165 protein-coding genes, 1 tRNA gene and 2 pseudogenes (2 of these 168 running past the window's edge) are annotated in these 230,686 nt (G+C 66.3%); 43 read left to right on the top strand and 125 right to left on the bottom strand.

What is annotated here, in order from left to right; all coding sequences use genetic code 11:
• From M5D76_RS03480 to metG, 12 genes are all read right to left on the bottom strand, one after another.
• Positions 1-209 carry the start of a SurA N-terminal domain-containing protein gene (locus tag M5D76_RS03480; RefSeq protein WP_248921994.1) on the bottom strand. The gene continues 691 nt to the left of window position 1, outside the view, so only the first 209 of its 900 coding nucleotides appear in the window; the start codon lies at positions 207-209; its stop codon lies beyond the left edge, outside the window.
• Between the two features lie 174 nt (positions 210-383).
• On the bottom strand, positions 384-959 hold the full coding sequence (locus M5D76_RS03475) for a hypothetical protein (RefSeq protein WP_248921993.1): 576 nt from the start codon (positions 957-959) through the stop codon (positions 384-386).
• 20 nt (positions 960-979) lie between these two features.
• On the bottom strand, positions 980-1,759 hold the full coding sequence (locus tag M5D76_RS03470) for an NYN domain-containing protein (protein ID WP_248921992.1): 780 nt from the start codon (positions 1,757-1,759) through the stop codon (positions 980-982).
• Between the two features lie 25 nt (positions 1,760-1,784).
• Positions 1,785-2,228: a hypothetical protein gene (locus tag M5D76_RS03465; RefSeq protein WP_248921991.1), complete on the bottom strand. Its 444-nt coding sequence runs from the start codon at positions 2,226-2,228 to the stop codon at positions 1,785-1,787.
• Between the two features lies 1 nt (position 2,229).
• Positions 2,230-3,276 carry an NAD(P)-dependent oxidoreductase gene (locus M5D76_RS03460; RefSeq protein WP_248921990.1) on the bottom strand — a complete coding sequence of 349 codons (1,047 nt, stop codon included), beginning with the start codon at positions 3,274-3,276 and terminating at the stop codon, positions 2,230-2,232.
• A gap of 159 nt (positions 3,277-3,435) precedes the next feature.
• Positions 3,436-4,446 carry a DegV family protein gene (locus tag M5D76_RS03455; protein WP_248921989.1) on the bottom strand — a complete coding sequence of 337 codons (1,011 nt, stop codon included), beginning with the start codon at positions 4,444-4,446 and terminating at the stop codon, positions 3,436-3,438.
• A gap of 17 nt (positions 4,447-4,463) precedes the next feature.
• A complete protein-coding gene (gene hpf / locus M5D76_RS03450; protein WP_248921988.1) occupies positions 4,464-5,048 on the bottom strand; it encodes a ribosome hibernation-promoting factor, HPF/YfiA family in 585 nt (194 codons plus the stop codon).
• 134 nt (positions 5,049-5,182) lie between these two features.
• The gene (locus tag M5D76_RS03445; protein WP_248921987.1) at positions 5,183-6,136 is read right to left on the bottom strand and encodes a substrate-binding periplasmic protein; all 954 of its coding nucleotides are present in this window, start codon (positions 6,134-6,136) and stop codon (positions 5,183-5,185) included.
• Positions 6,137-6,462: 326 nt separating this feature from the next.
• A complete protein-coding gene (locus M5D76_RS03440; RefSeq protein ID WP_248921986.1) occupies positions 6,463-7,227 on the bottom strand; it encodes a ComF family protein in 765 nt (254 codons plus the stop codon).
• 126 nt (positions 7,228-7,353) lie between these two features.
• The gene (locus M5D76_RS03435) at positions 7,354-8,364 is read right to left on the bottom strand and encodes a TatD family hydrolase (protein WP_248921985.1); all 1,011 of its coding nucleotides are present in this window, start codon (positions 8,362-8,364) and stop codon (positions 7,354-7,356) included.
• A gap of 2 nt (positions 8,365-8,366) precedes the next feature.
• On the bottom strand, positions 8,367-9,323 hold the full coding sequence (gene rsmA, locus M5D76_RS03430) for a 16S rRNA (adenine(1518)-N(6)/adenine(1519)-N(6))-dimethyltransferase RsmA (protein WP_248921984.1): 957 nt from the start codon (positions 9,321-9,323) through the stop codon (positions 8,367-8,369).
• Positions 9,324-9,401: 78 nt separating this feature from the next.
• Positions 9,402-11,015 carry a methionine--tRNA ligase gene (gene metG, locus M5D76_RS03425; RefSeq protein ID WP_248921983.1) on the bottom strand — a complete coding sequence of 538 codons (1,614 nt, stop codon included), beginning with the start codon at positions 11,013-11,015 and terminating at the stop codon, positions 9,402-9,404.
• A gap of 354 nt (positions 11,016-11,369) precedes the next feature.
• On the opposite strand from metG, the gene M5D76_RS03420 reads away from it, so the two are divergent.
• The 3 genes from M5D76_RS03420 (at position 11,370) to M5D76_RS03410 (ending at position 14,168) form a co-directional block, all read left to right on the top strand.
• Positions 11,370-12,224, top strand: a complete 855-nt coding sequence (locus M5D76_RS03420) for an HNH endonuclease (protein ID WP_248921982.1) — start codon at positions 11,370-11,372, stop codon at positions 12,222-12,224.
• A gap of 216 nt (positions 12,225-12,440) precedes the next feature.
• Positions 12,441-12,710, top strand: a complete 270-nt coding sequence (locus M5D76_RS03415; protein WP_248921981.1) for a hypothetical protein — start codon at positions 12,441-12,443, stop codon at positions 12,708-12,710.
• A gap of 12 nt (positions 12,711-12,722) precedes the next feature.
• On the top strand, positions 12,723-14,168 hold the full coding sequence (locus M5D76_RS03410) for a hypothetical protein (RefSeq protein ID WP_248921980.1): 1,446 nt from the start codon (positions 12,723-12,725) through the stop codon (positions 14,166-14,168).
• A gap of 105 nt (positions 14,169-14,273) precedes the next feature.
• On the opposite strand, the gene M5D76_RS09325 is transcribed toward M5D76_RS03410, so the two are convergent.
• The 3 genes from M5D76_RS09325 to M5D76_RS03400 all read right to left on the bottom strand — a co-directional run bounded on the left by M5D76_RS09325 (position 14,274) and on the right by M5D76_RS03400 (position 18,481).
• Positions 14,274-14,690 carry a GNAT family N-acetyltransferase gene (locus M5D76_RS09325; protein ID WP_428847225.1) on the bottom strand — a complete coding sequence of 139 codons (417 nt, stop codon included), beginning with the start codon at positions 14,688-14,690 and terminating at the stop codon, positions 14,274-14,276.
• Between the two features lie 125 nt (positions 14,691-14,815).
• Positions 14,816-17,239: a DNA/RNA helicase domain-containing protein gene (locus M5D76_RS03405; RefSeq protein WP_248921979.1), complete on the bottom strand. Its 2,424-nt coding sequence runs from the start codon at positions 17,237-17,239 to the stop codon at positions 14,816-14,818.
• 126 nt (positions 17,240-17,365) lie between these two features.
• Positions 17,366-18,481: a DNA cytosine methyltransferase gene (locus tag M5D76_RS03400; protein WP_248921978.1), complete on the bottom strand. Its 1,116-nt coding sequence runs from the start codon at positions 18,479-18,481 to the stop codon at positions 17,366-17,368.
• A 100-nt stretch (positions 18,482-18,581) separates the two neighbouring features.
• On the opposite strand from M5D76_RS03400, the gene M5D76_RS03395 reads away from it, so the two are divergent.
• The 6 genes from M5D76_RS03395 to M5D76_RS03370 are packed head-to-tail and all read left to right on the top strand — an operon-like array spanning position 18,582 to position 26,496.
• A complete protein-coding gene (locus M5D76_RS03395) occupies positions 18,582-18,845 on the top strand; it encodes a helix-turn-helix domain-containing protein (protein ID WP_248921977.1) in 264 nt (87 codons plus the stop codon).
• A complete protein-coding gene (locus M5D76_RS03390) occupies positions 18,838-20,475 on the top strand; it encodes a hypothetical protein (protein ID WP_248921976.1) in 1,638 nt (545 codons plus the stop codon). Before M5D76_RS03395 ends, M5D76_RS03390 begins: the two co-directional genes overlap by 8 nt.
• 57 nt (positions 20,476-20,532) lie before the next feature.
• Positions 20,533-21,786, top strand: a complete 1,254-nt coding sequence (locus tag M5D76_RS03385; protein WP_248921975.1) for a DNA cytosine methyltransferase — start codon at positions 20,533-20,535, stop codon at positions 21,784-21,786.
• A gap of 23 nt (positions 21,787-21,809) precedes the next feature.
• On the top strand, positions 21,810-23,402 hold the full coding sequence (locus M5D76_RS03380; RefSeq protein ID WP_248921974.1) for an ATP-binding protein: 1,593 nt from the start codon (positions 21,810-21,812) through the stop codon (positions 23,400-23,402).
• Complete coding sequence (locus tag M5D76_RS03375; protein WP_248921973.1) at positions 23,389-25,575, top strand: Z1 domain-containing protein; 2,187 nt, start codon at positions 23,389-23,391, stop codon at positions 25,573-25,575. Before M5D76_RS03380 ends, M5D76_RS03375 begins: the two co-directional genes overlap by 14 nt.
• Positions 25,576-25,590: 15 nt before the next feature.
• Entirely contained in the window at positions 25,591-26,496 is a 906-nt protein-coding gene (locus tag M5D76_RS03370; protein WP_248921972.1) for a PD-(D/E)XK motif protein, read from the top strand.
• Between the two features lie 250 nt (positions 26,497-26,746).
• On the opposite strand, the gene M5D76_RS03365 is transcribed toward M5D76_RS03370, so the two are convergent.
• Positions 26,747-27,061, bottom strand: coding sequence for a hypothetical protein (locus M5D76_RS03365; RefSeq protein WP_248921971.1), 315 nt, complete (start codon positions 27,059-27,061; stop codon positions 26,747-26,749).
• A gap of 48 nt (positions 27,062-27,109) precedes the next feature.
• Between M5D76_RS03365 and M5D76_RS03360 the strand changes: the two genes are divergently transcribed.
• The gene (locus M5D76_RS03360; RefSeq protein WP_248921970.1) at positions 27,110-27,301 is read left to right on the top strand and encodes a hypothetical protein; all 192 of its coding nucleotides are present in this window, start codon (positions 27,110-27,112) and stop codon (positions 27,299-27,301) included.
• Positions 27,302-27,451: 150 nt separating this feature from the next.
• Here M5D76_RS03360 and M5D76_RS09250 read toward each other — a convergent pair whose 3' ends face one another.
• From M5D76_RS09250 to M5D76_RS03340, 4 genes are all read right to left on the bottom strand, one after another.
• Complete coding sequence (locus M5D76_RS09250; protein ID WP_248921969.1) at positions 27,452-29,422, bottom strand: ATP-binding SpoIIE family protein phosphatase; 1,971 nt, start codon at positions 29,420-29,422, stop codon at positions 27,452-27,454.
• 4 nt (positions 29,423-29,426) lie between these two features.
• Positions 29,427-29,717, bottom strand: coding sequence for an STAS domain-containing protein (locus M5D76_RS03350; protein WP_248921968.1), 291 nt, complete (start codon positions 29,715-29,717; stop codon positions 29,427-29,429).
• 141 nt (positions 29,718-29,858) lie between these two features.
• Positions 29,859-38,972 (bottom strand): non-ribosomal peptide synthetase, encoded by a 9,114-nt coding sequence (locus M5D76_RS03345; RefSeq protein ID WP_248921967.1) that lies wholly within the window; start codon positions 38,970-38,972, stop codon positions 29,859-29,861.
• Entirely contained in the window at positions 38,953-40,836 is a 1,884-nt protein-coding gene (locus M5D76_RS03340) for an MATE family efflux transporter (RefSeq protein ID WP_248921966.1), read from the bottom strand. The genes M5D76_RS03345 and M5D76_RS03340 overlap by 20 nt, the downstream gene beginning before the upstream one ends.
• A gap of 237 nt (positions 40,837-41,073) precedes the next feature.
• On the opposite strand from M5D76_RS03340, the gene M5D76_RS03335 reads away from it, so the two are divergent.
• Positions 41,074-41,358: a HigA family addiction module antitoxin gene (locus M5D76_RS03335; protein WP_248921965.1), complete on the top strand. Its 285-nt coding sequence runs from the start codon at positions 41,074-41,076 to the stop codon at positions 41,356-41,358.
• A 36-nt stretch (positions 41,359-41,394) separates the two neighbouring features.
• Here M5D76_RS03335 and M5D76_RS03330 read toward each other — a convergent pair whose 3' ends face one another.
• Positions 41,395-42,270 (bottom strand): ATP-binding protein, encoded by an 876-nt coding sequence (locus tag M5D76_RS03330; protein ID WP_248921964.1) that lies wholly within the window; start codon positions 42,268-42,270, stop codon positions 41,395-41,397.
• A gap of 119 nt (positions 42,271-42,389) precedes the next feature.
• Positions 42,390-43,430: a hypothetical protein gene (locus tag M5D76_RS03325; protein WP_248921963.1), complete on the bottom strand. Its 1,041-nt coding sequence runs from the start codon at positions 43,428-43,430 to the stop codon at positions 42,390-42,392.
• Between the two features lie 492 nt (positions 43,431-43,922).
• On the opposite strand from M5D76_RS03325, the gene M5D76_RS03320 reads away from it, so the two are divergent.
• Positions 43,923-45,134, top strand: a complete 1,212-nt coding sequence (locus tag M5D76_RS03320) for an HAD family hydrolase (protein WP_248921962.1) — start codon at positions 43,923-43,925, stop codon at positions 45,132-45,134.
• A 13-nt stretch (positions 45,135-45,147) separates the two neighbouring features.
• Here M5D76_RS03320 and M5D76_RS03315 read toward each other — a convergent pair whose 3' ends face one another.
• The 12 genes from M5D76_RS03315 to M5D76_RS03260 form a co-directional block, all read right to left on the bottom strand.
• On the bottom strand, positions 45,148-45,417 hold the full coding sequence (locus M5D76_RS03315; protein WP_248921961.1) for a hypothetical protein: 270 nt from the start codon (positions 45,415-45,417) through the stop codon (positions 45,148-45,150).
• Between the two features lie 523 nt (positions 45,418-45,940).
• A complete protein-coding gene (locus M5D76_RS03310) occupies positions 45,941-46,414 on the bottom strand; it encodes a PTS sugar transporter subunit IIA (RefSeq protein WP_248921960.1) in 474 nt (157 codons plus the stop codon).
• 17 nt (positions 46,415-46,431) lie between these two features.
• Complete coding sequence (locus M5D76_RS03305) at positions 46,432-47,316, bottom strand: class II fructose-bisphosphate aldolase (protein WP_248921959.1); 885 nt, start codon at positions 47,314-47,316, stop codon at positions 46,432-46,434.
• A 137-nt stretch (positions 47,317-47,453) separates the two neighbouring features.
• Positions 47,454-47,957 (bottom strand): hypothetical protein, encoded by a 504-nt coding sequence (locus tag M5D76_RS03300; RefSeq protein WP_248921958.1) that lies wholly within the window; start codon positions 47,955-47,957, stop codon positions 47,454-47,456.
• 81 nt (positions 47,958-48,038) lie between these two features.
• Positions 48,039-49,478, bottom strand: a complete 1,440-nt coding sequence (locus M5D76_RS03295) for a PTS galactitol transporter subunit IIC (protein ID WP_248921957.1) — start codon at positions 49,476-49,478, stop codon at positions 48,039-48,041.
• Between the two features lie 112 nt (positions 49,479-49,590).
• Positions 49,591-49,881 (bottom strand): PTS sugar transporter subunit IIB, encoded by a 291-nt coding sequence (locus M5D76_RS03290; protein ID WP_248921956.1) that lies wholly within the window; start codon positions 49,879-49,881, stop codon positions 49,591-49,593.
• A 113-nt stretch (positions 49,882-49,994) separates the two neighbouring features.
• Positions 49,995-50,516 (bottom strand): YjbQ family protein, encoded by a 522-nt coding sequence (locus M5D76_RS03285; protein ID WP_248921955.1) that lies wholly within the window; start codon positions 50,514-50,516, stop codon positions 49,995-49,997.
• Positions 50,517-50,518: 2 nt separating this feature from the next.
• Positions 50,519-51,223: a triose-phosphate isomerase gene (locus tag M5D76_RS03280; RefSeq protein ID WP_248921954.1), complete on the bottom strand. Its 705-nt coding sequence runs from the start codon at positions 51,221-51,223 to the stop codon at positions 50,519-50,521.
• 393 nt (positions 51,224-51,616) lie between these two features.
• Positions 51,617-52,390, bottom strand: a complete 774-nt coding sequence (locus M5D76_RS03275) for a GntR family transcriptional regulator (RefSeq protein WP_248921953.1) — start codon at positions 52,388-52,390, stop codon at positions 51,617-51,619.
• Between the two features lie 283 nt (positions 52,391-52,673).
• Positions 52,674-54,287: a helicase HerA-like domain-containing protein gene (locus M5D76_RS03270; RefSeq protein ID WP_248921952.1), complete on the bottom strand. Its 1,614-nt coding sequence runs from the start codon at positions 54,285-54,287 to the stop codon at positions 52,674-52,676.
• A 59-nt stretch (positions 54,288-54,346) separates the two neighbouring features.
• Positions 54,347-55,228 carry a 16S rRNA (cytidine(1402)-2'-O)-methyltransferase gene (gene rsmI, locus M5D76_RS03265; RefSeq protein WP_248921951.1) on the bottom strand — a complete coding sequence of 294 codons (882 nt, stop codon included), beginning with the start codon at positions 55,226-55,228 and terminating at the stop codon, positions 54,347-54,349.
• A complete protein-coding gene (locus M5D76_RS03260) occupies positions 55,225-56,268 on the bottom strand; it encodes a glycoside hydrolase family 5 protein (protein WP_248921950.1) in 1,044 nt (347 codons plus the stop codon). The genes rsmI and M5D76_RS03260 overlap by 4 nt, the downstream gene beginning before the upstream one ends.
• 252 nt (positions 56,269-56,520) lie before the next feature.
• Between M5D76_RS03260 and M5D76_RS03255 the strand changes: the two genes are divergently transcribed.
• The gene (locus tag M5D76_RS03255) at positions 56,521-57,297 is read left to right on the top strand and encodes an SDR family oxidoreductase (RefSeq protein WP_248921949.1); all 777 of its coding nucleotides are present in this window, start codon (positions 56,521-56,523) and stop codon (positions 57,295-57,297) included.
• A 163-nt stretch (positions 57,298-57,460) separates the two neighbouring features.
• On the opposite strand, the gene M5D76_RS03250 is transcribed toward M5D76_RS03255, so the two are convergent.
• The 8 genes from M5D76_RS03250 to M5D76_RS03215 form a co-directional block, all read right to left on the bottom strand.
• Complete coding sequence (locus tag M5D76_RS03250) at positions 57,461-58,762, bottom strand: ATP-binding protein (protein WP_248921948.1); 1,302 nt, start codon at positions 58,760-58,762, stop codon at positions 57,461-57,463.
• Between the two features lie 212 nt (positions 58,763-58,974).
• Positions 58,975-65,703, bottom strand: coding sequence for a YDG domain-containing protein (locus M5D76_RS03245; RefSeq protein ID WP_248921947.1), 6,729 nt, complete (start codon positions 65,701-65,703; stop codon positions 58,975-58,977).
• Between the two features lie 261 nt (positions 65,704-65,964).
• Positions 65,965-66,399 carry a 6-pyruvoyl trahydropterin synthase family protein gene (locus M5D76_RS03240; protein WP_248921946.1) on the bottom strand — a complete coding sequence of 145 codons (435 nt, stop codon included), beginning with the start codon at positions 66,397-66,399 and terminating at the stop codon, positions 65,965-65,967.
• Between the two features lie 40 nt (positions 66,400-66,439).
• Entirely contained in the window at positions 66,440-66,694 is a 255-nt protein-coding gene (locus tag M5D76_RS03235) for a hypothetical protein (protein WP_248921945.1), read from the bottom strand.
• Positions 66,695-66,948: 254 nt separating this feature from the next.
• A complete protein-coding gene (locus tag M5D76_RS03230; protein ID WP_248921944.1) occupies positions 66,949-68,562 on the bottom strand; it encodes a PSP1 domain-containing protein in 1,614 nt (537 codons plus the stop codon).
• Positions 68,541-69,698 (bottom strand): DNA polymerase III subunit, encoded by a 1,158-nt coding sequence (locus M5D76_RS03225; protein ID WP_248921943.1) that lies wholly within the window; start codon positions 69,696-69,698, stop codon positions 68,541-68,543. Before M5D76_RS03225 ends, M5D76_RS03230 begins: the two co-directional genes overlap by 22 nt.
• Positions 69,691-70,341: a dTMP kinase gene (tmk, locus tag M5D76_RS03220; protein ID WP_248921942.1), complete on the bottom strand. Its 651-nt coding sequence runs from the start codon at positions 70,339-70,341 to the stop codon at positions 69,691-69,693. Before tmk ends, M5D76_RS03225 begins: the two co-directional genes overlap by 8 nt.
• A gap of 9 nt (positions 70,342-70,350) precedes the next feature.
• Positions 70,351-72,969: a DNA topoisomerase I gene (locus tag M5D76_RS03215; RefSeq protein WP_248921941.1), complete on the bottom strand. Its 2,619-nt coding sequence runs from the start codon at positions 72,967-72,969 to the stop codon at positions 70,351-70,353.
• A 432-nt stretch (positions 72,970-73,401) separates the two neighbouring features.
• On the opposite strand from M5D76_RS03215, the pseudogene M5D76_RS03210 reads away from it, so the two are divergent.
• Both M5D76_RS03210 and tnpB read left to right on the top strand, forming a co-directional pair.
• Positions 73,402-73,542 (top strand): annotated as a pseudogene (locus tag M5D76_RS03210) (IS200/IS605 family transposase); the annotation flags it as partial.
• 2 nt (positions 73,543-73,544) lie between these two features.
• On the top strand, positions 73,545-74,699 hold the full coding sequence (gene tnpB, locus M5D76_RS03205; protein WP_283102011.1) for an IS200/IS605 family element RNA-guided endonuclease TnpB: 1,155 nt from the start codon (positions 73,545-73,547) through the stop codon (positions 74,697-74,699).
• Between the two features lie 117 nt (positions 74,700-74,816).
• On the opposite strand, the gene tatC is transcribed toward tnpB, so the two are convergent.
• From tatC to M5D76_RS03180, 5 genes are all read right to left on the bottom strand, one after another.
• Positions 74,817-75,608 carry a twin-arginine translocase subunit TatC gene (gene tatC / locus M5D76_RS03200; protein ID WP_248921939.1) on the bottom strand — a complete coding sequence of 264 codons (792 nt, stop codon included), beginning with the start codon at positions 75,606-75,608 and terminating at the stop codon, positions 74,817-74,819.
• Positions 75,608-76,306, bottom strand: a complete 699-nt coding sequence (locus M5D76_RS03195; protein WP_248921938.1) for a Sec-independent protein translocase subunit TatA/TatB — start codon at positions 76,304-76,306, stop codon at positions 75,608-75,610. Before M5D76_RS03195 ends, tatC begins: the two co-directional genes overlap by 1 nt.
• A gap of 33 nt (positions 76,307-76,339) precedes the next feature.
• Complete coding sequence (locus tag M5D76_RS03190; RefSeq protein ID WP_248921937.1) at positions 76,340-76,651, bottom strand: STAS domain-containing protein; 312 nt, start codon at positions 76,649-76,651, stop codon at positions 76,340-76,342.
• A 16-nt stretch (positions 76,652-76,667) separates the two neighbouring features.
• Entirely contained in the window at positions 76,668-77,594 is a 927-nt protein-coding gene (locus M5D76_RS03185; RefSeq protein WP_248921936.1) for a tetratricopeptide repeat protein, read from the bottom strand.
• Positions 77,595-77,751: 157 nt separating this feature from the next.
• Entirely contained in the window at positions 77,752-79,044 is a 1,293-nt protein-coding gene (locus M5D76_RS03180; protein WP_248921935.1) for an aspartate aminotransferase type Ic, read from the bottom strand.
• Between the two features lie 204 nt (positions 79,045-79,248).
• On the opposite strand from M5D76_RS03180, the gene M5D76_RS03175 reads away from it, so the two are divergent.
• Positions 79,249-79,524, top strand: a complete 276-nt coding sequence (locus M5D76_RS03175) for a hypothetical protein (RefSeq protein ID WP_248921934.1) — start codon at positions 79,249-79,251, stop codon at positions 79,522-79,524.
• A gap of 117 nt (positions 79,525-79,641) precedes the next feature.
• Here the strand turns inward: M5D76_RS03175 and nhaA are convergent, their stop codons facing one another.
• Positions 79,642-81,207, bottom strand: coding sequence for a Na+/H+ antiporter NhaA (nhaA, locus tag M5D76_RS03170; protein WP_248921933.1), 1,566 nt, complete (start codon positions 81,205-81,207; stop codon positions 79,642-79,644).
• A gap of 257 nt (positions 81,208-81,464) precedes the next feature.
• On the opposite strand from nhaA, the gene M5D76_RS03165 reads away from it, so the two are divergent.
• A complete protein-coding gene (locus M5D76_RS03165; RefSeq protein WP_248921932.1) occupies positions 81,465-82,334 on the top strand; it encodes a DegV family protein in 870 nt (289 codons plus the stop codon).
• A 108-nt stretch (positions 82,335-82,442) separates the two neighbouring features.
• Here M5D76_RS03165 and M5D76_RS03160 read toward each other — a convergent pair whose 3' ends face one another.
• On the bottom strand, positions 82,443-83,147 hold the full coding sequence (locus M5D76_RS03160) for a 5'-methylthioadenosine/adenosylhomocysteine nucleosidase (protein ID WP_248921931.1): 705 nt from the start codon (positions 83,145-83,147) through the stop codon (positions 82,443-82,445).
• A gap of 25 nt (positions 83,148-83,172) precedes the next feature.
• Positions 83,173-85,803: an ATP-dependent helicase gene (locus M5D76_RS03155; protein ID WP_248921930.1), complete on the bottom strand. Its 2,631-nt coding sequence runs from the start codon at positions 85,801-85,803 to the stop codon at positions 83,173-83,175.
• 255 nt (positions 85,804-86,058) lie between these two features.
• Here M5D76_RS03155 and M5D76_RS03150 point away from each other — a divergent pair, with 255 nt between their 5' ends.
• Together M5D76_RS03150 and M5D76_RS03145 are read left to right on the top strand one after the other, a co-directional pair.
• A complete protein-coding gene (locus M5D76_RS03150) occupies positions 86,059-87,234 on the top strand; it encodes a cation diffusion facilitator family transporter (protein ID WP_248921929.1) in 1,176 nt (391 codons plus the stop codon).
• A 204-nt stretch (positions 87,235-87,438) separates the two neighbouring features.
• Positions 87,439-87,939, top strand: a complete 501-nt coding sequence (locus M5D76_RS03145; protein ID WP_248921928.1) for a DUF2798 domain-containing protein — start codon at positions 87,439-87,441, stop codon at positions 87,937-87,939.
• A 169-nt stretch (positions 87,940-88,108) separates the two neighbouring features.
• On the opposite strand, the gene M5D76_RS09110 is transcribed toward M5D76_RS03145, so the two are convergent.
• Positions 88,109-88,237, bottom strand: coding sequence for a hypothetical protein (locus tag M5D76_RS09110; protein WP_283102010.1), 129 nt, complete (start codon positions 88,235-88,237; stop codon positions 88,109-88,111).
• 286 nt (positions 88,238-88,523) lie between these two features.
• Here M5D76_RS09110 and M5D76_RS03140 point away from each other — a divergent pair, with 286 nt between their 5' ends.
• Positions 88,524-89,609: an NAD(P)-dependent oxidoreductase gene (locus tag M5D76_RS03140; RefSeq protein WP_248921927.1), complete on the top strand. Its 1,086-nt coding sequence runs from the start codon at positions 88,524-88,526 to the stop codon at positions 89,607-89,609.
• Here M5D76_RS03140 and M5D76_RS03135 read toward each other — a convergent pair.
• The 10 genes from M5D76_RS03135 to M5D76_RS03090 all read right to left on the bottom strand — a co-directional run bounded on the left by M5D76_RS03135 (position 89,606) and on the right by M5D76_RS03090 (position 97,870).
• On the bottom strand, positions 89,606-90,121 hold the full coding sequence (locus M5D76_RS03135) for a low molecular weight protein-tyrosine-phosphatase (RefSeq protein WP_248921926.1): 516 nt from the start codon (positions 90,119-90,121) through the stop codon (positions 89,606-89,608). The two genes, M5D76_RS03140 and M5D76_RS03135, sit on opposite strands and share 4 nt — an antisense overlap.
• Before the next feature lie 9 nt (positions 90,122-90,130).
• A complete protein-coding gene (locus M5D76_RS03130) occupies positions 90,131-91,075 on the bottom strand; it encodes an undecaprenyl-diphosphate phosphatase (protein WP_248921925.1) in 945 nt (314 codons plus the stop codon).
• 301 nt (positions 91,076-91,376) lie between these two features.
• The gene (nagA, locus tag M5D76_RS03125; RefSeq protein WP_248921924.1) at positions 91,377-92,534 is read right to left on the bottom strand and encodes an N-acetylglucosamine-6-phosphate deacetylase; all 1,158 of its coding nucleotides are present in this window, start codon (positions 92,532-92,534) and stop codon (positions 91,377-91,379) included.
• Between the two features lie 9 nt (positions 92,535-92,543).
• Positions 92,544-93,710: an AgaS family sugar isomerase gene (locus M5D76_RS03120; protein WP_248921923.1), complete on the bottom strand. Its 1,167-nt coding sequence runs from the start codon at positions 93,708-93,710 to the stop codon at positions 92,544-92,546.
• A gap of 34 nt (positions 93,711-93,744) precedes the next feature.
• Positions 93,745-94,473 (bottom strand): GntR family transcriptional regulator, encoded by a 729-nt coding sequence (locus tag M5D76_RS03115; RefSeq protein WP_248921922.1) that lies wholly within the window; start codon positions 94,471-94,473, stop codon positions 93,745-93,747.
• A gap of 157 nt (positions 94,474-94,630) precedes the next feature.
• The gene (locus M5D76_RS03110; protein ID WP_248921921.1) at positions 94,631-95,701 is read right to left on the bottom strand and encodes a PTS system mannose/fructose/sorbose family transporter subunit IID; all 1,071 of its coding nucleotides are present in this window, start codon (positions 95,699-95,701) and stop codon (positions 94,631-94,633) included.
• Positions 95,691-96,491 (bottom strand): PTS mannose/fructose/sorbose/N-acetylgalactosamine transporter subunit IIC, encoded by an 801-nt coding sequence (locus tag M5D76_RS03105; RefSeq protein WP_248921920.1) that lies wholly within the window; start codon positions 96,489-96,491, stop codon positions 95,691-95,693. Before M5D76_RS03105 ends, M5D76_RS03110 begins: the two co-directional genes overlap by 11 nt.
• Before the next feature lie 117 nt (positions 96,492-96,608).
• The gene (gene agaB / locus M5D76_RS03100) at positions 96,609-97,091 is read right to left on the bottom strand and encodes a PTS galactosamine transporter subunit IIB (RefSeq protein WP_248921919.1); all 483 of its coding nucleotides are present in this window, start codon (positions 97,089-97,091) and stop codon (positions 96,609-96,611) included.
• A 57-nt stretch (positions 97,092-97,148) separates the two neighbouring features.
• Complete coding sequence (locus tag M5D76_RS03095) at positions 97,149-97,436, bottom strand: preprotein translocase subunit YajC (RefSeq protein WP_248921918.1); 288 nt, start codon at positions 97,434-97,436, stop codon at positions 97,149-97,151.
• Positions 97,436-97,870 (bottom strand): PTS sugar transporter subunit IIA domain-containing protein, encoded by a 435-nt coding sequence (locus tag M5D76_RS03090; protein WP_248921917.1) that lies wholly within the window; start codon positions 97,868-97,870, stop codon positions 97,436-97,438. Before M5D76_RS03090 ends, M5D76_RS03095 begins: the two co-directional genes overlap by 1 nt.
• A gap of 405 nt (positions 97,871-98,275) precedes the next feature.
• Here M5D76_RS03090 and M5D76_RS03085 point away from each other — a divergent pair, with 405 nt between their 5' ends.
• Positions 98,276-99,208, top strand: coding sequence for a 1-phosphofructokinase family hexose kinase (locus tag M5D76_RS03085; protein WP_248921916.1), 933 nt, complete (start codon positions 98,276-98,278; stop codon positions 99,206-99,208).
• 14 nt (positions 99,209-99,222) lie between these two features.
• Here the strand turns inward: M5D76_RS03085 and M5D76_RS03080 are convergent, their stop codons facing one another.
• Entirely contained in the window at positions 99,223-100,032 is an 810-nt protein-coding gene (locus M5D76_RS03080) for a DeoR/GlpR family DNA-binding transcription regulator (protein WP_248921915.1), read from the bottom strand.
• Between the two features lie 288 nt (positions 100,033-100,320).
• On the opposite strand from M5D76_RS03080, the gene M5D76_RS03075 reads away from it, so the two are divergent.
• Positions 100,321-101,172 (top strand): class II fructose-bisphosphate aldolase, encoded by an 852-nt coding sequence (locus M5D76_RS03075; protein WP_248921914.1) that lies wholly within the window; start codon positions 100,321-100,323, stop codon positions 101,170-101,172.
• A gap of 154 nt (positions 101,173-101,326) precedes the next feature.
• Here the strand turns inward: M5D76_RS03075 and M5D76_RS03070 are convergent, their stop codons facing one another.
• Positions 101,327-115,507 (bottom strand): MBG domain-containing protein, encoded by a 14,181-nt coding sequence (locus tag M5D76_RS03070; protein WP_248921913.1) that lies wholly within the window; start codon positions 115,505-115,507, stop codon positions 101,327-101,329.
• 470 nt (positions 115,508-115,977) lie between these two features.
• On the opposite strand from M5D76_RS03070, the gene M5D76_RS03065 reads away from it, so the two are divergent.
• The gene (locus M5D76_RS03065) at positions 115,978-116,427 is read left to right on the top strand and encodes a universal stress protein (RefSeq protein ID WP_248921912.1); all 450 of its coding nucleotides are present in this window, start codon (positions 115,978-115,980) and stop codon (positions 116,425-116,427) included.
• Between the two features lie 176 nt (positions 116,428-116,603).
• Positions 116,604-117,659, top strand: coding sequence for a coiled-coil domain-containing protein (locus M5D76_RS03060; protein ID WP_248921911.1), 1,056 nt, complete (start codon positions 116,604-116,606; stop codon positions 117,657-117,659).
• An 86-nt stretch (positions 117,660-117,745) separates the two neighbouring features.
• On the opposite strand, the gene M5D76_RS03055 is transcribed toward M5D76_RS03060, so the two are convergent.
• A complete protein-coding gene (locus tag M5D76_RS03055; RefSeq protein ID WP_248921910.1) occupies positions 117,746-118,678 on the bottom strand; it encodes a DMT family transporter in 933 nt (310 codons plus the stop codon).
• Between the two features lie 126 nt (positions 118,679-118,804).
• On the opposite strand from M5D76_RS03055, the gene M5D76_RS03050 reads away from it, so the two are divergent.
• Positions 118,805-121,750, top strand: coding sequence for an insulinase family protein (locus tag M5D76_RS03050; RefSeq protein ID WP_248921909.1), 2,946 nt, complete (start codon positions 118,805-118,807; stop codon positions 121,748-121,750).
• An 84-nt stretch (positions 121,751-121,834) separates the two neighbouring features.
• Here the strand turns inward: M5D76_RS03050 and M5D76_RS03045 are convergent, their stop codons facing one another.
• The 3 genes from M5D76_RS03045 to M5D76_RS03035 all read right to left on the bottom strand — a co-directional run bounded on the left by M5D76_RS03045 (position 121,835) and on the right by M5D76_RS03035 (position 123,385).
• Positions 121,835-122,314, bottom strand: coding sequence for a deoxycytidylate deaminase (locus M5D76_RS03045; protein ID WP_248921908.1), 480 nt, complete (start codon positions 122,312-122,314; stop codon positions 121,835-121,837).
• A gap of 113 nt (positions 122,315-122,427) precedes the next feature.
• Positions 122,428-122,661, bottom strand: coding sequence for a hypothetical protein (locus M5D76_RS03040; protein ID WP_248921907.1), 234 nt, complete (start codon positions 122,659-122,661; stop codon positions 122,428-122,430).
• A 208-nt stretch (positions 122,662-122,869) separates the two neighbouring features.
• Positions 122,870-123,385 (bottom strand): nitroreductase family protein, encoded by a 516-nt coding sequence (locus M5D76_RS03035; protein WP_248921906.1) that lies wholly within the window; start codon positions 123,383-123,385, stop codon positions 122,870-122,872.
• Between the two features lie 148 nt (positions 123,386-123,533).
• Between M5D76_RS03035 and M5D76_RS03030 the strand changes: the two genes are divergently transcribed.
• Entirely contained in the window at positions 123,534-124,091 is a 558-nt protein-coding gene (locus tag M5D76_RS03030; protein WP_248921905.1) for a GNAT family N-acetyltransferase, read from the top strand.
• 73 nt (positions 124,092-124,164) lie between these two features.
• On the opposite strand, the gene M5D76_RS03025 is transcribed toward M5D76_RS03030, so the two are convergent.
• Complete coding sequence (locus M5D76_RS03025; protein WP_283102009.1) at positions 124,165-124,878, bottom strand: L-ribulose-5-phosphate 4-epimerase; 714 nt, start codon at positions 124,876-124,878, stop codon at positions 124,165-124,167.
• Between the two features lie 320 nt (positions 124,879-125,198).
• Between M5D76_RS03025 and M5D76_RS03020 the strand changes: the two genes are divergently transcribed.
• Positions 125,199-128,927, top strand: coding sequence for a phosphoribosylformylglycinamidine synthase (locus M5D76_RS03020; protein WP_248921904.1), 3,729 nt, complete (start codon positions 125,199-125,201; stop codon positions 128,925-128,927).
• A gap of 126 nt (positions 128,928-129,053) precedes the next feature.
• On the opposite strand, the gene M5D76_RS03015 is transcribed toward M5D76_RS03020, so the two are convergent.
• Together M5D76_RS03015 and M5D76_RS03010 are read right to left on the bottom strand one after the other, a co-directional pair.
• A complete protein-coding gene (locus tag M5D76_RS03015) occupies positions 129,054-131,015 on the bottom strand; it encodes a heavy metal translocating P-type ATPase (protein WP_248921903.1) in 1,962 nt (653 codons plus the stop codon).
• Positions 131,016-131,091: 76 nt separating this feature from the next.
• The gene (locus M5D76_RS03010) at positions 131,092-131,310 is read right to left on the bottom strand and encodes a cation transporter (protein WP_248921902.1); all 219 of its coding nucleotides are present in this window, start codon (positions 131,308-131,310) and stop codon (positions 131,092-131,094) included.
• Between the two features lie 187 nt (positions 131,311-131,497).
• On the opposite strand from M5D76_RS03010, the gene M5D76_RS03005 reads away from it, so the two are divergent.
• Positions 131,498-131,812: an ArsR/SmtB family transcription factor gene (locus M5D76_RS03005; protein WP_248921901.1), complete on the top strand. Its 315-nt coding sequence runs from the start codon at positions 131,498-131,500 to the stop codon at positions 131,810-131,812.
• Positions 131,813-131,833: 21 nt separating this feature from the next.
• On the opposite strand, the gene M5D76_RS03000 is transcribed toward M5D76_RS03005, so the two are convergent.
• Positions 131,834-133,120, bottom strand: a complete 1,287-nt coding sequence (locus M5D76_RS03000) for a U32 family peptidase (RefSeq protein ID WP_248921900.1) — start codon at positions 133,118-133,120, stop codon at positions 131,834-131,836.
• Positions 133,121-133,216: 96 nt separating this feature from the next.
• Here M5D76_RS03000 and M5D76_RS02995 point away from each other — a divergent pair, with 96 nt between their 5' ends.
• Positions 133,217-134,344 (top strand): class A beta-lactamase-related serine hydrolase, encoded by a 1,128-nt coding sequence (locus tag M5D76_RS02995; protein ID WP_248921899.1) that lies wholly within the window; start codon positions 133,217-133,219, stop codon positions 134,342-134,344.
• Between the two features lie 16 nt (positions 134,345-134,360).
• Here the strand turns inward: M5D76_RS02995 and M5D76_RS02990 are convergent, their stop codons facing one another.
• Positions 134,361-135,548 (bottom strand): aldo/keto reductase, encoded by a 1,188-nt coding sequence (locus M5D76_RS02990; protein ID WP_248921898.1) that lies wholly within the window; start codon positions 135,546-135,548, stop codon positions 134,361-134,363.
• Between the two features lie 324 nt (positions 135,549-135,872).
• Entirely contained in the window at positions 135,873-136,409 is a 537-nt protein-coding gene (locus M5D76_RS02985; RefSeq protein ID WP_248921897.1) for an alpha-amylase family glycosyl hydrolase, read from the bottom strand.
• Between the two features lie 144 nt (positions 136,410-136,553).
• Here M5D76_RS02985 and galE point away from each other — a divergent pair, with 144 nt between their 5' ends.
• From galE to M5D76_RS02965, 4 genes are all read left to right on the top strand, one after another.
• On the top strand, positions 136,554-137,609 hold the full coding sequence (galE, locus tag M5D76_RS02980; protein WP_248921896.1) for a UDP-glucose 4-epimerase GalE: 1,056 nt from the start codon (positions 136,554-136,556) through the stop codon (positions 137,607-137,609).
• Between the two features lie 9 nt (positions 137,610-137,618).
• Positions 137,619-138,674 carry a polyprenyl synthetase family protein gene (locus M5D76_RS02975; protein ID WP_248921895.1) on the top strand — a complete coding sequence of 352 codons (1,056 nt, stop codon included), beginning with the start codon at positions 137,619-137,621 and terminating at the stop codon, positions 138,672-138,674.
• A gap of 31 nt (positions 138,675-138,705) precedes the next feature.
• Complete coding sequence (locus M5D76_RS02970) at positions 138,706-139,620, top strand: peptidoglycan-binding domain-containing protein (protein WP_248921894.1); 915 nt, start codon at positions 138,706-138,708, stop codon at positions 139,618-139,620.
• Positions 139,621-139,685: 65 nt separating this feature from the next.
• Positions 139,686-139,760, top strand: a tRNA-Gln gene (locus M5D76_RS02965).
• Between the two features lie 255 nt (positions 139,761-140,015).
• Here the strand turns inward: M5D76_RS02965 and M5D76_RS02960 are convergent.
• Together M5D76_RS02960 and M5D76_RS02955 are read right to left on the bottom strand one after the other, a co-directional pair.
• Complete coding sequence (locus M5D76_RS02960) at positions 140,016-141,581, bottom strand: IS1182 family transposase (RefSeq protein WP_248921893.1); 1,566 nt, start codon at positions 141,579-141,581, stop codon at positions 140,016-140,018.
• Between the two features lie 196 nt (positions 141,582-141,777).
• Positions 141,778-142,485: a GntR family transcriptional regulator gene (locus M5D76_RS02955; RefSeq protein ID WP_248921892.1), complete on the bottom strand. Its 708-nt coding sequence runs from the start codon at positions 142,483-142,485 to the stop codon at positions 141,778-141,780.
• A gap of 140 nt (positions 142,486-142,625) precedes the next feature.
• Between M5D76_RS02955 and deoC the strand changes: the two genes are divergently transcribed.
• The 3 genes from deoC (at position 142,626) to M5D76_RS02940 (ending at position 145,224) form a co-directional block, all read left to right on the top strand.
• The gene (deoC, locus tag M5D76_RS02950; RefSeq protein ID WP_248921891.1) at positions 142,626-143,336 is read left to right on the top strand and encodes a deoxyribose-phosphate aldolase; all 711 of its coding nucleotides are present in this window, start codon (positions 142,626-142,628) and stop codon (positions 143,334-143,336) included.
• 16 nt (positions 143,337-143,352) lie between these two features.
• Entirely contained in the window at positions 143,353-144,291 is a 939-nt protein-coding gene (locus M5D76_RS02945; protein ID WP_248921890.1) for a type I phosphomannose isomerase catalytic subunit, read from the top strand.
• A gap of 69 nt (positions 144,292-144,360) precedes the next feature.
• A complete protein-coding gene (locus M5D76_RS02940) occupies positions 144,361-145,224 on the top strand; it encodes an SDR family oxidoreductase (RefSeq protein ID WP_248921889.1) in 864 nt (287 codons plus the stop codon).
• A gap of 154 nt (positions 145,225-145,378) precedes the next feature.
• Here M5D76_RS02940 and M5D76_RS02935 read toward each other — a convergent pair whose 3' ends face one another.
• Positions 145,379-156,091, bottom strand: a complete 10,713-nt coding sequence (locus tag M5D76_RS02935) for a Cna B-type domain-containing protein (RefSeq protein ID WP_248921888.1) — start codon at positions 156,089-156,091, stop codon at positions 145,379-145,381.
• 352 nt (positions 156,092-156,443) lie between these two features.
• Here M5D76_RS02935 and glmU point away from each other — a divergent pair, with 352 nt between their 5' ends.
• The 3 genes from glmU (at position 156,444) to pth (ending at position 159,522) form a co-directional block, all read left to right on the top strand.
• Entirely contained in the window at positions 156,444-157,838 is a 1,395-nt protein-coding gene (gene glmU / locus M5D76_RS02930; protein ID WP_248921887.1) for a bifunctional UDP-N-acetylglucosamine diphosphorylase/glucosamine-1-phosphate N-acetyltransferase GlmU, read from the top strand.
• Complete coding sequence (locus tag M5D76_RS02925; protein ID WP_248921886.1) at positions 157,839-158,834, top strand: ribose-phosphate diphosphokinase; 996 nt, start codon at positions 157,839-157,841, stop codon at positions 158,832-158,834.
• 97 nt (positions 158,835-158,931) lie between these two features.
• Complete coding sequence (pth, locus tag M5D76_RS02920; protein ID WP_248921885.1) at positions 158,932-159,522, top strand: aminoacyl-tRNA hydrolase; 591 nt, start codon at positions 158,932-158,934, stop codon at positions 159,520-159,522.
• Between the two features lie 102 nt (positions 159,523-159,624).
• Here the strand turns inward: pth and M5D76_RS02915 are convergent, their stop codons facing one another.
• From M5D76_RS02915 to M5D76_RS02890, 7 genes and pseudogenes are all read right to left on the bottom strand, one after another.
• On the bottom strand, positions 159,625-162,816 hold the full coding sequence (locus M5D76_RS02915) for a BspA family leucine-rich repeat surface protein (protein WP_248921884.1): 3,192 nt from the start codon (positions 162,814-162,816) through the stop codon (positions 159,625-159,627).
• Between the two features lie 119 nt (positions 162,817-162,935).
• Complete coding sequence (locus M5D76_RS02910; protein ID WP_248921883.1) at positions 162,936-163,499, bottom strand: hypothetical protein; 564 nt, start codon at positions 163,497-163,499, stop codon at positions 162,936-162,938.
• A gap of 615 nt (positions 163,500-164,114) precedes the next feature.
• Positions 164,115-165,311: pseudogene (locus tag M5D76_RS09320) on the bottom strand (BspA family leucine-rich repeat surface protein); the annotation flags it as partial.
• Between the two features lie 162 nt (positions 165,312-165,473).
• Positions 165,474-166,307, bottom strand: a complete 834-nt coding sequence (locus M5D76_RS02905; protein WP_248921430.1) for an ATP-binding protein — start codon at positions 166,305-166,307, stop codon at positions 165,474-165,476.
• 2 nt (positions 166,308-166,309) lie between these two features.
• Entirely contained in the window at positions 166,310-167,614 is a 1,305-nt protein-coding gene (locus M5D76_RS02900; protein WP_248921882.1) for a DDE-type integrase/transposase/recombinase, read from the bottom strand.
• Positions 167,578-168,543, bottom strand: a complete 966-nt coding sequence (locus tag M5D76_RS02895; RefSeq protein ID WP_248921881.1) for a BspA family leucine-rich repeat surface protein — start codon at positions 168,541-168,543, stop codon at positions 167,578-167,580. The genes M5D76_RS02900 and M5D76_RS02895 overlap by 37 nt, the downstream gene beginning before the upstream one ends.
• A 104-nt stretch (positions 168,544-168,647) precedes the next feature.
• Positions 168,648-169,445, bottom strand: a complete 798-nt coding sequence (locus tag M5D76_RS02890; RefSeq protein ID WP_248921880.1) for a peptide arginase family protein — start codon at positions 169,443-169,445, stop codon at positions 168,648-168,650.
• Positions 169,446-169,741: 296 nt separating this feature from the next.
• On the opposite strand from M5D76_RS02890, the gene M5D76_RS02885 reads away from it, so the two are divergent.
• The 4 genes from M5D76_RS02885 to pyrE all read left to right on the top strand — a co-directional run bounded on the left by M5D76_RS02885 (position 169,742) and on the right by pyrE (position 173,341).
• Positions 169,742-169,969, top strand: coding sequence for a helix-turn-helix domain-containing protein (locus tag M5D76_RS02885; protein ID WP_248921879.1), 228 nt, complete (start codon positions 169,742-169,744; stop codon positions 169,967-169,969).
• A gap of 272 nt (positions 169,970-170,241) precedes the next feature.
• Entirely contained in the window at positions 170,242-171,084 is an 843-nt protein-coding gene (locus tag M5D76_RS02880; RefSeq protein ID WP_248921878.1) for a sulfide/dihydroorotate dehydrogenase-like FAD/NAD-binding protein, read from the top strand.
• Positions 171,072-172,484 carry an NADPH-dependent glutamate synthase gene (gene gltA / locus M5D76_RS02875; RefSeq protein ID WP_248921877.1) on the top strand — a complete coding sequence of 471 codons (1,413 nt, stop codon included), beginning with the start codon at positions 171,072-171,074 and terminating at the stop codon, positions 172,482-172,484. Before M5D76_RS02880 ends, gltA begins: the two co-directional genes overlap by 13 nt.
• 173 nt (positions 172,485-172,657) lie before the next feature.
• Positions 172,658-173,341, top strand: coding sequence for an orotate phosphoribosyltransferase (pyrE, locus tag M5D76_RS02870; protein ID WP_248921876.1), 684 nt, complete (start codon positions 172,658-172,660; stop codon positions 173,339-173,341).
• Between the two features lie 144 nt (positions 173,342-173,485).
• Here the strand turns inward: pyrE and M5D76_RS02865 are convergent, their stop codons facing one another.
• The 42 genes from M5D76_RS02865 to M5D76_RS02660 form a co-directional block, all read right to left on the bottom strand.
• Entirely contained in the window at positions 173,486-174,556 is a 1,071-nt protein-coding gene (locus M5D76_RS02865; protein WP_248921875.1) for a glycosyltransferase family 2 protein, read from the bottom strand.
• Between the two features lie 596 nt (positions 174,557-175,152).
• A complete protein-coding gene (locus M5D76_RS02860; protein ID WP_248921874.1) occupies positions 175,153-175,947 on the bottom strand; it encodes an LCP family protein in 795 nt (264 codons plus the stop codon).
• Positions 175,948-176,029: 82 nt separating this feature from the next.
• On the bottom strand, positions 176,030-176,884 hold the full coding sequence (truA, locus tag M5D76_RS02855; RefSeq protein WP_248921873.1) for a tRNA pseudouridine(38-40) synthase TruA: 855 nt from the start codon (positions 176,882-176,884) through the stop codon (positions 176,030-176,032).
• Between the two features lie 91 nt (positions 176,885-176,975).
• A complete protein-coding gene (locus tag M5D76_RS02850; RefSeq protein WP_248921872.1) occupies positions 176,976-177,761 on the bottom strand; it encodes an energy-coupling factor transporter transmembrane component T family protein in 786 nt (261 codons plus the stop codon).
• On the bottom strand, positions 177,754-179,358 hold the full coding sequence (locus M5D76_RS02845; RefSeq protein ID WP_248921871.1) for an ABC transporter ATP-binding protein: 1,605 nt from the start codon (positions 179,356-179,358) through the stop codon (positions 177,754-177,756). The genes M5D76_RS02850 and M5D76_RS02845 overlap by 8 nt, the downstream gene beginning before the upstream one ends.
• Before the next feature lie 70 nt (positions 179,359-179,428).
• The gene (gene rplQ, locus M5D76_RS02840) at positions 179,429-179,938 is read right to left on the bottom strand and encodes a 50S ribosomal protein L17 (RefSeq protein WP_248921870.1); all 510 of its coding nucleotides are present in this window, start codon (positions 179,936-179,938) and stop codon (positions 179,429-179,431) included.
• A 34-nt stretch (positions 179,939-179,972) separates the two neighbouring features.
• Complete coding sequence (locus M5D76_RS02835) at positions 179,973-180,914, bottom strand: DNA-directed RNA polymerase subunit alpha (RefSeq protein WP_248921869.1); 942 nt, start codon at positions 180,912-180,914, stop codon at positions 179,973-179,975.
• Positions 180,915-180,937: 23 nt separating this feature from the next.
• A complete protein-coding gene (gene rpsD, locus M5D76_RS02830) occupies positions 180,938-181,531 on the bottom strand; it encodes a 30S ribosomal protein S4 (protein ID WP_248921868.1) in 594 nt (197 codons plus the stop codon).
• An 18-nt stretch (positions 181,532-181,549) separates the two neighbouring features.
• Positions 181,550-181,948, bottom strand: coding sequence for a 30S ribosomal protein S11 (gene rpsK, locus M5D76_RS02825; RefSeq protein ID WP_248921867.1), 399 nt, complete (start codon positions 181,946-181,948; stop codon positions 181,550-181,552).
• A 10-nt stretch (positions 181,949-181,958) separates the two neighbouring features.
• Complete coding sequence (gene rpsM / locus M5D76_RS02820; RefSeq protein ID WP_248921866.1) at positions 181,959-182,330, bottom strand: 30S ribosomal protein S13; 372 nt, start codon at positions 182,328-182,330, stop codon at positions 181,959-181,961.
• A gap of 15 nt (positions 182,331-182,345) precedes the next feature.
• Positions 182,346-182,459, bottom strand: coding sequence for a 50S ribosomal protein L36 (gene rpmJ / locus M5D76_RS02815; RefSeq protein WP_002563183.1), 114 nt, complete (start codon positions 182,457-182,459; stop codon positions 182,346-182,348).
• A 151-nt stretch (positions 182,460-182,610) separates the two neighbouring features.
• Positions 182,611-182,829: a translation initiation factor IF-1 gene (gene infA, locus M5D76_RS02810; protein ID WP_078687477.1), complete on the bottom strand. Its 219-nt coding sequence runs from the start codon at positions 182,827-182,829 to the stop codon at positions 182,611-182,613.
• 273 nt (positions 182,830-183,102) lie between these two features.
• Positions 183,103-183,903, bottom strand: coding sequence for a type I methionyl aminopeptidase (gene map, locus M5D76_RS02805; RefSeq protein WP_248921865.1), 801 nt, complete (start codon positions 183,901-183,903; stop codon positions 183,103-183,105).
• Positions 183,900-184,526, bottom strand: coding sequence for an adenylate kinase (locus M5D76_RS02800; RefSeq protein WP_248921864.1), 627 nt, complete (start codon positions 184,524-184,526; stop codon positions 183,900-183,902). The genes map and M5D76_RS02800 overlap by 4 nt, the downstream gene beginning before the upstream one ends.
• A 274-nt stretch (positions 184,527-184,800) precedes the next feature.
• Positions 184,801-186,081, bottom strand: coding sequence for a preprotein translocase subunit SecY (gene secY / locus M5D76_RS02795; RefSeq protein WP_248921863.1), 1,281 nt, complete (start codon positions 186,079-186,081; stop codon positions 184,801-184,803).
• Positions 186,075-186,524, bottom strand: a complete 450-nt coding sequence (gene rplO / locus M5D76_RS02790; RefSeq protein ID WP_248921862.1) for a 50S ribosomal protein L15 — start codon at positions 186,522-186,524, stop codon at positions 186,075-186,077. The genes secY and rplO overlap by 7 nt, the downstream gene beginning before the upstream one ends.
• Before the next feature lie 10 nt (positions 186,525-186,534).
• Positions 186,535-186,723 carry a 50S ribosomal protein L30 gene (gene rpmD, locus M5D76_RS02785; protein ID WP_248921861.1) on the bottom strand — a complete coding sequence of 63 codons (189 nt, stop codon included), beginning with the start codon at positions 186,721-186,723 and terminating at the stop codon, positions 186,535-186,537.
• Positions 186,724-186,725: 2 nt separating this feature from the next.
• On the bottom strand, positions 186,726-187,247 hold the full coding sequence (gene rpsE, locus M5D76_RS02780; RefSeq protein WP_248921860.1) for a 30S ribosomal protein S5: 522 nt from the start codon (positions 187,245-187,247) through the stop codon (positions 186,726-186,728).
• Positions 187,248-187,258: 11 nt separating this feature from the next.
• A complete protein-coding gene (rplR, locus tag M5D76_RS02775) occupies positions 187,259-187,627 on the bottom strand; it encodes a 50S ribosomal protein L18 (protein WP_248921859.1) in 369 nt (122 codons plus the stop codon).
• 62 nt (positions 187,628-187,689) lie between these two features.
• Complete coding sequence (gene rplF, locus M5D76_RS02770; protein ID WP_248921858.1) at positions 187,690-188,226, bottom strand: 50S ribosomal protein L6; 537 nt, start codon at positions 188,224-188,226, stop codon at positions 187,690-187,692.
• Positions 188,227-188,254: 28 nt separating this feature from the next.
• Positions 188,255-188,653: a 30S ribosomal protein S8 gene (gene rpsH, locus M5D76_RS02765; protein ID WP_248921857.1), complete on the bottom strand. Its 399-nt coding sequence runs from the start codon at positions 188,651-188,653 to the stop codon at positions 188,255-188,257.
• A gap of 87 nt (positions 188,654-188,740) precedes the next feature.
• Positions 188,741-188,926: a type Z 30S ribosomal protein S14 gene (locus tag M5D76_RS02760; protein WP_032110525.1), complete on the bottom strand. Its 186-nt coding sequence runs from the start codon at positions 188,924-188,926 to the stop codon at positions 188,741-188,743.
• A 57-nt stretch (positions 188,927-188,983) separates the two neighbouring features.
• A complete protein-coding gene (gene rplE / locus M5D76_RS02755) occupies positions 188,984-189,541 on the bottom strand; it encodes a 50S ribosomal protein L5 (protein ID WP_248921856.1) in 558 nt (185 codons plus the stop codon).
• A gap of 289 nt (positions 189,542-189,830) precedes the next feature.
• Complete coding sequence (locus tag M5D76_RS02750) at positions 189,831-190,520, bottom strand: SpaA isopeptide-forming pilin-related protein (protein ID WP_248921855.1); 690 nt, start codon at positions 190,518-190,520, stop codon at positions 189,831-189,833.
• A gap of 58 nt (positions 190,521-190,578) precedes the next feature.
• Complete coding sequence (locus tag M5D76_RS02745; RefSeq protein ID WP_248921854.1) at positions 190,579-203,829, bottom strand: Cna B-type domain-containing protein; 13,251 nt, start codon at positions 203,827-203,829, stop codon at positions 190,579-190,581.
• A 124-nt stretch (positions 203,830-203,953) separates the two neighbouring features.
• Positions 203,954-205,993: a hypothetical protein gene (locus M5D76_RS02740; RefSeq protein ID WP_248921853.1), complete on the bottom strand. Its 2,040-nt coding sequence runs from the start codon at positions 205,991-205,993 to the stop codon at positions 203,954-203,956.
• A 369-nt stretch (positions 205,994-206,362) separates the two neighbouring features.
• Positions 206,363-221,719 carry an MBG domain-containing protein gene (locus M5D76_RS02735; RefSeq protein ID WP_248921852.1) on the bottom strand — a complete coding sequence of 5,119 codons (15,357 nt, stop codon included), beginning with the start codon at positions 221,717-221,719 and terminating at the stop codon, positions 206,363-206,365.
• A gap of 189 nt (positions 221,720-221,908) precedes the next feature.
• On the bottom strand, positions 221,909-222,223 hold the full coding sequence (gene rplX / locus M5D76_RS02730; RefSeq protein WP_248921851.1) for a 50S ribosomal protein L24: 315 nt from the start codon (positions 222,221-222,223) through the stop codon (positions 221,909-221,911).
• A 14-nt stretch (positions 222,224-222,237) separates the two neighbouring features.
• A complete protein-coding gene (gene rplN, locus M5D76_RS02725) occupies positions 222,238-222,606 on the bottom strand; it encodes a 50S ribosomal protein L14 (protein ID WP_248921850.1) in 369 nt (122 codons plus the stop codon).
• A 70-nt stretch (positions 222,607-222,676) separates the two neighbouring features.
• Positions 222,677-222,943 carry a 30S ribosomal protein S17 gene (gene rpsQ / locus M5D76_RS02720; RefSeq protein ID WP_248921849.1) on the bottom strand — a complete coding sequence of 89 codons (267 nt, stop codon included), beginning with the start codon at positions 222,941-222,943 and terminating at the stop codon, positions 222,677-222,679.
• Between the two features lie 16 nt (positions 222,944-222,959).
• Entirely contained in the window at positions 222,960-223,175 is a 216-nt protein-coding gene (rpmC, locus tag M5D76_RS02715) for a 50S ribosomal protein L29 (protein ID WP_248921848.1), read from the bottom strand.
• Positions 223,176-223,181: 6 nt separating this feature from the next.
• Positions 223,182-223,607, bottom strand: a complete 426-nt coding sequence (rplP, locus tag M5D76_RS02710) for a 50S ribosomal protein L16 (protein ID WP_248921847.1) — start codon at positions 223,605-223,607, stop codon at positions 223,182-223,184.
• A complete protein-coding gene (rpsC, locus tag M5D76_RS02705) occupies positions 223,607-224,320 on the bottom strand; it encodes a 30S ribosomal protein S3 (protein ID WP_248921846.1) in 714 nt (237 codons plus the stop codon). Before rpsC ends, rplP begins: the two co-directional genes overlap by 1 nt.
• A 7-nt stretch (positions 224,321-224,327) precedes the next feature.
• On the bottom strand, positions 224,328-224,681 hold the full coding sequence (gene rplV, locus M5D76_RS02700) for a 50S ribosomal protein L22 (RefSeq protein WP_248921845.1): 354 nt from the start codon (positions 224,679-224,681) through the stop codon (positions 224,328-224,330).
• 17 nt (positions 224,682-224,698) lie between these two features.
• Positions 224,699-224,959: a 30S ribosomal protein S19 gene (gene rpsS, locus M5D76_RS02695; RefSeq protein ID WP_248921844.1), complete on the bottom strand. Its 261-nt coding sequence runs from the start codon at positions 224,957-224,959 to the stop codon at positions 224,699-224,701.
• Positions 224,960-224,987: 28 nt separating this feature from the next.
• Positions 224,988-225,824 carry a 50S ribosomal protein L2 gene (rplB, locus tag M5D76_RS02690; RefSeq protein WP_248921843.1) on the bottom strand — a complete coding sequence of 279 codons (837 nt, stop codon included), beginning with the start codon at positions 225,822-225,824 and terminating at the stop codon, positions 224,988-224,990.
• A 132-nt stretch (positions 225,825-225,956) separates the two neighbouring features.
• Positions 225,957-226,262 (bottom strand): 50S ribosomal protein L23, encoded by a 306-nt coding sequence (gene rplW / locus M5D76_RS02685; protein ID WP_248921842.1) that lies wholly within the window; start codon positions 226,260-226,262, stop codon positions 225,957-225,959.
• A complete protein-coding gene (rplD, locus tag M5D76_RS02680) occupies positions 226,262-226,888 on the bottom strand; it encodes a 50S ribosomal protein L4 (RefSeq protein ID WP_248921841.1) in 627 nt (208 codons plus the stop codon). The genes rplW and rplD overlap by 1 nt, the downstream gene beginning before the upstream one ends.
• A gap of 44 nt (positions 226,889-226,932) precedes the next feature.
• Positions 226,933-227,553 (bottom strand): 50S ribosomal protein L3, encoded by a 621-nt coding sequence (gene rplC, locus M5D76_RS02675; protein ID WP_248921840.1) that lies wholly within the window; start codon positions 227,551-227,553, stop codon positions 226,933-226,935.
• Positions 227,554-227,957: 404 nt separating this feature from the next.
• On the bottom strand, positions 227,958-228,494 hold the full coding sequence (locus M5D76_RS02670; protein WP_248921839.1) for a PTS sugar transporter subunit IIA: 537 nt from the start codon (positions 228,492-228,494) through the stop codon (positions 227,958-227,960).
• 8 nt (positions 228,495-228,502) lie between these two features.
• Positions 228,503-230,074, bottom strand: coding sequence for a PTS transporter subunit EIIC (locus M5D76_RS02665; RefSeq protein ID WP_248921838.1), 1,572 nt, complete (start codon positions 230,072-230,074; stop codon positions 228,503-228,505).
• Between the two features lie 92 nt (positions 230,075-230,166).
• Positions 230,167-230,686, bottom strand: partial view of a family 4 glycosyl hydrolase gene (locus M5D76_RS02660; RefSeq protein ID WP_248921837.1) — the 3' portion only. It continues 806 nt past the right edge of the window; only the last 520 of its 1,326 coding nucleotides appear in the window; the start codon falls outside the window, past its right edge; the stop codon is at positions 230,167-230,169.

Below are 230,686 nucleotides of genomic sequence, written 5' to 3'. Positions count from 1 at the left end.
TTGAGCTCGCCCTCGCTCACCGTGGTCTTGCCAGAGACGCCGCCCGCGCCGATGCCGCCGAGAAGGAACTTGCCGATCAGGACGCCCACGATCGCGCAGGCGACGGCGATGCCGATCACGGCGGGGGTCTTCAGGGAGCCGGAAGCCTTGGGCAGCTTGACGTCAATCGGCGCCTTGGCCTCCGTCTTGGGTGCGTTGGACTCTGCCATTGTTACCTCCATCTGCGGTCGCGTCGCGAGCCGCCTCGAAGAAACGTATGCACATCGATGATGGTGCGTTCAACGTGAACACCTTACACCAAAGGGGACGTGCGCGCCGCGCATGCAGCGCTTGGAGCTGCGGCTGCACCGCTCGCACGTCACGCTTGACGAAAGCTGAAAGAACTACTCCTGCGCCGCCTGGACGATCTCGGCCGAGAAGGCCTTGACGTAGCCGCGGCCGCTCTCGGCGTCGAAGGAGATGCGCTCGACGAGCGCGGCGCGCGTGGCATCCGAGATGTCGCCACGGACGAAGTCGAGAAGAGCACCCAGCATGTCGCGATACTCCGGGTCCCCGTGATAGCACTGGATCGCCTCGTCGAGCAGCGGCCAGGCGGCGTCGGAGGCGTCGGGGGCGGTGGCGCCGAGGCGGGCGATGAACCTGAACGCGGAGAGGCGCGCGGCGGCGGAGTCCTCGTCGAAGAGGGAGGCCTCGGCGGCGTCGGTGGCGCCCATGACCGAGGGGGCGTCGAGCGCGACGAGGGCGGAGAGGGCGTCGAGGATCTCCCAGCGGGTCTGGGCCTCGGGGTTCTCGAGCGCCTCGACCAGCGGCTCGGCGTGACCGACCAGCTGGTCGGGCGTGAGCGACGCGACGGCCGCGATGATGCGGGCCGCCTCCTGGCGCTGGCGGCGGTTGGGGCTCGAGAGCTGGGCGAGGACGTCCTCGATCGAGGCGCCGTCCAGGTTGATCTTCTCGGACATGTATGACTTCCTTTCTTGCACTACTCGCAGAAGCCGTCGACCATGACGGTTCCGCTCTTGGGGTCCTGGTGGATCTCGATGAGGCCGAGCTTGGCGGCCTCCCTGAGCAGCATGGAGAAGGAGCGGTAGCCATAGCTCCTCTCGCTGAACTGCGGCCTCTTGCGCTTCATGGTGTCCTTGAGGCGCGACGCGAGGATCGAGCTGTCGGTCTCCTCGCCCTGGAGGGCGTCGATGGTGTCGAAGAGCAGCTGGTAGCAGGGCTGCTGCTCGGCGGGGACCTTGGAGGCGAAGTCGGGGATGCCACCGGTGCTCACGATGTCCTCGTAGAAGAGGAACTCGTCGCAGACCTCGGCGAGAAGCGAGCTCGTGGACTCCTTCATGCCGACGCCGATGACGGTCTTGCCGAACTCCTTGAGCTTGGCGACGAGCGGCGAGAAGTCCGAGTCGCCGGAGAGGATGGCGAAGGTGTCGATGTGCTCCTTGGTGAGGGCGATCTCCATCGCGTCGACCGAGAGGCGGATGTCGGCGGAGTTCTTGCCGGTGTAGGCGCGGTCGGGGATCTCGATGAGCTCGATGCCGAGCTCGTGGAGGGGCGTGATGGCGTCGTCGAAGCGCTGCCAGTCGCAGTAGGCGCGCTTGGCCGTGATGCGGCCCTTGTCGACGAGTCGCTCGAGGATGCGCTTGACGTCGGGGCGGGGGCCCGCCTCCTGGTGGCCGTTGCGCTTCCGCTTGCCGGTCCCGAGCGCGAGGTTCTCGTAGTCGATGAGGACCGCGAGCGAGCTCTGGTAGGTGTTGGTCATGTGGTGGGTGGTCCTTTCGTTGGTGCTAGTTGGAGGCGCCGGGGTCGCTCTTCTCGTCCTGGGCGCTGTCGTCCTGGACGCTGATGACCTCGGGCACGGGCTTGTTGTCGCGGCGCGCGCGGCGGACGGCCTCGGCCTGCGGGCTGCCGGCGCGGCGCACCTGGTCCTTGTTTACCCGGAAGAAGGTGTCGTGAGCCTTCCAGGGGCCGACGCTCTCGCCAAAATCCATCTTCAGCGCGGCGACGGCGCCGGCCATGCCGCCGATGGGGATGCCGGCGAGCAGGAGCCAGCCGGTGGCCGTGACCAGGGCCGACACGACGACGCCGACGCCGATGATCTTGAGGTTGGCGATCCAGTACTCCTTGCGGGTGACGCACTGCTTGGCCAGCTCGCCGCCGAGCTTGACGCCGATGATGATGCCGAGAAGCAGCAGCAGGATCGCGACGATCGCCATGGAGAACGCTGCCATGCTAGGCCTCCTCGTGGTGGTGGCCGCAGCCGCACTCGTGGTCGTGGCCGTGGTCGTGGCCGCAGCCGCACTCGTGGCCGTGGGCGTGGCCGGCGTGCGCGACGTCGTGCGGGTCGGCCGCGTCGGGCTCGAGCAGCGACCAGTCGAGGCCGGCCGCGACGCCCGTGGCCTCGTCCTCGTAGAGCAGGGTGAGGGCCTGGCCGCCCAGGCGCGAGCCGCCGATCTGGCAGAGCACGTCGTAGAGGTTGAACGCGCACTCGGCGCCCGGCAGCGTCAGGTCGCGCTCCTCGGCGTCGCGAAGCGCGAGCGCGAGGTCCTTGCGCAGGAACTCGGCGAAGAAGCCAGGGCGGAAGTCGCCCTCGGCCGACTTGGGCGCGAGGCGCTCCATGGCGACCGAGCCGCCCATGCCGTCGCAGATCATGTCAATCACCTGGTCGGCGTCGAGGCCGGACTGCTTGGCGAGGGCGAGCGCGTCGGCGTAGCCCACGATGCACGAGGCGAACGAGACCTGGTTGCAGAGCTTGGCGACCTGGCCCTGGCCGGCGCGGCCGAAGTGGTAGACCTTGCTCGAGAACGTCGCGAGCACGTCGGCGAGCGGCGCGGCGCTCATCTCGTCGCAGCCCAGCATGAGCGTGAGCGTGCCCGCCTCGGCGCCGGACTGGCCGCCCGTCACGGGGCAGTCGACGGCATGCTTGTCCATCACCTCGGCGGCGTCGTGCAGCTCGCGCGCGAGCTCGGGCGAGCTGGTCGTGAGGTCGACCATCCACGAGCCCTTGCGCGCGGCGGACAGGATGCCGTTCTTGCCCAGGTAGACGTCCTCCACGTCGGTCGGGTAGCCGACCATCGTGAACGTCACGTCGGCCTCGCGGGCGGCGTCGGCCGGCGTGTCGCACCAGATCGCGCCGCGCTCGACCAGGCGCTCGGCCTTCTCGCGCGTGCGGTTGTTGACGTACAGGCGGTAGCCGGCGTCGAGCAGGTGCTCGCAGATGGGCGCGCCCATGATGCCGGTTCCGACGAAGCCGACGGTGCGAATGCGAACTGGAGTCATGCGTGGGACCTCTCTTGCTTGGGTCTGAAAAGCTTACGTGGAGGAGAAGAGCCTGCTCAGGCTAGGTGCCCGCTCGGGTCGCACAACCCCTCCCCCATATCCCGCGACCTCGGCCGCGCATGCGGTCGAGGTCGCGTCGGGTGCGATGTGGGGTGCGCGCTAGTCCTTCTTCACCTTGCGCGCGATCCGGTCGGTGAGCGAGATCTTCTCGCGGCGGTCGGTCCCCCAGAAGACGAGGGCCACCATGCCCGGGCCGACGTGCGTGCCCAGGATCGGCGAGACGGTGCTGCGGATGATCGCGACGTCCTCGCAGCCCTTCTCCTTGCGGACCTCCTTCTCGAGCCAGTCGGCGTCCTTGTCGGCGTCCGACGACACGATCGCGAGCGGAAGCGACGGGTCCTTCGCGTAGTTCTCGCGGAAGTCCTGCATGATCGCGCGCAGGGCCTTCTTGCGGCCGCGGCACATGCCGCGCAGCGTGAGCGCGCCGTTCAGGTCGTACGACAGCTCCGGCTTGATGTCGAGCTTGCCGCCGACCGTGGCCGCCGCGGGCGGGATGCGCCCGCCTGCCGCCAGCGCGTCGAAGCTGTCCAGCGTGAAGTAGCCGTGGATGAAGTTGCGCGCGTCCGAGGCCCACTCGTAGAGCTCCTTGGCGGACATGCCGTTCGCGGCCAGGCGCACGACCTCGATGGCCAGAAGCTCGCCGGCGGCGGAGTCCACCTTGGTGTCGAGCACGTAGATCTCGAAGTCGGGGTGCTTCTCGCGCACCATCTCGGCCGCGGTGCGGGCGTTGTTGATGGCAGACGACAGGCCCTCGGTCAGGCCCAGGTAGATCGTGGGCAGGCCCTCCTCGGCGGCGCGCTCGAAGTACTCGAGGTAGCGCCCCGGCGTGACGGCGACCGTGGTGTAGTGCTCGTCCGGGTTCTTGCGCATGTGCTCGTAGAACTCGTGCGGGTCGGTGTGCTCCCACATGTCGTCGGTCTTCTCGCCCTCGGGCGTGACGTAGGTGAAGGGAATCACCTCGACGCCCAGCTGGCGCGCCACGCCGGGGGCGTAGTCGGCCGTCGAGTCGACGATGATCTTCACGTTGCGCTTCTGATGATAGGCGCGGCCGGCGCTTGCGACGCCGGCCGGAACCTGAGACTCATCAGTTGCTGGGTTCTTCTCACCCATGTACTGACCTCTAACTCCTACATCCCATCCTCGGTCTCGAGTTTGGGCTTGATGATTCCGTACCCACCATTATGACGGTGATAGATGACGTTGACGAGACCAGTCGTCGCATTCTCGAAAACATAGAAATCGTGCCCGATGAGGTCGGTCTGGACGAGCGCCTCCTCCTCGGTCATCGGGTGCAGCTCGACGAACTTCTCGCGCACGAGCGCGTCGTCGTCATCCTCGATGAGGTCCGCGAGGTCCGCCACCGGCTCGGCCTGGATGCGGACGTCCTCGCGCTGGGAGTGGTGCTTGTGGTCGATCACGCGCGTCTTGAACTTGCGCAGCTGGCGCGTGGTCTTCTCGGCCGCGATGTCGATCGCGGTGTACATGTCGTTGTCGGAGGCCTCCACGCGGACCACGTTGTCGCGCACGTACACGGTGACCTCGGCCGTCTTGCGGTCGGGGTTGGAGCGGTTCTTGTCAACGCGGAGCACGACGTCGCAGCTCATGGGCTTGATGTCGAACACCTTGAGGGACTCGCCGATCTTCTCGTTGACGCGGTCGCGCATGGCATCGGTCACCGAAACCTTGCGACCAGAGATCTTGATGTCAGTCATATGAACCTCCTCGTATCGCGTGTCTTGCGTGGGTTCGCGTGCTCTTCTCGTACCCACTCCTGATGTCTCCTGTCCTTCCCTTCGACGAACGGCCAAGGGCCGCGTGGGCGAGAAGAGCGGAGCGGCAACGGTAGCTAGGCGGGCGGCGCCGCAGCGTTACCTCCCACCGTAAGGCCTCCTCCCGAGCTGTCATCGGCGGTTGCCGCACTCACCGACTTGGGCACGTCCTTCACCTGCTCGGCGGCAGTGAGGACGGGCAGGTCTCCAATCCAGTGGCTCCTGACGATGTCCAGGCAGCCGCCCATCTGGGCGGCGCCCATGGCCTCGCCAAGGGCCTTGAGCAGCGAGCTGTTGGTGGACGCCACGGCCACGCCGGCGGTCTGGGGCACGTCGATCGTGCCGGCGAACGCCAGGCCGTTGTACATGCGCGCCAGGTAGGCGCCCGCGTACGCGTCGCACAGGACATAGTCGACGCTTCCCGCGGCCAGCGCGTCGAAGCAGTCGTTGAGGGAGTCGAAGGTCTTCTGCGTCATCGTGAGCCCCGAGTCGCCGAGCGCCTTCTGCGAGACCGAGCCGCCCTGCAGGCCGACGGTCTTGCCGTTCAGGTCGGCGGCCGAGACCGCCCCCGATGCGCCCTTGTGGAAGAAGGCGGTCGACTGCTCGGCGTAGGTGCCCACGATGCGCGCGCCCGCCACGTCCGAGTTCGAGGCGGTGTCCATCACGATGTCGCAGTCGCTCTCGAGCCCCTTGGAGGTGCTCGCCACCGAGACGAACCTCACCTTGAGCCCGAGCTCGCTCGCGAGGATCGAGGCCACGTCGACGTCGATGCCCGAGGTCTCGCCCGCGTCGGTCGCGAGGTAGAACGGGATCGTGGAGCGCGCGGTGCGCAGCCCCACCGTCAGGTAGCCCTGGTTCTTGAGGGAGGAGCCGTCGACCTTGGGCTTGAGCGCCGCCGTCTGCGCGGCGCGGGCCTCGTCGTAGGTCTTGGTGGTCTGGGAGAGGACCGGCACATTGCAGCCCGAGAGCGTCACGGTGATCGCGGCCCCAAAGGCCAGCGCTATGGCTCCGTAGGTGCTGCGTTTAGTCATCTAGTCGTCTCCCGTTCGTTCCGTACGTCGTCTCATCCAGCTGACCTGGTATTTGCCCCCACACACGCGTACTGGGACGTTCGCTTCGGGGCTTCACGGCCCCCCACTACTTGCCCTCTCGCCCGGGAGGCCCTGTGCCTCCTAGTGACGGGCGGTACGACTTACTTCTAGAACGAGCCATGCTCGCCTGGCCGCGCACGTCCAGACTTACGTGGATCCTTTTGGCCTCGTCTGCCATGGACTTGGAGGTTCCCGAGGGCGCCTCCGCAACCACAGACCTGAATAAGACGTAGCAAGAGTATACCAATCATCCCCGCGCGACGCGCCTACCAAACCCGGGCGAGCGCGCAGACGCTCACGTCGCGCGCACCTCGCTCGAGCAGCGCGTTCGCGCACGCCCTCACGCTCGACCCGGTGGTGATCACGTCGTCGGCCAGAAGCACCGAGAGGCCGGCCACGTCGCCCACGACCTCGACGGTACCCGCGAGGTTGCGCTCGCGCTCGGCCTTGCCCAGCCCCCTCTGGTCGCTCGCCGCGTGGCGCGCGAGCACATCGGCAAGCGGCACGCCAACCATGCATGAGAGGTCTCGCGCCACGAGCTCCATGTGGTCGAAGCCGCGCCGCGCGTACGCCCCCGCGGTCGCCGGCACGAAGCACAGCACGTCCACGTCATCGGCCGAGAAGCGCGCGCGTCCGTCCTCGGCAGGCCATGCGGACGCCTCGTCGAGCGCCGTCGCCATCGCCGCCGCGATCACGGGCGCGAGCCGCATCTCGTGCTCGTCCTTGAAGCACGTCACCATCCGCGCCGGCGTCCCGGCGAACGTGAGCGCCGCCACGGTCGAGCGCACGCCCCAGTCGCGCTTGCACTCGGTGCACGTGAGCCAGCCGAACGGCGCGCCGCAGTGCGGGCACGCCCAGCGCTGGCAGATCCAGGGAAGCGCCTCGCGGCACTCGTCGCAGATGAGGGACCCGGGCATGTCGCAGCGCACGCAGCGCGTGGGAAAGGCCAGCTCCAGGGCGCCCTGCCCCAGCGTCCGAAGCGCCTCGGCCACGCGCCCGCCCGGGCGTGGCCCCGCATCGGCCATCGGCATCAGCACGACTCCCCCTCACGCGTCGGCGTGCAAGGGGTTGCCGGGTTGTGTGGCCAGTCTAGTCGCGCCGGCGCCCGCGCGTCGCAAGCGATCCGCGCGCGGCACGTCGCCTCAGCGCCATCGGCGCTACGCCGAGAAGAGCCTCCGCGCGTTCTCCCAGAGTGCGTCGTAGGTTCCCTGCCTCGTGAACCCCACCTCCTCGCGCACGTCCGCAAGAAGCCCCGCCGTGAACGCGCACATCGCCGGCTCGCACTCCTCCCCGCGCAGCGGCACGGGCGCCATGTACGGCGAGTCAGTCTCGAGCAGGATCTGCCCCGTCGGGCACGCGGCCGCCGCCGCGCGGATGTCGTCAGACTTGGCAAACGTCACCGCGCCGCCAAACGCCACGTGGCACCCCAGCTCCACGAACGGCGCCATGACCTCGGGGCCCTGCGTGAAGCAGTGCAGGTCGCACCCGCGCGCGGGCACGCCCTCCTCGCGCAGCACCTCGGCCGCCAGCGCGTGCGCGCGGCACGTCGCATCATTCGGGTTGTCGCGGATGTGCAGCTCCACGGGCAGGTCATGCTCGTGCGCCAGACGCAGCTGCGCGCGAAACGCCCGCAGCTGAACGTCCTCGCCCAGCTCGTTGTAGGGCCCGAAGTCCAGGCCGATCTCGCCCACGCCCACGCAGCGCTCGCTGCACAGAAGAGCCTTGATCTCGCCCAGCGCCGCGTCGTCGAGGTCGGCCGCGCTATAGGGGTGCACGCCCACGACGATGCGCACGTTGTCCACGAGCGCGGGCGCGTCGTAGCCGGAAAACTCCGGCACATAAAGCCCGTGCTCGGCGCACTCCTCGATGCGCCGCGCGGCACCCTCGACCTCGGCGTCCAGCCGCGCCAGGAACTCCTGCGCCGTCGCAAACTTGCGCGGCACCTCGTCCACGGGGTCGAACGGCACCACCAGCATCCGCACGCCGGCAAGCGCCGCGCGGCAGATCGCCACCTCGGGGTCGTGCCGGTGGAAGCTCGTCAGGTGGCCGTGGCTCTCGGCCAGGGGCGCAAGCGGCCGCGGCCACTCCTTCACGCGGCCCTTGCGGTCGTGGAACAGCTCGCCGTCCTCGAGCGTCAGCTCGTCAACGGACACCTTCTCCTGAGCCATCGCTACTCCCCCGCCTCGCCGGCACCGGCGCCATCGCCGTCCGCGCCCGCAAACGCGCCCGCGCCCTCGAGCGCCGCGGTCAGCCGCACGAAGTCGGCAACCTCGAGCGCCTCCGCGCGTGCCGTCGGCGCAATCCCGCACGCCTCAAACGCCGCGTCGAGCGCCGCCTTGTCAAAGCCGTTCGCGCCCATGGAGTTTCGAATCGTCTTGCGCTTCTGCGCGAACGCCGCGTCGATCACCTCGACGGCCCGCGCCAGCCGCGCCGGCGCCACGGCCTCCGCAGTCTCGGGGTCGACCATCTCGCGCCGGTCGATCCTCACCACGGCCGAGTCCACGTGCGGCGGCGGCATGAAGTTGCCGGGCCCCACCTCGAAGCGCCCCGTGACCTCGCCATACAGCGCCAGCTTCGCCGTGTACGCGCCAAACGCGCGCGTCCCGGGCACCGCCGCGATCCGGTCGGCCACCTCGGCCTGCACCATCACCACGCAGCGCCGCACCGTCGGCATTTCCATGAGCGTCTTCAGGATGATGGTCGCAGCCACCTGGTACGGCAGGTTCGAGACGAGCTTCGTCGGCCGCGGGTCGAGCCCCTCGATGCCAAGCGCCTCCACCGCCTCGACGAGAGAAGCCTCCCCCACGCGCAGGGCGTCGCCCATCACGAGGGCGAAGCGCTCGGAGTCGCGGGCGCACGTGTGGGGCAGCACGGCCTCCAGGGTTCGGTCCGCCTCGACCGAGCACACGGCCCCGGCCTGGCCCAGCATCGTCACCGTCAGCGTGCCGATGCCCGGCCCCACCTCGAAGACCACGTCGTCGGCGCCCAGTTCCGCAAGCGCCAGGATCTTCCCGATCACGTCGTCGTTCACCAGGAAGTTCTGCCCCAGCCGGTGCTTGGTGTAGAGGCCGAACTCCTCCAGCACGCCCTTGGTCTCGCGTACGTTGGCCAGCCACGAGTGCGCCATCGCACCCCTCCTAACAAAAATAGGGCCGGCACGCCGCCAGGGCATCGCCCCAACGCCGCACCGGCCCGGCAAGCGTCCCTACTTCTCCTGCGCCAGGCGCGGGAACAGCGCGTCGCCCTTGGTCACGGCGACGCCACCCTTAAGCCCGCCCCACGCGCAGGCGGCGGCCAGGTCCTCGCACTCCACCTCGGCCTCGAGGCCCATGCGACGCAGCACCTCGGCCGACGTCTCCGGCATGATCGGCGCGAACAGGTGCGCGCAGATGCGGATGCTCTCGAGCAGGTGCGAGATGATCACCTTCAGCTCGCCGGCACGCGCGGGGTCCTTCGCCACGGTCCAGGGAGCCGAGTCCTCCACGTAGTGGTTCGCGGCGTGCACGAGCTCCATCACCACGTCCTTGGCGCCGGCGTAGTCCAGCACGTCCATGCGCTCGGCGTAGCGGCCCTCGATGCCCTGGGCAATCTCGCGCAGCGGGCTCTCGGCGTCGAGCACGCCCCCGTCGAGCTCCGGCACGCAGCCGTCAAAGTACTTCGCGCTCATGTTCAGCGCGCGGCTCACGAGGTTGCCCCAGCTGTTGGCGAGGTCGGCGTTGTAGACCTGGTCCATGCGCTCGAAGCTGATGGCCGAGTCCTCGCCGTGCGTCACGTCGGTCATGAAGTAGTAGCGATACCCCTCCACGCCCAGGCGCTCCACCACGTCGGCGGGCGCGATCGCGTTGCCGCGCGACTTGCTCATCTTCTCGGCCTTGCCGGTCTCGCTGTTGCGCACCGTCAGGAAGCCGTGCGCGAACACGTGCTCGGGCAGCTCCTCGCCAATGGCCATCAGCATGGCCGGCCAGATCACGCAGTGGAAGCGGATGATGTCCTTGCCCACCACGTGGAACTGCGCGGGCCAGCGCTTCGCGTACTCGGCCTTGCCCTCGTCCGTCTCGTCGGCAAATCCCACCGCGGTGGCATAGTTGAGAAGGGCGTCAAACCACACGTAGGTGACGTGCTTGTCGTCGAAGGGCACCTTGATGCCCCAGTCAAAGCTCGTGCGGCTCACCGACAGGTCCTGCAGCCCGCCCTCGACGAAGCTGCGCACCTCGTTCATGCGGAAGTCCGGCTGCACGAACTCGGGGTGCTCGTCGTAGAGCGCAAGCAGCCTGTCCTGGAACGCGGAGAGCTTGAAGAAGTACGACTCCTCCTGCACGCGCTCCAGGGGACGACCGCAGTCCGGGCACAGGTGCTGGCCCACGCACTCGTGCTCCTCGTCGGACTTGCGCACCTGGTTCTCGGTGAAGTACGTCTCCTCGGGCACGCAGTACCAGCCGTCGTAGCTGCCCTTGTAGAGGTAGCCGCTCTCGCGCATGCGCTCCCACAGGCGCTGCACCGCACGCTGCTGGCGCGGCTCGGTCGTGCGGATGAAGTCGTCGTTGGCGATCTCCAGCTCGTCCCAGAGCCCGGTGAACAAGGGCGCCTGCGAGTCGCACCACTCCTGCGGCGTCATGCCGTGGGCCTCGGCGGCCTCGGCCACCTTCTGTCCGTGCTCGTCCATGCCCGTCAGGAACTTCACGTCATAGCCCGCCGCGCGACGGTAGCGCGCCTGCACGTCGCAGAGCATCGTGCAGTAGGCGGTCCCCAGGTGCGGGGCGGCGTTGACGTAGTAGATGGGCGTGGTGATGAAGAAGGACGGCTTCTCGGTCTGGTCCATGGTGCGGGTCTCCTCAAGTGTCTGTGTACGGGTGCCCAGCAGGCGCCTCGGCGCCCGTCGGCGCGACAGACGATTATACAGCAGCTGGCAGGCGCCCCACCCCAGCCCCCGCGCCCTGCGACGTTTCTGCAAACGCCCGCCACCGCGCAGCCGAGAAGAGCCTGCCCCGCGCCCGCGCCCAACCGGGCGCGGCACGGTCGCCTCCGCCGTCACGCCGGGCTCACGCAGCCACCTCCGCGCCCTCCCCGTGGTCTACGATGGTGACCCACACGAAGAAGACCACGCTCAACCGAACCGCCATCGAGCGCGACCGGCACCGCGGCCACCGCCGCAACCGCCGCCACGAGGAGCACCATGGACCAGATCGACAACGCATCCCTCTCGCAGGCCGGCGACGTCGCCCGCGGCCTGCTCGACCTCCTGGCCACGGCCACGCTCATCACGCTCGCCGTCGCTGCGCTCGTCGCCGTCGCCATCCTGCTCAACCACCTCGCCCGCAGGCGCCTCGTCGATCGCCTTACCGCACCCCGCCTCGCGCAGATGCGTGCCCTCAACGAGCGCTACCGCCAGGCCCTCGGCCCCGAGGTCGACGCCCTCGCGCACCTCAGGCAGCACGTCGCGCTTCCCAGCAAGGACGCCTTCGACCGCTATGACCCCACAGCAGGCCTGAGTGCCTACCTGACCGACAGCGCGCCCTCGCTCGCCGCAGTCCCCGCAGATACCTGGCGCGCCTACGCGGCCGAGGCCCGCGCCATCGTCGACAGCACGCCGCGCCCGGCCGTCCCGTGGCACCTCCTCTGGAGCGCCGACGCCCCGCACGAGCAGGCCACCAGCCAGCTGCGCGAGGCCGAGCTCGTGCACATAACCTGGGTCTGGTCCTACGTCTCCCCCAAGGGACGCAACCGCTACATCGCCAACCGCGCCTTCGACGCGCAGGACGTCTACGTAGCCCTCGTCGCAAGCGAGGAGCGCGCCCGCCACGAGGCCTCGCGCGAGCACCAGCGCGCGCTCATGACGCCAAGCCTGCGCTTCGACATCCTCAAGCGCGACGGCTACCGCTGCCAGCTCTGCGGGCGCACCGCCGCCGAGGGTGCCAGGCTCGAGGTCGACCACAAGGTGCCCGTCGCGGCCGGCGGCCTCACCGTGCCCGAGAACCTCTGGACCCTCTGCCACGACTGCAACAACGGCAAGTCGGCGAAGGAGCTGTAGCGCCATTACTGCTCAAACGTTAACAAGTTGATACACCAAATTAAAGAGACCATTGTGATTGCGTGGCGGAATTAACTGCGTTGAAGGGATTCGCTAAATTGCCGCACGGATTGACATCAGCCCCACTTACGGGTGACATGAATTAATTGTTCAACAGCGCACCTAGTATCAATAAGTGTCCTGCTTCGCCGAATTCCCGAAGGAAAGGAAACGACAATGTACGGATTCTCGCTTCTGATACTCCTCGCGTTCCTGGTCGGTTACTTTATTTCAATTCCACTCCTTATCCAAGCCGCAAAGGAGAAGGGACATTACCCGAATGGAGGCACGGGCATGCTTTGGGCTGTCGGGATCCTTGCCTCTCCAGTCGTATTAGGTCTCTATGTCTGTGCACTGCCGGACATGCACTTGTGGAAATTTGCCGCCGCGAACGGCAATTCAACCGCCACGTCCGCAACCGAACAGGACGAGCTCCCGAGCATATAGAAGGGTTAGACCATGGCCGATTACAAGGTTGTCTTCCGTTCCGACGGTACGACCAACGGAGAGCATCGACTGCTCTGGTCGCCCAAATCCCCCGCTCTACTGACGGCCGTACAGGTCTCCCGCAACACACAAACGGCAACTGCTTTCCTCCAAGTAAAGATTCGCAACGTTTCCGACGAAACAATCCGTTCTGTCGGATGCAGCGCAACGCTTTTCTACTCCGACGGCACTAATGAGGTCGTAGAGTTCGATGATCTAGACGTTGACCTTGAACAAACGGCGGAAAAGCCGCTGAAGGCACAGAAACTATCTCGAGGCGACGTGGAGGCGGCTGACGTCATCTTGACGAACGTCACAACAGACGAGCAGAAATGGAAAGCCGAACAGGATCCCATTGATGTTCCGAAGCTCGACCCGCTCTGCTTCAGCAAAAGGGCGATGAGACGGCGGCATCAACTACTGAGCAGGAGCGGAGGGAACAAGCGAGCGTGGAACAGGCCAGTGTTCGACAGTGAAGGTTGGTGGGTCTGCTCATGCGGCCAGTTAAACGTTGGCCGCACTGCCTGCTGCGAATGTGGGTTAAACAAGAGCTTGCTGTTGAGTACCGAAGATGAGACCGAGCTCTTGGCTTCTGCCGACGAAAGGGACGACGCCATCTATCAGAAAGCCGCCATTCTTTCAGAGCATACGGGCGACGAGAAGGCGATGTCTCAAGCGATTGAACTCTTCCGCCAGATTCCCGGCTGGAAAGATGCCGACAAGCGGCTGACGGCCTGCAACGAAGCCGTGTCAGCTAATAAAACGCGGTTGAAGAGGTACATTGCCATCGGCGCAGTCGTTGTGGTAGCCACCGCCCTCCTTGCCGTCTTCGTCATCGCTCCCGCTATCACGCGCGAGACAAAATATGGATATGTCCAAGGTCATCTGAGCAGGAACGACGAGACGACATATAACTACCTAAGAGAATTGAAGGGGTCCGGCTATAAAGATTCAGCGGAGCTCTATTCAAAACTCTTCGACTGGCGTTTCGAAATTGGTTATTCGTCTAGTCACTCATATCGTTCCATTAAAAAAGGAAACGAATGGCCAGACGAGCAAACGATTAGGGATGACGATCGCGATAACTCTACTGACCACGAAAGATATCCTGTTTACCTCTACGTGAGAGCGACAAGCGGGCCTCCGAGGAGCACCAAGCGGCTAAAGATCTCAAAGCAGATTTACGGTAGTGACGGTAGTACATGGGGCTGGGTGAACACGAATTTAGGACTTGGCGGAGCGCGTGACTTGAGTTGCTACGACATAAAGTCCGATGGAACCGTTCTGTCAGGTGAGCTCTATAAATGTACGCCCGGCACCCAAAATCTCTGGTCGGACGAGGGCTGTGGGTGCAAGGTTAAGGTTACTGATTACGATTCCGGAGAGGTGATTTACGAGGGCGAGGCCATCAAGCGCTAGCCACCCATAAGCTGCTGCCGAAGGCCGTTACCAAGGAATCAATCTCCAACTTGCAGCACGTTACGGCGATGCCCGTGCCAGCAAAGGTGCGGGCATCGTGTTGTGTCAGCCCGCCTTTTCGAAGAGGGGCAGGACAGCCATAGACAATGGGGCGATCGCGGCCAGGCAGCCCCGCACCCTACCACATCCGCTTCTCGAACCGGAACATGCCCTCCGGGAACTGCCCGTCCCCCGCGAGTCAACCATATCCGGGTCGTTCGGGTCGGGGTGGTGGCTGTTGAAGAACTCCACGATGTGGAAGCCGCACCGATTCACGTAGAAGTGGATGTTCCTAGTCTCGAAGTACGGCGTCACGAGGCCCCACGCCCGCACCTGCGGGTACATCCGCTCGATCGCGCACCACGCGACATAGCCCACGCCCCTGCTGTGGACGCGTGGGCTCACGAAGAGGATCTCGAGCTCTCCCCTGTCGCCCTCGACCTTGACGATGGCGCCGCCGACCTTCTCGCCGTCGCACGCGATGCGATAGGCTTCGCCTTCGCCGAGACAAGCCCCAATCGTGCTCCGGGCAATGATCTGGTCCCTATCCTCAAAGTGGTCGTCGCGCCGGCCGAACTCCTCGAGCGCGCCGTAGTGGTAGCGTACGCTCAGAAATACTTCGTCAAGAGGCCGAGTGCCATCTCAGGCGCTTCAGGATGCTCCTTGGCAAGGCGTTTTGAGTCCCTTGCGTATAGCAGCGCCCGCTCGTCCATCCCGCTCTCTATGAGAGCCTTCGTGCAACTGATTCTTATAGACGTGCCTGTGGGTTTGGAGTCGAAGCCTTTCTCAAAGAGCCTATCGAGAAGCTCCTCCGAGCTGCCTCGCCAGTTTCGAACGGTCTCGTACTCGCACACGAAGAACCAGAGTCCGACGCTCCGAAGCTGCCTGAGCCAGTTGTCGGACATGTTGCACAACTCCAGTTGGCGCCTGCGAGGCGTGCGCTCCATCGGCTTCCGAGCACCCTCCCCATTGAAATTCGTTTCTGCTTGAAGTGGCCTGATGCCCGACTTGAGAAGGTACTCGAACGTCTCGTCATAGTATTGCGGCGGCCTCGTGGGGTCGTATTTCGAGCCTTTCGGGACGTAGATGACGTACCCCTGCCGTGCACGCGTTAAGAGCACCCGGTATCCGTTCTTTAGATAGCGTTGGAGCATGACGTCGTGCACGTCCTGCCACTTGTCGCCGTAGAACCGGTGGTGACAGAACTCGCCATCGTGGTATCGGTAGTCGCCCTCCCAGGCGACGACGGCGTAGTCGATCTCGAGTCCCTGGATCTTGAACTCCGACGCGGCTATCTCCATGAAGTAGGACGAGTCGATGTTGTCCCTTCCCCTCAGGAACCACTTTACAGCGTCGAAGTCCATCGGCACGAGGATGCCGTCCGCTCTGATGCGCTGCCCGTACGAATCGGCGACAATGCCGTAACGATCCGACGGACGCTTGGTCATCGATCTAACCCAGTCCTTGGCGTCGTCGATGTTTCGCGTAACATAAATTGGATAGTCGGCCTCAATAGAAGCGTACAGCTCTCGGGCGCGCTCCGGCTCGTTCGAGACGACTGCCTCGGCGAATGCCGCGACGTTCTTGTTTCTGAAGCTTCGCATGTCAACGGCGAGGTGCAGCTCGTCGAGCTGAGTCGTGTTTGGCGCCAGCGTCTTCAGGTCGGCGTCTCCGAGATAATTCTCGCCGCGAATTGAATCGGGGGCGTACACATCCCATTCCGGGAAGTGATCCTTCAGAGCCTTGAACCACTCGATGATGCCCGCCTCACCTTTGTTTATCTCCTGTCCACCGCCGACGAGGCACACGATACAGGCCCAGTTTTCATGGCGGTCCATGTACTCGATGAGACACTGCGGCTCCGACTTGTGGACCTCTCGCTTGTTCTGCCTGCGCGTCTTCATCTTGTAAGAGAGCTGCTGCTCGGACCAAGCCCGCTGTGCCTCGTCGAAAATGGCTATGTGTTCGGGCGGCGGCCCATCCGTCGTGAACAGCTCCTCTCGAAATAGGTGCACGCCCTGCACGAACGACTTCACCTCGGCCTCGATCTGGCGTTTTGTCTTCTTAGCGAAGCACGTGTCGCACGATTCGTTGCCGCCCATGCGCCTGCACGCCTCGCACTCGGCGGCGTTACGCGCCTGTTGGTCCTCCACTAGGGACGCCTGTAAAACGGTGATAAGCGGCCCGTTTCCCGACAAGAAGACCGCAGTGTCCTCGCCATGCCTGCCGCCCTCCGAGCGGCGCGTGCTCGCGATGTTGAGGCCGACGAGCGTCTTCCCGGCGCCTGGGACGCCGGTCACGAAGCAGATAGACTTCCTACCGTTTTCCCGGCTGTAGTCGACAATGGCGTTCACACACTCGGTCGTCCGCATGATGTTGGTGAGGCCCGCTTCGTTGCGCGATATGTCCTCGACCGTGTTGTGCTGGTAGAGAGCCTGTGCAGCCTCAATGATAGTGGGGGTGGGCTTGTAATCAGACGCAAGCCATGCTTTGTGGTTAAACGGACCTCCGGAGAGTCGTACGCAATCCATGGTTCCGTCGATTACCTCGAGCAAGTTGGAGGAGTTGGCGCGCTGGACGCAGCAGATGCCGTCATCCACTTTGAGGGGCCTGACGAGTTCGGCAGGCGCATCAGTGCACACTAGGACCGGGAAAAGCGCCCTCTCATGACTACCTTCGTGGAAGTTCTTCAGGTCGAACGCGTAGTCCATAACCTGGCTTGCCGCAGCCGCCGGATAAGTTGTCTCACCAGCTTTGAACTCGACGACGAATATGTAGTCTTTGATGAGTACCATGGCGTCCACGCGTCGCCCCATCCTGGGGATCATGTACTCGAAAGCGACCGTACAGTCGGGATGGGAGGACGCTACTGGCGACAACGCCGATAGCTCACGCGTCCATGCAAAAAGCTGCGTTTCTGCTAGCGAGAACATGCCAACGTGATGGCTCGTCAGCTCTGCAATAGCCTTGTCGACGAAGTCGGGGCGAGCGAAGTCGCTTCCCCTGCACGTGAAGAAACTCCGGTCTCTCATGACGCCTCTCCTGGGGATTAGGTCCAGGATCCGGCAACTGCCCGAATTTGTCAATCAGGAGAGCACTTATAACGCATGCCGTTACGCTTTTTGATGAGGATGTTGTCGATGCTGCCTTTGCCGCTATCAAGACGCTGCTTTTGAAGCCTTGGCAGAGATTGCATCGAGCAACTCCGGGTCCCGCATAGCGTTCCATCCGAGCGTATTGAGAATCGAAAGTGCTACCGCATATGACATTTTGGGCGGCACGGCGTTTCCTATCTGACGGTATCGCGAACTCTGCGAGCCGTGCCATGGCACGTCCTTCGGGAACGACTGGATGGCAGCAGCCTCTTGAACCGTAATCCGTCTGAGCCTGCTCGGTATTGTTGTAACCACCTCGCCGCCGCCCATCAGCGAATCGTGATACGTCTCGACCCACTGCTTCGCGCCGGTCTCAAGTGTCTCTTGATCCACGATGGGCGTGCGGTTGCCGCCCATCGACGCTGGGAGCGTCGGTGCGGGCCGATTCATGTCCATCGGACGGCCCTGGCCGTTGAAGAGCATCCCCGCGAACGGCGACTGCCTGAGAATCGGCTCCTTGGCCGCCGTGACTTTCGCCTTGCAGGTTTGGTCATTACCCGGCTGGCCCATGGCCGGAAGGCTCCTGAGCGCCTGTGCCACGCCGACATGCTCCTGAACCGACGGCGCAGGATATTCATACTCGACGCCGCTGTCGCGGAATCCCACCAGGAACATCCTCTCACGCGTCTGCGGCACGCCGTAGTCCGCGCTATTGAGGACTTCTAGGTACGTCTTGTAGCCGATCTTCTCGGCCTGGCTCCTGATGTCGGCTATTGTGCCAGCCCAGCGCTTGTTCCGCGCCAGCGCCTTAACGTTCTCCATCACGAACGCCTGCGGCTCGACGCGCTCGACCATCGCAAGAAAGTCGAACACGTGACGCGAGCGGGGGTCGTTTGGATCCATCTTGCCAGCGACCGAGAAGCCCTGGCAGGGCGGACCGCCGATAACAAGCTCAGCACAGCTCTTTTCGGGAAGATGCTCCACCTGGCGTATGTCCCCAGTCACGATCTCATGGTCGAACGGCACGCCGGCGCGCTGGGAGATCATGTCCATTGTCGCTGCGTACGTCTCCATGGCGTCGGCGTTGATGTCATTGGCGAACACCGGAGTGAACCCGGCGGCGATGAAGCCGAGGTCGAGGCCCCCGGCACCGGTATACAAGCTGACGAATCTGGGCATCTCCACTCACTTTCTAGATGAGCTCATTCTGTTGTAGAATGAGCCCTATGGATGATACCATATCGCACGTAACGCAAAGAAGCGAGAGCGGGATATCCGAATGACCGACAAAAGCACCAGCCTAGGCGCGCTGCTCGCCAAGTGGCGCAAAGCCGCCGGGCTGTCACAGGCCAACATGGCCGACGCGCTGGAGACGCAGCAGGCAACGATATCGAAGCTCGAGTCCGGCGCCTACAAGCTGAGCGTTGCGCAGCTAATCTCATTCCTGAGCGCGTGCGGACTTACCGTGTCCGACGTCGCCGGGGAGATCGACGCCGCAACGAGAGCGGAAGACAGGCCTTTGTGGGAGAGAATCGATGAGTAGCGAAGCCATATCAAGCGTTGCCGATGCGTTCCTCGCATCGTCTATGCCTATTGACCCGAACACGACGGACCAGGCGGCCGAGAGGGCGATCTCCTTCTACAGAACCGCGCCGGCTGCGATCTCGCTTCCCGAGGAAGAGGTCGCAGAGCGTTTCTCCGAGATGTGGGACCTTTGGTTTGCCGAGGGCGGCACCCCCTCGAAGGAGTTGCGTGACGCCGTGCGCGAGGCCGTCGGCGTCGACGCCAACATGAAGAGGCTTGCCGGGGAGTACTTCAGGCTCGTTGAGAAGCTCGAGCAGAAGTTCTACATGAGCCGCGCACACGCAGTCGCGCTCGTCGGTTGCGCGCCGCTCATCCGCACGCTGGTAGTTGAGCAGCACCTTGGCCTAGACCGCATCAGGTCCATCCTCAACGTGCCGGGCGCCACGTTCGACGCGATACGCAGCGTGCTCGGCGCAATCGGCATATCGGCCGCATTCGTCGTCGACAACATCGACGCGATACACCAGGCCGACACCGAGGACGTGTCCGCCTATTTCGGCGACACGCCCGCCGACGAGTCGGACGGGACCTTCAAAGGCCTGCTCGGCAACTTCTCCCGCAACGAGGAGCTTTGGGAGGAAGTCACAGAACTCGTGCGCGTCGGGTTCGAGCCATACCTGTTCATGCTTTACTTCGAGCTGCTAACGCTCGATACCACCGACAGGTTCCCCGGCAGGGCAATCTACGAGTGCGGGCCGCGCGGCCAGAAGGTCCAGGCGCTCTGGAACTCGATGTACCACCCAACCCAGGCGAACCCATACCTCAACAACGCGAAGTCGGTCTACTCGCTGGACACGGCATGGGCCGAGACGAAACTCTCGCACGAGACCCAGAACGGCTCCATCATGCTCGCCGACATATTCGACATCATGAGCGAGCTGCCCTACACGACCCGGCGACGAGTCGCGCATGTGATCAGGTGCTACCTCGTCCACGAGGCGAACGAGAAGCAGGCATCGACGCCCCTGCCCAGCATCACACCAGCAGGCATCCGCTCGTTCGTGGAGCGCGTGGCAACGTCGAACAGCCGCACAAAGGGCGTGCTCGACCAGCGATTGGTGGACTTCCTCACCATGTGCTCCCACGACTACGACAAGTGGGGGGCCCGTGGGCTCGGTTCTTCAGTCAACGAGACGAACACATCGGGCAGAAAGTTTGGCGACGTCGAGTACCTGAGCCTTGAGGACAGGAGAACCTTGCACGCCTACGAGGCGCATGGCGGTGGCCTGCGGGACGAGTACGTGCAAGACCACATAAACTCTCTCGTCCAGACAGTTGACTACTTCAAGCGCGATGCCAAGGATCGCGGCGAGGAGTTCATGCGCAACGTCGAGGTCGCTTACGTTGCGCACGACATATCAAGGCTAAGCCGCTTCAAGGACGGCCACGCAGAGACAATCGGCGACATCCCGTTCACCTTTCGTTTCATGACCTTCTATGACTTGCTTGAAGAGGCTGGTGGCATTGATTCCGTGTCAATGCAGACGGAGCTGTTTGACGAGCTTGTGCACCACCGTATTTCGAGGCTACCCGACGCATACTCCCTCAAGGAGAGATATGCACTCATGCTTGACACAGCGCGGAGTTGATGCCTTTGCACTGTCTTTAGACAAAACAATTTCGAGTAACACGAAATGATGTTGTAAATGGACGATCATAAAGAACCCATTAGATACTTAGACCTTTGCAGCGGCATTGGTGGTTTTCATCAAGCTATGGATAGGCTCGGATGCATTTGCGTCGGCGCGTCTGAGATAGACCAGGTCTGCATTGATACATACCGCGCGAACTTTCCCGACACTCCGATGCTGGGAGACGTGCGAGACCTTGATCCAAAAGACCTCCCAGATTTTCAGTTTGTATGCGCAGGGTTTCCGTGCCAGCCGTTTAGTAAGGCCGGCAAGAGAAAGGGCTTCAAAGACGAATCGAGAGGCCAGCTTTTCTATACAATCATGGACATCATTGACGCGCATGACGAGGTTGAGTTCATCCTCTTTGAAAACGTTAGGAACCTGGCGGATCGCAAAGAGTACTGGGAAACAATACAGGAAGAGCTAGCAAAGCGCGATTTCACGATAACGACCAGACCGATTATCCTTTCGCCCTCAGACTTTGGCATCCCCCAGATCAGAGAGCGCGTCTTCATCCTCGGCATCAGAAGCGACGTCAAGAACCATGATCTTCTGCCGTACGGCCAGATAATCGAGGACGACCTTTGGCTTAGAAAAGCAACATGCAAGCCAAACGCGGCATTCGATATCCTTGATGAGACTCCGAGCAACCCAGTCCGCCTTGCCCCAGACAAGGAAGAGGCCCTGTTCGCATGGGATGAGTTCAGGGAAGAGATCGGTATTACCACCATTGGTTTTCCCATTTGGCTCAGCTGCTTCGGACTTGGCATAGAATTCGATCGGACATTCTTCAACCAGATCGGCCTAGAATCGATGCCCGGTTGGAAGCAGAACTACGTGCGCAGGAACCGACACCTATACCAAATGAACCGTGACTACATCGACGCCTGGGTTCGACGTTACAACATGCTCGACCGCACTAAGCTGCTGCAGAAATTCGAGTGGAACTGCGGCGAAGACGTGCCCGATATAAAGCATGGGCTCGTTCAGATCAGGCAATCAGGAATCCGCGTAAAGAGACCCGACTGCTTCCCCTCTCTTGTTGCCATGGCGACAACGCCCTTGATCTGGGACGAGAGCATAAATCATTTCCGGGAAATAACAATCCGTGAAGCTGCGAGGTTGCAAAGTTTCGATGAGGAGTTCGTATTTACCGGAAGCAGTAAACAGGTGTACAAAGAGCTAGGAAATGCAGTGAACGTCGAAATCGCATACCAGCTTGCCCAAGGCTTGCTGAGACTGCGAAATAGTGGACTGACGCTGAAATAGAAGTTCGGGAGCATCAACTGCACATGAGCTACGACGGTGACTTTACATTCGACATGAGGCCCCAGGCGGGCATACTCAACGTTTTTTCAAGGCTTAGCTATAAGCCGCAATATGCCATAGGCGAGTTCGTGGACAACTCGACTCAATCCCACCTCCTGCACAAGACAGAGCTCATCGATTCTGAGGACTACTATCGTCTGAGGATTGATATCGAGTACGATCCCGGGGCCATGACACTTACAGTCACCGATAACGCATATGGCATGGAACGAGACAGGTTTCTTGACGCCATAAAACTCGACGCAAAGAACTCCGATCAGATGAATAGCCGTAACGAGTTTGGCATGGGCCTCAAGACTGCAGCCTCCTGGTTCGGAAGTGTTTGGAGCGTGACCAGCACCCAGCTCGGCTCAACAAGACAATTCAAGGCAACCGTCGACATCCCCTACCTCCACGAAAGCGGAGAGAGCAATATCAATATCCGCGTAACCAATGTGCCGCCATACACTCACGGCACGGTTGTAAAGATAGAGAAGCTAACGAAGAAGCTTGCTGGTCGCTCGATAGGCAAAATCAAGGATATGCTAGGCAGCATGTACCGGCGCGATCTTGCTAATGGTGACGTTGAAATAATGTTTAACGGCCAACCCATAACCTTCGAGCAGTTCCCGATACTTCGCTTTCGGGATCAGCAATGGAAGAAGCCACTTGATTTCGAGTTCGACTTCGGGCCAGAGAAGCATCATGTGACCGGTTTCGTGGCAATCATGGATCCCGGCTCCTTCATCAAGGCGGGATTCGCCTTATTCCGCCGGGGGCGAGTTGTCCTTGGCGGTGCTGACGCCAATTACAAACCACGAGAGATCTTCGGTAACGCCAACAGTGAGATATCGCTGAAGCTATTCGGCGAACTGGACCTCGACGACTTTCCAATCAACCAAGCCAAGGATGGCTTTGTTTGGGAGGACGGTCTGGAAGATGCCTTCATTGAGGCACTTAAGATGCAAATAGCCGACTTCCGCAAAATCGCCGACATGACGAAGAAGGCGCGGATGCAGGAGTCGCAGCTAGCGACACCGGCTTCTAACAGGGTTGAGGCCCAGGTCACGGACACAATAACCCGACTTAACAACGGCTTGAACAAAGCGAGAGACGACGTCGAGGAAGCGCAACCAGAAGAAGTGTGCGCCAACGATACAGGCGAATCGGCGGAGAGTCGCTACGTGCAAAACTACCGCAAGATGCAGCGCGAGGAATCAAAGGTCCCGGATGAGTTGCTCAGCGACGTACGCACCTATCCCATAAAGGTCAGTTCAACTCAAACCAAGACCATCGAGGTGCGCTGGTCCATTGAAAGCGGCGAGAAGTGGATCGGCGTAACGTACCCCACGGATGATTCCGTTGCCGTGACCATAAACCTGAACCACCCGTTTTTCAAGCCGTATTCGAGGGAAGAGGACTTTCAGGTCGTGTTGGAGAAATTAGTCATAGCTTTCGTGGCGTCCGAGGAGCAGGCAAAGCTTAACTCGACGCAAGCTGGCATGATTATTTCGTCGGCAATTCGCAGCAACATGAACCGAATACTATATGCGATGGCGGTGAATGGCAATGGATGATGTTTACGCCCATAACGCTAGTGCACAGGGCATAGTTATCGAATACGGGCATTATTCTGAGCTCGTCAATTCGAAGCACGAAAAGGCTTACGGTCCAGAAGGCGCGACCAGCACCCGTGATGCTGCCACACGCATTCTATCTGACGCCATGAGGCAAACAAAGGACGCGAGTCAAAGCAACAACGTGCTGCTTGTTGGGAAGGTTCAATCTGGTAAGACTTCAAACCTTGAAATGCTCAGCGCCCTCGCATTTGATAACGGGTTCCGAATTCTCGTCTTGTTTGGCGGATACACCGCGAACCTTCTCGACCAGAGTGTGAAGAGATTCAGAAAGACATTCGACATCCCTGATTACGACGAAGACTTCGACCTTGAAGACTCTGATGCCCCGGTGCTCATGTCCACTGCCACTAATAGCGAGATATCTTTAGACATAAGCGGTTGCAACGAGGATTATCTGCGCCACGTTCTCGAATCGGGCAATCCCATAATCATTGCCTGCCTCAAGCATTACGACAGAATTCGGCAGGTAGCGGAAAAACTCGCCCTGCTCAGAGGGGTGGAAGGCAAGGCCTTGATCATCGACGACGAGGGTGACCAGGCGAGCCTCAACAACGCGAAGGACAAGGCTACTGACGCATCGTCTACCTACAAGAGCATCTGCGCCCTCAAGGATGTTCTGCATGATCCGCTGTACTTTTCGGTAACAGCGACTCCACAAGCGAACGTATTCTTGAACGAATTGAGCCAGCTCATTCCTTCGCGGCTGCATCTCCTCAGTCCCGCAAAGGGATACTGCGGCGCCGAAGTGTATCATCTTAGCGACCCTGGTGTGGTGATAACCAGCGACGATGACTTCGAGGCGTGCCTAGAAAACAATATGAGCCCCGAGTCGTTCCAGACTGCGATACGGCATTTCCTCGTTGCGAGCGCCATTCTCACGACACGTAAGGATGTCAAGAGACGCAATAAGTCAGATATGGTCATCCATGCACGCAAGGAAATCAAATACCACGAGCAAATTTCACAGTGGGCCGAGGCGTATCTCAACGATTTAAGGGGCGTTCTCTCTGATGCAATCGAAGGAGACGACGATGCCGCCGTTGCGCTGTTCAAGCCTATATACCTGAAAATCTTTGATGAATGCACTCGGGAGGCCGTGCCATTTGACAGAGACTTCATCGAGAAACTATACAAGGTTGCTGACAGCAGTGTCGTGTTGCGACAGAACTCGAGAGAGAAGAGCACAAATAGCAATTCAATAATCTATCAGCACCGCATCAACATAGGAGCCGATCTTCTGCAGAGAGGCATCACCTTCGACCATCTGCTTACAACGTATTTTGTCCGCTGGGCCAAATCCGGCGGAAACATGGACACGAACCTCCAACGCGCGCGCTGGTTTGGATACAGGTCCCAGTACGTGGAACTCACAAGGCTCTTCACGACGGAGGAAATCGCCCAGGAGTTTTCGTATCTTGGCGACATGGAAGATGACCTTTGGACGCAAATGGAGGAAGTCGAAGACGGCACTCGAGAAATCGGAGCTATACGAATTCTTGCCGAAAGAACCAAGCAACAGCCGACCAGGAAATCGGTAGTAAACTACTCAATTATCAGAGTCGATGACTGGACGAAACAAAGCAACGGCCTGTTCGACAAGGACAAGGCACGACGCAACAGGGACGTGATAGAAGACTTCGTGACACACCACTCATTCGTGGGCGTTGACTATGGTAGACAGCTTACGAACGAACCGACAGCCCTCATGAGCATGGCGGATGTGCACGACGTACTCAAGTTGATCCAAACCCTCGATGATGCGATTTTCGATGGCGACGGTGGCAGTTTTGCGAAAACGGAATTGCTGCAAAGAATTCGTACTGCGAAGAGCGTAGCCGTATTGCAGATGTCCATGGGACAGGAACGCAGCCGCAGCTTTTACAAGGACAGCCACAGAATCAAAGCTCTCCAGCAAGGCCGCAGTAGCACTAGCGTCGAAGAGTCGAAGTACATTGGCGATAAAACGGTTATTAACCCTAGCGCTGATATCTCGATTCAGATTCATCACATTGTTCCGAAGATAGATGAAGTCGACTATCAGGAATACGAACAATACCTTCTGGCGATATATGACTCCAGAAAGTCGCCGAGGGCCTATGTGAAAGTGTAAGGGGGGTGCTAGGGCATGGGCATCATAGACGCGATTGGCGAGTACCCACATGATGGACGTTTTTATCTACTCGAAGAGATAACCGATCGGGCAGGTTTTTTCGTAGTCGATGGACTTCCTGTTTATGGCGTTATTGCGAAAGGGCATAGATCAACAGCCCCCGTGCGGACCGCATTGCTGGAACTCAATACGAGGATCGACCTCCTGCCGATACGCAATGGCAAAGAAACTACCGTGCAGACATTCGACCTAATCAGGATGACGATCATACCTGACCAGCGCGAAGCCGATGCCTTCTTCACTCTCTGTAGAGATCACGCCAAGGGCAGCAGTGATTTGACCCTTCGAGAATTCTTCTTCGCAGCTTCTAAACTCTTTCGTCAGAAAAGTGCACAAGGAAAAAGAAATGCCATTGGTTTGTTCGGCGAGTTGACCGTTATGGATCTTGGGTCAAAGCATGGCGTCGACTTGAGCGGGGGCTGGCAAAAAGTCGGTGCCGATTCAAAGTATGATTTCTCATTTGACGATTGCAACATCGAAGTCAAAACAACCACTCGACGCGAGATGATTGCCCTAATTAAACATGCTCAGCTCTTCAACGAAGACAGGAACATCCTTTGCTTCTGCCGAATTGAAAAATCACCTGTTGGAACCACGCTAAATGAGTTGTCGCAAAAACTCAAGGACGGCAACGTCTGCTTTACGACACTTGAGTCAAGACTCGCGCTCGCGCGAGAACTCCTTGCAATCGAAGATGCAGACCTCAATACTCCGTATAAGCTGGTCGGCATCACCTTCTACGAATGCGAAGACATCAACCCATTTTTGGAGGTTTCTGACCGCGTCGCATCCCTATCTTATGAATACGACTTATCTGGTCTTCCAACAATTGCTTTCTCCGAAGCACTGAGCCCATCCTGAGCGACTGAAAAATGACCATGTGACACCCCTAGACAATGCCCGTACCGGAAAAGGTGCGGGCATTGTTAGTCTCTGCCCGCCCTGCGAGACGAAAAACAGACAGGAAGATAGACGGTGAGACTAGTGGCAGCCTGGAAGCCACGCAGGATGCGCAGGTCCAGGAGCAGCAGGAAACGCAGCAGAGCCAGTCGCAGATAGGAACTCCGACTACGAGAAGCAGAATACAGATCGCACGAGAAGATCGCATCGCTCAGCCCTGGCGGCCGAAGCGACCAAGAACGCCGAGAACGCCGAGTGGCTGCGCGACGAAGTCGCCAAACTCGAGGCCCAGGAAGAGTCCGATCGGATCGATTTCAAACTGCGGCTCGCGGTCGTGCGCAACATCAAGGCGGCACACGCGCTCCTCTCCGATCACGGCAACGACGTGAACAAGCTCAAGGAAGCCGAGTCCTAGCTCTTCGAGGCCAAAGGCAAGCGCGCCAAGGGTATCAATGCTGGCGGCTCCGGCACGACCGGCCTGCCGAATGCGGGGACTGCCGCCGACGAGAGCAGGACGCTTCGGCACTGGTGCGAGATCGCGGGACTTTCCGACGACGACAAGAAGGAGTAAGACATGCCGAGCAACAGCATCGCATTCGCGAAGAACTACGTATCGGTCATCGACGAGGTGTACCAGCGCGCGTCCGTCTCGGGCGTGCTCAACAGCGGCAAGCGCATGGTGCGCGCCGGGCACAACGCCAAGGAGATCCTCGTCCCTAAGATCTCCGTCACCGGTCTCGTCAACTACACCCGAAACGTGGGCTAAAAGACCGGTGCCATCACCTACGAGTTCGAGACCAAGACCCTTCCCGCAGGCGCTACACAGACTTACACGGTCCGAGTCACATCAGGCAAACGAGCATTTCGTCACTGACCAGAAAGGCAACGGGGCTACGAGGGCTGCACTGACTCACCCCTAGTCGAACACCTCAATCGTGAGTACGTTGAGCCCGTCCTCGTAGCGGTAGCTCACATCACTCGCGAGGTCGCGCACGAGTCGCATGCCCATGCCGCCGAACTCGAGGTCCTCGAACTCAGGGTCGGGCGCCTCGGCCGTGGTGAGGTCGAAGGGGTCGCCATCGTCGACGAGGGTCACGCTGAGTCCCGAAGGCATCTCCTCAACTGCGTACCACGCATGCTTGGCGCCCGAGTATGACACGACGTTCGCGAAGGCCTCCTCCACCGCCAGGGTCGTGCGGCGCTTGAGGGGGCCGTCCGCGCTGGTGGCGAAGATGGCCTCCTTGACCGCGTCCATCGAGGTGATGTCCGCAGGAACCTCGTGGGCGCCAGCGACGGGGAGGCTCTTCTCGGCGGGGGTTGGAGGCGTGTGAGTGAGGGCGAGGGCCGTGAGGTCGTCGAACTGCTCGTGGCCGGCGGCGTGGGCGTCGACGATCTGGGTCGTGGCGTCGACCACGGACTGTGCCGAGGCGAAGGGCGCGCGGGCGGAGAGGCGCTCGGCGAAGGCCGCGTCGCCGAGGAAGGCCTTGTTCTTGTCGACCGCCTCGGTCACGCCGTCGGTGAAGACGAGGAGGGTCTCGCCGGGCGCGAGGGTCACGGTCTCGTCGACGAGGTCGATGTCGTCGAAGAGGCCGAGCAGGGTGCCAATCTCCTGCTTGAGCGGACGGGCGTCGTCGCCGACGACGAGCGGCGTGGTGTGGCCGGCGTTGGCGAAGGTGACCGTGCCCGTCGCGGGGTCGATGACGCAGGCGAAGACCGTGACGAACATGCCCTCGGGGTTGGACTCGCAGATGTGGTCGTTGACCTCGTTGAGAACCGTGGCGGGGCTGTCGCCCGCGGCGAGGCCCTCCTTGATCAAGGTCTTGACCATCACCATGAAGAGGGCGACGGCCATGCCCTTGCCCGAGGCGTCGCCCACGGCCACGGCGACGCGGTCGCCGTCCAGGCGGACGACGGCGTAGAAGTCGCCGCCGACCTCGCGCGCGGGACGGGAGAGGGCCGCGACCTCGAGGCACGGGCGCTCGAGCTCGAAGTGGCCGGGCACGATGCCGAGCTGGATGCGGCGGGCGACGTCGAGCTCGACCGAGACCTGCAGGCGCTCCTGCGTGAGGGCCTCGATGCTGTCGAGGTACTCGGAGATGTCGCCGGCCATGCCGGCGTAGGCGTCGACGATATCGCGCATCTCGTCGTTCTGGGGCATCTCGGGGATGCGGATGTCGCGGGCCTTGTCGGGCTTGAAGCGGCGCATCTCGTCGGCGATGGCGCGGACCGGCCTGAAGACGTAGCGCCTGAGCACGGCGAGCTCGACGGCGAGGAGCAGCAGCGTGACGAGCACGAAGGGGACGATGATGCTCAGCACGGTGTGACTGACCCGTTCGCGCTGGAGGTTGACCGGATAGCTGGACGCGGCGAGGACGTCGTCGTCGAACGCGTCGACAGGCGCCACCCAATCGAGCGTGTTGCCGTAGGCGTTGTCGTACTCGTGCGCCTCCTGGGTGACCTCGCCCACGAGCGCGCGGACCTCGGCGTCGGTGAGCTCGCGGTGCGAGACGGCGCCGTAGGGACACGAGCGGACGAACTCCTTGTCCTCCTCCTCGTCTGCGGCGGCGACCAGGAGGTAGGTGCAGGTTCCGGCCGCGCGGTCCACGCGGTAGGCGTAGAGGTAGCCCATCTCCTCGTCGATGCACATGTTCCTCAGGGCCTGGTGGTAGTACTCGTACTGGTCGGGGTCGGAGAGGTCGACGTTGGGGTCGTCGATGATGCCCATGAGGATCGCGCACTGACGCGCGGCCATGAGGCCGTCCTTGTCGGTCTGGTCGTGCTCGATGCCGCGCACGTAGCTGAAGGTCGCGAAGGACACGAGCGCGACCACGATCACAAGCGTCGCCAGGAACGCGGCGACGATGCGTGACGTGACCGAGCGGAACACGGGCCTAGGAGATGTTGAGGCGCGGTGCGACGCCGGTGAGCCTGAGCACCTCGAGCACCTCTTCGCGGACGTTGGTCAGCACCATGTGACCGCCCATACGCTTGTGCGCGGCGACGATCTGGCGGATGCCGGCCGAGGAGACGTACTCGAGGTCCTTGAGGTCGAGCGTGAGCGAGGTGACGCCCTCGCCGAGGCCGTCGAGCGCCTTGGCGAGCTGGGGCGCGGTCTGGGTGTCGAGCCAGCCCTCGATCGCCATGGTGGCCTGCGTGCCGTCAATCGCGGTGTCGATCGTCATGCTCACTCCCATCTCGTATGCTCGCGTGCATTGTAGCGCCCAAGCGCGGCCCGACGCCCCACCCATGGGACGGACGGCCGCCACCCCTCCCCCATCGGGAGCGGGGCGGCGGCCGCAGCGTCGCCGGGCGCGAGGAACCATCTAGTGAACCGTGCCGTCGCCTGCGGCGGGCTCGGCCTCGGGGTCGGCGTCCGGGTCCTCGTCGGGCGCGAGCTCGAAGAAGCCGAAGCCCTCGAGCAGCTGCAGGAAGCGCTCGATGTAGAGGGTCGAGGTGGGGTCCCAGGAGAAGCCCATGCGGTAGAGGACCTGCATGGTGTAGGCGTTGCCCGCCTTGGGCGTTACGACCGGGCGCGAGGCGCGCGTGCGCGCATAGGCGAGCATGGAGGTGAGGACGCGGGCCATGGCCGGGTCCGCCTCGGCGTCGTGCAGGACATGGGCGAACTCGGAGCGCTCGACGGGGCGCACCGGCAGGTCGCAGGCGCGCATGGCCTCGAAGACGTCACCGTAGAAGATCTGGTGGTGGTTGAACGCGTGGAAGAGCACGCAGTCGTCGGGCGTCTGCGAGAGCAGCACGATCGCGCGGGCGGTCTGGTCGATGGGCGAGAACTCCATGGTGGCGTCGAGCTGGTCGAAGGGCGCGCAGCCGAGGAGGGCGAACGACTTGAGGCGGCCCATGGCGGCGTTGGTGCCGGAGTTGACCTGGAACTCGCCGTCGGAGGTGCGCGGCGCGAGGTTGCCGACGCGCATGACCTTGGCGCTGAGCCCGCGGCGGGCGACGGCGTCGAGCACGAGGCGCTCCGCGAGGAACTTGGAGCGCGCGTACTTGTTGGTGAGCTCCTGGCCGATGTAGAGCTGGCGCTCGTCGACCTTGCCCATGACGGAGGCGTCCGGGCGCAGCGGGCACTTGACGGTGGAGCCGGTCGAGACCTGGACGAGCGTCGCGCCGCGCGCAAGGCAGAGCTCGACGAGGTTGGCCACGCCGCCCACGTTGACGTCCTCGATCTCGGTGCCGCTCGAGAAGTGCTTCACCACGGCAGCGCAGTTGACGACCGTGTCGATGCGGGCGTCCTGGGGAAGGGGCAGCTCGCGGGTCACGTCGCCGTCGAGCACGACGATGCGGCTGCCGAAGAGCTCGGCGTAGTTGCGCTCGAAGTAGTAGAAGAGCTGGAACTTGAGGCGCGTCTCGGCGGAGAGGTCGCCGCGAGAGCGCAGGAGGCAGTACGCCACGCCGTCGTGGTGCTCGAGGAACTCGTGCAGGACGTGGATGCCGAGGAACCCCACGGCGCCCGTGATGAGGACGTTGCCGAGCTCGCGCTTGCGGCCGTCCGCGAAGGAGCGCAGGTTGTTGTGGGCGAGCAGCTCGTCGATGGCGGAGTAGTCGAAGTCCTCCACCTCGGGGTCGGCCGCGCTCTCCTCGTCCGCGGACGCGTCGGAGCAGAGCGCCGCGAGCGCCCGCGGCGTGGGGTTCGCGAAGACGTCGGCGTAGGAGATGGGGTATCCCGCCGCCTCGGCCTCGACCATGACCGAGATCGCCATGAGCGAGGTGCCGCCGATGTCGAAGAAGCCGTCGGTCGCGCCGACGGAGGGCAGGCCCAGGATCTTGGCGAAGGCGTCGCAGAAGGCCTGCTCGACCTCGTTGGCCGCGGGCTCGGAGCCGCCCGTCGCGAGCAGCTCCGCCTGCGGGAGCGCCCTCCAGTCGACCTTGCCGTTGGGCGTGAGGGGAAGCGCATCGAGGCGGCGCCAGGCCGTGGGCACCATGTAGGCCGCGAGCGTGCGGGAGACCTCGTCGCGCAGGGCCGCCGGGTCGAGCGCGGGCGCGTCGGCGCCGTCGGTGCCGGGCGCGGTCGCGTAGTAGGCGCAGAGGTGCTCGAGGCCGCCGATGCGCTCGATGCGCACGACGGCGCGCTCGACGCCCTCGACCGCCGCGAGCGCGCTCTCGACCTCGCCGAGCTCGATGCGAAGGCCTCGCAGCTTGATCTGGTTGTCCGTGCGGCCCAGGATCTCGACCATGCCGCCCTCGGTCCAGCGGGCGAGGTCGCCCGAGCGATAGAGGCGCCGGCCGTCGCGCTCGACGAAGGACTGCGCGCTCTTCTCGGCGAGATTGTGGTAGCCCGCCGCGACGCCCGGGCCGCCTATGAGCAGCTCGCCCACGACGCCGGCCGGCAGCTCGTTGCCGTCGGCGTCGACGACGCACTCCCACACGTTGTAGAGCGGGCGGCCCACCGTGATGCGGTCGGCGCTCGTGAGGTCGGCCATGTTGGACGAGACCGTGGTCTCGGTGGGGCCGTAGGTGTTGATGATGCGCGCCTGGGTGGTGCGGCGCAGGAGCGGCAGCAGGCCCTCGGTGTAGCGCTCGCCGCCCGAGAGGACGACCTTGCAGCGGCCGATGGCCTCGGCGAAGGCGGGCAGCGCGAGGTACTGACGCAGGCGCGAGTGCGTGGCGTTGAAGGCGTCGGCGCCGGTGCGCGCGAAGAGGTCGGCCAGGCGCGCGGGGTCGGTGGCCTCCTCGTCGGAGGCGAGCACCACGGTGAGGCCGTTCACGAGCGGCGTGCCGACCTCCTTGACGGACATGTCGAACGAGAGCGTGGTGACGGCGAGAAGGGCGTGCGCCTCGCGCACGAGGGCGTGGGCCAGGATGTTGGAGGGCACGTCCTCGTGGAAGTTGCAGACGCCGGCGTGGGTGAGCATGACGCCCTTGGGGCGGCCGGTGGATCCGGAGGTGTAGATGAGGTAGGCGAGGTCGTCGCCGGAGACGGGGACGTTGGGGTTGGTGTCGTCGTCGCAGGCCAGGAGCTCCTCCACGTCGACGGCGCCCGCGAAGTCTGAGGCGCGGCTTGCGGTCGTGATGGTGACGGGGGCCGCCGAGTCCTCGAGGATGTGGCGGACGCGCTCGTCGGGGTAGGCCGGGTCGCAGGGGATGTAGGCGCAGCCAGCCTTCATCACGCCGAACATGGCCGCGATCACGCGCGAGGTGCGCGGGAGCAGGAGCGCGATGCGGCTGCCGCGTGCCACGCCGCGCCCGATGAGCGCGTGGGCGATGCGGTTGGCGGCTGCGTTGAGCTCGGCGAACGTGAGGGTGGCGTCGCAGGCGACGAGGGCGCGCTCGTCGGGGCGGGCGGCCGCCTGGCGCTCGAGCCCCTCGTGGTAGCAGGTGAGCGTGACCGGCCCCGTGGCCTCCTCGCGGAAGCGGGCGAGCTCGGCGGCGCGGGCGTCGTCGACGAGGCTGAGCGAGCGGACGGGCGCGGCGGGCGCGGCCGCCAGGCGCTCGGCCGCAATCGCGATCGAGCGCGCGAGGCCGGCGGCGAGGGCCTCGGTGTAGAGCGAGTCGTCGTAGGCGACGCTCACCTGCGGGCCGGCGGCACCCTGCTCGATGCGGACCGTGCAGGGGAACTTGGCGGCGTCGGCCTCGAGGCTCGTGGTCGAGGCGAGGTGCGGCACCTGGGCGTCGTCGTCGGTCACGACGCCGAGCTGGTACTCGTACATGAACTGGGGCGCGAAGGAGAAGTCCGCCGCGACGCGCGCGAAGGGGTAGCGCTCGTGGGCGATGGCCTCGCCGAGCGCGTCGGCGCAGGCCGCCACGAAGGTCGCGCGGTCGTGGTCGGCCACCTCGATCGCGAGCGGGAGCGTGTTGACGAACATGCCCACGGTGTCGGCGCAGCGCACGTCGGAGCGGCCGGCGCTGATCGTGGCGAGGTAGACGCGGCGCTCGTTGGCGTAGCGCGAGAGCGCGTAGGAGACGGCCGCGAGCATGAGGCCGGCCGGCGTGACGGAGGCCTCGCGGCAGTGGCGCTCGATGGGCGCGAAGTCGAGCGGGGCGCTCGCCTCGCGGCGGCGTCCCGTGGCGCCCGAGGCGGGGCGGTCGGCGGGAAGCGCCGTGGCGTGGTCGAAGTCGGAGAACAGGGCCCGCAGGCGCTCGCCCTCCGCGGCGAAGTCGGGGCCCTGGGCGTAGCTCTTCTCGGCGGCGGCATGCGCGGCGAAGGAGAGGGCCTCGGGCTCGACGGCGCGGCCCTCGAGCGCGGCGGAGAGGCCGCGCAGGAAGATGCCCATGGAGGCGCCGTCGAAGGCGAGGTGGTGGAAGTCGGCGACCAGGCAGGGGCCCACCGGCGTGTCGAGCACGGCGAGGTGCGCGAGCGGGCCGGTCGCGAGGTCGAAGGGGCGCACGAAGGCGCGGGCCACGTCGTCGACGGCGGCCGCGGGCACGCTCGTGCGCTCGACGACGAGCGGCTCGGTCGCGGCGACCATGAGGGTCTCGTCGCCCTCCTGCACGAAGCGGGCGGCGAGCGTGGGGTGGGCGCTCGCGACGGCCTCGGTGGCGGCGGCCAGCGCGTCGGCCGTGACGTCTGTGTCGAAGCGGAAGAGGGCCGGCACGTTGTAGGCGAGCGAGCCGGGGTTCTTGAGGCACTCGAAGTAGACGCCCGCCTGCGCGAAGGTGAGCGGCGCGCGCAGGGGCGCAGCGGACGCGGCGGCGGGCGCGGCGGTGGCGTCGGTGGCGCCGGGCGCGAGGGCGCCCGACATCCAGGCGGAGATGATCGCGTTCTCGATCGTGACGATCGAGGCGTCGTCGGGCAGGTCCTTGGCGCGCAGCGACACGCCGAAGCGCTTGTAGACGAGGGTGAGCAGCTGGATCGACTGGATCGACGTGAGGCCGCAGCGCACGAGGGGCACCGTCACGCCGAAGCCCTCGGCGCCGATGACCTTCTGCGCGATGGCGAGCAGCTCCTCCTCCAGCGCGTTCAGGGTGCGCGGCGCCTCGTCGGCGAGGTCGTCGGCGGCGACGAGGGTGGGCTCGGGCAGCGCGCGATGGTTGACCTTGCCGTTGGGCGTGAGCGGGATCTTGTCGATCTGCACGATGGCCGCGGGCACAAGGTAGGGCGGCTTACGCTCCCGGATGAAGTCCGCAAGCTCCGAGGGGTCGATCTTCTCGTCGGACACGACGTAGGCCGCGACGTACTTGCCGCCGCTCGCCTGGTCGAAGGCGCGCACGGTGGCATCACGCACGGGCGGGTAGTCGCGCACGACGCGCTCGACCTCCGAGAGCTCGATGCGGAAGCCGCGGATCTTGACCTGCCCGTCGCGCCGGCCCACGAACTCGATCTGGCCGTCAGAGCGCCAGCGCACCACGTCGCCCGTGCGGTAGAGAGGAGCGTGCGCTCCGCCCTCGAAGGGGTTGGTGCCAAACGCCTCCGCCGTCTTCTCCGGGCGGTTGAGGTAGCCGTCGCCCACCTGCGGGCCGGCGACCCACAGCTCGCCGAGGGCGCCGGGCGGCACGCGGTGGCCGGCCGCGTCGACCACGTAGGCGCGCATGTTGTCGGTGGGCGCGCCAATGGGGAAGCTCTTCTCGCCCGGGCGGAGCTGGTGGGCCGTCACGAGGACCGTGGACTCGCTGGGGCCGTAGAGGTTGTGGATGGCCGGCGCGCCCGCGCCCGCCGGCACGTCGAAGGGGACGAGCGCCTCGCCGCCCATGGAGAGGTGGCGCAGGCCCGCATAGAGCGCGTTGATCGCGAACTGGCGGGCGACCTGCGTGGTCATGAACGCGATGGTCACGCCGTTCGCCTCGAGGTAGGCGCTCAGGCCCATGAGGTCGAGGCGCAGCTCCTCGGGCACGATCACGCTCGTGGCGCCCGCGCAGAGGCAGGGGTAGGTCTCGAACATGTTTGCGTCGAAGCCGTAGCTGGCGTACGCGCTGATGCGGTCGTCGGGCGTGACGGCGAAGTAGCGCTGGTACCAGTGGATGTGCGCCACGAGGTTGCGGTGCAGCAGGCGCACGCCCTTGGGCACGCCCGTGGTGCCCGAGGTGTAGAGCAGCACGAAGAGGTCGTCCGGGGCGGGCGCGGACGCGGCCAGATCCGCGGCGGCGGGGCTGCCCTTCTCGGGCGCCTCGCCAAAGTCATCCGAGAAGAGCGTGTCGCCGTCGTAGTCGGCAACGAGGGGCCGCAGCTCGCGCGTGGTCACGAGCAGGCGCGCGGCGGAGTCGGCCACCATGAACGACAGGCGCTCGGGCGGGTAGGTGGGGTCGAGCGGCTGGTAGGCGCAGCCCGCCTTGAGCGCGCCGATCGAGACGACGGGCATGAGCGTCCCGCGCGGCACGAGGGTCGCCACCACGTCGCCGGCGCCCAGGCCGCGCTCGCGGATGCGGGCGGCGAGTGCGTCGGTCACGGCGTCGAGCTCGCGGTAGGTCAGGCGCTCGTCCTCGTAGATGACGGCCGTGCGCTCGCCCCAGGCGGCCGCGGCCGAGCGAAGGAGCGACACGACGGTCTGCGTGTCGTCGTAGGCGACGTCGGTCTGGTTGAACGAGTCCAGCAGCTCGAGCTGCGCGGCGCTCGCGACCTCGACGTCGGCCACGCGCTCGCACTCCAGAAGCCCGCGCATCACGCAGGCGTACGACTCGACCATGGTCGACACGAACGCAGCCGAGTAGCGGTCGGCGCGGTACTCCGCGCGCATGCGCAGGCGCCCGTCGACGAGGAACACCTGGAAGTCGAGCGGCGCCCCCGTCGCGTTGAACTCGAGCGGCACGCGCTCGTAGGCGGCGCCGCAGACAGTCCCCAGGTTGAGGTAGGCCCCCTGGTAGGCGAAGAGCACGTCGCTCGTGACGTCGGCGATGGCGGCCACCTCGGCGAACGAGAACAGGTCGTTGGCCATCGACTGCAGCACCTGCTCCTTCACGGCGCGCAGGTACGCGGCCACGCGGGTCTCGCCGTCCCACGACACGTGCACGGGCAGGGTCTTGACCATCATCGAGACCGTGCGCGCGTGGCGCATGTCGGCGCGCCCGTTGTAGATGGTCGAGAAGAGCGCCTCGCCGTCGTTGGCATACGCCCCCAACAGACGGCCGAACGCGGCCGTGGCGAAGGCGTTGGGCGTGACGCCCACCTGGCGGCAGAAGCGCTCCACGAGGCCGGCGTCCACGTCGAGCTCGGCCTCGTACGAGTCGTAGGCGACGGCCGCGCCGCCCGCATCGCCCGCGGCGTCGGCAGGTGCGTCCACGTCGGGCACGGGCAGGCTCGACACGTCGAGCGAGCCGAAGGTCTCTTCGTAGTAGGCGCGCGCCTCGGCCAGGGCGTCGGTCTCGCGAGCCCGGGCCTCCTCGAGCGCCACGTGAAAGCCCGTGATGCGCTCCGGCTCGATCTTCTCGCCCGCGTAGGCGCGGTCGATGTCGCCCATCAGGATGCGCGCCGACGTGCCGTCGTAGATCAGGTGGTGGAAGTCCGTAAAGAGGTAGAGCCCCTCGGGCGTGCGGATGATGCGGATGCGAAAGAGCGGGCCGGCCGCAAGGTCGAAGGGCGCCACGAGGGTCGTCTTGAGCACCGCGAGCTTTGCCTCGCTCATCCGCTCGACCGACTGGTGGTAGGGCGCGCGGCCGGCCACCATCTGCGGCGTGCCGTCGACGTCCTCCTCCACGTGCGACTTCACGTACGCGTGCGCCTCGACGGCCGCCTCCACGGCGCGCGCCAGGCGCTCGTCGTCGAGGCTGGCGTCCAGGCGCAGCAGCACCGGGTTGTTGTAGGCGGCCTCGCCCGCGCGCGCCATGCTCTCGGCGTAGATGCCGAGCTGCGTCTGCGAGAGCGGTGCGCGGTCCACGGGCTCCACGTCCGCACCCGCGCCCGCCGCGCCCGCCGCGAGCTCCGCCTCCACGGCGGCCGCGATTTTCGCCGGCGTGCGCTCCGCCGAGACGAGCTTCGTCGTGAGCGGCAGGTCCTCCAGGAGCTGCTGCAGCTTCATGACCCGGATGGAGTCGCCGCCCAAGAGGAAGAAGTCGTCGGCCCGTCCCACGCGCTCGAGGCCGAACACCTCGCAGAAGGCCGCGCAGACGCGCTCCTCCAGCTCGGTCGCAGGCGCCACGTAGCCGCTCTGCAGCGCCGAGGCGTCGGGGGCCGCGAGCACCTTGCGGTTGACCTTGCCGTTGGGGAGCAGCGCGAACTCCTTCACCGCAACGAAGAACGACGGGACCATGTAGGGCGGCAGCGTCGAGGCAAGCTCTTCTCGGATGTCGTCGCCCGACACGTCCGCACCGTCCTGTGGCACGAAGAACGCGCACAGGTACTGACTGCCGCCCTCGTTCTCGAAGGCCTTCACCACGGCCTGACTCACGCCCTCCACGCCGCGGATCGCGCCCTCGACCTCGCCGGGCTCGACGCGCTGGCCGTTGATCTTGGCCATCCAGTCCTTGCGGTTCACGTAGACCAGGTTGCCGTCGGGCAGCTCGCGCAGGATGTCGCCCGTGTGCAGCCAGCCGCCGCGGTAGAGCTCGGCCGTGCGCTCGGGGTCCTTGTAGTAGCCGTCGCAGTAGACGCCGGAGAGGCACATCTCGCCCTCCTCGCCCACGGGGACGGCCTTGCCGTCGTCGTCGAGCAGCGCCCACGTCTCCTCCGGCTTGCCCACGGGCGTCACGTCATAGGGCTCGGCCACCATGAACGCACACACGGTGCCGCCGGTCTCGCTCATGCCGTAGCAGTTGGCCAGCTTGTAGCCGTCGCGCGCGCACTGGCCCGTGAGGCGCTCGCTGCCGGTGAACACGAGCTTGAGCGTCTCGGAGCGGTTGTGGAAGTTGGAGAGCATCGCCGGGCTCAGGAACGTGTACGTGATGCCGTGCTCGGCGATGTAGTCCTCGAGCCGGCGCATGTCGCGGTAGGTCTCGCTCGCGTAGAGGTGCAGCTGGCCGCCCTCCTTCAGCACCTTGAAGCACGTGAGCGACGCCACGAAGTACAGCGGCGCGCCCATGCCCCAGCGCTCCTCGGGCGAGTACTTCAGGCCGACCTTGCTGGTGTGCTTGACGGCCAGCCCCTCGAACGAGTGGACGATGCCCTTGGGCGCGCCCGTCGAGCCCGAGGTGTAGAGGAGAAGAGCCGCCTGCTCCTCGGGAGGGTATGCGGGTCCCTCCTCCCCCACCGCCGCAGGCTCGCAGGCGGCGATCTCGTCCCACGTGGCCTCGCCGATCGTGAGCGGCGCCTCGCAGTGGCCGCAGATGTAGTCGATGCGCTCCTGCGGGAAGGCCGGCCCCATGGGCACGGCGGTGCAGCCCGCCATCCAGAGGCCGATCTCGCAGGCGAGGTACTCCATCGACTGCGGCAGCACGATGGGCACGAACGGCGCCTCGCCCAGGTCGCGCTCGCGCACCCACGTCATCACGCGGCGGACGTGCTCGCCCAGCTCGGCGTAGCTGGTCTGGCGCGTGCCGTCATGGTCGACGATGGCCGGGTACTCGGCGAACTCGGAAAACGCGTTCCACAGCGGCTCAAGGTACTCGTTGCTCATGCGTGACACCCTCTTCGATCTCGATCACCGTCTGGTTCAGGCGGAGCGTATGCCTATGGTCGACGCTCGAGGCGATTGCCAGGAGCGCTTCTATCGCGTCGGGTCCCGCGTCGGGCGCGGCGGTGCTCGCGGCGGGCGCGGGTGCGGTTACGGCGGGCGCGGCGGGCGCAGGCGCGGCGGTGCTCGCGGCCGCGTCCGCACCCTCGTCGCGCACCGTGGGGTCGAAGGGCCTGCCGTTGTCGCGCAACGTCACCTGCACGCAGTCCGGAAGGCGGCTCACCCGCACGTCGAACATGACGGGCGTGCGCGCGCCGTCGTTGAGCCGCGCGGTCGCGACCATCATCTCCTCGACGCCCATGGCCGCGCGCCCCGACACGCTCGCGGTCGCGCCGCACTCGTCGAGCGCCCCCTTCACCCCATGGGCGAGGTCCACGGCCGCCTGCGCGGTCGCCGGCGCCGACGCCTCGAGCACGACCTCGCGCGGCACGGCAGGCACCAGCAGCACCGAGGCAAGCTCTTCTCGGCGGCGAATGGCGCCTGCGACGAGCAGGGTGAGAGCCGTCGTCAGCGCCTCGGCGCACACGAACGACGCCACGGCGCCCACCAGGCCAAACGCGTGCGTGAGCACCCAGATCAGCGGCAGGTACAGCACGATGTTCTCGAGCGCGATGAGCGACAGCGCCATCGCGCGGCGCTGCACGACATTGAAGTGGTACAGCAGCACGTAGTTGACGGACATCGGCACGAAGCCGATCACGTACAGGCGCACGAGCCAGTCCGAGCCGGCCACGCCGCCGCGCACGAACAGCCCCATGATCTGCGACGGGAACAGCCACACCACAAGCACGAGCACGGCCACGCACGCCAGGACCACGCGCAGCACGTAGCGCACGAGCAGGCGCAGCCCGCCAAAGTCGCGCTCGCCGAAGAGCACGCCCTCGATCGGCATGGCCGCCTGCCCGCCCGCGCCGAAGAACCCCACGGCCAGCAGCTGGATGTTGCCGCAGACCGCGAGCACCGTGATGCCCTCGACGCCGACCACGCCGCCGACCACGTAGTTAAGGAACAGAAGCGACGCGCACGAGAAGAGCATGCGCAGCGAGCTCGGGGCGCCGTTCTTGAAGATGGAGGCAGCCATCTGGGTCGCGCCCGCCCAGGCGGGGCGGCAGAGGCACAGCGTCCGGTCGGGCCAGCGGAAGTAGAGCAGGGCCAGCAGCACGCCCGCGAGCATGCCCATGTCGGTCGCGAGCGCCGAGCCCTCGACCCCCATGCGCATGGCGCCCATGAACACGAGGTCGAGCCCCGCGCTCACGGCGCCCGACGCGGCGAGCACCACCGATGACAGCTTGATGCAGCTGTCCGAGCGCAGGAGCAGCGCCAGGGTCGACGTGAGGATGTAGGCGGGGCTGCCCATGGCGACCACGCGCATGAACGCCGTCGTGTGCGGCACGGTCTCGGGGCTCGACGAGATGGCGCGCGCGATGGGCTCCGCGAGCGGCACCACGATGGCGGCGAAGACGGCACCCAGGGCGAGCGACAGCAGGATCGACGTCGTGAACGCCTCGTTCGCGCCGTCGCGGTCGCGCCTGCCCATGGCGATCGAGGCGAGGGTCGAGCCGCCCACGCCCACGAGCGTCGCGAGCACGCTGAGGAGGTTCACGATCGGCGACGCCACGCGCACGCCCGACATTGCCACGGGCCCCACCAGCTGCCCGACGAAGATGGTGTCCATGATGATCGTGACCTGCAGCATCATGGCGGCGGCAATCGACGCGCCGAAGAACCGGCGGTACTGCCCGCCCAGCACGGCGGCGCTGCGGCCGTAGGTGCGGCTCTGCTCTGGGTCGCGCGACGAAGGCTGCACAGCTGACCTCCCCTGAGAAAGGTCGTCACCAGGCTCTGCGACGAGGCGAATGCGACGCGGCCGAGAGTGGCCGCAGGTGCGCTCAATCTACCACACGGAACGTGCTCTTCTCGGCGTTTGGAACGTGCGAACCCGCAGGCGGGAGCAGGAATCGGAGGAGGGACGGAAGGGTGCGGGGCGGGGCTGCAGCGGCTATACTTCTGTATGGCAGAAGTATTGCCGATGAAGGAGGGTCTCATGGCCAGCGCTCGCGACTACGCATCCACCCCGGGCGAGGTCCTGCTCGAGGAGTTCCTCGAGCCGAGGGGCATCTCGCAGTACCGGCTTGCCAAGGCGATCCACAAGCCCCAGTCGGCGATATCCGACATCGTGCACGGCCGTCGCGCCATCACCGTAGAGATGGCGTACCTGCTGGGAAAGGCCCTTGGGACGAGCCCGCAGTTTTGGCTGAACCTGGAGATGACGTACCAGCTCAAGACGTTCGATCCGAAGGGGCTGCCGCCGGTGGAGGCGCTTGCGTAGCGGACATGGCAAGCGTGACGGAGACGCGTCATCGACCTACGCAGACGCGTAGCTCAAAGAGCGATCGAGGCCCTCGTCCTTCCACATGGTCAGACAGAAGCGCGAAGGACCTGCCTGCAAGTGTGCGGGACGCAAGCCCTGGCGGCGGAGCGATTCTTGGATCTGCGCGAAGCCGGTGCCCTTGTTCTCGACGACGAAGCCGCGCTCGGGGTAGCCCTCGGGGTAGGACACACTCTCGAGGATGCGCGAGAGGAACTGGTTGCGGCTGGATGACGCACCGTAGGTGCCGATGTCATCGACCGTGACCAAGCCGTACAAGCCGCCTGGGCTGATTATCTCGATGCGGTCGACAAACATGTTGACCTGGACCTGGGAGCCGAGTGCCTCAGGCGAATAGTCGCGATGTGTGAGAGCGTTGGCGACGGCCTCGCGGACAGCGTCCTCGGGATACTCGGGCACATCGATGCGCGAGCCGCCGATGACGTAGGAGGCAATGCGCATGTTTCGACGGACGGAAACGAGGGTCTCGGCGACCATCACGGGGATGGGGCCGATGATGGTGCGGGAGTCGAGGAAGCGACCACCCGCAAGCGGATCGGACTTCGGGCCCCAGAAAGCGATGAAGGCGATGTTTGCGCTGGGGAAGTGGGCCTGAGGGTGGCGACCGAGGGCCATGAGACCAGCGAGGGTCGGTCGGATAGTGCCGGACTCGTCACGCCGGGTGACACCGAGGGCAAGGAGGATGTCCTCGTCCGAGAGGAGCCCAATGACACTCGGAGACACGGCGCGCTCACGGACAAGGAAGTCGCCAAGCAACTCCGGGTCGAACTCGTCGATGGCCACATCAGGGATGGGACGCGCGTCAAAGGCAGGCCAAGCTCGCTCCCCCACCGCGCAGTCCTGAGTACGCATTATGCCTCCCCGCAACGGGCCGAATGATACGGGCACCCTTGGCAATCGCATCTTGTGCGCTAAAAATCAGCGTGTTCATCTATCGCAATACGAGCGCCACACAACATAGCAAGATCAAATTACTTGAATTCAGTAATCAAAATGCGCCCCTGCTCCGATGACCAGCTGTCGAGCCTATGCCACTTTTGCTTTGACAATTCACGAAGCTGTAGAAGATCTGGCCAAATTTCGTCAACCTGTTCAGCAATTTGTTCCCGAGTGAAATCAGGGTTGTCCGAGTCGAGATGATCGATCCACTTGTCTTTGTCGCCAGAAAGGGAGAGGTCAAATAAGACGTCAATCCAGTCCTCGCCTACCATGTGATCGCCATTACCGGAAACGTACCTTATCGTCTTTGCGGCCGGAGGCAGCTTGATCGTTTTGACCGTAGCGTCGATGTAGCAAGTATTTGAGAACGAATTCCAGTCGTCCGGCATGTACTGGCCACCCTCGTTGAGAACGCGCAAGGGATAGTACAGAGTGTCTGGATCATTCACGTCGTACCAGGCAGTCCGACCGTTCATCCCTCCAAACCTGATAATGTCTGCCTCCCTGGCCTTTTCAGCGAATCGCGGCATAGGCGTGAAGTCGCCCGTATCCTTATCATAGGAAATGACTCGCGCCTCAACTCCCGTGTAGCAGCAGAGCCAGGCTATTCCCTCTCCTCTCCATCCGTGAGTGACCAAGTAAGTCTCTTCTGCGGAGCTGGTAGTGAAGTTGTGTGCGCCTGTCTTTGCATTGGGATTGTACTGCCGACTGACGAGCGCATCGCCACCCGACTTCCATCCAACGCCTTCGTAGTTCCATCCGACTGAAACGAGATGATCGCGCTCTACTGCGCTCAAGGTATAGTGATGATCACCGGCATAAGGGTTGTAGAGCCTATATACGTCGTCACCCTCGCGCGGAGCCACCCACGCAATTCCCTCGTAATTCCAGCCAACCTTTACCAGATAGTCACGCTCATGCAGGTCAGCGGTATAAAAGTGCTCCCCGCTGTAAGGGTTATACAAACGTTGCATCTGATCTCGCCCATCATCGGCCAGAGCGGGCGTAGAGACTGTCAGGATCGCAACAATGCCAGCGGCAATCGTCGCCATGGCACGATTACATGCTCTCATTACGACTCCCTTTTCAACCCAGTCGGAAATGTGGTCGTTGCCTAATCGGCAGTCATTGCATCTTTGTTCTAAAGCATAGGCGTTTGCCTCACCGGTCGAATGCAATACAGCACGTATTCGGTAGAGAGGCAGACAGTAGTTGCCCTGTGGCTCTTACCTGAACAGCCAGGCAAGCTATGAATGCCCCACCCCATATCACGCCTTCTTCGATCCGCGTACTGCAAATTCTGACCCGTAACCCCTAAAGATATAAGGGGTTGCGCACCCAATATTGCAGTAGCAACCCTCTTGGGCCTTGAAAGGAGCACTAGGCGCGACGGTCTTTCGCACTGCATCTCTTCCCGTCATGCACTCGACCCCGCCAGTAGGCCCCGAGAGCATCGCCGCTCGCCCCTCCCCTTGCGGACCGAGACGTTTCACGACCATATAGTGAAAAAAACGGGCAGGTGCAAGCCGTGCACGCGCACGATCTGCCGAGGCGAGGAGGCGCGCATGGGCAACGAGGGAAAGCAGCCAATTGGACGCATTGTCGTGGCGTTTCTGGTGGGTGTCGCACTCGCGGTGGGCATCTGCCTGTTCGTGCCCCAGGTGAGAGCCGCCATCGCAGGCGGACAGCAGACGCCGGCGCAGAGCGCGGCCTCGGGCTCCAACGACACGCAGGCCCAGGCGAGCTTTGACAACGCGCACATCGACTACTCCAAGACGTTCCCCTCGTGGAACAAGGACAGCGCGGCCCTGGCCGAGCTCGTCTCGTTCGTGTCTAACGCAACGGACCCCGCGAGCAAGGGCTACGTGGAGCCGGCGGACCGCGTCGCCACCTTTGACATGGACGGGACGCTGGTCTGCGAGAAGGCGCCCGTGTACTTTGACTTCTGCCTGACGATGCATCGCGTGCTGGACGACGCCAGCTTCAGCGCCACGCCCGAGGAGCGCTCCGCAATGGAGGCGACGCGCGAGCAGGCCAACCAGGGAAAGGTTTACGACCCAAGCGATGGGCCCACGAAGTCGGACCTTGTGGCGTCGGCGTTTGCCGGGATGACGCCGAAGGACTTCCGCGCGTACGTGAACGACTTTGCGGACAAGACGGCGGCCGTGGGATTCGCGAACATGACCTACGCGCAGTCGTTCTACAAGCCCATGACCGAGGTCGTGGACTACCTGCGCGCGAACCAGTTTGACGTGTGGGTGGTCTCGGCGTGCGAGCGCGAGGTGACGCGCGCGATGGTGAGCCGCATTGGCGTGCCGATGGACCACGTGGTCGCCACCGACGTGGCATACGCGAGCACCAAGCAGAACGGACAGGTGGCCGACAAGTACAACATGGGCCTCGACGAGGACGTAGTCCTTTCGACGCCGCTCGACGAGGTCGAGTGCGGCAAGAACGGAAAGCCCCTGGCCATCATGCGCGAGATCGGCAAGAGGCCGATCCTGGCGTTCGGCAACAGCTCGGGCGACTACGCGATGCTGAACTTCACCGAGAGCAACCCGGAGCACAAGGGCATGGGCGTGCTCGTACTTTGCGACGACACCGTGCGCGAGTACGGTGACGCGGAGCGCGCCAAGGAGCAGACGGAGGAGTCGGCACGCCAGGGATGGACACTGTTCCACATGAGCGACCAGGACTGGGCGACCATCTACGGCGAGGGCGTGACCAAGACGCAGCTGCCAGGCGCACAGGAGGGCGCGCAACAGCAGGCGGCGTAGGGCGCGGAAGTCCTTACAGCCCCATTGCGTCGAACATCTCTGCAGCAGACGCGTAGCCAGAACCACCCGCATCGATGATTTGCCCTGCCTCACGAATCGACTCAAGAGACTCAGCATTGGGCTCTGTACCCAGAAGATCGGGCAGAATCCTGTTCTCGCGGACAATCTGCCGAAGGAAAGCGCGCGTAACGGAGGCGAGGTCGAGCCACGCAACGAGGCCGGCTGCAAATATGGCCCGTGATGGCAAGATTTCAAATCTCGATTTGCAATTATTGCGTTCCATGGCAATTCGAAGGCCCTTCGAGGACCCGCCTCCAAAGAGGAGGCTGCATGACATTGGCCGCCTAACTGGGCAGAGGCATGACCGTATTCAATATATTCTGAGGTAAACCAGGGGAGTCTACGTTTCGGTTTGCCACGGGGATGCGTTTTTGCAATACGGGACCTCAAAACATGCCACGACGACCCAAAATTGCGTAGTTCCTTGTCGTCCTGCGCCCAACGGCAACATGACAGCGGAACCGGGGAGAAGAGACATGCTCTTCTCCTCGGTTCCTGAGGCGATGGTGCGTCGATGCAATCCCGCGCGGATGGGGTCGCGCGGGTCGCGACCAATGGAGGAGGAGCCGCGATTGGGTGTGCACGGGGGTCGTGCAGGCTGGCTGCGATGGGGGCCACATTGTGCTTACTGAGGGAACAACCAGTCGAGAGGTGAAGCGAAGTCTCCGGGCGCCCAGGCGGGTCGGGTGCACCACGTCCGGCGAGCGAGGCGTCCGGCGGAGGAATCTGTTGCGGCGACGCCGTACCTAGCAGCGCTTGGCGATGGCGTCGATGATGCCCTCGGGCGTGTCCTGGGACATGATCTCGGCCGTGGCCTCCTCGTCCATGAAGATGCCCATCATGGCCTGGAGGACGGCCACCTGGTCCTCGGCGTGCGCGAGCAGGCCGAGGTTGATGATGAGCTCGGTGTGGACGGGGTGGTCGACCATGTCGGCCATGGGCGCGAAGTCGATCGGCGCCTTGGGCTTGATGATCGCGATGTAGGGCTTGACGATGTTCTCGGGGTCGACGTGCGGGATGGCGACGCCGATCTTCTCGAACTGCAGGCCCGTGGGGAAGCTCTTCTCGCGCGCGCAGATGGCGTCGTGCCAGGAGTCGCGGACGTAGCCCTTCTCCTTGAGGGTGTCGCTCATCTTGGCGAAGAAGTCCCACTCGTCGGTGGCCTCGAAGTCGAAGAAGACGAGCTCGGGCCTGAAGAGGGAGGTGTCTACCTGTGACATTGGATCTCCTTAGTGCGCTACGCGATGGGCGCCGCGCCGTTTGCGAATACCTCGATGACGTGCTTGAAGTCGGCGTACATGCGCTCGTAGGCGGCGACCGTCATGTCGTGCCAGTAGACGGGCGCGTCGGCGCCGTGGGCGCCCTCGAAGTCGCGCACGAGCTCGCGGACGGCGTCGCCGGCGTACTTGACGCCGTACGTGTAGTAGTTGACCTTGCGGATGCCCGCGTCGATGGAGCGGTGATAGTCCTCGTCGGAGACGCCCGAGCCGCCGTGCATGACCAGGGGCACGCTCACGCGGTCGCGGATCTGGCGCAGGACGTCGAAGGAGAGGTGCGGCTCGCCCTTGTAGATGCCGTGCGAGGTGCCGAAGGAGCAGGCGAGAATGTCGAGCCCCGTGCTCGCGACGAAGTCCTTGGCCTGGTCGGGGTCGGTGTAGACGGCCTCGGAGACGTGGTCGTTCTCGTGGCCGGCGCCGTTCTCGCGCGTGCCCATGGAGCCGAGCTCGCACTCGAGGCCGCAGTCGAAGGCCGCGACCATGTCGGCGGCGCGGGCGGAGTTGGCGACGTTCTCGTCGTAGGGCAGCATCGAGCCGTCGAACATGGCGCCGGTGAAGCCCATCTCGAGCGCGCGGCGCATGTACGAGAGGTTCTCACAGTGGTCGAGGTGGACGCAGACCAGGGCGCTCGATCGCTCGGCAAGCGCGACCATCATGGGGCCGACGTAGTCGAGAGGGGCGAAGGGGTCGTGGCCCTCGGCGTGACTCAGGATGACGGGGTATCCGCTCTCCTCGGCCGCGTCGAGCGCGGCGCGGGTCGCCTCGAGGCTCGGGACATTGAAGGACGCGATCGCCATGTTCTTCTGCTCGGCGATGGCGCAGATGTCACGAAGGTTGACGAGCATGGGTGCTCCTTTGCGGACGTTGCTGGGTAGGGGTGGTCTAGCGCGCGGCGCGGGCCGTGCGCGGGATAGTCGAGTTTGGTGGGTGCGGGATGAGGGGTGCGGGGCGTGCCGCGGGGTGCGCGGGGTGTGGCCCTCCCCTAGCGGGCTGACTTGGCGGCGCGGGCCTGTTCGCTCGAGCGGCGGGCGCGCGACTTGAGGCTCGTGGGGTCGAGGCGATACTCGAAGTCCTCGATCCACTGGAAGAGCTCCTTGCCGTCGTTCATGTAGAGGAGCTGCAGCCAGTAGCGGCCGCGGAGGAGCCCGCCGCCGTTGACGCGGACGTAGACCTTGGCGTCGCCGCCGACCTCGCGCACGCTGAAGGACTCGATGTCGGCGAGGCGGTAGGTATCGCTGCGGCCGAAGGCGCGGAAGCTGATCGTGTCGTCGTCGATGACGACGTCCTGCGGGTTCGCGATGGCGACGAAGGTGTTCCAGACCTGGTAGGCGCAGACCATGAGGAGCAGGGCAGCGATCGGCGCAGGGACGACGTCGATGACGCCGGCAAGGCAGAGCGCGGAGGTGACGAGGAGCGCGACGCAGAAGACTCCGGTCGCCGTCACGGAGACGTTGAACTTGGCCTGATCGTATCTGTAGGTCTTCATGCTCTTCTCCCCAAGGAAAGGGGGCGGGACCGGGGGGATGGTCCCGCCCCAGGGCTCGCTGGCAGCGAGCCGCCGATCGGACTAGTGGGCGGAAGCCGCGGAGGCGTCGGTGGTCTCGACGGGGGCGTCGCCCTCGTGGAGCTGGGCGGCCTCGCGGATGATGCGGGTGCGGTTCCAGATGGCGAGGGCGATGACGGCTGCGCCGGGGACGACGAGGCCGATGCCGTTGCCGAGCTGACCGAGGCGAACGATGACCCAGGTCAGGGGGTTGGCGCCGTCGCAGATGGAGGAGATGGCGGCGGCACCGCCCATGTCGAAGTTGACGTTCGAGGCTGCCTGCGTGATGAGCGGCGAGAGGTCGGTGGCGATGTAGAGGCCAACCGCGAGGACCACGATGCCGCAGAGGATTCCGCGGAAGCCGTTCTGGTGGACGATGGGGGTCACCAGGACGAGCATGTACGGAATGCAGGCGAGGTCAGCAAGGGGCATGACCTTGTTGCCAGGGAGCACGAAGGAAAGGGCGATGCAGAACGGCACGAGGATGAGGGCCATCGTGAGGGTCACGGGGTGGCCGGTGCCGACGGCGGAGTCGAGGCCGATGTAGATCTTGCCGCGGTTCTGGAAGTGCTCGGAGATGAAGCTGGAGGCGGCGTCGGAGATGGGGAGCAGGCCCTCCATCAGCAGGGCGGCCATCTTGGGGATGAGGACCATGACGGCGCCCATGTAGACGGCCGTGGCGAGGAAGGACGGGGTCGCCTCGCCGGCGGCGTCGACGCCGGGCAGGAAGCCGTAGCCGGCGAGGATGCCGATCACGAGACCGATGATGGAGCCGAGCAGGATCGGGTCGCCGAAGACGCCGAACTTCTTCTGCATGTTCTCGACGTTGATGTCGATCTTGTTCAGGCCGGGGATCTTGTCGATGATCTTGTCCATCACCCAGGCGATGGGCGCGTAGGCGCCGGCGAAGCCGTGCGGGATGGAGACGCCGGGCAGGCCGAGGGACTCCTCGACGAGCGGGGCGGTGACGTCGCCGATGATGAGGACGACGACCTCGTTGATGACGGCCGCGGCGATGCCGAGGGCGACGTTGTTGGTGATGATGGCGACGAGGGCACCGGTGAAGGCGAAGTGCCAGTAGTTCCAGATGTCGACGTCGGCGGTCTGCGTGGTGTTGGTGATGAGCATCACGATGTTAACGAGCAGGCCGAGCGGGATGATGATGGTGCCGACGACCGAGCCCATGGCGATGGCGGAGGCGGCGGGCCAGCCCACGTCGATGATCGAGAGCGACAGGCCGAAGCGGGTGACCATGGCGGTCACGGCGCCGGCGAGGTCGGTGCCCATGAGCTGGTTGATGACGAGGTTGAGGCCGATGAAGCCGATGCCCACGGTGAGGCCGGCCTTGAGGCTCTTGCCGAAGCCGCATCCGAAGAGGCAGCCGATGATCGTGAGCACGATCGGCATGACGACCGACACGCCCAGACTGGACACGCCGGTGAAGAATCCTACGATTGCATCCATGATGTGTGCCTTCTACTCTTGGCGGAGGCTCTTCTCCCCCGCCCCCTTTGCTTGGTCGAGCATGCATGGTAGTGCGTGGTGCTAGGTGATGCGTGGTGCGTGGTGCGTGGCGCTAGGCGTTGGCGGCCATGAAGTCGAGGACCTGCTTCTCGGCGTTGGCCTTGCCCATGCCGGTCAGGAACGGGATGCCCGAGATGAAGGGGCAGTCGATCCCGCCGGGCTTGACGGTGGTGGCGATGACGAGGTCGGCGCCCGCGGACTTGCCCACGGCGTCGGCGATCGAGCACGTGGTGATCTGGAACTTGCCCGCGAAGCCGTTGCCGTCGAGAAGGTCCTTGACCTTTGCGGCCACCGCCGTCGAGGTGGCGATGCCCGATCCGCATGCCAGAAGAATGTTGACCATTTCTTCCTCCTTTCGCAAAGACTGATGGTGTGGTTGCAAATATTGGGTACGCGCGCGGCGGGGCCGGCGCGGTTACTCCCTGGGTGTCGACGAGGTAGGTGGCGCTGGCGGCGCTACTCCCCCATCACGATGACGCGGAGCTTGCGTGTGCGCTCACGGGTGCGGTCGTAGTCGACGAAGAAGATGCTCGCGAGGCCGTTCATCTGGAGGGCGCCGGCCTCGACCTCGAGGGTGACCGAGCCGCCGACGAGCGTGCTGCGCAGGTGGGCGTCGCCGTTCCAGAGGGCGCGGCGGTCGCCGCCGGGCAGGTAGGAGGCGGCGTCGGGCCAGGACTCGACGGCCTCGAAGTGGGCCAGGCCCGGGTAGCGGTAGGTGTTCCAGTCGTGCTGCTCGGGGAAGACGACGTCGAGCCCCTCGTTGAGGTCGGCCTGCAGGAAGGTGTCGCCGGCCGGGGTGTGGTCGTGGTCGTACTCCTCGGTGAAGACGGCGCAGGTGGTGTGCTGGGAGATGCAGGTGACGATGCCCTCCTTGATGCCGCTGGCCGCCACGATGGCGCGCACCTCGTCGGTGACGTCGGTGTAGGTGGGCTTGTCGGCGAGGGTCTCGACGATGACGCGGTCCTTGTAGACGGCCATGGCTAGGCCTCCTTTGCGAGGTCGGAGCGGACGCGGTCGAGGGAGGCGAACATCTCCTCGAGGACGGCGAAGGGGTCGTCGGCGGCCACGATGCCGGAGGTGCCGCCCGTGGCGTCGCCGCCGTAGATGATGGCGTCGTAGACGTCCTGGCCGGAGGAGATGCCCGCGGCCTGCAGGACCATGGTGTCGGGCGAGACGGACTTGACGGCCTCGGTGGAGGCGCGGATGTAGTCGGGGCCTGCGATCTTTCCGGTGCCGATGAGCTCGTTGAGCTCGCAGGTCATGATGTCGGGGTGGAGCTCGGCGATGGCGCGGGCCTCGTCGACGGAGTCGGCGCAGACGCAGGTGAGGATGCCGACCTCGCGGGCGCGCTTGATGGTGCGGGCGAGCTCGCCGACGGTCATGGGGTTCTCGGCGTGGTTGAGGAAGGTCGCGCGGACGCCGGCGGCCGCGAGCGCCTCGGGCAGGATGTGGCCCATGCCGCGGCCGGGTTTGAGGCTCTCCATGTTCTGCGCGCAGGGGATTAGGTGCGGGCAGTTCTCGGCGACCCAGGCGAGGTCGATCAGCTGCGCGGTGAACAGGCTCTGGAAGCCGTAGCGCTCGCAGAGCTCGTCGGTCTTGCGGGCGAGGGCGCGAAGCTCTTCTCCGTAGAGGTACGACTTGGGGTTGACGACGAAGAACGGTCTCCGCAGGGCGATGGGTTGCATACGACCTCCCGATCCGATGGCGTTGATTTCCACTCGAATCTTAGGGTTGTTCAACCTAGGCTGTACAAGTCATTCCGATGGCCGACTGGTGCTTGAATTGTGTTGCGTGAGTGGCATTACTGCATGAGCGTATGAAATTGAGCAGGTAAACGCTGCGAGTATGCAATTTCGGGACGCGTTTACGCTTCGCTCGAGTTGTACAAGTTGGACGATTTGGTTTTGCCAGCGGTCGAGAAATGCCGCCGAACGGTCGTTTTCGTCCACAATTTTGTGTACAAGTGACGCCTGGCGATGGGTTCTTCTGTGTACAAGTTGGCCCCGCTAGCGATGCCATACGGACGGGGCAATCGCAAACGGGGCGCGTGTCGCGACGCGATGTGACCGGGCGAGTCGCTAGATGGACGTGGTGCCCGTGACGGTCTGGCCCGGCTTGAACCAGGTGCGTCCCCACGAGACGGGGCGGCCGTCGTCGAGGGAGATGAGCTGCTCGAGCACGAGCACGGCGGTGGACTCCTCGCAGCCAAGGCTCGCACCGAAGTCGCGCCCGACGTTGCGTGCGCTGTAGGTCATGTGCGACTGCTTGATCTTGTGGCCGCTGATGCGTTCGATCGCGTCGAACATGGTCTCGGTGGCGTAGTCGACCTGGTCGACGCCGGGGCACTCGACGAGCGAGACCCAGTCCTCCTGGCAGACCATGGGCTCGCCGGCGACGCAGCGCACGCGCTGCACGTAGAAGCACGGCACGCCGGGCTTGACGTCGAGCGCGACCTGGATGGCGGGAGGCGGCACCTCGACCTTGGAGCCGACGACGTGCGTCTCGAACGACTTGCCCTGGTCGGTGAGCGACTGGGCGATGGAGAGCGGGAAGCGGCTCACGTCGTGGGTGATGTCGGGGCGCGAGACGAAGGTGCCTCGGCCGTGCGCCTGCTTGAGCAGGCCCTCGTCGGCGAGGATCTTGATGGCGTGGCGGGCGGTGCCGCGGGCGATGTCGAAGTGGTCCATGAGCTGGTGCTCGGAGGGGATCTTCTCGCCCGGCTCGAGCTCGTGGTTGTAGATCATACCGCGCAGGAAGTCCGCCACGGTCACGTAGCGCGGGACGAAGGAGCCGTCCTTGTCGGCGCCGCCGTCGGCCGTCGAGCCACCGTTTGTCATGACGTCCTCGGACACGATCGTGCTCCCAACCCGTATCTCGTGCGACGCGCAGGCCGCGTCGCTTGCGAACATGTGCCTTAGGTCAATCTAGTACAAGATAGCCAAAAAATCGTGTACAAGTCGAGCGCGCGCACCTCCAAGCACGCCGAGAAGAGCCTAGATACGGCCCCGAACCGCCCCTTCACGCGCAGGTCATGCTGCCCTTACGCTGGGGAAATGACATATCGACGACCACATATGCACAAATTGCGTTCTTTTGCGCCAGCCGATGCCGCCAAGCGCGCATCGCGCGACGGCCCTAACGCTTGAGCGAGCCGAAGATGCCGCGAACCAGCTGGCGCGACGCCTCGCGGCCGATGGTGCCGATGATCGACCCGGCGGCGCGCTTCATCTGCTCGACCTGGCGCTCCTGGGCGCGGCGCTGACGCTCTGCCTCCTTCTCGGCGGCACGCTCGGCGCGCTCGGCGGCCTTCTCGGCCTCCTTCTGCTGGCGGGCAAGCTCGCGCTCCGCATCCTTGGCGGCCTTGGCCTCCTCGGCGGCGCGCTTCTTCTCGAACTCGGCCTTCTCCTTCTCGAAGGCCTCGCGCTCCGCGGCGAGACGAGCGCTCTCCTCGCTCGCGGCCCGCTCGGCGCCGATCATCTCGAAGGCGCTCTCGCGGTCGACGGCCTCGCCGTACTTCGCCTGCAGGTCGGCCTGGCCGGCAATCACGGCCTCAAGCGCGCCCTGGCTCGCCGCGGACATCGAGCACTGCGGGAAGAGCACGCGGGCGCGCTCGACCATGCAGGGGCTGCCGTCCTCGCCGAGGAACGACACGAGCGCCTCGCCGGTGCCGACCTCCTGCAGCGCCTGGGCGGAGTCAAAGGCGGGGTTCTCGCGGAACGACGCGGCGGCCGCGCGCACGGCCTTCTGCTCGGCCGGCGTGTAGGCGCGCAGGCCGTGCTGGACGCGGTTGGAGAGCTGGGCCAGCACCTCGTCGGGGATGTCGGAGGGCGACTGCGTGATGAAGTAGACGCCGACGCCCTTGGAGCGGATGAGCTTGACGACCTGGACGATCTTGTCGCGCAGCTCCTTGGGCATGTTGTCGAACAGCAGGTGCGCCTCGTCGAAGAAGAAGACGAACTTGGGCTTGTCGGGGTCGCCCACCTCGGGAAGCGTGTCGAAGAGCGACGAGAGCATCCAGAGCAGGAACATCGCGTAGATCTGCGGCATCTGCACGAGCTTGGCCGCGTTGAGGATGTTGACGTAGCCGCGGCCGTCCGGCGCGCACGCGAACCAGTCGGCGAGGTCGAGGTCGGGCTCGCCGAAGAAGACGTCGCCGCCCTGGTCCTCCACGGCAATCAGCGCGCGCTGGATCGCGCCGACCGAGGCGGTCGACACGTTACCGTAGGTGGCCTGGATCTCCTTGGCGTGCTCGGAGAGAAAGCCCAGCATGGCGCGCAGGTCCTTGAGGTCGATCAGCAGCATGTTGTTGTCGTCGGCCACGCGGAAGGCGATGTTGAGCACGCCCTCCTGCACGTCGGTGAGGCCGAGCAGGCGCGCGAGAAGGACGGGCCCCATGTCGCTCACGGTGATGCGCACCGGGATGCCGCCCTCCCCCAGCATGTCCCAGAGGCGCACCGGGCAGCCGGAGAAGTCGATGGCAGCCGGGTCGAGGTCGAAGGTGTCGGCGCAGCGCTTGGAGATGAAGTCGGTCAGCTCGCCGGCCTCGGCCATGCCGGTGACGTCGCCCTTGACGTCCGCCATGAACACGGGCACGCCCGCGCGCGAGAAGCCCTCGGCCATCACCTTGAGCGTGACGGTCTTGCCCGTGCCGGAGGCGCCGGCGATCAGGCCGTGGCGGTTCGCCTGGCTCAGCAGCAGGTTGCAGGCGACGTCGCCCTGGGCCATCCAGATCCTGTCGTTGTCGAGCATGCTGACTCCCTTCCGTTCCGCGCGCGTCGCGCGCCGTGGTCGAACCGGGAGCCCACGCGCTAGTCGCGCTGGCTCGCGGCGAGAATTGCCTCGTATGCCTCGGACTTGCTTACCGAGAAGAGCTTGGCGACGCGCTTGGCGAGCGCGCTCTTGGGCTCACCCGCGGCGAGGCCCTCGGCGATGGCCTCCTCCATCGTGGCCGCGCCGCCCGCCGCGGCCTGCCTGAGCGCGGCAAGCTCGTCAGGCGCCGGCGCGCCGATGACGATGACGCACTCGCCCTTGACGACCTCGCGCGAGGCCACCTCCGCGGCGACCGTGGCGGCCTCGCCGCGCACGACCTCCTCGTGGAGCTTGGTGAGCTCGCGCACGAGCGCGACCTGGCGCTGCGGCAGCACGCTCGCGATGCGCCCGAGGGTCGCCGCCACACGCCGGGGCGACTCGTAGACGACGAGCGCGCCGGGTATGGGCGCGAGCTCGGCGAGGCGTGCCTCCATGGCGGAGGCTTTTCTCGGCAGGAAGCCCTCGAAGAAGAAGTGGTCCATGGGAAGCCCCGACGCCACGAGCGCGCAGGTCACGGCAGACGGCCCGGGGATCACCTCGACGCGAAGCCCCTCGTCGAGGGCCGCGTCCACCAGGCGCTGGCCGGGGTCGGACACGCCGGGCATGCCCGCGTCCGAGACGAACGCCACGCGCTCGCCGGCCGCCACGCGCTCGAGCGTCGGCGCGATGCGCGACGCGAGCACGTTGTCGTCTGCGCGGGTCAGCGGCGTGTGCACGCCGAAGTGTGCGAGCAGCTTGCCCGTCACGCGAGTGTCCTCGCAGAGGATGACGTCCGCGGCGCGCAGGGTCTCGACCACGCGCGGCGAGGCGTCCGCCAGGTTTCCGATGGGGGTCCCCACGACGGACAGCACGCCGCCCGCGGGCCTTGTGGCATCACTCACGCGAGCATCCTCCGCTCGAAGGACGAGAGCGACACGCGCGCGTCCCACCCGGCGAGGCGCCCCTCGGTCTTCCAGGTCTGGAAGAACCACGCGGCGCAGGGCTTGAAGGTCGCGAGCTGCTCGGAGATGTAGATGCGCTCGAGGGCGATGCGGCCCTCGGGGGTGGTGATGGTGTCGGCGAAGGGAAGCGAACCCGACCACTTGCCCACCATCGCGGGAAGGCCGCTCTTCTCGACCGCCCTGAGCGACGCCTTGGAGCGCTCGACGAGCTCGCGGATGCCGGAGGGGCCCACGCGGTCGACGCGGTCGTTGTAGTGGAAGAGGTGGCAGTCGATCAGGACGTTCTCGTAGCGGTCGTGCGCCATGAAGCGGTTCCATGCGCCCGGGCGGCCGCCGTCGGGAATGACGAACAGCGGGTCGGCGCCGGCCTCCTCGCGCACGATGTCATAGGCGTCGCGGTAGTAGTTGCGCAGCTGGTGGAGGGCGACGCCCTCGCTCACCGAGAAGCCGCGGCGCGTCTGGATGCGCGGCGTGTCGGCGACCTCGATGCCGGCGAACGCCACGCGCGAGCCGTAGCGCTTGCACAGGCCGCGCACGACGTCGAGCATGTCGTTCCTGTAGTGGGCGAAGTCGGTGTGGTTGCGCACGAGGTCGGCCTCCGCCCCCTCGGCGCCCGGCGTGATCGCGAGGTCGAGCACGATCTTGAGGCCGATCTCGTCCGCCCAGTCGAAGGCGTCGTCTACCTGCGCGAGGCAGCCCACGAAGGGCCCGGGGCGCGGGCCGTCGGTGCCGAAGACGTACCAGGGGACGGGCAGGCGCACCGCGTTGAAGCCGCGGGCGGCGATCTGGTTGAAGTCGGCCTGGCGCACGAATCCGGAGCGGTGAGCCTCGAGGCGCCTGCGGTACTCGTCGCGGCCGATGGAGCCGATGAGCGCGCTCTCATCGAGCGCGCCGGAGTCGGCAAACAGGGTGGGCGTGACCCATGCCTCGAGCGTGAGCCATCCGGTGAGATTCACGCCATGCAGAGCGCGCTGCGCCATAGGTCCCTCCTGCCGTGCGGTTGCCCCATCAATTCAGACCACATACGAGTATACGCACAACGGCGGACGGTAACTCCCATGCTTTTGCGGCGTGCGCGCCTCGACGCCCAACGTGCGGCTCGCGCGGGCGAGAGGGTGCGGGCGAGAGGAGCGTGCGCCCTTTGCCGATGCGTCCGCATCAAACCGAACGTTTATTGGTAAAGGTTACCTATGCACTGCAATCCGAAGCGTTATGTGACAGGAGGATGCTACATGGATCGTAACTACTTTGACCTCTCCGGACAGGTGGCCATCGTCACCGGCTGCTCCACGGGACTCGGCGTCCAGATGGCCAAGGCGCTGGCGAGCCAGGGCGCCAACATCGTCGTCGTGGCGAGGCGCCAGAACCTCATCGAGCAGGTCGCCAAGGAGATCACCGACGAGTTCTGGGTCAAGTCCCTGCCCGTCGTATGCGACATCACCGACACCCAGGCCGTCGAGGCGATGGTCGACGCCGCGCTCAAGAAGTTCGGCCGCATCGACATCCTCATCAACAACGCCGGCACCGGCGCCGTCGCGCCCGCCGAGGACATCACCGACGAGCAGTTCGACAACGAGATGCAGATCGACCTCTTCGGCTCGTTCAGGGTCGCGCGCTCCGTCGCCAAGAAGGCCATGATCCCGGCCAAGTACGGCCGCATCATCAACATCGCCTCGATGTACGGCCTCGTGGGCAACAAGGTCGCCGGCTCCGCCCCCTACCACGCGGCCAAGGGCGGCGTCGTCAACCTCACGCGCGCGCTCGCCGCGGAGTGGGGCAAGCACAACATCACCGTCAACTCCATCTGCCCGGGCTACTTCTACACCCCGCTCACGCAGGAGACCCTCGACTCGGACTTCTTCCAGCAGAACGCGAAGACCATGATCCCCGAGGAGCGCTACGGCAACGAGGGCGAGCTCGACACGGCGGCGCTGTTCCTGGCGTCCAAGGCCTCGAGCTACGTCACGGGCGTGCAGCTGCCCGTCGACGGCGGCTACACCTGCATGTAGCCACCCCCTCGCCCACGCTCGCGACCACGCGACCATGCACGGGCGACCGCGCACGGGCGACCACGCGGGCGAGAGGAGCGTGGGCCTCGACCCACAATGACTGCGGGGCGTCGGACATCCGGCGCCCCGTTTTGTTGGCTCTTCTCGACAGGCGTACCGTGCGCTACTCCCAGAGGCCCGTGCACGAGACGGCGTAGAGGGGAACGTTGACCATCCAGTCCTGCCTGCGATGGGGCGAGAGGCTGAACCGAACGGCGCGCACCTCCGGATGTGCGGTCTTGAACGCGCGGAGGCTTCTTGCCCGCAGGTTCTCCTCCGCCTTCACCTCCACGGCGAACACGCTGCCGGAGACCTGCGCGAGGAAGTCGATCTCGCCGGAGGAGTTCTCGGCCGACCAGTAGCTGGGCACCACGTCCTGCTCGGCCACGAGCTGCTGACAGACGTACTGCTCCGTCAGCGCGCCCTTGAACTCCGTGAAGACCCTGTTCCCCTCGAGGACGTCCTGCGGCTCGAGGCCGCTCATGGCACCGAGGAGCCCCACGTCGACCAGGAAGACCTTGAACGCGTTCGTGTTGCAGTATGCGGAGAGCGGCACGCCAGGCTTGCTTGCGCGGCGCACCTTGTGGATGAGGCCGGCGTGTTCGAGCCAGGCGAGGCACTCCTCGAAGTCGGCCGCGCGGGCGCCCTTGCGCACACAGCCGAAGACGAACTTCTTGTTCTCCTGCGAAAGGTGCCGGGGGATTGACTCCCAGGCGAGCATGGTGCGGGCAAGCAGTCGGAACGGGATGTGCTTGGCGAAGTCGTTCTGGTACCCGGAAAGGATCTCGCGCTGGACATCGCGCGCGTTGCGCACGTCGCCGGTCGCGACGTAGGCACAGACCGCCTCGGGCATGCCGCCCACCACGTAGTAGCGTCTGAGCTGCTCGGTGAGCTTGCCCGAGAAGGCGGTCATCATCTTGGTGTCAGCCGCGGCGACAGGCCCGCCCAGGCGCTCGTTGCCCGTCGCGTCGAGGAACTCTCGGAAGGTCAGCGGGTGCAGGTCGAGCAGGTTGACCTTGCCGACGGGAAAACCGCTGCCCTCCGTGGCAGACACGCCCAGCAGCGAGCCCGCCGCGGCAACCGCGTACTCGGGCGCGTTCTCGCAGAAGTACTTGAGCGACGTGATGGCCTTGGGGCACGCCTGCACCTCGTCGAGAACGATGAGCGTGGTCTGCGGCTTGATGTCGATGCCAAGCTCGAGCGAGAGCGAGGCGACGATCCTCTCGACGTCGAAGTCGGACTCGAAGTAGCCGCGCGCAAGGGAGTCGTTATCGAGGCTCACGTATGCGACCTCGTTGAAGTGGAGCCTGCCGAACTCCTTCAGCAACCAGGTCTTGCCGACCTGGCGTGCGCCGTTCAGGATGAGCGGCTTCCGCCGCGGGCTGTCCTTCCAGGCAACCAGCCGGTCCATGAGAGCCCTTCTCATGTCGCACCCCTCCCCTGCGGTTTCGCTTTCCACTGGTAATCGGTTTATACCACATTTTTAAGGCCTTAGAAACGCGCGACTCATCATTTTTAAGGCCTTAAAAATGAGTAACAGCACACTTTTCAGGCCCTCATGCAGCCGAGAAGAGCTCGCAAAAAGAGTGGCTCCCCCGTACGGAGGAGCCACCCCGTCAACGATCTGGTGCCGTGGGCTTAGCCCCTGAGGCCGTACCAGCCGATGCCCTCGTCGCGCCAGCCGATGGAGACGAGCATGTCGCGCTCCTGGCTGCTCGTGGTGTAGTTGTGCGAGCCCGTGGAGGCATACGGGTTGTACTGGCGCCAGAGCGGCACACCGTCCTCGCCCGCAGAGCGCCAGCCCACGCCCTCGTAGTTCCAGCCCACAGTGACGAGCATGTCGCGCTCGTGCGCGCTCGTCGTGTAGTGATGATCGCCACCGTAGGGGTTGTAGAGACGATAGACCGGCGCGCCGTCCCTGGGGGCGATCCAGCCCACGCCCTCGTAGTTCCAGCCAACCGAGACGAGATGGTCGCGCTCCGTGCTGGATGCGGTGTAGAAGTGCTCTCCCGAGTAGGGATTGTACATGCGGTACATCTCGACTCCGGCAGACCCGCCCTGACCGATGGTCGCGGCGACCGCCCTCGCTGTGACGTCCGCGTGGTTGGCGTCGCCGGTCACGCGGTAGAGCACGGCGTAGGCGCCCGACGCGGTGGCGACGGGGACGTTCGTCGACCAGGAGATGCCGTCAAGCGAGTACTCCATGGTTCCACCCTGGGCGGAGCCGGGCGTTACGAGGGCCTGAGGTCCACCCGTGTAGGAGAGGTGCGCGGGCGCCGGCGCGGTGACGGTCGGGTCGGCCTTGGCGATCACGACGTCCTTGAAGCCGATGACGGGGCTGTAGTCGTCGGCGATCACGCAATAGTACACGCGGCGGGAGCCTGCGTCGGTGAACGTCGGGTTGACGAGCGTGCCCGCAATGGGTGCGGTCTCGGGAGTCAGGTCCCTCTCGGCGCTGTAGTACACCTTGGCGCTGGCCGTCGTGGGCAGCACGTCCACGGTGATGCCGTGGGCCCGGCCGTCGTAGGTGCCCGCATAGGACTCCGCGACGACGGTCAGCTCGGCCTTGGTGATGGTGAGCTTGCCGGGGATGACGGCCACGTCGTAGTTGCAGTTGGGGACGACGGACTCGTCGAGGTCGACCACGATCTCGTACTCGCCCACCTTCTGCTCGTAGTCGCAGTTGAGCGTGTAGACGAGCTCGTCGCCCTTGACCGGTGTGTACGCATGGGCCGTAAAGGGCTCGGGCACGCTCTGTCCAATCTGGATGGTGACGTCGTCTGCCCAGACCGCAGCCCAGACCTTGTTGATGGTTCCCACGGTGGTCTCGGGGAGCGTCACGTCGTAGTTCTGCGAGCCCCTGCCGGAGACGACCGCGCTGCCCTGGTCGACGTTGACCTGCTTGACATCGCCGGCGTTGGCGTCCGCGAAGGAGCCGCTTACGACACCTATGGTAACGCTGTCACCCGCAAGGACGTCCTCGTCCTCCACGTAGGCGACAAGCGTCGCTGTGGTAGTTCCGTCGTAGTCCTTGTCGGCGGCGATCACCGTGGCGGTGATGGGCTTGCGCGCGACGGAGAAGTCCGACGTGTACGTGCCGTCGTATCCGGTGCCCGAGGCCTGGACGACCGCACGCACGGTGTAGTCGCCCGCCTGGGTAGGTTGCTCGGACGAGTACGTGGAGTCGTCTGCGCCCTTCACCTTGTAGGAGTAGGTCACGCCCGTGGTGATGGGGTTCTCGCCGTCGCTGAACACGGGGGTCTTGGCAGGGCTGCCGTAGGTCCAGTCCTCAAGGACGACGCCGGGCTCGAGCGCCTTCGCGATAGTCCCGATGACGGGCGTCGGCGCGACGTCGTTGTGGTTGGCGTCGCCTGTCACGCGGTAGAGCACGGCGTAGGAGCCCACCTCGGTCTTGGAGGGCAGGTCGCCGGACCAGTTCACTCCGTCGAGCGAGTACTCCATGGTTCCACCGACGGCAGAGCCTGCCGTGATGAGGGTCTGGGGATTGCCGGTGTACCTGAGGTTCGCAACCGGTGTCGGCGCGGTGACGGTCGGGTCGGCCTTGTTGATCACCACATCCTGGGAGCCGGCCTGGGTCTGGCCGTCGAACGAGACGACGTAGTAATACACGGCGTTGGTGCTTGCGTCCTTGAAGGTGGGGCTGATACTGGTGCCCTTGTCCTTGTAGTTTTCGGCGGTAAGCTCCTCGGTACCGTAGTACACCTCGGCCAGTTTGAAGTTCTCCACGGCCGTCTTGAGCTCGGACTTGGCCCACTCGATCCACATGGCCCACTCGCCGTCGGTCCAATCCTCCTCGGGCACCGTGACATCCAGGCCTGCATACTGCGCCCACAGCGCAAGACCAAGCCAATCCTCATGCGTCAGCTTGTCGATGACGGAGGGATCAAGCGGTGGAATGCCAGGGTTCTTGACGTCCACGGTAATGCCGTGGAACTCATTGTCAAAGGGGCCGTTGAAGCCCGTGGCGGTAACCTCGATGGGCCTGGTGACGGTGAGCGTGCCGTTGGTGCACACGATCTCGTAGTTGACGTTGGCCCCCTTCGTCGGATCCGCCGTCGCGACGATCTCGTACGTGCCCGGACTGTCCATGTTCGCGTCGCAGGCGAGGTCGTACTCGATGTCCTCCCACAGGACGGGCGCATTGACCGTAGCCGTGAGCTCGGGGAAGGGACTGCCCATGGGCACGTAGAGGTCGTCGGCCATGACGAGGGCCCAGGCCTTCTCGATCGTGGCGGTGGCAGAGGCCGGGATTGTGACCTCGTAGTTCTCCGCGCCCTCGCCAAAGAACGTGGCCTTGCTCGCATCAATGGCCACCGGCTTGTCCTCGCCGGCGTCCTTGTTGGTGAAGAAGCCTGTGACACCAGCGACCTCAACCTCGTCTCCCTCAACCAGATCAGAGCTGTTCACGGAGACGTTCACCGTCGCGTCCGTCATCCCGTCATAGGACTTGCCCTCGACATACGCGGATGCGTTGATGGGCTTCTTGCTGATGGTCACGGCGGCGGACCCCACAACCGGCTCGTAATGGGGAGCCGTCACGAAGTAGTACACCGTGTAGGTGCCCGCGTCCCTGTACTTGAACAGCTCGGCCGCAGACTCATCGGTCGCGGGAGTGCCGTCGATCATGTAGTTGTCACTGGTGAGCTCCATGCTGGAGAGGTATGCGGTGGCGCCTTCGGGCACCGTCACGCTCAGGCCATGGGTGGCTCCGTCATAGACGCCCTCAAACCCCTGTACGCTCACGCCCGCGAGCGGGGCTCCCGTGACCGTCACCTTTACGTCCTTGACCGTCGGCGCATAGAAGTCGGTCCCCGCCACCGTGACGGTGACGTAGGTGGTCCCCAACTCCTTTGCCTCGAGGATACCGGTGGTCTTGTTCACCTTGATGATGTCGTTCTCGCTCCACTCGCTGTCCGCGCCCGTGGTGCCGCCAGCGCCGCCGGTGTCTGTGGCGAATTCGTCCACCGTGCTCTTGGCGGCATAGCTGATCGCGCCAGTCTCATGGGTTCCGTCACCCGTGGCCTGCGCATCGACGCCCTTGCCCGTTTCACCATAGGTGTACGTCACCTCGTCGGGGGTGATCGTCGGACGCGGCTTCTTGTTTATCGTCACGACGATCTGCCCGTCCAGGGGGTCGTGGTTCTCGTCCGCCGAGGAGACGACGTGGACGACGACGCTGTCGGGGTTGGCGGCCGTGGCAGAGGCGGCGGGAATCTTAAGGACGCTGCCTTCCACGACGAACCCCTTGGCGGCCAGAGAGCCGTCTGGGTCGTCAAGCGCATAGGTGACGACATCGCCCGCGTTCTTGACATTGGCCGAGAGGTCGATTGTCTTCGCCGTGTTGCCCTCGTCTATGACGGCATTGTCGACGAGGCTCGGCTTGGCCTTGGCCACGGTATAGACCACGTGGGCCGTCGCCGTGTTGGTTCCTGCGCCTGCGCTCTCCTCGTCCTCGCCGCTGAGCGTCAGCTCGGCCCAGTAGTGCCCTGGCGCCGTAGGAATCTCGTACAGCTGCTCGGGGTCCACCGCGCTCGCCCTCGAGCCGTCCGGATTCGCGAGGTAGTAGGCCACCTCCGCGTCGCCGATGTGATGCTCGTCGGTGACGATCACCCCGGCGTCCTTGCCGTCGTCGTACATCGTGTGGGGTGGCTTGCTGAGGATCAGCTTTGCCTGTTTGTTGTCCACGGGGTTGTCGAGGTCACAGCCCTCGCCGCCCTTGCACGTGGCGATGATGGTGTCGCCAGGCTCGTTGGTCGTGGCCGTGGTGTAGGTGAAGCTGTGCTTGTGGGCAGGCTCCACTCGTATGTGCTTGTACTTGTTGTGCAGGAGCTTCGTGTCGCCATACTCCTCGATCTCCTCCGCACCCGTAAGCACTAGGGTGCGGTAGTCCAGCTTGGCCTCGTGCACGGTGTCATCGGCATCGTTGTGCGTAGTAAAGGTGACGCGCTGGAACTGGGTCTCTTTTTCCTCGAGATGGATTCCACCCTCGTCGGTCTCGCTTGCCCTGACCATCTGCTTGATGGCGCCGCCAGAGCCAGGCCCGGGATACATGTCCACGGTGGCTCCGCTGAAGTGAACGACACCCTTCTCCCAGTCGCGATTTTCTGAACTGGTCGTGCCAATGACGTTGCGATGCTCTTCCTTGATGCCCTGACGCTTTCTCAGGTCGGCCGAGTACGCCTTGATGCTTCCGCCGTTGAGATAGATGTTTCCCGTGAAGTAAGACTCGTATGTCATGTTGAGGGAATTGGCCGCATGCTCGATGCCGCCCGTGCCAATCGCGGCGCCAGGCTCAGCGTTCTTCTCGTTGCTTTCGAGCATGTCACCCGCCCTTGCCACGATATCGCCACCATTGATCGTGACGTTGACCGTGTAGAAGGTATCGCCCGTGTGATAACACCCGGCGCCAGATCCGATACCCGGGCCACCATTGTTGCCACCAATGGTGATAATGGTTCCTCCATTGATGACAATGGGCCCAGACGGCCCCGTCTCGCCACCGCCGATGCCCGCTCCACCGTAGCCACCCCAAGCCTTGACCCAAGGATTGCCTTGTATCGTGATGCCAACCTGACCGGAGTAGTACGCATCGGTATGGCCGGTCGTCCATTCTCCGGAGCCAATGCCCGCTCCGCCGCCCCATCCGTCAGTCGTGACGTGAGCGTTGCCCTCTATGAGAATGGTTCCGCTTCTTCCGCCGGTGCGTCCACCACCGATGCCAGCGCCGCCCTTACCACCATTCGCTCGAACCCACGCGTTGCCCTTGATCACGATCGTTCCGGCGCTCTCGGCATCCTGACCGCCGCCGATGCCGGCAGCCTCATCACCACCGGTCGGCTTGATTGTTCCTCCGGTGAGCGTGATGGTGCCGCCCGCTCCATCCTGGCCGCCGCCGATGCCGGCGCCATAACGGCCGCCATTCGCCGTGACAGTACCACCGGAGATGAGCACGTTGGCAGAGCCATCCTCGCCGCCGCCGATGCCGGCGCCGTCGCCACCGCCCGTGGCCGTGACGTTGCCGCCAGAGATCTCGACATTGCCGTCCTTCTTCTGGCCTCCGCCGATGCCGGCGCCGCCGCCGTCCTTGTCGGAGCCACCTTGAGCCTTCACGGTGCCACCGGTGATCTTGATGTTCTTGCCTTCGCCCTGGTCTCCGCCGCCGATACCGGCCGCGTCAACGGCGCCCTGTGCCTTGGTGATGTTGGCGCTGTCTCTGATGGTGATGTTCTCGCCGTTCCCCTTGCTGCCGCCGCCGATGCCGGCGCCGCCCAGAACAGAGAGCTTCGTGCCACCGGTGGCGCTCACGGTGCCACCGGAGATCGTGATGTTCTTGCCAGCGGCCTTGTCGCCGCCGCCAATACCGGCCGCGCCGCCACCTCCGGTGGAGCTTTGCGTGTTGGCCGTGGCGGTCACGTTGCCGCCACTGATGGTGATGCCGTTGCCCTCGCCCTCGTCGCCGCCGCCGATGCCTGATGCGAAGGCGCCGCCAAGGGCGCTTACCGTGCCGCCGGAAATGGCGATCGTGCCGCTTCCGCCCTTGCCGCCACCACCAATGCCAGCGCCGCCCTTGCTGGTCACAGAGCCGCCAGTCGCCTTGACCGTGCCGCCGGAGATGGTGATGGTGCCGCCGTCGCGCTCCTCGCCGCCACCAATGCCGGCCGCGTCGGCACCGCCAACGGCCGTGACGTCGCCGCCGTATATCTGTATGCTGCCGCCCTTGCCGTACTCGCCGCCGCCGATGCCGGCGCCGTACCAGCCGCTTGCATTGACGACGCCGCCATAGATCTTGATGTCGTTGCTGCCGCCGCCGGTGCCGTCGTTGCCCTCTTTGTTGCTGCCGCCGCCAATGCCGGCGCCCTCGTTGCCGCCAGCGGCCTTGACAGTACCGCCATAGATCCTCACGGTGCCGTTGCCCTGCCAGCCGCCGCCGATGCCGGCGCCGCCATGATTGGAGCGGGAACCGCCCGTGACGTTGATGTCGCCGCCGTAGATGTTGACGGTGCCGCTGCTTTCCTTTGAGTCACCGCCGATGGCAGCCGTGTCGGCCTTCGACCTGTCAACCTTGAACTTGCCGTAGTTACCCGACTGCCCATAGATGTTCAGCGTTGCTCCGGGAGGAACATGGATGCCGTCCCTGAGGTGCACATCGCAGCCGTTTTCCATGATGATGTTGACCGTGCCGCTCACGGTCGGCCTGTCGCCATCGCCCCAGTCGCCGGTCATGACGTACCAGCCGGAATTCAGGGTGTAATGGCTTGAATCAATGTCGTCGAGAATCTCAGCATTGACGGTCTTCCAGGTCCATTCGCACGCGGACCCGTTCCACGAGCCGTCGTAGTACCCCACGCTCTTGCTCTCGGCCCACGCCTGGGTCGGAGCAACGACCGCCAGGACCAACAGGGTCACCAACGCGCCAAACAGAGGCGCCAACCAAACCCGTCTTCCCATCTGTCCCCCCTTGCAAGAACGGCAGCATTGCGAAGCGCTGTATCCCATCATGCTAGTAACAAAAGGGTCCAGATGACATGCGTCATCGACGAGCGAAAGGCAGCATGCCGCCCATCGGACGGGAACTTAAGATGCGGGCCGATCGCGGGGTTGGGTGACTCAGGCGCGCGCGTCGTCGGCGAAGTAGCTCGCGCAGTTCATCGGCGTCTCGTAGACGTCCACCTGGGAGACCGGAAGCCCCTCCTCGCGCAGGCGCTCGCAGAAGTGGCGCGCGAGGTTCTCCGCCGTGGTGCGAAACGGCAGCACCGTGAGGCTGAAGCCCTCGCCCTCGAGCGCCTCGACGGTCGCCGCCGAGAGCGAGCCCTCCTCCACCAGGAAGGTGTGGTCGAACTCCTCGGCAAGCGAGCGCACGCGACGCTTGAACTCGCCGAAGTCGAGCACCATGTCACGCATCGTGCCCTCCTCGCGCAGCTCCCCCTGGCGCAGGTAGACCACCATGCGCCAGCGGTGCCCGTGCAGGTTCTCGCACTTGCCAAAGTAGTCCGTCAGAAAGTGCGCGCTGTCGAAGCACGCCTCGGTCTTGAGCCCGAACATGTTCGCCCTCCCGGCCGCGCGACGCGTGTGCGCCGACGCGCTAGTAGCGGGCCTCCACGAACCAGCGGGACCCCTCGAAGTACAGAAAGGTCGCGCGGCCCTCGACGCAGATGGTGTAGCGCATGCCCTTGCCACCCGTCCGCGGCGACCAGGCCTGGCGCCTGTCGAGCACGCGGTCGATCTCAAACCGCCTGCCGTCGTCCCACACGACCACCAGGGGCACCATGTGCCCCTCCACATCCGTCGAGGATACCACCTCGACGTAATGCTTCACCCTGCTCATCCGGCCGTTCATTCCACCTCCCCACGCGAGGGCCCAGCGCCCCCGCCAGAACACAGTTATAGAACACTTGTTCGTAGTATGGAAGGCTCGCCGGACAAATATTCGGCCAAGCCGCACAAGCCGCACGACGCCGCACGACACCCCGTCGCGCCCCGCCATGCCCCGCCGCACGCAACGAGGCGACGCCCGAAGGCGCCGCCCCGCACTGTTCGCTTCATGTCGCGTAGTTCATGTCACGCAGGCGAGAAGAGCCTGCGCCTGGCTGGCTACTCGCTCGCGCCCCCGCCGTTGCCGGAGCCGCCGTTCGAGCCGCCGCCGTTGCCGTCGCCGCCGCGCTTGCCGCGACCACGACCGCCGCGATGGCGCCTGCGCCTCTTGGGCTTGTCGCCGCCCTCGCCAGACCCGGCGCCCTCTCCCTTGGGGGCGGGGCGACCGCCCTGCTGCTGGGCCTGCTGGCCGCCGTGGTCACCCGGGCGACGGCGCCTCTTGGGCTTGTCGCCGCCCTGGCCCTGGGCCTTGCCCTCGGAGCCCGCGCGGGCGCGCTCGGAGCCGCCCTCGGCAGAAGCGCTGTGGTGGCGCCTGCGACGACGAGACGTCTGCTGACCGTCGCCCTTGGACTGGCCGCCGTTGCCGCCGTTGCCGCCCTGGCCCTGGCCCTGGCCGGCCTGGCCCTGCGCGCCAGAGGACTTCTTGCGGCGGCGCCTCGTGCGCGTGGACGAGCCCTCGCCCGAGCCGCTGCCGGAGCCATTGCCGGAGCCGGAGCCGGAGCCACCGTTGCCACCGTTGCTGCCGCCGGCGGAGCCGCCCTTGCCGGACCCCTTGCGAGAGGAGCCCGTGCTCTTCTCGGCGGCGTCACCCTTGCGCGAGCGGCGGCGGCGCGACGGCTTGGTGTCGACGAAGATGTCGGACGAGTCGAAGGTCTCGTCGGGGATGACGCCCATCTGGCGGTCGAGCTCGGCGAGGGCCATCTGCACGTCGGGCGACTCGAGGCGCTCGAGCGCGGCACGGGTCACCGTGTCGGGGCGGCAGGCGCAGCCCAGCTCCTCGCTCTTCTTGTGCGCGGCCTCGGAGGCCTCCATGCCGGAGAGCGGCACGCGGACCTGCTTGCCGTTCTCGAGGCGCAGGCAGATCTGCTCCTTGGGGGTGTCGTACTCGACGATCTTGGCCTTGCCGAGCGGCGTCTCGATCACGGCGTTGCGCTTGGGCGCGCGCTGCTTGAAGTCGCGGTACGCCTCGAACTCGTAGCGCAGGCAGCACATGAGGCGGCCGCACGCGCCCGAGATCTTGGTCGAGTTGAGGGGCAGGTCCTGCTCCTTGGCCATGCGGATCGAGACCGGCTCGAACTGGTGGCCGAAGCGCGCGCAGCACAGCTCCTGGCCGCAGTGCGCGAAGCCGCCCACGATCGCGGCCTCCTCGCGCACGCCGATCTGGCGCATGTCGATGCGCTCGTGCAGCTCGCGCGAGAGGTCGCGCACGAGCTGGCGGAAGTCGACGCGCTCCTCGGCCGAGAAGTAGCAGACGACCTTGCCGCCGCCGAAGAGGTACTCGACGCCGACGGGCTTCATGTCGAGGCCGGACTCGTGCACGAGGTTGCGGAAGGTGGGGAACGCGTCGTCGGCTCGGCCGGCGAGCATCTCGGCGCGCTCGAGGTCCTTGTCGGTCGCGACGCGCACGACCTGCTTGAGCCGGTTCACGTCGCCGATCGCGTGGGCGAGCTCTTCTCGGCTCATCTCGACCGCGTCAGAGGTGGCGAGGCCGATCTCCTGGCCGCGCTCGGTGTCGCAGATGACGTGGTCGCCCTCCTGCGCACCGGTGCCCGCGGGCTCGAACCAGAGGTCGCGGGCGGCGTACTTGAACTTCACCGAAATGACGGTGGGCATGCGAGTGCCTCCTTGATGGAAAGAAGCATGACCTCGATGGTCAGCTGGGGTGTTACGTTGCGTGCGAGGTCTCTCGACGCGCGCGTGACGCAGTCGAGCGCGGCCAGCACGCCCTCGGTCCCGGACGCGGCGGCGATGCGGTCCACCACGTCGGCGGCGTCCTCGTTCACGATGCGATCGCTGACGCCCTCGCAGCGAATGAGGACGTCCCTCAGCAGGGAGTCGCAGGCCGCGAGCGCCTCCATCATACCCGAACGCTCTCGGGCGGTTAGCTCGCGCTTGTTGGCCTCCTCAATTTGTCTCATAGCTGAGCTGGCAAGATAGTCGGCCCGCTCGCCCAGGGCGGCCTCCTGCGCACCCTTGAGGTCGGCGAGAGGAGCACGCACGGCCTCGACGATCTCTCGGGCAGCGACCAAAACGTCCCAGGAGTCGTCGCGCGCGAGGCCCGCGACGGCGCGCACCATGAGGCGGCGCACCTCGCGGCGCTCGGCCGAGGCGAGGAACTCCGCCGCGCGCTCGGGGGTCTGCGCGACCGACAGCGCGATGCGCGCGTCCGTCCCGCCGATGCCGCAGGCGAGCTCGACGCTCTTCTCGGCGGCGTCGACCGTCGTGGTCGCGAACGGGATCGCCTGACAGCGCGAGGCGATGGTGGGAAGGACGGACGCCACCGAGCGCGCGATCAGGATGAACATGACGCCCTCGGGCGGCTCCTCGATGGTCTTGAGCAGGGCGTTTGCCGAGGCGCCGCGCAGAAGCCCGGCGTCGTCGATGATGTAGACCTTGGACCTGGCGCGCACGGGCGCGAGCGGCACGTCGGCGATCAGGTCGCGCACCTGCGAGACGAGGTAGCCCGTGGCGCTCTCGGGCTTGAGGTAGCGCACGTCGGGGTGGGTGCGATGCGCGATGCGGATGCAGTCGTCGCAGGAGGCGTCGCCGCCGTCGGGGCAGAGCGCGCACTGGGCCACGGCGAAGGCGGCCTCCACCATGCCTGCGCCGGGGGCACCCACGAACAGGTAGGCGTGACTGAGCCTTCCCTCGGCCACGGCGGCCGCCAGGAAGCGCTGGACGCGCGGCTGCTGCGAGAGGACCTCGAGAGCGCGCGGGATGGGGGCCTGGGTGGTGACGTCGCTACTCATGGCGGGCACCGTCCCCGACGAGGTCCGCAAGGGCGGAGAGGATCCTCTCGGCGACCTCGTCGACCCCTCCGTCTGCGTCGACGAGGCGCACGCGGGCGGGCTCGGCCTCCGCAAGGCGCAGGTACGCGTCGCGCACGCGCTGCTGGAAGGCGACGCCCTCGGCCTCGAGGCGGTCGGTGCCGTCGGCCGTGGCGCGCGCGAGGGCGCGCTCGACGTCGAGGTCGAGCACGATCGTGCGGTCGGGGTGCACGCCGCAGCAGCCCAGCTCGTTGCAGCGCTCGACGAGCGACTCGTCGAGCGAGCGGCCGCCGGCCTGGTAGGCGAAGGTCGAGTCGTAGAAGCGGTCGCAGAGCACGACGGCGCCACGCTCGAGCGCGGGCACCACGACCTGGCGCACGAGCTGCGCGCGCGAGGCCTCATAGAGCAGGAGCTCGCACTCGTCGGCCATCTCGGCGTTCTCTGGGTCGAGCAGGATCTCGCGGACCTTCTCCGAGATGCGGGTGCCGCCGGGCTCGCGCAGGCGGACGACCTCGCGGCCGGCAGCCTCGATCTTCTCGGCGAGAAGGGCCGCCTGCGTGGACTTGCCGCAGCCGTCGATGCCCTCGAGCGTGATGAAGGTTCCCGTGCGGGTCGCGTCAGACATCGCGACCCCCTACTCGGCGTCGGCGGCGCCGGAGTCTGCGTCGGACTTCTTCTTGGCGGACTTCTTGGTCGACGACTTCTTGGTGGTCGGCTTCTTCGCGGTCGACTTCTTGGTCGTCTTCTTGGCGGTCGACTTCTTGCCCGTCGACTTGCGGCCGCGCGTCTTGCGCTCCGCGGCGCGCTTCTCCTTGCCGGGGCAGTTCATGTTCACGCAGATGCGCCACGGGCCGCGCTGCGTCACGATCTCGACGATCGGGGCGCCGCAGTCGGGGCAGGTCTCCCCCGTCGCGTGGATCTCGCCGCGCTGCGGGAGCGGGTAGCTCGTGTTGCAGATGTCGTAGTTGGTGCAGCGGATGAAGCGCTTGCCGGTGCGCTCGCTCTTGTGGGCGATCAGGTCGCCGTGGGAGCCGTCGGCCGCGCACGCCGCGCACTCGCCGACCTTGACGTCGGGCTCGCGGTTGGTCTCGCACGCGGGGTTCACGCAGATCTCGTACGCGCGGCTGCGGAACGGCTGCACCTTGATGCGCGGCGCGCCGCACTCCGGGCACACGCCGGCCTCGCCCTCGATGGGCTGGATGCGGCCCTTGGGCACCGGGTAGGTCACGTCGCAGTCGGGCCAGCCCATGCACCCGATGAAGCTCGAGCGCGTCTTGGCCGAGTTCTTCATGACGAGGTCCCTGCCGCACTTGGGGCACGCGCCCACGCGGGCGTCGGCGGTCACGGCGTCGGCGATGGCCTCGCCCAGGTCGTCCTTGTGCTCGATCAGGGCATCCATCATGCTGGCGAGAAGAGCACGCGAGTGGTCGACGACCTCACCTTGGGTGTCCTTACCCTCGGCCACCTTGGTCATGTCGGCCTCGAGCTCCGCGGTCATGTCGGGGCTCGTGATGTGCGGCGCGTACTCGGTGAGCGCGTCGATGACGGCCATGCCGAGCTGGCTCGGCTCGCAGGGGTCGTTCTTGAGGTACTTCACGTCGTAGAGGCGCTGGATGATCGAGGCGCGCGTGGACTTGGTGCCCAGGCCCCTCTTCTCCATCTCCTGGATGAGGCGGCCCTGGCTGTAGCGCGCGGGCGGCTCGGTCTGCTTGGCCTCGAGGTTCATCTCGTGCACGTCGCAGACGTCGCCCTCGGAAAGCGCCGGCAGCTGCTCGTCGCGCTTGAGGCCGTAGGGGTAGATCGCGCGGAAGCCCGGCTTGACCAGGACGCTGCCGGAGGTCACGAACGGCTCGCCCTCGACGTCGAAGGTGAACTTGGTGCTCTCGGAGACCGACGCCTCGGAGAGGGTTGCCATGAAGCGCCTCGCGATGAGGTTGTAGAGCTTCCACGCCGCGGGCTCGAGCTTGTCGGGGTCGGCCGGCGCCGTGGGGTAGATGGGCGGGTGGTCGGTCGTCTCCTCCTTGCCGCGAGTGGCGGTGAGCTTGTCCTTGGCGAGCAGCTCGTTGCAGTACGGGCGGTACTGCGGCACGGCCGAGATCGTCTTGACGACGTCCTTGAGGTCGAGCGAGCTCGGGTAGACGGTGTTGTCGACGCGCGGGTACGAGATGAGGCCGTCCATGTAGAGCGACTCGGCGATGCGCATCGCGCGCGCCGGGCTGATGCCCTCGCTGGCCGCCGCGGTCTGCAGCGACGTGGTGTTGAGCGGCGCGGGCGGCTTGGTGGTGCGGCTCTTCTTCTCGATTGCCGTGACGGTCGCGGACTTCGCGCCCTTGACCTTCTCGTAGGCGGCGTTCGCCTTGGCCTCGTCCTTGAAGCGCGCCGTGGCGTGGTTGACCTTGAAGCGGTCGTCCTCGTCGGCCTTGCCCGCGGGCGAGAGGGCGCCGGAGAGCACCCAGTAGTCCTCCGGCACGAAGGCGTTGCGCTCGCGCTCCTTCTCGACCACGATCGCAAGCGTGGGCGTCTGGACGCGGCCCGCGCTGCGGACGTTGCCGAGGCCGCCGAAGCGGGCCATCGTGAGATAGCGCGTGAGGACCGCGCCCCAGATGAGGTCGATGTACTGGCGCGACTCGCCGGCGTCGGCGAGGTCCTGGTCGAGCTCGACGAGGTTGGAGAAGGCGTGGTCGATCTCGCCCTTGGTGAAGGCGGAGTAGCGGGCGCGGCTGACGGGCGTGTCAGGCGCGACCTCGCGCATCTGGCGCAGGGCGTCGGAGCCGATGAGCTCGCCCTCGCGGTCGAAGTCGGTGCCGATCACGATGGAGTCTGCCTTCTTGGCAAGGTTCTTGAGGGCGCGGATGATGCCCTTCTCGGCGGGGCGCTTCTCGATGGGCGCCCAGACGAGGTACGGCAGGCTCGGAACCTTCCAGCCCTTGATGTCGACGCCGTCCTTGAGGAAGGGCTTGCGCTTGGTCTCGAAGGGCGGGTGCGCGAGGCTGTCGGGGATGTTGGCGGGCAGGATCTCGCCGTCGGCGGTGATCGCCGTCCAGCCGTCCTTCTTGGTGTAGTGGAGCTGGTGGGCGAAGTCGGGCGCGAGGATGTGTCCGCGCAGGCCCACGGTGACCCACTCCTCGCCGTCGACCTCGAAGCGATAGATGGGGGTGTCGTAGACCTTGTCCTGCTTGGGCTTGCCGACGGTCGCAAGCAGCCTGGCTATCTGCTGCGCGGCGTCGTTCTTCTCGGTGACTACAAGCTTCAACCTGGTACCGGCTTTCTGTTGCTGTGGAACGTGCTGCGGCGGCGTGGTCGACGCACGCCAGTGGATGATGTCACTTTATCATTTGCGCCGTAAAACCCCTATCTTCAGATATATCGCAGGCGAGAAGAGCCTGCTTCGCGATCGCGCCCCCGCCTTGGCCGCAGCTCATGCGCGCCCCATCGTCCTCCGTTACGTTGCTTGAATGACCTTCTGTTGCGCGTGATGAAGCGCGCGTCCTGCTTTTTTGACCGACGAGATGCGCAAAACGGGCTGCTGTGTACAAATCTGAGCCACTCACGATTTATTGCTGCCACCTGCGGAAACAACCTTTTCTACGAACACGTGTTCGGTAAGATATTGATATAGAAAGCGGTGGATGATAGGAGGGGAGCGATGAGTAAGGTCGATGGCGCAGGGGACATTCGTGATGGAAGCCACGACCTGCGCGAGGAGTTCCCCTGGCTCAAGCGCAGGCTGCCGTCGCTTTGGACCAACAGCTACTTCGTCTCGACCGTGGGAGGGGCGCCGCTTGCCATCGCGAGGCGGTACATCGAGGACCAGAAGGGCGTGTAGGGATGGACAAGACGTTCGAATACCGCATATATCCGAACGCATCCCAACGGGAGCTAATGCAGAAGACCTTCGGCTGCTGCCGCTGGGTCTACAACAAGGTGCTGTCCATGCGCCAGGAGGAATATGCCGCAGGCGGGAGGACAAGGGGCATCAACTCCTACATCACGCTAATACCCCAATGGAAGAGATCCGAGGCCCCGTGGCTCTCGGAGGTCGACTCGATGGCGCTCCAGCAGTCGCTGCGCGACCTGGACAGGGCGTACAAGAACTTCTTCCGAAGCCCCGGCAAGGTCGGCTTCCCCAGGTTCAAGTCCAAGCGCGCAGGCAGGAAGTCGTATCGCACCAACAACGTCACCATCGTCGACGGCAAGCACATCAAGCTGCCAAAACTCGGCCTGGTCAAGGCCCGCATCAGCAGACCGACTGAGGGACGCATCCTGTCGGCGACGGTAAAGCAGGTCGCAAGCGGCAAATACTACGTGGCCGTGTGCTGCACGGACGTGCCCGCGCCGCAGATGCCGCAAGGCCCCGTCAAGGTCATGGGAATAGACGTGGGCATCCACGACCTGATGGTGCGCTCCGACGGCGTGAAGGTCGCCAACCCGAAGAGCCTCGCCAAGGCGGAGAGGAAGCTCGCACGCGAGCAGAGGCGGCTCTCCCGCAAGCAGAAGGGGTCCGCCAACCGCGCCAAGCAGAGACGCAAGGTCGCGTTAGTACACGAGAAGGTTGCCAACAGGCGCAAGGACGCCATCCGCAAGGCCACGACGAGCGCGGTGCGCGAGAGCCAAGCCATCGCCGTCGAGGACCTGGACGTCAGGGGGATGTGGGGCAACCGTCGCCTCGCGAAGGCGGCGTCCGACGCGTCCATGGGCGAGGTGCTGCGCCAGCTCGAGTACAAGTGCGCCTGGTACGGGCGTGGCTTCGTCAGGGTCGGCAGGTTCTACCCGTCGAGCAAGACCTGCGGGTGCTGCGGTGCGGTGCACGATGGGCTGACGCTCGCGATGCGGGAATGGAGCTGCCCCGAATGCGGCTGCGTCCATGACCGCGACCTGAACGCCGCGTGCAACATCGCTCGCGAGGGCAGGAGGATACTGGAGGGTACCGCGGGACGCGCGGGAACCGGCGCGAAAGCGCCTACGCTTGTGGAGCAGGCGTAAGACCCGCCCCGCCGCAAGGCGGGGAAGGCTATCTGCGTCGAAGCAAGAATCCCCTGGCTTTAGCCATGGGGAGAGTCAAACACGATTGGCGCCTGCCGGCGCCAATCTTGGTGTTGCCTAGAGCTTGTCGAGCTCGTGCTGCTCGTATTCCTCTCGGGTCCACTTGAGCGACTCCTTGCCGTCGCGTGCGATGAGCACGTAGCGTGCGACGGCGAGCGCCACCTCGTAGAGGCCGATGAGGGCCGCGAACATGAGGACCATGGTCACGGGCGAGGCGTCCGGGGTGACGATGCCCGAGAGGATCATGAGGGCGACGTAGATGGTCCTCCACTGCGAGCGGAACGTGCGGTACGGCACGATGTGCAGGATGGAGAGGTAGAAGATCACGAGCGGCAGCTGGAAGGCGATGCCGAAGCCGACCTCGAGCAGCATCATGATGTTGAGGTAGTCCTCGGCGTCGGCGATGACGCTGGCGAACTCGGTGGTCTGGTCGATCATCCAGCCCAGGGCGGCCTCCTGAATGATGAGGTAGCAGAAGGTCATGCCGAGGAAGAACAGGGCGATCATGGCGGCGACGGTGGGCACGACCCACTTGCGCTCGTTGGGGCGCAGCGCCGGCAGGAAGAAGGCCATGACCTCCCAGACGATGATCGGCGTGCAGATGATCATGCCGAAGAACAGAGCAACCTTGAAGCGGATCGTGAAGCCGCCGAGGACGGAGAGGACCGTGAGGCCCGCGCCGTCGGGCAGCGCCGAGCGGATCGGGTCGATCATGAAGTCGATGAGGACGGGGGTCGCGGCATAGACAACGATCGCGGTGGCGAGAAGGGACACCACGATGATGGTCAGGCGGCGGCGGAGCTCGCCGAGGTGGTCGAGCAGGGGCATGCGCGCTGGTCCGATGGGCATTACTGCTCACCTCCCTCGGGGGTCGAGTCGTCGGTTGCGGTGTCGTCGTCGGTGTCGGCGGCGGCGTCGTCGGCCGGCTTGGGCTCGGCCTTGGGCTCGGCCTTCTTCTTGGAGCGGGAGCTCTTCTGGGAGCCGAGCGAGTAGAGCGCGGCAGCCGAGGTCGCGGAGGGTGCGGGCTCGTCGTCGGCGGCGTCGGTCGCGGCCGAGGCGCCATCGGCAGACGTGGCGTCCTCGTCGGCGGGCGTCGCGTCTGCGGCGGCGGGGGCGTCGCCGTCAGCGGGGGCGTCCGCGGAGTCGGAGGGCTCGCTCTTCTCGGCGGCGTCCTTCTCGGCGGCGGCCTTCTCGGCGGCCTCGCGCTCGGCCTTCTCGCGAGCGAGGCGCTCGCGGCGCGCGGCGAAGGTCTCGCGCCTGGGGGCGTCCGCGTCGTCGTCGGAGTCGATGTCGGCGTCCTCGTCGAAGGCCTCGCTGCGCTCGCGGGCGCGGCGGCGGGTGTCCTCGTCGGAGTCCTCGTTCATCACGCTGTTGAGCGGGTCCATGACCTCGGTCTGGACGACCTCGGTGAAGCCCTCCTGGGCCTCGCGGAACTGGCGGAGCATGCGGCCGATCGTGCGGCCCATGCCGGGGAGCTTGTCGGGGCCGAACAGCAGGAAGCCGAAGACCACGATGATCACAAGCTCGGTCTCACCTATGCCAAACACAAACACACCTCCTGGGTGTCACTGATGCGGGGGCTAGTCGGTCAGCCCCAGCTCGCTCTCGACGCCCAGCATCCTGAACACACGGGAGACGTTTCTCTGCGGGTTGGTCACGTGAAGCTCGGCCTTGGCGTCGGCTGCCCTGTGGGCGGCGCCCACGAGCACGCCGATGCCGGTCGAGTCGATGTAGGGGACCTCGGCGAGGTCCACCTCGAGGGAGGCGGGGTTGGTCGCGAGTGCCTTGTCGGCGGCCTCGCGCAGCTCGTCGGCGTTGGAGACGTCGACCTCGCCGGCCACGGCGATGCGAAGCCGTCCGGCCTCGCCGGAAGTCTTGATGCTGATGCCCATGTGGAAGTCCTTACGCTTAGAGGTTCAGGCCGCTCGAGGCGTTGAGCGCGTCGGAGAGGCCGGAGGTGGACGAGGAGGTCACACCCGAGTCGGTCGAGACGTTGGAGGCGTTCATCTGGGCGAGGCGGCGCTCGGCGAAGGACTTCGCGCCGTACTCGTCGTTGGGGTCGGTCTCCTTGGCCTTGTCGTAGGCGGTCTTGGCCGCGTCCTGGTTGCCGGCGATCTCGTTGGCGAGGCCGAGGTTGGCCCAGGCGGGGCCGTAGTTGGGCGACTTCTGCGTGAGCTGCTCGAGGGCGGCGGTGGCGCCGGCGGTGTCCTCGGAGTAGAGCTGGCAGAGGGCGCGGTTGACGCGGACGGCGTCGGAGTCGTTCTTGGCGAGGTACTGGTCGTAGTAGCCCATGGCCTTGGCGAGGAGGTCGTTGGCGTGGCTCTTGTCGCCGTCGGCGGAGGAGTACGAGCCGACCTGGTAGCCCCAGTTCATGTAGTCGTTGCCGAGGTTGAGCAGGGTCGCGATGTTGTTGGGGTCCTTGGCGAGCTTTGCCTCGAGGGCGCTGACGGTCTTGGAGTAGTTGGCGTCGACCTTGGCGACGCTGTTGGCCGTCTCGGAGGACTCGGAGTTGGAGCTGTCGCTCGAGCTGTTGTTGGAGTCGCTCTGCTGGGACTGCTGATCCTGCTGCTGGCCGTTGTTCTTGTTCGCGAAGATCGGCGCGAGCGAGGGCAGCATGAGCGAGAGCGCCATGACGACGGCGAAGACGACGATGACGACGCCAGTGATGACCTTCTTGCGGTCGAGGGTGCCGTCGGGGTTGTGGAGGTGGCGCGCGACCGAGGAGGAGCTCTTGCCCGCGGCGTGCTTGGAGCCGGAGCGCGTGCTCTTCTCGTCAGCGGTCTTGACCTTGGCGCGGGCGAGGCGCTTCTTGCTCTTCTTCTTGTTGCTGGCCATGTGAACCTCCTTGGCGCCGCGTGCGACGCCTCATATATATGTTGTCGCCGTGCGGCGAGCTCACGTTTGCTCTGCCCATTCTACAAAAACGTCCGACGTTGCCAACGCAACGTCACGGTCGACCATTGTAGCGCAGGGGCGGGGCCTGGGCCGCGGCCTATCGCGCGGCGGCCTGCTCGCGGGCGATGCGGGCGCTGACGAGCTTGACCGCGATGACGAATACGTCGAGCGCGGCGCCGAGGTCGTCGAGGGAGGGGTAGGTCGGCGCGATGCGGATGTTGGTGTCGCGCGGGTCGTCGCCGTAGGGCCAGGTCGCGCCCGCCGCCGTGAGCTTGACGCCGAGCTCTGCCATGAGGGAGACGATGCGCTTGGCCGAGCCGTCGGGCCCGTCGAAGGAGACGAAGTAGCCGCCGTGCGGATGGGTCCAGCTGGCGACGCCGAGATCGGCGAGGCCGGCGGAGAGCTTCTCCTCCACGAGGGCGAAGCGCGGGGCGACGATGGCGGCGTGCTTGGCCATGTGCGCGCGGACGCCGGCCGCGTCCTTCAGGAAGCGGACGTGGGCGAGCTGGGAGAGCTTCTCGGGGCTCACGCGCTCGACGGCGAAGGCAGCCTTGATGTCGGCGATGTCGTCGGGGCTCGCCGCGACGAAGGCCATGCCCGAGCTCGGGAAGGTTATCTTGGCCGTGGAGGCGAACTCGTAGACGAGGTTGTCGGCGCCGGCCTCGGCGAGGGCGTCGAAGATGTTGAGGAGCTGGTCGTCGGCGTCGGCGAAGCCGTGGACGCAGTAGGCGTTGTCCCAGTAGATGCGGAAGTCGGGCGCGGCGGGCTTGAGCGCGGCGAGGCGGCGGACGACCTCGTCCGTGTAGGTGATGCCCGTGGGGTTGGCGTACTTGGGCACGCACCAGATGCCCTTGACCGATGCGTCGGTCTCGACGAGTCGCTGGACCGTGTCCATGTCGGGCCCGTCGGCGCGCATCTCGATCGGCACGTTCTTGATGCCAAGGTGCTCGGTCACCGTGAAGTGGCGGTCGTAGCCGGGCGCGGGGCAGAGCCACTTGATGTCGCCCTGCCTGTACCAGGGATCGCAGCCGGCGACGCCGTTGGTGAAGCCGTGGGCCACGAGGTCGTGCATGAGGTTGAGGCTCGAGGAGCCGGAGACGATGACGTTGGCCGCGTCGACGCCGAGGAGCTCGGCCGCGAGCGCGCGGGCGGACGGCAGGCCCTCGGGCGTGCCGTAGTTGTCGACGAAGGCGTCACCGTCGACGAGAGGCGTCGTGGAGGTGAGCTCGTCGAGCATGGGGCGGGCCAGCGCGACCTGCTCGGCCGACGGCTTGCCACGGGCCATGTCGAGCGCGAGGTTCTTGGCGCGGACGTCCGCGGCCTGCTGCTCGAGACGGGCGATCTCGTCGTCAAGCTCCTCCAGGGACATGTTCTCGTACACGTTGGCCATGGGTCCTCCCAGGGATGCGACGCGCGTCGGCGCAAGGTTTAGGGCGTGCGCGGCGTGCGGCGGCGGGCCGCACGACGGCTCTCCCGAGTATATCGCCGTACGCCAGGCGAGGTGCATGTGCCCCCGAATTGGAAGCACAATCGCAACCGGTGGCCGGGTGCGGGCGGGTACAATCAGGCACACATCACGACAGATTGGACTGACATGACGAGGACGCCGGCACCCTCGGGCAGCACGCCCGCACCCGAATACGGAGAGCTCCAGCAGCTGGTCAACGAGCTGTACGCGCGCAAGCCGTCCGGCTACGTCACCAAGCTCGAGGCGATCGAGCGCGCCGAGATCGACGACCTCAACGACGACCTCATGGAGGTCGTGAACCTGCTGCCCGGCGGCAGGTACAAGCGCGGGCCGCTCTGCGACCAGATGAACTCGATCATCACCGCGCACGGCTGGTCCTACGTCTACGGCACGGTGGAGTAGGCCCGCATCGAGAGGGACGCGCCAAAGGTGTGCGCGCCAAGACAGAGCGCAAAGAGAATCGCGCCGCCCGTGGAAGATCCCGCGAGCGGCGCGACGCGTGTCGATGTGTGGCCAAGGCTATGAGGCGAGCGAGGCCGCGCTCTTCTCGGCATCCGAGCCGTCGTCCGGGTCGTCGTCGGAGGAGTCGTCGCGCATCTGAACGAACCACTCGTGGGCGCGGACGAAGCCGATGCCGATGATTGCCGAGGTGAACGACGCCAGAAGAATCGCGACCTTGGCGGCCATGACGTCCTCGGGGTTGGGGAAGGCCAGGCCGGCGATGAGGATCGACATCGTGAAGCCCATGCTGCCCATGATGCCGACGGCGATGATCTGGTCCCAGGTCACGTGGCGCGGCAGCTTGGCGAAGCGGATCTTCACGAGGACGAGCGTGACGAGGATGATGCCGATGGGCTTGCCGAGCATCGCGCCGAAGTAGGCGCCCTGCGTGACGGGGTTCATGAGGACGCCGGTGAAGTCGACGCCGACGAATCGAACCTGGGCGTTTGCAAAGGCGAACACGGGCAGGACGAAGAAGTTCACGAGAGTCGAGACGTAGCGCTCGACGCGCTGCAGGGGCGGCGTGACGTGGTGCACGACGCGCTCGACCTGGAGGGCGCGGGCGGTGAAGCTGCGCTGGCCGAGGATGTGGGCGTTCTCGTCGTAGCGGTCGTCGAGCTCGATGGCCTTGGCGTTGAGCCAGTCGCTCAGGTTGGAGAGGCGCACGTCGGAGCGGGCCGGCAGGAAGAACGCGAGGATGACGCCGGAGAGCGTGGCGTGGATGCCGGACTTGTACATGCAGACCCACAGCAGCAGGCCGACGAACACGTAGGGCTTGGCCGAGTAGACACGTGCGCCGTTCATGGCCGCAAGCGCGAGCACGACGATGAGCGACATGGCGCACCAGGAGATGTTGGGCGTCTGGCCGTAGAAGAGCGCGAGCACCACAATGGCGAGGATGTCGTCGGCGATGGCGAGCGTCTGGAAGAAGACCTTGGTCTCGGGGGCGACGCGGTCGCCGAGAAGGGACATGACGCCGAGCGCGAAGGCGATGTCGGTGGCGATGGGGATGGCCCAGCCGGAGTCGGTCGAGCTGGGGTTGATCGTCAGGAAGATGAAGGCGGGCACGGCGACGCCACCGACGGCCGCGAGCATGGGGAGAGCCGCCTGACGCGGGCGGCGCAGCTGGCCGACGGTCATCTCGTACTTGAGCTCGATGCCCACGAGCAGGAAGAAGACGGCCATCAGGAAGTCGTTGATGAAGGCCTCGAGGGAGAGCTCCATGCTGATGGGGCCGACCGTCGCGGCGAGCGGCGTCTCGAGGAAGTGGTGCACCGCGGGGTAGGCGGGCGAGTTGGCGACGACCACGGCGAGAAGGGCGGCGGCCACCATGACCGCGGCGGCGATCGTGCCGTTGGACGTGATCTTGGAGACCGCGCTGCGGCGATCGAGGCGCTGGGCCACGAGCGGCTCGCGGATGATCGTCGAGCGCTTCGACGCCTTGGCGCGGCGCGAGCGCCTCTTCGAGTCCTTGCCCGCACCCTTCTTGGAGCCGTTGGTCGAGCCCTTGGGCACGCTCTTCTCGGCGTCCTTCTTCTTCGCGTCCTTGGCCTTGCCGTTTCCCTTGCCAGAGGTGGCAGTCATGCTCTCTGCTTCCCTTCGATTGCCCCACGCCGCGTGGGGAGGTCGAAACTCGCGTTACCGGGATGCGCCGCGCAAGTCGTCACAAGACGTCCGCGCCACCTGACGCGTCGCCGAGACAGTCGCGCGACCATCCCCGCAAAATAGCCTATCATTTTGAAATTGCCCCGCACGAGCGAGCCCGGCGACACCACGTTGTGGCCACTATGGGCGCGGATCCGCACGGGAACATGCCACTGAGACGCAGGACCGGAGGAACAATGAACGACCAGCGCATCGCCGTCATCACCGACTCGGGAACCGACACCCCCGCCTCTCTCCAGACCGAGCATGACGTCCGCGTCGTGCCCCTGCGCATCAACTATTCAGACGGGACGTCCTTCGAGAGCGGCGTCGACATCGACGCGGACGAGGTCGTCCGTCGGCTCGACGACGAGATCCCCTCGACGTCGCTGCCCTCCCCCGACCAGCTTCGCCAGGCCCTCCAGACCGCCCGCGACGACGGCTACGAGCGCGCCGTCATCGTGACGATCGCGAGCGCGCTGTCCGCGACCAACCAGACCGCGCAGCTCGTGGCCGACCAGATGGCCGACGTCATCCCCACGCTCGTCGTCGACACCCGCTCGATCGGCATGGTCGCCGGCATGGTCGTCGAGCGCTGCGTCGACTACGTCGAGGCGGGCGTGCCGTTCGAGGAGCTCGCCGAGAGGCTCGACCGCGCCGCCGAGGAGTCGGACGTGTTCTTCGCCGTCAAGTCGCTCGAGTACCTCTACAAGGGCGGGCGCATCGGCAAGGCCATCTACCGCCTCGGCACGGCGCTCAACATCAAGCCCGTCCTCATGTGCGACAAGGAGGGCTACTACACCATCGCCAAGAAGGCCCGCGGCTGGGACCGCTCGCTCGACACGATGATCGCCGTGGCGGCCGCGACGGCCAAGCGCTACGAGAGCGTTCGCCTGGGCATCTGCTGCAGCTCCGCCACGAGCCCGCTGTACAAGCCGCTCGAGGAGCGCCTGCGCGCCGCGATCGACAACATCGCGAGCGTCCAGGTGAAGGACATCTCGGCCGACCTGATCGTCCACACCGGCCCCGACCTCGTGGGCGTCGGCGTGCAGAACGCCGCGCTGTAGCCGCACAGCCACCAGAAAGGCGGGCCCGCGACACAGCCGCAGACCCGCCAACACGAACTTGCTTGAACCCACGAACGCGTCCCAAGGGGGCGCGTTCGCTCTTCTCGCCTACCGTGCGGCGAGGATCTCGACGAGGCGTGCGGTGATGCTCGCGCAGTGGTGCGCCGCCTCGCGCTCGAAGGTCGGGTAGTCGACCGACGAGCTGCCATTGGCCTTGTCCGAGATCGCACGCACGATGACGAAGGGCACGCCGTTGCGATGGCACACGTGCGCGATCGAGGCGCCCTCCATCTCGCAGCACAGGCCGCCGAAGGCCTCGCGGATGGCGGCCTTCGTCTCGGCGTCGCCGACGAACTGGTCGCCCGACGCGACGCGGCCCTCGAACACGCCGATCTCGGGCGCGACCTCGTGGGCGGCCCTGACCACGGCGGCACGCAGCTCGTCGTCCGCCTTGAACGTGAGGCAGTCGAGGCCCGGCACCTGGGCGCGCTCGTAGCCCAGCGGCGTGAGGTCGAAGTCGTGGTGTATGGCGTCGGTGGAGACGACGAGGTCGCCGATCTCGATGGCGTCGTCGAGCGAGCCCGCCACGCCGGTGTTGACGACGTGGGTCGCGTGCAGCTCGCCGATGAGCGTCTGCGCGCACATCGCGGCGTTGACCTTGCCGATGCCGCACTGCACCACCACGACGTCCGCGCCCGCGAGCCTGCCCTCGAAGAAGCGCATGCCCGAGCGCTCGGTCACGTTGAGGTCCTCGAGCTCGCCCTTGAGCGTCTCGACCTCGACCTCCATGGCCCCGATGATTCCGATCTTCATCCGCAACTCCCTTCGGCCCGCGCGGCTACTGGATCTTGACGATGGGGGCGAACCCCTTCATGAGCTTCTTGGTCTTGCCCGTGCGCGAGAAGTACACCTCGATGGTGTCGCCCGAGACCGAACGTACCACACCGGGGCCGAACGTCTTGTGCGACACGCGGTCGCCGGCGGCAAACGTCTCCTGGGCCTTCGCGGCGTCGCGCCTGACGGGCTGCGCCTGGCGAGAGGAGCCTGCCCCTCCCCTGGCGGCGGAGCCACGGGACGCGGCCCCCCTGGAGCTGCGCGCGCTCGAGGGCCTGCCGGGCCAGCTGGGCGCCTCGCTCGGTCGCGAGCCGCCCGTCGAGCGCGTGCGCGAGCCGAAGACGTTGCCGCCGTAGACCGACGAGCCCCTGCCGGAGCCGTAGGTGCCGTGGCGGTCGCCACGCTTCTCCCAGCCGACGCCCGAGAAGCCCGACGAGCCCACGCCGATGAGGTCCATGTCCTCGAGGGGGATCTCGTCGACGAAGCGCGAGCGGGGGTTCGCCTGCGTGGAGCCGAAGACGCGGCGCGTCGAGGCGTACGTGAGGTAGAGGCGCCTCTCGGCACGGGTGATCGCGACGTAGGCGAGGCGGCGCTCCTCCTCCATCGAGGCGGGGTCGCCCTCGTGGCCGCGGTGCGGGAAGATGCCCTCCTCGAGGCCCGCGACGAAGACCACGGGGAACTCGAGGCCCTTGGCCGAGTGGACCGTCATCATCGTGACCGCGCTCGACTGGCCCGCAAGCGCGTCGAGGTCGGTCCTGAGGGCAAGCCACTCCATGAAGGCCGGGAGCTTCTCGGCGGCGACCGCCGGGGCGACGGGCGCCTCGGGCGCGGGTGCGGGCGCGGGCGCCTCGGCCCCTGCCGCCGCGGCGTCGGCCATGCCCGCCTCGCGCAGCTGCCTCAGGCTCTCGAGGGTCTCCTCGACGTTGTCGTGCGTCTCGTCGAACTCCTGCGCAACGCCGAAGAACTCTCGGATGTTCTCGACGCGGCTGTCGGCCTCGACGCTGTTCTCCGACTGCAGCGCCTGGATGAGGCCCGTGCGATCGATGATCATCTCGACGACGTGCGAGAGGTCGCCCGAGAAGTGGCGGGCCGCCTCGATCGTGGACGTGAACCCCGCGAGCGCCGTGCGCGCCTTGGCCGTGAGCAGGCCCTCCTCGGCGACGCAGGCCTGGGCGGCCGAGAAGAACGAGATTCCCGACTGGGCGGCGTACTCGCGGATGCGATTGACCGACGTGGTCCCGATGCCTCGGCGCGGCGTGTTCACGACGCGCAGCGCGGCCACGTCGTCGTCGGGGTTGATGACGAGCTTGAGGTAGGCCGTCACGTCGCGGATCTCGGCGCGGTCGAAGAAGCGCGTGCCGCCCACGATCTTGTACGGGACGCCCGCGCGCAGGAACATGTCCTCGAGCGTGCGCGACTGCGCGTTGGTGCGGTAGAAGACCGCCATCTCGTCGTAGCTCGTGCCGCCGTCGTGGAGCTTCTCGATCTCGGAGCCGATCCAGCGCCCCTCGTCACGCTCGTCCGACGCCTGGAAGACGCGGATCTTCTCGCCGTCTCCCGCATCCGTGAACAGGCGCTTGGCCTCGCGGTTGGCGTTGTGGCGGACCACCGCGTTGGCGGCGTTGAGGATGTGGCCGGTGGAGCGGTAGTTCTGCTCGAGCTTGACGACGGTGGCGTCGGGGTAGTCCTTGCGGAAGGACAGGATGTTCTTGATGTCGGCGCCACGCCACGAGTAGATCGACTGGTCGTCGTCGCCGACGACCATGAGGTTCTTGTACTTGCGCGCGAGCAGGTTGGTGATGGCGTACTGGACGCCGTTGGTGTCCTGGTACTCGTCGACGCTGATCTGGCGGAAGCGCTCCTGGTAGTGGTCGAGCACCTCGGGGTACTTCGAGAGGAGCTCGAAGGTCTTGACGAGGAGGTCGTCGAAGTCCATGGCGTTGGCGCGCTCGAGGCGGCGCTCGAGCACGTGGTAGACGCGGGCCGCCGCGCGGTCGACCGGCGACTGCGCGTGGGCCTCCATCTCCTCGGGCGAGACGAGGCCGTTCTTGGCCTGCGAGATCTTCGAGCGGATCGAGGGCAGCGGGCACTGCTTCTGGTCGATGTCGAGGTCGCCCATGATGTTCTTCACGAGGCGCTTCGAGTCATCGTCGTCGTAGATCGTGAAGTTGGGCTGATAGCCCAGAAGCTCGCCGTCCTCGCGCAGCATGCGCACGCACATCGCGTGGAAGGTGCAGATCCACATGCCGCGGGTGCCTCCCGGAAGGAGGTTGCCCAGACGCTCGCGCATCTCGGCGGCCGCCTTGTTGGTGAAGGTGATCGCCAGGATCTGCCAGGGGCGCACGCCCTCGTCGTTGATCATGTGCGCGATGCGGTAGGTCAGCACGCGCGTCTTGCCCGAGCCCGCGCCCGCGAGCACGAGCAGCGGGCCCTTGGTGCACTCGGCCGCCTGGCGCTGGGCGGGGTTGAGGGTCGAAAGGTCGATCACGGGAGCCCCCGCGCTCGACGGCCGCGCGGCAGGCGCAGGGGCGGGTGCTGCCGGCTGGGTCGGCTGGGCCTGCGGACGTGCGGGCGCGGCCGGCCTCGCGCTCTTCTGGGCTCCGAAGGAAAACAGTTGCTGCTGCTCTGATGACATGTGACTCTCCAGGTGCGCTGCCCCGACGGGCAGTACGGTCGTTTTGCAGTAACGAGTCTACCCGCACCGACGGACAGCATTGGCCGAGCGAGGGGCAACTCCGCACGAATAGCGGAGGCGAGCGGAGAGCAGCCAACTAAGATCGCCCGCCATTCCCTCCATGCCGTTCGCGCCGGCCCGAATGGGTAGACTGAACCCAGCGCCGGACACCTGCCGCATGGTGCGTCAGGCCAGACCGCGCACGGGAGAGAAACCATGACCAACTGGCTCGTCCATCGCTTCGTCAAGAACGCCGACGACACCTCGTCGCCTGCCGTCCGCGACGCCCACGGCATGCTCGCGGGCATCGTCAGCATCATCTGCAACGTCGTGCTCTGCCTCGCCAAGGGCGCCGTCGGCCTGGCCTCCGGCTCCGTCTCGATCGTGGCCGACGCCGTCAACAACCTCTCCGACGCCTCGAGCAACATCATCAGCCTCATCGGGTTCCGCCTCGCGAGCAAGCCCGCCGACGCCGAGCACCCCTACGGCCACGGCCGCATCGAGTACATCGCCGGCGTCGTCGTGAGCGCCCTGATCATCTGCATCGGCGTCGAGCTCCTGAAGACCTCCGCCGAGAAGATCCTGCATCCCTCCCCCACGGAGTTCTCGGCGGTGCTGGTCGTCGTCCTCGTCATGTCGATGGCCGTCAAGCTCTGGATGGCCTACTTCAACCACGTGCTCGCCCGCCGCATCAGCTCCGTCACCCTCGAGGCGACCTCCGTCGACTCGAGAAACGACGTCATCACCACCGCGGCCGTCCTCGCCGCCGCCGTCGTCTCGACCCTCACGGGCTTCGACCTCGACGGCTGGGCGGGCCTCGCCGTGGGCGGCTTCATCGTCTGGAGCGGCATCGGCCTCGTGCGCGAGACCATCGACCCGATCCTGGGCAAGGCGCCCGATCCCGCCCTCGTCGAGCACATCCACGACAAGATCCTCTCCTACCCCGGCGTCCTCGGCACCCACGACCTCATGGTCCACGACTACGGCCCCGGCCGCCAGTTCGCGAGCGCCCACGTCGAGATGGCCGCCGAGGTCGACCCCCTCGAGAGCCACGACACCATCGACAACATCGAGCAGGACTTCCTCGAGCAGGACCACCTCCACGTCGTGCTCCACTACGACCCCATCGTGACCGACGACCCCAAGGTCCAGAACCTGCGCAACTGGATCGCCAACGAGGTCGTCCGCATCCACCCCGACCTCACGATCCACGACCTGCGCACCGTGCCGGGCACCACGCACACCAACGTCATCTTCGACTGCGTGCGCCCGCACGGCCTCGCCATGACCGACGACGAGCTGCGTCACGCCATCGACACCGCCGTCCGCGCCAAGTACCCCACCTACCGCTGCGTGATCACGGTCGACCAGAGCTACGTCAGCTCCAACTGACGCCGAGAAGAGCCCGCCCCTTCCCCGCACCCTCGGCTCAAACCGCGAGAATATCCAATCTTTGTGAACCCGCTTACACGCCTGCGTCGGGCTCTGCTAGGGTGACAACCAATAATTGGTAGTCGCAGACAGCATGGCTGATCGAGATGAAAGATTCTCGGTCGGCCATTTTTCATGTCGCGACCAGACGAAAGGATTGCGCCCATGCCCAAGACCAAGTTCGAAGAAGTCGTGTTCACCGCCGTCATGTCCCTCGTCATGGTGTACGGGATGATCTGCTACAACATCGCCCTCAACCTGGGCGGCATGACCAACGACGTCTTCGCGATGGCCCTCGGCGAGCTCAAGATCATGTGGCCCGTCGCCTTCGTGCTCGAGCTGTTCGTCATCGGCCGCGTCACCCCGCGCCTGGCCTTCAGCTTCATGCGCCCGACCGACCGCCCGCAGTTCATCACCTACGCGATCTCGTTCTGCACCTGCGCGCTCATGTGCCCGACCATGAGCCTCATCGCGACCTTCCTCTTCAAGCAGCCCAGCCTCGCGACCTTCGCCCAGACCTGGGCCATGAACCTTCCGGCCGCCCTCCTCTGGCAGTTCGTCGTCTGCGGACCCGTCGTCCGACTTGCCTTCCGCTGTGCCTTCCGCCGCGATGAGGCCGCCGAGAAGAGCCAGGGCCTCGAGCCCGCAGAGCCCTCCGAGGCCTAAGGCCTCCGGCCGCTCGGACAGAGACCCTCGCGCAACCGTTGACCCGCCCGGTCACGCGTGCGAAGATGTAGCTGGCGACGTCCTACGGTTGTGGGTAGGCGGCGCCGGGTTTCAGGTCCCGCGATGTTGGCGCATCACGGGACCCTACTTGTGAATCAGGTGCCGAGCACTACGTGCGTCGGCCTGGCCCTCCTTCCGAGCCCTCATGGTCGCGCAAGGCGCCATAGAGCTCAATCGCGGCCTTCAGCAGCCCGAACAGGGCCGTCAGAAACGCCATGATCAAGAAGAATTGCTCCATAGGCAACACCCCCCTCGAGAGGCGCCGCCCCGCACGTAGGTCCGTCGACCAGCGTGAGTGGAGCATAGCGCGCGAGGACCTGAAAACTCGCGAGAATGCCCTTCCAATCCGTAGAAATCCTTGTCTCTAGCTGGGCTTTTACTGGCCCGGAGCTGGCCTACGTCACACCCCGGAGGGCAGCGCGCGCCCAAAAACCGCTAGACTTGGCTCAATGCCCCCCGCGGCACCACACGACAGGCCCGCGCCGAGCATCCCTACCCGGCGCTCGCATTTGAAGGAAGTCCGCATGGCCAGCAACAAGCACCGCGTCCTGCTCTACACGCTCTCGGGAGACACCACGCTCGCCGACTCCATCCTCGACGGGTGGGGCGTCCGCGACCAGATCGAGCTCGTGGGCATCCCCCACGACGTCTTCGTCCCCATCACCGAGGGCGCCCCCGACGAGCTCGAGCGTGGCTGCGACGCCATCGTCAACGAGATCGCGGGCATCTCCGAGGCGGGCGCGCCGGCAGTCGCCGCCTCGGGCGCGCGGCTCTTCGCGAGCCTCTCCATCGGGGTCAACCACATCGCGACCGACGCGCTCGCCCGCGAGGGCGTCCTGGCCACCAACTGCCCCGGCTACTGCACCGAGGACGTCGCCCTGCACACCGTCGCGCTCATGCTCGACCTCATGCGCAAGGTCACGTCGTCGAACCGCGAGGTCGTCGAAGGACGTTGGGACCCGTACTTCGGCTATCCCGTGCACCGCCCGTCCACGCAGACGCTCGGCCTCGTCTACTTCGGCCGCATCGCCCGCGCCGTCGTCCCCATCGCGCGCGCCCTGGGGATGCGCGTCGTCGTGTGGGCGCCCACCAAGTCCGCCGAGGAGCTCGCCTCCGCCGGCGTCGAGAAGGCCGACACCCTCGACGACCTGCTCACCCGCGCCGACGTCGTGAGCCTGCACTGCCCACTCATCCCCGAGACCGAGCGCCTCATCGGCGCGCGCGAGCTCGCACTCATGGGTCCCGACTCGTTCTTGATCAACACCGCCCGAGGCGGCTGCGTCGACGAGGAGGCTCTTCTCGGCGCGCTCGAGACGGACACGATCCGCGGCTGCGGGCTCGACTGCCTCACGCGCGAGCGCGACCTCTCCCCCACCGCGCTGGCCATCGCGCGCCACCCCAACGCCGTCGTCACGCCGCACACGGCGTTCGCGTCGGAAGAGTCGGCCGAGGAGCTGATGCGCATGGGGCTGCAGTCGGTGCGCGAGCTGCTGATCGAGGGGCGGCTGCCCACGTACGCCCTGAACGCCGACGGCGTCGCGGCGGCAATGGCGGGCGGTGTTGCGGCCTCGCGTGCGGGTGCGGGCGCAGGCGAGAAGAGCGTGCGCTAGAGCTGCTGGAGCATGGCCGTGCAGCCGAGCAGCACGTCGCGGTAGGTGGCGTCGAAGTCGCCCGTGTACCAGGGGTCGGCGACGTCGCGCTCGACGCCCGCCCATGAGAGGAGCTTCGTGACCTTGTGCTCGGGGTCGGCCGCGGCCGCCTCGGCGGCGGGCAGAGGACGCCAGCTGTAACCGGCGCCGCGCATGCCGGAGAGCAGGCACTCGATGCCCACGATGTTCTCGGAGTCCATGCCCACGATGTGGTCGAAGCGGTCGTAGTCGGCGGCCGACATCTGGCGCGACGCATGGTGGCCGCAGGGGACGCCCGCCTGCTCGAGCTTGCGGCGCGTGCCGGGGTGGACGTCGTTGCCGAGCTCCTCGATGCTGGTGGCTGCCGAGTCGATCTCGAACTCGCCCTCGCGCCCGGCCTCGCGCACGAGATGCTTCATCACGAACTCGGCCATGGTCGAGCGGCAGATGTTGCCGTGGCAGACGAAGAGGATGCGCGTGGGGCGCCCGGACATCGCTCCCCCTTACCCGCGCAGCGCGAAGTACGCGATGACGGCGATGCCCAGCGCGATGCGGTACCAGCCGAAGGGCTTGAAGTCGTGCTTCTTGATGTAGCCCATCAGGAAGCGGATCACGAGGATCGACACGACGAAGGCGACCACGCAGCCGACGAGCAGGATGGCCGTCTCCTGCGGCGCGAAGGAGTTGCCCTTGAGAAAGAACTTCACGAGACGCAGGCCGCTCGCGCCGACCATGACGGGGACGGCGAGGTAGAAGGTGAACTCGGCCGCCACGGTGCGGGAGCACCCCAGGAGCAGGCCGCCGATGATCGTGGAGCCCGAGCGCGAGGTGCCCGGCACGATCGAGAGCACCTGGAAGATGCCGATGCCGATGGCGGTCTTCCAGTCGAGCTCGGAGATGTCCTGCACGCGGGCGTCGGCGTCGGCCAGCTCGGCCACGGTCGCGACGTCGCCGGCAGCGGCAGCGTCCGGCGCCGCGAGGTGGCGCGGGGCGGAGCCGTGGCTCTTCTCGGCGGCGACACGCTCGGCCTTCTTGCCGCGCATGGTCTCGATGACGATGAAGATCACGCCGTAGACGATCAGCGCTGCGGCGATCACGAAGGGACTGCCGAGGTGGTCCTCGATCCAGTCGTCAAGCGGCAGGCCGATGACGGCGGCGGGGAGGCAGGCGACGATGATCTTGGCCCAGAGCGACCAGGTGCCGCGGCGCTCGTCGGCGCTCTTGCGGCGCGAGAAGGGGTTGAGGTCGCTGAAGAACATCACGCACACTGCCAGGATGGCGCCCAGCTGGATCACGACGAGGAACATGTCCCAGAAGTCCTTGCTGGTGTTGAGCTTGACGAACTCCCCCACGAGCAGCATGTGGCCCGTGCTCGAGACGGGCAGCCACTCGGTGATGCCCTCGACCAGGCCGAAGAACGCGGCCTTGAGCAGTTCGATGATGTCCAAAACGACCTCCCTGACGCGTGGAACGTGCACTCCCCATGATGACGGAACACGCGGCGGCGTGCTGCGGGCCGCGCCTCTCGGCCACAAGACGACCACGGCGAGGGGGGGAAGTCGGGGTCGGCAGGGAGTCCTCGCCGTGCGCCACGAGCTCAAACAGACCCGAGGCGCGATTCTGCAGCACAGGCTGGCCTCGACACCCGCAAGCGCCATCGGCAACGCAATACTCGCAAGGCGCAATGCAACGGGGGGCGCGACGCACCGCGCGCCGCGCCCCCGCAAATAGGCCATGCTCCGTTGTTCGCTACTGAACGAGATGTCCTCCGACATAGGTCTCGCGAAGCGAGAGGTCCTCGCCAAGCACGACAAAGTCGGCCATGCGACCCGGCGCGATCGTACCGCACAGGTCAGCGATGCCTGCGGACCGTGCCGCGACCTCCGTCGCCATGCGAATCGCGCGCTCGGCGGGAACGATGTTCCAGTCGACCAGGTTCTTGACGCCCTCGGCAAGCGTAAGCACCGACCCAGCAATGCTGCTCATGTCGGACAAATAGCAGAGGCCGTCCTTCAGGACCACTTCCATACCGCCGCTGACGTACGTCCCGTCAGGGAGACCTCCGCAGCCCAGGCAATCCGTAATGGGGACCACGTGATCGGGGCCCTTTGCACGAACGAGCGTGCGCATTGCAGCTGGGTCGACGTGCTTGCCGTCACAGATAAGCTCGGCATACGTGCCCTCGCTCACCATGGCGCACCCGACCACGCCCGGCTCACGATGATGAAGGCCGCGCATGCCGTTGTAGGTGTGGACGAAACAACCCGCGCCGGCGTCCACGGCACGCATCGCCTCCTCGAAGGTTGCATCGCTATGGCCGATGCAGCCCACCACGCCGCGACTCCGAAGCCCCGAGACGTACTCGACCGAACCGGCCCGCTCGGGCGCAAACGCGCTCTTCCGGATGAGGCCTCCCGCGAGACCCTGCCACCGATCGAGCAGCTCGATCGAGGGGTCGATGAGGTATGCCGGGTTCTGCGCTCCCACGTGCTTCTCGGTAAAGAACGGGCCCTCGAGGTAGATGCCCTGGATTCTAGCGGCCGTGCTCGTGAAGTCGCGCCGTTTCGCTGCCCATGCGATGGCAGAACAGGCATCCCCGATCCTCTCGGCATCATCCGTGAAGGTCGTCGGGAGCCACGAGGTCGTGCCCCGACGTGCAAGCTCCAGTGACGCCTCGTCGATACCGTCCGGGTCGGCATCGGTGGTCGCATGTCCGAAGAACCCGTGGATGTGCGTGTCCACGAACCCAGGGGCGACCCACGAGTCACCCGTGTCGAGCACCTTGGTACCCTCGGGCGCCTCCGGTGTCCAAGAGCCGAAGTGCTCGCCACCAACCATCAGAAATCCGCCGTCACAGACGCGCCCCGGTAGCACGAAGTGCGCGGCATGAACCGCATAGCTCGCCATGACGCCCCCCTACGCCCGATAGGGGTGGATCGTGACGCCCTTGACCACGCGGTTGACCGTGCCCGAGGGCGAGGGCGTGTCGGGGGTGTTGTCGACCTTGACAGACGTGTTGAGCGAAACCGTCTGCGCAACCATGACGAAGGGAAGCGCAAGGTAGGCCTCGGGGAGCAGCGTGTCGCCAAAGGTGATCGACTCGCCGCCATACATGAGATCGGCCTCCTGCTGCACCGCGACCACGTGGCGCGCGATTCCATCGGCGGCAATCTCCTCAAGAATGTCCACGTCGTACTGACGCGTGTACGGGTCGTTCGAGACGAACACAAAGACGAGAGTGCGCTCGTCCACGAACGACTTGGGCCCGTGGCGATACCCCATCGAGCTGTCATAGGAGGTCGAAACCAGTCCATGCGTCAGCTCGAGGATCTTGAGCTGGGCCTCCTTGGTGAGCGCGCCGAGCGAGCCCGAACCAAGGTACGTGATGCGATTGAAGTCGTCGGCGAGAAGAGCCGAGACCTCGTGCTCGCGGGCGACGACCTGGCGCCCAAGCCGTGCGGCCGTTGCAACCCACTCGCCCTTCTCCTCACGCGAGGAGGCATCGAAGACGAGCGCCGCGAGGAGCTCCATGCAGGAGAACGAACCGGTCATCGCGAAGCCCTGGTCGTTTGCGCGCGGAATCAGAATGGTGAGGGCATCCTCGCGCCCCTCAGACTCCACCGCAAGCCTTCCCTCGGGCGCACACGTGATGTTGAGATAGCAGATGTTGTTGCAGACCTGGCCTGCGCGCTCGACGGCCGCAAGCGACTCGGGGCTGTTGCCGCTGCGCGCAAACGAAACCAGCAGCGTCGCGTCGTCCGGTCGCAAATAGTCCTCGGGTGCCGCAACGATGTCAGTGGACGCGAGCGAGAGAAACACGAACGAGTCGTTATCGCCCTTGCGACGAAGGTACGGCACGAGAGTGTTGCCGACATATTCACTTGTACCTGCGCCCGTAAAGACGACGCGGCAGCGGCGGCCGTCACCCATGGCCTTCGCGTCGTCGAGGAACGCCTCGATGTCGCGGCGCCTCTCGTCGTAGATTGCCAACGTCTCTTCCCAAAGGTCTGGCTGCTGCTGGATCTCGCGGGTCGTAATCCTGGCACCGCGGGATTCCAAAGTCTGGTCGTCCGCCTCGAACATGTGCCGTACTCCTTTCGTCAGCCAGACGCTCCGTCTAGCTTCTGTAATGTGAGACCTTGTATTTGAACTGGTCCGCGCGAGCCACGCTGTGCGTGTACTCAATGACCAGGTTCTTTTCGTCGTATGTCGTCCTCACGAGCTTGAGGACGGGCGAGCCCTCCTGGATGCCGAGAAGCCGCGCCTCCTCGAGGCGGGCGAGGCTCGCCCTGAACTCCTCGTCGGCAACCTTGATGACCTCGTGGTAGTCCTTCTCGATGATCTCGTAGAGCGGCTTTCGCTCGAGGTCCTCGAGGGTGAGCCCGACAAACTGACTCACCGGCAGATAGGTCCTCTCGAGCATCATCGGGATGTCGTCCGCGATGCGCAGCCGCCTGATGCGATAGACCTTCTCTCCCAGATGCACGCCCAGGTGCTCGGCGACATGCTTGGGTGCGTCGACGATCTCGAACTTGAGCGTCTCCGTGCGCGGGACGCGGCCCATCGAGCGCATCTGCTCGGTGAAGCTGTATCCGCCCATGAGGTCAGCAGGCTCACCGTGGGCCTCGGCAACGAACGTGCCCTTGCCATGACGCCTGATGATGAGGCCCATGTTCTCAAGTTCGGCCATCGCAAGGCGCACGGTCGTGCGTGAGAGACCATACCTCTCAGATAGCTCGCGCTCCGATGGCAGGGCGTCCCCTGGGGAGAGCTCGTTCTCGATCCGATCCTTAAGTACGTCTACGAGCTGGTCATACAGTGGTTGCTTGCGTGAGTTCTTCGCCATTGCCCATCTCCTGTCGCGGTGTGCTGGCACATAAACTGGTTCTGTTATCGCTACCAGTACTATACCTGCGTTGCTCCAAGGCCCCGAGAAGGAGAAGGTGAGGGGTGGGGCGCATGACAAAAGCGCCATGCGCCCCAAGGGGAGAAGAAAGCGGGCGTCAGCCCCAGATGCTTGGCCAGAGGCCAAAGGGTCCGGCTCCCAGGATGCCCAGAACGAGAACGAGCAGGATAGCCTTCATCGGCGTGAAGTTCTTCTTAGCAAACAGGAAGTAGAGAAGCATGACGATCGTCAGCGGGATCAGTTTCGGACAGATGCTGTCGAGGATCTTGGCGATGTCGATGGTCACCGGGGTCTCGGTGTACTCCATGTAGGTGACCTCACTCATACCGTTGCCAAGGTCGGTGACGCCAGCGGAGACCTCCTCACCCTCGGCATCGGTCGTGGTGAGGTAGTTGCCGTCGGAATCCTTCATGCCGGAGAGGGTGACGCCCTCATCGTTGGACTTAATGACGTCGAAGCTCTTGACGCTGTCGTTGGGCACGGTAGCCGTATGGGCAACGTAGGCCTGCGTGGTGCCGTTGGGGATGACGGCCTTGATCTGGGTGCCGCCCATGGTGACCGTAAGGCAGCCGACGATGAACACGCCCATGATCGAGGCGGCGCGCGTGAAGGGCTTCATGACGCCCATCAGCGAGTCGATCGCCGAGGAGCCCATCTTGTACGACCAGTTCATAAGCGCGAAGCGCAGAACGAACTGGACCACGTTGAAGATCAGCAGGAACAGAATCGGCCCGAAGGCGTTGCCCTGGATGGCCATGTTCGAGCAGATGCCCGCCGTGATGGGCACCAGCGTCATCCAGAACAGGGCGTCGCCGATTCCGCCGAGCGGACCCATGAGCGAGACGCGGACGGCGCGAATCGTGGGGATGTCCACCTTCTTCTGCTCCATGGACAGGATGATGCCCATGGCGAAGGTGACCAGGAACGGGTGGATGTTGAAGAACTCGAGGTTGTGCTCCATCGACGTGGACAGGTCGTCCTTGTCGGTGTGGATTTTCTCGAGGCCAGGCAGGATCGAGTAGAGCCAGCCGGCGGCCTGCATCCTCTCGTAGTTGAACGACGCCTGCAGGAAGCAGGAGCGCCACGCCATCTTGTTGAGCGTTTTCTGGTCCAGATCGGCAGCCGGCTCGAGGTTCTCGTATGTGGTCTTCTGATCCTTAGATGCCATCTTCCTCACCTCCATCGAACTCCTGTGCAGCACCCTTCAGCTCGGTCTGCTGCTGGAAGTCCCAGTAGGCGATCCCGAAGCCGATAAGAGCCAGGATGAGAAGGGCGGGAGTCGCAAGGACCTCGTTGGTCGACACGACGAGCGCAAGGCCGAATCCCAGGAAGTAGAAGCCCCACATGTCGCGGTTCATCATGAACTTCAGGAGGATTGCAAAGCCGACGAAGCGCATCATGCCACCAGCAGCGGAGAGTCCGTCGGAAAGCCAGGTGGGAATTGCATCCACAACGGCCTGACCCATGGTCGCGCCACCAATGAAGAACAGAGTGACGACGGCGCCGAAGACGAGGCCGAGAAGAGCCATGGCAAAGTAGTTGATTCGTTCGATGCCCTTGGGGTTTGCCTCCGCGGCGTACTGGTCAGCCTTGCCCATGAGCGGGGACATGAGCGTAAAGATGAGAGTTACACCATACTGACCGAGCAGCGAGAACGGGATCGCGGTCGCGACCGCGATGTTTGCGTCGAGCTTGAGCGAGATGGCGAGCACACACGCCATGATGCCACCGACGACCGCGTTGGGCGGCTGGGCACCTCCGATAGGCATGTTGCCAATGGTCATGAGCTGATAGGTTCCACCCACGACGAGGCCGGTTCGGACATCGCCGAGGATGAGGCCGATCACCAGACCCATGACGATGGGCTGGTAGAGCGACTCCAGGAAGTTGAACTGGTCGATTGCTGCGATGAACGTGACGAGGAAGACCAGAACCACCTGGACGATCGAGTACTCCATCCTTGCTCCTCCTTTCTTACGGTTGACTATGTACACAGAGCTATCGCCAGCACCCCTCATCCCCACATGAGGAGTACGCATGGCCGTGCAAGAAGTTGTGCGAAGGGTGGCGCGAGCCTACTTGAAGAGCTTGCTCACGTCCTCCTCGGGAATGCTGGGAACGCGCTGGATCTGCAGCTCGACACCTGCGTCCTGAATCGCGTGGAAGGCCGCGACATCCTCGTCGTCGACCGCGACGCTCGTGGCAACCTGGCGCTTGCCGTCAGACATGTGCATATTGCCGACGTTGAGCTTCTTGATCGGAACGCCGCCCCTGATAAGGCGCAGCGCGTCCTCGGGAGTCTCGACGATGATGAAGATGTGCTGTCGCGGCGCCGCCTTGTGAATGACGTCTATCGTCTTCTGAATCGAGAAGTAGCGCGTAGCTACACCCTGCGGCGCAGCCATGTTCATGAGGTTCTGACGCATCTTGTTTCCCGCCACCTCGTCGTTCGCGACGAGAAGGAGATTCGCGCCGATGGAGCTCGTCCACTGGGTGGCGACCTGCCCGTGTATGAGTCGATTGTCGATTCGCGTCAGAAGGATGTTCGGTTCAGCCATGCTCATCTCCCTTTCCTGCCGCCCGAGGCGGCACGTTGTCATTCGATCTCGCTGCGACTACGCCTCGATGCCCTGGATGGCGAAGCGGGAAACTTCGGCAACGGCACCCGACTTCAGTCGGACGTCGCACGTCTCTCCCCCAACCCGGACGAGCTCGCCGATGAGCCCGCCCGAGAACTGCACCCTCTGGCCAACCTCGAGGGACTTGTGCAGGTCGGCGTAATAGCCCCTCTGGCGCTTTGCCTTGACATATCCAAACGCCGCAAACACGAGGCCCGCGAGCGTCATGAGGGCGAGAAGAGCGATCGACGACGCAAGGAGCGTCTCTCCAAAGGATGCGTTCATTAGATGCCGTCCTCTCCGGTCGACTCGTCACACATCTCGCCGGTTACGGAAAGGTGAGCGACGCCACAACGGCCCGCCTCCTCGGCACGGTTGGCAAGATCGACGGCGCAGGCGACCTCGTCTCGACTCGTAAGGCACTCGAGCAACATCGGAAGATTCGCGCCCGCAACGACCTGCACCTTGGGATTAGACTCGGTCAGCAGCATCGCCTGGTTGAACGGGGTGCCTCCGACGAGGTCACAGAAAACGGTGCAGGAGCCATTGCGCTCGACCATGTCTCCCACAGCATCAGAGATGGTCTTCGTGAACTCCGCAGCGCTCTCTTCGTGAAAGACCACGGGGCGAAGTTCGTCCTGGGGACCGGCAATCATCTCAAGCGCGCTCGTGAGACCGAGAGCGAAGTCGCCGTGACCCGTTACAACACAACCAACCATTACGTCCCTTTCTCAATCCAAAATGCCCGTACACACAACTGAAAGCACATTGTGCGAACCGCGTTTCGTCTGACGGCACGATCTAGTCAACTGGTTACAACCACATGACGTGAACGCACAATACATCCACCCACACTCATCGGTCAACGACATTTTTCGATTTTGTTCCGAGATTTTCCAACCCTGGCAACCAAACAACCGTGTCTAGCATTGACGCAGGTAGATGGTTCTATCTCTTTGATACCAGTGAGTTTTTCCGCAAGCGGAGAGCGCTTTGAGCGCAACTGGCCTCTTCCACTCCCCAAGACCGACGAAACCCGATTCTTGACAACTGGTATCAATTTCGTCTATTCACTGAAACTCGTAAGCAGTCACACGGTCGAATTCAGTGGAGAGGACGCCCGCATGATTCTCACCATCACCCCAAACACGTCCATCGACAAGGCCTACCAGCTCTCTGAGCCCCTGATTGACGGCACCGTCATGCGCGTTCGCCAATGCATCAACGTCGCGGGAGGCAAGGGCCTCAACGCGTCACGGGCGATAGCGACCTGCGGCGAGGACGTCATCGCAACAGGGTTCTGCGGTGGCAACAACGGCAAGCTTCTACGCGAACTGCTCCTTGAGGATGGCATCAGCGAGTGTTTCGTCCGTGTCGAAGGAGAAACGCGCTGTTGTGTCAACGTCCTCGAGCCCGACGGACGCTCAACAGAGTTTCTCGAGCCGGGAAGCCCGGTGAGCTCCGATGACGTGGAGCGCCTCTCAAGCAAGGTCGACGAGCTCCTCTCGACTGCCGACGTGGTCACCATCAACGGAAGCGTGCCCGCGGGCTTTGGCTCCGACTCATATGCGGCGCTCGTCCGCAGCATCCGCAACACGGGAACGCCCGTCATTGTGGACGCCTCCGGCGAGCTTCTTGCACGCGGGATCGAGGAGCGGCCTACGATGGTCAAGCCGAACACCGACGAGATCGGCCAGCTCCTAGGCAGAACCGTTTCGTCAACAGAGGAGGTCGTCGCGGCGGCCGAGGCGCTGCGTGAGCGCGGCGTCGAGCGCGTAGTCGTGTCTCTGGGCTCGAAGGGCGCCATCATGTCCTGTGCCGAGGGGACGTTCAGGGGCGTTGCACCCGCGATTGACGTCGTGAACCCCGTGGGCGCAGGCGACACGATGGTTGGGGCCTTTGCCGCAGGAATGGCGCGCTCGATGCCGGCGGACGAGCTGCTCGCCTATGCCATGAGCTGCGCCACGGCAAACTGCCTCTCCGCTTCCACGGGTCACTTCGACGCCGCGGTCGCGCGCGAGCTCCTTGCCGAGACGCGCGTCGAGAGGATCGCCTAGCCAGCCCGGACAGATCAAGCCACCGGATCGGCGACGACGAGACGAACGCTCTTCTCGGCGGCCTCTTCGGCGAGCAACCCCTCGGGATCGGCGTCGCACACAAGAACGTCGAGGTCATCCATCAGACCGAAGCACATCAGCCCGGATGCACCCACCTTGGCGTAGTCAAGCAGGGCGACCGTTGTGTCAGCGGCGGACAGGAAAGCCCTCTTGAGCTCGGCCATCCCCTGGTAGTTGGTCATGAGCCCGCGGTGCGGAACGAGCGCCGTGGGAACGACGAACGCCTTGTCGGGATGGAGCATGCCCAGAGCCGAGAGAGTCAGGGGACCGCACGTGTAGCGGTGACCCTTCCTGAGGGAGCCGCCGAGCATGATGACGTCCATGTCCGGCATGGAGCGATCCACGTACTCGGCGACCGTGAAGTCATCGGTCACGACGGTGACGCCACAGCGTCCCGTGAGCGCGCGGACGAACTCGAGTGCCGTGGTACCGGAATCGACGAGGATCGAGTCTCCGTCAGACACCAGCGACGCCGCCGCGAGCGCGATTGCCCGCTTGGCGCCGACGTTAACGTTGACGCGCGCATCCTGGATTGAGACCGTCAGGGTCTTGGAGAGCGAGACCGCCCCGCCGTGCGTGCGCCTGAGCTTGCCGTCGCGCTCGAGGGCGTCGAGGTCGGCACGAGCCGTCACCCGGGAGACACCGAAGGCCTCGGCGATCTGCGAGACCTGGATCGAGGAGGCCTGCTCGAGCATCGACAGAATCGCCGCGCGACGCTCCTCAACGTAGAGCTTCTGCCGGCTTGGATCGTCCCCCTGCACCATGGAGCCTCCCGTCCACCTACCCCAGTAATTGTGCCGCTTGTGGAGCACCTGTGTTTCTTTTCCTTTTCTTAAACGAAAGTATACGCCTTTTCTTCCCTTAGGGGACTGATGGACGGTTTAGGGGAATGTGCACGCATTTCGCTTTCAAAAGCAAATGAACAACGTTTTGCCTTTCAAATCTATGCAGTTTCGAAATCGAAAACAAAAACCGAAAACGAAAGTCTTCGTAGAATTGCGGCGAGAAGAAGGGGGCCGGGTCTCTTCCCGGCACAAGAGAAGGGTCGGAACATGCTCGTCACCACCAAGGACATGCTGCTTCGCGCCCAGGACGGCCATTACGCCGTCGGGGCGTTCAACGTCGAGAGCCTCGAGTTCGTGATGGCCGTTATCGAGGCCGCCGAGGCATCGCACTCCCCCGTCATCATGCAGACGACCCCCGGCACCGTTAAGTACGCCTCTCTCGACTACTTCCATGCGATGGCGCGCGTTGCCGCCGAACAAGCCTCGGTGCCCGTCGCCATCCACCTGGATCACGGTGACGGATTCGATCGCTGCGTGGAGGCGATGCACGCGGGCTATACCTCCGTCATGATCGACGGGTCGCACGACTCGTTCCTCGACAACATTGCACTCACGTCATCGGTCACCAAGGTTGCCCGACCGTTAGAGATTCCCGTGGAAGCGGAGCTCGGAAAGGTTGGCGGCAAGGAGGATGACGGCCCGTCCGTAGAGGATGAGAATCCCTATACGGATCCCGACGAGGCGCAGGAGTTCGTACAGCAGACGAATTGTACGAGCCTGGCCGTGGGCGTCGGCACCGCACATGGCGTCTACAAGGGGACTCCCCACATCGAGCAGGGTGTGTTGAGAGAGATCCGGTCGAAAGTGGACGTTCCCCTGGTGCTGCACGGCACCTCAGGCGTTCCGGACGACCAGGTGGCAGAAGCCATCTCCAACGGCATCTGCAAGGTGAACTATGCCACCGAGCTTCGCCAGGCATTCACCCATGGCTACATGGGGTTCATGGCAGAGCGTCCCGAGACCTTTGACCCCAAGAAGCCCGCGCGCGCGGCGATGAACGAGATTCGCGACGTGGTGATGAGCCACATGGAGAACCTCGGCTCAAAGGGAAAGGCATAGCGCTGGAACAGCATTGACCCCCCACTCGCCTTGGGCGGCCCGAAGATCCGGGCCGCCATTTTTTGTCGCACGCGGATGGGACGATGAATGAAACTAAGATGCGGGCCGGGGAGTCAATCCCCGGCCCGCATGGGTAGCTCTGTCGGACGTGCCGTTACCTGTCGCGGCGGCGACGGCGGCCGTAGGCGAGCGCCCCGGCGCCCGCGAGGGCAACCGCGAGGACGGCGAGCGTCGGCGTCGCGTCGCCGGTGGGCGCGAGGCGCGCCGCGATTACCTCGAGCGGGCCCGCCGGCAGCGTGCCGTCGCCCTGGCCGGACGGGAGCTCCTCGTCGCGGTAGCCGACCGTGAAGCCGCTGAAGAGGTTGGAGCCCATGACGACCTTCAGGTCCGTGCTCGGACCGCAGAGGACCTTGGCCTCGCCCTCGTGGGCGCGGACGCCCCAGAAGGAGCGCTCGAAGCCCGCGGGCGCGGTTACGATGTCCTCGGGCACGTCGAAGGTGATCGTGACCTCGGGCCCGCCGGTGTCGGTGATCTGCGTCGCAGCGTGGGAGCCGACCTGCTTCCAGAGCGTGACGTCGAGCCTGAGCGCGGGCGTGGCGCCGAGCTCCTCGAACTTGGCGACGGTCGGGTCCTCGTCCTCGGCCGCCAGCTTGTCCACGCGCTGGACCTGGAGGTAGAGGACGCCGGTGGCGCCCGCCTCGACCTCGGCGAGCTCCTCGGGGGTGAGGAGGCTGCGCAGGAGCTCCACCGTGAGGCCCTCGACCTCGATGGTGATGCCGTCGACGAGCACGTCGGTCTCGAGGACACCCTCGCCGTCGCCGATGGCGCCGCGGCCGACCTCGGTGCGCTTGCCGGTGACGCGCCAGCTGCGCGAGAGCTCGCCCGCGAAGTTGCCGGTGCCCGCGAGCGTGAACTCGTGGGTGCCGAACTCGGCGGAGGCGGAGGTGCCGGAGAGCTCGAAGTCGCGGCCCTCGACGAGGTCCCAGTCGCGGGCGTCGGCGGCGTCGCCCGTGCCTGCGTCCGCGGGCATGGTGAGGGCGATGCCGGGCTTGAGCATGGCGCCGGTGTGGACGAGGCTGTCGGGATCAAGCGTGAGCCAGGCGTCCTGGATCTGGCGCGGCTGGACGCTGAGCGTGCCGGGCACGTAGGTGATGTCATAGTTGGCGGACGTGAGACCGGAGGGCGTGATGGCGTAGTCGCCGACGTTGCCGTAGCGCTGGTAGGCGTGGGCGAAGGCGAGCGTGCCGTCGAGGACGCCGGGCTCGGGTCCGGAGGCCGTCCCCTCGCCCTCGACGAAGCCCTCGTAGGTGGCGCCGTCGTCGGCGGGGGCGTCACCGAAGGTCACGCTGGCGTCGAGGGCGGTGACCGTGAGCGGGGCGCGCTCGACGCGGGTCACCTTGGTGCCGACCATGGGAGTTGGCGTGTAGTTGGCGGTCTCGACGAGGTAGTTGACGCTCTTCTCGCCCGCGGAGGTCTGGGAGACCGAGGGGTCGAGCGGGTCGGTGGTGCGGTAGGCCTGGCCCGGCTGCTCCTCTCCCTTGACGGGCACGGAGGCATAGGTGGCGGGGTCGAGCGGGGCCGTGGAGTACCAGACCGTGACCTCATCCGGGGTGAGGGTCTCGGCGACCTGGACGGAGATGCCGTGGGGCGCCGCGTCGTAGGTGGCGGTCGTGTCGGCGGCGGCCACGTTGAGGTTGGCGCGGCTGACGGTGTAGGTGCCCGCCTCGGCCGTGACGTCGTAGTTGGCGTTGGCCGTGTAGCCGAGGTCGATGGGATAGGTGCTGACCATGGAGGTGGGCGTGACGTCGCAGGTGGGCGTGAAGGCCAGGCTCTCCTCGTCGCCGGCCACGACACTGCCGGACGTGACGGAGAAGGTCAGCGGCGCGGTCTGCATGCCGTAGCCGGAGCTCTTGTCGTCGGCGACGACCGTGACCGGGCGGCGCGCGATGGTGAAGGGCGTCGTCGCGCTCACGAGCTCGCGGTAGTCGGACGTGGCCGGGACGTGGGCGCGGACGAGGTAGTCGCCCGCGGCGGAGGGCACGGCCGTGGTCCAGGCGTCGTCCGCGGCGTCGGCGGGCTTGTACTCGTAGGCGAGCCAGCCCTGGCCGAAGAGGGCCTGGGCGCTCGGCGCGCTCGGAATGTCGCCGTAGGTCCAGCCGGCGATGGCCGGCGCGAAGGTGCCCTCGCCGGCGTCGCGCCCGGCGGTGAGGCGGTTGTCGGCCACGTCGATCTGCCAGGCCTGCGTGGTGGCGGCGCCGTCGGCGGCCGGGTCGATCGCGTAGTTGGCCGCCTTGGTCCCGCCGAGCGAGAGGGCGCGGGCCGTGTAGGCGCCGGCCGAGGTGGCGCGGTTGGACTGGTAGGAGGCGACCGTCACGTCGTCGTCGCCGAAGCGGTTGGCGACCGCGGCGTCGACGCCGTGGGCGGCTCCGTCGTAGGTGAAGGCGAAGCCCGCCGCCCCCTCGGTCGCGTCCCAGGCGAGCTGCACGGCACGGCGGGCGACCGTGAGCGTCGAGGTGGTGTAGGTCGGCTCGTAGTTGAGGCTCGCGACCGGCGTCGCGGTGACCGTGTAGGTGCCCGCGTCGGCGCCCGGGGCGTAGCCGCCGAAGGAGAACGTCGGAGCCGAGACGCTGGCGGCCGTGTCGCTCCCCTTGAAGCCGGCGTAGGAGACGTCGACCGCGGCGGGCGTGGCGTCGCCGTAGGTCACGCGCGCGTCGGCGAGCGTGCCGGCGAGCGGCGCCTTGTCGATGCGGATCGTGCGCGTGCCGACGATCGCGTCGGGGTTGTAGTTGCGCGAGACGATCAGGAAGTGGACGTCCTGCACTCCGGCGTTCACGCACTCGGGCGCGGCCGAGAAGACCTTGCCGTCGTGCTGGGCATCGGAGAGGAGGGCCTTGAGCGTCAAGAGGTTCGCGTTGGAAACGTCGGGGTCGGGATTGTTCACGCCGGCCACGAGCGTGTCATAGCCTTCGATGATCTCGGAGAAGAGACGCGTCGCGTAGTAGACGCGGGCCTGGCTCGTCTCGGCGGGGCCGAGCGACGTGGTGACCGCGATGGAGTGCGGGCGCGCGTCGTAGGTGCCGGCATAGCCCCTCGAGGAGATGGTGATGTCGGTCTTGGTGATGGAGAGGGTGGCCGCGACGATCGTGGCGTCGTAGTTGGGGTTGGAGTTCCAGGTGGGCGTGACGGCGTAGGTGCCGTAGGGGTACGTGCCATCCGCGTCGCCCGGCGCGAGGTCGAGGCCGAGGCCGAGGTCGTCGCCGGCCACGTAGGAGCCCTGGACGTCCGGGTCCCGCAGGAGCGCGTGGAGCGAGTCGTGCGTGGCCGCCGGGTCGTAGCGCCTCGAGGCGTCGGAGGCCGAGATCGTGATCGGGGCGCGCGCCACCTGGAAGGTGGCGGGCTCGGAGGTCGCGCCCGCGTAGTCGGTCGTCTCGGGCACCGTGGCGCGCACGAGGTAGGAGCCGGCCTGGGTCGGCACGGCGTCGGACCAGGCACCCTCGCCCGCGTCGGCGGCGCGGTACTGGAAGGTCGCCGTCGCGGCGCCCCAGGTGGCCGTCGCGCGCGGGGCGTTGGCCGTCGCGTCGCGCCTGCCGTAGGTCCAGCCGGCGATGGCCACGCTCGCGGCGTTGGGTGCCTGGGTGACCTCCCAGGCGTGGGAGGCCGTGGGCTCGTCGGGGTCGAGGAGGTAGTTCTTGGCCTTGGCGCCTCCGAGCGCGGTCACGCGAGCGGTGTAGGAGCCGGCGCCGATGGCGGCGTTGCCCTCGTAGGAGGAGCAGGTCACGTCGTCGGTGCCGAAGGCGTTGGCGACGCGCGCGGTGGCCTCGTGGGTCGTGGCGTCGTAGACGAAGGAGTCGCCCTCCCACGCGAAGGTCGCGGGGCGCCTGTCGACGGTGAGCGTGCCGGATGCATAGGTCACGTCGTAGTTGGAGAGAACGAGACCGGAGGGCGTGATCGCATAGGTGCCCGCGTCGCCGCCCTGGGCGTAGCCCACGGTGACGGTCGGGTTGAGGCCAAGCGACTCCGGGGTCTCGGTGGCGACCAGTCCCGCATAGGTCACCCCGGCGTGGGCAGGCTCTTCTCCGTACGTGATGGTCTTGTTGTTGGCCGTGACCGTGAGCGGGGCGCGCGTGACGTTGACCTCCTTGCTGCCCGCGACGTCGTCGTAGTTGTCGGAGTGCGCATAGTAGTAGACGCGCGTGGTGCCGGCCTCGGTGCGCATGATCTGCGGGTCGAGCGGGTTGGTCGAGCCCGTCAGGTAGTTGGACGCGTTGAGCTCGAAGGCGGCGTAGTACATGGTGACGCCGGCCTTGGTGGGCGTCGCCGTGATGGTGTGCGGGCGGCCGTCGTAGGCAGCGGAGTAGCCCTCGGCCACGACGTCCATCGCGCCAGAGGGCGTGATGCGCAGGGTGCCCGCGCGGCCCTCGACGGCGTAGTTGGGGTTGTCGACCCAGCTGGGTGTAATCGCGTAGGAGCCCACGGGGTAGCCGCGGGTGGAGTCGACCTCGGCGGGCGGGTAGGCCAGGTCGAGGGTGACCTCGAGCTCGTCGCCAGGCACAAGCCCGGCAACGTCGTAGGCGCTGGGCGTGCCAAGGGACGCCTCCGAGAAGAGCCCGTCGTGCGAGAGGCCCTCCTCGTACTCGCGCGAGTAGTCGCGCGCGGTGACGGTCACGGGCGCCTTGGCGATGACGAGCTCGGCCGGGGCGCTCGTTGCCGCGGCCCAGTTGTTGGTCTCGGCGACCTGCGCGCGCACGTAGTAGGTGCCGGCCGCCACGGGAGGCTCGCCGGCGTAGGGGCCGGCAGGGTTCTGGGCGTACTCGAAGGCCATGGTGGACTGGCCCCAGGTCGCGGTCGCCGAGGGGGAGGCGTGGCTGGTCCCGTCGAAGGTCCAGCCGGCGACGCCCACGGCGCCGATCGCGTTGGGCGCCTGCAGGATCTGCCAGTCGTACTCGGTCCCGGTGGCGCCGCGCATGTCGTAGTTGTCAGCCTTGGCGCCGGAGAGCGACGTGGCCGCCGCGCGGTAGCTGCCCGCATCGGTCGCGACCGCCTGGGCGTAGCCGCCCGGGACGACGTCGTCGCCCGGATAGGCGTTAGCCACGACCGCGGCGACCGACTGGGGCGCGCCGTTGTAGGTGAACGGCCCGCCGGACCAGCTGAGCTGGGCCACGCGACGCGAGACCGAGAGGGTGCCGGGCACGAAGGTCACGTCGTAGTTGGCGCCGTAGACGCCGAGGGGCGTGACGTGGAAGGCGCCGTCGGCGACGTCCTGACCCTGTGCGTAGTCGAACGAGTAGGCGATGGTGCCGAGAAGGGCGCCCGAGGTCTCGCTCTCGCCCGGCGCGAAGCCCTCGTAGGTGACGCCCGTGCCCGCCGGCGCCTCTCCGTAGGTGATGGCCACGTCGTGCGCGGTGACGCGCAGGGCGCGGCGCTGGACCGTGACGGTCGCCTCGCCGGAGACGGGAGTGATGGTGTAGTTGGCGGCGTCCACGTACCAGTAGACGGTCTTGGACCCGGCCTCGGTCTGCGTGACGGAGGGGTCGGCCGGGTTGGTGGTCTTGGGGACCGTGTTGTCGGAGAGGGAGGCGGCGGTCAGCGGGACCGTCGAGTAGTAGGTGGTCGCCTCGCCGGCGCCGAGCACGCGGTCGAGCGCAACCTCGATGCCATGAGGAGCGGCGTCGTAGGTGACCTCGTAGCCATGGGCGCTCGCGCCGACGGTGGGCGCGACGACGGTGTAGGTGCCGGCGACGCAGGTGACGTCGTAGTTGTTGAGGGCGGCGGCATTGGTCACCGAGGGCGTCACGGTGTACGCGCCAGCGGGGCTGCTCGCGAGTATCGCGGTCGGCTGCCCTGCGGCGTCGGTCACGGCGAGGTCGACCCCGAGCTCGTCGGAGTTCTGCAGGCCCTCGACGGTGTAGGTGAGCTCGGCCGGCGCGCTGAGGTAGTCGGAGCTCTTCTCGTCCGCCTTGACCGTGAGGGGCTGTTTGGCGACCGTGAACGGGACGTCCGTGGAGAGCGTGTCGTAGCTGCCCGAGCCGGGCGCCGTGGCGCGCATGACGTAGTCGCCCGCCTGCGTGGGCGGCTCGCTCGAGAGGGCGGAGTCGGGGGCGCCGGCGGCCTTGTACTGGAAGGTGACCTCGCCGCCCGCGGTGAAGCGCGACGCCGCCTGCGGCGCGGCGTGGCTCGTCCCGTCGTAGGTCCAGCCCTCGACGGCGGGCTGGGTCACCCATTCGTTGGCCGAGCGCGAGATGGTCCAGACCTGGGTCGCGTTGGTCGTCGCGGAGAGCTCGTAGTTTCCGGCCGAGGCGCCGGAGATCGCCGTCGCCGTCGCGCTGTAGGCGCCGGAGGCGGTCGCGGCCGTGGTGCCGTCGTAGGCGCTCACGGAGACGTCGTCGGCCTCGCGCGCCTTCTGGACCGCGGCGGACACCGAGTGCTCGGCCTCGTCGTAGGCGAAGGCGCTCTGCGACCAGGCGAGGGTGACGGGCCTGCGCGCGACCGTGAGCGCGCCCTTGGCGTAGGTCACAACGTAGTTGGTCGTCTCGGCGGGGCCGGAAGGCGTGATGTCGAAGGTGCCCACGTTGCCGTACTGCTCGTAGGCGATTGCGTTGGCGGGGGCGGACTCGCCGAAGACGGCGACCGTCTCGCCGTTCACGAAGCCGTCGTAGGCGATGCCGGGGTCGGTCGGCGCCTCGCCGTAGGTGATGCTCGCGGAGCGCGCCGTGGCCGTGAGGGCGACCTTGTCGATGCGCACCGTGAGCTCGCCGGACTGGGGGCTCGGCGCGTAGTTGTCGGACGCCACGTGATAGTAGACCGTGTAGGTCCCGGCGTCGGTGAAGGCGGGCGGCGCGCTCTGGCCGTGGTCGCGCGCGTCGGCCGCGCTCGTGATGGAGTAGGTCACCGTCGCCTGCGTCGGGATGGCGGGAAGCACGCTCACGGTGTGGGCGGAGCCGTCGTAGGCGCCCTCCCACCCCGTCGCCTCGACGGCCATGGGGGTCTTCGAGATCGTGTAGGTGCCGGGCACGCAGGTCGCGTCGTAGTTGGCGTTGGCGACCGTCGGCGTGAGCGCGTAGGCGTCGGCCGGGCTCGTGCTCGTGAGCGAGCTGACGCCCTGCCCGCGCGAGTCGGTTATCTGGATGGTGACGCCGAGGTCGTCGCCCGCGGCGACGGTGCCGCCCGAGAGCGTGTGCGTGATCGCGGCCGTGGGCTCGCCGTACATGGAGCCCTTGGTGTCGGCCGTGACCGTGATCGGGCGCTTCGCGATCTGGAACTCGGCGTAGTCGGCCGTCGCAGTGCCCGCGGCGCCGTAGTCGGCCGTCGCGGCGATGCTCGCGGCCACGTAGTAGGTGCCCGCGTCACGCGGGGTGCCCGAGACGGGCACGAAGGACTCCCCCGCCTTGGTGTAGTACGAGAAGGTCGCGCTGCTCGCACCGAAGTCCGCCGTGCAGGAGGGCGCCTTGGGCGACTCGCCGTAGGTCCACCCCTCGATCGAGACGGACGTGACGCGGTTGGTCGCCGCCGTGATTGCCCACGCGAACGCGGTGCTCGCGGGGAGCTGGTAGTTGGCCGCCTTGGCGCCCGCGAGCGCGGCGACCGAGGCCGTGTGCGCGGCCTGCGCCGTGCCCACGTTGTCGGCGTAGCTACCGACCGTGACGTCGTCTGCGTTCACGACGTTGCCGAGGGTGGCCGTGACCGTCTGCGGCGCGCCCGTGAACGGGTACTCCGCCTGCGCGGGCCACGTGACGTCCACGGTGCGGCGCGCGACCGTGAGCGTGCCGGGCACGTAGGTGATGTCATAGTTGTCGGCCGCGGCGGCAGGCGACGCGATGGCCGGCACGATCTGGAAGCTGCCGCCCGCGACGTCCTGGTACTGGGCGTAGTTGTAGGAGAAGGTCATCTCGCCCAGGCCCTGGAGGGTCTCGGCGCCCGCAAGTGCCGTGCTCGTGACGCCCGCGTTGGCCGGCGCGTCGCCGTAGGTGATGGTCTTGTCGGTCGCCGTGACGGTCAGCGGCTTGCGCGCGATGTCGACCTGGCGGCTGCCCGCGAAGACGTCGGGCGTGGTGTCGCTCGAGACCACGAGGAAGCGCACCGTGTTCGACGACTGGTTGGTGAACGCGGGGCTCTCCTGCGTGACGCCCGCCCTGCCCGCGAGGGCCGCCTCGATCGCGGCGACCGCGGACGGGTAGTCCTCGTCGCGCGTCGTGCGCAGGGCCTGGACCTTGGCGTCGACGTCGGCGCCGAAGCCGTCGGCGTTCGTGGTGTAGTAGATGTGCCCGGCCGTGACCAGGGTGCCGTCGCTCGCCTTCTTGGTGGTGACCGCGATGGCGTGGGGCTGCGCGTCGTAGTCGCCCGAGAAGCCTTCGGCGCTCACCGTGACGTCGTTGCGGCGGACGGTGTAGGCGCCCTTCGCGAAGGTCACGTCGTAGTTGGCGGCCGCCGCGCCGGCGTAGGCGGGCGTGATGTCGTAGACGCCCGCGTGGTCCTTGTTCGCGTCGGTGTCCACGCGCACGAGCGCGCGCAGGGCGTCGGCGTCCGCGGCCACGAAGTCGCCCGACACCGTGTAGGTGAGGTTCGAGACGAGCGCCTCCTCGCGCGCGGTCGACTGGTTGTCGCCCGTGACGGTGATGCGCGCCTTCGCGATGCTGAAGTTCGTGGTGCTGGCGAGAGGAGCGTAGTCCTCGCTGCCCGCGACCGATGCGCGCATGACGTAGTCGCCGGCCTCGGTGGGGACGGTCGTGGCATAGGCGGAGTCGGGGTCGGAGGCGCGCTTGTACTCGAAGGTGACCGGGCCGCCGAAGCGCGGCGTCGCGGTGGGCGCGCTCGCCGCCTTGCCGTAGGTCCACCCGGCGATGGCGGGCGCGGCGACCCAGGTGTTGGCGACCTTCGCGATCTCCCAGGCATGCGAGGCACCCGACGCCTCGCCGATCTGGTAGTTGGACGCCTTCGCGCCCGCGAGCGAGGTCACCGTGGCGGTGTAGGAGCCGGCCTCGGTGGCGACGTTGCCCTGGTAGCCGCCCACGGTCACGTCGTCGGAACCATAGACCGACGACGCGGCGACGCTCGCGCCCGTGTAGGCCTTGGGCGTGCCGTCGTAGGAGAAGTCGGACGCGGCCCACTCGAACGTGACCGGGCGCTTGGCGACCGTGACGTCGGCGTCCTGGTAGGCGATCTGGTAGTTGGCGCTGACCGCGTTCTTCACGCGGGCGCGGTAGGTGTCGACGGGCGCGCCCTGCGTGTAGGTGCACTCGAACTCCCAGGAGCTCACGGCGCTCTCGAGCGTGTCTTTGGGCGCAAGGCCGCTGGCGGCCTTGAGGACCACGGCCGCGTCGCCCTTGGCCGGGACGGCGTCGCCGTAGGTGAGCGCGATGGGCTCGACCGTCAGCGTGAGCGTGCCGGTCCCGATGTACCAGGCGTGGCTCGCGTCGGACGCGTTGAACGTGTAGTTGCCGACCTTCGCCGAGCCCGTCGCCGTGAGCGAGGCGACGCGGGCGGTGTAGGTGCCGGCGTCGGTCGCGACGTTGGTGCCCGCCTCGAAGACGGCCTCGAGCGAGTCGCTGCCAACGGTGTTGCCCACCGAGGGCGCGGCGTAGCTCTTCTCGGCGCCGTCGTAGGTGAAGGAGTCGGCGGTGGACCACGCAAGCGACACCGTGCGCGGCTTGACCGTGACCGAGAGCGTCGGCTGCGCGAGCTCGTAGTTGGCCGCCGCGTCGCCCGCGATGGCGTAGGGCGCGGCCGGCGTCACGGGGTAGGGCGCGTCCGCGGCGTCGAAGGTCGAGCCGTCGATGGTCGCCGCCGTGGGCGCGACGAGCGTGACCCTGCCGGCGTCGGCCGCCATGACGCCCGAGAGCTCGCCGCCCTCGAGCGTGACGTCGCCGCCGCCGTCGTACTGCTTGGTGACGGCTGTGGCGCCCGCGACGGAGAGCGGCGCCTTGGTCACGGTGACCTTGGCCGAGCCGGTCGCGTCGGCGTAGTTCGCGCTCGAGACGGTGTAGGTGACGACGTGCTCGCCGGCCGCCGCGAAGGCGGGCCAGGCGCCCGAGAGGAGCGTGCCCTTGTAGTCGGCGGTGGCGACCTGGGCCGCGCCCGCGTCGTCGGTGTAGGAGTAGGTCACGACCGCGTCGTTGGCGTAGCCCTCGTCGACGGTGACCGCGGGGAGCTGGTGCGCCGCCGCGTTGTAGGTCGCGCTGGCGTCGCGCGCGCTCACGGGCAGGGCCGAGGCGTCGGCCTTGGTGATCGACCAGGCGGCAGAGCGCGTGGCGGCGTCCTCCCAGGCGTAGTTGTCCGCGGAGGTGTTGGCGCCTGCCGCGATCGAGGCGACGCGCGATGTGTAGGCGCCCACGTCGGTCGCCGCGGCCGTGGTGACTCCGGCCGACTCGTAGCCGGTAACGGCGAACGACTCGCCCGCGACGCCGGTCTCGACGCCCGTGACGTTGAAGGACTTCTGCGCGCGGTCGTAGGTGAAGGAGTTCGTGCTGGGCCAGGTGAAGGAGAGCGAGCGCTGCGTAATCTGGACGGTCACGTCGCCAGGCTGCTCGATCGTGTAGTTGGCGGCGCGCTCTCCCGCGAGGGAGAAGCCGCTCACCGTGACGGCGCGGGTTCCGGCGTCCTTGCTGGCCGCGACGCCCGTGGCGCTGCCGGCGAGCGAGACGGAGGCGGCGTCGGAGGGAAGCAGGCCGCGCGAGCCGCTCGAGGCCTCGAGGGAGGCAAGCGAGGCGTCGACGCCGACGGCCGTGGTGCCGTCGTAGACGCGCTCGATCCCCGTGGCCCCGACGACCGTGACCGGACGAGTGTCGATCGTGGTCGTGAGGGTGCCGGTCGCGGGACGGTAGTTCACGCCATCTATATAGAAGTAGGTGGTGTGGGTGCCGGCGTCCGTGAAGGAGGGCGCCGTGGTGGAACCCGCGGTCCTATAGTTGGAGTCGTCAAGCTCGACGGTGGCGTAGTAGATGGTTCCCGCGTCGGGCGTGGTCGGCGCGACCGCGACGGTGGACGCGTGCGCGGCGCCGTCGTAGGTACCCGAGTACTCGGTCTTGGTGACCTTGAGGCCGTCGGCCTTGGCGATCCGGAAGGTCTTGATGACGGGATCCGCGAAGGCGAAGTTGCCCTTGCCGTTCACGGTGACGGTCGCGGTGCCGGCCGCGACGTTGTCGACGAAGGTTGCGGTGTAGTCAGAATTGAGTGCGATCACGCTCGTCTGGCCGTCCGCCGTTCCGCGCACGGTGAGTGCCGGCGTGACGGCCGCGCCCGTGTAGGTCTGCTCGGCGATGTCGTCGACCGTGAAGGTGTTGGTCGTCCACTTCGCGTAGAGCGTGGTGTCGCCGGTCACGGCAGAGTAGAGGTCGTTGACGAAGGCGCCGTTCTCGTCGATGTAGCGCGTGCCGCCGCCGTTGGGCTCGGTGTAGTAGCCCTCGAAGGAGTAGCCCGTGCGCGTGGGCTCCTGGATGGAGGCGATCTGCGTCGTGCGGGAGGCGTCCGAGTAGTACGCGTTTTCGCTCCACTTGAAGTAGACGGCTGAGGTGCCGGCCGTCGTGGCGCTCTGCGAATCGAGCGTGATCGTCGGCGTGTTGAGGTTCCACAGGGCCTTGAAGGTGACGGTTCCGCTGGTGGCGCGAAGGTTCTTGAAGGTCGTCGCCTTGGTCGAGGCGATGGAGGTGGCCGTGGTGGTCGAGTCGCCATAGAAGTGCGAGATGGAGTCCATTCCCGTCACGTTCCAGCCGGCGAAGCCGTTGCCCCTCTTGGTGGGGTTGCTCACGGTGAACTCGGAGTCGTAGGTTGCCGACGTCGGGTGCGTGGCACCGTGGGTACCGCCGTCGAGGTTGTAGGCGACGGTATAGGTGTTGAGCGTCCACTTGGCATAGAGCGTCTTGTTCTCGGCGACGCTGTTGTAGGGGCTGTTCGTGACCGATCCGTCAGAGGCGACGTACTGGGTGCCGCCGCCGTCCTTCTCGGTGTAGTAGCCACCGAAGGTGTACCCGGTGCGCGTGGGGACGGCGACCTTGCTGATCTCCTTGGTGTGCGCGGCGTCGCTGTAGTACTTGTTCGTGTCGTAGCGGTAGTAGAGGCCCGTCTGCGTCTGGGTGACGTTGTCAGCATCGGGGTCGAGGGTGAAGGCGTAGTCGTTCGCGGTCCACTGGGCGGTGAAGGTCTTAGACGCGTTGTGCTCCCTGTTGCCGTTGGGGTTCGTGATGGTCTGGCCGTCGGTGTAGGTCTTGGAGCCGTCCGACCACTTGGAGAAGGAGTAGCCCTTCTTGGTGAATGTGTTCGCCTTGATGGCCGTGGCCTCGCCGACGTTGAAGGTCTGGTCGGTCATCGTGCCCGACCCGCCGCCCGAGGCGAACTTCACCTTCTGCACGACACGGACGAACTTGAACATGGACCACTGGTTGAACGGGGTGTTGTCATACGTGTAGCTCTCGCCCCAGGTGTAGAGGGCGGTGTTGGAACTTGAGATGGTTCCGCTGCTGCCGGTGAGCGACCACATGACGCGCCAGCGGTCATGAAGCCTCAGGATGTAGCGCCCGGCATTATCGCCCGTGCCCTCGTCGATCTCCCAGGTCTGCCTTCCAAGGGTGCTGTTGTTGTACGAGTAGCACTTGAGGTACTGCTCGCGGGCCGCCGCACCAACGCCGACGACGTAGGTGGGCGCCTGGGGAATGAAGATCGACCAGTCGCCGTTGGAGGCCTTTTTGAGCTGGAAGAACCAACCGTCCGACCACCCGTCGGTCTCGAAGTTGCGGCTGTCAATCCAGACCTTGACGCCGGTGGAGCCGCTGACAATTTGAGTTGCCGTGCTGGCATCGTAGGTAATGGGATAGAGCTTTCCGCCACCGTTGTAGGGGCAGATGAAGTAGTAGCCGCCGTCGACGAGGCTCGCGGCCGCGTGGAACCCGTTGTCAGCGGCCTCGGGTGCGGGCTCTGCGGGCTGCTCGGGCTTGGCGAAGGCTCCGCCGTCGGAGAAGGTGCCGTCGGCGATGGCCGCGGCGACACGCTCCTGCCAGTCGGGGCCGACCTGGTTGGCCGAGAGCCAGCCGGTCATGGCCGCGGCGGCCTGGGAGGTTGAGGTGGCCTTACCGTAGGCGTCGACCGTGGCGCCGAAGTTCGAGCTCGCGATGCGCGCGCCGGAGTCGTCGCAGGCGCCCATGACGAGCGCGGACGCAACCCCGCCGGGGATCGTGTAGGAGGCGTCGGTTCCGGAGTTGCCGGCGGCGCCGACCACGATCGAGCCCTCGCGCACGGCCTCGTCGATGGCGTCGGCGACGACCTCGTTGTCGGCGCGGCGCCATGCGGAGAGCGAGAGGTTGATGACGTCGGCGCCGGCGGCGCGGGCGTACTCGATGGCGGCGTAGACCGACGAGACCGTGCCGCGGCCGTCGGCGCCGAGCGCCTTGATAGAGACGATGCGGGCGCCGGGGTGCGCCTCGAGGATGCGCTCGGCCATGGCCGTGCCGTGGCCGTTGTCGTCGGCGGCGGAGGTGCCGAGCACGGCCGCGGAGTCGACGACGCCCGCGCCCGCGTAGCCGGTGTCGACGAGGGCCACGGTGTAGTTGCCCGAGGGCGCGGCGCCGGGGAGCTCGGCGTTGAGCTCGGCGAGCGGGTTGTCGCTCTCGCTCATCTGGCCGGGGGCCACGGCGTCGGAGGAGCCGGCGCCCTCGGCCGCCGAGATCGTGGTGTCGGGCTCGACGAGGGCGGCGCCCAGCTTCCCCTTGTAGAAGAGGTAGGCGTTCCTGGCCTTGTCGGCGGTGTCGAACTGCGTGAGGAACATGCCCGCGTGCTCCGAGAGGACGCGGGTGGCGGGCGTCAGCTGCTCGCGGGAGACGCCGGCGATCAGGAGTCGCTGGCTCGAGAAGTCCTTGCCGGCGGCGATGCCCTCGTCGACGCCCTCGGGCGCGAGCTCGAAGGCGTCGCGCCTGGCCTGCTCCTCGGCCTTCGCCTTGGCCTCGGCCTCGGCGCGCGCCCTGGCCTCCGCCTCGGCGGCGGGGTCGGCCTGCGCGGGGGCTTGGGACTGGGCAGGCTGCTCTGCCGGCTGCGCCGGGGAGGCGGCCTCGGCGGGCTGCGCCTCTGCGGCGGCGGCCGCCTGCTCGGCCTCGCGGGCCGCGGCCTCGTCGGCCTCGCGCGCGGCCTCCTCGGCGGCGGCGCGCCCCGTCTCCTCGGTCTCGCGCTCTGCCGAGGCGAGCTCCTCGCTTGCGCCAGAGGCGGCCGCGCCGGTGACGTCGGCCGTGGCAGCGTCATTTGCCGCGGGCTGCGTCGTCTCGGTGACCTGCTCGGGCTCGGAGGTGGCGGAGAGCCCCAGCACGTCGGCGATCGCGTCGGTGTGCAGGCCCGCCACCACGAGGGAGGCGGTCAGCACGACGCTCAGCGCGACGTGCCAGGGGCGGACGCCGCGACGCCCCGAGGGGGTCGGTGTCTCGTCTGGGCGCAGGTGCTGTGGCGTTTTGAAATGCCTGGGGGTTCGTTTTGGGCTGCGATTGTCGTTGTGCCCTGCATGCCTGCTCGCGTTGTCGACCATATCGGTCTCCTGACTCGTGAGATAAACATACAAGGTAATTATGCTATATCACAGGTATCGTTACTAGACCCGCGCAGGACAGAAGGCGTTTTCCGCCATATGAGTGGCACCCCTTCAGGGGGGGGACCACACACATCAGACGTCTGCGCACTTTCCGTCGAGGGAGGGGCATGCTCTTCTCGGCGGGAGCGGGGCAGGACGCGGCCGCTCACGCGATTGTTCGCGCCCGTGCGTGGGCGCGGAGACTACACTCGAGACATGACACGAACCGGGGCGCGCGGCCCCGTCGGCGACCGAGTTTGGAGGCTCCCATGAGCACGTATCAGGAACTGGGCTATGACAAGGTGTTCGTTGCGCTCGACGGCACGGAGGCCCAGCAGAAGGTGCTCGAGCGCGCGATCGTGGTCGCGGCCAACAACAACGCCGAGCTCTACGTGGGCTACGTGATCGACTCGACCGCGCTCGAGACCGCGGGGTTCTTCCCGGACGAGCTGCTCAAGAACCTGGAGCGCGACTTCAGGGCGTCCATCGACGAGCTCATCAAGCAGGCCGAGGCCGCCGAGGGCATCAAGAAGGTCGAGGTCATCGTGAAGTCGGGCCGCATCCGCGAGACGCTCAAGGAGGACATGCTCGACGTCATCGAGCCCGACCTGATCATCTGCGGCGCGCGCGGCCTCTCGTCGATCAAGTACGCCCTTCTCGGCTCGATCTCGACCTTCCTCACGCGCAACGCGAAGTGCGACACGCTTGTGCTCAAGTAGGTCGCCCCGAGGGGACGACGGCATGGCGCTAGGCGCGATTCGGCGTGGCCCGGGCATGGTCCGGGGGCGCCTGACGTGCGGCGCGGTAATGGAGTGTCTGCGTAGCGAGCGTGGCTGCGGGTACAATCGCTCTGTTGGCCCGACGTCGAGAAGCACCGGGAGCAGAGCACGTGACAGTGAGACCAGCCAGATACGCAGCGACAATCGGACTTGCCGCCATCCTCGCATGGGGCGGCGTGGCAGCCGCGCCGAGGGTCGTGCGCGCCGACGAGGCAGAGCTCCAGGCCAAGGTCGAGTCGACGATCCGCGAGTACAACGACGCGCGCAGTCGCGTGAGGAGCATCGACGAGAAGATCGCCGAGGGCGAGGCGCGGGCCAGCCGACTCGAGGGCGAGATGCCCGAGCTCAAGAGCCGCGCGTCGTCGTCGATCGCGACGCTGTACAAGATGTCGCAGTCGAGCAACAGCCTGATCGACCTGCTCCTCTCGGCTGACGACTTCAACGAGCTCATCACCACGATCCAGTACCTGGACATCATCGCGACCAAGAACAACGACGCGGTGCGTCGCCTGGTCGACGCCGAGAACGAGATGAACGAGACGCGCGACGCCCTCAAGGTGGAGCGCGCCGAGGCAGAGCGCGCCGCCGCGGACGCCGAGCGCGCCATGAACGACGCCGTCGCCGCGCGCCAGGCGGCCGCCGACGCCGCAGCAGCGCAGCTCGCGCAGCAGAAGGCCGAGGCAGAGGCCGCGGCCGCCGCCACCTCCGCGGGCGACACGTTCACCACCGAGTCGGGCAACGTCGCCACGGTGCCCGAGGCCCCGCAGGACTCGGCGCCCGTGGCCGACCCCGGCCAGGTCACCTGGTCGGAGCGCGACCAGTTCGTGAACGAGTGGGCCGGCCGCATCGACGCGTACCTTGCCGGCTCGCCCCTGGGCGGCCACGGCAGGACGTTCGCCGAGGCCGCATACGACGCGGGCATCGACCCGCGCTTCTCCCCCGCGATCGCCACCGTCGAGTCGAGCAACGGCGCCTACTGCTTCGCCGAGCACAACGCCTGGGGCTGGGGCGGCGAGAGCTGGGACGACTGGGACAGCGCCATTCGCGACCACGTCGCAGGCCTCGCCCGCGGCTACGGCTACACCGCGACGCCCGAGGGCGCGCGCAAGTACTGCCCTCCCAACTGGGAGCACTGGTACTACTCCGTGGTCGCCAACATGAACAGCATCTAGCGCGGGCGATACGGGCACGCTGCAGATCGCGGGCGAGAAGAGCGCGCGATGCGTGGCAGCGTCCCGGCGACCGGCGGCGGGCGCGGCTATGCCGTGAGGAACACCATGAGGATGATCATCGCGAAGCCGGCGAGCTCGGCCGGGGCGAAGGTCGCGCCGAGCCAGACCACCGAGGTGACCGTGGCCATGACCGGCTCGGAGGTGGCGAGCATGGAGCCGCGCACGGAGCCGACCTCCTTAACGCCCTGCAGGTAGAGCGCGTAGGCGCCGAAGGTGCCGAGCACGACCGAGAGCGCGAGCAGCACGACGCCGGTCGCGTCGAGCGCAGGCATGTGGGCCCAGGGCTGGTAGACGATTGCGAGCACGATTCCCGAGAAGAGAAACGCCAGGCCGTTGACGGCGAAGTTTCCCCAGCGGCCGATCATGCGCAGCGGCTGGATCGACAGGAACGTGGCCGCGACCGCGCAGCACATCCCCCAGAAGAGGCCCTGGGGCGGCAGGCGCAGGGCGCCGAAGTCGCCGGCCGTCGCCACGAGGTAGGTGCCCACGAGCGCCAGCACGATGCCGGCGACCTCGCGGCGGCGCGGGCGGCGCCTGCTATGCAGGCAGACGAATACCATGACGATGACCACCGAGAGGCTCTGCAGGATGGTGGCCGTGGCCGAGTTGGTCCACTGGATGGCCTTGAGGTAGGCGACCTGCGAGAACAGGATGCAGAGAATCGCCGTGCCCAGAATCGAGAGGACCGATCGCGGGTCGCGCAGGGCGCCGGCGACGCTGCCGGGCGTGCGCACGTGGGCGGCGGCGAGGAAGAGCCAGCAGGCGGTAAGCTCGCGCACCGACGCGAGCCAGAGCGGCTCGATGGCGTAGGCGTCCATCAGGACCTTCGAGAGGGTCCCGTTGATGCCCCAGAGCGTGCCGCCAAGCAGGGTGAACGCGATGCCCCGCCAGAGGTGCGAGTGGTGCCGCACGCTCCTCTCGCCTGCCTCTTTGCCTTCGAAGGCCACGTTTCCGGCCACGCTCGTCCCTCCTGGGTTCCCTTGTCGTTCATAGCGAATCGACACGATAGCACCGCGCGGGAACGGCGGGCGCGCCAAACGGGTAAAGTTGGTCACATACAAAACAATCAGCACGAAGGAGACCACATGAGCGATGAGACCAAGGCGCGCTACGCCGAGGCCGATCCGAAACTGGCAGTCGGGACCCACCACGAGGGCTTCACGGTGACGCAGGTCGAGCCGCTGCCCGAGCTCGAGGGGTACGCCTACGTCATGCGCCACGACGCCTCGGGCGCGCGCATGATGTGGCTTGCCGTGGACGACGACAACAAGTCGTTCTCGATCTCGTTCAAGACGCCGCCGGCCGACGACACGGGCGTCTTCCACATCCTGGAGCACTCGGTGCTGTGCGGCAGCGACCGCTTCCCGGTGAAGGAGCCCTTCGTCAACCTGCTCAAGACGTCGATGAAGACGTTCCTGAACGCGATGACCTTCCCCGACAAGACGATGTACCCCGTGGCGTCGACCAACGTTGCCGACCTCGAGAACCTGATGGACGTCTACCTCGACGCCGTGCTGCACCCGGCCATCTACCAGCGGCCGCGGATCTTCGAGCAGGAGGGGTGGCACCTGAAGGTCGACGACGAGGGCAAGGCGCTCAGCTACAACGGCGTGGTCTACAACGAGATGAAGGGCGCGCTGTCGGACCCCGGCGACGTGCTGGCGCTCGAGCTGGGGCGCGCGCTCTTTCCCGACTCGCCGTACCGCTTCGAGTCGGGCGGCGACCCGCGCTCCATCCCCACCCTCACCTACGAGCAGTTCATCGACGCGCACGCGCGCCACTACACGCTGGCCAACAGCTACACGATCCTCTACGGCAACCTGGACATCGACCGCGAGCTGGCCTTCGTGGGCGAGCGGTTCGACGGCGCGACCGACCGCGGCGCGGGCGCGCCCAACGAGCTGCCCCTGCAGGCGCCCGTGACGCCTGCGCCGGTGCGCGTCGAGATGGACTGCGCGCGCGAGGACGCCACGGTGGGCCTGGGCTACGTGTGCGGCACCGCGGCCGAGCGCGAGCGCATGTGCGCCCTGGACGTGCTGGTCGACACCCTCACGGGCTCGAACGAGGCGCCGCTCAAGCGCGCGGTGCTCGACGCGGGCCTGGGCGACGACTTCACGGCGACAATCCTCGAGCACGGCCTGCAGATGGAGCTCGTCTTCCGCCTGCGGGGCGCGAAGGAGGGCATGGCCGAGAGGTTTGCCGAGCTCGTCGAGGGCGAGTGCGCGCGCATGGCCTCTGAGGGCATCGAGCGCGAGCGCCTCGAGGCGTCGCTGGCCTCGCTCGAGTTCGGCCTGCGCGAGCTCGACCCCGGCTCGACCGGGAACGGCGTGTACCTCTCGATGCGCTCGCTCTCGAGCTGGCTCTACGACGACGAGCGTCCCGTTGACTACCTGCGCTTCGAGGAGTCGATGGACCACATGCGCGCCGGGCTTGACGGCGGGTACTTCGAGGACCTGCTGAGGGATGTCGTCTGCGAGAGTGACCACCACGTGACGGTCGAGATCGTGCCCGTGGAGGACGGGGCCGCGGCCGAGGAGGAGGCTCGTCTCGCAAGCCTGCGCGCCACCATGTCCGACGAGGACGTCGAGGGCGTGCGCCGCGAGGTGGCCGCGCTTCGCGAGATGCAGGAGGCGCCGGACTCGCCCGAGGACCTCGCCACGCTGCCGTGCCTCACGATCGACGACATCGGCGAGGCCGACGAGGAGCGACCGCTCGAGCAGGTCGACGCCCCCCTGCCCTGCCTCTTCCACGACCTGCCCACGCGCAGGATCGGCTATGCGTCCTACTACTTCGACCTGGGACACCTCTCCTTCGAGGACCTGCCCTACGCGAGCCTGCTCGTCGAGCTCCTGGGCGGCCTGTCGACGGCGCGCCACTCGGCGGCAGACCTCGACACCCTGATCGAGCTCGAGCTGGGTTCGCTCTCCTACCGCCTCGACACCTACGTGCGCGACTACGACACCGAGTTCTGCCGGCCCGTCCTCTCGGTGCGCGCGAGCGCGCTCTCGGAGCGGCTCGCGAGCCTCGCGACGATTCCGGCCGAGATCTGGGGCGAGACGGACTTCTCGGACACCGAGCGCATGCGCGCCCTTCTGACGCAGCGGCGCATCGGCCTCTCGCGCTACTTCGCCATGATGGGACATGCCGCGGCGATCGCACGCCTGAACAGCCAGTACTGCAACTCGGGGAAGGTCACCAACGCCACCTCCGGAATCGACTTCTACCTGTTCCTGCGCGATCTTCTCGACCACTGGGACGAGCGCAAGGACGACCTGGCGGCGCGCCTCGAGCGCCTGTGCAAGGAGGTCTTCACCGCGGACAACGTGACCGTGTCGTTCGCGGGGTCGCGCGAGGACCTGCAGCGCTTCTGGGAGCAGGCCGGCAGGCTGTCGCTCGCCGACTCGCCCGCGGCACGCGAGCACAACCTGCGCGTCCCGAAGGCCGCGCCCGTCGACGAGGCGTTCGTCGTCTCGTCGAACGTGAGCTTCGTGGCCGAGGGCATGGCCATGTCCGAGCTCGACCGCGAGACGCTCGGCACGTGGCAGGTCGCCTCGCAGATCCTGAGCTACGGCTACCTGTGGAACGAGGTGCGCGTCAAGGGCGGCGCCTACGGCACGGGGTTCCGCCGCAGCAACCTGGGCCTGCCGCAGTTCTACTCGTTCAGGGACCCCAACGTGGACGAGACGCTGGCGCGCTACGAGGCGGCCGGCGAGTGGCTCAGGACGTGGGACGGCGACCAGGACGAGCTCGACGGCTTCATCATCACGGTCGTGGCCGCGCATGACGCGCCCGCCACGGCGAAGGCGATCGCACGCCGCCAGGACGCAGAGTTCCTCGCAGGCAAGCCCGCGAACTGGCGCGACGAGCTTCGCAAGCAGGACCTCGCCTGCACCATCGAGAAGATCCGCTCGCTCGCGGACGCCCTCTCGGAGCTGCGCGAGAGGCGCTCGGTCGTGGTGATCGGCCCGAAGGAGGCCATCGAGGGCTCCTCGATCGACTTCCAGGTCACGAACCTCGTCGACGAGGCGTAGCCGAGAAGGGCATGCGCCCAAGGGCCGCGCGCCACGAAGGCGGCAGGCTCCTCTCGGCGTGAAGACGGGCCCCTGGCGGCCGTCCTACTGGACGTGCGTCAGGGGCTCGATCTGTCGGTAGCGGATGCCGCAGGAGTCGAAGACGCGCTGGCTGATGAGGTTGTCGGTGGTGCCGCGGTACTTGTCGTCGAGGTAGACCACCTCGCCGATGCCGACCTGGACGAGGAACTTGGCGCACTCGTGGCAGGGGAAGAGCGTCACGTAGACCGTGGCGCCACGCATGTCGCGCAGGCTGCCGCGGTAGTTGAGGACGGCGTTCGCCTCGGCGTGGACGACGTAGCTGTGCTTGTCCTGCAGGGGGTCGTCGCTCGCGCCCCAGGGGAACTCGTCGTCGGAGATGGCGTGCGGCGTGCCGTTGTAGCCGACCGACAGGATGCGGTGGTCGCCGTCGGCGATGCAGGCGCCGACCTGCGTGTTGGGGTCCTTGCTGCGCAGCTGCGCCGCGATGGCGACGCGCATGAAGAACTCGTCCCAGGAGATGACGTCGCGGCGCTTCTCTGGCATGTTCGGATCGCTTTCTCGCATGGCCGCGACGGCGGCCTGACGACAGAAAAAGGGGCCGGACGCTCGCGCGCCCAGCCCCTAGGTTAGCCTTGGCTTGCCGTGATGCGCAAGGGCTACTCGAAGCCCTTGGCCTCCTTGGCGGAGACGGGCTTGATGTCCGGCTCGGGATAGGGGGAGTCGGGGCCGCCGACGCCGGCGATGAAGTAGAGGCCGGCCTTGGTCTTGTAGAGGGACTCCTCGTAACCGGCGGGGTCGCCGTACTCGCCGAAGGTGCGGCCAGCGAGGCGGTCGGCCTTCTCGGTGTCGTACACGTGGCGCTTGCTCTGGAACGTCTTCGTCTTGCGCATGGTCAGATCCAATCCGTCAGGCCGCGAGCCAGCGCGGCAACAACCCGTTGCGAAGTGACTTCGCGTTTCAGTGCGGAATAATAGCCAATCTCCTGCCGTTATTCAAATCAGGTAGGCCCCATCTGCCTAAACGGATTCCAAACAGCAACATTAGTCGATAGATCCGCAACTTGTTGCGTCTTCGCGCATGGCGTTTCCGGTCGTGCGGCTAGAGCCACTCGACGATCTCGGAGCCGCGGTTCTGCTCGTGGCGCGGGGCGGGCTTCGCGTCGTCGGCGGCGTACCCCAGCGGGAAGAGGCCGACGAGGCGGCATCCGGCCATCTGCGGGAAGCGCTCGACGAGCTTGTCGGGATGGAACTTGCCGATCCAGGTCGTCGCGAGGCCCAGGCTCTGGATGGCCAGCACGATGTGCGCGCCGACGATGCCGCCGTCGAGGTCGGCGAGGTTCCAGCCGTCGTCCTTGCGGACCCACGCCTCGTCCTCGCGCACGCCGAGCACGAGCATCGCCGTCCCGCCGTAGTCGAAGTCGGAGGTCTCCACGACCTTCGCCATGGCATCGGGGTCCTCGATCGCCCAGATGCGCCAGGCCTGGAGGTTGACGGCCGTCGGCGCGGCGAGCGCCGCCTCGACGATGGCCTCGATCTTCTCGTGCTCGACTGCCCTGTCCCCGCGGATCTTGCGGCAGGAGTAGCGCTCGTGGGCGAGCTTCAGGAATGCGTCCATGCGGTCTCCCTCGGTAAGAGCGCGCTTGCGCGGCCGGCCTCGCGCCATTCTCGGCGCACCCGTCGAGCGTAGCACGTAAGATGGGGCACGAACCATCGAATGGGCCAACGTGCCCAGAAGCGGACGAGAAGGAACGAGAAGGAACGACATGCAGATCAGATGCGCCACGCCGGCAGACGCCGAGGCTCTTCTCGGCATCTATGCGCCCTACGTCGAGCAGACCGCCATCACCTTCGAGTACGACGTGCCGACGGTCGAGGAGTTCGCCGCAAGGATTTCGGGCACCCTCGAGGAGTTCCCCTACCTCGTCGTCGAGGACGACGGGCGCGTGCTCGGCTATGCCTACGCAGGCAGGCTCAAGGCGAGAAGAGCCTTCGACTGGGCCGTTGAGACCTCCATCTACCTCGCGGGCGACGCGCGCGGACGGGGCATCGGGCGCGCGCTTCACGACGCGCTCGCGAAGGAGCTCGCACGGATGGGCGTGACCAACCTCTACGCGCTGGTCGCCGCGACCGAGGACGAGGACGACCCGCACCTCGACGACGGCAGCATCCGCTTCCATGAGCGCATGGGGTACCGCGAGGCGGGGCGCCTCTCGCGCTGCGGCTACAAGTTCAACCGCTGGTACGACCTCGTGTTCATGGAGCTCGACGTCGCCGACCACACCTCGCCCGCACCTGCGAGGCACGCCTTCGCCGCGCGCTAGGGGCGCAGCCGACGCACAGGAAACGGCCCTCCCGGACGTCCGGAAGGGCCGCGATGCCATCGGTGCGCGCGAGCTACTTGCCCTGGCCGTAGTAGGCGTTGGGGCCGTGCTTGCGCATGTAGTGCTTGTCCTCGAGGTACTGCGGGGCGCGGCACTCGTCGATCGACTTGGCGGCCGCGACGGCGAGCTGCTCGGTGTGCAGCGCCATCTTGGCGACCTCCTCGACCACGACGGCGTGGTAGACGGCCGCGGCGGCATCCTTGCCCCAGGTGAAGGGGCCGTGGTTGCGCACGAGGCAGCCGGGGCGCGCGACGGGGTCGGAGCCCTCGAAGCCCTCGACGATGACCTTGCCGGTGTTGAGCTCGTAGGCCTCCTCGATCTCCTGCTCGGTCAGGCCCCTCATGCAGGGCACCTCGCCGTAGAAGTAGTCGGCGTGCGTGGTGCCGTAGCACGGGATGGAGCGGCCGGCCTGCGCCCACGACACGGCGTGCGACGAGTGCGTGTGCACGACGCCGCCGATGTTGTCCCACATCTTGTAGAGGTAGGCGTGGGTGGCGGTGTCGGACGAGGGGTTGAGGTCGCCCTCGACCTTGTTGCCGTCGAAGTCGCACACGACCATGTTCTCGGGCGACAGCTCGTCGTAGTCGACCCCGGACGGCTTGATCACGAACAGGCCCCTCTCACGGTCGACCTGCGAGGCGTTGCCCCAGGTGAAGACCACGAGGCCGTGCTTGGGCAGGTCCATGTTGGCCTCGTAGACCTGCTCGCGAAGTTCCTTAAGCATCATGTGAAGACTCCTTCTTGCGCGTCTCGCGCGCTATCGCTCAGCGGCCGCAGCCGCTCGTATGACCGTCGCGGCGTCGCCGCACACTCGCCCCATGATAGTGATTCGCCCGCGCGTCGAGCCGACCCCCGTGCGAGCGGAGAGATGCGCGGGTTAACCGTGACCCCGGCTGTTTACACGGGCGAGAAGAGCCTACGCCTCGGCCCAAGTATTGCCATTTCTTTCCAAGCCATATCGCGCGCGTGGCCAATCAGTATCATGTGACGTGGCAGGCCCCTGCCGCAGGCCCGACCCGCAACCCACCAGCGAAAGGTCAGCACACCATGGTTTCACGCGTGTACGTAGAGAAGAAGCCGGGATTCGACGTCGAGGCGCAGCAGCTCAAGCACGAGCTGCGCCACACCCTGGGGGTCAAGGCCCTCAAGGGACTGCGCGTCGTCAACCGCTACGACGTGGAGGGCATCAGCAAGAGCCTCTTCCAGAAGTGCATCCCCACGGTCTTCAGCGAGCCGCAGTCCGACGTCGCGACCACGCGCAAGCCCGCCGCGGGCAAGGCGACCGTGTTCGCCGTCGAGTTCCTGCCCGGCCAGTTCGACCAGCGCGCCGACTCCGCGAGCGAGTGCATCCAGCTGATCAGCCAGGGCGAGCGACCGACCGTGGCCTCCGCAAAGCTCTACTACCTCGAGGGCAAGCTCTCCTCGGCGGACGTCGAGGCGATCAAGCACTACGTCATCAACCCCGTCGAGGCGCGCGAGGCCTCGCTCGCCACGCGCGAGACGCTCAAGGTCGACTACCCCAAGCCCGCGAAGGTCGAGAAGATCGAGGGCTTCCGCCAGATGACCAAGGCGCAGCTGCAGGCCTTCATCGAGGAGCGCGGCCTTGCCATGGACCTCGCCGACATCAGCTTCTGCAAGGACTACTTCAAGGGCGAGAGGCGCGACCCGACGATCACCGAGATCAAGATGATCGACACGTACTGGTCGGACCACTGCCGCCACACCACCTTCGGCACCGAGCTCGACGACGTAAAGATCGACGACGACGCGGTCAGGGCCGCCTTCGAGCGCTACCTCGAGGTGCGCCGCGAGCTGAAGCGCGACAAGCGGCCCGTCACCCTCATGGACATGGGCACGATCGGCGCCAAGCACCTCAAGCACGAGGGCATCCTCACCAACCTCGACGAGTCGGAGGAGATCAACGCCTGCACCGTCAAGGTGAAGGTCGACGTCAACGGGACCGACGAGGACTGGCTCTTCCTCTTCAAGAACGAGACCCACAACCACCCCACCGAGATCGAGCCCTTCGGCGGCGCGGCCACCTGCATCGGCGGCGCGATCCGCGACCCGCTGTCCGGGCGCAGCTACGTCTACCAGGCCATGCGCGTCACCGGCGCGGCTGACCCGACCGTCCCCGTGAGCGAGACGCTCGAGGGCAAGCTGCCGCAGCGCAAGCTCGTGCGCACCGCCGCGGCCGGCTACTCTTCCTACGGCAACCAGATCGGCCTCGCGACCGGCCAGGTCAGCGAGCTCTACCACCCCGGCTACGTCGCCAAGCGCATGGAGATCGGCGCCGTCGTGGGCGCCACCCCGGCGAGCCACGTGCGCCGCGAGCGTCCGGCCGCGGGCGACAAGATCGTCCTTCTCGGCGGGCGCACCGGCCGCGACGGCATCGGCGGCGCGACCGGTTCGTCCAAGGCGCACAACGTCGAGTCGCTCGAGAAGGACGGCGCCGAGGTCCAGAAGGGCAACGCGCCCACCGAGCGCAAGCTGCAGAGGCTCTTCCGCCGCGAGGACGCCTGCCGCCTGATCAAGCGCTGCAACGACTTCGGAGCGGGCGGCGTCTCGGTCGCCATCGGCGAGCTGGCCGACGGCCTCCACATCGACCTCGACCGCGTCCCCAAGAAGTACGAGGGGCTCGACGGCACCGAGCTCGCGATCTCGGAGTCGCAGGAGCGCATGGCCGTCGCCCTCGACGCCGCCGACGTCGACGAGTTCCTCGGCTACGCCCGCGAGGAGAACCTCGAGGCCACCGTGGTCGCCGAGGTCACGGCCGAGCCGCGCCTCACGATGGTGTGGGAGGGCGACACGATCGTCGACGTGAGCCGCGAGTTCCTCGACTCCAACGGCGCCGCCAAGCACCAGGCGGTCCACGTCACCAAGCAGGGCACCTACAAGCACGCGTGGGCCGGCGAGACCGTGGCCGAGCGCATGGCGTCGGTCGTGGGCGACCTCAACGTCGCCTCCAACAAGGGCCTCTCCGAGCGCTTCGACTCCACCATCGGCGCCGCCACGGTCCTCATGCCCTTCGGCGGCCGCACGCAGCTCACCCCCGCACAGGCCATGGTCGCGAAGCTGCCGGTCTTCGGCGAGACCACCACGGTCTCGGGCATGGCCTGGGGCTTCAACCCCTACCTCATGAGCGCCAACCAGTTCACGGGCGCCTACCTCTCCGTGGTCGAGTCCGTCTGCCGCCTCGTCGCGGCGGGCCTTCGCCACAAGGACGCCTACCTCACGTTCCAGGAGTACTTCGAGAAGCTGCGCCAGGAGAGCGAGCGCTGGGGCAAGCCCGTGGCCGCCGTGCTCGGCGCCCTCATGGCCCAGCTCGACCTCGGCATCGGCTCGATCGGCGGAAAGGACTCGATGTCCGGCTCCTTCGAGGACCTCGACGTCCCGCCCACGCTCGTCTCGTTTGCAACGGCCGTCGGCGACATCGACCGCATCGCCTCGCCCGAGTTCAAGCACACCGACAGCAAGCTCTACCTCGTGAGGCCCGCCTACCAGGCCGACGGCCTCACGCCCGAGCCGGCCTCGCTGCTCAAGGTCCTCGACTTCGTCGAGCTCTACCTCGGCACGCACGACGCCGTCTCGGCCGCCACGCCCGGCTACGGGTGCCTCGCCGAGACCCTCTTCAAGATGGCCGTGGGCAACAGCATCGGCTTCGGCCTGACCGACGGCTTCGACGCAGACCAGCTCTTCTCGCCTGCGTACGGCAGCTTCGTGCTCGAGGTCTCCGACTGCACCTACATGCCCCGCGACGTCGAGGGCTTCGAGGTCGTCGACCTGGGCGGCACCTCGGCCGAGTACGCCATGTGGGCGGCGGGCGAGAAGATCGACCTCGCCGACCTGCAGGAGACGTGGGAGTCCGCGCTCGAGGGCGTGTTCGCCTACCGCGGCGCGGGCAAGGCCGTCGACGCCGTGAGCTTCGACGTCGCCGAGAAGGGCGTGGCGCGCCCCGCCCCGGCCATCCGCCTGGCGCGCCCGCGCGTCATCATCCCGGTGTTCCCGGGCAACAACTGCGAGTACGACTCCGCCGCCGCGTTCGAGCGCGCCGGCGCCGAGGCGCACACCTTCGTGGTCAACAACCTCACGCCCGCGGCCGTGGCCGAGAGCACGCAGGCCTTCGTCGAAGAGGTCGCCAAGAGCCAGATCATCATGATCCCCGGCGGCTTCTCCGGCGGCGACGAGCCCGATGGATCGGCCAAGTTCATCACCGCGTTCTTCCGCGCGCCGGCCGTGACCGAGGCCGTGCGCGACCTGCTCCAGCAGCGCGACGGCCTCATGCTCGGCATCTGCAACGGCTTCCAGGCGCTCGTGAAGCTCGGCCTCGTGCCCTTCGGCGACATCCGCGAGATGGACGAGAAGTGCCCCACCCTCACGTTCAACACCATCGGCCGCCACCAGAGCCGCCTCGTGCGCACGCGCGTCGCGAGCAACCTCTCGCCCTGGCTCTCGAAGACGAGCGTCGGCGACGTCCACACGATCGCGATCAGCCACGGCGAGGGCCGCTTCGTCGCGCCCAAGGCGCTCCTGCGCAAGATGGCCGACGCGGGCCAGATCGCCACGCAGTACGTGGACGAGAAGGGCGTGCCCTCCATGGACCTCGACGTCAACCCCAACGGGTCGGTCCTTGCGATCGAGTCCATCACGAGCCCCGACGGCCGTGTGCTGGGCAAGATGGGCCACACCGAGCGCGCCGGCGCCGGGCTCTACAAGAACGTCCCGGGCAACACCTACCAGGAGCTCTTCGAGGGAGGCGTCTCCTACTTCGCGTAGACGCCGCGCAGCAGTCACGCAAGCTCTTCTCGGACGCTCATGACGAGGCGCCGGGGCCCACGCAATCGGGTCCCGGCGCCTTCCTTGTCAGCCGTTCAGGTTAGGTGCCCCGCGCGGGGCGCTCCCCTACCGCGGGACGCGCAGCGCGCGAATCGCGTTCAGCACCGCGATCACCATGACGCCCACGTCCGCGAAGATCGCAAGCCACATGTTGGCGATGCCGAAGGCGCCCAGCGCCAGGCACGCGAACTTGACCGTGAGCGCGAGGCCGATGTTCTGGTAGACGATGCGCAGGCACTTGCGCGAGATCTTGATCGCCTTGGCGATGCTCATCGGGTCGTCGTCCATCAGCACGACGTCGGCCGCCTCGATCGCGGCGTCGGAGCCCATGCCGCCCATCGCGATGCCGATGTCGGCGCGCGCGAGCACCGGCGCGTCGTTGATGCCGTCGCCCACGAACGCGACCTTGCCGCGGCGCGTCTCGCGGCGCCCCTCCTCATCTCCGGGGCCGTCCTCGCCCGCCGGCGCCTCGCCGACCGTGGCGCCCGCCTCGACGAGAAGAGCCTCCACGCGCTCGACCTTGTTCTGCGGGAGCAGCGAGGCGTGGACCTCGTCGATGCCCAGGCTCTCGGCGACGCTCTCGGCCACGCGCTGGGTGTCGCCCGTGAGCATGACGCACTTCTCGACGCCCGCGCCCTTGAGCGCGGCGACGGCCTCGGCCGCGTGGTCCTTGGCGACGTCGGAGATGACGATGTGCCCAGCGTAGGTGCCGTCGATGGCCACGTGCACGATCGTGCCCACGTCATGGCAGTCAACGTGCTCGGCGCCGACCTGGCCCATGAGCTTGTCGTTGCCCACCGCAACCGACTTGCCGTCGATGGTTGCGACGATGCCGGCGCCGCTGATCTCCTGCACGTCGCTCACACGGCTGCGGTCGAGCGGCTCGCCATAGGCGCGCTGCAGGCTCTTGCCGATGGGGTGCGACGACGCGACCTCGGCGAGCGCCGCCAGCTCCATGAGCTCGCCCGTCGGAAGCGGGCTGTGGTGGACGCCCGTCACGTCGAACACGCCCTTGGTGAGGGTACCCGTCTTGTCGAACACGACGACCTTGGTCTTCGAGAGCGCCTCCAGGTAGTTTGAGCCCTTGACCAGCACGCCGGCGTGGCTCGCGCCGCCGATGCCCGCGAAGAAGCTCAGCGGGATGCTCACGACCAGCGCGCACGGGCAGCTGATCACGAGAAACGTCAGCGCGCGGTAGATCCAGACGTCCCACGCGGCGGCCTGGCCACTCAGCACGAAGAAGACCGGCGGCAGCACCGCGAGCGCAAGCGCCGCATAGCAGACGGCTGGCGTGTAGACGCGCGCGAACTTCGAGATGAAGTTCTCGGACTGCGACTTGTGCGAGGTCGAGTCCTCCACGAGCTCGAGGATCTTCGAGACCGTCGACTCCTCGAACTCGCGCGTCGTGCGCACGCGCAGGACGCCCGTCAGGTTGATGCAGCCGCTCACGACCTCGCCGCCCTCGGCCACGTCGCGCGGCACGCTCTCGCCGGTGAGCGCCGCGGTGTCGAGGCTCGAGGCGCCCGAGATCACGACACCGTCGAGAGGAACGCGCTCCCCGGGCTGGACCACGATCGTGGACCCGACCTCCACGTCGTCGGGATCGACCTTCTCGACCTCGCCGTCGACCTCGACGTTGGCGTAGTCGGGCCTGATGTCCATGAGCTCCGAGATGTTCTTGCGGCTCCTGTCGACCGCGTAGCTCTGGAACAACTCGCCGACCTGGTAGAACAGCATGACGGCAATCGCCTCGGCGAAGTCGCCCGACCGCTCGTAGAGCGCAAGCGCCAGCGCGCCGACGGTTGCCACGGTCATGAGGAAGTGCTCGTCGAACACGCGGCCGCGCCCGATGTTGCGCACCGCCTTGAGCACCACGTCGTAGCCGATGACCAGGTACGCCACGAGCCAGAGGCAGAAGTTGGCCGGCGTTGGCAGCTCCACGCCGACGCGCGGCAGCAGCTCGAGCGCGCCCCACATCAGCGCGGCGACGATCACCCGGGCGAGCATCTTGCGTTGCTTCGCGTTCATCCCACGACTCCAATCAATCTTATGAGCATATCTTCATATACCCTGCACAACACAGCGCCGCGCGACCGCGGCTCCCCTAGAACTCGATCGAGCAGTCCGGCTCGACGCCCTTGCACGCGGTCAGCACCTCGGGCATGACCTGAGCGGGGTCGGCCCCCTCCTCGAACTTGACCGTCATCTTGAGCATCATGAAGTTGACGGTGGCCTTCTTGACGCCCGCGACCTTGTTGGCCTCGACCTCCATGAGGTTCGCGCAGTTCGCGCAGTCCACCTCGATGGGATAGCTCTTCCTCATGCCCACTCCCCTTCCGCAGCTGCCGCCGTTCGTCGGTCAGCTGCTAACTATTAAGCATATGTTTAATGATGCACATTATACTAGGACGAGAAGAGCCAATGTCAAGCAAGAGGAGAGTCGTCCGCAAACGGTCGGGCCAACCCAGCCGCCGCACGTGCGGACGACGCGCGAGAAAGGAGCCGTCCCCATGGCCGCACACAACCCAACGCCCGAGACCCTCGAGGCCGCCGCCGACGACTTCCGCCTCCTGGGCGACGCGACCCGCCTCAGGATCTTCTGGACCCTCTGCCACGAGGAGCTGAGCGTCGCGGCCGTGGCGGAGCGCATGGACATGACGAGCCCCGCGGTCTCGCACCACCTGCGGGCGCTTCGCGACACGGGACTCGTGTCGGCGAGGCGCGACGGGCGCGAGATGCGCTACCGCGTGTCCGCCGGCGAGCGCTGCGACCTGCTCCACCACGTGGTCGAGCAGGTGCTCAAAGTCGAGTGCCCCGAGGCCTAGCGCCCGCGCCCGGCGGCGCGGCTACGCCTTGAGGCAGAGGATGTCGAACGGCTCCACGGCGAAGGGCAGCAGCACGCGATAGCGCTCCATGGCACGAGAGAGCTCCTGCGCGGGATGCCAGCTCTGCTCGTCCGCATCATAGTGCTCGAGGCCGGCAAGCGCGCACTCGCGGATGGGCTCGTGGGCGGAGAGCACCTGCAGGGTCTCGCCCGCGCGCGCCTTGTTGCGGCAGAGCACCTCGGCGACGAACGCGCCTCCCCCGTCAGGCGCGGCGTCCGGCGCGGCCTCGCAGCGCTCGACCGTGGCGACCATCAGGCGGTCGCGCGCGTAGTCCACGCGACCGGGGTTCTGCGTGGGGTTGCCGAAGAAGAAGCCCGTCGAGTAGGGGCGGTGGCTCACGGCGTCGAGCTCGCTGGCCCAGCGCGCGGCCGGCTCGCCGTCGAGCACGTGGCGGTAGGCGTTGGTCACGCAGGCCGTGTAGTAGGAGCCCTTCGCGCGACCCTCGAGCTTGATCGCGTCGACGCCGGCGTCGGCGAGCTCGCCCAGGTGGTCCAGCATGCAGAGGTCGTTGGACGAGAGGATGTAGCTCCACTGGTCGTCGGACTCGAGCGGCATGCGGCGCTCGTCGGGGCGCGACTCCTCCACGAGCGTCCAGCCCCAGCGGCACGGCTGCGTGCACGCGCCGAAGTTGGCCGAGCGCTCGCGCCCCACGAGCTCGCTCGACAGCAGGCAGCGGCCCGAGACGGCCATGCACATCGACCCGTGCGCGAAGACCTCGATCTCGAGCTCGCGCGAGACGCGGCGGCGCAGCTCGGCCACCTCGGCGATGCTCATCTCACGCGCGAGCACGAGGCGGCGGGCGCCCAGGCGGGCGTAGGCCTCGGCGGCGCGGGCGTTCATGATCGACGTCTGGGTGGACGCGTGGATCTCGACGTCGGGTGCCTCCGAGCGCACGAGCCCCATGGCGCCCAGGTCGGCCACGATCGCCGCGTCGACGCCGACGTCGTTCAGGAAGTGCAGGTAGTCGGGCAGCTTGTCGACGTCGGCGTCGCGCATGAGCGTGTTGAGCGTCACGTGCACCGACACGCCCGCCCCGTGCGCCGCCTCGACCGCGGCCGCAAGCTCCTCTCGCGAGAAGTTCCTGCTGCGCGACCGCATGCCCCAGCGATCGCCGGCCAGGTAGACCTCGTCGGCGCCAAAGTGAATGGCCTGCGCGAGCTGCTCGGGGCCGCCCGCGGGCGCAAGCAGCCGCATGGGCAGCGCCGCGACCGCGCCGCGCCCGGCCGTCTGCGTCTCGCCGTCTGACATGTTCCCTCCCCTGCACGGGGCCGCCCCCGCGTATAGAATGTGCTTCCCCATCATATGAGACGAGCGCGCCCGCCCGCGCGAAAGGACCGAAGCCACATGAGCGACAAGCACGACACGACCGCCCGCCACGCCGCCGCGGACGACGCCACGGGCGCCGCCGAGAAGAGCCGCGCCCCGAGGGTCGCAGCCGTGGCCGTGGCCTGCGTCGCCGCGATAGGGCTGGCGGCCGTGGCCTATCTCCTCTCGCCCGCCAGCCCGCTCACGACCCACGCCAGTCAGGAGGCCGCGTCGCAGCCCCAGGTGCGCGAGGCGTCGGCGCCCGACGCGAGCGCCACCGCGACCGCTGCCGCGGGGGCGAGCGCGACGCCCGATGCGCCGCAGCGACCCGCGCTCGTCGAGGACGACTCGCCCTTCGACGCGGGTGCCCCCACCGCCGAGGTCACGAGCGACGCCGGCGTGCACGTCGTCGCGCCCGAGGGATTCGCGGGCACCACGAGCGCGCACCGCCTCGACGACGTCGTGCGCGGCTTTCGCGAGGGCGGCTATCGCCTGGGCTTCGCGCTCGAGGACCTTTCGACCGGGCGCACGCTCTCCTATGGGACGAACGAGATCTTCTACCCCGCGAGCTCGGTAAAGGCGGTCTACTGCACGATGGTGATCGAGCAGGGCGGCGACGCGGCCGTGGCGGCGTCGGGCCCCACGATCGAGAACTGCCTCGTCAACTCCGACAACGACGCCTTCCGCTCGCTGATCGCGGGCTACGGCTATGACGACTACGCCGCGTGGATGGGGCGCTTCGCGCCCGAGTCGGCGAGCCAGGCCGCGTACAAGAACTACCCCACCATGACCGCGGCGGGCATGCTGTCATGCTGGAAGGAGACCGCGCGCTTCTGCACGTCGGACGAGCCCGGCTCCTCCTTCCTGGCGGACTGCCTCTCGCAGACGCACAACTCCTGCCTGGGCGGGCTCATGCGCGACCGCTACACGGTCTGGTCGAAGCCCGGCTGGTACTACGGCTTCGACGGTGAGGACTCCGCGCCCTCCACCTGCGACTGCGGGCTCGTGCGCTCCGACTGCGGCGACTACGTCGTGGCCGTCCTGAGCGACGCACCCGGCGACTTCGACGCCCTGATGGGCGTGGTCGACGCGCTCAACGCGGCGCACGGAAAGATGTGCGGCGGCAGCTCGGCGCTGCTGGACTGGGAGGGCACGGAGCTCTCGTAGGAAGCGGCGGGGCGGCCTACCTCAGGGCCCACCACCTGCCCACGGCCCCGGCGATGCGGTCGGGCAACGGACGCAGGGCGCGGTCGGCCTCCTGGATCTTCTCGCGGATGGGGATGTGCTGCGGGCAGTGCGACTCGCACGTGCCGCACCTCACGCACGCGCTCGCGAACGCCGGGTCCCTCTGCAGGCCCACGGTTTGCAGGTAGACGTGGCGAGCGTGCGCCTTGCCGTCGGTCGCCATCATATTCCACGCGCTGAAGAGCGCGGGGATGTCGATTCCCACGGGACACGGCTGGCAGTAGCGGCAGCCGGTGCAGCCCACCTTGGTAGCGGCGAGGATCCGCTCGCGCACGTCGGCCACGAGGGCAAGCTCTTCTCGGCCGAAGGACCCGGCCTCGCAGCTCGAGGCGACGCGGCAGTTCTCCTCCAGCATCTCGATCGAGTTCATGCCCGAGAGCACGCAGGTCACCTGGGGCTGATCCCACAGCCAGCGCAGGGCGAGCTCGGCCGGGGTCCAGCCGTGCGCGTCGTCGGCGATTGCGCGCGCCGCGCCGGACGGCAGGCGCGTGGCCAGCGTGCCGCCGCGCAGCGGCTCCATGATGATGACGGGGATGTTGCGCTCGGCGGCCGCATGCAGGCCCTCGCGCCCGGCCTGAGACGTCTCGTCGAGGTAGTTGTACTGGATCTGGCAGAAGTCCCAGTCGTAGGCGGCGAGCACCTGCTTGAACATGGCGGTGTTGCCGTGGAACGAGAAGCCGATCTGGCCGATCTGGCCCGACTCCTTCTTGCGCGCGATCCAGTCCTCGATGCCAAGCGCGACGAGCTTCTCCCACGCCGCGATGTCGGTCAGCATGTGCATGAGATAGAAGTCGACGTGATCGGTCCTGAGGCGCTGGAGCTGCTCCTCGAAGTAGCGGTCGATCGCGCCCGCGCCCTTGATGAGGTACTGGGGCAGCTTCGTGGCGATGCGCACCTTGTCACGCACGCCGTTCTTCTCGAGGATGCGACCGAGCGCGTCCTCGCTCCCGGGGTAGATGTAGGCGGTGTCGAAGTAGTTCACGCCCAGTTCGATGGCGCGCAGTATCTGGCGCTCGGTCTCCTCGAGGTCGATGCGCGGCCCCTTGCGCGCAAAGCGCATGCAGCCGAAGCCCAGAATCGAGACGGGCTCGCCCGTACGATCGTGGCGATACTGCATCTCCTGCATGTGGCTCCTCCCCAGGTCGCTCTCGAGGCGCCGGCGCCCCTCGTGCACGTAGCCACATGATACGGGCTTCGGGGGTCGCGCGAACGGTGCAAAAGCATGCCTCCGTGGAAAGATTCGGAGGGCGGACGCGCAATTCGGGCGCCCCGTGGCAAGGTTATAGCGACTGCATACCGCCCGCGTCGCCTGGCACTGCATAAGGATCCACGAACTCCCATATACAAGCGAAGAACTATGCACATACGCAAAGCAGCCTCCTGGCAAGGCCGCGCGTTAGCTTGCCACGGAGCATGGTTTTTGCGCACCAGACGTCCCTCCAGGACACCCTCAGGAGGGAGGGGCGTAATCAGGACGCATAAACATCGGCATCGCCGCAGATAGCTGCAAAGAATATGCAATACCGCAATTATCGCGGAACGCACGAAAGGCGGGGCTACCTCCCGCCCGCGTACACGACCGCCTCGAGCGAGCGCAGCCTCCCGGGCACGGGGCATCGTGCGATGCCAGCGCGACATCAAATCCCCTGACGATCGTCGCGTCATACAAGACCTCACTGTTGGAAAAGTTCGCGAGCACCACGGCCCGCTCCCTGCCGTACGCCCGCTCGAACGCGTAGATCTCCTCGCTCTCGGAGAGGAGCTCGAGGTAGTCGCCCACGACGAGGACGGGCAGGTCGCGCCTCAGGGTCGCAAGCCTGCGGTACCACAAAAGCACGGAGTCCGCGTCAGCTTCCTCCGCCTCGACGTTCTGGCCCGCGAAGTCGTCATGGACGGGGAGCCACGGCTCGCCCGACGTGAAGCCGGCGTTGTCCGTTGCGTTCCACTGCATCGGGGCGCGGGCGTTGTCCCTACTGAACGAATGCACGCATGACCCGCCGTGCGTGCGTTCCCGGAGCCGCATGAACTCACCCGTTGACCGCACGCCCCACCCACCACCTGCCGTCCACAGAAGACACGTATACTGGTGCGTTGGCCGCGCACGCGGCCCAAACCAACCGAAAGGACCCCCATGAGCGAGAAGAAGGACCCGAAGGACACCACCGTACTCGTCACCGGTGGCGCAGGCTTCATCGGCAGCCACACCGTGGTCGCCCTGCTCGAGGATGGCTACAAGGTCGTCATCGTCGACGACCTCTCCAACGCGAGCGAGAAGGTCGTCGGCCGCATCGGCCAGATCGTCGGCGACGAGGCTGCCTCGCGCCTCGCCTTCCGCAAGGCCGACGTCAACGATCGCGCCGCGCTCGACGCCATCTTTGACGAGTTCGCCATCGACCGCGTCATCCACTTCGCCGGCTTCAAGGCCGTGGGCGAGTCCGTCCAGAAGCCCGTCGAGTACTACTCCAACAACCTCGGCAACACCCTCACGCTCGTCGACGTGATGCGCAACCACGGGTGCAAGTCGATCGTCTTCTCGAGCTCGGCGACCGTCTACGGCGACCCCGACGCGCTGCCCCTCACCGAGAAGAGCCCCAAGAAGCCCGCGACCAACCCCTACGGCTGGACCAAGTGGATGATCGAGCAGATCCTCACCGACCTCACGGTGGCGGACCCCGAGTGGAACGTCGTCCTTCTCCGCTACTTCAACCCCATCGGCGCCCACCCCTCGGGCCTCATGGGCGAGGACCCCAAGGGCATCCCCAACAACCTTCTGCCCTACGTAGCGCAGGTCGCCGTCGGCAAGCGCGAGTGCGTCCACGTCTTCGGCGACGACTACGACACGCCCGACGGCACCGGCGTGCGCGACTACATCCACGTGATGGACCTCGCCAGCGGCCACGCCGCGGCGCTCGCCTGGATGAACGGCCGCGAGGGCGTCGAGGTATTCAACCTCGGCACCGGCAAGGGCACCTCGGTCCTCGAGATCATCAAGGCCTTCTCCGCCGCCTGCGGCCGCGACCTCCCCTACCAGGTCGACCCGCGCCGCGCCGGCGACGTCACCGCCAACTACGCCGACTGCTCCAAGGCCAAGGCCGAGATGGGCTGGGAGGCCAAGTACGACATCGCCGACATGTGCCGCGACTCCTGGAACTGGCAGTCCAACAACCCCAACGGCTACGAGGACTAGGACGTGCCCGTGAGCGACACCCAGACCCCGAACACGGCCGCGTTCGTCTCCTACCTCGCCGAGAAGAGACCGCTCATCGAGTCGCGCCTCGCCGGTGCCTGCCCGCACGCCGCGGCCGCGGACGGCACCTGCGCGGACGACCTCGAGCGCTACCTCTACCGCCCCCTCGAGCGCTTCTGCGCCTCGGGCGGCAAGAGGACGCGCCCGGCACTCTGCCTGCTCGGAGCTGAGGCCGTGGGCGGCAGCGCCGAGAGCGCGCTTTCCGCCGCCGTCGCGGTCGAGACGTTCCAGAGCGCCGCGCTCATCCACGACGACATCGCCGACGAGGGCGAGCTCAGGCGCGGCGTGCCGTGCCTGCACGTGAGCGACGGCATCGGCATCGCGACCAACGTGGGCGACCTCGCCCTCGTCGTGTCGACCCAGGCCATCCGCGACGACGAGGCGCTGGACGCGGGCGTGCGCCTGCGGCTCATCGACGAGCTGATAGGGATGGAGCGCCGCACCCTCGAGGGCCAGGCGCTCGACCTGGGCTGGGTCCGCGACGGCCGCTGGGACATCACCGTGGACGACTACCTGTACATGGCATCCCACAAGACCGCCTACTATTCCGCCGCGGTCCCGCTCGTCATGGGCGCGATCTGCGCCGGCGCAAGCGAGGGGCAGATCGAGGCCCTGCGCTCCTTCGGCATGGCCGCCGGCCTCGCCTTCCAGCTCCAGGACGACCTGCTCAACCTCGTCGGCGACGCCGAGGCGCAAGGCAAGGACTTCCGGAGCGACATCACCGAGGGCAAGCGCACGATGGCCGCCGTGTGGGCGGTCGGCCACCTTCCCGAGAAGAGCGCGGACGAGCTTGTCGAGCTCTTCTCGGCGAAGACGACGGACGCCGCCAGCCTGGCACGGGCCGTCGAGCTCATGGAGGAGTCCGGGGCGATCGAGAGGGTGCGCGAGCGGGCGCGCGAGCTCGCGGACGAGGCGAAGGGTCATCTCGCTTCTGCGGACTTTTCGCCCAGCGCGCGACGCACGCTCACTTCTATGGCAGACTTCTTTGTAGAGCGCCTTGGCTAGCGCTTCACGATTCACGTTGGGAGAGGGATACATGGACCCCATTCGCGAGGGCGCGACGGGCGCCGCAGTCGAGGACATTCAGGAGAGGCTCGCCTCCCTGGGCTACGAGATCGACGCCGCCGAGCGCGACGCCAAGTCGTTCGGCAGCTCCACCACCTCCGCGGTCGCCCGCTTCAGGATCGACCACAACATGCCGCTGGGCGGCGAGATCGACTCCGCCACCTGGATCGAGCTCGTCGACGCCGGCTACGAGATGGGAGACCGCACGCTCTACCTGAGGCTGCCCAACCTGCACGGGCACGACGTGTTCGAGCTGCAGGAGAGGCTCAACATCCTGGGCTTCTCGTGTGGCGAGCCCGACGGCTGCTTCGGCGTCCACACCGAGGCCGCAGTCAAGCAGTTCCAGGAGAGCCAGGGCATGCTCGCCGACGGCATGGCCTTCCCCGACACCTACGACGCGATCGACCGCCTGCACCACGTGTGGGGCGGCAAGCCCGCGGCCGGACCGCACCCGCAGGGCGGCATGGGCTTCGCGCGCGCCGCGTCGGTGCTCGAGAACGTCCAGCTGTCGATGACGGCCGAGGACCCCATCTCGCGCAACGTCGCCGGGCGCATCTGGAACCTCGCCTCCGCGACGAGCGACCACAGCGGTCTCGACCTGATCGAGTCGCCCGAGCACCCGCGCGAGGGGGACGCCGCCGTCATCGTGCTGTCGACCCTCGAGCACAAGGGCGCGAGCGGGGTGGCCAACCTGAGCACCGACGACATCGACACGCTGCCGCAGCGCATCCGCACCACCTGCGAGAGCACCGCGGAGGGCAAGACGCCGGTCATCCGCCTCGAGCTGCCGCACGGCCTGGGCTATGACGGCACCTTCACCGTCGGTGACGCGCAGACCTTCGCGGTCATGCTACTCGACGCGATCTGCTCGGCCTTCGACTTCTGATACACTCTCTCTCGCGGTGGCAGGGCCCGCCCGCACCGCGCGCGGCGACCAACGCCGAGAGGCATTGGGGCATCGTCCAGTGGTTAGGACTGCGGTTTTTGGTGCCGCCAACCTAGGTTCGAATCCTAGTGCCCCAGCCACGAGTTTTCGCAGGTCAGTCGCGGTGTTGCGGCTGGCCTGCTTTGTTTGGGCAACAAGGTCCCTGTTGCCACGGGCAACACAAGGCCATAATCTCGCACACAAAAGGTGCCTGAGGTATTTGCACCTATTCCAGCCTTTCATCGCTCCATCAAGATAAAAGGGGCTGTATCAAAAGCCCCTGAACAGATGGCCCGCAATCACAGAATCGGCTGTGGCTGCGGGCCATCGTTTGTGCGCAAGGGGCGGAACAAGCCCTACACCGCAAGCGCGTAGGCCATCTTGCGGATGTTGTGGCCCATCGCGACCATGCGCATCTCGTGGTCGACCTTCTCGAGCCCGCGCAGGAGGAATCGCCTGAAGCCCCAGTTGCGCTTGATGTCGCCGAAGATGGTCTCGACGTCCACGGACCTGCGCCTGCGAAGCATCGAACCGCGCTCGGTGTGCAGCATCTCCGATGCCCTCCTCTTGAAGGCGTCGAGGGTGGGGTTCACGCGCAGGACGCGCACCGCCTCCGGGTCCTTCGACCTGAAGCACCTCCCGCGCAGGGGGCATGCCGGGCAGCCCTCGCCCACGTACACCCTGGTGGTTGACTCGTAGCCCAGGTCGGTCCTGGTCGCCTCCTCCCTCCGGAACGAGAGCGTGTGCCCCTCCGGGCACGCGTACGCGTCGGCCTCCCCGTCGTATGCCCAGTTGGCAGGCCTCATCGGGTCCTCGCGCCACCTGGAGTTCCTGCACTCGCGGAAGAACTCGTTGTGCTTAACGTAGGCGTCGCACCCGCGTTCCTCCAGCCACGTGTAGTTCTGCTCGAAGCCATAGCCGGCGTCGGCGACGACCTCGGAGGGCAGGTGGCCCATGGTCCCCTCGGCGTGCTCCAGGTGGGGGACCATGCACGCAGTGTCGCCGGGCCTCTGGTGGCAGGTGACGTCGAGTATGAACTGGCCCTCGGTGCCGGCCTGCACGTTGTATCCGGGCTTGGTCTGGTTGGTGAGGGAGTCCTCCTTCATGCGCATGAAGGTCGCGTCGCGGTCGGTCTTGGAGTAGCTGCCGCGGCCCGCGTGGGTCCTCTCCTGCTCCTCGTAGCGGGCCATGCGCTCAGCCCACTCGCCCTCGAGCATGCGGCTGGCCCTCCTCAGGGCCCTGCCCTCCTCGTCCTTCGGGCGCTTGCCCACGCCCTTGCGGCCGATGCGCTCGTTGATCCTGCGCGCAGCCTCGGCGATGGCCTCGGAGTCGATCTCGGACGGGTCGTCGGGGGCCAGCGCCTCCTCCTCGTCGTCCATCTCGTCGATGGCCGCGAGGTGGGCGCGCACCCTGGCCCGGAGCTGCTCCTTGTACCTCCTGGTCGACTTCGCCCACACGAACGTGAACCTGTTGGCGTTAGCCTCGATCTTGGTGCCGTCCAGGAAGTAGGTGTCGAGTGTCACCAGGCCCATGTCCGCGAGGAGCTGGATGACCTCGGAGAACACCTCCTCGAAGACGGGCCGCACCCGCTCGGTGCGGAAGCGGTTGACCGTGCAGTGGTCGAGTGGCCGCATGCCGCATATCCACAGGAACCCGACGTTCTCGCGGGTGGCCCGCGCGATCGCGCGGCTGGAGTAGATCCCGGAGGCGTAGGCGAGCAGCACCACCTTGAGCATCATCTGCGGATCGTGGGCGGGCGCGCCGCCGCCGGGATAGAGAGCCGTCAGCGTCGACCTGTCGATGGAGCGTACCACCATGTCCACGACGCGCGGCATCGAGCCCTCCGGCACCAGGTCGCCTATGTCCGGCGGCAGCAGCATCGGCTGGTCCTGCATGCAGGGCTTGAACCTGGGCTCCGGCATCCCCATCTCCTCTCGCTCTCCTCCCATTATACCTGGATTGACAGCATAACCGCAGGTAGATTAGGTAGTCGGGCAATGTGCGAGGCAATGATGCGGCATCCCGGAGCACGAGAACGGGTGGGCTCCTCGCGGAACCCACCCGTTCTACTCAGGGTCTTTTGATACAGCCCCGTTGTTGGAGGGTCGTAGCTTTGCCTTACTCCAACCTTGTATCGAACTCGAAGGAATTCGTGTCGCCACGATAGGTGGCGATGGAGTACTCTGCGTGCCTACCGTCGGCGTTTTGGGCAACCGTGTGGAACACGAACACGGGCGAGGCGACTTCGATACCAAACGCAGTCGCGACCTCTCGGTCAGCGAGGGCGACATCGAGCTTTCGATGCGCCCGCACTACGGGTGCGCCCATTGATCGCATCGTGGCATAGAGTGAGGTTGTTCTGAAGTCGGTCGTCTCGATCCCGGGGTACAGAGCGTGCGGTACGTATGTCTTTACCAGCACGTTTGGCAGCCGGTCGGCATGTCTCACGCGCACGAGGCGCATGACCGGGTCACCCTCTCCTAATCCCAGCTGAGTTGCCACATGCGAATCTGCAGGACCGACCGAGCACGCAAGGACATCGGTCAGCGCCACGCGGTTATGCGAGCGCATCTCATCGTGGAACGACCGAATACTCGTGGCGAACCCCTGCTCGATCTTGGACTCCAGGACCATCGTTCCCCGATGCTTTCGACGGTCGACCAGCCCCTCGGACTCAAGCATCTGCAGAGCATGGCGGATGGTTGGGCGGCTCACCCCAAAGGCCTTCGCCAGCTGCAGCTCGGTAGGCAGGACCGTCCCGGGCACAAGGGGCCCCGATGTGATCTGGCCCAGAAGGTCACGGTAGACGGTCTGATAACGATGCATTGGATGCTCCCTTATATGACTTATTGCTTTATATGTCATATTCTCATCTGAAGTTTAGGCTAGCTGGCGTCGCATGGGCCAAATGGAAGCGATTCTGAGTCATGGTCTTCATAACTGGCAACTCCATGAGAGGAGCACTCATGAGCGCATGGACCCTTGACGACCTTGCCCGTCTGATCGACCACACCAACCTGCACGCAGACGCCACCGAAGCCGACATGGCAAAGCTCTGCGACGAGGCCAAGCACTATCACTTTAGGATGGTCGCCATCAACCAAGTCCAGTCACGCTTCTGCTCGCAGCAGCTGGCTGGCACCGACATCGACACGGGAGCCGCCATCGCCTTCCCCTTGGGGCAGACCTCCATTGCCGCCAAGGTGTTCGAGACCAGAGACGCCCTGGCCAACGGTGCCAACGAGATTGACTACGTGGTCAACGTCACGCATGTCAAAATGCACGATTGGGACTATGTCGCCGACGAGATGCGCCAGATCGTCGCCGTGTGCAACGAGGCTGGAGTCCCCTCGAAGGTCATCTTCGAGAACTGCTACCTTGACGACGACGAGAAGCTCCGTCTGTGCGAGATTGCCCGCGAGATCAAGCCGACGTTCGTGAAAACCTCGACGGGATTTGGAACGGGAGGGGCGACCGTAGCCGATGTTGCTCTCATGTTCGACAACGTGGGCGACGAGGTGCAGGTCAAGGCGGCAGGCGGCATTCGAGACGCTGACACGTTCCTCGCCATGGTCCGTGCTGGCGCCCGTCGCATCGGCTGCTCGGCAAGCATTCCAATCATCGAGGAAATCCGCTCGCGCATGGAGGCCGAGGGCGTGGACACGATCGAGATCTAGGACACGGGAGACAGGCATGGGCCCCTTGCTGCTTACCTCGTTCTACCTCTCCCCCATATGGGGAGGGTCGCGCATAGCCCGCACGCGCGGCATCGACTGGTCGGACGATGACCGCCATGGCGAGGCGTTTGACGTCTCTGCCCACCCCACCACGATGGGCGTCGTCCGCAACGGGCCATGCGACGGCATGACGCTAGCCGATGCTATCGCATCCTACCACCAAGAGATTCTAGGAGACGTTCCTGACGACGCACCTCTGCAGGTTACCTTCATGGACCCTGTCGAGACCCTTTCGGTCCAAGTGCATCCTAGCGAGGAGTACGCGCAGGCGGCTGAGGGGGACCATGGCAAGGTCGAGGCCTGGTATGTGCTGGATGCCGAGCCAGATGCGACGCTCATTGCCGGCTGCACGACCAACGACACCGAGGCGCTGCGCGTAGCCGCAGCAGACGACTCCATCGGCGATCGGTATGGGCAGCGCATCGAGATGCACGAGGGCGACTTCATCCTCATTCCCCCTGGAACCATGCACGCCCTTGGTGCCGGAATCTTTGCGGTCGAGGTGTCCAGCCTCGGCAACACCACCTATCGCATCTGTGACTGGGGACGTGGTCGCGAACTCCATGTGGACAAGGCCTTTGACGTGCTTGATACTGCCAGCAAGCCTGTCGTGACGCATCTCGGCGCATATGATCCCGGACAAGTTAATCGTGAGCGCTTGGGTGTCAACGCGGGGTTTTTTCGGAGCTACGTCGTCGACACACGCGACAGCCAAACGTTCACCTGTGACCATCGCTATGCTGTGCTGACCTGCGTGGAAGGCTTCGCGCGCATCGAAACGGCTGACGGCTGCGTCGACCTCGGGCCGACCGAGTCCTGCCTTATCCCCGCATCAGCTGGCTCATACACCATCATCGGTCCCTGCCGCGTACTTCGTTCGGTTCGGTGTCCATAGGGCTGACGCCTGTACACGAAAGGGATATCCTCACGGACTGCATCCGCCCAACAACCATGAGGAGGTCGCATGCAACGCATCGCAATAACGGGAGCAACAGGTTACTTGGCAAGTCTCGTACAGCTCTACAACCGTGACCGCTACGAGTTTGTGCCCGTCAGTCGCAGAGACGTCAACTACACCCGTCCCGACGAGGTCGAGAGATTCTTCCTCGACCTTGACTTTGACCTGCTGTTTCACACCGCAGCCAACGCAGCGACCGCCGACTGTGAAAACGATCCCGCGGGAACTGGGCTCGTCAATCGTGACTCAGCCATAGCAGTCGCACGCGCTTGTGCGGCCAAGGGCAAGCGCATGATGTTCATCTCGACCGAGCAGGTCTTCAACGGACTCTCGGTACCCGGTCCCTTTGACGAGCATGTCGAACCCTGCTGCGTCACGAAGTACGGCTTGCACAAGGCAGACGTTGACGCCTGGATGGCACGCGAGATGGACGACTATGTGACCATTCGCCTCTCCTGGATGTTTGGTATGGCACTTCCCCACGTCAAACCATCGCCTGGCATCGTGGGCAACGTGCTTAAGGCGCTGCGTACGCATACGCCTACCAAGTTCACCGCAAACGAGCGTCGGTGCATGACCTACGCGCAGCGCCTTGCCGACCAGTTTGCCTCCCTGTGTGAGCTACCAAGCGGTCTCTATCACTTTGCCAGCGCAAACGATCTCACGACCTACGAGAGCGCCTGTCTGGTCGCACATAAGCTCGGCGCCTCGAACACCGAAGTTGAGCAACTGATCCTTCCCGACCGCGAGCGCTATGCCGAGCGTTTCCGCGATTATCGCCTTGATGCGAGCAAGGCACGCCAAGCGGGCATCGAACTTGGCACTTTTGAGGAGGACGTTGACCTCTGCTTGCGTGACTTTGGCTGGTAAAACACGAATAGACGAGGGGTTCGTGGACGATGTTGGACCTATGCACGCGTTCGAATCCTAGTGCCCCAGCCACGCACAACACGCAGGCCAGACGCGATCTCGCGCCTGGCCTGCTTTCGTTCTACGAACCCCGTCACGCCGGCATCGCCGACCGCTACTCCCTGCGCTTCCTTCGCACGAGGGCGACAGCCAGCGCCGCGACGCCCATCACGCAAAGCGCCGATGCCGTGCCAGGCAAGGCGGCGTCCCCGGTCGCGGGCATGGCCCTTTCCGAGTCGCTCCCGCCCTCCCTTGCGGCGGCACGGCTCGCGACGGTGAACGTCGCGGTGGCGCTGCCGTCCTCGAAGATCGCCCTCACCGTGTGCTCGCCGTCAGAGAGCGTCGAGAGCCAGGCAGGCTGCAGGTTGAGGACGAGACTGCCCGACCTGGCCGTGTAGTTGGCGTCGCCGGAGAGGCTCTTCTCGCCCACGGCCACGCCGTCGACCTCGATGCCCTTGAAGAGCGAGAAGGTCAGCTCATCGTCGACCGAGCGCTTGAACGTGAGCTCGAGCGGGGCAGTGTCGCCCCTCGTCCACGTCAGGTTCTCGTCGCCCACGTAGCGGTAGGAGATCGAAGCCGGGATGGCGCGCGTCTCGACCTCGCCGCAGCGGGCGCACGTGCGCGACTCCTCCCCATCCTCGGTCTCCGTCGCGGGCCTTGTGACCTCCCACGCACTCCAGTCGTGGCCGAGCGCGGGCATATCCGCGCCGTCCTTCGCCTGGACGAGGAACGCCCCGTTCTCGAAGGGCTGCGAGACCTTCAGCGCCTTGCCCGGCGTCGTGCAGGTCGGCTCGAGGTAGGTGATGTCATCGACCCCGACGGTCTCGCTCTCCGCGTGCGACGCGTCTCGCAGGCAGGTGCGCCTGGCACTCACCGTGGCATCGCCGGTTCCCCACTCGTAGGTGGGCTCTGCCCACTCGTGGCCGAGCGCGTGCACGACGACGGCCTCCTCGTGCACCCACTCAATGCCCGCGGGGTCCCTGAACAGCATCCCGCAGCCCTCGTCGGCGCACTTCCAGTACTCGATGTTGCCGTCCTCGGTGCACGTGGCGGGCCTTGCCGCGACGCGCACGAGCTCGTGGATGTGCCCGACCTTGGGGATGTCCCTCGTCTGCATGTGCGTGAAGTCGTTGTGGCAGATGCGCAGCATCTCGCCCTTCTCGCTCTCCGTGGCCGGCTTGACGATGCGCCAGTCGCCCCAGTCGTGGCCGGTCGCGTGGACGACGGTCGCCTCCTCGTGCACCCAGTCGGTGCCGCCCTCGTCCGCAAAGCACAGGCCGCAGGGGTCCTCGCCCTCCGTGCACCTCCAGTACTCGATGTTGCCGTCCTCGGTGCAGGTGGCATCCCTCGCCTCGACGTGGGTGAGCCCATGCACGTGATTCAGCTTGGGGACGATGCGGAACTGCACGTGCAGCGGGTCATGCTCGCATTCGCGCCTCTCGATGCCGACCACGGTCTCCGAGGGCGCGCGCACCACGGTCCACGAGCCCCACTCGTGCCCGGTCGCGTGGACGACCGTCGCCTCCTCGTGCACCCACTCGGTGGCGGCCGCGTCGGCAAAGCGCATGCCGCAGGGGTTCTCGCCCTCGGTGCACTCCCAATACTCGGTGTTGCCGTCCTCGGTGCACGTGGCCGGCCTCGCCTCCACGTGCGTGAGCCCGTGGACGTGCCCGGTCATGGGGATCACGCGCGACTGCGTGTGGCTCCTGTCGCGCGAGCACGTGCGCGTCTCCATGCCCACCTGCGTCTCCGTGGCCGGCCTGATGGTCTGCCAGTCACCCCAGTCGTGTCCGAGCGCGGCGACGTCCTCATTCGCATCCGAGAAGATCTCGCCACACCCCTCGCAGTACTCCACCGTCCGGCGCAGCCCCTTGGTCGTGCACGTGGGCGCCACCAGCTCCGCGCTCACCGTCTTGTGCACGTGCTCGTGGCTCTCGAGCGCGTTGCTGACGAGGAGCATGCCGCCCGTCTCGTCGGGCGGATAGACCTTCGTCGTGTAGCCCTCGACCGCCTCCTCGGTGACGGTGTAGACCGCGTCCCAGTACGTTCCGGGCACCTCGAACTGCATGGCCCAGATTCCGTCCTTGTCGGCCGTGACCTCCTGCGAGTCGATCTTGTTGCCGTCCTTGAGCAGGTTGATCGTCACGCTCTTGGGGCGCGTCTTTCCCGCGTTGTCGTCGTCCGCCCAGAAGACCATGCCACTGAGCGTCGTGCTCTGCCTGGGGCCGTTGAGGACGTTCGTGACCTCGAAGCCCCTCGCATAGGTGAGGTACCCCTCGACCTCGTCCTCCCCCACGGCGTAGGTGACGCGCTTGCCGTCGACGAACGCCGGGCGCTCGCCCAAATCCCACGTCCAGCCGCCGGCGGCCGTGGCAGTGGTCGAGTCGATCACGCGGTCGTCGGCCAGAAGGTGGACGACCACGCTGTCGGGACGCTTGCCCTCCGCGTCGTCATCGTCCTTCCAGTGGACCTCGCCCTTGGCCTGAACCTTCTCCTGGGGCGTGTGGGTGAGCACGATCTCGAGGCCCGGGCCACCCTCGCGCTTGCGCACCTTGCAGGCATACGTCCCCTCGCCGTCTCCCGCGATCTTGTCCCACGTGACCGTGACGTCCTCGGGGGCGTACCCGCCGTCGAGCGTGACCCTCCAGTTCGCGGCCGGCGTGATGCTTACGGGGTCTGTGATGCCCGCGACCGAGACCTGCAGGCTGTCGGGCCGCAGCCCGTCCTCGTCGTCGGCATCGTTCCACAGGACCCGCACCGGCGTGTTCTGCTCGCCCCACGTCGCCGTGAACGTGACGTCGCCGTTGACGATGAACTCCTGGCCCGGGAAGACCTTCCAGGTGTCGCCCCCGACGATGTTGTCGTACTTGGCCTCCCAGCACTGGAAGTACTTGCCCTCGGAGTTGGGGTTGGCGTAGATGCACTCCGAGACGGGCAGCTTGGTCCCATAGAGGACGTAGGTCGAGTCGGAGACCTCGTCGCCGAAGCCCGACTTCACCGTGACCTTGCAGTACTCCGTCCCCGCGAAGAAGTTGGACGACCACACAACCTTGCTGTACTCGGCGTTCTCGCCGTCCATGTTGATGCGCCCGATGTACTTGCCTGCCTTGTCGACGACGAGTCCGCCCTCGCCAAACATGGCCTCGAGGACCTTTTTGGCGATCTCGAGTGGCGTAGCACTGGGCTCGTCCGTGCCGTTAAGACCGACGAAGTACATGTAGTCGATGGCCTCCCCCGCCGTCCTGGGCAGGTCGTCGTAGCCATGGTCGGCGAAGAACCTCTTCAGGTTCCTGATCTTCGCGTCAGCGTTGTCCGAGTGGTCGCCGTCGGGTCCCTGGACGCTCGTGACGACGTTCTCCTTGACCACGCCACCCAGGATGTCTGCGTCGGCGTCCGAGCACTCGAGCACGACCTGCCCGCGGCAGTCCTTGAGCTGCGGGTACTCAGTGAGCCTCTTGCCGAACACGCCGTCCTCCATGTAGAGGTAGGGCTTGCCGGTCGAGGGGTTGATCTGCGTGGAGAGCTCGTCGTGCAGGTGCTTGCGGATGCGCGCCATGCCCTCGTCGTACACGTCGTCCACGCTCTCGATGGACACCACCATCGTGAGCGTCTCGGTCGGGTGCTCCTCCAAGAACGTCTTGATCCACCCGAGCGTCTTCCTGAACGTCAGGAAGTCGTAGTCGTCATGCTCGACGTCGGAGGTTCGCCTGTCGAAGGCGAAGTAGGTCCCGCCGTCCTCGTCCTTGCCGTGGCACAGGTAGAGGTCCTCGCCGTTGTCCTCGTTCGGCCCGGGCGGCCAGCCGGGCTCGACGTAGTACGTGTTGAGTCGAAGGTCGAGGTGACGGATGCCATCCAGGAGCTGCTCGTCGATGTAGCGCTCCTGGCACCTCGCGAACTTTTCGGCGATGGCGCTGAAGACCGACGCGCCAAGGATGTTGATGACCACGGTGGCGGGAAGCCCGAAGAACGTGCTCGCGATGTCGCCGCCCAACTGGATGTACTTTGCGATATTGCCCGTGGTGAGGTTCGCCACGACGCTCTTGGTCGCGGAGTCATGCGTGCCCGGGACGTTGATCTCGTTCAGGCGCCGCTCGCCCGAGAGGCCGCTCATCCAGTTCACGCCCGTGAGGGTGCCGACGTCACGGTTGACCTGGCTGCCCGGTTCGACAAAGCTCTCGTCGTCGACCGTGACCTTCCTCGTGGAGACCTCGCTCCCCTCGAGGTACACCTCGTAGCCGTCGTTTGACGAGAAGAGCGTGGCTGGGTCCTTGTCGGCGTTGTCGTTTGAGTAGCCGCTCGTGAGGACGACGCCCACGCCCTTCTCGGCGCGCACGCCGATGCTCGCCGAACCCGCATCGTCCCCGAGGGGGCCGCCCACCGTGAGCACCTTCCCGTCGGCGAGGTAAACGTCGCCCGAGCCGTCGTTTAGCCCCACCGTAATCGCGCCCTTTACGACGACGGCGCCGGCGCCGCCCTCGACCATGACGCCACCACCGAGGTTGGTCGTCGAGTTCTTCGTGACGGACGCGCCGTCGATCGTGAGCGAGCGGGCGCGCACGAGCACGCCGCCGCCCGACTCCCTGGCGGAGTTCTCGCTCACGGTCGTGCCCGCGAGCGTCGTGTCACCGCTCGTGAACACGCCGGCGCCTCCCGCGTCGGCGGTGTTCTTGCTGATGGTGGAGCCGTTGACGGTCATGGTGCCGTACGCCGCCACGCCGCCGCCGAGTCCGCCCGAGTTCTCCTGGATCGTGCAGTCGGCGAGGGTCGTGCCCGAGTCCACGCCGGCGTAGATGGCGCCGCCCTCGGCGCCCGCGTGGTTGGCCGCAAGCGTGCACGACGTGAGCTCGGCCGTGCCCTTGTTGTTGAGGGCGCCGCCACCCGCCTCGGTGCCGTTGCTCGAGATGGTGGCCCCGGTGACGGTGAGCAGACCGCCCTGGTTGAAGATGCCGCCGCCGTCGGTCTTGCCCGTGTTTCCGGTGATGGAGCCGCCGTTCACGGTCACGACGCCGCGCACGTACAGGCCGCCGCCAAAGTCGTTGGCGTAGTTGTTGGCGATGGTGGTGTCGTTGACGACGACCGTCCCGTAGCAGCACAGGCCGCCGCCCCCACCCGAGGAGTTGTCGGTGACGGTGCAGCCGTTCAGCGTGAGCTGCCTGTCGCCGTTGTAGATGGCGCCGCCCTCGTTGCCCGCGACGTTTGTCTTGACGATGCAGTTGGTGAGCGTCGCGTTGCCCTTGTTGTTGATGGCGCCGCCACCCCATTTGGTGGCCTTGTTGCTCACGATGACGACGTTAGTGAGGTTCGTGGAGCCGTTTCCGTCAACGAACACGGCGCCGCCCGACTCGGCCTCGTTCTGCGTGATCATGCCGCCGCTCATGTTGAGGGTGCCGTACACGTAGAAGGCGCCGCCCTCGTCCTCGGCTCGGTTGCCGATGAAGGTGCCGCCCTCGACGTTGCAGGTGCAGCCCTCGTGAACGTTGACGGCACCGCCGTGCTCGGCATAGCCGCCCGTCACGCGACCCGCGCCCGCACTGTCCTGAATGGTGAGCGTGGAGCCATTCACAAGCTCGAAGACGTGGCCGTCCGAGTCGGACTCGTCGAGGTTTCGGTTGAGCGCATGGCCGCCCAGGTCCACGATCACGCTCTTGCCGTCAAGCAGCAGGCGGTCGTCGTCCTCCGTAGCAGTGACGTCGCCGCCCAGGCGAATCACCTTGTCGCGGTTGGCCTCGTCGTTGATGGCGTTCTGCAGCGCCTGCCAGTCGCTGACCGTGACGACGTCGGCGCTCTGCGTGAGATAGAGCTCGTCGTCGCGGACCTCGAGGCGACCGGTCGCCTTGTCGTAGGTGAAGACCTGCAGCGCCACGTCGGCGCTGCCGCTGGCGGTGAGGTTGGAGGTGAGCGGACGGCCGGGAGACTGCGCGACGAGGTCGATGCGCGCGTCGGCGGCAAGCGCGTCGTCCACGTTGGCGGCGACGTCCGAGGCCAGCAGGAGGTTGGCGCCCTGCGGGGCGACGTTGTCCAGCACCCTCACGGAGCCGTGCACGTTCAGCCTCGAAGATGCCGCCGTGAAGACGCCTCCGCCGCTTCCCGAGGCGTCGTTGCCCGTGATCTGGCCGCCGTACAGCCAGGCCACGGGCACCTCGTCGCCTGCGTTGGCGAGGCATACGCCGCCGCCGTCGGCGTCCGCATGGTTCTGCTGGACGGTGCCGCCCGTCATCTCGAAGATGGCGCCGGGGCACACGAGGACGCCGCCGCCGGTCTTGGCCCTGTTGCCCGCGATGTTCCCCCCGAGCAGGTGGAGCTCGGCGAGGTTGAACACGACGGCGCCACCGCCGTCGCCGTAGCCTCCGCAGATCCTTCCCGCAGCGCTCTCGCTCGTATCGGTGACGTTGAGCGTGCCGTACACGCTGAACACCTCGCCTGCGTCCTCGTAACCCGTGCGGGCGCGGTCGATGGTGTGGCCGTTGAGATCGATGGTGATGGTCTTGCCGGAGGCGATCTTGAGCGAGACGTTCTGGGGCGCCGCCTTCCAGTCGCGGTCGAGCACGAGGGTCCCGCCGTCGGCCGTCTGGTCGATCAGCCGCTGGAGCATGGGCCAGTCGGAGGCGACGAGCTGGGCCTCGCCCTCGGCGGTCGGAATGGCCCACATGCCAGCCGGCGCCAGGAAGAGCGTGGAGGGGTCGACGCCGGCCTCGTGCGCCGCGAGGTTGATCGTGAACTGACCCGTGCCGCGCTCGAGCCCCACGCCGATCTGGGAGCCCTCGATGGCGTCGACCACGTCGAGGCACTTGTCGCCCGCCATGAAGAAGTCGTCGAAGTCGTTGCCGGTGATGCTCACCTTGCCGGCGACGCTCACGTAGTTGGTGTCCCAGGGAATGTAGACGCCGCAGCCCTGCAGCGAGCAGGAGTTACCGGTGATCGTAAGGTCGGACGTCCTTCCCAGCAGCCGCAGCGTGCCCTCATGGTTGGTCAGCACGCCGCCGCCGTATTCGGTCGCGGTGTTTCCACTGATGGTGCCGCCGTCGATGGTGGTGTCGCCGTGGATGCAGATGGCACCGCCGTTGTTGTGCGCCTTGTTGTTAGTGAAGGTGCAGTTCGTGAGCGTGGTGGCGCAGTCGGTGCAGAGGGCGCCGCCGGAGGACATGGTGGACTCGTTGTTCGCAAACGAGCAGTTCGTGGCCGTGACGGAGTCCTCGTCGTTCGAAAAGATGGCGCCGCCGTCGCCCGGGGCGCTGTTGTGATCGACGGTGCAGTCGCTGAGCTGGAGCGAGCCGCCGTTGGTGATGGCACCGCCGCCGTGCTCGTTGGCCACGTTGCCCGACAGCGTCGCGCCGCTGATGGTGACCGCGCACTCGTTGTTGAAGATGGCGCCGCCGGTCTCGGCGGAGTTCTGCGAGAGGGAGCCGCCCTTGACGTCAACCCTGCCGTCGTTCAGGAAGATGCCGCCGCCGCGGTGGCCGCCGCCGCTGTAGTTGTCGTTGACCTCGGTCTGCTCGAGGGTGAGCAGCAGGTCGCTCCTGTCCACGTTGAAGCCGCCGCCGTCATCGTCGGAGGACCTGTTGTTGTTCACCGAGCACTGCAAGAGACGCGCCGTGGGGCAGCGCAGGTCGAGGCCGCCGCCTTCGTTTCGCGCCGTGTTGGAGGAGACGTTGGCACGGGAGAGGTCGAGGCTCGCGTCGCTCTCAGCGTAGATGCCTCCGCCGTTGTCGTCGGCCCGGTTGCGCACGATCGAGCAGCCGTCCGCGTTCAGGGTGCCGAGCGAGTAGACGCCGGCGCCGTCCGAGTCGGCGGAGTTGCCGATGACGGCGACGCCCTTGAGCTCGAGTGACGAGCCGCCATGCACGTAGAGGCCACCGCCGTTGTCGGCATAGCCACCGGTTATGGTGCCCGTGCCCACGGTGTCCGCGATGGTGACCGAGGAGTCGCCGTCCACCTCGATGACGTGGCCGTCCGACCCCTCGCTCTCGGTCAGGTTCCTGTTAATCGTATAGCCGCGCAGGTCGAGCGTGAGGCTCTTCTCGCCATCGATGCTCAGGCTGACGTCGTCATCGTCGGCCGTGACGTCATTCTTGAGTCCGATGGAGCCCGACGCCGGCGGGTTGTCGAGGGCCTCCTGGAGCTCGTCCCAGCTGCCGACCTCGACGGCCGCGTCGCCGGGCGTGACGTAGAGCTCGCCGTCGCGCTCCTGCAGGTTCGAGTCGTCGTGGTCGTCGGTGGTGAAGCACGACTTCGCGCAGCCAGTAGCGGTGAAGCCCGAGGTTATGGGGCGGGCGATGTCACGCGTCAGGACGTCCAGCCTGGCCGCAGACTCGCCGTCCGCAGTGAGCGCCTCCTCGACGGTGATGACGCCTGCCTGGTCAAGCAGGATGTTCCTGCCGATGGTGCCGACGTTGCCCGTGACCCGCGGGGCGCCCTTGACGCCGAGCGTGGCCCCGGCGCTGAAGATGCCGCCGCCGTCAGCCGCGGCATAGTTGCTGGTGACGGAGACGTCCTGGAGGTGCAGGGTCGCCCCCGCCAGGAGGCCCACGCCACCGCCGTTGCCCCAGGCCGAGTTGCCTGAGATGTCGCCAGCCGCAAACGTGGCGGTCCCGCCCACGGAGAAGAGGCCGCCGCCGTTCTCCAGGGCCTTGTTGGAGGTTACGGAGAGCGGCGTGCCGCCCCGGTTGACCTGGAGCGTACCCGCCTGCTGGTATATGCCTCCACCGCTGCGGATTACCCTGTTCGAGGAGATCGAACCGGACTCCAGGGTCGTAGAGCCCGAGCTGTAGACGCCGCCGCCGGAATACTTGGCCGTGTTGCGCGAGATGTCGCAGCCCTCGCCGACGAAGGTGCCATAGGTATACACACCGCCGCCATCCATCTCGGAGATGTTGTCGCAGATGACCCCTCCGTAGGCCTCCAGGGTGGCACTCCCCTCCACGCATACGCCGCCGCCAGCTGACCGGGCATGGTTGTCGCGGATGGTGCCGCCTTGGAGCTTGAGCTTGCCGCCCTCGTAGACGCGGATGCCACCGGTGCTGCCGAATCCGCCCGTGACGGCGCCCTTCTTCTGCTCCGAGTTGTCCACGAGCCCCAGCTCGCCGTAGACGGCGATGACCTCGCCGCCGTCGACGTAGGAGGAGCGGTGGCGGTCGATCTCGTAGCCGTTGAGGTCGATGGTTATGCTCTTCTCGGCGGGAATCGTGAGGGCGACGTTCTCGTCGACGGCCTGCCAGCTGCGGTCGAGCACGATCGCGGAGCCGTTCTCGGCGGCGTCGATCTTCGCCTGCAGCTCGACCCAGTCGGACGTGATGACGCGCGCCTCGCCGTCGCCGTCGCGGATGCACGAGAAGCCGGGCTCGGCCACGAAGACGGTGTTGGGGTCGGTGGCGGTGTTGGTGGACGCGAAGCCGTAGGTGAAGCTGCCGCCGATGGCCTCGAGCGCGACACCGATCCGCGTCTCGGGGGCGAGGGACTCGGCGACCGTGACGCGCCGGTCGCCCGTGAGGTAGATGTTGTTGGCCAGGTTGCCGGTCACGTTGAGGCCCGAGCCCACGCGGACCTCTCCCATCTCGCCGGCGACGAACACGCCGCCGCCACCCTTGTAGCCGGTGTTGCCGGTGATGGACGTCGATTCGAGGAGGCCAAGCGTGCCGCCGTTGTTGCCGTAGATGCCGCCGCCGTACCAGGTGGCCTCGTTCTCGTTGAGCGTGCAGCGCCTGAGCTCGACCGTACCACCGTAGACGCGGATCGCGCCGCCCGAGGCCTCGGTCTTGTTCTCGTTGAAGGTGCTGCCGGTGACGGTGGTCGAGCAGCCGTAGCTGTACAGGGCGCCGCCGTCCTGCGCGGCGGTGTTGCCCGTGAGGGTGCAGTCGTCGATGTACGTGATGTTGCGGGTGCTGACGGCGCCGCCGGTGTCCGCGGTGGCGTTGCCGCTCATCGTGGTGCCACTCAGGTGGAGCTCGCCCTCGTTGTAGACGCCGCCGCCGGCAAGGGCCGCCGAGTTGTTCGAGACCGTGCAGCCAGTGAGCGCCGTGTACCCCTTGTTGTTGATGCCGCCGCCCCCGGCATCGGTCGCGGTGTTGCTCGTGACGGAGACGCCCGTGAAGTCGATGGTGCCGCCGGCGACGTAGATGCCTCCGGCGTCGCCGCCGGTGTTGCCCGTGACAGAGCCGCCCGTCGCGAGCATGTGGCCGTAGACGAAGACGCCGCCGCCCTGGACGCCGCGATTGCCTGCGATGGAGCCAGACTCGAGGTTGAGCGTGCCCTCGCTGCCGATGACGACGCCGCCGCCCCTCTCGTCGATGCCGCCGGTGATCGTACCGCTCTTCTCGGCGCTCGTGTCCCTCACGACGAGCGTGCCCTTGTTGACGTCGAGCACGTGGCCGCCGTTGTCCTCGTCGAGGGAGGAGAGGTTGCGGTTGATGGCGTGGCCCGCGAGGTCGATGGTGATGGTCGCGCCCTCGCGCACGAACGCGATCGTGCGGTCGCCGTCGCCTGCGACCACGTCCGCCGTGAGGGTGATCGTGTGGTCGCTCGCGATGTCATTGACGGCCGTCTGCAGGTCCGCCCAGCTGGCCACCTCCATGTCGCCGTCGGCCTGGGGCGCGAGCGCGCCCTCGGCCCGGGGCGCGGGGTCTGCCGGCGCGGAGTCGGGCGCGGCGGCGGGCACCGCGGCCGCGTCGGGCGCGGTGGGGTCGAGCGACGCGGGGTCGGTCGGGCTTGCGACCTCGCCCGCGACGGGCCCCTCAGGCACGTCAGCCATCGCGCGCCGGGGTCCCGCCGGGGACAGGTTGAGCGTCAGTGCGACGGCAAGCAGAACGGACAACGGCTTCTGGAGTCGTTTCATGGCGCACCCCATCTCGAACGATTGGGTCAGGCACTCGCATCAGGCACAGGCATGCAAATTAAACATACGCCGCTCGCGGGCGCGGCACGCCGTTACACCAGCTGAAAGGCCGATTTCAAGCCGTCGGGAGGGGCGTTTCGAGAAGAGCGCGCCCGCAGCCCCAGGCGCGCCGGGGAGCGAGAGGCGGGCTCTTCTCGGCGGCGCAATGTGTGCAAACCGTCTGCGGGCTGTGTTAATCATTTGCCTTGGGCCGTGCGTCCGTAAGCGTGCAGGTGCTGCGGTATCATTGAAAGGCCGTAAAAATCACCGTGGTCGCTGGCGCGGCCGCAACATATGCGTTGGAGGCACGCACATGGGTGTAACCGCGATAGTCCTCGCTGCCGGCGAGGGTACGCGCATGAAGTCCCGTCACCCCAAGGTGATGCATCGATTGCTCGACCGACCCCTCGTGTGGTGGGCCGTCAACTCCGCTCGCAAGGCAGACGTTGAGCGCATCGTTGTCGTCGTCGGAAACGGCGCCGACGAGGTGCGCTCCTATTTTGCCGATGACGCGGACGTGGAGTTCGTCGAGCAGACCGAGCGCCTGGGCACCGGCCACGCCGTGCGCGTGGTGCGCGACGCCCTGGGCGGCTTCTCCGGCCCCGTGGTCGTGCTCTCCGGCGACTCGCCGCTCGTGCGCCCCGAGACGATCTCGTCGCTCGTGGAGCAGACGAAGGCGGCGCACAACGCCTGCACCGTGCTGACCATGACCCCGCCCGACGTCTGTGGCTACGGCCGCGTCAAGATGGACGCCGCGGGCAAGGTGGCGGCCATCGTCGAGCACAAGGACTGCACCGACGAGGAGCGCGCGACGCTTCTGGAGTGCAACTCCGGCGTGTACTGCTTCTGCGGCGGGCGCCTCTCCGAGAACATCGACAAGATCGGATGCGACAACGCGCAGGGCGAGTACTACCTGACCGACATGGTCGGCATCTACGTGGGCATGGGCGAGCCCGTCGCCTCCGTCCACTGCGACGACTACGCCGAGCTGCTCGGCGTGAACAGCCGCATCCAGCTCGCCGAGGCCACCAAGGTCATGCAGCGCCGCATCAACGAGCGCCTGATGGCCGAGGGTGTGAGCATGCTCGACCCCGACCAGGTGTGGGTCGGCGCCGAGGCCACCATCGGCCGCGACACGACGCTCCTGCCCCAGACCTTCGTGTGGGGCAAGACCGTGGTCGGCGACGACTGCGTGATCGGCCCCAACAGCCGCCTCGAGAACGCCCGCGTGGGCAACGGCTGCACCGTGGACGAGACGATCATCGTCGACTCGCAGATCGACGACGACGTCTGCTGCGGACCCCGCGCCTACCTGCGCGGCAACACGCACTTTCTCAAGGGCTCCAAGGCCGGCACCCACGTCGAGCTCAAGAACTCCACCGTGGGCGAGGGCTCCAAGGTCCCCCACCTCTCCTACATCGGCGACACCACCATGGGCGCGCACGTCAACATTGGCGGCGGCTCCATCACCTGCAACTACGACGGCGTCAACAAGAACAAGACCACCATCGGCGACGGCGCCTTCGTCGGCTCCGACACCATGATGGTCGCGCCGGTCAACATCGGGGCGGGTGCCATCACGGGCGCCAGCTCCTGCATCACGCGTGATGTACCTGCCGAGGCGCTCGCGATCGAGCGCTCCGACATGCACATAGTCGAAGGATACGCACAGCGTCGTCGAGCTCGCCTCGAGAAAGGGAACAAGTAGATGTACGAGAACCTGAGTAGCCCCCTGAACGTCGAGAAGAACATCCGTCTCTACACTGGAACTGGCAACCCGGAGCTCGCACAGAAGATCGCTGAGATCCTCCATCTCGAGCTCTCTGGCCTCAAGCTCGAGAAGTTCGCCAACGGCGAGACCTACGCGCGCTTCGAGGAGACCGTCCGCGGCTGCGAGGTCTTCTTCATCCAGACCATCGCCGGCCAGAACGTGAACGACCTCCTCATGGAGACCCTCATCGTCGCCGACGCCGCAACCAGGGCCTCGGCCGCCAACTTCACGGTCGTCATCCCCCACTACGGCTACGCGCGCCAGGACCGCAAGGCCGCCTCGCGAGAGCCGATCACCGCTCGTCTCGTCGCCAACCTCATCGAGGCCGCCGGCGTCGACCGCGTCATCACGCTCGACCTCCACTCCAACCAGATCCAGGGCTTCTTCGACATCCCCGTCACGCACCTGACGGCCCTGTACCAGTTCGGTGACTACTTCGCCGAGAAGAACTTCGACCTCAAGAACACGGTCGTCGTGTCCCCCGACATGGGCCGCGCCAAGGTCGCCAAGAAGCTCGCCGACTACCTCAACTGCGAGGTCGCCATCGCCCACAAGAGCCGCCCCAAGCACAACGCGGCCGAAGTCATGGGCATCATCGGCGACATCAAGGGCAAGACCTGCATCGTCAACGACGACATGATCGACACCGCGGGCACGCTCGTGGGCTCCATCACCAAGCTCAAGGAGATGGGCGCCGGCGACATCTACATCAGCGCGACCCACGGCATCTTCTCGGGCCAGGCCATCGAGCGCCTCGAGAACGCCCCCATCAAGGAGTGCGTCGTGACCGACGCCATCCCCTGCGCCTACGCCAACAAGCCCGGCTCCAAGATCAAGTCGATCTCGGTCGCCCAGGAGATGGCCGACGCCATCTATGCCGTCTACGCCGACAAGCCCGTGTCGACCGTCTTCGGCGGCAACTCGGAGATGTAGCGCCAGCTACACAGATGCATACGCGGGCCGCGCGCCCGTTCACGCGGCCGAACGCAGGTGCCAGTCACCGGTTCGGCCGCGTTTTGGAAGGAGGAGCATGCCCGCCAAACCCAAGGAGATCACCCTCGTCTGCGGACTGGGCAACCCCGGCGACGAGTACGCCCGCACCCGTCACAGCATCGGGTTCGCCACCGTCGACGCGCTCGCCGCGCGCGCAGGCGTCACCTACTGGAAGAGCCAGGCCGGCTGCGAGGTCGCGACCATGCGCGTGCGCGGCGAGGACGGCCCGCGCGAGGTCGTACTCGCAAAGCCCCAGAGCTACATGAACACGAGCGGCGGCCCCCTCTCGAAGCTCATGCGCGAGCTGCGCGTCTCCCCCGCCGAGGTGCTCGTCGTGCACGACGAGGTCGACCTGCCCGTGGGCACCGTGCGCGTGAAGTTCGGCGGCGGGCTCAACGCCCACAACGGGCTGCGCTCGATCTCGGACAAGCTCAAGACCCGCGACTTCTCCCGCGTACGCTGCGGCATCGGCCGCCCGCCTGGAAAGATGAGCGTGGCCGACTGGGCGCTCCGCCAGCTCAAGGGCAGCTTCCTCGAGGAGTTCGAGCTGCTCGCCCAGGACGCCGCCGACGCCGTCGAGACGTGCCTGACCCGGGGCGTCGACGAGGGCGTGAGGCGGACGTCGTAGCCGCCCCAGCGAACATGAGCGCCACACCACGCGCCCCCGCCGACATTCGGCGGGGGCGCGCCTATTAGAACGGACTTACCGAGAGGTGACCTACGACGGCGTCTACTTCATCCCGTACCAGCCAACGCCCTCGGCCCTCCATCCGACCGAGACGAGCATGTCGTTCTCCTCCCTGCTCGTCGTGTAGTTGTGGGTGCCCGAGGTCGCGTAGGGATTGTACTGGCGATACAGGGGGACCCCCTTGGCGTCGTCGGAGTACCAGCCGATGCCCTCGTCAATCCAGCCCACGGCCTTGAGCTGGTCCCTCTCCTCGGCCGAGGTCGTGTAGTGGTGGTCGCCCGCGTAGGGGTTGTAGAGGCGGTAGACGGGCGTGTTCGACTGCTTCGGCGCGACCCAGCCCAGGCCCTCGTAGCTCCAGCCGATGCCGGCGAGGTGGCACATCTCGTCCATGCTCGCCGTGTAGAAGTGCTCTCCCGAGTAGGGGTTGTAGAGGCGGTGCATGTTGACGCGCGCGGGCGTCGGGGTCGGGGTCTTCCCCTCGATCCTGAACGAGGCCGCGGCGGCCCCCTCGTAGTTGCCGACTCCCGTCAGGACGACGGTGGCGATGCCGGGACTCACGTTGTTGAAGTACCAGACCGAGAAGTCTTTCCCCGCCACAAGTGTCCTGCCGCCCACGGTCGCGGTCGGCACGGGCTCGACCGCGCGGCCGGTCTGCTCGTAGCTCGCCGCGGGGAGGGTGACCTTCGCCGACGAGAGGCTGGCCCTCGTGATGGCGAAGGTGGCCGAGGCGGAGCCGGAGTAGTTCCCGATGCCGGTCGCGACGGCCGTGGCGGTCCCGGCGTCGACGTTGCCCTCGTACGCGACGCTGAAATCGACGTCCTCGGCGAGTGCGACACCACCGAGCTCGACCTTCGCCGCGGGAGTCTTGGCGTTGCCGTCATAGGTGAACGAGGCGGGCTCCAGGCCGACGGTCGCACCCGAGATGTCGAACGGGGGGACCGCCTCCTGCACATAGGCATCGGCAACATTCGAACGCGTCGCCACGATCTCGTCCCTGCCGTAGAGCTCGCCGGTCTCCTCAGACCGCCAGAGGCAGCCCTCGTCCGGCTCGGGGACCATCGCGGCCTCCACCATCTTGTAGCGGTCGCCCACCCTGAACGTGGCCGGGTGGGTGTTCGCAAACATGGACCAGGCGCCCGAGACCTTCGATGTGTCCCATCCCGAGAGGTCCAGCGTGGCAAGCGACGGGCACTCCTGGAACATGTAGTGCATTTCCGTCACCTTCGAGGTGTCCCAGTCCGAGACGTCGAGGGAGGCAAGCGACGAGCAATACTCGAACATCGACGACATGTTAGTGACTTTAGACGTGTCCCATCCGGATGGGTCAAGCGCAAGGAGCGACGCACAGCCGCGGAACATGGCCTCCATGGTCGTTACCTCTGATGTGTCCCACCCCGAGGGGTCGAGCGTGGCGAGCGATGAGCAGCGCGAGAAAAGGGCCTCCATGCTCGTTACGGACTTGGTGTCCCACCCCGAGACGTCGAGCGAGGCGAGGGCGGAGCACTCGTAGAACATGGCCTCCATGTCCGTCACCTTCGAGGTGCCCCACCCTGAGACGTCGAGCGAGGCGAGCGACGAGCAGCTGCGGAACATGTGTCTCATCGTCTCGACCGCCGACGTGTCCCAGCCCGAGACGCCGAGGGAGGTAAGGGCGGAGCAGCCGCGGAACATGCGCTCCATGTTCGTCACGGCCGACACGTCCCAGCCGGAGATGTCGAGCGAGGTGAGCGAGGAGCAGCCCTCGAACATCCACCTCATGCTTTTCACGCCCGAGGTGTCCCAGCCGGAGACGTCGAGGGAGGAGAGCCTTGAGCAGTTGCGGAACATGTATCCCATGTCCGTCACGCCCGAGGTGTCCCAGCCGGAGACGTCGAGCGAGTGAAGGGCGGAGCAGTGGCCGAACATGTCCGCCATGTTCGTCACCTTCGAGGTGACCCACCCCGAGACGTCGAGGGAGGAGAGCGACGAGCAGCCGATGAACATCCACTTCATCGACTCGACCGACGACGTGTCCCAGCTCGAGACGTCGAGGGAGGCGAGCGAGGAGCAGTAGTAGAACATGAGCTCCGTGTCCGTCACCTTCGAGGTGTCCCAGCCGGAGAGGTTGAGGGATGCAAGCGAAGAGCAGCCGGAGAACATCTGGCTCATGTCCGTCACGGCTGAGGTTTTCCAGTCCGAGACGCCGAGGGAGGAGAGCGAGGAGCAGTATTCGAACATCCGCCCCATCGTCTCGACCGACGACGTGTCCCAGCCCGAGACATCGAGGGAGGCGAGCGATGAGCAGTGCCAGAACATGCTGTCCATGTTCGTCACCTTCGAGGTGACCCAGCGCGAGACGTCGAGCGTGGCAAGCGAGGAGCAGCGCCAGAACATGTACCTCATCGTCTCGACCGACGACGTGTCCCAGCGCGAGACGTCGAGCGAGGCGAGGGCGGAGCACTCGTAGAACGTGCTGTTCATGTCCGTCACCTTCGAGGTGACCCACCCCGAGACGTCGAGGGAGGAGAGCGACGAGCAGCCGAGGAACATAACCTTCATTGTCTCGACCGACGACGTGTCCCAGCCCGTGACGTCGAGGGAGGTGAGCGAGGCGCACTCGCGGAACATCGCGGCCATGTTCGTCACCAAGGAGGTGTCCAGGCCCGAGGCGTCGATCGACGTGACGGCGGAGCACTGGTAGAACATCGCCTGGCAGTTCTCGGGGGCCGTCACACCTGGCTCGAACACGACGGACTTGATGTGCTCCCTGCTGCCGTACCAGGGAACCAGGGAGGTGTTTCCCATGTTTTCGCCCGCGCCCGCGTGTATCACAAGCGCGCCCTCGGAGTTGATCTCCCAGGCGCAGCCGCCCCACGTGCCGGAGGCGATGTTGTCGCCGGACGCCTGGGTCGCGAGCCCGGTGCCGTCCTCCCCAGTCTCCTCGGGGCCCGGGTCGGGCTCCGTCGCCCGGCCGGCCGCCTCCGGCGCGACGTCTTCCGCGGGCGGGGCGACGGCGTCGTCCGCGGCTACGTCGAGGGGGCTCTGCCCCTTGGCCGGCGCAGTGTCGGAGGCCGGGGTCGCCGCCGTGTCGGCGGAGGGCGCCTCGCCGGCGGCCTCGGACGCGACGTCATCCCCGCCACGCGCGAGGGCCGCGGTTGGGACGCCGCTCGCAGCGAGCGCGATCGCGGCGGCGACGGCGACCATGCGCCGCAGGGGGCCGGTCGCTACGGGATGGGAGGCTCTTCTCGTACGCATGGGGATCATCTCCTAGCTCACACGCATGACAAACGCGACGCGCTCGATTCGAATGCCTTCTCGCAACACGGAACGTCGGGGCGCCCGATGGGCCACCGGCACGCCGCGCCCCGAGGCGCCTACTTCATCCCGTACCAGCCGATGCCCTCGGCGTTCCACCCGACCGAGACGAGCATGTCGTTCTCGACCTTGCTCGCCGTGTAGTTGTGGGTGCCCACGGTGGCGTAGGGGTTGTACTGGCGGTAGAGCGGCACGCCCCTGGCGTCGTCGGAATACCAGCCGACGCCCTCGTCGTTCCATCCCACGGCCTTCAGCGCGTCGCGCTCGCCGGCCGAGGTCGTGTAGTGGTGGTCGCCCGCGTAGGGGTTATACAGGCGGTAGACGGACGTGTTCGACTGCCTCGGCGCCACCCATCCCACGCCCTCGTAGTTCCAACCGATTCCGGAGAGCGAGTCGCGCTCGTAGGGGCTCGCGGTGTAGAAGTGCTCGCCGGTGTAGGGGTTGTAGAGACGGTACATCTCGGCGCGCTCGGGCGTCGGGGACGGGCTCGGCGTCGGCCCGGGCCCCGGGGTGGGCGAATGCCGGACGATCTGGAACGTCGCCGACTTCATGCCCGCATAGTTGCCCGTGCCGGCCACGGTGACCGTCGCCGTGCCGGGGTTCACGTTGTCCCTATAAGACACGGCGTAATCTACGTCAGCAACAAGGGGCTTGCCGCTCAGAATCACCTCAACGGCGGGAGTCTTTGGAGTTCCGTCATAGTAATACGACGAAACCGGAAGAGACAACGACGCACGAGAGACGTCTGCCGGAGTGACCTCGAAAGACTCCTCAGCGATACCGCCAAGGTAATTCTGGGTCTCCTCCACGACGGCACGAACAACATAGGAGCCGACATCCACGGGAGGCTCGGCAGAGCCCGATTCGGCCGTCTCGCCAGCGGGATAGTAGCAATAAGTTACGGCACCGGCCCCGGTATTACCCGAAACGCTAGGTATTGACGGTTCTTCTCCAAAGGGCCATCCAGCAATGGACACCGTTGTGGCAATCGGCGCCTTGGCGATTTCGAACTCAAACGCCACGTCATCCGGAAGGCTATAGTTGGAACTAGTTAAAGCCGTCGCCGTCGCGACGTGAGGTCCCGCCTCCGCCGCTGCTCCCGTGACGCTAACCCCAAGTTCGTCCCCGTAGACTGTTCCAGACGCAACGACTGTCGGACAATGTTCTTCTCCGTCATAGACGAACGATGACCCAGACCATTCAAGCGACACCTCCCTCGGGAGAACCGAGAGGCTACCGTTTTCAAAGGAGATATCGTAGTTGTCGGACGTCAGGCCAGAGACGGATACCGGGTATTCACCCACGCCGGATTCAGGCTTGAAGGTAGACGAAATCGATGCGGTGCCGGAAAGGACGTCCTCCCCGTCTCGGCCCGCGAGGCCCTCAACGACATAGCCGCCATATACGGGTTCGTCACCATAGGTCACGGAACAGTCCCTCGCGCGCACGACGAGAGGCGACTTGACGATTTCAAAGGCGGTGGTTGTGGAGCCGTCATACCTTCCGATTCCACTAACCGTGATGGTGGCCGTTCCCGTATTCAGATTGTTTTTATACGAGCACTTATAGTCGATTCCGCAGCGTAGGTTGCCCTCGTCAAGCACCAGAGACGGAATTGGCCTTATGGCTCTTGCGGCATACGCAAACTGATTCTGCGGGAGAGTCACTGAGGCGTTGCCGATAGGCGTTCTAGAAGAGGCGTCGTAAGAAGTATAGGTGTCTGCTATGCCTGAACGATTCTTCAGAATCTCTGTCCTGCTGATCCAGCGTCCCTCGTTAAGCGAATACCACTGACTCGCATTGCTAGGAAAAGATTCATCTGTATATAGCTGGTCATACGCATCCGTAGAAATACGCTCGAGCGAAGAGCACCCGTCATACATGCCTTTCTCATAGATGCCGTATCTCACCCCCGTCAGATCAGGCAGGTCAAGTGACAGCAAGTTGCTGCAGCCGTAAAACATCGAGTTCCTTCTCTCGAGCTTGGGCAACTTCCAGTCCGAAAGATCCAAAGACTCCAGAGAGCTGCAGCTATAAAACATATGTTCCATAATAGTCACATTTGACGTGTCCCAACCCGAGACGTTTACGCTCTTAAAACGACTTCCCCTGAACATGCTAAACATGTTCGTTACGGATGAAGTGTCAAGATACGAAAGGTCAAGGGAGGCCATCTTACATCCCTCTAACATATATTCCATGTTCTTAACTTTAGACGTGTCCCAAGACGACAGGTCGATTTGCCTCAAGTCACAGCCAGAAAAAAGACCACTCATATCAACGACTTTAGATGTGTCCCATCCCCATCGCGGTATGTCTAGAGGGGTGAAGCTAGAACAACCTGAGAACATCCTACACATATTTGTGACTTTACCTGTGTTCCAGCCCCAGTTCTCAATATCAAGTGATCGTATACTCGAGCAATCGCGAAACAAGCCAAGCAAAGTCGTGTTGACGTCGGCTTAAATCAACCAACTAGCGTCGGGCGTTTCCAACCAAATTGAGTCGGGCGAAATCAACCAACCACATCCCAGCTCTCCTCGCGTCGTCGTATCTAGTTTGCATCACGCCGGCGATCGCATCGTGTTTACTGTGGACTACGCAGTCGCGTCTCGCATGCCTCTTTGCTTCGTGGCCGACGGCACGGCCTCGACGGAAAACGTGTCGAGCTCACGCCCGCGGTAGCTCGGGCCTCGCATCATGAACACCGAGGCCTTGTCGAACACGCGGTCCAGGGCGCACAGGAGCGTGTCGTCGCCCTCGAAGAACTCGTGCCAGTCGCTGGCGACGGCGTTGCTGGTGAGAATCATGGTGTTGGGCCCCTCCTTCTCGTAGCGCCGGTCGATGACGTCAAAGAGCAGGTCCGTGCACTCTCGGTCGAACTTCCTCCTGCCGACCTCGTCTATGATCAGGCACGACGGCTTCACCAGTGTGTTCACCATGCGCGACGCGTTGCTCCTCTTTATGGCCGACGAGATCTTGTCCGCGAGCTCGCTGGCCTTGACGTAGTAGGTCTTGAGGCCCCTGAGGCAGCACTCGCGCCCGTAGGCCTGGGCAAGGTGCGTCTTCCCGATTCCCCCAGGTCCGATGAACGCTATGTTGCGACCCGCGTAGAGGTCCGAGAGGGCCGACAGCTCCGCGAGCGCGCACGCGTCGCGGCCCTGAATGCGCCCGAAGTCGAAGTTGTCGAAGGTTTTGGGCTCCTTGCTCGGCAGCCTGCTCAGCCGCAGGAGGGTCTCGACCGTGGAGCGCCTCCGCTTCTCGGCGAGGTAGCCGAACACCGTCGCGATGGCCTCGACCTCCCTTTCTCGCATGTCGTTGTCCGACGCCAGGCTGGCCAGCTCCTCCGGCCCGATCCTGATCCTCAGCTCCCCGGCGGCGGCGCACGCGCGCTCGAACGGGGTTGAGCCTTCCGATGCCCGTGCCGCCACCGCTACATCACCTCCCTGGAGAAGTCGAACTTGGCGAACGCGGTGTCCGCCCTCGGCTTGGCCCTCGTCACCGTCGTCGTGACCTCTTGGCTCGGGGACTCCTCCGGCTGCGAGTCGGGCCACTGGCCATCGCACCACGAGTCGGCTCGGGACCTGTCGACCTCGTGGCAGACCAGCTCGCGGGAGAGGTCCTCCGAGTAGATGTGGAGGGTGCCGCCCTCGCGGCTCACCCGGCACGTGCTGCCGGAGTACCAGTACGGGACGCCGTACCTTCCGCCCTCGAAGCTGACGAAGCCGTCGAACGAGATCCTCCTCAACGGGCAGAGGTACCGCTCCGCGGCCGCGGGATCCCTCACCTCGCGGGCGTGGGCGGAGCAGAGGCGGCTGTGAACCTCGGCCGGGACATGGCCGGCCGACCTTCGGTACCTGCCGGCCTGCGCGTCGCACCAATCCAGGGCGTCCCTGTTGAGCGATTCGAGGTCCTCAAACGTCCTGCCCGCGAGGAAGCTCTCCTTCACGAAGCGCACGAGCCTTTCGACCTTGCCCTTGGTGAACGGGTGCCTTGGCTTGCATAGCCTGGTCGTGAAGCCGACGCTGTCCATGAACGCCTCGTACTCGCCGTTCCACACCGGCCTGCCCTCCGCGTCCCTGCGGCTCACGACGCTCTTCATGTTGTCGGTCAGGACCCCGTCGGGCACCCCGAGGCGCCCGAACGCGTGGAGCATGCCGATGAACAGGTTCTCCTGGCGCGCGTTGGGGAAGAACTCGACGTAGGGCGTCCCGCAGTGGTGGCACACCATTGCGAAGCACGCGACCCTGTACCTGCGGCCCGCCCAGTCCTCGACGTTCGCGAACCCCCAGTCCATCTGGTAGGATTCGGCCGGTCCGGACCGAAACCGCTGGCCGCTCCCTCGCTGGGGGCCGGTCGCCCGCCGCTTGGCGGGAACGAGGTCGGCGTGGTCTGCCATGTAGACCTTGACGGTGGTGAGGCCGCCCTCGTACCCCTGCTCCAGCAGTCGCTCGTAGACGACTTGCGAGTTGGTGACGCCCTTGCGAAGCTGGTCGTCGACAAAACCGGTGTGGCCGCTGAGCACGGTGCTGCCGGCCTTCATCCCAAGTCGGCCGTGGGGCTTCACCCTGAAGCCGTTGGCCTTGATGGTCCTGGCCCTCTGCCTCGTGAGCCCGGTCCTGCGGCAGAACTCCGCTAGGTTGCACTCCTGCGGGTCGAAGTCTCCGGTCGACTCGGCCTCCATGGAGGCGAGGGCCTTATCTATAATCTCCTGTAGGCCATCGAACTTGCTATCCATTCATCTGTCCTCCTAACGCCGGCGTGATGCAGCACCAGCATAGGAGACGCGGGCAGGTTCGATGGCCTGCCTTCGATGGAGGGGTCTGGTTGATTATGTTTGACTCGGATTGGTTGATTAAGTCCGACGATTAAGGGTTGATTTAAGCCGACGCTAACAGTCGTAACGTTTGAAACGTCCCAACCACTTAAGTCAACACTTGTTAGACTTTCACACGTATTGAAAACATTTATGGCTGAGGAAAGCTTCCTCGTATCCCATTTTGAAACGTCAATTTGAGGGAGGGACTTGCATCCTGAAAACATCCAGTCTGCGACTCGCAGCGATGAGGTATCCCAGCCGGACATGTTCACCGAGGTGAGTTTGGTGCAATCTTGAAACATTCTGCCAGCATCTTGAACCTGGGAAAAATCGACTTTCGAAAGATCGATCGACTCGACGTAATATTTGGCCTGAAATAAGCTTCTGCATTTTTTTGGAAATACGACACCATCGTCGAAGATCGCCCGCACGATCTGTCTGTTGCTTAAATGCCATGGCGCACCATGTTCGTCAACGATATCGGCACCGGTTCCCGCACGCACCCGCAACGTGCCGTCAGAAGAGATATTCCAGGCACATGTACCCCACATGCCCGAGTCCGACGATGCCTGGGCCGTCAGCGAAAGAACAGGATCGACAGGGTCACCGCCATCGTCATCTCCGAAAATGCCCCTATCGCTCCAACCCAACTCATCCAATATCCGTCCGTTCGTCTGACTTGATGTCGCCATTCCCACGCGGCCGCCCTCGTCACCCCCTGTTGTCACCTTGCCTTGCGCCAGCACAAAGGTGGGGACGGTGCCTAGGCCAAGCACGCACGCCATGGCCGCGACAAGCACATGACAAAATAGGCGGCTGCCAAAGAGGGTGGTCTTATTAGTATTCACGAGGCATCAACTCCTCTTGATGAAATTCCTTCCGTGCCGCACTCTCTTTTCGTTGCCCATAACGAGACGCGCCGTCCATAACCACTGACACACCCCACGCGCTCTCACTCGTCGTCTTCGATGTACTCCCTGAAGACATCCATGATGAAGTCGGCGTTTTCAGGCGTATAGGCAGGCGATTGAGCAAGAACCACGTAATCGAAGTCGCCGTTGAAACGAACCCCCTCGACTGTCGGAACGATTCTGAAGCCCACTACGGGCTCTCCGCCCATCTGCTCCGTACCATCCAACGACGCATTGAGGCGTAACTTGCCATCGCAAGACAGCCCCATTTCGGCTTTCTCCTTAAGTCCCTTGCTTATTTCTACAAGAGGCGGATCGCCAAGCCCGTTCGGCTGGTCTGGGATGTCATAGTGATCGCCGTTTGGGTTGGCGCAATAGACCAACTCATCAATCCACCGTGCGGCAATCGCATACAGGAGATAGTTCCCCTGGTCGATGTTAAAAAACCTACCATCCACATCGATACGTTTGCAGTACTTCGGCGCTCGCAACCTAACGTCTCTGTGCAAAACATCCCATATGGCCGCGTTATTAACTCCGAGGCCGAGGTCGGCATGAGAGTCAACGTGAACGACCGAGAACGGCGTATCCAGACGCCCCTCATCGACCAGCTCCTCCCAGCGCAGCAACGACTCGTTATGCTTCACCACAACTCGACCCGGTATCCTGCGCGCTCGAGAAAGCCCGAGATTTTGCTCGAGGAAAGCGCGGACCCGATTCTCGGGCCATACGCTGTTGACGTACTTCTCGTTGGTAGGCCTGACTCCCAAGTCGTGATCCGAGGGAAAGTAGACCGGACAGTCGAGAAAGTAATCCATGTCAAGGTCTAATACTCTCATCGCAACCTCCCCTTCAACGGATGACGGGGCATCCGACAGCCGAACCATTCCGTGCGGGCCGATTACTCGGCCAGGCGTCCAATCGAAGCGATCCAGTCGGTCTGGGCCTCGCGCGTCAGGCGGTATCGCCGCGACGGCGAGGGAGGTTATTCTGGCGGTAGAGCGCAAAACCGCACGCTCGTTGTCCCGGCAATAATGCAGGTAGACGCGATGCGTGCGGCGTTTCTGGCCATGTCATCAAATACTGTACCACTTTAGTGGTACGAATCAACTCACCTCGCCCCTACTATCGGTGCATGGTTGCCGTCGAATACAATTCGCATCGCGAGGAGCTGGCCCGGCGCATCAAGGCCCTCAGGATCGAGCAGGGATACTCGATCCGCAACTTCTCGCTCATGATCGGCATCAGCAAGACGCACCTGGCCAACGTGGAGTCGGCTCAGGCGAGCCCCACCTTCGACATGCTGGAGCGCATCGCCGCCGGACTCAACACGAAGGTCTCCGACCTCGTCACGTTCAAGTAGGGCTCAGAGGCAGGCATGGGGCGTCGCTCACCCACTCCCTCGCTCACAACAAAAGACATATGACGGTCCCCGATGGGGCCGCAGCCGAGGGGCATGCTCCTCTCGCCTGGCGTATGAAACGATTCGGCCAATTTATGCACCCGCACGCACATCTGTCGGCGTGGGTCGACCGCGCAATGGCTAACATGTTGGCTTGTGGGCTGCGCCAGCGTGGCGCAGCAAGGAAATGCGGATGTTTCCGCGGCGTCAGTGTTTGTGAGAGGAGTTCGTTGATGTACAGGATCCTCGAGAAGACGCAGTTCTCCGAGAAGGTGTTCAAGTTCCGCATCGAGGCACCGGAGATGGCCAAGCATGCCCATGCCGGCCAGTTCCTCATGGTGCGCCCGAACGAGTGCGGCGAGCGCGTGCCGTTCACGTTCGCGGACTGGAACGCCGAGGAGGGCTGGGTCGAGTTCATCTTCATGGTCGTCGGCAAGACGACCACCATGCTCTCGCGCTACGAGGAGGGCGACTCCCTGCTCGACGTGACCGGGCCCCTGGGTCAGCCCACCGAGATGGGCCCCGGCACCTGGTGCGTCATCGGCGGCGGCGTGGGCCTCGCGATCGCGTTCCCCGTCGCGCGCCAGCTCGTCGAGACCGGCCACGAGGTGCACGCCATCATGGGCGCCCGCACCAAGGACCTGCTGCTGCTCGAGGACCAGTTCCGCTCGATCCTGCCCGAGGACCACGTGCACATCACGACCGACGACGGCTCCTACGGCGAGAAGGGCGTGGTCACCGCGCCGCTCGAGCGCCTGCTCGAGGCCAAGGCCGTCGACCAGGTCTTCTGCGTCGGCCCCGTGCCGATGATGAAGTTCTCGACGCTCACGGCCGAGAAGTTCGACTGCCCGATCACGGCGTCGCTCAACCCCATCATGGTCGACGGCACCGGCATGTGCGGCTGCTGCCGCGTCGAGATCGCGGGCGAGACCAAGTTCGCCTGCGTCGACGGGCCCGACTTCGACGCGACCAAGGTCGACTGGGACGACCTGCGCGCCCGTCAGGCCGCGTACCGTACCGAGGAGGGCCAGTCCCTCAAGGCCTATGAGGAGGCGAACTGCGCATGCCAGAGGTAAACGGCCGTTGGGTCGCCGACATGAAGGCACCCCGCACTGCTGACAACGAGGAGAGCGCCGAGGAGCGCGCCCGCGACTTCCGCCCGGTCGACCGCGGCTTCACCGAGGAAATGGCCGTCGCCGAGGCGGCGCGCTGCCTGAGGTGCAAGAAGCCGCTCTGCGTCGAGGGCTGCCCCGTCAACATCAACATCCCCGCGTTCATCGAGAAGATCTACGAGAAGGACTTCGGCGCCGGTCTCGACATCATCCGCGAGTCCTCGATGCTGCCCGCCATCTGCGGCCGCGTCTGCCCGCAGGAGACGCAGTGCGAGGGCAAGTGCATCCGCGGCAAGAAGAGCGAGCCGGTCGCCATCGGCCAGCTCGAGCGCTTCCTGGGCGATCAGCCCGAGCTCGCGAGCAAGCCCGAGATGAAGCCCGCGAACGGCATGAAGGTCGCCGTCATCGGCTCGGGCCCCTCCGGCATCACCTGTGCCGGCGAGCTCGCGCGCAACGGCTTCGACGTCACCGTGTTCGAAGCGTTCTTCACCGGCGGCGGCGTGCTGGTCTACGGCATTCCCGAGTTCCGTCTGCCCAAGGCGGTCGTCAAGCGCGAGATCGACGGCCTCAAGGAGATGGGCGTCAAGTTCGAGTTCAACTCCGTCATGGGCAACCTCGCCGACGCCGAGGAGCTGCTGGGCGAGAAGGGCTTCGACGCCATCTACGTGGCGACCGGCGCCGGCCTGCCCAAGTTCCTCAACATCCCCGGCGAGAACCTGCCGAACGTCTTCTTCGCGAACGAGTACCTCACGCGCGTGAACCTCATGAAGGCGAACCAGTTCCCCGAGTTCGACACGCCGACCAAGCACGGCAAGCAGGTCATCGTCTTCGGCGGCGGCAACGTCGCCATGGACGCCGTCCGCACGGCCAAGCGCCTGGGCGCCGAGCGCGCGATCATCGCGTACCGCCGCACCGAGGACGAGATGCCCGCCCGTAAGGCCGAGCTCCACCACGCGAAGGCCGAGGGCGTCGAGGTCATGCCCCTGGTGTCGCCGCTCGAGTTCCTCAAGGGCGAGGACGGCAACGTCTGCGGCGTGCGCGTCCAGAAGATGGAGCTCGGCGAGCCCGACGAGAGCGGCCGTCGCCGCCCGGTGCCCATCGAGGGCGCCATCGAGGAGATCCCCTGCGACGTGGCGATCTCGGCCATCGGCACCAACGCCAACCCGTTCGCCAAGAAGATCGGCGGCATGGAGCTCAACAAGTGGGGCTACATCGTGGCCGACGAGAAGACCGGCCGCACCTCCAACCCGAAGATCTGGGCTGGCGGCGACATCGTGACCGGCGCCGCCACGGTCATTCTGGCCATGGGCGCCGGCAAGGCGGCCGCGGCCGACATGACGACCGTGCTCACGGGCCAGGAGTAAGGCAGACCCGAAGGCGAGCACGAGCGTCGCAAGAGCGAGAGAGGGGCGTCCCCGCAATGTGTCGGGGGCGCCCCTTTGCTCTTCTCGGCCGCATGCGGCGTGTGGGGCGCCCCTGCGATAAGATGGTTCGAGACGATTTGGCGATAGGCGCGCGGGCGCCGCAGGGAGGCCTCATGCAGGACTACAAGCGCGAGTTCATCGAGTTCATGGTTGAGAGCGACGTGCTCAAGTTTGGCAGCTTCACGCTCAAGAGCGGGCGGACGTCGCCGTTCTTCATGAACGCGGGCGCCTACGTGACCGGCGAGCAGCTGATGAGGCTGGGGCGCGCGTACGCCCGCGCGATCCACGAGAGCTTCGGCGACGACTTCGACGTCGTGTTCGGGCCGGCGTACAAGGGCATTCCCCTGGCCGTGGTGACCGCGATCGCGTACCACGAGCTGTTCGGGCGCGAGGTGCGCTACTGCTCGGACCGCAAGGAGGCCAAGGACCACGGCGCGGACAAGGGCCAGCTCCTGGGCGCCGAGCTTGCGGACGGCGATCGCGTGGTCATCGTCGAGGACGTGACGACGTCGGGCAAGTCGATCGACGAGACGTACCCGAAGCTCAAGGCCGCCGCCGACGTGGAGGTCGTGGGGCTCATGGTGTCGCTCAACCGCATGGAGGTCGGCCGCGGGGGCGTCCACAGCGCGCAGCGCGAGATCCAGGAGCGCTACGGCTTCCCGGTGGCGAGCATCGTGAGCATGGCCGAGGTCGTCGAGGAGCTGCACGGCCGCGAGGTCGGCGGGCGCGTCGTGATCGACGACGAGCTCAAGGCCGCGATCGACGCGTACTACGAGCAGTACGGCGCGCGCGACTAGGTGCGGCCGCGGGGCGAGGCCAGGCCGCGGGGCGAGGGGTAGGCTCTTCTCGCCCGCGTGGGGCGTCGCAGGCATGCGTGAGATGGAAAAGGGCGAGGCATCCCGAGGGAGCCTCGCCCTTGTTCGTTGCCGTTGGGACCGACGCTAGCGGTTGGCCTTGAGGGTCGCGAAGACGCGCGTGTTGTGGCGCTTCACGAAGGAGATGAATTTGCCCTCACGGTAGGCCATGCGGACGTCGCGCTTGCGGATGGGCGCGAGCATCATCTTCATCATGCGGGTGCGCGGGCGCGCGACCGCGACGGCGACCTGGGCGCGCTCGCTGGAGATCATGGCCTCGATCTGGGCGAGCTTCTCGTCCTCGGGGAGGTTGCACTGCGGGTTGCAGACGTTCTCGATGCAGCCGACGAGGCGCTCGATGTAGCGACGCTGAACCATCTCCATGCTCGCGGGGTCGCCCTCGAGCCCCCAGTGGCGGTAGAGGTCGAGCATCCAGCCGTGCTCCTCCTCGCGCTTGTCGTACATGTCCGGGCGCCAACGGGCGGTCTCGGACTCGCTGCGCTGGCGGATGAAGTGGTAGTACGGGCGCGAGATGACGCCGACCTTCTCCACGTCGCGGATGTAGTCGAGCACGAAGGGGAAGTCGTCCCAGAAGGTGGGGCGGAAGCGCAGGCCGATGCGCTCGATGCGGTCGCGGCGGAACAGCTTGTTCCAGGGCGGATAGAGCTGGTTGGCGTCAAAGAGGCGCCATGCCGCCGCGCGGAACTCCTGCTGGGTCTCGAAGATGCGGTCAGGGCAGTTCTTCACCTCGGAGGTGTGCTGGTCGGCCGAACCGTAGTAGGTGTCGATGTAGAAGCCCGAGACGACGAGCTCGAGGTCGTTCTCGTCACCCACGCGGACCATGTCGCCGAGCATCTGGGGCTCGGCCCAGTCGTCGGCGTCCATGAACATGACGTAGGTGCCGCGGGCGCGGTCGAGGGCGTTGTTGCGGGCCGCGGGGGCGCCGGCGTTGTCCTGGTGGATGACCGTGACGCGAATGTCGCGGTCGGCGATGGAGTCGAGGATCTGTCCGGTGCGATCGGTGGAGCCGTCGTCTACGGCGAGGAGCTCCCAGTCCTCGAACCTCTGGTGCTGCAGGCTCTCTACGGCGCGTCGCACGTACCTGTCGACGTTGTAGGCGGGCATGATGATCGAAATCTTGGGCAGTGCTGGACTCATTACTCGAAGTCTCCAGACTACGGACGGGCTCCGTACCTAATTAAGTCAAAGATGCCGCCGCGCGAGGCGGGGCGTGAATCGATTTCGATTATGTACCAGTGTGCGGTCGAGGTTGTGCACGCCCCGTGTACTCCAGCGGAATACAGCATATTCACAAACACGCACCGTACGTGCGATTCATGCGGGAGCGCATGGATTGCGGCGGGAGTTCAAGCATGCCCACAGCCGCGATTCGCGAGATTACGGAATGGACGCAGAGAATTACTCAGATTACGGAAAGGACGCAGATAATTACTGAGATTTCGGAATCGACACCGCCGATTACTCAGATTACGGAAAGGACGCACCCCGAGGGACTGCTGTGGGGGCTGCGCAGGCAACCTACCTGCAGCCCTGTGAAAGCAGCCGTCTGGAGGGCGGTGTCGATTCTGTAATTCGAGTAATTGAAGGTGACTTTTCTGAAATCTCAGTAATCGGCGGTGTCAAATCTGTAATCCGAGTAATTATCTGCGTCGATTCTGAAATCTCAGTAATAAAATGCGTCGATTCCGTAATTCGAGTAATCGTCGCTGCACGGACGGGGCCGTCGCGCTCCCCTACTCGCCCTCGTCCTCCTGCTGCTGCGGCTCGTCGGCAACGAGAAGCCCGAGCTGCGCACCGAGGTTGTTCTGGTCGATGACCGACCAAGTGCCGCCGGCACCGTTGTCCTCGGGATTGACCGGGGCGTCGATGTGCTTGAAGGTGCTGACGCCGATGGACTGCACCTGCTCGGCGAGGTCCAGAAGCTCGCCGATGCCCATGTCGGTGTTGATCTGCGCCAGAAGGTCGGCCGAGGAGCCGAGAATCGCCGAGAGCCCCGCGCCCTTGAGCGACGCGATCTTGTTCCAGACGTCGTCGGTCGAGACCACGACGTGCGTCATGCGCAGGTTGGCGGCCGTGGCAAGCGGCGCCACGCAGGCCGACGCGCCCTGGTTGGCGTAGAGGTCCGCAAGCGTCACGGGGGCCTCGCCGGTCACGACCTTGGTGTCCAGCGGAAGGTTGGCCGCCGTCGCGCTGTGCGCGGTGGTGTCGATCGCGAGGATCGACGCCTTCTGGAGCGCGGGCTTGGCCGCGGCCGCGTCGTCGACGGTGAGCACGAGCACGTTGGTGAACTTGTCGCCCGAGAAGGAGTAGCCCGCGGGCGCCGAGGCGCTGTTCTGCGTCTTGACGGCCGAGGTCAGGTTCGAGTCGCCCAGGCGGATGGGCTTGCTCGCCTTCGACCACAGCGTCGCGATCAGGATGCCAAACGCGACGAACACCACGACGAGCACGCCGATGGCCAGGTAGTTGTACTTGGGGTCATACGACCAGACGTCGGTGCGTTCGAATCGCTCGCGCTTCCTGAAGAGCATGCTTCCTCCTAACGAGCCCGCGCCGGCGGGCGCCCTCCTGAAAATGATAGCGAATCTGCCCTGGCGAGTGCGCGCGAGGGGCTTACGCCCAGGGGAGAAGAGCGCCCTCCACGTAGTCGACGCCAACGAACGTCAGCCCCTCTGCCGGGGCCGTGGGGCCTGCGGCGCGCCTGTCGCGCGCCTCGAGGGCCGCGGCGAGCCACGCGGCGTCGCGATGGCCGCGCCCCACCTCGACGAGGCTCCCCACGATGATGCGCACCATGTTGTGCAGGAAGGCGTTGCCACGCACGTCCACCACCACGAGGTCCTCCCCCGCCTCGCGCTCGCGGCTCACGCGGACGCTCTCGAGGCAGCGCGACGTCGAGCGGCCGTCGGCCTCGAGCAGGTGCGCCGAGGTCGCCTTACAGAAGCTCCTGAAGTCATGCTCGCCCACGAGCGCCTGGGCCGCCTTGTCCATGGCGCCGACGTCGAGGTCGGCAACCGTGCGCAGCCACCACGCGTGGTCCCACGCGAGCACCGGGCGCGCGGGCCCGCAACTCATGCGGTAGCGATAGCTCCTCGCCTGCGCGTCGAAGCGCGCCGAGAAGCCCGCCATCGCGCGATAGAGCGGACCGATCGAGAGGTCGTCGGGCGTGAGCGCCACGAGCGACGAGCGCAACCTGCGCCCCTCGCGCACGAGGTCGCCCTCCACGAGCGGCACGCTCACGCACTGCCCGATCGCGTGCACGCCGGCGTCGGTGCGCCCGGCGCACTCCATCTCGACGGGCCGCCTGAGCGCGACCTCGAGCGCGCGCCTGAGCTCGCCCTGCACCGTGCGCTGCCCGGGCTGCTCGGCGTAGCCGCAGAAGTCTGCGCCGCGATAGCCCACCGTCAGCGCCAGCGTGCCCGCGCACGCCTCGGTGCCGCCCGCGGCCTCGCTCGTCATCACATCGCCCATGCCAGAAAGTCCCTTCACGCTCGCGCGAGGCGCCGTCGCCCCGCACGTCACTGCAGTATATCCGCCGGCCACGCGTCCGGCCCACACGCGCCTACAGCAGCGCGCACGCCACGGCCAGCGCCAGCGAGCCGAGCGCCAGCGCCACGTCGCGCGCGCCCATGCGCGCCTCCATGACCATGCCGCCCGCGCCGGAGTAGCAGCGGTCGCGCATGGCCAGGGCCAGCTCGTCAGCGCGGTCGAACAGCCCCACCACGAGCGGCACGAGCACGCTCGCCCACCGCGAGAGCCGCACGCGCACCGACCCCTCGCCGAACCTGGCGCCACGCGCCCGCTGCGCCAGCACGATGCGGTCGAACTCCCCCATCGCCTCGGGCAGGAAGCGCAGCGCCATGCCCACGATCATCGCCACGTCGCCCACGGGCACGCCCACGCGCGCCAGCGGCCGCAGCACGCACACGAGCGAGCGCGCCACGTCGGCCGACGACGTCGTCGCCGTCACCACGCACACGAACCCCACGAGCAGCACGATGCGCAACACCGCCACCGCGCCCCTCGCCAGGCCGTCGAGCTCGATGCCCACGTACCCGATTATCTGCACGTCAAAGCTGCCGTCCACCACGATCGTGTTGGCGAGAAGAGCGAACGCCAGGACCACGGCGGTCGGCTTGACCGCACTCGCGAGCGCACTCGCACCAATGCGCGCGACGCGCAGCAGCGCCACGAGCGCGACGACGAGAAGGGCCAGCGCCCACGGCGTGCGTGCGACGAACGCGGCGACGCTGAGCGCCAGCAGCGCGAACAGCTTCGCGCGCGCGTCGACGTCGTGCAGCGCCGTGTGCCCCGAGACGTAGGCGCCAAGGGGAATCGACCTAGCCATGAAGCACCTCCCCGAGCCGAAGCGCCAGCGGCGCCACCAGGCCTACCGCCTCGAAGTCCGCGCGCGTCGGCCGCGCGCTCTCAAGGTCGACCTCGCGAACGACGGCGCTGTCCGCCACGAAGGCGATCCGCGACGCGAGGTGCAGCCACTCGTCCGCGTCGTGGGTCACCACGACCACCGCGTCGCCCTGACGCGCGAGCCTCAGCGCCACCGAGCGCATCAGCTCGCGCCCGGCCCCGTCGAGGCCAGCCGTCGGCTCGTCGAACACGTAGGCCGCGGCCTGCATCGCGCAGATGCCCGCAAGCGCCACGCGCCTGCGCTGCCCGCCCGAGAGCGCCAGCGGGTTCTTCGCAAACAGCGCCTCGTCCACGCCGAGCTCCGCCAGCGCATCGCGCGCCACGCGATCGGCTTCCTCCGCGGCCAGCCCACGATTCGCAGGCCCGAACGACACGTCCGCAAGCACGCTGTTCGCAAACAGCTGGTCATCCGGACGCTGCAGCGACAGCCCCACGTCACCAGCGCGCACGACGCGCCCCGCAAGCGTCGCGGGAGAGCCCTCGGCCTCGAGCAGCCCCGCCGCGACCAGCGACGCCGTGGTCTTGCCCGACCCCGACGCGCCCACCACGAGCGTCACCGCCCCGCACGGCGCCGCAAGCCGCATGTGCGACAGCGCGACGTGCCGCGACGCCCCGTGCCCGTACGCAAACGACGCGTCCTCGACCACGAGCCCCTCAGACGCCTCGTCGCCATGCTCGCGCCCCTCGCCGCCGAGAAGAGCCTGCAGCCTCGCCCCAAGGCCCCTCTCCTCCGCGAAGCGCCCCATGGCGGCTGCGTCTGCGCCCGCAACGTCCATGCCCGCGCGCGCAAGCGCCGCAAGCGCGTCCAGGCCGGCGCCGCGCAGCCCCGAGAGCGAAAGCGCCTCTTCGTCGCGCAGGAGGGCGTCAGGCGAGCCCTCCCACGCGATGCGCCCCGCGTCCATCACGAGCACGCGGTCGGCGCGCAGCACGTCCTCGACGAGGTGCGTGATCTCGAGCACGCCGCGCCCCGCGGCGCACACGCGCCGCACGAGGTCGGCCACGAGCTCGCGAGCGGCAGAGTCCAGCTGCGCCGACACCTCGTCGAGCACCAGGTAGCGCGGCTCCATGGCCAGCACGCCCGCAAAAGCGAGCCGCTGCTGCTGCCCGCCCGAGAGCTCCATCACCGAACGGTCCGCGAGCCTCTCCAGGTCGCACGCCTCGAGCGCACGACCCACGCGACGCTCGACCTCTGCGGCCTCGAGCCTGAGGTTGCGCGGCCCGAAGGCGACCTCGTCGCGCACGCTCGACGTGACGAGCTGCGCCCGCGGGTCCTGCTGGACGTAGCCCACCTCCTCGAAGAAGGTGCGCCTCGCCCCCTCGCGCGACACCTCGCCGTCCACCTCGACGAGGCCCGCCGCAGGCTCGATCGAGCCGTTGGCAAGCCGCGCGAGCGTCGACTTTCCGCAGCCGTTGCTCCCGAGCAGCACCACATGCTCGCCCGGCGCCACCTCTAGCGAGGCGCCGCACAGCACGCGCTCGGAGCGCGGGTACGCAAACTCGATGTCACTCAGGCGAAGCATGCTTCCTTCCTACAGCAAGGGGGAGGCCCGACCGGACCTCCCCCTTGAGAATCAAGCGTATGAGACGAGCCTACTCGGCGTCGGTCTCCTCGGCCTTGGCCTCGGCGGCCTCCTCGGCGGGAGCCTCCTCGACCTTCTCGGCCTCCTCGGTCTCCTCGACCTTCTCGGCGACCTTCTCGACCTTCTTGACGGAGGTCTTAGCGGCCTTGGGCGCGACGGGCTCGGTCACGAGCTCGATGATGACGACCTCGGCGTTGTCACCCTTGCGGGGGCCAAGCTTGAGGATGCGGGTGTAGCCGCCGTTGCGGTCGGCCCACATGCCCTGAGCGGCCTTGTCGAAGACCTCGCGCACGACCTCCTTGTCGCCCACCTTGGCGATGGCGAGGCGACGAGAGTGCAGGTCGCCCTTCTTGGCCCAGGTGATCACTCGGTCCACGTCGCCACGGATGGCCTTGGCGCGCGGCTCGAGGGTCTTGATGCGGTCGTTGGCGAGAAGGGAGACGATCAGGCTCTTCTTCATTGCCTTGGTATGGCTGGCGTCGGTGCCGAGCTTCATACCCCTCTTCTTGTTGTGTCGCATGTTCTAGCTACTCCTCAGTAAAACGTACGGCGAACTAAGCCTTGAGGCCGAGGCCCATGGACTCGAGCTTGTCCTTGACTTCCTCGATGGACTTGACGCCGAAGTTGCGGATGTTGAGCAGGTCGTTCTCGGAGAACTCAACCAGCTGGCGGACGGCGTGGATGCCGGCGCGCTTCAGGCAGTTGTAGGAGCGAACCGAGAGGTCCAGGTCCTCGATCTGCTTGTCGAGCTCGGTGTTGTCCTCCTCGACGCCGCTGGCGAAGATGGAGGTGTCCTCGACGGGCTCCTCCTCGTCAGCGAGGGTCATGAAGGCAGCCATGTGCTGGTTGATGATGTTGGCAGCCTCGACCACGGCGTCACGCGGGGAGATCGAGCCGTTGGTCTCGACCTCGAGCACGAGGCGGTCGTAGTTGGTGTGCTGGCCAACGCGGCAGGGCTCGATCGCCCTGGCGCAACGGCGCACGGGAGAGTACAGCGAGTCGACGTGGATGATGCCGATCGGATCGGCGTCACGCTCGTTGTCGTCGCCGGACACGTAGCCGCGACCGGTGCCGATGCGCATCTGCATGCTCAGGTGAGCGCCCTCGCCGAGGGTGCAGATGACGTGGTCCTTGTTGATGAGGTCGAACTCGGCGGGGATGCGGAAGTCGCCGCCGGTCACCGTGCAGGGACCATCAATCGAGATGGAGGCGGTAGCCTCATCGCCCATGCCGTTGCTGCGGAACACGAGCCCCTTGACGTTGAGCACGATGTCGGTGACGTCCTCGTAGACGCCCTCGACGGTCGTGAACTCGTGCTGCACGCCATCGATCTGGATGGCCTCGACGGCCGCACCCTCGAGAGAGGAGAGCAGCACGCGACGCAGCGAGTTGCCGAGCGTGGAGCCGTAGCCGCGCTCAAGCGGCTCGGCGCTGACGCGGGCGAGGTTGTCGGAGATCTCCTCTACCGACACCTGCGGTCGGATGAATTCGGACATGAATACCTCCTACCGTCTCAGGTTTACTTGGAGTAGAGCTCGACGATGAGCTGAGCGTCGATCTCGAGGTCGATCTGGTCACGCACGGGGACCTGGAGAACGGTGCCCTGGAGCTTCTCGATGTCAACCTCAAGCCAAGCGGGAACGGCCATGTGCTCGGAGGAGATGAGGGCCTCCTTGATGGGGAGAAGGTCCTTCGCCTTGGCGGCGACGGCGACGACGTCGCCAGCCTTCACGCGGTAGGAGGGGATGTCGACGCGACGGCCGTTCACGGTGATGTGGCCGTGACGGACGGTCTGACGGGCCTCCTTGCGGGTGCGGGCGAAGCCGAGGCGGAACACGACGTTGTCGAGACGGAGCTCGAGAAGAGCCATCAGGTTGTCGCCGGTGACGCCGTTCATCTTCTTGGCCTGGTCGTAGTAGCCACGGAACTGCTTCTCGAGCACGCCGTAGATGAACTTGGCCTTCTGCTTCTCGCGCAGCTGCATGCCGTACTCGCTCTCCTGGCGACGACGGCGCTTGGGCTGGCGGTTAGACTTCTTGTTGATGCCCATGACGATCGGATCGATGTCAAGCTGGCGGCACCTCTTAAGGACAGGGGTCCTATCAATTGCCATTGCTACTGTCCTTCCCTACTAGTTACGACGACGCTTCTTGGGGCGGCAGCCGTTGTGTGCGATGGGGGTCTTGTCCTGGATGCCCGAAACCTCGAGGCCAGCGGCCTGGAGGGAACGAACGGCGGTCTCGCGACCGGAACCGGGACCCTTCACGAACACGACGACCTTGTGAAGGCCGTGCTCCATTGCTGCCTTGGCGCAGGCCTCGGCCGCGACCTGGGCCGCGAACGGAGTGGACTTACGGGAGCCCTTGAAGCCGACGGTACCACCAGACTGCCAGGCGATGACGTTGCCCTGGGGGTCGGTGATCGTGATGATCGTGTTGTTGAACGTGCTCTTGATGTGGGCCTGACCCACGGAAATGTTCTTGCGCTCGGCGCGACGGACGCGCGTGGTGCGCTGGTTCTTCTTAGGCATGCTTTACTCCCTAACCGCGCTTCTTGGCACCGATCTGACGCTTCTTGCCCTTGCGGGTGCGAGCGTTAGTGTGGGTGCGCTGACCATGGACAGGGAGGCCCTTGCGGTGACGGAGGCCGCGGTAGCAGCCGATCTCCATCAGGCGGGCAGTGTTCTGACGAACCTCGCGACGGAGGTCACCCTCGGTGGTGTAGTTCGCGTCGATGAAGTCGCGAATCTTGGTCACCTCGTCCTCGGTGAGGTCCTTGACGCGGGTATCGGGGTTCACACCGGTCTCAGCGCAGATCTTCGTTGCGCGGGTCTGACCAATGCCATAGAGATACGTAAGACCGACCTCGACGCGCTTGTCACGCGGCAGGTCGACACCATTGATACGTGCCAACTTCGAGCTCCTCTCTTAGCCCTGACGCTGCTTGTGGCGAGGGTTCTCGCAGATCACGTAAACCTTGCCATGGCGACGGATGACTTTGCACTTGTCGCACATCTTCTTGACCGAAGGACGTACCTTCATATGCGTTTCCTTCCGTAAGTACTACACGAACTGGTGGTGCTTCTGGCGAGGCAGGTGGAGCTGCCAGGCCTCTATCTACTCGCCCAGCCGCAGGCGTGAATATCCGAACGTGGCTGGTAGGTGCCGGGGCACCCTAAGATGGCTGCAGGGCCTACTTGTAGCGATAGGTGATGCGGCCGCGCGTGAGATCATACGGAGAGATCTCCACGACGACCTTGTCCCCGGGAAGGATTCGAATGTAGTTCATGCGAATCTTGCCGGAAATGGTGCAAAGGATGACCTTGCCATTTTCGAGCTCGACGTTGAACATCGCATTGGGAAGGGGCTCGAGTACGGTGCCCTCCAGCTCGATTCCTGCTTGTTTGCTCACCCTACCTACTTTCTCCCTGAAAGTTACAGCGACTGAATATCTTACATAAAGTGCAGCCTGGCGTCCACGTTGCACGGTTCTTCCACAAGATTTCGCCACGTCGCGACGGGTGCGCCCCGTCCTGCGGCAGACGCGCGCCCGAAATGGCCTCGAGGACGCGACCTTACAGCGCCAAGGGCACTCGAGTCCTTGGCTCCGCAGACAAGACCCGCCGCCCAGACGCGAGGTCCAGGCGGCGGGCGATACGTGCGAGCTTGTGGAGGAGGCGAGACGCTACTCGGCGCCCTGCTCCCCGCCCTGCATGGCGCACCAGGGACCCAGGTCGTCCTCGGTGAGGATCATCGGGCCGTCCTCGGTGATGCCGATCGTGTTCTCGTAGTGCGCGGCGGGCTTGCCGTCGTTGGTGACGACCGTCCAGCCGTTGTTGAGCACGTGGTTGGCGTGGGTGCCGAGGGTGATCATGGGCTCGATCGCGATGATCATGCCCGCCTGCAGCCTGACGCCGCGGCCCTTCTTGCCGTAGTTGGGGACGTTGGGGTCCTCGTGCATGTCGTGCCCGACGCCGTGGCCCACGTACTCGCGGACGACGCCGTAGCCGTTGCTCTCGGCAAGCTCCTGCACGGCAAAGCCGATGTCGCCCAGGTGGTTGCCGGGGACGGCCTGCTCGATGCCGGCCTTGAGGCAGTCGCGCGTGCACTCGCAGAGGCCCTTGACCTCGTCGGAGACGTTGCCGACGTAGAAGGTCCAGGCGTTGTCGCCGGCCCAGCCGCACTTGTTGGCGCCCACGTCGATCGAGATGATGTCACCGTCGTTCAGGAACACCTCGGGCGAGGGGATGCCGTGGACGATCTGCTCGTTGACCGACGCGCAGACGCTGCCGGGGAAGCCACCGTAGCCCTTGAAGCCGGGCGTGGCGCCGTGCAGGCGGATGAAGCCCTCGACGGCCGCGTCGATCTCGCGCGTGGAGACGCCGGGCTTGATCATGGCTCCGGCGACGCGCAGTGCCTGCTTGGAGAGGCAGCCCGCAGTAGCCTTGTACTCGAGCATGTCCTCCTTCGTCTTGATGTGAATCATAGACCCAGAAGCTCCTTGACGTCAGCGTAGACCTCGTCGACGGGACGGTCGCCGTCGACCTTCTTGAGGATGTTGTTGCCAGAGTAGTACTCCACGAGGGGCGCCGTCTGCTTCTCGTAGGTGTCGAGGCGCTTGGCGATGGTCTCGGGCTTGTCGTCGTCACGCTGGTACATCTCGCCGCCGCAGCGCGGGCAGACGTCGACGCCGGCGGGCGCGGTGTAGCCGCAGGCCTTGCACGTGCGCCTCGAGCTCAGGCGCTTGATGATCACGTCGGAGGCAACGTCGACGAGAAGAGCAGCGTCGAGCTCGATGCCCATGTCCTCAAGCTCGCTGCCGAGCACGACCGCCTGCTGGGTGTTGCGCGGGAAGCCGTCGAGGATGAAGCCCTTCTTGGCGTCGTCGGCCTGGAGACGCTCCTTGACGAGGTCGATCACGAGCTGGTCGGGAACCAGCTGGCCGGCGTCCATGTAACCCTTGGCCTCCTTGCCCAGCTTGCTCTCGGCCTTGACGGCCGCACGGAGCAGGTCGCCGGTGGAGATGTGAGCGACGCCGTAGTCCGCGACGAGCTTTTGGGCCTGGGTGCCCTTGCCGGCACCGGGAGCTCCAAGAAGAACGATGTTCATGCGCTAGACCGCCTTTCGAATCACGTTCATGCGTTCGTATGACATGCGCCGGCCGCAGCCGACGACACCAGTCTACCCATCCGACCCCACGTCACCAACGTCGCGTGCGAGAAAAACACGGGACTTCGGTGGTCGCAACCACGCGCGGCGCACCCGAAGCGCGGCCGAGGCCCCGCACCCTCCCCCAGCGCACCAGGCATGAAAAAAGCGGCCGGGCACGTGGCCCGACCGCTTGGTGACGCTGTGTTCGGCAGATGCCGAGAAGAGCACGTCCTTACTTGAAGATGCCCTCGTAGTTGTGCATCTTGAGCTGGCTCTCGAGCTGCGAGATGGTGTCCATCGCGACGCCGACGAGAATCAGCACCGAGGTGCCGCCGAACGACTGCATGAGGACGTTGCCCGTCAGAGAGAACAGGATCGACGGGACGACCGCGAGCACCGCCATGAAGAGGGCGCCCGGCAGCGTGATGTGGTCGAGGACGCTCTTGATGTAGGCAGCGGTGGCAGAGCCCGGACGGACGCCCGGGATGAAGCCGCCGGCCTTGCGCAGCTGGTCCGCCGTCTCCTCGGGGTTGAACACCATGGAGGTGTAGAAGTACGCGAAGAAGACGATCAGCAGGACGGAGAGGGTCCAGTTGACCCAGCCCGTCGAGAGCGTGTTGGCAAAGGTCTGCATCCAGCCCACGGTCGGGAAGAACACGGCGATCTGCGCGGGGAAGTAGAGCAGCGCAGAGGCGAAGATGATGGGCACGACGCCAGCCGTGTTGACCTTGATGGGCAGGTAGGTGGACTGGCCGCCCATGATCCTGCGACCAGTGACCCTCTTGGCGTACTGCACCGGGATGCGGCGCTGGCCACGCTCGATGTAGACGATCACCGGGATGATCGCGAACACGACGGCGACGGTGATGATCGTGATGATCATGCCGGTCGACGAGGTGTTGATCGAGTTGATGAGGGCGGAGGGCAGACCGGCAAGGATGTTGGTGAAGATGATCAGCGACATGCCGTTGCCGATGCCTCGCTGGGTGATGAGCTCGCCGAGCCACATGATGATGATGGCACCGGTGAGGAGCACGCCAACGATGATGATGTCCTCGATGATCTCAGGGAAGCCCATGCCCGAGAAGTCGATGCCGTAGCTCTTGAAGAGGAAGAGGTAGCCAATCGCGTTGATCGTCGCGAGCACAATCGTGAGATAGCGCGTGTACTGCGTGATCTTGCGCTGGCCGCTCTCGCCCTCCTTGGCGAGCTCGGCGAGGGACGGAATCACGGCCTGGAACAGCTGGAGGATGATCTGGGCCGTGATGTAGGGCATGATTCCGAGACTGAAAACGGAAACACGGGAGAGCGCACCGCCGGAGAACAGGTTGAGCACCGCGATGGCGCCGCTGCCCGCGGAGGCCGTCTGGAAGGCCTCCAGCATGCGCGAGAACGGCACGCCAGGAGCAGGCAGGTAGGCACCAAAGCGGTAGAGGAGCAAGATCGCAAGCGTGAACAGGATCTTGTTCCTAAGCTCCGGGATGCGGAATGCGTTTGCGATTCCCTTTAGCACGCGGGCTCGACCTTTCCTCCGGCCGCCTCGATCTTAGCCTTTGCAGAGGCGGAGACCTTATCAACCTTAACGGTGAGCTTCTTGGTGAGCTCGCCGTCCCCGAGAACCTTCACGGGGATGTAATCGTGCTTGATGACGCCCTTGGCCATGAGGCTCTCGGCATCGACGGTGTCGCCGTCGGCGAAGAGGCCCTCGAGACGGGCGACGTTCACAGGAGCGTACTCGACGCGGCTGTGGTTGGTGAAGCCGGGGAGCTTGGGGAGACGCATCGCGAGCGGCTGCTGGCCACCCTCGAAGCCTGCGCCCTTGCCGCCACCGGAGCGGGAGAGCTGGCCCTTGGTGCCGCGACCGGCAGTGGTGCCGTGGCCGGACGAGTTGCCGCGGCCGACGCGCTTGCGGGACTTCTTGGAGCCCTCCGCGGGACGAAGATCTTTGAGCTGCATTGGATGACTCCTAGTTCTCTTCAACCTCAACAAGGTGCTTGACCTTGAAGATCATTCCACGAACGCTCTCGTTGTCAGGCAGCACGGAGACGTCGCCGATCTTGCGAAGGCCCATGGCGAAGCAAGTGCGGGTCTGGTCCTTCTTGACGGACGCAACGGCGCTGCGGACGAGCTTAACGGTGAGCTTCTTCTCTGCCATCGTTATGCCTCCTTACCGTTGAACATCTCGCTGACGGTCATGCCGCGACGCTCTGCGGCCATCTCGGGAGTCGAAAGCTCCTTGAGGCCCTCGGCGGCAGCCTTGATGACGTTGAGGGCGTTGTTGGTGCCAAGGGACTTGGAGATGACGTTGCGGATGCCCGCAAGCTCGAAGAGCGGACGGACGGGGCCGCCGGCGATGACGCCGGTACCCTCGACGGCAGGCCTGATGATGATGCGGCCTGCACCATAGCGGCCCTCGATGGGGTGAGGCACGGAACCGCTCTCGGTGACAGCCACCTTGAACATGTTCTTCTTCGCGTCCTCGACGCCCTTCTGGATCGCCTGGGGAACCTCAGTGGACTTGCCCATGCCGAGGCCGACGTTGCCCTTGCCGTCGCCGACGACGACGAGAGCGACGAGCGACATGCGGGAGCCGCCCTTGACGGTCTTAGAGACACGGTGGATGTAGACTACGCGCTCCTGAAGATCGGAGTCATTCTGGCGCTTACGATCACGTGGCATTCAAATTCCTCCTAGAACTTCAGGCCGGCAGCGCGAGCGGCGTCTGCCAGGGCCTGGACGCGGCCGTGATAGATGTGACCACCGCGGTCGAAGGTGACCTCGGTGACGCCCTTCTCGAGGGCGCGCTCGGCAACGAGCTTGCCGACGAACTCCGCGGCCTCCTTGTTGGAGCCGACCTTGCCCTCAGCCTTGAACTCGGCAGAGAGGGTCGAAGCGGAGCAGAGGGTCTTGCCGCACGTATCGTCGATGACGGCGGCATAGATGTTGGCGTTGGTGCGGCGGACGTTCAGACGGGGACGCTCGGCCGTACCGAAGACCTTGGCGCGGACGCGACGCTTGCGACGCATGAGGCCCGCGCGCTTTGCCTTGTTCTTATCCATTCCTTCTCCTTAACCACGCCACCACCTGACGGGGTGATGGTCTTTCCTATATGCCAGCGAGACTACTTAGCAGCCTTGCCGAGCTTCCTGCGGATGTGCTCACCCTCGTAGTGGATGCCCTTGCCCTTGTAAGGCTCGGGAGCGCGCTTCGAGCGGATCTCGGCGGCAACCTGGCCGACCTGCTCCTTGGAGATGCCCTTCACCGTGATGTGGGTGTTGTCGGGGACCTCGAAGGAGATGCCCTCGGGAGCGACGTAGACGACGGGGTGGGAGTAGCCAAGGGAGAGGTCAAGATCCTTGCCCTTGAGCGTGGCACGGTAGCCGACGCCCGCGAGCTCGAGCTTCTTCTCGAAGCCCTCGGAGACGCCGATGACCATGTTGTTGATGAGGGTGCGGGTGAGACCCTGCTGAGCGTTGGACTCAGTCGAGTCGTCGTTGCGGGTGACGAGGATCTCCTCGCCCTCCTGCTTGATGGTCAGAAGGTCGGAGAAGGTGCGGTTGAGCTCGCCCTTCGCGCCCTTGACCGTAACGTGGGTGCCGTCGATCGTCACAGTGACTCCAGCCGGAACCGTGACAGGCTTCTTACCAATACGAGACATTGTCTCCTCCTATCGTGATTCTGACGAGTTACCAGACGTAGCAGATGACCTCGCCGCCGATGCCGAGCTTGCGGGCATCGCGGTCGCACATCATACCCTTGGAGGTGGAGATCACCGCGGTGCCGAGGCCGCCCATGACGCGGGGGAGCTCGTCAGCGGTGGAGTAGATGCGCAGGCCAAGCTTGGAGATGCGACGGATGCCGCGGATGACCTTGGTGTTGCGGGCGCCATACTTGAGCGTGATGTGCAGGGTCTTCTGAGGCTTGGTGTCCTCGACCTCATAGCTCTCGATGTAGCCCTCCTCGCAGATGACGCGCGCGATCTCGACCAGCACCTTGCTGGAGGGCATGGAGACCTCCTGCTTGCCAGCGGCGTTCGCGTTGCGGATGCGCGTCAGCATGTCTGCGATGGGATCAGTAACCTTCATTGATTCCTTCTCCTTCGATAGTGATGAAACTGCGCATGCGGTTCATGTGAGCCCGTGGCCCACACGCCTGCACGCGAGAGCCCCTTCTTACCAGCTAGCCTTGCGGACGCCAGGGAGCTCGCCCTTGCTCGCCAGCTCGCGGAAGCACACACGGCAGAGGCCGAACTTGCGATAGACGGAGTGGGGACGCCCACAGCGCTGGCAGCGGTTCTGCTTCCGCGTCGAGAACTTCGGCTCGCGGTTCGCCTTGACGATCATCGATGTCTTAGCCACAAATCCTCCTTCAGGAAGAGGCCCCGGCCTCGCCGGGGCGATTTACAAGCGTATTGACTAGTCCCTCTTGAACGGGAAGTTGAAGGCGGCGATGAGCGCCTTGCCCTCCTCGTCAGTCTGGGCCGTGGTCACGATGGTGATGTCCATGCCGCGCGTGCGATCGATCTTGTCGAAGTCGATCTCGGGGAAGATCAGCTGCTCGGTGACGCCCATGGAGAAGTTGCCGTGGCCGTCGAAGCTGTTCGCCTTGATGCCGCGGAAGTCGCGGATGCGCGGGATGGCGATGGCGATGAGGCGATCGAGGAACTCGTACATGCGGTCGCCACGAAGGGTCACCTTGGCGCCGATGGGCATGCCCTGGCGAAGGTGGAAGGTAGCGATGGACTTGCGAGCGCGGGTGACCATCGGCTGCTGGCCGGTGATGGCGCGCAGGTCAGCGACGGCACCGTCGATGGCCTTGGAGTCGGTGGCGGCCTCGCCGACACCCATGTTCACGACGATCTTCTCGATCTTCGGGATCATGTTGACGTTCTTGTAGTTGAACTGCTTCTGCAGCTCGTCGCGGATCTCGGAGGCGTACTTCTCCTTGAGGCGCGGGGTGGTGCTCTCTGCCATTTGCAACTCCTTACATCATGGGGTTTTAAGTGCGGGGCCTGTCCTCGCACCTCCTGCGTTGGCGCGCAGGAGCCGTTTGCGTCGCCGGTCAAGCTCGAGACATAGCTCTCCCCTAGCTAGAGACGCAAGGTAAAATAGTAGGCCTTCTCTGAGGGAAAAACCAGCTCAAAGGGAATCTCCACAAATCTTCGCAGGAAAGCCCCACCCCGACATGGCGAGACCCCAGTCCGGCGGGGCCAGGCTGGGGCCAGAGGTACCGAGAAGAGCTTGGGCTCGTGGCCCGGGCTCGCTAGTGCCTGTTGCGTCGCCTGAGGACGATCGCCGCGATGACCACGATCAGTCCGATGGCCGCGATCACGATGGCGGGCAGGTAGTTCGTGGGGTCGCTCGTCTGCGACAGGCGGCCGGCGGAGCGGTTGTCCTTGTCCTCCTTGGGCGTCTCGCGATGCTGGACGACCGTGCGCTCCCCCTCCTCGTGCTCGTCGAAGAGGCTGATCTGGAAGGCCTGCGTCTCCTCGCTGCCGCTGATGCTGTTGAACTCGGCGTTGGGCTTGCCGTCCGCGGTCGTGGCGCCCGAGATGACCTCGCCCTTGGTCTCGAAGTTGACCGAGCGCAGGACGAACTCGACGTCGTCGGCGACCTTGTAGCCCTCGGGCGCCGAGACCTCGTGGAGGATGTAGGGGTGGTCGACGTCGAGCTCGCGGGCCGTCTGCTCGGTCGAGCCGTCGCTCGTCCACTCGGCGACGACCGAGCCCGTCTCCTTGTCGATGATCTGCAGGCGCGCGCCCCGCACGTACTCGTGCGTGTCGCGGTCGAGCTTCTTGACGTTGAAGTGCACCGTGCGGTCGGCGACGGCGTGCTCCTGGGGTCGGTAGTCGAGAAGGACCTTCTTCTCGTCCGCGCGGGCGACGGCCGGAACGAGCGCCACCGCGACGGCGAGCGCGGCCATGACCTGAAGGTATCTTCTGAGCTTCTTCATTGGTGGTGCCTCTCGTCTGTGCCGGGCGGGGAGACCACTCCCCGCCCGGACGCTGCTTCTAGATCCTGCCCTTGAGGTCGGGTACCAGGGCGAAGAACTCGGAGTCGTACTGGTACACGAGGTAGTAGGCGCCGTTGGTGCCCTTGCCGATGGTGAAGTAGTCCGTCGGGTACGGGTCGACGAGGTGGCCGTGCGGGGCCTTCTCCTCGCGCAGGTAGTACGCGACGCCCTGGGTGGTGGGCACCTCGTAGCGCAGGTAGCCGTCGGCATCGGACACGGCGCTTCCCATGTAGACGTCGTTACCGTTGGCGTTGGTCATCCAGATGCCGTAGGTCGCGCCGGGCAGCGGGTCGTAGGGCGCCTCGCGCGAGCGCTTCTGGCCGCGGATCTCGATGGTGCGCACGTCGTTGACGAAGGTCGCCTCGTCGACGGGCTTGCCGTCGGGGCCGAGGTAGGTCTCCTTGGCCGAGAGCACGCCCTTCTCGTCCGCCGTGACCGTGACGCGGTAGCCGATGGCGTGCGTGTCGTAGACGATGCCGGCATCGGAGCCCGGGTCCTCGGTGAGGGTGAAGTCGTAGGTGCCCGGCGCGTCAAAGAGGATGCGGTCGAAGGTGACCGTGCCGAGGGCGTCGTTGGTCGCCGTCTGCAGCGCGCGGCCGGAGGCGTCGCGCAGCGAGAAGGCGAACTCGCCGGAGACGAGCGTGCCGTTGTCGAAGACCTTCTTGGCCTTCGGGTCGACGCTCACCTGCCTGGAGCGATCGTCCTGGGGCGCGAGCGGCGACGAGTTGAAGTTAAGCGTCACCTGGTCGTTGTTGTAGAAGGCCATCGTGTCGACGGTCGTGGTCGCATCGCCCGAGACGAGCTCGACCGTGCGGGACGCCGTCTGGTCGGGCGCGACCGTGACCGTGATGTGGTAGACGGCGGCGTCGTTGCTGGCGGCCTTGTCGTTGCGCTCGGCGAGCACGTAGCGGTAGGTGCCGGGCTCGAAGTAGACGAGCTTGGGCAGCTCGACCTTGGCGGTGCCGCTCTCGTCGAAGCTGCCGTTGTGGGCGACGACCTTGAAGGCCTGGCCGGAGTCGACCACGGAGTCGCGCCTCGCGGCGTCGACCTCGACCGTGCCGGAGTCGCCCGTGCGCGGCTTCCAGGAGTCGTCGGCTGCGGTCAGCTCGAAGTCGAAGGAGGCGTTCTTGTCGGCGCCGAAGTAGTGCTTCTCGAAGTCGAGGGTCTCGGTGGCCGAGAAGTACGTGTTCTTGAACTCGGCGGCCGTCATGCCCTGGCCGTAGTCGACCTTGGTCTCGAGCGTGCCGCGGCCGTCGTCCGTCACCGTGACGGAGACGTCGCGGACGTTCGTGTCGTAGGTCATGCCGTCCTGGCGGGCGTGGTCTGCGTCGACGCCGGCCGGGAGCTTCTCGCGAACCTTATAGGAGAAGGTGCGGCTCTTGGCGCGGCTGTCGCCGGAGCCGAGCGAGGCGAGGTCGTAGGCGATCGGCTTGAAGGCGACCGTGCCGTCGGCGGCGTTGGTCGCGCTCTGCAGCACCGCGCCCGTCTCATCGACGAGCTCGAAGGTGAACTCGCCCGCCTTGAGGTCGCGGCCCTCGAGCGTCTTGTGCGCGTCGATGGTCGCCTCGCCCTTGGCGGCGTAGCGGTTGGCGAACGTAAGGGCCTGCTTGGAGGGTACGCCGTCGACGCGGGTGTCGTCCGTACAGGAGAGGGTGCCGTCGCCGTTGTCGCTCACCTTGACGGTGACCGTGCGGGTGCGCACGTCGTTGGTGACGCCCGCGACCGTGCCGGACTCGGAGATCGTGTAGGTGTAGGCCTTGCCGGCGTTGGCAAGCGTGTAGTCGATCTTGCCGAAGTCCACGTCGGCCTGGCTGCCCTCGCGCGGGCTGATGGTCACGCTCGACCTCTCGGGCATCGGCGCGTCGGTGCCGTCGGGCGTCACCGTGAAGGTGTAGGAGTCACCCTCGTTGAAGTCGCGGCCGACCATAGTCTTGGTCGCGTGGAGCTCATAGGAGCCCGCGGCCTCGTAGTCGTTGGAGAAGATGAGCGTGGAAGCCGCCTTGCCGTCGACGAGGTAGCTCTTCTCGACCGCAAGGGTTCCGTCGCCCGCGTCGCTCACGCTGACCTGGACGCGGTGGGTGCGCGAGTCGTTGGTGACGCCCGCGACCGTGCCGGACTCCGTCACGTCGTACGAGAAGGTCTTGCCTGCGTCGTCGAGGGTGTAGGCGATGCTGCCGAAGTCGACCGTGGTCGAGTGGCCCTCGCGCGGGTTGATGGTCACGCTGGGGTGCTCGGGCAGCGGCGCGCCGGGGTTGGCCGCGTCGGCCGTCACCGTGAAGGTGTAGGAGTCGAGGTCGGAGAACTCGCGGTTCTCGATGCGCTTGATGGCCGTGAGGTCGACCGAGCCGGTCGCGGCGTAGCGGTTGGTGAACGTGGGGGCCGCCGTCGCGCCGTCGTCGTAGGTGACCTTGGTGGTCAGCGTGCCGTCGCCCTTGTCGCTCACGCTGACGTGGGCGGTGTGGGTGTCGGACGTGTACGTGACGCCGTCCTTCTCGGTCAAGGCCTTGCCATTGTCGTCGGTGGGCAGGACCTCGGCGATCGTGTAGTCGAAGGTCTTGCCGGCGTCGGCGAGCGTGTAGGAGATGGGGCCGAAGTCGGCGGGCGTGTCCTGGGCGGTCGCCACGGCGCGGGTGCGCTCGGGCATCGGCGTGCCGGGGCGTGCGCTCAGCGTGAAGGCGTAGGCCTCCCCCGCCTTCCACGCGCGGCCGGAGAGGGACTTGGTCGCCTGGACGGTCGCGGTGCCGGAGGCGTCGTAGGTGTTGTCGAAGGCAAGCGGCAGCTCGTCGCCGCCCGTGCGCTCGACCTTGAGGCGGCCCTGGCCGTCGTCGGTCACCTTGAGCGTCACGGTCTTGGCGGAGGCGTTCGTGACGCCGGCCACCGTGCCGGACTCGGTGACGGTGTAGGTGAAGGTCTTGCCCGCGTCGGCGAGCTTGAAGTCGATCGAGCCGAAGTCCACGGCGGCCTCGCGGCCCGAGGTGGGCTCGATGGTGACGGAGGTGCGCTCCGGCATGGGGGCACCGGCGTCGGCGGACGTGACCGTAAAGGTATAGCGGTCGGCCTCGGAGCCCGCGCCGAAGTCGCGGCCCTCGATGGTCTTGTGCGCCTCGAGCGGGAACTCGCCCGTGGCCTCGTAGGTGTTCTTGAAGTCGAGGCCCTGCGGGTCGGCGCCGGCGCTCGTGACCTCGAGCTTGCCGTCGCGCACCTCGTCGGCGACGGTCACGACCATGGTGTAGGTGCGGCCGTCGCTCTTGACGCCGTCCTTGTCGACCTTGTGCTCGCTCACCGTGTAGGTGTGGGTGCCAAGGTCGGCGAGGGTGTAGCTCAGCGTCGGGTAGTCGATCTTGGAGCCCGTGTTGCCCACGGTGACGGTCTTTCCGCCCTTCTCGGCGACGTCGAACTCGAAGTGGTCGCCCTCGGCGAGCTCGCGGCCCTCCATGGACTTGGTGCCCTTGAGCTCGAGCATGCCCGTGGCCTCGTAGGTGTTGGTGAAGTCGAGCTTGGCGGCATCGCCCTCGACGGTCGTCACCTTGAGGGTGCCGTCGCCCGCGTCGGCGACGCTGACCTTGACGGTCTTGGCGCTGTCGTTGGTGACGCCGGCGGCGCTGCCGGACTCGGTGACCGTGTAGGTGTAGGTCTTGCCCGCGTCGGCCAGCGTGAAGCTCACGTCGCCGAAGTCGAGCGCGGCCGTCTCACCCGTCGTGGGTGCGATGTGGACGCTCGGCCTCTCGGGCAGCGGCGCCTTGGCGTCGTCGGCGGTCACGGTGAACGTGTAGTCGTCGCCGGCCACGAACGGGCGGCCGGACATGTGCTTGCTGCCCTTGAAGGTCAGCTTGGCAGAGGCGTCGTAGGCGTTGGTGAGCGTGGTCACGCCGGCGTCGCTCTTCTCGTCCACCAGCTTGTAGCCGGCGGGCACGTCGCCCTCGCGCCAGGTGTAGGCGATGGCCTTGCCCTGCGCGTTGGCGGGCAGGTCGCGCGCCGTCGCGCTCCAGTTGTTGGACTGGTCGAGACGAGCCACGATGTCCGCCCCGGACGCGTCCTTGGCCTGCTGGCCATTGGCGAGCAGGTGCACGTCGAGCGACTGCGGGCGGTGCGCGCCGGCGCTCGAGTCGTCGTCCCAGACCTTGCGGACGCTGGCCTCGGTCTTGGCGGGCTCGTGGCTGTTGGTGATCGTGGTGGTCGCACCCGCGGTCGCCGTGGTCTCGGCGTAGCCCTCGGGGACCTCATCCTCGCGCCAGGTGTAGGAGATGGCGCGGCCGTCGCGCATCTTGTCGAGGCCGGAGACGGTCGCCGTCCACTTGTTCTCCTGGGAGAGCGTGGCGGTGTGCTCGGTCGGCTCGCCGTCGGCGAGCAGCGTGACCGCGATGCTCCCGGGGCGCGTGCCGTCCTGGTCGTTCGCATCGTCCCAGGCCTTGCGCACGGTGGCCGACGTCTGCTCGGGCTGGTAGGAGTTGGTGAGCGTGGTCACGCCCGCGGCACTCGCCTCACCCGTGAGGCTGTAGCCATCGGGCAGGCTCGCCTCGCTCCAGGTGTAGGCGACCTCCTTGCCGCCCTGGTACTTGTCGAGCCCCTCGACCTTGGCCTTCCAGCCGTTGGCGTCGGAGAGCGTCACCTTCTGGCCGCTCTCCCTCCCGTTGGCGAGAAGAGCAACCTCCAGCGTTGCGGGGCGCTTGCCATCCTGGTTGTTGGCGTCGTCCCACACCTTGGCGACGGAAGCCTCGGTCTTCTCGACCTCGTGGGTGTTGGTCAGGGTCGTGGCGCCGTCCTTGGTGTCGGTCGTGAGCTGGTAGCCCGAGGGCGCGCTCTTCTCGGCCCAGCTGTAGGCGACCAGCTTGCCGCCCTCGTACTTGGGCAGGCCGTCGACGGAGGCCTTCCAGCCGCCCTCGGCCGAGAGCGTGCGCTCGACGGGCTTGCCGTCGGCCGTCACGTCCGTGGCCGCGGCGCCGTCCACGCTCTTCTGGAGCGTCACGACGATGGACTCGGGACGCTTGCCGTCCTGATCGTTGGCGTCAGCCCAGACCTTGCGCACGCTGGCGCCGGTCGTCTCGGTCTCGTGGGTGTTGGTGAGCGTCGTGACGGTGCCCTCGGTCGCGGTACCGGAGAGCGCATAGCCCTGGGGCAGGGCCTCCTCGCTCCAGGCGTAGTCGATGCGCTCGCCGCCCGCGAAGACGGGCAGGTTGCCGATCTCGGCGGACCAGCCGTTCGCGTCGGAGAGGGTCACCTCGCCGACCTTTGCGTCGCCGGCCTTGAGCGCGACCTTGAGCTCGCCGGGGCGCTTGCCGTCCTGGTTTTCGGCGTCATCCCAGACCTTCTTGACGGAGAGGCTGGTCTTCTCGACGTCGTGCTTGTTCGTGAGCGTCGTGACCGTGCCCTCGGTCGCGTTCGAGACGAGCCTGTAGCCCGCGGGCTCCTCGCCCTCGTCCCAGGTGTAGGTGATGTCCTTGCCGGCGGCCTTCTTGTCGAGGTTGCTGACCTTCGCGGACCAGCCGTTCAAAGCGTCGAGCGTCACCTCGTCGACACGCGTGCCGTCGGCGAGAAGAGCCACCTTGATGCTCGACGGGCGCTTGCCGTCCTGGTCGTTGGCGTCGTCCCACACCTTCTTGACGGAGGCCTCGGTCTTCTCGACCTCGTGCGTATTCGTAATCGTGGTCAGCTCGCCGTCGGTCTCGCTCTTGGTGAGCTCGTAGCCGGTGGGCAGGCCCGCCTCGCTCCACGTGTAGGTAACCTTCTGGCCGCCCGCATAGACGGGCAGGTCGTCGACGGTCGCACTCCAGTCGTTGCCGTCATTGAGGGTGACCTCCTGGCCGCTCGAGAGGCGGACCTTCAGCTCGCTCGGGCGGATGCCGTCCTGGTTGTCGGCGTCGTCCCACACCTTCTTGACGGTGGCCTTGGTCTTCTCCACGTCATGCTTGTTGGTGAGCGTGGTCATGGTGCCGTCGAGCGTGTTCGAGACGAGCCTGTAACCCGCGGGCGCGTCGCCCTCGTCCCAGATGTAGGCGATGTCCATGCCCGCGGCCTTCTTGTCGAGGCCGGAGACCTTGGCAGACCAGCCGTTCTTGGCGTCGAGCGTCACCTCGTCGACCTTCTCGCCGTTGGCGAGAAGAGCCACCTTGATGCTTGCGGGGCGCCTGCCGTCCTGGTCGTTGGCGTCGTCCCACACCTTCTTGACGGAGGCCTCGGTCTTCTCGGCCTCGTGGGTGTTGGTCAGGGTCGTGGTACCGCCCTTGGTGTCAGTGGCGAGCGTATAGCCCGAGGGCACGCTCTTCTCGACCCAGCTGTAGGCGACCTCGCGCCCGCCCTCGAAGGCAGGCAGGCCGTCGACGGAGGCGGACCAGCCGTTGTCGGCGGAAAGCGTGCGCTCGACGGGCTTGTCGCCCTCGGTCACGTCCGTCGCGGCCGCGCCGCCCACGCTCTTCTGGAGCGTCACGACGATCGAGGCCGGGCGCGCGCCGTCCTGGTCGTTGGCGTCGACCCAGACCTTGCGGACGCTCGCGCCCGTCGTCTCGGTGTCGTGCTTATTGGTGATCGTGGTCACGGTGCCGTCGGCCGCCGTGCCGGAGATGGCGTAGCCGGCGGGCAGGGCGTCCTCGCTCCAGGTGTAGGTAACCTTCTGGCCGCCCGCAAAGGCGGGAAGGTCGCTCACGGTCGCGGTCCAGCCGTTGGCGTCGGAGAGGCTGACCGTGTGGTCGGTCGCCTTGCCGTTGGCCGCGAGCGTGACCTTGATCTCGCTCGGGCGGCTGCCGTCCTGGTTGTTGGCGTCGTCCCACACCTTGCGGACCGTCGCCTCGGTCTTCTCGGCCTCGTGGGTGTTGGTCAGGGTCGTGGCGCCGTCCTTGGTGTCGGTCGTGCGCTTGTAGCCCTCGGGCACGTCCTTCTCGGCCCAGCCGTAGGCGACCTTCTGGCCGCCCTCGAAGGCAGGCAGCTCGTCGACGGAGGCGGACCAGCCGTTGTCGGCGGAGAGCGTGCGCTCGACCACCGCGCCGGAGAGGGTGGCGTCGGCCCAGTCGGCGCCGCCGACCTTCTTCTGCAGGGTGACAACGATCGCGGCAGGGCGCTTGCCGTCCTGGTTGTCGGCGTCGGCCCAGACCTTCTTGACGGAGGCCTTGGTCTTCTCGACCTCGTGCGTGTTGGTGAGCGTGGTGACGGTGCCCGTGGTGGCCGTGTTGGTGAGCTGGTAGCCGGCGGGCGCGTCGCCCTCGTCCCAGGCGTAGGCGATAGGCTTGCCGTCCTTGTTGCGGTCGAGGCCGTCGACCTTGGCCGTCCAGTTGTTGGCGGCGGAGAGCGTCACGGTGCGGTCGGTCTTCTGGCCATTCGCCGTGAGCGTCACGCGGATCTCGCTCGGGCGCTTGCCGTCCTGGTTGTCGGCATCGGCCCAGACCTTGCGCACGGTGGCCTCGGTCTTCTCGGAGCCGCGGGAGTTCGTGAGCGTGGTGACGCCGGCGTCGGTCGCGGTGCCGGTGAGCTCGTAGCCGTCGGGCAGGGCATCCTCGGACCAGCCGTACGTGACGGCCTTGCCGCCCTGGTACTTCTGCAGGCCGTCGAGGGTGGCGCTCCAGCCGTTGTCGTCGGAGAGCGTCACGGTCCGGTCGGTCTTCTTCCCGTTCGCGGTCAGCGTCACCGTGATGCTCTGGGGGCGCTTGCCGTCCTGGTTGTTGTCGTCCGACCAGACCTTCTTGACGGAGGCCGAGGTCGTCTCGGGGGTGTGCGTGTTGGTCAGGGTCGTGGTGTCGCCCTCGACGGAGGTGGAGAGCTGGTAGCCCGAGGGCACGCTACCCTCAGCCCAGCTGTAGGCGACCTCGTGGCCGCCCTCGTACTTGGGCAGGCCCTCGGCGGAAGCCGACCAGCCGTTGTCGGCCGAGAGCGTCGCGGTCCTCACGACGCGCGAGCCCGCGCGGAGCTCGACGTCGATGGTCTTCGGCCTGAAGCCCTCAAGGTCGTCGACGTCGTCCCAGACCTTCAGGACCCTTGCGCCCACGGTCTCGGGCGTGTGGCGGTTGGTGATCGTGGTGACGGTGCCCGAGGTCGCGCTGCCGCCAAGCTCGTAGCCGTTGGGAAGCGACTCCTCGCTCCACGTGTAGTCGATCTTATTGCCACCCTCATAGACGGGCAGGTCGCCCACCGTCTGGGTCCAGCCGCCCTTCTCGGAGAGCGTCACGGTGCGAACCGTCTTGCCGTTGGCGAGAAGGTCGACGGAGATCTCCTGCGGGCGCTTGCCGTCCTGGTTGTCGGCGTCGGCCCAGGCCTTCTTGACGGTGGCGCTCGTCTTCTCGGGCACGTGACGGTTCGTGATCGTGGTGACGGTGCCGTCCTTGGTGTTGCCGGAGACGGCGTAGCCGCCGGGCACGGTGTCCTCCACCCAGGCGTAGTCGATCTCGTGCCCGGCGTCGTCGGTCTTGGGCAGGTCGGCGACCTTCGCAGACCAGCCGTTGCCCTCGCTCAGCGTCTCGGTGTGCTCGGTCCTGGCGCCGTTCGCCGTGAGCGTCACCTTGACCTCACCGGGGCGCTTGCCGTCCTGGTTGTCGGCGTCGTCCCACACCTTGTTGACGCTGGCCTCGGTCAGCTCGACCTTCGGCGTGTTGGTCACCTTGACGAGGTACGAGCCGTCCTCGGAGCTGGGCGGCACGACCTTCACGTCGCTCGTGCCCTCCTCGGGAGCCTTGCCGTTGACCTGCGTCTCGATCACGCGGTACTCGACCGACACGTCGTCGGCGTCGGGGTCGGAGAGCGACGCGGGGACCGCGAGCGGCAGATTCTTGAAGGAGCCCTCCCAGTTCGTGCCCGCGCTGATGGTCAGGTCCTTGGCGGGCGTGTCGGTCCACGCGGTGTCGGCGTCGCCCACGTGCTCGCGAATGGTGTCGGACCAGTCGCCGCCCGCGATGCGCTGCTGCAGCCGCACGACGACGCTGTCGGAGCCGTGGCGTGCGCTGCCGTCGGACCAGCTCTTCTCGACGTGCACGTCGGTGCCGGGATAGTTCTTCACCGTCAGGGTGTCGCCCATCTCGTAGATGCCGTGGTCGGGATCGGACGTGCCGTCCAGCGTGATCTTGAACGGGATGTCGTCGCCCGTGAGCATGTGGCCCTGCGGCGCGTGCGTCTCGCGCAGGTAGTACTGCTTGCCCTCGTCGAGCGTCCAGCCCTGGCCGGCCTGGTCGCCGCGGATGGTGGCCGTGCCGTCCGCCTTCGTCGTGAAGGTCACGGCGCCGGAATTGCCCTCCACCGGCTGCTTGTGCTCGTCGAGAAGAGCGAACGTCGCGCCCCCGAGGCGCTCGCCCATGTTGCCAGCCTCGTACTTGAGGAGCTTGACCGAGGGGACGGACGCCGTCGCGGTGCCGCTGTTCTTGCGGTACGCGGTCTTCTCGACGTCCTGCTTGTAGCCGCTCATCTCGGCCTTGTTCGAGAAGGTCACGCTCTTGGTCTCGCCGGCCTGGGCCGCCTCGGAGAACACGACGTGCGCCTCGTACTCGATGGTCACGGGCGTGGCGTCGGGGATCTTGTAGGTGACCGTGTGCCCCTGGACGTCCCACGTGACGCCCGGGACGGACGCCTTGATCGACTCGGGGTCGACGCTCAGGTGGTCGACGGTGTCGGTCATCGTGAGCGGGTTGCCGTCGTTGAGCATGACGCCGGCGGGGTTGAGGGTGACGCGGAACTTCGCGCGCACGTCCTCGTCGGTCTTGGAGAGCTCGGACTCGGGCGTGAGCATCTCCTTCTTGAGGGCCTGGTACTCGTAGTCGATGTCGGCGCCGTCGGTGTGGTCCTCCCACGAGACGCCGTTGTGGATCCATGCCTTGTGGTCTGACGAGTTGACCGACTTGTCGATGAGCTTGTGCAGCGCCGCCTCGTCCTTCACGGTGAGGTAGTACACGAGCTTGTAGTGGTCGTAGAGCTGGCCGCCGTTGGAGTTGTCCCTCGGCAGGGCGTCGGAGGGGACGTCGAAGCGCATGCCCTTGTCGGTCATGACGTGCGAGAACTGCCCGCCGCGATCGGACTGCGACCAGGTGCTGCCCCCGAAGACGTACCAGGATCCGTCCCACACGTTGTCGTCGGTCTCGTAGGGCTCGAGCAGCGACGTGTCGAACTCGTCGTAGACGGTCTCGGTGTCGGTCGTGGGGCGGGCCAGCACGACCTCGTACTTATATATGGGTAGGTAGGAGTTGCCGACCTTGCGGGTGCCCCAGGGCTGGACCTTCTTGCTGACGGCTGGCGCGGTGACCATGGTCTGGGCCGTCGCCTGCTTGGTGGTGCCGTTGACCTCGAGCGTCACCATGTTCTGGCGCTGCTCCCTGCTCTGGTCGGTCTTGGCCGCCTCGAGGAGCTCGTCAGAGATCTGGGTCTTGAGCTCGACGGTGACGGTGCGCTGCTTGCCACCGCGCAGGCCCGGCGTGGTGTGGGCCTCGTCCTGGTAGAAGGTGATGATGCAGCGGTCCTCGCCGAAGCGCTCGTTCGCGTTGTTGGCGTAGTCGACGGTGTAGGACTCGCCGGGAAGCAGGCCGCTCACCTTGATGCTGTCGTGGTTCGCCCTCTCGATGATCAGGCGCTTCTGGTACCACTGGTTGGGATAGTAGTCGGTGAGCACGGCGTCGGTGAGCCCCTCGGTGGGAACCGTGAAGTCGCTCTTCCAGCTGATCTCTCGGTTCTCGAAGTCGACCTTCTCGGCGCTCTTGTAGACCTGGACGTCGTTGTCGCCGATGGGCGTGGGGTGTCCCTCCGCGGTGGAGGACTTGCCGCCGTCGGTCGTGACCGTGTTCTTGACGTTCGTCACGCCGGTCTTGCCCGTGAGGTCGACGTCGGTCGTGTAGGTGATCTCGTAGTGGTAGGCGTGGCCGGCGTCCTTGGCGGGAACGACATAGGCCCACTCGCTGTCGGACTTCTGGGCGAGCTCCGACCAGGGCACGTTGTCGATGCGCACGACGTTGCTGCCCTCGATCACCTTCACCTGGATGCCGTCGCCGGAGTACTTCATGATCTGGCGGGAGCCCTCGTCGATGGTGTCGGTGATCCTCATGTTCGCCATCGAGACGTGCTGCTCGCCGTTGGCGTCGATCTTCCACTGCAGCGTCTTGGTGTGGCCGTTCTCGCCGACGAGGGTGCCCGTTGCCTTGGAGACGTCGGGCGTGTAGTCGATCGTGGTGTGGATCTCGGTGTCGTGCGGGGTCGGGTCGCCGTCGCTCTTGACGCTGACCTTGTTGGTGCCGCTCGTGATGACCTTGCCGTCATGCACGGGGATCTTGCTCACGTCGATCTTGGCGGAGTACGTGAGGGTGACGACCTCGCCGTCCGCCATCTCGGGGATCGTGTAGTCGAGGGTGTTGCCGGAGGCGCCACCCTTGAGGTCGACCGCATGCCCCTTGTTCGAAGTCGCGCGGACCGAGGATGCATCAAGCGTGAGCACGCTGCCCTCAATGGCGTCGTGCACCTTGACGTTCTTGCTGTGGCCCTTCGACACGATGGCAACCGTGTAGTCGACGGTGCCCCTGTCCTTGTTGACCACGGCCGACTTGGAGGCCGTGACGCTGTTCGAGGTGTCGACGTCCACGCTCTTCTCGACCCCGTCGGAGAAGTGGATCTTCTTGGCGTCCTCGGCGATGGAGCCCTCGAACGAGAGCGTGAAGGCGAGGTTGCTCGCGGCGCTCAGGTGCGAGAAGTTGGGGTCGGAGGTGTTGAGGTTGAGGTAGAGCGTGTCGCCCGTGATGTGGTAGCTGTTGCCGCCCACGGTGTAGACGGTGCCGCCGTCGTTGACCTTGACGTCGAACTTGCCCTCGTGACCGTCGGCGCTGAGCCCCTGGGGCAGCTTGTAGGTCATGGTGCGGCCGTCGTCCGGGAACTGCAGGCTCTTGTTCTCGTGGAACGAGAGCTTGAACGAGTAGCTCGTGCCCGGCACGACCACGTACTCGCCCTTGTCGTTGGTGGGCGCGACGATGGTGGCATCAGTCAGAAACGCCGCGAGGTCGGTCGACGTCTGCGCGTCGGTCACGTCGATCACGTAGGTCGAGCCGTCGGCCATGCCCACCCTCAGCACCTCGCGCGTCAGGAACGGCTCGCGGCTCGTGAGGCGCCAGTCGGAGCCGTCGCGCTCGACCTCGACGAGGTCGGGGTTGGAGAAGGTGACCGACGTGGCGTCCGCCGCGCTCGCGGAGATGCCGAGTGCCGAGAAGAGCTCGCCCAGCTTGATCGAGCCCTCGCCGGGAAGCGAGAACGAGTAGCCGTCGTAGGTGAAGTCGACGGTGTAGCTGAGCGCGAAGACCGACAGGCTCTCGGTCTTGACCTCGATGGCGTCGGAGCCCTTGGCGCGCACGTCGGAGCCGGTGAGCGTCTCGACGGTCACGTCGTCGGACGAGATCTGCCTCGCCTCCGCCGTGGTCTTGGCGCTGCGGCGGGCGTCGTCTGCGAGCGGCAGATGCGAGACGGTCACGTCAGAGGCCTTGTCAGCCGAGAGTTCGCGCGAGATCTGGCCCTGCTTGAACTCGAACGAGACGTTGACGGAACCCTCGGCGGGCTGGACCTCGACCTCGTTGCCGTCAGCGTCACGCGTGAGGAACGCCACGTCATAGAGCAGCGTGTTCTTCTCGTTGTGCTTCTTGGAGGCCTCGGCACCCTTGTTGAGCGCGTCGAGGTAGGCGCCGTAGTTGTAGTCGCCGTCGCTCGGCTGGACCTGACGGACCCTGAGCGTGGCGTCGGCCGGGATCGCGCCGCTCTTCTCGAGCTTGGCGGTGACCTTGACCGCGTCGTCCTCGTAGGTGAACTCGTCCTTCTTCTGCTGGTCGAGGGGGACGGCGGAGGTGGTCGCCTGCTCGGACTGCTGCGCGGTGGCCGCCACCGAGAGCGTGGCACCGCCCGCGAGCTGGTCGGCGGAGATGTGGTACGTGCCGTCGGCCTCGGGCGCGAGCGTGGAGGAGGAGGCGCCGGAGGCGAGCGTCACCTGGGAGACGGAGTAGCCGTCGTCGGCATGGGCGACGACGGAGGCGTCCTTGCCGGCGGGCAGGCTGACCTTGGTCGCGGGCGCCGAGACGGTCTGGCCGTCGACCTCGACGTAGGCATGGTCGAACGAGAGCGAGAGGTCGACGGTGCCCTCCTGGGCGGCATCGGCCGTCACGTTCGCCGCGGTCGCGGACTGCGCCTGGCCGGACTGGCCCTGGTCGCCCTGCGCGACGCGATCGGCCGCATAGCCCAAGGGCGTCTGGGTCGAAACCATCGCCACGGTCAGAAGGACGGCGATCGCCCTGCGGAACCGCATCGTCCTGTGCCTTGTCATCTTGTCATCCTGCCTGTACATACGCATGCTCATATCCTCTTGGCCTTGGGCGCCTGGCGCCGCCCGGCTCGTTTCCTGTCGATACGACGACGTCGGACGAGACGACTCGCCCGACGCCGAACCCTTACTCCTGCTCGCCTTCGCCCTCGTCACTCCTGCGCCTGCGCATCAGCAGGAACGCCACGAGGAGCACGGCGACGATGCCCGCGCCGATCCCGGCAAGCGCGACCGGCCTCTGCCAGGCGGGCATGGTCTGCCACGGCCCGAGCGGGTCCATCTGCGCGAGCGGGGTCTCGTTGTCCTCGATGCGGACCTCGTTGGTGTCCGCACCCGACCCGTCGGCCATGCCCGAGGCACCGGCACCGTCGACGGCGGTGAGCGCCGCCTCGGTGGAGGGCACCGTGACCGTGGTCACACCGTCAGACGTCGACGTGGTCGTGCCGGCGGCCTGCGTGCCGTCTGCGTAGATCACGCGAACGCGAACGATGCGCGCGGCGGCGAGGTCATCGGAGGAGTCGCGGTAGTAGATGGTGTAGGCGCGAGCGCTCGAGTAGTAGCTGTGCCAGATGGGCTCCTCCTGCCCGGCCAGCCTCACGTACTCGGTGTCGCCGGCAAAGAAGCTCTCGGGCGAGTCGATCTCGAGCTCGTCGCGAAGCTCGGGGCGCGACGTCACGCTCTTCTCGGCCAGCACCTCGCCCGTCGCGTAGTTCACGTAGCGCACCGTGACGTCGTAGGGCGCAGGCGCCACGTAGTCGTCGGGCACGTAGTAGACGTAGGTCACGGGGTCCTGACCGGCGGCGCCGAAGGTGTAGCTGTAGCTCTCCTTGGTCGAGGTCACCGGCACGAACGTCCTGTCGCCGACCGCAAGCGTGGCGTCAGGCGTGAAGGTCGCGGTCTCGCCGGGCCTGACCTCGAACTGGCGACGGGCGATCTCGCGGTCGGAGCCCTTGGGGTCGGCCGCGCCGTTCACGATCACGACGGTCCAGGTGGTCGCCGCATCCGACGGCTGCCTGTCGTAGGTGACGTCGAAGGCCTTGAAGCCGTCGGTCACGCCGTCCTTCGCCGAGTCGAGCTCGAGCGCACCCGCGTCGGAGAGGTGCGAGGCGGCGGCGTTCAGCACGTAGGTCTGGGCAACGCCATCGGCGTCCGTCGCGAAGAGCCTGGTGGGCGGCGTGTAGAGGTAGCGGCCGCACACGTTGAGGGAGTCGTCGTAGGTCGACGCGGCCTCGTCAGACGGGGCGAGCACGCGCCTGCCAGTCGCGGCGTCGACGAAGCGAATGCCCGCGAAGTAGTAGTTGCCCGCGTTGGCCGAGCCCTCACCCGAGGCGAGCGGGACGCAGCGCACGGTGAAGTCGCTCACGCCGGGATAGGACGCGTTGACCGACCCAGCGTATCCCACGGTGCGCCACCACGAGGCAGAGGCGCCCTCCTCCTCCACCGTGATGACGGAGGGGACGGGAACGCTGCGGTGCTCACCCTTGGCGATGCCCCTGATCGAGTCGGCCCTGAGGACCTTGCCCTGCGCGTCGACATAGCGAACGACGCCGTCGATGGGCTCGGCGGCGTCGGACTGCGTGTAGGAGAAGGCGAGGGGCGCCTCGGAGACGGGCGCGTCATTGGCGAGCTTGTAGGTGGCGTTGCCGAACGTGACGTTCGCAGGGGCCGTGAACGCGCGGTCGCCGCCGATCGCAACCGTTCGCAGCGCGAGCAGCCTGCGCGGCGCGCCATCCAGGTCGGCAAAGACGGGCGTGATGCTCCCCTCGAAGAGCGACTGGGTCTGCTCGCGGTCGGCGAACACGCGGACGCCATAGGTCGACATGGGCTGGAAGTTTGCGATCTTGGCGCTGACGACGCCCACGTAGCGGCCCGCGCCGTCGCGCTTGGCCGTGGAGTCGCCAAGCGTGAACGCCAGGTGGCTCGCGATCGTCACGCCATCGCGATCCATCTCGACGTAGACGGTCTGGTTCGCCGCACCGCTCACGCTCAGGATGTCCACGGACGAGTCAGCCGAGCCGGCTGCGGCCGAGCTGCCGTAGAAGTAGTCCATGCCCTCGACGCGAAGCCCCTCGTCGGCAAGGGCGACTCGCGCCTGTCCGAGAATGACGGCAACCACGACGGCGCAGAGTGCGACCAGCACACGAGGCGCCCGCGAACGTCCGCTCATAGTTCCTCTCCAAATCCCTTCGCCCAGCTCGTGGACGAGAAATAGTCAAAAAAATTGCAAACTGCAGAAACGATACTCTCGCACAACACCATTTTGCCTGAAATCGACCATTCTCCGCACATTCGACAGGACGAACGATGTGTACAAACCGCGAGCGCAGCACAGGTGTTCGCCGAGAAGAGCGTGCCCCCAAAGCGCGGCCCCGTGACGCCAGGCTCGGACAACACGCCTGCGGCGCGAACTCGCCTGGCGCCACGAGGACCGCGCAGCAGCCACCTCTCCCCTCACGCGGCATGCCCGACGCAAGGGGCGGGCCGGGGAATCGCTCCCCCAGCCCGCCCGTCGTCTGGCGCATGACCGCGCCGGTCGCTACCTGTCGTCGCGGCGGCGGCGACGTCCGCAGGCGATTGCCACGGCGCCCACGAGGGCGACTGCCAGGACGGCGAGCGTCGGCGTCGCGTCGCCGGTGGGCGCGAGGCGCGCCGCGATTTCCTCGAGCGGGCCCGCCGGCAGCGCGCCGTCGCCCTGGCCGGACGGGAGCTCTTCGTCGCGGTAGCCGACCGTGAAGCCGCTGAAGAGCCTGGAGCCCATGACGATCGTGACGTCGGTGCTGGGCCCGCAGAGGACCGCGGCCGCGCCCTCGTGCGCACGGACGCCCCAGAAGGAGCGCTCGAAGCCCGCGGGAGCCGACGCCAGGTCGTCGGGCACGTCGAAGGTGATCGTGACCTCGGGGCCGCCCGTGTCGGTGATCCTGGAGGCGGCGTGGGCGCCGACCTGCTTCCAGAGGGTGACGTCGAGCCTGAGTCCAGGCTCGGCTCCGAGCTCTGCGAGCTTCGCGAGCGTCGGGTCCTCGTCCTCGTCCACGAGCTTGTCCACGCGCTGGACCTGGAGGTAGAGGACGCCGGTGGCTCCAGCCTCGACCTCCGCCAGCTCCTCGGGCGTCATGAGCGAACGCAGCAGCTCGACCGTAAGTCCGTCGACCTCGATCGTGATGCCGTCGACGAGCACGTCGGTCTCGAGGATGCCCTCGCCGTCGCCGATCGCGGCGCTGGTGACCTCGGTGCGCTTGCCGGTGACGCGCCAGCTGCGCGTGAGCTCGCCGACGTAGTTGCCCTTGCCCGCCACCGTCAGCTCGTGGGTGCCGAACTCGGCGGAGCTGGGCTCGCCGGAGACGTCGAAGTCACGGCCGGCCACGAGGGTGTAGGCCTTACCCGTCTCGTCGGTCCACGCGAGCGTCACGGTGGGGGCCTTCTGCTTGCCGTCGTAGGCGATCGCAGACGGGTCAACCGTGAACATGTCGTCCTTGATCTCGCGCGGCTCGACCGCGAGCTCGCCGGCGACGTAGCGGATGGCGTAGTTGTGACCGGTGAGCCCGGAGGGCACGATGGCGTAGGCGCCGACGTCAGAACCAGGCAGGTACTCGGACCCCGCGGGAATGACGCCCGACGGGTCGGCCTTGCCGAAGGCGTAGGCGACGTCGCCGTCGAGGACTCCCGGCTCGGGGCCGGTGGAGGTGCCCTCGCCCTCGATGAAGCCGGCATAGGTGACACCGCCGTTGGCGGGCGCCTCGCCGAAGGTCACCTTGGCAGCCCCGGCCGTGACGACGAGCTCGGCGGGATTGACCACGACGGTCTTCCTGCCCCTGAGCGGAACGGCATCGTAGTTGGGCGCGTCGACGTAGTAGAAGACCTCGAGCTGCCCCACGTCCTTGATCGACACGGACTCGTCGAGGGGATCGGTCGTGCCGGTCTGGAAGTTTTCGGAGGTGAGCTCCTGCGTCGAGTAGTAGGTCGTGGCGCCGCCCTCCTCGTAGGTCTGCCCCACGAGCACGTCGATGCCATGACGCTTGGCGTCGTAAGTGTACGCGGTGTCGGACGCGGTGACGTCGAGGTGGGCGCGAGACACGGTGTACTGGCCGCTCACGAGGCCGCCGGCCGCGCCGCCCTGGAGGGCGTAGTTCGGGTTGGAGTTCCAACCGACCCTGATCTCATAGGTTCCGACGGGAGTCAGCGGTTGCATGTCGACGAGGCCCGAGGCGTCGTAGCACCCGAGGGTGACGCCGAGGTCATCGCCCGAGACGTAGCCACCCGTGACGTGGTACGTCAGGGCCGCCACGTCCATGCCGAACCCAGAGCCCTTGTCGTCGGCCGTGATCTGGATTTGGGCCTGGGCGACGGAGAAGGGCACCGTCGCCTCAAGCGAGGTGTAGTCGTCGGTCCCGGCCACGGTGGCACGCGCCACGTAGTCGCCCGCCTGGGTGGGCGGCGTGGCCGACCAGGCAGCGCCGGGGTCGGAGGCGAGGCGGTACTCGTAGCGCACGCCGGCGTCTCCGAAGGTGGAGTGGGCAGTCGGGGCGTTCGGCGCCGTGCCGTACGTCCAACCCTCGATGGAGAGCGCCTGCGTCCAGGAGTTCGTCGCACGCGTGATGCGCCAGGGCAGGCTCTCGTTGGTGAGCGGGTCAGCGGTGTCGAGGACGTAGTTGGAGGCGTCCGCGCCCGTCAGGCCGAGCGCCTGGGCGCTGTAGTCGCCCACGCCGACGGCGCTGTCGCGCGAGTAGTCCTCGATCCTCACGTCGTCGGGGGCAGCCGCCCCCGCCTTCGTCACGAGGTTGGAGACCGCGGCCTCGACGCCCTGCGACGCGCCGTTGTAGGCGAAGCTCTTGTCGCCGGGGTCGGTGTAGGACGTGCCGGCCTTGGGCGCCCAGCTGAGCTGGACCGCCCTGCGCGCGACCGTGAGCGTCGCGGGCACGCACGAGACGACGTAGTTGCCGTGCTCGGTGGCGGCACCGGAGCCCGTGATCTCGTAGGTGCCAGCAGGCGAGCCGACCCCGTAGCCGGAGAAGGCGAACGCGGGCGGGGTCGTCACCTGGGCCTCGCCGTCCGCACCCTTGAAGCCCGCATAGGTGACGCCGACCGAGGTGGGCGCGGGGTCGCCGTAGACAAGGTTCGCGTCGGCGAGGGTCGCCGTGAGCGGGGCGGGCGTGAGCTCGACCGCGCGGTTGCCGACGATGACGTCGGGGTTGTAGTTGCGCGAGAGGACGAGGAAGTACACGTCCTTCTTCCCGACGTTGGTGTAGTGCAGCTCGCTGGCGTAGGAGGCGAGTGCGCCCTCGAGCCCGGATACGAGGGCCGTGTTGTCGGCGCTGCTCCCGTTGAGCTCGGCGATGGCCGAGGCGATGGTCCACTGGCGACCCTCGACCGTGAAGGCGTCCTGCATCTGCGAGAAGTCGGCCTCGCTGTAGTAGACCTTGGACTGCTCGCCGGCCGTCCTGTTGGTCGCCGTGACCGCGATCTCGTGGGGCTCGGCGTCATACTCGCCGGTGTGCCCGGTGGCCTTGATGGTCATGTCCGCCTTGGTGACGTAGAGCCAACCGTCGACGCAGGTGGCGTCGTAGTTGGAGTTGTAGCGCCAGTTGGTGTAGATCGTGTACTTGCCGACGTTGTACGTGACGTCGTCCAGGCCGAGGCTCACGCCCAGCGGGTCACCGGCGACGTAGTCGCCCTCGACCTTGTAGGCCGTGCTCTTCCAGAGCTCGAGGTCGGACATCATCTGGTCGCGCGTGATGCCGGGCGTGTACACGTGCGCCGCATCATGCGCGGAGATGGTGATCCGCGCGCGGTCGATGGTGAACTCGGCGGTGGCGGTGGCGCCGGCCCAGTTGTTGGTCTCGGGCACCGTCGCCGTGACGGTGTAGCGACCGGCGTCCTCGGGAACGGTCGTGGTCGGGTCCTCGCCCACGGGCGCAAGGGTGCCGTCCTGGAGGAAGACCGCCGTGCGCTGATACGTGTACGTCACCGTGTCGACGCCGAAGTCGGCCGTCGGGCGCGGGGCGCTTATCGCGTCGTTGCGCTTCCCGTAGGTCCAACCCTCGATCGCGACGCTCACCGTGTTGGGGGCCTGCGTGATCGACCAGGCGTACGAGGCGGTCTCCTCGGACGACTCGTACGAGTAGTTCTTGGCGGACTCGCCCGTGAGGCCCGTGACGCGCGCCGTGTAGTCGCCCGCATCCGTGGCGCGCTCGCCCTCATAACCCAAAGGCTTCACGTCATCGGTCGCGACGGCCTTCACCACTGCCGCCGAGACGGACTTGGACGTGCCGTCGTAGGTGTAGGGGCCGCCGGCCCAGGCGAAGGTGGCAAGCGCGCGGGCGACGTCGAGCGTGCCCGGCGCAAAGGACGCGGCGTAGTTGGGCGTGTCGACACCGGAGGGGACGATCGCGTAGGGGCCGGCGTCATCGCCGATTCGGTAGGAGCACGTGAGGGTCGCGTTGAGTCCGAGCGACGCGGGCGTCTCGCCGCCGACCAGGCCCTCGTAGCTCGCGGTGAACGTGGGCGCGGCCTGGCCGTATGTGGTCTGCTTGCCGTCGGCGCGGACCGTGAGCGGGGCGCGGGCGATCTCCACCGACTTGGAGCCGGAGAGGTCCGCGCGGTTGGCGGAGTGCACGTAGTAGTACACGACGTACGCACCGGCGTCGGCGAAGGTGACGGACGCGTCGAGCGGATCGGTCGTGCCCGTGGCGTAGTTCGTCTCGTCCAGCGGGGTCGTGGCGTAGTACGTCGTCGCCTCGTCGGGCCTCGCCGGCCTGTCGTCAACGGTCGGGGTGACCGAGATGCCGTGGCGGCGCGCGTCGTAGGTGCCCGACCAGCCCTCGGCAATGGCGCTGAGGTCGCCGTCCGTGATGCGGTAGGCGCCCTTGGCGATGGTCGCCTCGTAGTCGGGGTTGCCGTTCCACGCGGGCGTGATGTCATAGGTGCCCACGCCGTAGCCGGTCTCTGCCGGGACCTGCGGGTAGGCGAGGTCGAGCGTGACGCCGAGGTTGTCGCCCTCGATGGGCTCGGGCGAGAGCGTGTAGGCGCTGGGCTCGGAGAGGCCTGCCTCCGCGAAGAGCATGTCGTGCGAGAGGCCCTCAATGTACTTGCGCGACTGGTCCTTCGCGGCGATGGTCACGCTGCGGCGCTCGACCGTGAAGGGGACTGCGACGGACATCGCGCCCGCCCAGTTGGTGGTCTCGTCAACCACCGCGCGCATGTAGTAGGTGCCGGCGTGCACGGGCACGTCGGTGGTGGTGGCAAAGTCGGCGCGGTCAGAGTACTCGAAGCGCATGGTGTCCTGGCCGAAGGCCGCGGTCGCGACGGGAGCCGCGTGCGTGGTGCCGTCGTAGGTCCACCCGGCGACTGCGGCGCCCGTGACGGTGTTGGGCGCCTGGGTGATCGTCCAGGCGTGGCGCACGCTCGTCTCGTCCGCGTCAAACGTGTAGTTGGCGGCCTTGGCGCCCGTGAGGCCCGCGACGCTCGCCACATAGGCGCCGACGTTGGTCTTCTGGTTCTCGGCGAAGCTCGCGGGACGGACGTCCTCGGCAAGGTAGGCGTTCAGGACCTTGGCCCTGACCGCGTGCTCGGCGCCGTCGTAGACGAAGGTGTCGGGCTCCCACGAGAAGACCGCCTTCAGCTTGTGGACCGTGAGCGTTCCGGAGACGTTGGTGATGGCGTAGTTGGGGTTGGACAGGCCGCCCGGGAAGATCCTGAAGCTGCCCGAGGCGACGTCCTGCCCCTGTGCGTAGTCGTAGGTGAAGGCGAGCGTGCCCGAGAGAGACCGCTCGTCCTCGCCGGGCGCGAAGCCAGCATAGGAGACGCCGTCGTTGGCGGGCGCCTCGCCGTAGGTGATGTCCTTGGGGTGCGCCGTGATGGTGAGGGGGCGCGGGTTGATAGTAATCTTGGTCGAGCCGGTCACGGGAACCATGGTGTAGTTGGGCGCGTGCACGAGCCAGTAGACGGTGCGCTCGCCCGCGTCGGTCCGCGTGAACTCGGACGGGTCGGTCGAGTGGCCGGACGGGTCGGCCGTCGGATCGAGGGGCGTGTCGGAGTAGTAGATGGTCGCCTCGCCGGCGGGCAGGTTGCGGCCGAGCGCGACCTCGATCGCGTGGGGCGCGGCGTCGTAGGTCAGCACCTTGTCGGGCGCGGTGACCGTGACCTCGGGTGCGAGCACATGGTAGGTGCCGTCGACGAGGGTGATCGCGTAGTTGTTGAGCGCCTCGGCGTCGGTGACCATCGGGCTCACGACGTAGGAGCCGGCGGGCGTGGTCGTCGTGACGCCGCCGGGGAGGCCCTCGACCACGAAGGTCACGCCGAGCGGGTCGTCGTTCTGGAGGCCCTGCTGGCTGTAGGTGAGTGCCGCCGGCGTCGTGCGGTAGTCGGTCGCCTTGTCGTCGGCCGTGACCGTGAGGTCGTGACGGCGGACCTGGAAGGTCGACGTGCCCGTCAGGTCGGGGTAGCTGCCGGTGCCCGCGACGGAGGCGCGCAGCTCGTAGGAGCCTGCGCGCGTGGGCGCCTCGCCCCAGGCGACCCACGGCTCGGCCACGGGGTCGCCCGCGCCGTCGGCGACGCGGCGGTACTCGAAGGTGACGTTGCTGCCGAAGCGCGGCGTGGCCGCAGGCGTGGCCGGCTGTCCGGCGTAGGTCCAGGAGTCGACCGTGGGCGCGCTGACCCACGTGTTGTCGACCACGGCGATGGTCCACACGCACTCGTCGTTGGTGGCCGGCGTCAGCTCGTAGTTGGCCGCGTCGGCGCCCGTGAGCGCCGTGACCGCGGCGGTGTAGGTGCCCGCCTCGGTGGCCGCGGTGGTGCCCGTGTAGGTGCCGACGGAGACGTCGTCCGCATCGCGCGCCTTGACCGGGGCGGCGGACACCGCATGCTCGGTCGCGTCGTAGTCGAAGGCGGAGGTGGACCAGGTCAGCGTCACGGGCCTGCGCGAGACCGCAAGCGCGCCGGAGACGTAGGTGACGTCGTAGTTGGCAGGCGCCTGGCTCGACGCGGTGATCTCGAAGGAGCCGGATCCGACGTCGTCGAAGCGTGCATAGGAGGTGGACGCGACGGGCGCGAGGCCGATGCCCTCGGCCGTCTCGCCGTTCACGAGGCCCGTCACCGTGGTGGTGAGCGGAGGAAGCTCTTCTCCGTACGTGACGGCCTTGTTGTCCGCGCGCACGGTGAGCGGCGCGCGGTCGATCTGGACCGTGAGGCGCCCCTCGCGCGGGGCGGGCTCGTAGTTGTCGGACGCGACGTGGTAGAAGACGTGGTGCTCGCCGGCCTCGGTGAAGGTCGGCGGCGTCGTGGTGCCATGGTCGCGGGCGTCGGCCTCGGAGGTCGTGCTGTAGGTGATTGTGGCCTGGCCGTCGGGCACGGCGGGCGTGACCGTGACGCCGTGCGCGAGGCCGTCGTAGGTGCCCTGCCAGCCGGCCGTGGCGACCGTGGCCGGCGCCTTGGTGACGGTGTAGGTGCCCGGGACGAGCGTGACGTCGTAGTTGGCGGCGTCGGCGGAGGTGACGGCGGGCACGATGTCGTAGTCGCCCGCGGGCGTGGTGGTGCCCAGGGGCGAGCTGGGGGTCAGCGTGACGCCGAGGTCCTCCCCCACCACGAGGTCCTCGCCCGAGAGGGTGTGGGTGAGGGTGGCGGGAGCCGTGCCGTAGGTGACCCGCTTGTCGTCGGCCGTGACCGTGACGTTGCGCGGCCGGATCCGGAAGGTCGCTCCGGAGAGGTCCTGCCCCTCGGAGCTGGGCTGGCCCGGCGTGGTCGACGTGGCCGCGTAGTTGTCGCCCGACGCGGGGATCGAGGCGCAGACGTAGTAGGTGCCGGCGGCCTTGGGCGAGCCGCTGGCATCGAGGTCCTGGGCCGCGACCTGCTCCCACGAGTAGGGCTCGGCGGCTCCGACGCGGCGCCAGTAGGTGTACTGGACGGTGTTTGCGCCGAAGGTGGCCTGGCACGTGGGGAAGTTGGGCGAGTCGCCGTAGCGCCAGGACGAGATCGCCACGCGGGTGATGCGGTTGACGGCGGCCGTGATCGACCACTCATGGGTGGCCGTGGCGCTGCCCTCGAGCGTGTAGTTGGCGGCCTTGGCGCCGGTGATTGAGGCGACGCCTGCCGCGTAGGAGCCCTTGGCGGTCGCGACGCTCGTGCCCGAGTAGGAGCCCACGCGGACGTCGTCGGGGGCGCCGCCGGGGGCCTCGAGGTTAGACGGGGCGGCGCTCACCTGGTGCGAGGAGCCGGTGAAGCCGGTCTCGACGGGATCGCGCGCCCAGTCGAAGGCAAGGGCCTTGCGCGCGACCGAGAGCGTGCCGGGGACGTAGGAGAGCTGGTAGTTGTCGAAGGCGCGCTGCTGCGCGGCCGCCGGGACGAGCGTGGGCGCGATGGAGAAGGCGCCCGAGCCGACGTCCTGGTGCTGGGCGTAGGTGTACTCGTAGGAGACGGTGCCCAGCTGGTCGAGGGTCTGTCCGCCCACGAGTCCCGCGCTCGTCACGCCGGCGTTGGCGGGGGCCTGGCCGTAGGTGACGGCGGCGGGGTTCGCGGTCACGGCGAGCGGCGCCTTGGTGACCGTGACCTCCTTGCTGCCGGTGATGATGTCGGGGTTGGTGTTCTGGGAGACCACGACGAAGTGGACCGTCTTGGTTCCCGCGTCCGTCTGGGCCTGGCTCTGCGTGGGATAGCCTCCCTGCTGCAGCGCCTGCCTCAGCTCGGCGATGGCCTCCTGGTAGGTGGCGGTGTCTGTGCTCCAGATGCGGTCGAGCACGTCCTGGGAGACGAGGTCGCCGAAGCCGCCCTCCGCATCGGTGTAGTAGACCGTCGCGCCGGGGACGGCGGCGCCCGCGCCGTCGGTCACGCTCACGGAGATCGCATGCGGCTGCGCGTCATAGGTGCAGGTGAGGCCCGAGGCCGAGACGCGCGCGTCGGAGCGCGTGAGGGTGTAGCTGCCGTTGGCCGGCGTGGCCTGGTAGTTGGGGTTGTCGCCGAGCGCGACCGTGATCGGGTAGATGCCGGCGTCGCCGCCCTGCGCCGCCGTCGTGGCGAGCGTCACGTCGAGCGCGTCGCCCTGGACGTAGTCGCCCGTCACCGTGTAGGTGAGCGCGACGGTCGCGGCGGTGCGCACCGAGGACTTGTCGTCCGCGGTCACGGTGATGGGCGCGGGCGCGATCGTGAAGCCCTTCTCGCCCGCGAGGGGCGCGTAGTCGTCGGTGCCGGCGACGGTCGCCCTGAGCGTATAGGTGCCCGCCTGCGTGGGACCGGAGCCCCAGGGGGTCTCGGGCTCGGTCACGCTCCTGCCGGCGCCGTCAGCCGTGCGCTGGTAGGTGAAGGTGACGTCGGTTCCGAAGCGCGGGGTTGCGGCGGGTGCCTGGGCGGCCTTGCCGTAGGTCCAGTCGGAGACCGTGGGCGCGCTCGTCCATGAGTTTTCGGCGCGGCGGATGGCCCAGGCCTGGCTGGCGTTCGAGGTGGGCGCGATGGCGTAGTTGGAGGCCCTGGCGCCCGCGAGCGAGGTGACCGTGACGGCGTAGGAGCCGACGGCCGTGCTCGTGCCGCCCTCGAAGGTGCCGACGCGGACGTCGTCGGAGCCGTACACGCAGGACGCCTCGATCGCGGCGCCCTCGTAGGACTTGGCGGTGCCGTCGTAGGTCGTGACGAAGGCGTCGCCGTCGCGCACGAAGCCGTCGGTGGCCGACCAGGCGATGCTGACGGGGCGCTGGTCGACCTGGATGTCGTTGTTCGCATAGGCGACGCGGTAGTTGGCCGAGACGGCGTCCTTCGCGCGGATCTGATAGGTGCCGACGTCGGCGCCCTGGGAGTAGGTCATCTCGATGTCCCAGGCGGAGAGCGCGGACTCCACCGTGTCGCCCTGCGCGAGGCCGCTGGCGACGAGGCGGACCTGGTCCTTTGTGGGCGCGGCGTCGCCGTAGGTGAGCCGGAAGGCGTCCTCGTCGGCGCCGTTGGCGGGCACGACCCTGAGGCGCAGCTCGCCGGCGCCGATGGTCCACGCCTGGCGCGCGGCGTCGGCGGGCACGGCGTAGTTGGCCGCGCGCGCCGCGCTGCCCGCGGCGGCCCTCAGGCCGGAGACCACGGCGGTGTAGCGGCCGGCCTCCGTGGCGCGGTTCGAGGTGCCCTCGTAGACGGGCTCGAGGGCGTCGCCGCCCACGGCGTCGGACACGGCCGCGGAGATGCTCTTCTCGGTGCCGTCATAGGTGAACGAGAAGTCATTGCCGCCGGTCCAGGTGAGCGTGACCACCTTCGGGGACACCGTCGCGGAGAGGGCGGGCTGCTCGCTCAGCGTGTAGTTGGCCGCGGCGGCGCCGGCCAGGGCGTAGGCGCCCGTGAGGGTGACCGCGTAGGGCGTGGCGGAGGCGTCGGCCGAGGCGAGGGTGCCCGCGGCGGGGGCGCCGGCCGCGATCGTGACGTCGTCGGTCCCCACGACGCCCACGAGGGCTGCCGCGGAGTTGTCGATGGCCACGACGTTGGTGCCGTCGTAGGCGCGGTCGAGGGCGCGGGCGCCCGCGATGGTGAGCGACTTGGTCGCGACGGAGACCGTGGCGGAGCCGGTCACGTCCTCGTAGTCGTTGCAGGTGATGGTGTAGGAGACCACGTGGTCGCCGGCCGTCTTGAAGCTGGGCGGCACGGCCTCGCCGACGTGCGCGGCGCCGGAGTCGTCGGTGTAGGCGTAGGTGATCTGGGCGTCGTCGGCCCAGCCGGCCTCGATGCGGACGGCGGGCAGCGCGTGCTGGTCGCCGTCGTAGGTGGCGGAGGCGCCCTCGGCCGTCACGTGGGGCTCGAGATCCGCGGCGGGCGCCTTGGTGATGGACCAGGCGTGGGCCCTGGAGGCCTCCCCCTCCCAGGTGTAGTTGGAGAGCTGCGTGTTGGCGCCGGGCGCGATGGCGGAGACACGGCTCGTGTAGGAGCCGACGCGCGTCGCCGCGGCGACCGTCGCACCCTCGGCGTCGTAGGCGGTCACGGTGAACGACTCGCCCTCGACGCAGCCGTCCACGCTCGACACGCGGTAGCGCTTCTGCGTGCGGTCGTAGGTGAACGAGCTCGTCTCGGGCCAGGAGAACGTCAGCTGGCGCTGGGAGATCTGGAGCGCGACGTCGTCGGGCTGCTCGATCGTGTAGTTGTCGGCGCGCCCTCCCGAGAGCGCGTAGCCGCTCACGGTGACGGCGCGGAGGCCTACGTCCTTGCTGGCAGCGACGCCCGTCGCGGCGGCGGACTCGAGCGTCACGTCATGATCGTCCCGGACGAGAAGGCCGCGTGCGCCGTTGGCGGGCTCGAGGGTGGCGGCAGAGCTGTCGATCGTCGCCGACGTGCCGCCGTCGTAGATGCGCCCAGTCGCCTTCGCGTCGCGCACCCTGACGGGACGGCGGGTGACCGTGGTCGTGAGGGTGCCCGAGACGGGCAGGTAGTTGATCGGCACGACATAGTAGTAACTAGTGTGCGTGCCGGCGTCGACGAACGCGACGCGGGACGGGCCGGTGTATACGCCGTCTGCCTCGGTGAGGTGGTCAGGGTCGATCTCGTGCGCCGAGTAGTAGATGGTGCCGGCGTCAGGCGTGGCCGCGCCGACCGACGCGGACGAGAAGTGCTCGTATCCGTCGTAGCCGGCGGAGGCGTTGTGCCTGTCGATGACGAGGCCGTCGGCGGGGACGATCTTGAACGTGGCGCTGGCGGGCTCGGCCGCGGCATGGTCGCCCTTGCCGGTCACCGTCACCGTCGCGGTGCCGACGACCACGTTGCTCTCGTACGCGGCGATGTAGTCGACGTTGAGCGCGAGCTCGCCGCCCGTGACGTCGTCGCGCACCGTGAGTGCGGGAGTCAGCTCGACGCCGGTGTAGGTCTGGTCGGCGATCGCGTCGATCGTAAGCTGCTTGGCGCTCCACTTGGCGTAGAGGGTTCCACCGTCGGAGTAGACCGCAGCGGGGTTGCCGACGATCGTGCCGTCCGCCGCGACGTACTGGGCGCCGCCGCCGTTCGGCTCGGCGTAGTAGCCCTGGAAGTTGTAGCCCGTGCGCACGGGGATGTCGACCTTGGTGACCGCGCTCTCGTGCCACTCGTCGGTGAAGTACGCGTCGGTGTCGAAGGTGTAGTAGAGCGCCGTCGTGCCGACCTGCGTTGCCTCCTGGCCGTCGAGCGTGAGGGAGTAGTCGTTTGCCTGCCACTGCGCCTGGAGGTTGACCGTGGCGTGCGTCGTCGTGGAGAGGTTGGTGACGTTCTCGCCCGGATTGAGCGTGGTGTTGAGCTTCCCCGAGTCCGCACCGCTCACGACCTTCCACCCGGTCATCGAGTACCCGGCGCGGGTGAAGCCGTCGGACGCCACGCTCTTCTCGTCACCGGAGAGCGGGTCGATGAAGAGCCTCTGGTCAGCGATCGTTCCCTCGCCGCCGTTGGGCTCGTAGTGGAGGGTGTAATAGCAGCGCTCAAAGTCCCAGAGCATGCGGTTGTTGTTCACGTTCGAATAGAGGTAGATGCCCAAGGAGGGTGACGTGGACTGCTGGGTGATGTATGCCTTCTGCGTGCCCTGCGTGGCCCTGCTCTGGATGGCGAACCTGTCGCCGACGGCGAAGATGTTATAGCGCCGCGTCTGGGGGTTCGAGCTGTCAAGGTACCAACGGACGACGTTGGTGCCGTCATCGGTGGATGACCAGTAGTTGCAGAAGAGGTACTCGCGGCCGGCCGTGCCGCCCGCGTCGATCGCCACGATGCGCCATGCGGTGTAGGCGGGGTCGTACACCATCTTGAACTGGTTCCTGCGCTGCATCCCCTTGGTCAGCGTGATCGCCGTGTCGTCGGCGGTCGGGAAGTTCATGGAATACGTGGTGTCGTACACCGAGCGGATCTGGTAGGTCGCGCCGTCCACGAGGCCAGCCTGGTTGGCCTTCCACACCGCGTAGAGGTTGACCGTGCCCTTGTGGGTGGTCGTGAGGTTGGTGACGGACTGCTTGTTCGTGTAGATCGTGCCCGAGCCGTTGGGGCTCGTGCTCCAGCCGATGAACTCGTAGCCCTCGCGCGTGAAGGCCTTGTCATTGAGGGCGGTGGCCGCATCCATCCAGATCTGCTGGTCGCCCATCGTGCCGTCGCCGCCGTTGGCATTGAACTTCACGGTGTAGTAGCAGCGCTCGACATCCCAGAGGTTCTGGCTCGTGTCGCCCGTTCGCGGTTGCAGGGTGAATCCACTGTTGCTGGCGGGATTCGTTCCCGATGCGGTGAGGAAGCCGTTCGTGGTGTCGCGCGTCGCGCGGCTTTGGATGTTGTAGCCGCCGTCGCGCTTATAGAAGACATACTTCCTCGTGTTCGTATACGACGTGCCATCACCCAGGTACCAGCGGACGATGGGCGTTCCGTTGCTGGTCCAGCTTTGGTAGTTGCAGAAGACGTAGTCGCGACCAGCTACGCCACCCGCGTCGATGCCGTGGATGTGCCACGAATTTGTAGAGCCGTCAAACGTGAACCTGAACTGGTTGGTACGGCCCTTTCCCGTTGCAAGGACGACGTTGGAGTCATCGGTTGTGGGGAACTTCATCGAATAGTCGCCGTTGATCGTCGACTTGATCATGTACGTGGCGCCGTCGACGAGGTCGTCGCCGGGGGCGAGCGACCACTGCGCGTACAGCTTGACCGTATCGTGGTTGGTTGTCCTCATGTTCGTTACGGAGGCGCTGGGAGCATACTGTGCTCCCGTGCCGTCAGGTGAGGTATTCCAGCCCGCCAGCTTGTAGCCCGCGCGCGTGAAGGAGTTGGTCCTGAGGTTCGTGGCCTCGTCCATGTAGATGTTCTGGTCCGCCATCTCTCCCGAGCCGCCGTTGGGATCGAACTGGACGGTGTAGTAGCAGCGCTCAAGCACCCAGAGATCAAGTGGGTCCGTGCTGCTATACGACTGCAGGCTCACCGTGGGGTTCGATGCAAAGTTGCTGCTCGAAACGCTGACGCACTGGTTCAGCCCGTCGTTCTGGCTCTGCCTGCTCTGAATGCGATACTTATCGCCGACCAGCGTGCACGTGTACTGACGGGTCGTATAGGCCCCGTCAACGTACCACGAGACGATTGGCGTGCCATTTGAGGTTTGTCCCCAATAGTTCGTCCAGATGGGGTTACTGCCGGGCGCAGCACCCTTTGCGCGAATGTACCAGCTCGAACGGCTGGTGTCATAATCGAACTGGAACTGATTGTCCCTGCCGTGGGAGTTGGTGACGTTCAGGTTAAGCTCCCACTTCGAGCTGCCGGGCCAATGCGCAGAGTATTCAGTGTTTGCGGAATTGCGGATTTCGTACGTGGCGCCGTTGACGATGCCAAAGTACGAGTCGGCAGCCTGGAAGTCCTTGTCCTCGGACTCGCCCGGCGCGGGTTGCTCGGGCTTCTTGAAGGCCCCGCCGTCGGAGAAGGTGCCGTCGGCGATGGCCGCCGCCACGTGCTCCTGCCAGTCGGGGCCGACCTGGTTGGCCGAGAGCCAGCCGGTCATGGCCGCAGCGGCCTGGGAGGTCGAGGTGGCCTTGGCGTAGGCGTCGACCGTCGCGCCGAAGTTCGAGCTCGCGATGCGCGCGCCGGAGTCGTCGCAGGCGCCCATGACGAGCGCGGAGGCGACCCCGCCGGGGATCGTGTAGGAGGCGTCGGTTCCGGAGTTGCCGGCGGCGCCGACCACGATCGAGCCCTCGCGCACGGCGTCGTCGATGGCGTCGGCGACGACCTCGTTGTCGGCGCGGCGCCATGCGGAGAGCGAGAGGTTGATGACGTCGGCGCCCGCGGCGCGCGCGTACTCGATGGCGGCGTAGACCGACGACACCGTGCCGCGGCCGTCGGCGCCGAGCGCCTTGACCGAGACGATGCGGGCGCCGGGGTGCGCCTCGAGGATGCGCTCAGCCATGGCCGTGCCGTGGCCGTTGTCGTCGGCGACGGACGCGCCGAGCACGGTCGCGGAGTCGACGACGCCCGCGCCCGCGTAGCCGGTGTCGACGAGGGCCACGGTGTAGTTGCCCGAGGGCGCGGCGCCGGGCAGCTCTGCGTTGAGCTCAGCGAGCGGGTTCTCGGTCTCGCTCATCTGGCCGGGCGCCACGGCGTCGGAGGAGCCGGCGCCATCGGCGGCCGAGATCGTGGTGTCGGGCTCGACGAGGGCGGCGCCCAGCTTCCCCTTGTAGAAGAGGTAGGCGTTCCTGGCCTTCTCGGCGCTGTCGAACTGGGTGAGGAACATGCCCGCGTGCTCCGAGAGGACGCGGGTGGCGGGCGTCAGCTGGTCGCGGGAGACGCCGGCGATCAGGAGTCGCTGGCTCGAGAAGTCCTTGCCGGAGGCGAGGCCCTCGTCGACGCCCTCGGGCGCGAGCTCGAAGGAGTCGCGCCTTGCCTGCTCCTCGGCCTTCGCCTTGGCCTCGGCCTCCGCCCTCGCCCTGGCCTCCGCCTCGGCGGCGGGGTCGGCCTGCGCGGGGGCTTGGGACTGGGCGGGCTGCTCTGCCGGCTGCGCCGGGGAGGCGGCCTCGGCGGGCTGCGCCTCCGCGGCGGCGGCCGCCTGCTCGGCCTCGCGGGCCGCGGCCTCGTCCGCCTCGCGCGCGGCCTCCTCGGCGGCGGCGCGCCCCGTCTCCTCGGTCTCGCGCTCTGCCGAGGCGAGCTCCTCGCTTGCGCCAGAGGCGGCCGCGCCGGTGGCGTCGGCCGTGGCAGCGTCATTTGCCGCGGGTTGCGTCGTCTCGGTGACCTGCTCGGGCTCGGCCGTGGCGGAGAGCCCCAGCACGTCGGCGATCGCGTCGGTGTGCAGGCCCGCCACCACGAGGGAGGCGGTCAGCACGACGCTCAGGGCGACGTGCCAGGGGCGGACGCCGCGGCTGGCGAGGGCGCGCTCGCCCTCGTCGCGCAGGTGCTGTGGCGTTTTGAAGTGTCTGGGGGTGTGATTCTGGCTGCGGTTGGAGTTATGCCCTGTGCGCTTGCTCGCTCGAGTGGACATGGCGACTCCTATCGTGAGCACATAACATCATATGACCAATCAGATTAAGGGTACATTGGAAGTCGTCACAGTCACATATGCGCTAGGCACACGGCGCCCTTCCCGCGGCGTACGGTAGGCTCTTCTCGAGACACAAAAAGGGAGGTACGCCGTATGACGTACCTCCCTTGAAGTCCTATGGGTGATGCCTTAGAACTTGGCGCCGCACTTCTTGCAGACGCGGACCTTCTTGCCGTCCTCGACGTCGTGGCCGACGCGGGTGTGCTTGTCGCAGCTGGGGCAGACGAGAGCAACGTTCGAGACGTCGATCGCGGCCTCCTTCTCGACGATGCCACCCTCCTGGTTGGCCTGGGTCGGGCGCTGGGCCTTCTTGACGACGGCAACGCCACGGACGACGACCTTGCCCTCAGCGGGCATAGCCTTGATGACCTCGGCGCGAACGCCCTTGTCCTTGCCGGACAGGACCTCGACCGTGTCACCCTTCCTAACGTTCATCTTAGCCATGAGTGTCTCACTCCCTACAGCGTCTCGGGTGCGAGCGAGACGATCTTCATGTACCTGTGGTCACGCAGCTCACGAGCGACAGGCCCGAAGATACGGGTGCCCTTGGGCTCGCCCTCCTTGTCGACGAGAACGCAAGCGTTCTGGTCGAACTTGATGTAGCTGCCGTCCTTGCGGCGGGTCTCCTTGACCGTGCGGACGACGACGCAACGGACGATGTCGCCCTTCTTCACGGAGCCGCTGGGCGCAGCCTCCTGCACGGCGCACATGATGACGTCGCCGAGGCCTGCGTAACGGCGCTTGGAGCCACCCAGGACCTTGATGCACTTCACGCGCTTCGCGCCGCTGTTGTCAGCGACGTTGAGCATGGTCTCCATCTGAATCATTACAGTTCCTCCGAACGGGTTCTCCCAAGAGGTGCCCTAAGGCACATTGGGAGGTGGGTGAAAACGATCGCTACTTGGCCTTCTCCACGATCTCCGCGACACGCCAGCGCTTGGTCTTGGACAGCGGGCGGGTCTCCATGACGCGAACGGTGTCGCCGAGGCCGCACTCGTTCTTCTCGTCGTGGCAGTGGAGCTTCTTGTGGATGGTCATCATCTTGCCGTACTTGGGGTGGTGCTTGCGGTACGTGATCTGCACGGTGACGGTCTTGTCGCCGGAGAGGGAGATGACCTCACCGGTGCGGACCTTACGCGCATTCCTGCTTTCGGTATCTGCCATTTCTTACTCCTGCGAACTAGTTGTTGTCCGCGGCCTTGGCGGCTGCGATCTTGCGGGCACGCATCTCGGTCTGGACGCGGGCGATGTCGCGCTTGACGGTGGTCACGCGCGCCGTGTTGTCGAGCTGGCTGGTAGCCATCTGGAAGCGGAGATTGAAGAGCTCCGCTCGACCGTCCTCGAGCTTCTGAGCGAGCTCCTCGTCGGAGAGCTCACGAATGTCCTGGTACTTCATAGTTGACTACTCCTCCACGTCCGACTTGGCGCGGGTGATGATCTTGGTCTTGATCGGGAGCTTGTGCTGAGCGAGACGCAGGGCCTCCTTAGCGACGGACTCCTCGACGCCACCAAGCTCGAACATGACGCGGCCGGGCTTGACGACGGCCACCCACTCCTCGGGGTTGCCCTTACCGGAACCCATGCGGGTCTCAGCCGGCTTCTTGGTGATGGGCTTGTCCGGGAAGATGGTGATCCAGACCTTGCCGCCACGCTTCATCTCGCGCGTCATGGCGATACGAGCGGCCTCGATCTGACGGTTGGTGATCCAGTGGGCCTCGAGGGCAACGATGCCCCACTCGCCGAAGTGCAGCTCGGTGTTGCCCTTGGCGTGACCCTTCATGGAGCCACGCTGGACCTTGCGGTGAAGAACGCGCTTAGGTGCGAGCATTAACGGCCCCTCCTCTCGTTGCGACCGCGACGGGGACGGCTCGTGCCCTCGAGCGCCGGGTTGGGCGCAGGCTGGCCGGGGAGCTTCTCGCCGAGGTAGATCCAAACCTTGATGCCGCAGGCACCCATGGTGGTGCGGGCAGTGGCCTCGCCGTAGCCGATCTTGGCGCGCAGGGTGTGCAGAGGCACGCGACCCTCGCGGTACCACTCGCGGCGACCCATCTCGGCGCCGTTGAGGCGGCCGGAGCACTGGATACGGATGCCCTTGGCGCCGGCCTTGCGGGCGGACTGGACGGCCTTGCGCATGGCGCGACGGAAGGCGATGCGGCCCTCGAGCTGGTCAGCGATGGACTGAGCCACGAGCTGAGCGTCGAGCTCCGGACGCTTGATCTCGACGACGTCGACCTTCACCTGGCCCTTGTTGACGTGGGCGATCTTCTCGAGCTCGCCACGAAGGTTGTCGATCTCGGCGCCCTTCTTGCCGATGACGATGCCGGGGCGGCCGGTGTAGATCGTGAGGCGAACCTCCTCGCCGGCGCGCTCGATGTCAACGCGGGAAAGAGCCGCGGAGGCAAGCTTCTTCTCCAGGAACTTGCGGATCTCGAGATCGTTGCCAAGGTTCTTGGCGTAGTCCTTCTTATCGGCGTACCAACGGGAACGCCACTCCTCGGTGATGCCGAGACGGAAGCCGGTAGGCTGAACTTTCTGACCCATACTCCCCCTACGCCTCCTTTCCAGGTGCGACGACGATGGTGATGTGGCTCGTGCGCTTGTTGATGCGAGAAGCGGAGCCCTTGGCGCGAGGACGGATGCGCTTGAGCGTGGGGCCCTCGTCGACGTAGGCGTACTTGATCACAAGGTTGTCGGCGCGCATGCCGTTGTTGTTCTCGGCGTTGGCGACGGCGGAGCGCAGCGTCTTGGCGACGGGCTCGGCAGCGGCGCGCGGCGAGAACTGGAGCACCTCGAGCGCCTTCTCGACGGACTTGTTACGGATCTGGTCGACGACCATGCGGACCTTGCGCGGCGCCATGCGCACGTACTTGGCGGTGGCCTTGACCTCGTTGTTGTTAGCCATTTACTCCATACCCCCTGTTACGACTGCTTGTGGCCGCGGAAGGTACGAGTGGGCGAGAACTCGCCCAGCTTGTGACCGACCATGGACTCGGTGATGTACACGGGGACATGCTTGCGGCCATCGTGGACGGCGATCGTGTGACCGACCATCTCGGGGAAGATGGTGGAGGAACGCGACCAGGTCTTGATGACCTCCTTCTTGCCGGACTCGTTCATGGCAGCGACACGCGCAAGGAGGCGAGTCTCCACAAACGGGCCCTTCTTGAGACTTCTGCTCATTCTTAGAATCTCCTAATACTCGTGATCACTACTTGGAGTTGCGGCGACGGATGATGAGGCGGTTCGAGGCCTTCTTCGGGTCGCGCGTCTTGTAGCCCTTCGTCGGCTTGCCCCAGGGGGTAACGGACGGACGGCCAGAGGTGTGGTTCTTGCCCTCGCCGCCGCCGTGCGGGTGGTCGACGGGGTTCATGACGGTACCACGGACGGTCGGACGCACGTTCATGTGACGGTGACGGCCGGCCTTGCCGATCACGATGTTGCCGTGCTCGGCGTTGCCCACGACGCCGATGGTGGCGCGGCAGGTGAGAAGAACGCGGCGAAGCTCGCCGGAGGGCATGCGGAGAGCGGCGTAGCCGTTGTCCTTACCCATGAGCTGAACGGAGGTGCCGGCGGAGCGGGCCATGGCCGCGCCCTTGCCAGGCTGGAACTCGACGTTGTGGACGAGCGTGCCGACGGGAATCTCGGAGAGCGTCGTGCAGTTGCCCGGCTTGATGTCGATGTCCTTGGTGCCGGAGACGACCATGTCGCCGACGTGCAGACCCTCGGGAGCGAGGATGTAGGACTTGGCACCGTTCAGGTAGTGCAGGAGTGCGATGCGAGCAGAGCGGTTGGGGTCGTACTCGATCGTGGCGACCTTGGCGGGCACGTCATCCATGCGACGCTTGAAGTCGATCCTGCGGTACTGACGCTTGTTGCCGCCACCCTGGTGACGGGTGGTGATGCGGCCGTTGTTGTTGCGGCCAGCCTTCTTGGGCAGGGGCTCGAGAAGGGACTTCTCGGGCTTGTCGGTGGTGATCTCCTTGAAGTCGGAGATGGTCTGCCAGCGACGGCCTGCGCTCGTAGGCTTGAGGTGTCTAACTGCCATTACTTCTTTCCCTTTCTTTCCGTTGGCCGACCCGCTCAGGGAGTGGCGGGCGACACCGGATTACCACGGTACCGCGCGTATCCATCATGCGCGGCATAACAGCCCGAACCCCGAGGGGTCCGGGCGAATTACCTACTCCTCAGCAGCAGCCTGCTGGGCGGCGAAAACCTCGATCTGCTCACCCTCGGCGAGCGTGACGATGGCCTTCTTCCAGGTGCGAGTCTTGCCGGTGACGTAGCGCACGCGCTTGTTCTTGGGCTTGACCCACATCGTGTTGACCTTCTTCACGTGAACGTTGAAGAGCTTCTCCACGGCCTGGGCGATCTCCTCCTTGGGGGCCTTGGCGGCAACCTCGAAGGTGTACTTGCCCTCAGACATGAGGTCGAAGGAACGCTCGGAGACGACCGGGCGGATGATGACTTCGTAGGCGGAGTTCATTATGCGAGCACCTCCTCGAGCTGCTTGGCGACGGCGGTCGACATGACGAGGGCGCCGTTGTCGATCAGGTAGCGGGTGTTGGCCTCAGAGGCACCGATGACGGTGACCTTCGGGAGGTTCCTGAAGGCGAGGTAGGTGTTGACGTCGTCGTCAGCGACCACGACGGTCACGCGCTTCTCGGCAACGCCGAGGGCCTCGAGGGCGGCCTTGGCCAGCTTGGTCTTGGGCTCGTCGAACTTCAGCTCGTCAACGAGAACGAGCTCGCCGTCGGCAAGCTTGCCGGAGAGGACGCTGCGCATGGCGAGCTTCTTCTCCTTGTTGTTGGAGCGCTTGGCGTGGCTGTGGGGCGTAGGCCCGAAGACGACGCCGCCGCCGGCCCACTGCGGGGCGCGGATGGTGCCCTGGCGGGCACGGCCGGTGCCCTTCTGGCGCCACGGCTTCACGCCGCCGCCAGAGACGGCGGAGCGGTTCTTGGTGGAGTGGGTACCCTGGCGCATGCAGGCCTCGTAGGCCACGACGACCTGGTGGACCACCGGGATGTTCGGCTCAATGCCGAAGACGTCGGAGGAAAGCTCGACCGAGCCGGCCGCCTTCCCCTCAACGTTCTTAACTTCGATCTTGGACATGTTGTACTCCTTGGTTGCCTAGGGCTTGTCTTGTGGATGGGCCCTTAGGCCATGCGGATCGAAACGAGAGCGTTCTTGCCACCAGGGACGGCACCCTTGATGAGCATGAGGTTCTGCTCAGCGTCGACACGAACGAGCTTCAGGTTCTTGACGGTGACGCGCTCGTCGCCCATGTGACCGGCCATGTGGAGGCCCTTGCGGACGCGAGCGGGGTAGGCGCACTGGCCGATGGAGCCCGGCTTGCGCTGGTTGCGGGAGCCGTGGGTCATGGGGCCGCGCGAGAAGTTCCAGCGCTTGATGGTGCCCTGGAAGCCCTTGCCCTTGGAGGTGCCGGTGACGTCGACGCTCTTGACCTCAGCGAAGTCAGCGACGGTCACCTGGTCGCCGCAGCTGATCTCCTCGCCCTCGGAGACGCGAACCTCGCGCAGGTAGCGCATGGGCTCGACGCCGGCCTTGGCGAAGTGGCCAGCCATGGGCTTGTTGACGTGCTTGGACGTGATGTCTCCGAAGCCAATCTGGACGGCGTCGTAGCCGTCGGTTGCCTTCGTCTTCACCTGCGAGACGGTGCAGGGGCCGGCCTGGATGACGGTGACGGGAACGACGTTGTCGTCCTCATCCCAAACCTGGGTCATCCCGATCTTGCGGCCGAGAATAGTGTTGACCATTCCTGGTCCTTTCCTTCGGTGGTCATGGGACCAAAGGAGCCCATCGTGAGCTCTCCCCCAGCGGACCACATCCGACGTGTGCCGAACTTTCATGATTTGCCAGCTCAGCCACGGGCAGGCGCCCGCTCACAGGTGCGGACGAGTGGCTCGGCATAGCAATAGCCATAAAAGCGCAGCTTGTCTAATGTACACGCTCGGCACCGTGGTACGCACAAGAACTTTCAAGGTCACAATCCCTGCAAAACTCGCACATACGCCCGCCAAAAATGACGAGAGGAGCGTGCCGCCACGGCCGCAAGCGAGTCGTCAGCCCCAAACGAATCGGCGGCCCCCGACGAATCGGAGGCCGCCACATAAGGGGGAAGGAAGGCTTTTCCTTGCAAGGGGCACACGTGCCCGGCCGGCTAGGCGATGGTCAGCATGGGCTCGCCGGCGGAGGCCCAGCCGAGGTGAGCGATTCGGACGTCACCACCGTGCGCGTCGGTGACGATCACGAGGGTCTCGCTGCTCTTGCCCGCGGCCTCGATGGCCGCAAGGTCCATGTCGAGCAGGAGGTCCCCCGCCTTGACGGTGTCGCCCTGGGCGACGTGCGCCACGAAGGGGTCGCCCCCGAGCTCGACGGTGTCGATGCCGACGTGCAGCATGACCTCGACGCCGTCAGCGGTCCTGAAGCCGAAGGCGTGGAGCGTGTCGAAGAGCACCTCGATCTTCCCGTCCACGGGAGCGACGACCTTGCCGTCGCGGGGCAGCACGAGCGCGCCGGGCCCCATCATTCCCTTCGCGAACACCTCGTCGGAGCAGCTCTCGAGGGGCTTGATCTCGCCCTCCACGGGGCAGCGGACGGCAAGGCCCCGGCTCTTCTCGGCCGCCCGTTGCGTCGGGGCGGGTGCGGCAGGCGTCGAGGCTGCGTGCCTCACGCGGGAGAGAAGGCTTGCCAGCATGGCGACCACTACTCCCTCTCGAGGGCTTCGCGCATCTGGGTCGCGTAGAGCCCGGCCTTGTTGCCGTAGACGATCTGGACGCCGCCGCTGACGTGCACGATGCCGTTGGCGCCGAGCTCGCGGGTGAAGACGCCGTCGTCGGCGACGATGCTCTCGTCGGAGAGCTGGAGGCGCAGGCGGGTGAAGCAGGCGTCGGCGCTCTTGATGTTGTCGGCGCCACCCACGGCCTCGATGATCTTGGGGATGACCTCGCTGATGGCCTCGTCGCTCGCGGGGGCGTCAGCGGCGCCCTCCTCGTCGGAGAGGTCCTCGCGGCCCGGGGTCTTGAGCTGCTTCTTGAGGATGACGGTCTTGAAGAAGAAGTAGTACGCGGCGAAGTACACGGGGCCGAGGACGAGGATCACCATCCAGTTGGAGCCCTTGTCGGCGCCCATGATGCCGTTGAACACCATGGAGAGGAACGGTCCGCCGAACGCCGCGGAGCCGGCGACGTTGAAGTTCAGGAGGTAGGTCAGGGCGTAGGCGAGGCCGGCCATGATCGCGTGGAACACGTAGAGGATGGGCGCGATGAAGAGGAAGGAGTACTCGATCGGCTCGGTGATGCCCATGAAGAAGCACGGGATAACGACGGCGATCATGAGCGCGCCGACCTTCTTCTTGTTCTCGGGCAGGGCGGTGCGCCAGAACGCGAGGGCCGCGCCCGTGAGGCCGAACATGGCGAAGATGACCTTGCCGTTCATGACGAAGCGGCTGACCTCGATGTCGAAGGGCGTCGACGCGGAGTTGAGGATGCCGTTGTAGATGTTGACCGCGCCCGTGAGGTCGACGCCGTCGATGGTCGCGGTGCCGCCGAGGCTCGTGAACATGAAGGGCAGGTACACGAAGTGGTGCAGGCCGAAGGGAAGCAGGAGCCTCTCGGCGGAGCCGTAGACGAAGCCACCCAGGGCGCCCGCCGAGCGGATGAACTCGCTCAGCATGCCCAGCGCTCCCTGGATCGGCGGGAACACGAAGGACATGACGAGGCCGAGCAGGGTGCAGGAGAAGATCGTGACCGCGGGGATGAAGCGCGTGCCGTTGAAGATGGAGAGCACGGGCGGCAGCTCGATCTTGTAGTAGCGGTTGTGGAGCCATGCGACGAGGGCGCCGACCGCAAGTCCGCCGATGACGCCGGTGTCGAGCGTCGTCACGCCCAGGATCGCCGACTGTCCGGTGGCGAGGTGCGCCGGGTCGATGACGCCGAGGGTCGTGAGGAAGGTCCCCATGACCGTGTTCATCGTCATGTAGCCGAGGAACCCGCAGAGCGCGGCCGTGGCCTTCTCGGAACGGGCGAAGCCATAGGCGACGCAGATGGCGAAGATCGCCGGGATGTTGTTCATGACCACGTTGCCCGAGACCTTGCAGAGCGTGAAGATCATCTTGGGGACTATCGTGCCGAGCCAGGGCGCCACGGCAATGAGCGACTTACTGGTGAACGCGTTGCCGAGACCGACCAGGATGCCGGCGATCGGCAGGATGAGGACGGGCGTCATGAGCACCTTGCCCAGACGCTGGAACCTTCCAAGCACCTCTTCTTTATTCATCTTGAATCCTCTCGCAGTGAACGGTTTCCCATATCCCCTCGCATGGGACGGACTAGGCCCGGCCGGCGACAGCGCCGACCGGGCGAGAAGAGCTAGGCGAGCTCGGGCCAGTAGCCCTTGTTCGCCTCGATGAGCTTGTCGAGCACGACGCGGGCGTCCTTCGCGTCGTTGACGAGCCTGTTGAGCGTGAGCGCCTGGAGCGCCTTCTCGTAGGAGTGCTCGAAGTAGGCCTCGATCGCGAGGCGCTCGTAGGAGTACTGGTTGACCATGAGGCCGTGGTAGAAGGGGCCGATCTTGCCGACGGCGTAGGGCTCGGGGCCGTTGCTGCCGACGCTCGCGGCCACCTCGACCATCGCGTCATCGGGGAAGTCGGCGATGATGCCGTCGTTCTTCACCATGACGACGAAGGTCTTGCGGGTGTTGCGGTAGATGGCCGAGGACACCTCGACGATCATGTCGCCGTGGGCGTCGTTCTGGACGACCGAGGAGCCCTTGGCGGTGCCGGCCTTCGCGACGCGGCGGCACTCCTCGAAGACGCGCTTCTCTCGCCCGTTGATGACCTCGTCCGAGCGGGTGTAGTCCGGGTCGAGGTGCGCCAGCTTGTACTTGGGG

The organism is Olsenella intestinalis (assembly GCF_023276655.1).
Lineage (GTDB): Bacteria > Actinomycetota > Coriobacteriia > Coriobacteriales > Atopobiaceae > Olsenella_J > Olsenella_J intestinalis.
This window is presented reverse-complemented; position numbering and strand designations above follow the sequence as displayed.

Excerpts from the sequence above, each read along its gene's own strand:
- M5D76_RS03475 (WP_248921993.1), bottom strand. The coding sequence starts at position 959 with ATGTCCGAGAAGATCAACCTGGACGGCGCCTCGATCGAGGACGTCCTC.
- M5D76_RS03470 (WP_248921992.1), bottom strand. The coding sequence starts at position 1,759 with ATGACCAACACCTACCAGAGCTCGCTCGCGGTCCTCATCGACTACGAG.
- M5D76_RS03465 (WP_248921991.1), bottom strand. The coding sequence starts at position 2,228 with ATGGCAGCGTTCTCCATGGCGATCGTCGCGATCCTGCTGCTGCTTCTC.
- M5D76_RS03460 (WP_248921990.1), bottom strand. The coding sequence starts at position 3,276 with ATGACTCCAGTTCGCATTCGCACCGTCGGCTTCGTCGGAACCGGCATC.
- M5D76_RS03455 (WP_248921989.1), bottom strand. The coding sequence starts at position 4,446 with ATGGGTGAGAAGAACCCAGCAACTGATGAGTCTCAGGTTCCGGCCGGC.
- hpf (WP_248921988.1), bottom strand. The coding sequence starts at position 5,048 with ATGACTGACATCAAGATCTCTGGTCGCAAGGTTTCGGTGACCGATGCC.
- M5D76_RS03445 (WP_248921987.1), bottom strand. The coding sequence starts at position 6,136 with ATGACTAAACGCAGCACCTACGGAGCCATAGCGCTGGCCTTTGGGGCC.
- M5D76_RS03440 (WP_248921986.1), bottom strand. The coding sequence starts at position 7,227 with ATGCCGATGGCCGATGCGGGGCCACGCCCGGGCGGGCGCGTGGCCGAG.
- M5D76_RS03435 (WP_248921985.1), bottom strand. The coding sequence starts at position 8,364 with ATGGCTCAGGAGAAGGTGTCCGTTGACGAGCTGACGCTCGAGGACGGC.
- rsmA (WP_248921984.1), bottom strand. The coding sequence starts at position 9,323 with ATGGCGCACTCGTGGCTGGCCAACGTACGCGAGACCAAGGGCGTGCTG.
- metG (WP_248921983.1), bottom strand. The coding sequence starts at position 11,015 with ATGGACCAGACCGAGAAGCCGTCCTTCTTCATCACCACGCCCATCTAC.
- M5D76_RS03420 (WP_248921982.1), top strand. The coding sequence starts at position 11,370 with ATGGACCAGATCGACAACGCATCCCTCTCGCAGGCCGGCGACGTCGCC.
- M5D76_RS03415 (WP_248921981.1), top strand. The coding sequence starts at position 12,441 with ATGTACGGATTCTCGCTTCTGATACTCCTCGCGTTCCTGGTCGGTTAC.
- M5D76_RS03410 (WP_248921980.1), top strand. The coding sequence starts at position 12,723 with ATGGCCGATTACAAGGTTGTCTTCCGTTCCGACGGTACGACCAACGGA.
- M5D76_RS03405 (WP_248921979.1), bottom strand. The coding sequence starts at position 17,239 with ATGAGAGACCGGAGTTTCTTCACGTGCAGGGGAAGCGACTTCGCTCGC.
- M5D76_RS03400 (WP_248921978.1), bottom strand. The coding sequence starts at position 18,481 with ATGCCCAGATTCGTCAGCTTGTATACCGGTGCCGGGGGCCTCGACCTC.
- M5D76_RS03395 (WP_248921977.1), top strand. The coding sequence starts at position 18,582 with ATGACCGACAAAAGCACCAGCCTAGGCGCGCTGCTCGCCAAGTGGCGC.
- M5D76_RS03390 (WP_248921976.1), top strand. The coding sequence starts at position 18,838 with ATGAGTAGCGAAGCCATATCAAGCGTTGCCGATGCGTTCCTCGCATCG.
- M5D76_RS03385 (WP_248921975.1), top strand. The coding sequence starts at position 20,533 with ATGGACGATCATAAAGAACCCATTAGATACTTAGACCTTTGCAGCGGC.
- M5D76_RS03380 (WP_248921974.1), top strand. The coding sequence starts at position 21,810 with ATGAGCTACGACGGTGACTTTACATTCGACATGAGGCCCCAGGCGGGC.
- M5D76_RS03375 (WP_248921973.1), top strand. The coding sequence starts at position 23,389 with ATGGCAATGGATGATGTTTACGCCCATAACGCTAGTGCACAGGGCATA.
- M5D76_RS03370 (WP_248921972.1), top strand. The coding sequence starts at position 25,591 with ATGGGCATCATAGACGCGATTGGCGAGTACCCACATGATGGACGTTTT.
- M5D76_RS03360 (WP_248921970.1), top strand. The coding sequence starts at position 27,110 with ATGCCGAGCAACAGCATCGCATTCGCGAAGAACTACGTATCGGTCATC.
- M5D76_RS03350 (WP_248921968.1), bottom strand. The coding sequence starts at position 29,717 with ATGACGATCGACACCGCGATTGACGGCACGCAGGCCACCATGGCGATC.
- M5D76_RS03345 (WP_248921967.1), bottom strand. The coding sequence starts at position 38,972 with ATGAGCAACGAGTACCTTGAGCCGCTGTGGAACGCGTTTTCCGAGTTC.
- M5D76_RS03335 (WP_248921965.1), top strand. The coding sequence starts at position 41,074 with ATGGCCAGCGCTCGCGACTACGCATCCACCCCGGGCGAGGTCCTGCTC.
- M5D76_RS03330 (WP_248921964.1), bottom strand. The coding sequence starts at position 42,270 with ATGCGTACTCAGGACTGCGCGGTGGGGGAGCGAGCTTGGCCTGCCTTT.
- M5D76_RS03325 (WP_248921963.1), bottom strand. The coding sequence starts at position 43,430 with ATGAGAGCATGTAATCGTGCCATGGCGACGATTGCCGCTGGCATTGTT.
- M5D76_RS03320 (WP_248921962.1), top strand. The coding sequence starts at position 43,923 with ATGGGCAACGAGGGAAAGCAGCCAATTGGACGCATTGTCGTGGCGTTT.
- M5D76_RS03315 (WP_248921961.1), bottom strand. The coding sequence starts at position 45,417 with ATGGAACGCAATAATTGCAAATCGAGATTTGAAATCTTGCCATCACGG.
- M5D76_RS03310 (WP_248921960.1), bottom strand. The coding sequence starts at position 46,414 with ATGTCACAGGTAGACACCTCCCTCTTCAGGCCCGAGCTCGTCTTCTTC.
- M5D76_RS03305 (WP_248921959.1), bottom strand. The coding sequence starts at position 47,316 with ATGCTCGTCAACCTTCGTGACATCTGCGCCATCGCCGAGCAGAAGAAC.
- M5D76_RS03300 (WP_248921958.1), bottom strand. The coding sequence starts at position 47,957 with ATGAAGACCTACAGATACGATCAGGCCAAGTTCAACGTCTCCGTGACG.
- M5D76_RS03295 (WP_248921957.1), bottom strand. The coding sequence starts at position 49,478 with ATGGATGCAATCGTAGGATTCTTCACCGGCGTGTCCAGTCTGGGCGTG.
- M5D76_RS03290 (WP_248921956.1), bottom strand. The coding sequence starts at position 49,881 with ATGGTCAACATTCTTCTGGCATGCGGATCGGGCATCGCCACCTCGACG.
- M5D76_RS03285 (WP_248921955.1), bottom strand. The coding sequence starts at position 50,516 with ATGGCCGTCTACAAGGACCGCGTCATCGTCGAGACCCTCGCCGACAAG.
- M5D76_RS03280 (WP_248921954.1), bottom strand. The coding sequence starts at position 51,223 with ATGCAACCCATCGCCCTGCGGAGACCGTTCTTCGTCGTCAACCCCAAG.
- M5D76_RS03270 (WP_248921952.1), bottom strand. The coding sequence starts at position 54,287 with ATGCTCGACAACGACAGGATCTGGATGGCCCAGGGCGACGTCGCCTGC.
- M5D76_RS03260 (WP_248921950.1), bottom strand. The coding sequence starts at position 56,268 with ATGGCGCAGCGCGCTCTGCATGGCGTGAATCTCACCGGATGGCTCACG.
- M5D76_RS03255 (WP_248921949.1), top strand. The coding sequence starts at position 56,521 with ATGGATCGTAACTACTTTGACCTCTCCGGACAGGTGGCCATCGTCACC.
- M5D76_RS03250 (WP_248921948.1), bottom strand. The coding sequence starts at position 58,762 with ATGAGAAGGGCTCTCATGGACCGGCTGGTTGCCTGGAAGGACAGCCCG.
- M5D76_RS03240 (WP_248921946.1), bottom strand. The coding sequence starts at position 66,399 with ATGTTCGGGCTCAAGACCGAGGCGTGCTTCGACAGCGCGCACTTTCTG.
- M5D76_RS03235 (WP_248921945.1), bottom strand. The coding sequence starts at position 66,694 with ATGAACGGCCGGATGAGCAGGGTGAAGCATTACGTCGAGGTGGTATCC.
- M5D76_RS03230 (WP_248921944.1), bottom strand. The coding sequence starts at position 68,562 with ATGCCCACCGTCATTTCGGTGAAGTTCAAGTACGCCGCCCGCGACCTC.
- M5D76_RS03225 (WP_248921943.1), bottom strand. The coding sequence starts at position 69,698 with ATGAGTAGCGACGTCACCACCCAGGCCCCCATCCCGCGCGCTCTCGAG.
- tmk (WP_248921942.1), bottom strand. The coding sequence starts at position 70,341 with ATGTCTGACGCGACCCGCACGGGAACCTTCATCACGCTCGAGGGCATC.
- tnpB (WP_283102011.1), top strand. The coding sequence starts at position 73,545 with ATGGACAAGACGTTCGAATACCGCATATATCCGAACGCATCCCAACGG.
- tatC (WP_248921939.1), bottom strand. The coding sequence starts at position 75,608 with ATGCCCATCGGACCAGCGCGCATGCCCCTGCTCGACCACCTCGGCGAG.
- M5D76_RS03190 (WP_248921937.1), bottom strand. The coding sequence starts at position 76,651 with ATGGGCATCAGCATCAAGACTTCCGGCGAGGCCGGACGGCTTCGCATC.
- M5D76_RS03185 (WP_248921936.1), bottom strand. The coding sequence starts at position 77,594 with ATGGCCAGCAACAAGAAGAAGAGCAAGAAGCGCCTCGCCCGCGCCAAG.
- M5D76_RS03180 (WP_248921935.1), bottom strand. The coding sequence starts at position 79,044 with ATGGCCAACGTGTACGAGAACATGTCCCTGGAGGAGCTTGACGACGAG.
- M5D76_RS03175 (WP_248921934.1), top strand. The coding sequence starts at position 79,249 with ATGACGAGGACGCCGGCACCCTCGGGCAGCACGCCCGCACCCGAATAC.
- nhaA (WP_248921933.1), bottom strand. The coding sequence starts at position 81,207 with ATGACTGCCACCTCTGGCAAGGGAAACGGCAAGGCCAAGGACGCGAAG.
- M5D76_RS03165 (WP_248921932.1), top strand. The coding sequence starts at position 81,465 with ATGAACGACCAGCGCATCGCCGTCATCACCGACTCGGGAACCGACACC.
- M5D76_RS03160 (WP_248921931.1), bottom strand. The coding sequence starts at position 83,147 with ATGAAGATCGGAATCATCGGGGCCATGGAGGTCGAGGTCGAGACGCTC.
- M5D76_RS03155 (WP_248921930.1), bottom strand. The coding sequence starts at position 85,803 with ATGTCATCAGAGCAGCAGCAACTGTTTTCCTTCGGAGCCCAGAAGAGC.
- M5D76_RS03150 (WP_248921929.1), top strand. The coding sequence starts at position 86,059 with ATGACCAACTGGCTCGTCCATCGCTTCGTCAAGAACGCCGACGACACC.
- M5D76_RS03145 (WP_248921928.1), top strand. The coding sequence starts at position 87,439 with ATGCCCAAGACCAAGTTCGAAGAAGTCGTGTTCACCGCCGTCATGTCC.
- M5D76_RS09110 (WP_283102010.1), bottom strand. The coding sequence starts at position 88,237 with ATGGAGCAATTCTTCTTGATCATGGCGTTTCTGACGGCCCTGTTCGGG.
- M5D76_RS03140 (WP_248921927.1), top strand. The coding sequence starts at position 88,524 with ATGGCCAGCAACAAGCACCGCGTCCTGCTCTACACGCTCTCGGGAGAC.
- M5D76_RS03135 (WP_248921926.1), bottom strand. The coding sequence starts at position 90,121 with ATGTCCGGGCGCCCCACGCGCATCCTCTTCGTCTGCCACGGCAACATC.
- nagA (WP_248921924.1), bottom strand. The coding sequence starts at position 92,534 with ATGGCGAGCTATGCGGTTCATGCCGCGCACTTCGTGCTACCGGGGCGC.
- M5D76_RS03120 (WP_248921923.1), bottom strand. The coding sequence starts at position 93,710 with ATGTTCGAGGCGGACGACCAGACTTTGGAATCCCGCGGTGCCAGGATT.
- M5D76_RS03115 (WP_248921922.1), bottom strand. The coding sequence starts at position 94,473 with ATGGCGAAGAACTCACGCAAGCAACCACTGTATGACCAGCTCGTAGAC.
- M5D76_RS03110 (WP_248921921.1), bottom strand. The coding sequence starts at position 95,701 with ATGGCATCTAAGGATCAGAAGACCACATACGAGAACCTCGAGCCGGCT.
- M5D76_RS03105 (WP_248921920.1), bottom strand. The coding sequence starts at position 96,491 with ATGGAGTACTCGATCGTCCAGGTGGTTCTGGTCTTCCTCGTCACGTTC.
- agaB (WP_248921919.1), bottom strand. The coding sequence starts at position 97,091 with ATGGCTGAACCGAACATCCTTCTGACGCGAATCGACAATCGACTCATA.
- M5D76_RS03095 (WP_248921918.1), bottom strand. The coding sequence starts at position 97,436 with ATGAACGCATCCTTTGGAGAGACGCTCCTTGCGTCGTCGATCGCTCTT.
- M5D76_RS03090 (WP_248921917.1), bottom strand. The coding sequence starts at position 97,870 with ATGGTTGGTTGTGTTGTAACGGGTCACGGCGACTTCGCTCTCGGTCTC.
- M5D76_RS03085 (WP_248921916.1), top strand. The coding sequence starts at position 98,276 with ATGATTCTCACCATCACCCCAAACACGTCCATCGACAAGGCCTACCAG.
- M5D76_RS03080 (WP_248921915.1), bottom strand. The coding sequence starts at position 100,032 with ATGGTGCAGGGGGACGATCCAAGCCGGCAGAAGCTCTACGTTGAGGAG.
- M5D76_RS03075 (WP_248921914.1), top strand. The coding sequence starts at position 100,321 with ATGCTCGTCACCACCAAGGACATGCTGCTTCGCGCCCAGGACGGCCAT.
- M5D76_RS03065 (WP_248921912.1), top strand. The coding sequence starts at position 115,978 with ATGAGCACGTATCAGGAACTGGGCTATGACAAGGTGTTCGTTGCGCTC.
- M5D76_RS03050 (WP_248921909.1), top strand. The coding sequence starts at position 118,805 with ATGAGCGATGAGACCAAGGCGCGCTACGCCGAGGCCGATCCGAAACTG.
- M5D76_RS03045 (WP_248921908.1), bottom strand. The coding sequence starts at position 122,314 with ATGCCAGAGAAGCGCCGCGACGTCATCTCCTGGGACGAGTTCTTCATG.
- M5D76_RS03040 (WP_248921907.1), bottom strand. The coding sequence starts at position 122,661 with ATGCGCAAGACGAAGACGTTCCAGAGCAAGCGCCACGTGTACGACACC.
- M5D76_RS03035 (WP_248921906.1), bottom strand. The coding sequence starts at position 123,385 with ATGGACGCATTCCTGAAGCTCGCCCACGAGCGCTACTCCTGCCGCAAG.
- M5D76_RS03030 (WP_248921905.1), top strand. The coding sequence starts at position 123,534 with ATGCAGATCAGATGCGCCACGCCGGCAGACGCCGAGGCTCTTCTCGGC.
- M5D76_RS03025 (WP_283102009.1), bottom strand. The coding sequence starts at position 124,878 with ATGATGCTTAAGGAACTTCGCGAGCAGGTCTACGAGGCCAACATGGAC.
- M5D76_RS03020 (WP_248921904.1), top strand. The coding sequence starts at position 125,199 with ATGGTTTCACGCGTGTACGTAGAGAAGAAGCCGGGATTCGACGTCGAG.
- M5D76_RS03015 (WP_248921903.1), bottom strand. The coding sequence starts at position 131,015 with ATGAACGCGAAGCAACGCAAGATGCTCGCCCGGGTGATCGTCGCCGCG.
- M5D76_RS03010 (WP_248921902.1), bottom strand. The coding sequence starts at position 131,310 with ATGAGGAAGAGCTATCCCATCGAGGTGGACTGCGCGAACTGCGCGAAC.
- M5D76_RS03005 (WP_248921901.1), top strand. The coding sequence starts at position 131,498 with ATGGCCGCACACAACCCAACGCCCGAGACCCTCGAGGCCGCCGCCGAC.
- M5D76_RS03000 (WP_248921900.1), bottom strand. The coding sequence starts at position 133,120 with ATGTCAGACGGCGAGACGCAGACGGCCGGGCGCGGCGCGGTCGCGGCG.
- M5D76_RS02995 (WP_248921899.1), top strand. The coding sequence starts at position 133,217 with ATGAGCGACAAGCACGACACGACCGCCCGCCACGCCGCCGCGGACGAC.
- M5D76_RS02990 (WP_248921898.1), bottom strand. The coding sequence starts at position 135,548 with ATGCAGGAGATGCAGTATCGCCACGATCGTACGGGCGAGCCCGTCTCG.
- galE (WP_248921896.1), top strand. The coding sequence starts at position 136,554 with ATGAGCGAGAAGAAGGACCCGAAGGACACCACCGTACTCGTCACCGGT.
- M5D76_RS02970 (WP_248921894.1), top strand. The coding sequence starts at position 138,706 with ATGGACCCCATTCGCGAGGGCGCGACGGGCGCCGCAGTCGAGGACATT.
- M5D76_RS02960 (WP_248921893.1), bottom strand. The coding sequence starts at position 141,581 with ATGCCGGAGCCCAGGTTCAAGCCCTGCATGCAGGACCAGCCGATGCTG.
- M5D76_RS02955 (WP_248921892.1), bottom strand. The coding sequence starts at position 142,485 with ATGCATCGTTATCAGACCGTCTACCGTGACCTTCTGGGCCAGATCACA.
- deoC (WP_248921891.1), top strand. The coding sequence starts at position 142,626 with ATGAGCGCATGGACCCTTGACGACCTTGCCCGTCTGATCGACCACACC.
- M5D76_RS02945 (WP_248921890.1), top strand. The coding sequence starts at position 143,353 with ATGGGCCCCTTGCTGCTTACCTCGTTCTACCTCTCCCCCATATGGGGA.
- M5D76_RS02940 (WP_248921889.1), top strand. The coding sequence starts at position 144,361 with ATGCAACGCATCGCAATAACGGGAGCAACAGGTTACTTGGCAAGTCTC.
- M5D76_RS02935 (WP_248921888.1), bottom strand. The coding sequence starts at position 156,091 with ATGAAACGACTCCAGAAGCCGTTGTCCGTTCTGCTTGCCGTCGCACTG.
- glmU (WP_248921887.1), top strand. The coding sequence starts at position 156,444 with ATGGGTGTAACCGCGATAGTCCTCGCTGCCGGCGAGGGTACGCGCATG.
- M5D76_RS02925 (WP_248921886.1), top strand. The coding sequence starts at position 157,839 with ATGTACGAGAACCTGAGTAGCCCCCTGAACGTCGAGAAGAACATCCGT.
- pth (WP_248921885.1), top strand. The coding sequence starts at position 158,932 with ATGCCCGCCAAACCCAAGGAGATCACCCTCGTCTGCGGACTGGGCAAC.
- M5D76_RS02915 (WP_248921884.1), bottom strand. The coding sequence starts at position 162,816 with ATGCGTACGAGAAGAGCCTCCCATCCCGTAGCGACCGGCCCCCTGCGG.
- M5D76_RS02900 (WP_248921882.1), bottom strand. The coding sequence starts at position 167,614 with ATGGATAGCAAGTTCGATGGCCTACAGGAGATTATAGATAAGGCCCTC.
- M5D76_RS02890 (WP_248921880.1), bottom strand. The coding sequence starts at position 169,445 with ATGAGAGTATTAGACCTTGACATGGATTACTTTCTCGACTGTCCGGTC.
- M5D76_RS02885 (WP_248921879.1), top strand. The coding sequence starts at position 169,742 with ATGGTTGCCGTCGAATACAATTCGCATCGCGAGGAGCTGGCCCGGCGC.
- M5D76_RS02880 (WP_248921878.1), top strand. The coding sequence starts at position 170,242 with ATGTACAGGATCCTCGAGAAGACGCAGTTCTCCGAGAAGGTGTTCAAG.
- gltA (WP_248921877.1), top strand. The coding sequence starts at position 171,072 with ATGCCAGAGGTAAACGGCCGTTGGGTCGCCGACATGAAGGCACCCCGC.
- pyrE (WP_248921876.1), top strand. The coding sequence starts at position 172,658 with ATGCAGGACTACAAGCGCGAGTTCATCGAGTTCATGGTTGAGAGCGAC.
- M5D76_RS02865 (WP_248921875.1), bottom strand. The coding sequence starts at position 174,556 with ATGAGTCCAGCACTGCCCAAGATTTCGATCATCATGCCCGCCTACAAC.
- M5D76_RS02860 (WP_248921874.1), bottom strand. The coding sequence starts at position 175,947 with ATGCTCTTCAGGAAGCGCGAGCGATTCGAACGCACCGACGTCTGGTCG.
- truA (WP_248921873.1), bottom strand. The coding sequence starts at position 176,884 with ATGGGCGATGTGATGACGAGCGAGGCCGCGGGCGGCACCGAGGCGTGC.
- M5D76_RS02850 (WP_248921872.1), bottom strand. The coding sequence starts at position 177,761 with ATGGCTAGGTCGATTCCCCTTGGCGCCTACGTCTCGGGGCACACGGCG.
- M5D76_RS02845 (WP_248921871.1), bottom strand. The coding sequence starts at position 179,358 with ATGCTTCGCCTGAGTGACATCGAGTTTGCGTACCCGCGCTCCGAGCGC.
- rplQ (WP_248921870.1), bottom strand. The coding sequence starts at position 179,938 with ATGCGACACAACAAGAAGAGGGGTATGAAGCTCGGCACCGACGCCAGC.
- M5D76_RS02835 (WP_248921869.1), bottom strand. The coding sequence starts at position 180,914 with ATGTCCGAATTCATCCGACCGCAGGTGTCGGTAGAGGAGATCTCCGAC.
- rpsD (WP_248921868.1), bottom strand. The coding sequence starts at position 181,531 with ATGGCAATTGATAGGACCCCTGTCCTTAAGAGGTGCCGCCAGCTTGAC.
- rpsK (WP_248921867.1), bottom strand. The coding sequence starts at position 181,948 with ATGCCTAAGAAGAACCAGCGCACCACGCGCGTCCGTCGCGCCGAGCGC.
- rpmJ (WP_002563183.1), bottom strand. The coding sequence starts at position 182,459 with ATGAAGGTACGTCCTTCGGTCAAGAAGATGTGCGACAAGTGCAAAGTC.
- map (WP_248921865.1), bottom strand. The coding sequence starts at position 183,903 with ATGATTCACATCAAGACGAAGGAGGACATGCTCGAGTACAAGGCTACT.
- M5D76_RS02800 (WP_248921864.1), bottom strand. The coding sequence starts at position 184,526 with ATGAACATCGTTCTTCTTGGAGCTCCCGGTGCCGGCAAGGGCACCCAG.
- rplO (WP_248921862.1), bottom strand. The coding sequence starts at position 186,524 with ATGCAGCTCAAAGATCTTCGTCCCGCGGAGGGCTCCAAGAAGTCCCGC.
- rpmD (WP_248921861.1), bottom strand. The coding sequence starts at position 186,723 with ATGGCAGAGAAGAAGCTCACCGTTAAGCTCGTCCGCAGCGCCGTTGCG.
- rpsE (WP_248921860.1), bottom strand. The coding sequence starts at position 187,247 with ATGCCACGTGATCGTAAGCGCCAGAATGACTCCGATCTTCAGGAGCGC.
- rplR (WP_248921859.1), bottom strand. The coding sequence starts at position 187,627 with ATGGATAAGAACAAGGCAAAGCGCGCGGGCCTCATGCGTCGCAAGCGT.
- rplF (WP_248921858.1), bottom strand. The coding sequence starts at position 188,226 with ATGTCTCGTATTGGTAAGAAGCCTGTCACGGTTCCGGCTGGAGTCACT.
- rpsH (WP_248921857.1), bottom strand. The coding sequence starts at position 188,653 with ATGAAGGTTACTGATCCCATCGCAGACATGCTGACGCGCATCCGCAAC.
- rplE (WP_248921856.1), bottom strand. The coding sequence starts at position 189,541 with ATGGCAGAGAGCACCACCCCGCGCCTCAAGGAGAAGTACGCCTCCGAG.
- M5D76_RS02750 (WP_248921855.1), bottom strand. The coding sequence starts at position 190,520 with ATGAAGAAGCTCAGAAGATACCTTCAGGTCATGGCCGCGCTCGCCGTC.
- M5D76_RS02745 (WP_248921854.1), bottom strand. The coding sequence starts at position 203,829 with ATGACAAGGCACAGGACGATGCGGTTCCGCAGGGCGATCGCCGTCCTT.
- M5D76_RS02740 (WP_248921853.1), bottom strand. The coding sequence starts at position 205,993 with ATGAGCGGACGTTCGCGGGCGCCTCGTGTGCTGGTCGCACTCTGCGCC.
- M5D76_RS02735 (WP_248921852.1), bottom strand. The coding sequence starts at position 221,719 with ATGTCCACTCGAGCGAGCAAGCGCACAGGGCATAACTCCAACCGCAGC.
- rplX (WP_248921851.1), bottom strand. The coding sequence starts at position 222,223 with ATGGCTAAGATGAACGTTAGGAAGGGTGACACGGTCGAGGTCCTGTCC.
- rplN (WP_248921850.1), bottom strand. The coding sequence starts at position 222,606 with ATGATTCAGATGGAGACCATGCTCAACGTCGCTGACAACAGCGGCGCG.
- rpsQ (WP_248921849.1), bottom strand. The coding sequence starts at position 222,943 with ATGGCAGATACCGAAAGCAGGAATGCGCGTAAGGTCCGCACCGGTGAG.
- rpmC (WP_248921848.1), bottom strand. The coding sequence starts at position 223,175 with ATGAAGTACCAGGACATTCGTGAGCTCTCCGACGAGGAGCTCGCTCAG.
- rplP (WP_248921847.1), bottom strand. The coding sequence starts at position 223,607 with ATGCTCGCACCTAAGCGCGTTCTTCACCGCAAGGTCCAGCGTGGCTCC.
- rpsC (WP_248921846.1), bottom strand. The coding sequence starts at position 224,320 with ATGGGTCAGAAAGTTCAGCCTACCGGCTTCCGTCTCGGCATCACCGAG.
- rplV (WP_248921845.1), bottom strand. The coding sequence starts at position 224,681 with ATGGCTAACAACAACGAGGTCAAGGCCACCGCCAAGTACGTGCGCATG.
- rpsS (WP_248921844.1), bottom strand. The coding sequence starts at position 224,959 with ATGAGCAGAAGTCTCAAGAAGGGCCCGTTTGTGGAGACTCGCCTCCTT.
- rplB (WP_248921843.1), bottom strand. The coding sequence starts at position 225,824 with ATGGCAGTTAGACACCTCAAGCCTACGAGCGCAGGCCGTCGCTGGCAG.
- rplW (WP_248921842.1), bottom strand. The coding sequence starts at position 226,262 with ATGAACTCCGCCTACGAAGTCATCATCCGCCCGGTCGTCTCCGAGCGT.
- rplD (WP_248921841.1), bottom strand. The coding sequence starts at position 226,888 with ATGTCCAAGATCGAAGTTAAGAACGTTGAGGGGAAGGCGGCCGGCTCG.
- rplC (WP_248921840.1), bottom strand. The coding sequence starts at position 227,553 with ATGGTCAACACTATTCTCGGCCGCAAGATCGGGATGACCCAGGTTTGG.
- M5D76_RS02670 (WP_248921839.1), bottom strand. The coding sequence starts at position 228,494 with ATGCTGGCAAGCCTTCTCTCCCGCGTGAGGCACGCAGCCTCGACGCCT.
- M5D76_RS02665 (WP_248921838.1), bottom strand. The coding sequence starts at position 230,074 with ATGAATAAAGAAGAGGTGCTTGGAAGGTTCCAGCGTCTGGGCAAGGTG.